Origin of the sequence: Roseimaritima multifibrata (assembly GCF_007741495.1) — a bacterium.
In the GTDB taxonomy this organism is placed as follows: Bacteria; Planctomycetota; Planctomycetia; order Pirellulales; family Pirellulaceae; genus Roseimaritima; species Roseimaritima multifibrata.
Map to the genome: position 1 here is coordinate 2,479,873 of NZ_CP036262.1, position 230,686 is coordinate 2,710,558.

The window sequence follows — 230,686 nt, forward strand, 5'->3', positions numbered from 1 at the left end:
CATGAATTCGCGGTGTTCTGGGGTATCGACAAATGAATCGAAGTAGGCATCCCGAAGCGGATCGATATGTTCCTCGGACGATTGCGGCATAGGAGTCAAAGGGAATCAATGAGGAAGCTGGAGAGAAAGGTCGCGGAACCGATCGCGTGCTGCGATTTTCCGACCGATGAGAATTCTAGTCTTAAACGACGTTTAACCGAAGTCCTGCAAGGTTTGCAGCATCAGATTGGCTCCCGCTTCGATATCCGACCAAGCGGTCCATTCCGCCGGCGAATGACTTTGCCCCCCTTTGCTGGGCACGAAAATCATTCCCGTCGGGACCATCCGGCCCATGATCTGCGCATCGTGAGCCGCTCCACTGTGCATGCGATGGTAATCCAGCCCCAACGCGGTCGCGTGTTTGCAGAATTTTTCGACCAGTGGCAGGCTGCACTGAACCGGATGCAAATAGCTCTTCTGTTCGAATTCAAACATCAGGCTTCGTCGTCGTGCGATCGCTGAAAGCGCTTTGCGAAATGCCGTCGCCAGTTCATCCAGTTTCTCTTCCGACGTATCGCGGCAGTCCAGCGAAAATTCGACTAATCCCGGCACCGTGTTCGCGGCTCCTGGCAGGATTTGAGCCTTTCCGATAGTGGCTCGGCTTCGGTCGCTGCCGTTTTCCTCGAGGATACGCGGGATCTCGTGAGCAAAATCGGCAAGCCCCATGAAGGCATCGTTTCGCATGTCCATCGGAGTCGTTCCGGCATGGTTCGCTTCGCCACGAAGCCAGACCGACCACGTGAACAGCCCGGTGATTTCATCGACGATCCCCACCGATTTGTTCATGCGGTCGAGGACCGGGCCCTGTTCGATGTGGAGTTCCGCATAGGCTGCGATCGATTCCGGTTCACGAGCCGCATCGAGGGCTTTTAATGGATCGAATCCTTGACGCTCCATTTCTTCTTGCAGCAGGATGCCATCCAGATCTTTCATGGTGGCAAGTTTGTCGGGCGTGATCAGTCCACAGATCGAATGCGAACCGAACATTCCCCCAAAGCGGCCTTCCTCATCACTGAAGGCAATCAGTTCAATGGTTTGTTCGGGCTGAATGCCGTTTTCACGCATGCTTCGCAGGCATTCCAGCCCAACAACCACGCCAAGCGTGCCGTCCAGAGCCCCTGCACAGGGGACGGTGTCGATATGGGAACCGACAATCATTCGGGGCCCGTCGGATATCCCGTCTAAAGTGGCCGAAACGTTGGCGGCGCCGTCCACGTTGCAGGGCAGGTCGGCGGCAGCGATCTGGTCCTGCAGCCACCGTTTGCCTTCCATGTCGGCATCGGTGAAAGCCATTCGGTAGATGCCACGGTCCGCTTGGTTGCGTCCGATTTCTGCGAGCGCCAGGATGTCTTGTTTGATTCGTTCTATGTTGACCTGCATAAATTTATTTCAGCGTAAGAGAGTAACGAACAAGCCTTCAATCGGATCCCAATGTTGTTAGTGTTTGTCGCCTTTCGTTCCGCGAAAGAACGCTCCCTTAAAGCTACTTTCGCGGGGGACCTGAAATCGATTGGTGACGATTTCAACCCTGCCCATCCGAGTCTGAACGCAGTGCTTTTAGCTCAGCGGGCGGCAGATACTTGCAGTTGGCGTAAGTCAACGGAAACCTGGCGTGCGTGCGTATGAAAGCCCAGCGGGCGACAGATAAGGATGGTTCTGTCGCCCGCTGGGCTTTCCTTTTCGCGATACCCACTCCGGCGGCTCGCACCGCCGGCAAGTATCTGCCGCCCTCCGGGCTACGTGTTCAATCGGCACCATGTCGACTCGTCAACGGCTGCAAACCCTTCATTTATAGATTTCATGTCCCCGGTGAAAGAACGTCCTTTGGGAACCGCATTTCGATGGTACAAGAGAGTAGCTGTCAGTTGTGAGCCCGCCGGGGCAAGCCCGGAAACGGAACTCTATCAATCAAATTTCAAATCTTGGCTTTCTGCCAGGCAAGCTGGTATGAGGCCTTTCCTCCCTGCCACATTCGCAACTTATTTATCGCACGTCCCGAGCGAATGGCGGCACTTGCATCTCTTCACCGCTCTAGCCCTAGTCGACCGCCGGCAGTGGCATCTCTTCGACGTACTGACCATGCAGCATGTGCAATTGCAGAGTGTGGTTGATGATGATGTCGTTGCGGCGAGCAAGCGTGGTGTCTTGTTCGTGCCATGCATCGGCGATGAATTTGGTTATCGAATCGTAATCGAATAATCCGACAGCCTGGACCCTTTCTGGAGTAATCCAGTGATCGATCATTTCTTGCACGGCATTCCGTTTGACCGGATCGGTGTGTGCAGGCGGCGCCATAAAAGCAAATTTCTCTCGCTCGTATAATTCGCGCGGCAAGACGTTCACCATCGCTTCGCGGAGGACCCATTTTTCGACTCCGTTGCGAATCCGGATTTCCGGCGGGATCGTGGTTGCGTACTCGGCAAGGTGATGGTCTAGGAAGGCGGGACGGGCCTCCATGCTGTTGGCCATGTCCATGCGATCGCCGCCCCAGGTGAGGATCTGACCTTCCAGCATGGTTTTGCTCCACGTGTACTGCGAAACATCCAATGCGTGGCGGCCACGGACCTGTTCACTGTCGATCGCTGCGGCGACTTCGGCGACTGGGTCGTAGGTTTGCAGCATGTCCCGAATGGAATCGGACCAAAGCGGCTTGACGCGATCAAGGACCAGCATCCAGGGCTGCATCCATGAAGGGGTGAACCCGCAGAGGTCCTGCCATGCATCGTGATGGAGATCTTCTTCGGCGAGGATTGCCCCGGCGAAAATGCCTCCCTCCCCTTCGCGGCCTAACCAGTCACGTTTGAAGAACGGGTACCCACCAAACAGTTCGTCCGATCCCTCGCCGGTGATCACCGCCTTGTAATTACAGGCTCGGACTCGCCGGCTCATGTGCCATTTGGCAACTGCCAGCGTGTTGTAAAACGTACGTTCGGCGTGCCACGTCGCCCGCTCAAACGCTGGGCCATAAAGCTCCTTTTCGGTCAAGCGGAGCAATTCTTGTTCGGCGCCCGTCCGTTCGGCCATCCGTTTAGCGATGCTTGATTCATCGTAGGCGTCACTATCAAAAGCGATCGTAAAGGCTTTGATCGGTGACTGCTGAAGCGTCGTTGCCAAACCTAGGATCGAACAGCTATCGATTCCTCCTGAAAGGTAGCAACCGACCGGAACGTCTGCCTCCAGACGCGTCGCGACCGCATCGATCAAGCGATCCTGAACGCCTTGAACATATTCGGTTGGGTCGGGATGCGATTCGTGAGAGGTTGGGAAAGTAAAATCCCACCAACGTTGAGTACGGGTTTCCAGGCGTCCGGATTGCATTTGAACAATCAGCATATGTCCTGGCTGAAGGGCTTGGACCCCTTCGAATGCCGTCGATCCAGGGACCATGACCTGCATCATTTGATGCACAGCCGCCTGGGGGCAAAGTTTGACAGGTACGTCGGGGTGTTTGAGGATCGATTTAACCTCGCTCCCCCATACGACGCCTCGTTCATTAACCGCATAGTACAACGGTTTGACTCCAAACCGATCGCGTACCAGGATCAGGCGGTTTTCTTTTTGGTCGTACAGAACGATCGCGAATTCACCACGCAGGTGATCGACAAACTTCAGGCCATGTTTTAGGTACAGCGGTAGCGAGATCGCGCTGTCGCTCTTGCCGTCGCACTCCAGCGATTCGCAGGCAAGTTGCGTCCGAATGCGTTTGTAGCCGTACAGTTCGCCATTGACCGTGACGGCATAGTCGCCCGTCTTGGACGCGATCGGTTGATGCCCGTGGTCCAGGCCAACAATCGACAGCCGCGTATGTCCCAGCGCCAGTCCTTTGTCCGCATAGAAACGACTGCCACGGTCATCGGGACCGCGGTGATCCAGGACATCCAGCATCCCGTCCAGAGTAAATCGGAGGTCGCGCTCGTTTGTTCGATGAGGGTTCCAGAACCCTGTGATTCCACACATAGATTTTCTTATATCCCGTTGATGCGATCCAGGCGATCGAGGACCGCCGTCAGAATCGCTTGCCGCACAAAGACTGCTCCAGCAGCCTGGGCGAAGTAGAGGTTATGTTCGGTTTCGTCGAGGTCTTCCGACAGTTCCTGGTTGCGAGCCAGGGGATGCATGATCACGGCTCCCGGTTTCAGTTTGCTGTTGCGGTCCAATTTGTAGCGAGCGTCCAGGTTCCGGTAACTGTCTCCCAGAAAGGCGATCGAATTGACGTACAGGACGTCCAGATCGGGAAGGACTTTTTGGACATCATTGGTGATCGTGATCGGGATCACTGACTGTTCAATCGGTTCGGTCAAGTCCAGTCCAACCGGATCAGCCATTTCCGAAATGATCGTGATTTTGCTGACGGCGCCGGGGAACATCAAAGAAATACGCAGGAAGCTTTTGACGGCTCGCATCGAACCGGGCGTGCCGATGATTCCAAGGTGGATGCGACGCTCCGGCGGGCAGTGTTCCGTAGCCAGTTCCGGACGCCATTTCAGCAGTGCGTACCAATCGATCAACGCTTGAGTCGGATGATGGCCCGAACCGTTGCCTGCATTGATCAATGGCCGCTGAAGGTTGCGGCGGATCTCTTCCATGCTGTTGGTGTCGGGGTGCCGCATGATGACCACATCCCCATACGTGTTGAACATCTCGCCGATGTCGGCCAGCGATTCTCCTTTGGCGATTCCGGTCACTTGACCATCCGGGACCGAGAGAACTTTCCCGTCCAAGCGTTGCACGGCACTTTCGAAGGACAGTCGCGTTCGCGTGCTCGGTTCGAAGAACGCGGTGATCGCGATCTTGCCGTCAAGCGGTTTGTCGATTTCGACATTCCGCATTTCCAAAACGGCGGCCATTTGAGCGATCGCGTTGACGGTGCGGCGATCAAATTGCCGTGGATTGATAATCGATTGCCCCGCCAGTTGACCGAGGGCTTCAAGATCGACCCGCCCGTTGGTTCTGGCCAGCAAGTCTTCCGGCGAAATCCGTAATCCTTTGGAATTGGACGCCGCCGGCGAGAGGGCTTGCGAGACTTGATGTTTCGTCAGTTTATTCATGGACTTACCAAATCTGCCTATCTTTGGAATCGATTACCAGGAAAATAATCAGCAGCACGATGCCGACACAGCAAAGGGTCAGTCCGCCAATGACCAGGACTTGCAATAGCCACAGAGGAAACATCAATGTTCTCCTGAGGGGGTGGCAGATGCGGAAGCGGGAGCAAAATCTTCCGCAGGGGGTTCAGACGACGGTTCCGCGGGCCGTTCCGACAGACGAGCAAATTCAAAATCATAAGGGGCAAGCCAGCAACCTGCTGCAAAAACGATGCCAGAAACCGTTGCTCCAACCAGCGAACCGACAAACCAACCGATGTAGTGATAGGCCAACAATCCAGCAACGCTCCCTAGTAGCATTGCCATCGCGGCCGCGAGCGGGCCGGGACGTCGATAGTATAACCCTCCGACGATCGGCCAGATGCAACTACCGACCATCGGGCCAGCAAGAAATAGGACTCCTGCCAGCGAACCTCCTTGGTTGCGGAATGCGACAACCCAGGCCAGTGCCCCCAGTCCAACAATGCTAAGCGATGACCAGCTTCGCTTCCTTCTTTCTCCCACGGGGCGGCCCGCCAGCGGTTCCAGGATATCGTTAACCAACAGATCCGACGTCGCTGCTAAAAGACTGTCGATGCTTGAGGCAAGCGAACAGAACACGACGACAAAAACCAACAGGGCTCCGCCCGTTCCAAGCAGCGTTGCGGCGACCAACGGACCGACTGTATCGGGTTGACTGATTCCAATACCCAGCGCGGGGGCCGCCAGCCCTAGGAAGCCGGCGACGATTGGAATTGGCAACCATAACAAACCGCCCAAAGCGTATGCCTTGGGGCCGACGCCCTCTCGCATCGAAAATGCGCGGCTCCACCAGACGTTGCTGTGAAAAATTTCACCAAAGCCAAACAGCATGTTATTGAAAAGTGCCATCAGGGCTGCTGGAAAGAGAACCGATAGCAGCATCGGTCGGTCGGCCGTTAGTTTGCCGTGGACTTGAGTGATATCGACCTGAGACAGAACCGCGATCGCCACCACGACCAGTCCGATCAGGATGATTAGGCTTTGGATGAAATCGGTTCCGATGACCGCGTACATCCCGCCGAATAGCGTGTAGATCACGCAGACCAACAGGACCACCGTGATGCCGACCTCGTAAGGTATGCCGGCCAAAACCTCCAGTAGTTTTCCTCCGGCCATCCCCATCGTGATCAACCAGATGACGGCGTAGAAAAGGGAGATCGACAGGAACGGAATGGTGGCGACCATGCCGTACCGGCGGCGGATGAATTCGACGGCTGTGTAACCATGCGGCATCAGTTGGCGAATGCGTCCACTCATCGGTGCAAAGGCAAACAAACCAAAGCTGGCGGTCGCGTATCCCAAGGCTCCCCAAACACCAAGTTTGAGAGCGAATTCAGGAGCCAGCATCGTCGTATTGGAGGTGATCCAGGTGGCGACGGCGGTGGCGGTGCCCAACGCCAAGCCGACATTGCGTCCGGCAACCGAGAAACCGTCGTAGTTCTTTGCTCGACGCCCCCACCAGATGCCCAGAAAAATCCACAGCAGGCCAAAGATGGCCAGCATCGTGTATCCCGCAGTTGGCGATAGAATCGGACTGGCTGCAATCACGCGGAAGTCTCCTGCTTGGTGCCTCGGTTTGGCTTTTCAGCAAGCGGTTGGTTCTCTTCGCCACGCGTGATTAACGTTCCGTGAACGATCGTTCCGATCAAGATCACGAAAACGACCAGGCCAATCCCAAATAGCGAGAACGCAATGGTCAGTGACCAGTGTTTGACCGGTACGATCGCTGGTGCGGCACCCTCGGCAAGAAGTTGCCCTTCGGGCGTGTAGGCTTTTAGGTAAAATTTATGGGTTCCATCAGGCAGGCCCGAAATAAAGGCGAGCGGAACTTCCCCTTGGTACATCCGTTGACCCTCGTCGTCGGTCACTTCGTAACGCGTCCCTTCGGTCAGCGAATTCCAAGAAAGGCTGAGGTGTCCTTCGGGGGCGTTCGGCAATTCCGTTTCGGTAAACGCAAGCCGAGGGGCCGATCGAAGGGGACTGGATTCAAGAACTGAATCGGAAGTCAGAGAGGGACCTTGTGCGTAGGCAGGAACGATCTGACCCAGCAAACATAGCGATAGAAGCAGTTCAAATAAACGCATTCAATCGTTGCGAAACCATTTACCTTGACAGGTAAACCGACACACGGCCTCCGGGTGAGAATTCGGCAGTACTTGTTTGAGCAAGGAGTAGACTATAACAAATCGCCACATGCAGGGTAACCGGACCGTCTTCGATCAATAGGCTGTTGACGGTTTGACAAGCCACGAGGAAGAAGTTGACTTCACAGTTCTTGAGGGACGTGTGATAAATGAGTAGTGAATAAGTAGTGAGTGTGGCAGGGAGAAAAGGCCCCATGCCAGCTTGCTGGCATGAAGCCAAGATTTGAAATTAGTTCGCAGGGCTCCAGGAAAACGCATCCAGTTCGGATTGCCGTTAAAAGCGGCAATCCGAACTGGATGCGAAAACCGTGGGGGCAACCACCTCTAATTTGAAATCTTGCGTTCCTGTCGGGTAAACCGACGAGGGGACGTGGCGCGCGGGTATCTGGCAGGCGCCAGCTGCTGTCAAAATATCAACTTATTTATCGCACGTCTCAAAAGGAGGGTGAAATGATTGCCACACTCATCACTTATTTGACGATGCTGTGGCGCGACAATTTTAACACGATCCCGATCCTGTTTTTCGCTTAAGAATGTTTGGCATATGTCACCTCCATTGAATCGCCGTGAACTTCTTCGTTTTGCAACCGCCGTCGGTGGAGCAGGCTCGTTGGCCTCTTGGAGTGGCGGCGATCTGCATGGCGAAACGCTCTACCCGCACACGGTCGACGTGGCTCGCACCCGCGGCGGCGCCGTTAGCTGCAATTCGGCGATCGCCAGCAGCATCGGGATGACGGTCATTAAGGAGGGGGGCAACGCCGTCGATGCCGCCGTGGCAACCGCATTGGCGATGGCAGTCACCTGGCCGGAAGCCGGGAACATCGGCGGCGGAGGTTTCATGATGGTGTCGCCGGTCAATGAAGCACCTGTCTGTATCGATTACCGGGAAACGGCACCCGCAATCGTGACGCCAACCAGTCTCGCACAGCAGCGTGATCGCCGGCATCCAAAAATGGTGGGCGTGCCAGGAACCGTTCGAGGTTTGGGATTGGCACATGCTCGGTTTGGCAAACTGACTTGGGACCGTTTAGTGCAGCCAGCCATTCAATTGGCGAACCATGGCTGTGTCGTGGACGGTTGGTTGGCGAGGACACTGAATGGCGTGTTGGCGTCGATTCAAAAATCGGGCAATGAACGGCATCAACCGTTGACCAATACGTTTGCGCATCCAGCGGGACGACCCTGGCAAATCGGAGATGTTTTGAGGCAACCGGTGCTAGGGAAGACACTGGAGCGAATTGCGGCGGAGGGATCGGATGAATTTTACACTGGCGAAACCTCTAGGCATCTGGCCGCGTACTTTTCCAAGGTTGGAGGGTGGATTACCGCGGCGGATTTAAAAACGTATCGGGCGGTCGAGCGTGCTTCGATTCAGACCGCGTACGCCGGGCACGAAATCTACGGGCCACCGCCTCCGTCGTCGGGGGGGATCACGGTTCAGTTGGTTTTGCGGATGCTTGAGCACATCGGTTTAACCGGTGGGGTGGATTCCCCGTCGGGGCAGGCCGACTGGAACCGGGACGATGTTCACCGGATCGCTGAAACGATGCGGAGGGCGTTTCGCGAACGGGCAGCGTATCTCGGAGACCCCGACTTCGTGTCGATTCCCGATTTCCTCTCGACGACCGCTTATGCCGAGGAGTTGGCTGACAGTATTTCATTGGACCGCGCGACCGACAGCCGCGACATTGCGGGATCGCTGGTTTTAAGCGATGGCCCGCCGGAAAGTCCTCAAACGACCCATTTTTCCGTTGTCGATCGCGACGGGATGGCTGTTTCGAATACGTACACATTGGAAGCCAGTTGGGGATCGTGGCTATTGGATCCGGCGACCGGGTTTGTCTTCAATAATGAAATGGGCGATTTCAATTGGGTCCCCGGCTATACAAACGACCGAGGGCAAATCGGCAGCAAGGCCAACCAAATGGCTCCGGGGAAAAGGATGCTTAGCTCGCAGACCCCAACGATCGTCCGCCGCGATGGTGCAAACGTGTTGGTAACGGGCAGCCCCGGCGGGAGGACGATTATCAATACGGTGATCTGTATCTTGGTTCAGAGTCTGAACTATAACCGCAGCCTTCCCGATGCGATCGCAGCGTCTCGGTTCCATCACCAGTGGCTGCCCGATGCATTGCGATTGGAAATCGGTTCAGGTGAATCGCTGGCCGAATTAAAAGATTCACTGGCGGATTATGGGCACAAGGTCACAACCACCAGCGTCCAAGGGGCCGCCCATAGCATCGCAATTGAACCGGCGACCGGAGTCCGAGTAGGAGTCGCCGATTGGCGACGCGGCGGCAGGGTTGCCATCTAGAGGCAGCGAAGCAGAGAGTTTCAGTAGATTCCATAAAAAACAGCTCGCCGCAAATGAATGCGACGAGCTGTTTTCGTTTTGTATCGGGCTGAGAGGATTCGAACCTCCGACCTTTTGACCCCCAGTCAAACGCGCTAACCAGGCTGCGCTACAGCCCGCTGTAGTGAACTTCACCAAATCGCGGTGTCGTTCAGCGGTCCCGCCGAAACCGATTCGATATCAGCGGGGTCGAGAATATGACAGATCTTAGCTTTCTTTTCAACGGAGCGTCGGCTGAAAAAAAGGCAACGATAAAAATCAATACGCCCAGAAGGATTCGAACCTTCGACCTACGGATTAGAAGTCCGTTGCTCTATCCAGCTGAGCTATGGGCGCGGGAGACGGGAATCGCGTGTGCCCGGTGATCTTAACCAGTCGCTGCGCGATTCCTGTACCGGTGCTATCGTCTCTCGTAGGCCGCTGGATATCAAGTGGAGACCCACTTGATATCTTGTTACTTTCGACGCGCTGTGCGGGTCGTAGGTTCGCTAACCAATTTCTCGGTCAATCGAGCTCGATATTCCATCATGCTGTCGGCTCCATCGAATCCGATGACCGTTTCGTCCCAATCCAGCTGTTTGCTTAGCAGGCGGCCGGCGTCGACATCAAAGCGGAGCGTCCCGTTGCTTAACTGCTGGATAACCTGGGACTTCATCTTGGCGTTCCCGATCGGGGTCAGCGGTTCGCTGCGAACGGTGATCGTCGCGACGCCAGCGGAAAGTTTTTCTAGGGTGTAGAGTTCGCGGATTTTGATCTGTTTGACTTCGCCCTTTTCGGTGCGAGCTCGGATTTGCCGAGGGACGGCCCATTGCCCGCCGACCTTCACGGGAGTTTCTGGAAGAGGAATGGTCAGTCCACCCATGCCCAGATCCGTTTTGGTTCCTTTGTCGTCTAGACGTTCTCGTTCTTGACCCTGTTCGTTGATCCGGATCGTGGCGATCGGCTGCCCCAGTTGGTCAGCGACTCTCTGGAAAACGCGAGGAGGTTCGACGTCCGTGGTACTGTCCCAGGCAACCTCTTCGGCTTCGCCATTCTTTTGGCTCATGTCGACCGATTCGATCACATGTTCGAAGGTCATTTCACCCGCGTCATTGACGTCGGTGACCCGCCAGGTTTTTGTGCTGGAAGTCCGCACGCTAGAGGCAACGTCCGTTTTTTCCATGCGGGTATTTGTATTCGCAAGGTGCTCGACCTCGTAGCGGAGCACTTCGCCCGGCGCCAGGCTATAGCGAAGCAGGCACTCTTCCGTTTCCGCAGCACACATTTGCGAGATTGGGAAAAGCAAAAACAGACCAACAATTATGGCAAACCGAGTTGACATACGGTGCCTCCGTGCACGCTAGGGAAGGATGTTTCGATGGAAATCAATGGTTAAGCATCCTGAATTGCCCAGCCGAGGGCAATAGTGATTTAGAGGACAAAAATCGTGTTCGGCTGCCTGCGACCTTACTCGCAAATTATTTTTCGCACGTCCTACGGGGCTGCTTGGTCGGCCAGCGATTGCCAGTATTCGCGGGCGGCGCGGATGTAGGGGGCGTGTGCGGCGCGTTCGTTTGCTGGCAATTTCCCCAGTATCGCTTCTCGTTCGCTTAACCAGTCTTGGAAGAACTGGACGGCTGCCCGGTCGATTCGGGGTTTTCCGTCGAATTCGATATACCAAGGAGCCGATACGGCAGCACGCCAGTGGTCGGTATGAGCGGTCACGACGCGAACCAGCACCCAGCCACTTTCCTCAATACGTAGCTTAGGGATCATTCCGCCCGCTTTGGCGAATTCGTCCAAGCGAGCGTTGTAGACGATCGTTCCATTGTGGATCACTTCCAAATAATCGACCGGGTCGCGGGTCGCAAGATTCAGCTCCATCTGAAATTCAAGAGCCTCACCGGTCCTCGCCTTAAAAACATGTCCGGGCAATTCGCCTCCGAAACGAGGTCTCAGCAGGGGACCATTGGTAACGGTCGATCGACCTGCAAGCGCCCCCGCCCACCAATCTTCGCTTGTGATCGGCGTTCCTTCTGGAGACGTGTCCAGGGAAGCGGGGCTGTGGACATAGGTTCGGGAATAGCCGACCGGGTGTTTGGTTAGTTGTGATCCGCTTCCTCCCAAAGGAGCAATCCGCATCCCACAGTTGAGAAGTTGCCAATAAATGTGTTCGGCCCACTTACCGACGCCCAGCGTCCCCGAAAATCCGGGGTCGTTCGGCGGACGTCCATTGATGACCCGTTTGACGCTGCGATCCAAACGAAGCCAATCTCCCTGGAGGAAAATGGCATCCACGCGTCCACTGGCGAGCCAGATCGGTAGGTCCCAAGCGAACGGATTCTCGACGATAACACCCTCCACGTCGTACTGGGCTGCCGCACGGATGGTGCTGCTGGAAACCGTGGGAGGGGGCGCCGACGAGTCGATTGGAAACGCTTCGGGGATACCGACAAGGAGCAGTCCGTTCCCATTCGCACACATATCTGTGCGGATTTCGGCCGGCCCCCACAGGGATGCGTCTCCATTTTCAGGCAATGGTTGATCAAGTGGAACAAAAACTTGTTCGCCCGTGCCGACATATCCGGCAAAATGAAGGTCCTCGCTCTGCATTAATAGAGGAAGGGTGCGGAGAGATGGAGTGACCGCTGGGTCTCCCGACCACCAGCCTTCCGCTGCCATGTCGACCATCCGGGGAAGGGCAACGCTGTGTGAGTCGGAGGCATCGCGGTCGATCGTGAAGGTGCCGGTCAGGATGCGGTACTCGGGCCCCCGGATCATTTGGAATTGGTAGTCGCCCAAGGAAAGCGAGAGCATTTGTTCGCCATTGATGACAAACCCAATCCCTGCCGGGAGGGTGCGGCGGACAATTCGCTGGCGGCCGTCGGCATGCTGGAAAACGACTCGAGTCGGAACGGGGCTCCCCGATTTCTCATCGATTGCCTGCAGCGTAAAACCGTTCGCGGCAAACGTCGAAGTTGGAACAGCCGAAAAGCCCAAAAGGAGAGCGAGGCCCCAGAAGATTAGGAAAGCAGGGACGGTTAATTCTTGTTTGCACATCGTTTCTGTGGTTTGCCTCGCGTTGATGAAAACTTCCTTCCCCTCTAGATTAGCTCACGCCCGAGCGCCGTTTACCGTTTGCGGTTCGTCGTTTGCATAGGAGTTCCCTGTAGGGCAATCGGATGTGATAGCTGCCAAATTGGCAGTTGGGTTCGGTTGGGAATTTCGATTCGCGTATTAAGGCTTGAAAAGAGGATCCATGGCGGAAGATTTGTACCAAGTCCTGGGAGTTGGACGAGACGCATCGAAAGACGAGATTCAAAAGGCCTACCGAAAGATGGCCCGGAAATACCATCCGGATATGAATCCCGATAATGACGCTGCGCGCGAAAAGTTTAAACGCGTGCAAGAAGCGTACGACGTCTTGAGCAATGAGGAGCAGCGTGAGGGGTATAACCGTTACGGAGCGGATTACGAAAAGATGCGTTCCGGCGGCTATCAACCCGGGCAGGCTGCGGGAGGGACCTCGTTTGATGGCTTGGACCTTGAGCAGATCTTTGGTCGATCGGGAGCAGGCGGTGGAGGAAGAGGCGGTTTTCAGGGTGGTTTTGGCGACTTCTTCGAGCAGTTGGCTGGCGGTGGAGGCGGCGGGCGAGCCGCTGGAGGGAATCCGTTTGGCGGAGGGGGACGAGGACGTCCGCAACCGCCGCAGCGTGGTGCCAATCAGCGACACGAATTGACGATCCCGTTTCAGACCGCCGTGAAAGGTGGCAAGACCGAGTTCTATCTGACTCGTAGTGAAAACCCCGAAAAACTAAGCGTCACGATTCCACCTGGAGTCTCGGACGGCGACAAAGTACGGCTCCGCGGCAAAGGGGCTCCGTCGCCCAACGGCGGTGAACGAGGCGATCTGATTTTGGTGCTTTCCGTTGGTTCGCATCCTTTCTATCGCCGCAATGGCAATCACTTGGAATTGGATCTGCCGATCACGCTGAAAGAGGCCGCGTTGGGAACGAAAGTCGATCTGCCGACGCCCGCGGGCGTGTTGACGCTAACCGTCCCCGCCGGAAGTAGCGGCGGAAAACGATTGCGGTTGAAAGGGCAGGGGATCGCCGGCAAAAACGGTAAATCCGGAGACCTGCTGGTGCAGTTGCAAATTCAGTTGCCAAGCGAATGGAGCGAAGAAGATCAGGCACTGATCGAACAATTGGATGAACGCCATCCGTTGCAGCCAAGAGAGTCGCTCGAGTGGTAGAACGCCGCCAAACGTTCCCCAAGCAAGTCCGTTTGACCGGACGAGATTCCTTTGGGCACGTCATTCAAAAAGGTGGCTTCGCGGCCGATGGGATTTTGGTGGCACATGTCCTACCAAATGCGCTGGCTTATAGTCGTTTTGGGATCACGATCCCGAAACGGACTGGCAACGCGGTTGTGCGAAACCGCTGGAAACGTCACATCCGAGAAAGCTTGCGGGAAATCCGCGTCGATGTCGCCCAGGGTTGTGATTTTGTGATTCGCCCGAAGAAAGGGGCGGAGCTGGACGCCAAGCAAATTCGCCGCGGGATGATCAAACTGTTGTCGCGGGCGGTCAAGCGACTGCCGTCTTAATTTCGACCCCTCCGAAGCGAAAAACCCGAGAGTGGACATTCGGTCCATCGCTCGGGTTCGTGTTTTGTGATCAGACGTTAAGAAAACCTGTTCGGTTTACTTGACGTTCAAAATGCCGTTTGCCAGAGGTGCTTGACCAAATGGCCAGGCGGCTCCGCTGCGATCGACGTCAAATTTCAGGATCACTTTGCCGCCGGTAAAGGTTGAAGTCATCACCAAGCGGACGAAGTACTGGTCTTTTCCGGTTTTCTCCACAAATCCTCCGACGACCGTACCAACGTCGACAGAAGTGCCGCCCGCATATTGAACGTAGTTGTACTTGCCGGAAACAACGTCTACGGGCTTGTTCTTCTTGGTCGGAAGTCCACCGTCCGTTTTGTACTCGACATACCCGGTCCCAACTTTTGAACCGCTTTTCGTGTCATAAAGGCTAAGCGTGTTCATCGACCCAAGCGGGTAAACCGTTTGGGGCAAAATTTCCGAGCCACCTACGTCGTACTTCTGAGCACTGGCTGACTGAACCAGGCTGATTGAAGCGACTAAAACCGTGGCGATTAAAAAAAATCGACCCGCACCACGAAGTTGCATTCCCATTGATTCTTATTCCATTCTTGTGGAAGTCCGTTGCACCACGCGAGAGCCGTTCTCACGTCGGTTAGCAGAGTTATAAAGGCTCTTCCGGGTGGGTCAATAGGTTCTGTGCGGGGGCCTGCTGTCTGGGTTTGTTGACCTTTCCTTTAGAGGGGGTGGCTTGTGACAGGGTTAAGCGGTCAAGTTCTGCCAATTACAGTGCGGTTTTTGCGACGGGGACGCAGCGGTCGCTTGGGCATGGGGGCTATTTTTCAGTCCTCAAGCAGTTTTTCCAGTCGTTCAACGCGAGCTTTCAATTCATCGATCTGGTTTTGCCAGAACTCGTCTTCTTTTGCGCTTGGCAATTTTTTTGCGGCGCCGGGCGTCGACGGAGTAGACAGTTGGGGGGCTGAATCCCCCGGTTGCTTGGCTTCCGCTGCGTTGAGTTTGGTTTTCAGCCAATGCAGTTCGTCGGGTTGATAAAGATTGTGCGTGAACTGTTGCCCGCGGCCCGGACGTCCGAGTGCTAACACAAGACCTTGCTCGATCAAGTCGTTTACAACTTCACCCGCGACATCTAGGTCGGCAATTTTTTCCATCCGTGACGCGCGTGTACGAATTTCGCCGAGGGTTTGAGGCCCGCGAAGGAGCAATTCGATCATGACGGCCGCATGCTTCCCTTTGACGTCCAACCAGTCGTAAGCGTTGTGGCGAAATTTGTTGACTCGGCCGGAGCCTTGGATTTCCGTGGCGGCTCCTAGGCCTCGCAGCCCATCCATCGCGATTTGGACGTCATCTTCGTCCAGATTCATTTGCGGATCCCGGTTCGATTTCTGGTTCGATCCAGTAATGATCGCGTTCAGCGTCAGCGGATAGCTGTCGGGAGTCGTTTTGGCTTTTTCGACCAACACGCCCAGGACTCGCCGCTGATGAGGATGCAGCGGAGGAACGGTTTTAGGGGTTGGAGCGGGATTGGAATCCGAAGAGGACGCACTGTCAGCATCGTGCTGAGAAGATTCGTTATTCATGGCGGGGATTATAAAGCAGATCCCCGTTGGTCGCACCATTCATCGTCGCCAATCTTGCGGCGGACGTCATTTGGTACAAGCGGCAGCAGCCATGGCACCGCCATCTCCCACGCCAGTATTTTCCAAGCGGCACCGCGTGAGCCCAGTGCCCTCAACTTTCTTAGCGGAACGGCGCGAGCCGTCCGGCAATCGCGTTGAATACCCCATGAATTTGCCAGTCGGCTCGCGCCGATCCGCTAAGAACCCCGTTCGCAAGCTGCCAGGGCGAGTGGCGGCATGGCTTGAGCCGCCAAGTGAGAATCGGGACGCACTCGGTTTTCCGGTGCGAGGCCCGCAATAAAACGCGCATAAAAAAAGCCCGCATCGGAGCGGGCGATTTTCACTGAACGGTATGCAAAGTTACCCCGCAAGGACTTGAACCTTGAATGGCTGAACCAAAATCAGCTGTGTTACCAATTACACCACGGGGTAGAAGTGGACGTCCGGCAGGTTTGATTTCTGCCATGTCATCCGCTTGGGCAGTACTTTAGCCAATAAGACCCTTCCACGTTAACGGGGGTTCAGCCATTTTTTGCAATTTTCTTGGAAGGATTTTTTTTTGACCGCTCGGCAGGGGGGAAGGCTGGTTCTTGGGTGCTGAGGACGGAGAAGGCTAATTGCTGCAATTCGCTGGCTAAATCGACATTTGCGACGCAGACATTCGATTCAACTTGCAAAACGACTGGAGCAAAATTGAGGATGCCCGTCACCCCGCTGGCGGTTAATCGTTTTGCAATATCGCCGGTGGCGGACGCCGGAACCGCGATAATTGCCAAATGAGCGTTCAAGCGGACCGCCTGAACCTCCAGATCGTTGCAGTCGAAGACGGGGACGTCTCCGATGTTCTTGCCGATTTGCTGCGGGTCGACGTCAAAGGCGGCCACCCAGCGGAAACCCTGTTCTTGAAACCCTTGGTAGCGGAGCAAGGCGTTGCCCAGGGATCCCGCCCCGATCAGGACGACATTCCAGTTTTGGTTGGAACCGAGAGTCTGGCGGATTCTTTGGATCAGTGGCGGGATGACGTATCCGACGCCTCGTTTTCCTTGCGGGCGAAGGTAGCCGAGATCACGGCGGACGATTGCGTCAGAGACTCCCAGCAATTCTCCCAGTCGCCGGCTGCTCACGTATTCGGTGCCGTTAGCCTCTAGCCGCCGCAATTCGCGCAGGTACAGGCTCAGGCGACCCACGGCGGCTCGAGGGATCTCGAGAATCGTGTCTTGATCAAGACTGTTCGGGTCATTGCCGTCCTGGTCAGCGGCTTCGTGATCTGGCTGTGGAATTTTTTCCCGCGAAGAGGGATCGTCGTTCATCTTGATTCCGAGGGGCCGTCGGTTGGGAGTTGGGAGTTGGGAGTTGGGAGTTGGGAGTTGGGAGTTGGGAGTTGGGAGTTGGGAGTTGGGAGTTGGGGTGCGGATGTTCAGGTTTTGTGGATGGAGGTCCTTTGACGGGGGTTGGTGTTGATTCCCTGATGGCGGGGTGGTTGCTTGGTTTGGCGTGGGGAGCGGGGCCGGTTGCAGCGATTCGCCAGTTATCGGCCGGAATAATCGGCACATTCGATCCGTCCCATTTTTCCCTCTCTGAATAGTCGACCTAAAGCACCTAAATGTCGCTTGCCTCCCTGTTTATGTGTTCAACGCTTGTGTTGTAGTCGATGTAGATCTTGCAAGAGGTTCTGATTCTTGAAGCGGGCTAAGTTTCCCAACTTGCCTAGAACGTCAGTTGCACCACGGGGGGAGGCCATTTGTTCGGGCCACAGCCATTCCGGTGTTACCAGCATCAAGAACGAGGATTTTTGTAAACCGCCGTACCGCGAAAGGACGGCGGCGAAGCTGCGTCCAGCATTTTAGCGTTGTCTCACACGGAGTATTGGAAATGAAAAGGCTTTGGTTATTGCCAGGTCTCGTAGCCGCACTGGTTACCGGATCGGCCCAACAAGTTGACGCTGCCTATTGTGGCGCCGTCAGCTACGATGGTTGTAGCAGCTGTGGTGGAAGTGTCGTTGAAGGCGGAGTTGCCAGCGATGGCAGCGTTGTCGATGGCGGAGCCGTCGCAGATGGCGGATCGGTTTCAGCAGACGGTTCTTACACCGTCATGCGAACGGTTCGACGAACGGTTATGGAACAGCGTCAGGAAACTCGTCATCGTACTCGTTACGAACGCGTTTATGACGAAAAGCAGGTTCAGCGTACTCGAATGGTTCCTGAACAACGGACCCGCGAAGTTAGCTACACCGTCATGAAACCTGTTCGTGAAACTCACGAAAAGGTCATCAATTACACAGTCATGAAGCCCGTGTACGAAACACGCCAACGCGTGATCAACTACACCGTGCAGAAGCCTGTGTACGAACAGCACCAGAAGACGATCAACTACACGGTCATGAAGCCCGTCACCGAGCAACGTGAACGCGTGATTAACTACACCGTGCGAATCCCGCACCGTGAAGTTCGTCAACGGACGATCAACTACACGGTCATGAAGCCCGTCCACGAGACTCGTACTCGGACGATCAACTACACCGTCATGAAACCTGTTCAAGAGCAACGCTCACGAACGATCAACTACACGGTATACAACACCGTGCAGGAACAAAAAGTTCGCACCGAGAACTACAGCGTATTGGTTCCTTACCAAGAAACCAAAACGATCCAAGTTCGTGGTGGACACTGGGAATCGGTTAGCGAAACCATTCCTGGACCAACCGTTCGCCGAACCGTACGTGATCCAGGTAGCTGGAGCTACGACCCGTGCAGCTGCCGATGCGTTTACACGCCAGGATGCTGCCGCGTTGAAGTTACGCAGTGCCCACCTCGTACGATCTGCAAACGCGTTTGGGTTCCAACTTGCGAAAGCAAAGAAGTAACCTGCACCAAGTATCGTCGCGAGTGCCGTACTCGTGAAATTCCTTACACCGTGTGCCGTCGCGTTCCTGAGTGCCGTACCAAGGTTTGCAACTACACCGTATGCAAAATGGTTCCTGAGTGCCGTACCAAGACCTGCAACTACACCGTTTGCAAAATGGTTCCTGAGTGCCGTACCAAGACCTGCAACTACACCGTTTGCACCTACACTTGCGAACAGCGTCAGAAAGTTTGCAAATACACCGTTTGCAAAATGGTTCCTGAGTGCCGCACCAAAGTTGTAAACTACACCACTTGCAAAATGGTTTGCGAACCACGTACCAAGACTTGCAACTACACCGTTTGCAAAATGGTTCCTGAGTGCCGTACCAAGACTTGCACTTACACCACCTGCAAAATGGTTCCTGAGTGCCGTACTCGTACCGAGTGCTACACCGTGTGCCGCAAAGAATGCTACACCGAAACTGTCAAAGTTCCTCGCTGCGTCAAAGTATGCGAGCCTTACACCGTAACGGTTTGCGTTCCACGTACCATCTGCGAACAAGTTCCTGTAACCGTCTGCTGCCCAGCCCCAGCTTGCTGTGGTGCTCCAGCTTCGGCTTCGGACGCTTGCTGCGAAGGTGCTTGCGACCCATGCTGTGCCCCACGACGCAACCGCGTTCGTGACATGCTAGACCGCGTCTTCGGTGCTTGCCATCGTGGATGCAACGACTGCTGCGTTACCGCACCAGCTTGCGGCTGCTAGACACGCTCGCTGGGCCGGCATTCGGTCTGACTAGATGCTTCGACGAGGGGGGTGAGACCGCAAGGTTTCACTCCCCTTTTCTCGTTTGGGCCTTGTTTGCTCGTTCACGATTGCCGGACGGCTCGCGCCGTTCCGTTATAGAAATAGCTGGCGTCGGGCTGACGTCGCCCGGCAAGTATCTGCCGCCCGCTGGGCTTAAAGAGTGTGCTCAAAGCCAATGCAGCGGCCGGACGGCTTGCGCCGTTCCGCTAAGAATGTAGCTGGCATTGGGCTGACGTCGCCCGGCAAGTATCTGCCGCCCGCTGGGCTAAAAGAGTGTGCTCAAAGCCAATGCGTTGGCCGGACGGCTTGCGCCGTTCCGCTAAGAATGTAGCTGGCATCGGGCTCGCACCGCCCGGCAAGTATCTGCCGCCCGCTGGGCTTAAAGAGTGTGCTCAAAGCCAATGCGTTGGCCGGACGGCTTGCGCCGTTCCGCTAAGGATGTTGATGGCATTGGGCTCTCGCCGTCCGGCAAGTATTTGCCGCCCGTTGCCAGCCATTGCACTGACGCAAGCAATGTTAAGCCACCAAGCAAAATTCCCAAAATCAGCCGCTGATAGCCCGGAGGGCGACAGATACTTGCCGGCGGCGTCAGCCGCCGGGGTGGAAAAAGCGGATGGCAAAGCCCGGAGGGCGACAGAATTTTTCCATCGCTCATTCTGTCGCCCGCTAAGCTTAAAGAGTGTGCTCAAAGCCAATGCGTTGGCCGGACGGCTTGCGCCGTTCCGCTAAGGATGTTGATGGCATTGGGCTCTCGCCGTTCCGCTGACTCTTCTCTTGATCTCTGCCAAGCCCGCACCTGCGCTTAACTTAGCTGCTCAGCTGCTCAGCTGCTTGACCGCTTCGATCACTTTGGCATCGTGGCCGGCGACCTGGACCCGTTTCCAGGTTTTGGCGATTTTGCCTTTTCCGTCGATGATGAACGTGCTGCGTTGGATCCCCATCGATTTCTTCCCGTACATGTTTTTCTCTCGCCAAGCACCATAGGCTTCGCTGATCGCATGGTCGGGATCGGCCAGCAGGGGGAAATTCAGTTCGTATTTGTCGCGGAAACGCTCGTGGCTTTCGACCGTGTCGGGGCTGATCCCCAGCAGCACGACCCCCAGATCCTGCAGTTCGCCGCTGCGGTCTCGGAATGCACAGGCCTCTTTTGTGCAGCCGGGCGTGTCATCGCGGGGGTAAAAGTACAGAACGACGGTCTGCCCTTTGAAATCCGAGAGTTTGACCGTGTCGCCACCGTACGTCTTCAAACGAAAAGGGACCGCTTTGTCGCCAGCTTCTAGCCATTCTGCCATCGTATTCGGATCTCCAGGGGATCAAATGAGAGAATCTCGGTTGTCGTCGCCTCCACTTTCGCAGCCTTCGAACTGTCTCAGATTTGGCATTATTTTCAAGGGCAGCCAATTTTCCGGGACTCAAATGCCGGAACGGATCGACATGATCGCGTCGGGTGTTAGAATCATTCCGCATTCGAATCGTCCGATTCGCTAATCATTTGCTTTCAACTGCTGCAGAACCTGTGACCGATCAACCCCCTGCTGAATCCCCGAAATCGCATCGCCCTCTGGGTACGGAGGGGAGCCTGAAACTTGCCACAGCCGCCGCGAAGGTCATTTTGGACAATCGTGGGAGCGATCTATTGATCCTGGACGTCTGCGAGCAGACGGCTTTGTTCGATTATTTCGTGATCGGTACTGGGACCAGTCGCCGCCAGCTGCACGCGATCAGCGAAGAGATCGATGATGTCCTGGAAAAGCAGATGGGCGATCGTCGGATGGGACGTGAAGGGTATGACGCAAGTCACTGGATCGTGCTGGATTACGGGAACCTTGTTGTCCACTTGTTCGACGAGGAAACCCGATCCTATTACGACTTGGAATCGCTTTGGGCGGACGCTCGTAAAGTCCCGCTGACCGATCTGGGTTTACACGATTCCTCGCAGGATGCGGAATAAACGATGCATATTCAGAGTCTGTTCAAGCAGCGGTTGGCAGCCGCTTTGGCGGAACTTACGGACAATGCGGAAGAGTTGTCCCAGATGGTGCGTCCGACGCAGGAACCTCGCTTTGGCGATTACCAAGCCAACTGCGCGATGCCTTTGAAACAGTCTTTGGGGATTCCGCCGCGCGAGATCGCGGAAAAAATCGTCGCTCGATTGCAAGTCAACGATCTTTGCGATCCTCCTGAAATCGCTGGTCCCGGATTTATCAATCTGCGTTTACGGGATGACTGGATCGCCGAGGCGACGTCCTCCTTGCTAAATGATCCGCAGTTGGGAGTGGAGCAGCCTGTTCGTCCGCGGACCGTGCTGGTCGATTATTCGTCGCCGAATGTCGCCAAACCGATGCACGTCGGCCATATTCGCTCGACCGTTATCGGCGATTGCCTTTCGCGAACGCTGCGGTTCCTGGGGCATCACGTGATTACCGATAATCACCTTGGAGACTGGGGAACCCAGTTCGGGATGATTATTTACGGTTATAAAAACTTCGCCGATGAGCAGGCCTTTCAGAAGGCGCCCGTTCTGGAATTGCTCCGCTTGTACCGCTTGGTGAATCAGTTCATCGACTACCACGCGGCGAAAAATCAGTTGGCCGGTGCGACCGCGGGCATCGCCGAAATCAATGCACAAGTCGAAGCCGCGGAGTCGGCGGTGAGTGCTGCCGAAAGTGCGGCGGCCGATAAAGCCACCTTGAAAAAGCTTCGCAAAACGGCGGAAGGACTACGGCGTAAATCGCTTGCCGCCGTCGCCAGCCTGCAATCCGCAGAGAAAAAGATCGCCGACGTCGAATCCGATCCGGCCCTGGCAGCTCAGGCGGCCCAGCACGCTGGAATCGGCAGCGCTGTCTTGGAAGAAACTGCAAAATTGCATCGCGGAGACAGTGAAAACCGTGAGCTGTGGGACAAATTCCTGCCTCACTGTGCGGACGAAATCAACCGGGTCTACAATCGCCTGGGCGTGAAGTTCGACCATACGTTGGGTGAAAGTTTTTATCATCCGATGCTGGCCGATGTCGTTCAGCAGTTGGCCGACGCCGGGTTGGCCGTGGAGAGCGAGGGGGCGATGTGCGTCTTCTTGGAGGGCTTTGATGCTCCGCTGATCGTTCAGAAGAAAGATGGCGCGTTCCTGTATGGGACGACCGATATTGCCACGCTGAAGTACCGGCACGAGAAATTCCAGCCTGACGAAATCCTTTACGTGGTCGATTCGCGGCAATCCGATCACTTCGACAAACTGTTTGCGGTCGCTCCGAAAATTGGATTGGGTGGGATCAAATTGGTCCATGTCCAGTTCGGTACGGTCTTGGGCGAAGACGGCAAGCCTTTAAAAACTCGCTCGGGTAGCAACGCCGGCTTGGAAGAGCTGCTGGATGATGCGGTGGCGGCGGCTACCGAAGCGGTTTGCAGCCCCGAACGAGCCGAGAAACTGAATCCGCCTCTGACAGAGGCCGAGAAAACAACGATCGCAAACGTGATTGGCCATGGAGCGATCAAGTATGCCGACCTTGCGCATCACCGTGCCAGTGATTACCGCTTCAGCTTGAAGAAGATGGTTGCCCTGGAAGGGAATACGGTCGCCTATCTGGAATATGCCCACGCACGCGTGCAGGGGATTCTGCGGGCAGCCGAAACGGATGAAGCGGCCGTTCGCAATCAGGCCGCTGCCGTGATCGTGACCGAGCCCGCCGAACGAGCCCTTTGTTTGGCACTGCTCCGTTTTCCGGAAGCCTTGCAACAGGTGGCTGACGATTACGCGCCAAGTGCCTTGGTCGACTACCTTTATGAAACCGCTCGTAAGTACATGGTCTTCAACGATAGTTGCCATGTAATGAAGGCCAACGACGAAGCGATTAAAGCTTCGCGGTTGACCTTGATCGCGGTCACCGGCCGGGTGTTAAGAACCGGCCTGGGATTGTTGGGGATCGACTCGGTCGACCGAATGTAAGCTAGCGTTTGATGCTGTTCGCATCTGCAGCGGCTTGGCGAGTCACTTCGATCGCCGAGCGAGTGTATCGTGAGTGCTCGCGATAAAAGTGGTTCATGGTTTCTTCGTTGGCAAAGAAGAACATGCGTTTGAATTCGGGGTCTTTCATTCCCCATTCTCGGCTGCCTTGGACCAAGCGTCGTTCTTCGAAGAACAGGACCACGTCCATGCCGTTCATGACCGGAGTGTAAGCTTCCGGATTGGCGCGGAACGTTTCCATCGCTTCGTCCGAGCGGAACAGGAACAGTTGTCCCAGGTGAATCAGCCCAAAGTCTGGGTTGCCAGCCTCCCAGCGGTCCTCGTCGATGACCGTTACTGGGCAGTATCCTTGCATGGCAAGTGCGGGTGCCTCCGTCGTCTCTTCCGTAGGGGCTCCGCGGTTCGCGTCGGTCGATTCGGTCGTAGGCGAAGTCGCCACGCTGTTCGATGGCTCTGGGGTCGGCGCTTGCGCTGGACCTGCAAAGCTCATCCCTTCGGTGCGGTGGCCAACGGTCGACGCATTGATCTGGTTGGGGAACTGTGGAGCCGCTTCGGAAGGATTGGCTTTCGTTTCAGGAGGCAGCCCCATTCCTGGTGGCAGGGCAAACCCGTTGCTAGGCGGTGCGGTTTGCTGAGCCAGGTTGGCGGACGGTTGTGGCATGCCTAAACCGGTGGTTGCAGTCGCCGGAGGTGCGGTTGCTGCTGCAGCGGCGGTTGCTGCAGCGGCGGTTGCTGCAGCGGCGGCTGCGTATGGGTTTTGAGATGGTCCGGCGGCTGCGTACGGATTGCCGTTCACTGCGGCTGGATCATTAGCGGGCGCCGATGGCTGGGATGCAAATTGATTGACCTGCGGGCCAGCTCCGGTGGAGAGCCCGGTTGGTGGTGCTTGCGGAGCCTGCGTCGCCGGTGGCGAATTGGGTTTCGCTACCAATTGGCTGCCCGGTTGGACGCCGGTCGCCGAAGGCTGAGCTGCCGAAGGGGCTTGCGGGGCATAGCGAGCAAGCAGGTTGACATAATCTTGAGTCGCTTGCGGGCTGACGCCGTGCGTCAGGACGCTTCCCGATGGAGTCACAATGACATCCGTGGGAAAACGGTCGACGCGAAATTCTTGTGTCAGCTGCGGGTTTTTGGCCGCGTGGATCTTTACGGGGACGTAGTGCTTGGACATTTCCTCCGCCAGCTGAGGCGCCTTGAAGGCACCTGCTTCCAGCTTGTCGCACCAGTGGCAGTTATCCGTGTAGAAATGCAGGAGGAGCAATTTCCCCTCCTCCTCGGCTTGGGCACGTGCCGTGCGGAGATTTTCGTTCCAGGAGATCTCTGCGTAGAGATTGGTTCCGGAAAAGAGAGTCATTCCGACAATAGTGAGTAAGGCTGACCGCATTGCGATCCCTCGCGAACTGTTCGAGTCGTGGGATTTAATTTCCACCGATAAAGCAAACCGCATTCGGCTTGTTCTGCTTAGTTCGGCTGTAACAAATGGAACTATTCAGAGGAATCCGAAAGTTAGGCAGACTTTTCCGAAAAGAGGGAAGAAACTGAGGCGGAGCGTTTGGTTTGACCAAATAACGGACGGTTTTGCAATGTCAACTGACGGGCCGACCGTCAGGGGCGGCGTCGCCAAAGCGTTTTGCAAAATCAGCTTGCAGGCTGACGATCGGTTCTACTTCCGCACTCACATGTGATAGAATCAACGATACTTGAGTGGTACTGTTTTGGGGTGCTCATGCATCGCCCTGTCGATCGGGTTATTACGGCGGAGGTGGGTGCGGGGGTTGCTGGTGGGGGTGATTCTCGCTGCTAGCAGACTTCGGGGTTGACACGGCGTTTCAGTGACGTATATTTGCAGCAAATCAAACGGAATCTTTGAATCTGCCACCGCGAAGGTGGACCTCTGTAACGGAACCGCCGACTGTCCAATCAAGGGCGCGAGACCGAGATCGACAAATTCACTCCCGGAGGGAGGATATTTGTCCATCGTAGAACCCGGCAAGGGTCCCTAGCAGAAAGCTTTGAGACGGTAATTTATTGCACGTAGCGGAAGTATCCACTACGCCAGATTGTTAACCGGATTGGAATAGGCCTTGTTTTGCCGCTGGCTTGTTTAGATCGTTATTCCTTCCCAATTCCCTTTTACTGCGGCATTTCTTAATTTCCGCGTCGTCGGCCGAACGGTTTCCGTTTGGAAAGCCATTGTCGATTTCCTGTCGACATTCCTGACGCGCGTCTTTGGATGACTTATGGCTAAGAAAAAACGGACCAATCGAGGCCGCGGCGGCTCTAACGGCGGCGGCGGAAATCCTTCTCAACAGGGAGGATCCACCAATAATAACAACGGGCCTCAGCGCTCTCGGCGACGACGCCGGGGCGGTGGTGGCGGAGGAGGCGGTGAAGGAGACGGCGGATCGCCGATCGACAACGACGCTCCTCTGATCGAGGGTGAAGGGATCCTGGAAATGCATCCCAACGGTTATGGGTTCCTCCGCAATTCAGCGAATAACTACTCTCGCGAACGAACCGATCCCTTTGTGCCAGGCACAATGATCGAAAAATTTGGGCTCCGTGAAGGAGTCCTGATTAAAGGGATGGTTCAAGATGCGAGGCGGCAACAAGGGCCGCGAGTCCGTGAAATTCAGTCGGTCGACGGCCGGACTCCAGAAGAATACCTTGAAGTAAAAGACTTTGATTCTCTGACAGCCGAAAATCCCGACGAATGGTTGCGTCTTGAAATTGGCCGCCAGCCGATAACCAATCGTGTTATCGACCTCTTGGCACCGCTCGGCAAAGGGCAACGTGCCTTGATCGTTGCTCCCCCGCGTAGCGGTAAAACGGTCATGTTGCAGAACATTAGCCAAGGGATCGCACAAAATCATCCGGAAGTTAAGTTGATCGTATTGCTGATCGACGAACGCCCGGAAGAAGTGACCGACATGCGGCGCAACGTGACGGGCGGCGAAGTGATCGCCAGTAGCTTGGATATGGATGTTGAAAGCCATGTTCGCCTTAGCCAATTGGTGATTGCTCGAGCAAAACGTCTGGCCGAAATGGGCGAAGATGTCTTTGTGCTGCTTGATTCGATCACCCGTCTGGCTCGAGCCTTTAATAAATGGGTCGGTCGTGGCGGTCGCGGCGGTGCAACCATGTCAGGCGGTTTGGACATCAAAGCGATGGACATTCCAAAGAAATTGTTCGCAACCGCTCGGTCCTTCCAAGAAGGTGGCTCTTTGACGATCGTAGGGACCGCTCTGGTCGATACGAACAGTCGAATGGATGAAGCCATTTTCCAGGAGTTCAAGGGAACCGGGAATATGGAAGTGGTTCTTGATCGCCGTTTGGCCGATCGTCGCGTTTGGCCTTCGATTGACATCTCCCAAAGTGGGACACGTCGCGAAGAATTGCTGCACGACGAAGAGACCTACGAAGCGGTCACCATGCTACGCCGGACTCTCAGCAGCATGCATCCCTGTGATGCCATGGAGCAATTAACGACCCAATTGGGCCGCTTTGAAAGCAATGAGGAGTTCATTAAGCTAATCAGCGGCGCAAAACTGACAAACTAGGGCGTTAGACAGGTTGCAAAAAAAACAGGCGGGAGGGTAGAATCCCTTTCGCTGAAATGGCGACCACCCGGAGGGTAAGCGAATTGGTGAGCGGCCTCATTGGAACTGAGGTACCCCGTAAGGGGCTGCGAGTTCGAGTCTCGTGCCCTCCGCTTTAACGTCTTCAGTAAAGCCCCTGTCGGAACCTCGGTTCTGACAGGGGTTTTTTTGTGAAGTCACCAGCGGCAATGTCGCCTGTTACGCTGGTTCAAGGGATGGTGGTTCAAGGAATGATGGTTCGCGTCTGTCGTTGGTCCGGGAGGCGTGTTTGGGGCTGCCTCGCAGTCGCATTCTTCCTTCGCAATGAAAGCCGGGCAGATGGGTAACGATGTTCCTGAAGCAATGCACAAACCGCTCCGTTTGAAATTCCTACCCCGGATCGCGTTGGTTTGTCTGTACGCGGTTATTCTGTTTTGGCTGGGAAGGAATTTGCACTGGGGTTGCGATTTGCTGACCCACACGCTGATGCATTGTTGGTGGTTCGCTTGTGGGCTGTTGGCCTATTTTGCGGTCACCAAGCAGTGGCGATGGGGGGCGATGTCTGTGGTTTGGGTACTGGGCGTTGGGGCAATTGTCTTGCCGGCTTCGGGCTGGTTTGCCGCTTCCGCTGATTCGTCGGTGGTCGCAAGTGGAACGGACATCCGCGTTCTGACCTGGAATACCTTTGTTGGCAATCAGGATATTGAAAACACGGCCGCGGATATCGACGCCGCCGACGCGGATATCATCGTCATCGTCGAATGGACTCCCGCGATGCGCAATCATTTGGCGGCACTTCGCGCAGAATATCCCTATCGGATGGAAGTTCCTGGGCAGGGAGCGTTTGGGATCGCCTTGTATTCAAAAGTTGCCGGTAAGATCGATACGGTACTGCTTCCTGGCGATGTGTCGTCGCTGCGGTTTCGCGCCGCCGATCCGGAAATCCCAATTGAAGTCTGGGCCGTTCATATGTTGCCTCCCATTGGAGACCGGTATTGGCGATTTCGGAATGAACAGTTGGCCGAGATCGCAGGGCATTTAGAAAAAAGATCGCCCGACCGACAAGCGATTGTCTGCGGCGATCTGAATGTGACGCCTTGGTCCGGCCATTTTCAGACGTTCTTAGAACGATCCGGGTGTAACGATTCTCGTGAGGGTCACGGCTATCAAGCGAGCTGGCCGCGGCGTTTGGGAAGGTTGGGGATTCCGATCGATCACTGCCTGGTCGATCCTCGGTTGCAGGTTATCGACCGCAAAATCGGTTTTAGCCAATCCGCAAATGGATCCGACCATGGATCGGTATTATTGACGATCCGAGTTCGCCCTTAGGCTTTTTTGCTGTCCAGATTGACGACCCATTGCTGCCATCGTTGGATTTCTTCTTCGCTGAGGTTCGGAACGGGGAGGGCGGGCAATGGCTCGCTGTGGCCGGTTTCGGGATTTCGAACTCGGATCGATAACAGTCCGTTGCTGTCAACATCGAACCCGATTTCAGCGGGGGTGTTGGTCGTTTGCTTGGGCAGATTGTGGCGTCCCAGTGATCGCCAGCCCTCGACCTCCCAGCCGGATGCTTCGGCGATACTAAGCGTGGGTGGGGATTTTGGATTTCGGTCAGGCGTCAGGCGGCGGTTGGTCCGTGCCGGCAATGCGGTCCCTTGGGGAACGATGGGAAGGACTTTTTTCCGCTTTCCTGTCGTGTCGTGGACCACGACTCCTAGTGACCGAGCCGTACAGACTTGCGGCGGCAGTGGAATGCCGTCTCGTCCAGGAAGTTCACCCGCGACCGAAACGGCCGCACCTCTCGCAATGTCTTGTCGTTCCAGGGGGGTAAATTCGGCGTTCGGTCCCAGAATTTGGCCCAGGATCATTTCAATCGGGGGCGTTTTGGTAATCGAACCGATGGTGATGCAGCGCTGGATCGAGGCGGTGCCGCGTAGAGGGCTGTTTGCGACTTGTTCCACCATTGTGTGGAAGCGGTCCAGCCATTTTCTGACGGCACTAAATAAGGTTTCGCGATGGATGGTTAGTTGCAGGGGCCGATTGCGGGCAACAAATTGGAAACTGGTGGAAGGTTGCAGTAGCAGTTGGCGAAGCGCCTTCTCGGATGCCACCTGCAGGCGAGTCGCATCGGCCAGGGATTCACGAGGGTCGAAGCGGTATTGCTGCATGCATTGCTGGGCGGCGATGTCCAGCAGTTTGTGTTGCCAGTAGAGCGTTCCGGAATGCCAGGCTCCTGAGGTCGCTAGTTGTTGGATGCGGCCACCGACACGGCGGAGCAGAACCGCTTCGGTTGTGTTCCCGGTAATCGCAACCGCAAGTTGCGTTTCTGGTTCATCAAGGACGCTGAGTGGTGAATGCGTGAAATCATTCATCAGCACCGCTTGTGCGGCAGCGATCGATCGGTCGATCAGGCGAATTGAGGTGAGTCCTGCGATCTGGGCTGCCTGCAGAATGCTTCGTCGGTGCAGTTGGTCGTAGCAGGAGGGGACGGTGATGGCGGTTGCTTGAGGAGCCGCCTTTTGAGGCCAGCCGTTGCTCATGACTTGACGCAGCACTAGCGCCAGCAGGACTTCTGGCGGGCAGCATTCCCCTGCGACGCGGCGTTCGACGGTCGCTTGCCCGATATACAACGGCAAGCAGTGGGCAACCCTTTCAGGACGCCGGATGCGGTAATCGAGCGCTTCGTTGCCGAAGAACAGTTGGTCGCCGCGGCTGGCGATTGCCAAGCGGAGCAAAGGTTTGTTGTGGCCACCGGCACGAAGGGATTCCAGTTCCCCTTTGGGGTTGGCTCGTGCAATTGCACCATAAAACATCCCCAGGTCGATGCCGACCACGTCGGTCGAAGCTGTGGATGTGGTGTCTCCGCCAACTGTTGGACGGTCTTTCCAGGTTTTCGCCGGGCCAGGGGCTGGGAAGATGGGCGTCGCGGAGGCTCGCCAGTGAGTCAGGTCTTCCAGCAATTCACTTAGGCTGGCGTACCGGTCTTGGGGGCGTTTGGCCATCATGCGGCGGAGCACATGATCCAGCCGCACGTCGACGTCGTGCCGAAGCGTACAAAGATCGGGGACCGCACCGTCACGATGCCCTTGGATTTGGGCAAGCAGGTCCCCTTCGTATGGGGTTCGTCCGGTCAGCAAAAAGAAAAATGTGGCTCCCAGGGCATAAATATCTGAGCGAGCGTCGGCGCGGTTCGCCTGTTCCAGTTGTTCTGGGGCCATGTATTCCACGGTCCCCAGGACGCGCCCTGATTCCAGCGGGGCACGCTGATCCGAGGCGATTGTCGCCAGCCCCAGGTCCAGCAGCTTGATAACGTTTCGGGGCCCCCGCATGAGGTTGCTTGGTTTGATGTCTCGATGAACGATCGAAGAGACATGGGCGTAATGGAGTGCTGTGGCTGTTTGCTGGAGCACGTCGACCGCTTCTGGAACCGACAGGGGGCCACGTTCTGCCACCATTTGGGTCAGGGTGGGGCCGTCGACGTATTCCATCGCCAAAAAGTGCACCCCTTCGGCTTCGCCTGCATCAAACGCGGTGACGATGTTTGGGTGGAGCAATCGGGCGGCGGCGCGAACTTCGCTATAAAACCTTTCGATCGCTTGGGGGCTGCCCATTCGAGCGGCGGTTAGAGTTTTAAGAGCGACAATCCGCTCCATTGGGCCGTGAACGGCCAGGTAAACGCGGCCCATTCCCCCTTCGCCAAGCAGCCTCTCGATTCGGTATCCGCCGATTTGTGCCGGGATATTGACGTCGGCATGGATATCGAAATCGTCACCGCCCCCCGTTTGTTCCGACGCCGACATTGTCGGATGGTCGTAATGGGGGATTTCGGCTGGCAGATCGGCATCTGAAGCAGACACAGCGGTACGTAGCAGTCGTGAGAAAATTTTTGGATAAGGGCCCTTGTTTATAACGTCAGAAATCTACCTTACGTACCTGGCAATGTCCAAACTTCGCCAAATCTTTGCGAAGGTTTGATAACTTCCCGTTAAGGCTATCTCCGTATTCGGCTTGTCAGATCTGTGAGGGGAGTTAAACTAACTTCGTACCCCTTTTTATCCATGATAAAGGAAGTTTAGTAGCCATGCGTTATGCCTTTCGTTTGGCGGAGATTCTCGGCCATAGCCCTGATCGGCGGAAACGCCCTGGAACGATCAAAGCGATTGTCGAGCATACCGGCTTGGATCGTCACCAAGTCGCCGCCCTTTTGAAGAATGAAGCGAAATACATACCTTTGGAAGCCCTTTCAAAGTTGTGTGATTACTTAATTGACCAGGGGTACGCCCGTGCTAGCGAGCTTCCCGGAGCCCTGTTCGCTGTGAAACCAGAGAATTTCTGGGAAACGCTTGCGAGACGTAAAGACATTGAAATCTGTGTTGGAGTCCGGCAAGCCGATTCCGACCCCACAAATGCCTGGGTGGTCGCCTCTGACTCGGTCCTGATCGGTGAATTGCTGAATGGGATTTCGACATTAGGCGGAAACGCCAAAATGCAAACGATGCCAGAGCATGGGAGCGAAGAGGAGGTTCAGTCCACGTCTTCGCATCCCGATCAACTGCAGCAAACCTTGGTCTGGAGCCCGGGGCATGGCTCGGATGAAGATGCACAGGCCCGCGCTCGCAAAATCTTTGACGGCTACGCGGATTCTCAGGGCGATAAAGCCTTGGTCTGCATTGGTAGTGTGAAGAGTAATCCGGTTACTGAAATGATCTTCGCAGACGCGTTTGGCTGTACGCCATTTGCCAGTGAAGATGATTTGGACGATTCTTCTAGTCGGGCATGTCCATTCTTTTTGCGCTATCGTGAAAACGATCCAAAACCGAACGCAGCCTCGGCCGGGGTCCAACTAAGCAAGAATGACAAAATCGACAAACCGGGCATCTACTGTGAAGGGGATGACGGTACTTGGTCGTGGGTGGGAGGAGATAAATCAAAAGACGCGGCGTTGGTCTTTTATGTTTATCGCGAACCACTGGGGCGGCTTGAGTTGGTCTTAAGCGGGTTTTCTGGGCGAGCGACTCGCTTGCTGGCGAAAACTTTGTCCAGTCGAAGTGAAGAATTTTGGCCTCCGGTTTACGAAGAACCGGGCCTGCAGATCGGTGCCTTCATCGTTCAGTATGGCGGCTTGGAAGAAGAAGACGATTTGCTGCAAACCAATCTCTCCGCAGCACCGAAGGTCATTCGTCTGTCGACCGAAGCGATCCGCCGTCGTATGGAACGTTTGTAGTTCCTGAAATTTCATTCCTTTGGCCATTCGGCAAACCCCAAGTCGGCCAGGAAATCACGTGCTCGCAGCGGAGCTTTGTCGGGATGTCCCGACAGAGCCTGCAAAGCACGTGTTGAAGGCCGACTGCTAACCCGCCGTAGGGCTCTCGCCCAATCACATCTGCGGGCGGATTTTTATAGCCGATCGGCGCAAGCCGATTCGGCAAATGGATTGTGTTTTCCATGCGATTGCGGAGCGGCTCGCGCCGTTCCGCCAAGAACGTCGATGGCTTTGAGCTCTCGCCGCGGATTCTTTGATGGTTCCTGGGAACCAGGGGTGGCTTTAAGCGGCTAACATCTTTCAGCTAGGCGATGAACCGGAGATTCAGGGCCAGCCAGTACGTGTGAGGCTGGGCACGGTTTTACTTAGTCGATCGGGCTAAGAAATCGGGCCAGACTTCTTCGTTCAGTTTTTCATCGCCCAGTTCGATGGTCTCATTAACGTTCAGGTTCCCTTTGACGATGTGAGCTGCGTTTAATGCGTACAGCCCCGGGACCGAAGTGACTACGGGGGGAAGATTTTTGCTGTAGTTCAGCGTCGGCAGCGCCATTACGTATTTGGCTCGAGACGTTCGGACGGCTGCGACTTGATCCCTCGAGAAATGGTCATACATGCCTTCCAACGTGCTGAGGAAGCGTTCCTCGATCACATCGTCCGGTTCCTGCAGTCCAGGGGAATCTTGAGGAAGGTATTTCGGTAGGTAGACCAACGAGTGCCCTCCCAATTCTTTTTCGGGATCGACGATGGTCGACATTTCGATCACGGCCGTCATCGGAACATCGTCGGTGATATTTGTGACGTAGTACGGACTGATCGGTTTTTTCAGTAGCAGCGACGTGCAGACGACGCCCATGTACTGGATGTTCTCGTGCTGTTTTTTCTGGTGTGGATCTAACTGCGGGCAGACTTTTGCGATCAGTGGCGACGGGATCGTGAACAGGACGTTGTCGTAAGACTCTTGCCGGCCGTCTTTGAATGTGACTGAAATTTTTCCGTCGGGCTGTCGGTGAACGTCTTGCACCGGAGAATCGGCTTGCATTTCGACGCCTTGGTCCTGCAGCGATTTTCCCAGTTCATCAAGGATTCTTGCATAGCCGCCAGGAACGTAGCCGAACATTTCGACCTTCATTCCGCTTCGGCGAGCTTTATACATGCGTGAGATGTGGGCCCAGATAAAAGCGGCCGAGGCTTGCTTGTAGGTTTCCCCAAGTTTGGCGCGTAAGAGTGGCAGCCAGATTTTCTGAAAGGTCCCTTTGCCCGACCATTTTTGCAGCCAGTCGGCTACGGGGATTTTCTCTAAGCGTTGCCAGTTCTTGATTTTAGAAGCCAGCCAAATCGTGCCACCAAGACGCAGTTTTTCGATCAGATTCAGCGGTGGGAATCGCAGGAACTCCATCGTGTTGGACATGGAGTACAGTTTGCCGCCGGCGTAAAACCCTGTCTTCGTTTCCACCCAACGGATCTCTTTCTCAAGGCCGATTTCCGTTAGCAGTTCGCGCAGGCGAGTATCACTGAGGAGGGTCACGTGATAGAAGCGGTCCCAGACGACATCGTTTAGATTCCAGGCACTGGTCAATCCGCCAAATTGGGGTGCCGCTTCACAAATCGTCACTTTTTGATGACGTTTAGCAAGCTGCTGAGCAACACTTAATCCCATCATGCCGCCCCCCACAACCAACCAGTGAGCGGGGGCCGTTGAATCGGACGGGTTACTCGTTTGCGTCATCGTTTTTCGTTTTCGGAGATAGGAATGCGAGCCGGCGGCGTGCGAGAAGGGTGAGGGTTAAACCGATGGTCTTAAAGACTTGCATCTTGCTTTCACCACCCTTCTGGTCATAACGCAAACGCAATGGGACTTCGCCGAACATGCAACCTTGCGATCGCAGCTTCAGCAGGATATCGGACATGCATGAAAAGCCTCGTTCGGCAACGAAGTCGTCCCCGAAGGTATCAAAGGCTTGTCGCAGCGACGCAGCTCGGTAGGCCCGGTACCCGCTGGTGTAATCTCGCACGCCGCGTGTTGGGAAAATGAGTGTGAATATCAGGCGGGCTCCAATGCTGAGAATCGCCCGATTGAAAGGGACACCAATCACTCTCGCTCCGTTTTGGAACCGGGATGCGATCACAACATCGCAGCCTTCCCCGATCGTGCGAACCATCCGATCGATCAGACCCGGTGGATGCGTGTTGTCCGCGTCCATCGTTACGATGATGTCACGCTCGCCTGCACGGTCGGTCGCTTCCCGCAACGCATCACGGATGGTGACTCCCAGCCCTTGGTTCTGTTTGTGCTGAAGGACGTGCACTGGCATCTGGAAGGACCACTGGCAGGCAATCTTTAAAGTGTCGTCCTGGCTACCGTCATCGACGATGATCACTTCGTATGGATGGCCGCTGTCCGCGAACGCTTCACCAATCCGCTCCATCAGTTCAGGCAGGGAAGCCTGTTCGTTGTAGGCGGGCAAAGCAAGCAGAACTTTAGCCGGCTGAAATCGGGTCGCGGAGGGCTCGGTGAGTGAACCGGTCTCAGGGGCCGAAACGGTCCTGAGGTTCGACTCTGGCTTTTGATTCTGCGCGTGGGATTGGGCGTGCGAGGTCGGCATTGGGAGGGCTCAGTCTTGGTGCAGTTCATAGGGGCTTGAACGATTATCCTAATTGGAGGGGGATGTTTCGCCAACCTTTACCTGCAAATTGGGTGCTTGGAGGGAATGAAAACCGCGGACGATAACGGTTGGAACGATTATTCCGGCCGTTGGTGTAGATTAGGTGAAAAAGAGTTCGTAAAGACGTCTCATCATCACAAACGTTCGTTTGCCTGCTCGAGCCCGAACAGGAGGCAATCAAGTGCTGAAAGTGTTAAAAGTGCTCCGCGGGCCGCCGTCGCTCTTTTTGCTTTTTGCGGGGCGACCAATGCCATCTGCTTTGGCAACTGCGGGCGGTCTTTCTTGCCGGATGATGCAAGCTGTCCGGCAAGTTCATTCTGTTTTTAATGCGTTTGCCGGACGGCTCGCGCCGTTCCGTTTAGAAAGTTGACGGCATTGAGGTTCGCCTGCTGGGCTACCGTTTACTGCGATTCGGGCGGGGGATCGAGTGGTTTAGCCTTCGTTTCATCTCGCGAGTCGTTGTCATCCAGCGGATCGTTTTCGTCTAGCGGATTGGTATCATCGATCCCAAGCCTTTGGCGGGCTTCGGCAGCCCAGGGGCTGGTGGGTGACAGCTGCAGGAATCGTTGCCAGTGCGGTCTTGCCTCTTCCGATCGATCCAGGTCATCCAACGTGCGAGCCAGGTTGTAATGGACGTCAGGATATTCATCGTGCATGGTGAGGGCTCCTTGAAAAGCCGCCACTGCCAGTTCGGCTTGCCCTGTTTCGGCTAGCACCGATCCTAAACTTGCTCGCGCTTCGACGATCGTTTCATCGGTTTCAATCGCGACGAAGTACCGTTCACGAGCCGCGGTAACGTCTCCCATCCGGTAAAGCAGTTCACCCAGTTGGAAACTGATATCTGCACGGGCTCCATCGCGGGCGAGGATTGCATGATAGAGGTTCACCGCATGCTCGAAATCGCCGGCATCTTCCGCGTCGTAGGCTTGCTGCAGCAGCGGATCCAGTTCTCCTGAATCATCATCCGGGAGTGGGAATTCGATTGAATTGCGATTCCCTTCCATCGATGCTGCCAGCGAAAGAATCGACGGCGAATCCGATTCGGCGACCACATCTGTCTGGTCCAACGCATCAAAATCGATTCGCAGTTGGCCGCCCGGTTCGATCAGCCCTTCTCCCTGTCGCAGCAGGATTTGCTTGCCTTCGACAAGGATGCTCAGCTGAGTCAACGGGCGTTGCACATCGGGAACCACGTTGGCCAATTCCGTCAGCTTTTTCTCGATCGCTTCGGGGCTTGCCCCCGAGGCAACCAACGCGGCTAAACGCCGCGCTGTTGCGACTTCTTGAAAATCGAAATAGGGAAGCTTATGAACCGTGCGGACGGGGACGATCAATCCCTTGCGATGCCAGCGGCGGATGACGCGGACCGAAACGTCTAGGAGGTCGGCAAGCATTGCAGGGGTATACAGTTGCTTGATCGCTTGTTCGGCTTCAACCAATCCAATCCGCTGCCAAAGTTCGGTCTCGTGGAGGATTTCCAGTTCGCCACATGCCGCTGCATTGCGAATTTCGTTGCTGAGAAGTTCCGATTCTGCGAGCGGCGATTCTTCTGCTCCGATGACGATGACGTCGACATTGGTATCCAGCAGTTCGGTAACGATCGCACCTTGGCTGCGCACCAATTGCATCGCTTCGCGTCGAGAAACACCCCCCAGTTTGCCAACGAAAATGACTCGCTTGTCAAAGACCCAGGGTTCCGTGGACGGTTCACGGTCCTCAGATTCTTCGTCTTCATCCACTCCGGTCGGCTCCAGTTGTAGGGTAAGAATGCTGCCAGTGTACGGCGAACAGTCATGATCGTCATTAGGTCCAGATGCCACTCTCGGACAATTGTTGCGTTGCCTGATCGGCCCACCCGCGGTTCGCTGCAGGGCTGGCCGGACTGGGGTGGAGGATTCGGGTGATCTGTACCGGTAATTCGGCTCCGACACGTTGGAGGCATTTCTCCGCGTAGGCGCCGACCCCGACGGCCCATTGAGGTTTTAAGGCGGTTAGGACGGCAACCAAATGTTCATCGCAGATTTCGGCTAGTTGCTTCCGTTCCTCTGGAAGCAATTTGTCTGGGGTCCGGTTACGGCCGGTTTCTTCCATGAATACCAGTGGGCAATAGTTCGAGACAAAATGGTTCTTGAAAAAGTTTTTAGGCGTTTTGAATCGTTCCCGCATCAGCCCCCAAAGCCGTTCTCCGGAAACTTCACTTCGCCGGCAAGCCAGTCCTTCGACCAAGCGTTTGGGATGTTCGTGCTCCGGTTTGCCGATCGGAGCGTCGATTTTGATCCAGTCTCGGACGGCTTCGATTTGTCCAAAAGGGACCCCCGTTTGTGCCATTCCCCATGGCCCGGGATTCATCCCCAGGAACAGCACTTTGCAAGTCCTCGGTTTGGCCATTTCCAAATACTGCTGATGGGCTTGCCACGCATACTGCAGCGGGTTGTAAACGTGTGTCACCGGTTCTGCAAAAGTCAGTGAATCGATTTTGTCGGCCAGCTGCTGGGCTGCCAGGATGAGCGAATCGTTTGCGGGCATATCGCTTCTCGCGTTGTGGCTAGATGAAGTGGCGGCCAGGTCTACGGAGCAACCGATTTGACCAACTGCATGACCTGGCGAGCAAGATGTTTGTAACGCTGTTTATCCAGGTCTTGATAAAAGGCCTTGAGGACTGCGGAAGCATGCCCGTGATCCAGATGCTGAATCAGCAGCGGCACCAATTCTTCGCTCGCATTGGTCGGGATTGGTTGTTTGTCGCCCGTGTAGACCGCCGCATATCCGCCGATGGCTACCTGGCTGCCAAGGATCTCCTTGGCGTAATCGATTGCACCGGCAATCGATTTTTCTTTGGCCGAAGAAGGCTTCTGCCAGTTATAGGGAGGTTCCCATTCACCGATAGGGCGGAGCAGGTCGACGTGGGTGAAGACGACCAGGATGGTCGGTGGTTTTAGCCGACGTTGTTTCTGGTAGTTCGCCTGTAACTCTGTCAGCATTCGCAAGTCGGCGTCGCGGGCCGGGACGTTGGCCGCCAGGACCAACAGCACGATGTCCGCCGCGGCGACTGCGGTCTGGATTTCCTGCGACTGTTGCCGAGGCAGATCGGCTTCGCTGTATCCCGGCGTGTCCAACAAGACCAACGCGTTGGAGGATCCCGGTAGCGGGTAGCGATACCGTGTGACCTGGCGGGTTTCGGGAAGCAGGCTGGTCTGCGCCGCGTGCTGGCCAAGCAATGCATTGATCAAGCTGGACTTGCCCGCTTTGACTTGGCCGAGGAGGGCGATCGTGGTTTCAACGTCTTGCAATTCGTCCACGAAGTTGGCGGTCCCTCCGTTGGCCTGGATCGCTTTGTTTAGCACCGAAAATCTCGCACGGTACTGTTTGCTTCCACCCCGCAATCGCCCGCTATACATTTCGATCAAGTAATACCCGAACTGTCCGAGCACTTTTTGGTAGAACCGGCGAATGATCTCGTCTTGCAGTTCGCCGGCCAGCTTCCCCGATTTTTGCCACAGCGGGTACGCAAGCAGTTTGGCTGGGTTGAGAATCGCCGTTCCAAAGTAGACGATCTTTTGGGCTCCATTAAATGCGTTCGCATAACGCGGCACGCGTTCCAGTTGACCGATCGTCGCCCAGTCACTTCCCGGGACGTTTTCCTGCATCCACTCTTCGACGTCTTCAATGGCTAGGTGCAGGACCGCCAAGATTTCTACAAGGGTGAGCGGATGGAGCAGGTTGTCGCTTCCATCGGCGTGGTAGTGCTGGGCCAGGCGGGAGGCCAAGGTGCGGGCATCGTCAAGGTAACGCTGGACGTCGGTGATCGATTCCAGGTTGACGTCGGCGACTTCACTGCGAAAGTTCTCTAGGACTTTGCTCGCTTCGACATCTCGTGGGGTCCAGAAATCAGGCGTGTCCAGCGGCTGGATATAGCTGGCATCGCTTGCCGGTGGTGCCGGCCAAAGGTGTCCGATTGCCCATGCGGTCAACCACATCGGCGGGAGGGTCCACAAAATCCAAGGAAACCACCCCTGTTGATAAATGGCGACTAGGCCAGCGACCGCATAGGTTGCAATTGGCAGTGTCCAGAGTGCCAGCAGGATCAGTAGACGTGGGCGAAACGGGCGTCGCCAAATCATTCGGTGCGCCACAGTTCATGCCCTCGTTTTAATTGGTTGCTAAACACATCGCGAAGCGTTTCGGGTTGGGGGACGTTTCCGTCGCGGAGATTGGCGAAATACCAGTCCCACGACATTCCGAGCGCGTAGGTAAACGCAAAGGAGGAAGCCGCTCCGGCAGCCATGCCGATCACCGGTATCAGTTTCAGCGTGCTCCGGATCGCCAATCGGATCATCACCCTCGATCCAGCGGCACTGCTAAGGATCGCCCAGCGAGCGGGCGTCAATTCCTGGTCATAGATCTTGGCAATTTGGACCGCCAGATGAGCTTGGATTGCCAGGACGGCGGGGATGTCGATCCAGGGTAATGGGACCGCGCCTGCGGTCGCCGCTAGGGCGCTTGATCCCAGTACATGCCTACGCGACTTTTGCTGGCGTGTGCTTTTGCCGCTCCTGTCGTTTTCCTGCAACGCAAGCAACGCCTGCCGGTAGGCATGAGGCATTTTGTCAAGGATCGATCGTTGCAGTTCGTCGCCCCCGAAATCGGGATCCGCAAAGCCATCCTCCGGTTGCGTGAGGTCTATTGGCAGGAAGGTGTCGAACAGTCCGTGAAACTGCCGTTTTTTTTCCTCGATCAATTCACACAGCTGCGGCGGTAGGTCTTTGACCGTTTTCCCCTCCGCTGATAGGTCGTCGCCCCCGACCGCTTCATGCAGGCAGGTCAGAGCCAGGACCACGGGGCGGTTGGGATTGGCGGCTCGGATCGTGCGAAGTGGATCCAGCACCGAAGAAAGCGCGTGGTCGGTCACCCGCACGGTAACGATCATCAGCTGCGTCGATTCGGAGAAACTTTGGATGTCCTCGGCCGGATCGTAGGAGGCTTCGCCCAGCCCTCGCGTATCGAGGAACGTTAGCAAAGGGTCTTCTGCATCGGGGAAATCAAAGCGTCGAGACGTTTTGGTTTCGGGGCGATAGCCTTGCCCGACGGTCGCTGCATCGGCACCGGTTAGGAACTGGATTGCGGAGCTTTTACCGCTGCCTGTCTTGCCGAACAACCAAATCGTTGGGATCGGGGCATTCTTTCGCAGACGCTCGTATTCTTCCGCTTGGTCAGGTGTGGGTTGTTTGCCTTGCCAGCTCCACCAGGAGAATGCCATCGATTGTTGCCGGTCTACGAAACGCGTTATGAAAGTTTCCGTATTGTAACCCCAATCCCCATCGGAATTGCAGCGGGCAGGCAAGCTGGCGTGGTGGGACTGGTCAAGGTCGCTACAATCCACAGGGATCGCAAACGTGTAAACGTTCCCTAGCGGTTTAGGTGACTCGCATTCAGGATGCAGGCGTTGAAAGAAAAGCGGATCGTTATTGTGGGTGCGGGACCCGGTGGCTTGGCGGCTGCCATGCAGTTGGCTCATGCCGGATATAAGGTTACGGTCCTTGAACGGGCCGACCGCGTCGGGGGACGAACCTCTTCAATCGAAATGAACGGATTCCACTTTGACTGTGGACCTACGTTTTTTCTTTACCCGCGGGTTCTTGAAGAGATCTTTCAATCGGTCGGCTATGACCTGATGAAGGAGGTCCCGATGAAGCGGATCGACCCGATGTATCGGTTGACCTTTGGGGCGGGGGGCGAATTGAATTGTTCGGCCGATATGGATGACATGGACCGCGAAATCGGACGCCTAAGCCCGCAGGATGTCGGCCAGCTGCGGAAATACATGGATGACAATCGCCATAAGCTGGAGCGTTTTCGCCCGATTCTGGAATCTCCTTTTCGGTCCCCCTTGGATCTTCTTCGCCCCAGTGTTTTGCGGGCGGCACCGATGCTTCGGCCGACGAAAAGTCTCGGCCAGGAATTGGGGCGTTACTTTACCGATCCGCGGTTGGTGATCGCGTTTGCGTTCCAAGCGAAATATCTGGGGATGTCGCCGTTTCAGTGTCCCAGTCTGTTCAGCATTCTGTCGCACCTGGAATATGAATACGGAGTTTGGCATCCGCTTGGGGGCTGTCACCGTGTCAGCGAGCGGATGGCGGAAATCGCCACCGAACTTGGAGTCGAAATCCGCTTGAATGAGGAGGTGACCGGTTTTGAGTTTCATGGTCGCCGCGTCAAGGAAGTGATCACCGAACAGGGCCGGTATCCGTCCGATGCCTGCGTGATCAACGCCGACTTTGCAGCCGCCATGCAGCGTTTGGTCCCCAATCACCTCCGCCGGCGCTGGACCGATAAGCAGCTGGGGACCAAAAAGTATTCGTGCAGTACTTTTATGTTGTACTTGGGAGTGGATGGAGCCGTTGATTTGCCTCATCACAACATCCATATCGCGAAAGACTACGATCAGAACTTGCTTGATATCGAACAGCGACATGTGCTGAGTGACGATCCGTCCTTCTACGTGCAAAACGCCAGTGTGACCGACCCCTCGTTGGCTCCGCCCGGTAAGAGTGCACTGTACGTGCTTGTTCCTGTCAGCCATATGCATCCATCGCTGGACTGGAAGCAGCAAGCGGGCCCGTTTCGAGAGCGGGTGCTAGATCAATTGGGGCTGATCGGGCTGGGCGATATTCGCTCACGCATCGAAGTCGAGCACCAGATCACTCCTGCGGATTGGCAGGATCGGTATCATATCTACAAGGGAGCGACCTTTAATCTGGCGCACAACCTTGGGCAGATGCTGCATCGTCGGCCCCAAAACCGCTTTACGGAACTGGAAGGAGTTTACTTGGTTGGCGGCGGCACCCACCCGGGTAGCGGTTTGCCTGTAATCTATGAGTCCAGTCGTATTTCCACCAAATTGATTCGAACTGACCTACACCGCAGCGGAACATGACAACCATTGTAAATCTTGGCATTTCGACATGCCCCAACGATACGTTTGCATTTGCCGCATTGTTGGAGCACCGAGTCGATTGGCGTGGGCTTGAATTTCGCGTCGAATTGCTGGATATCCAAGAGCTGAATGACCGTTTGTTCGCCGGCGATTTTGATGTGGCGAAAACCAGTTTTCATGCCGCGCTGCATCTGTCAGATAAAACGGTCGTACTTCCTGTCGGGGCGGCTTTGGGATACGGAGTTGGTCCCCTGCTTCTAGCAGCGAAACCGAATCAAGTCCCGACCGATTCGACTCAGGTGACGCTTTGTCCCGGAGCCGATACGACGGCGACGATGCTGTTTCACTTGTTCCATCCTCATACAACGCGTGTGAAGCAGGTTGTCTTCTCTGACGTCATGCCGCTCTTGTTGACCGGTGAGGGGAATTTTGGAGTTTGTATCCACGAGGGACGCTTTACGTGGCAGCAGCAAGGGTTGTCGCTGGTCGAGGATTTGGGGACGCGTTGGGAGGCGAAAACACGCACGCCGCTGCCGCTTGGTGGGCTGGTCGCCAGACGTTCGCTGGGGGATGAAACCATCGCCACAATCCATGCGGTCATTTCGGAATCGTTAAAAGTCGCCCAGGAGGACCCCGATTCTTCACTCCCGGAAATGCGGCAGTATGCACAAGAGTTTGACGATCGCGTCCTGATGCGGCATGTCGATTTATACGTCAACAAATGGACCGTCGATCTGGGCGAGCAAGGTCGACGAGCCCTCGCAATGCTTTCGGAGCAGGCTAAGCAGAGTGGACTGATCGAAGCCGACGCCCCCGATTTGGAAGTCTGGAGTCCAAGGTAGGACATACGTCGCCCCGTCGGGCTCGCAAGCCGCAGGATGGAGTCGGGAAAGGTGTCGCGACATCGTTGCTGATTCATTGCAATTCTTTTCGGGCAATGGCACGTAGGCGAGTCTCTCCGAGACTCGTGCTCGCGAGGGCTCTCCGCCTCGGAGAGGCGGAGCTACGAGGGCAGATCCGCCGCGACATCGTTGCTGATTGATTGCCATTCTTTTCGGGCAATGGCACGTAGGCGAGTCTCTCCGAGACTCGTGCTCGCGAGGCCTCTCCGCCTCGGAGAGGCGGAGCTACGAGACTCGTGCTCGCGACGCTCTCCGCCTCGGAGAGGCGGAGCTACGAGACTCGTGCTTGCGACGTTCTCCGCCTCAGAGGACGTGCGATTTGTAAGTGAAGCAAGTCTGGCTCCCCTCGCCCTCAAAACAAGCTCGCTTAAAACAGGTTTGATACTGGATCAACGGTTCGCCAGCCAATTCAATTAAGTACGATTCAAAGGCTTGTTTTGGGGGAGAGGGGCTGGGGGAGAGGGGCCGACAGCGTTGGGCCAGGCGTGGCATAATCGCTTGAAATCCGAGGCGTTTACCGCGTCTTCGCTGCAAAATCGCCGCCTGGAAATCTCCCCCTCTCCCCCAGCCCCTCTCCCCCAAGCAAGCTCCACTAAATCAAACAAACAGGCAGAGATCACGCAATGAGCTAGCAGAGATTTCTTTCGCCCCAAAGAGCTCGCTTAGGGGCGAGGGGAGCCAGACTTTCTTTATTAATAAATCGCAAGTCCCGAGAGGCGGAGCTACGAGGGCGGCACCGCCGCGACACGATTGCTGATTCATTGCCATTCTTTACGGGCAATGGCACGTAGGCGAGTCTCTCCGAGACTCGTGCTCGCGAGGGCTCTCCGCCTCGGAGAGGCGGAGCTACGAGACTCGTGCTTGCGAGGGCTCTCCGCCTCGGAGAGGCGGAGCTACGAGACTCGTGCTTGCGACGTTCTCCGCCTCAGAGGACGTGCGATTTGTAAGTGAAGTAAGTCTGGCTCCCCTCGCCCTCAAAACAAGCTCGCTTAAAACAGGTTTGATACTGGATCAACGGTTCGCCAGCTAATTCAATTAAGTACGATTCAAAGGCTTGTTTTGGGGGAGAGGGGCTGGGGGAGAGGGGCCGACAGCGTTGGGCCAGGCGTGGCATAATCGCTTGAAATCCCAGGCGTTTACCGCGTCTTCGCTGCAAAATCGCCGCCTGGAAATCTCCCCCTCTCCCCCAGCCCCTCTCCTCCAAGCAAGCTCCACTAAATCAAACAAACAGGCAGAGATCACGCAACGAGCCAGCAGAGATTTCTTTCGCCCCAAAGAGCTCGCTCAGGGGCGAGGGGAGCCAGACTTTCTTTATTAATAAATCGCAAGTCCCGAGAGGCGGAGCTACGAGGGTAGTTCCGCCGTTGCCAGACGGTGGTCCCTACTCGGAAACCGTCACCGATAAATTTCACGTCCCGAGCGAAAGGCGACAATTACTTGGTTTTCAGAATCGTGTCAGCGACTTCGGCCGCCAGTTTGTTGACGCTCCCTTTTCCGTCGGGGTGCAAACGATTGCTCAAAAAGACAAACACGATTTTTTGCTCCGGATCGATCCAGAGGACCGTTCCGGTGAATCCGCCGTGGCCAAACGCCGCATCGGACATCGCTGTTGGGCGGTTGGACGAGTAAGGCGAATTGACATCCCAGCCTAATGCTCGCAGCCCGCGAGGCACTTTTCTGGGCGTCGTCATGGTTTTAAAGGTGGCGGGCGAAAAGATTTTGACGCCATCCAGTTCCCCTTCTTGAATCATTGCTTGACCGTAGCGAGTCATATCGGCTGCGGTTGAAAACAATCCTGCGTGACCTGCGACGCCGGTCATGCGGGCAGCTCGAGGGTCATGAACCTTTCCGGTCAACCATTCGCCGCCAACTTTTTCAGTCGACGCCGCCCGTTTCTGGAGCGGTTCCGGAGGGTTGTAAGTCGATTCTGTCATTTTTAAAGGAGCAAAAATATGCTCTTGGACAAACACGTCGAGTGGCTGTCCACTGACCTCTTCAACCACTTTTCCCAAGACCTGGAATCCAACGTCCGAGTACGCGAATTTCTCGCCCGGTTTTGCCGTCGGTTTTAGGTTCGCCAAATTCTGCCAGTTCTTCGCTTGATCGTCGCTGTAGTCTCGCAGGGAGTTGTCTGGAATCAGGCCTCCGCGATGGAGCATCAGATCGGTAATCGTGATCGTTTCCTTTCCGTTGGCACCAAACGCAGGCCAGTATTTAGCGACAGGGGCTTCGAGGTCGATTTTGCCTTGGTCGACCAAACACATGATCGCGGTTGCCGTGGAAACCGGTTTGGTGATGCTGGCCATGTCGAAAACGGTCTCCATTTCCATGGGACGCGAGGACGGCTCGGATTGGGCTTCGCCGACGGCGGTGGAGTACAGGGTTTCCCCGTCGCGGGTGATCAACACAACGGCTCCGGCCATCTTCCCTTCGGTGATCGCTTCGGTCAGGAGGGCATTCGCCTTCTCATCTGACTGCCCCATCAAAGGCTGCGAGGGAAGGGCAAGCAGGGCGCAAAGGGCAACAGGAGCGGTTACAGCGTGTTTAAAATTCATGGCCGGTTATTTTCCCCAGGTCTGTTCTAAGAAGGAATGCATGTGTGGGTCGTGTGCCTTTAATTCGGCTCGGACGAAAGGATAGAAATCGTTAACGCCAAGGTACGCTTCGGTAGCTTCAGCGAAATACTCCTTGGCGTTGTTCATCCCGTAATGTTTGACGCGACGGCCAGTAAAAAGTAAGACGTCGTCGTAGGTGCCGCCAGCTTTCGCTTGTTCGTACAGGTCACGGATCTCTGCAGAGTCGAATCCGATGACTTGGTCGTGATAGGCGTGTGCCAATTCGTGCATGATACAGTACGGATGCTTGGCCCAGGTTTGACGACGGATCAGGTCGGCAGCTTTGGGGATGTGGACGTGTTTGGCCATCGCCGGATCGTGGCCGTTCTTCAGTAACCAGTTCCGGTTGGGGTGGTACTGAAAGGAACCCAATTCCGAATTCTCCAGTTCGACCCAAATCGGCATCTTTTGCAGTTCCGCAACCCGTTCTTCGGGGAGGATGTAGGTGACCCTCTGCAGATGATTGGCGAGGGCTTTTAACGCTTTCGAAGATAGTTCGGGCTGTTCAAGCAGGCGTGGCTCAATCCGGACGGTCCACCCTTCAATGTTTCGGACGACCGGTTCGTAGCCCAGGCAGCGGGCCGAGAACACCGATAACAGGAAACAGCCAGCCAGCAGGGGGGACAGGCGTGGCAAGGAGGGGCGGGCTTGCATCGGTGACCTTCGGCGAGGGGAATGGGACAGCGACTTCCGGACCGCGTCGGCGTGGGATCGAGGGGATTTCGACGAGCGGCGAAGGTCACCAAATCGATAGGTCCGTTGGCTGCCGGGTTCACTGTAATGAGTTGTCGGGCTACGATTTTGGTTCGTGCTTTCACTGCAATGCGTTATTTGCCTTCTTCCTTCAACCTTTTGTCACGATAGTCCATGGCGGTTTTACTGCAAGTTCGCGACGCCCATAAGCGATACGGTGACCAGATCTTACTTGATGGTGCCGACGCCCATATCACCGATGACGTCAAAGTCGGCTTTGTTGGTCGTAACGGGGCGGGGAAATCGACCCTCCTGCGTGTTTTGCTAGGGGAGGAGGAACTTGATTCCGGTGAAGTGATTCAGCACCCTCGACTGCGAGTCGGCTACTTGCGGCAGCATGATCCGTTTGTGGCAGGCGAATCGGCACTCGATTTTTTGATGCGGGACAGCAATCAGCCCGACTGGAAATGCGGAGAAATCGCTGGCCAGTTCGAACTGAAAGGGCCCTACTTGGAAGGTCCGGTCAAAGAATTGTCGGGGGGGTGGCAGACGCGGGTTAAATTGGCCGCACTGTTGCTGCACGAGCCGAATTTGTTGCTGCTGGACGAACCGACGAACTTTCTGGATGTCCGGACTCAGATCTTGCTGGAGCATTTCCTGCGAGATTTTCGCCAGGCTTGTTTGATCGTTTCTCACGACCGTGCTTTTTTGAAGGCGACTTGCGGCCAGACATTGGATCTAAGCCGCGGCAAACTGACGATGTATCCAGGGAAAATCGACGACTTCTTGACTTATCAAGAGGAACGTCGCGAACACGATCAGCGGGTCAACGCGACCGTGATCGCTAAACAGAAACAGCTAAAGACCTTCATTGACAAGAACCGTGCCAACGCCAGTACGGCCAGCCAAGCACGTTCCAAAGCCAAACAATTAGAACGATTGCAGACAACCGAAATCGAAGTCGATCTGCCAACGGTCACCATCCGAGCCCCGCAAGTGGATCCTCGGCAGGGGCCCGCCGTGCGGACGACCGACCTGGCCATTGGGTATCCCGAACGAACCATCGCCAGCGATATTCAGCTGGAAATCGAACATGGCGAACGAGCGGCCATTGTTGGGGATAACGGACAGGGAAAGACCACGCTGCTGCGGACGTTGACCGGTTCTTTGGAACCTTGCGACGGGCATATGAAATGGGGGCATCACTGCGATATCGGTGTTTATGCACAGCACGTTTACACCACGTTGCCCCAAGAAAAAACGGTGCTGGAATTCTTGGAGTACGAGTCGACGCCGGGGACGACGACCCAGCAGATCTTGACGGTTGCCGGTTCGCTGCTGTTTCGCGATGAACACGTACAGAAAAAAATTAAGGTCCTGTCCGGGGGCGAACGAGCTCGGTTGTGTCTCGCTTCCTTGCTGCTGGGAACCCACAATATCCTTGTCCTGGACGAACCGGGAAACCACTTGGATGTCGAAACCGTTGAAGCCCTGGCAAATGCCCTGTTGGCTTACAAAGGGACGGTCATCTTCACCAGTCACGACCGGTACTTCATGAAGCGAATTGCCAGTTGCATCATCGAAGTGCGTGATGGAACGGTGAAAAATTACCTGGGGGATTACGACGCCTATCTCTACGCGATGAACAAAGAAGTCGACGACGGAGAACGGGAACGAAACGCAGGGAAAGGGGGCGGAGGAGGAAAGTCGGGTGGATCGAATGGTTCTCGTGGAGGCCAACGGGATCAAAAGAAAACCCGCAACGAAATCAAAACACTCGAACGCAAGATCGCTTCCCTCGATAAGCAAAAGAAAGAAACCAACGACGAATTGCTTACCTGTACCGATCCCAAAAAGGCGCTGGAACTGCACAATCAGCTGGCCGAATGGAATAAAGAATCGGAAGCCTTGGAAGAACGCTGGTTAGAGCTGAACGACGGCAACTGGTAGGGGACTTTTGGGGGTTCTTGGTGCTCGCTTGCCGGAAGGCGGATTAGGGTGGGGGTGTCCACTGGAGCCGATTTTTGGTTCTGCTAGAACAGTGCTTGCTTTTAGCGTGTGCTCCCACTTTTATTTCGAGTTGATTTGATGTCCGATGCCCAGTTTGTGATGGTTGCCTGTCAGCGTGGTGCTGAAGGGGTTCTGAAAGAGCAGTTGGGCAGGGAAGGGTTGCGACTAGCGTTTTCACGCCCCGGTTTTGTGACCTTTAAGGTCGATCCCGAGGCCGCGGATGCGGTTGCCAAGTCTCTCCCCCGGAATCCGTTTGCTCGGGCCGTCTGCCACGCTGCCGGGAAATCTAGAAATAGTGATCTGGAAGTCCTGCTGGCCGCTGCCAAAGATTCGATCACAAAACTACGGCAGACCGATGATCGCCCCTTTGATCAACTGCACGTATGGTCTCGAGACCGCGCGGTTGTCGGTGAATTCGGATTCGAACCGCATGCTCCCAACCCGTTGGTAGAAGATTTAGCCGAACGGCTGTTTCAGCATCTGTCCGCCTCTGGCGATGTCGTTTGCAACGGTCCTAACTTGACCGCCGGCAAGGGACAGCGAATTTTTGATGTGATCATCGTCGATCCGGGCGAGTGGTGGTTTGGTTGGCACCTTGCCGAAGACCTGCCGACGCGCTGGCCGGGGGCCATTCAGCCGATCGACGCCGATAAAGAAGTGGTTTCGCGAGCCTATTTCAAACTGGCTGAGGCTCTGGCTTGGGCGGGGTTTCCGATGCGGCCAGGGGATTTGGTTGTTGAAGTCGGAAGCGCTCCCGGCGGAGCCTGTCAGCGTTTGCTGGAACTGGGGTTCAAGGTAACCGGAATCGATCCCGCGGAAATGGACGAGGAAATCCTCGAACATCGGCACATGACGCACGTCCTGGCTAGAGCCGAAGATTTAAAGATCAGCGAGTTCCGCGATTATCGCTGGTTGATCGTCGACGCGACTCTGAAACCACCGAAGGTGTTGTCGATGGTCGGTCGGATCCTGTCACATTCAGACGTTCGCATTCAAGGGATCGTGTTGACCTTAAAGCTGGGCGATTATGACCGCGCCGCAGAGATCCCCGGCTGGATACAGCAGGTCGAACGCTGGGGATTTCCCAAAGAATTGATTCAGGTTCGCCAATTGGCGACAGGTCGTTGTGAAGTCTGCCTGATCGCCAGCCACGAATATCGGCCGTAGTTCAATCGGCTAGGCAAAGATCCAGGGCTGCCAATGCAGCCGTTGTTATTTCGCCTAGCGAGGTCGCGATCTGGATGAGGTCGCGAGCTGGATATCGTATGACAGCGAAAGATGTGAACCCCCAATTAGATTCTGGGGGCACGGTTTCTCGACCGGACCGCTTACCTTATTTGCCGTCGTGGCGTTTTGGCCAACAGCTTTGCCAAACCAGCTCTTAGTTCACGGACTTTTAGTGGCAGCGGCAACATCCGGCGATGAGGGGCTGTGTGAGCGTCTTGAATGAGGCTGGTTTGTCTGCGGTCGACCAACAAGATCGACGCGACATCGGCGGTATGTTCGTCGGCTCCGAACCGATTGAATGCATCGAGAGCCGACCTTCCCAGTTCGGCGGCACTGAATACCACGCAGTCGGCAATCGGATCGTCTAGCGGATCAAATCGCTCGAGCGCTCGTGCTGGGTCTGCGATCACGAGGACGCGGTAGCCTCGGTTTTTCAGTCTTTGGCGAATCGCATTTTGCAGTTCGATTTTCGATTCGACCAAGAGGACAACCAGTCCCTCTCCTTCGCTGGCCGGATCGTCGTCGTCATCGGGGTATTCAAGGATGATCTTGCCGTCGTCCAGGACTCGCTGCATTGGTCCCGCTTCCAAGCGAGCCATCGACTTTTTGATATCCGCCTGCATTTCTGCAGCCGATTGGTAACGCGCTTGTGGATCCAATTCCATTGCTCGATTGACGACGTGGATCGCCGGAGCCGGGATGTCCTCTTTGATCCGGTGGATCGGTTCAATTGTCTGAAATCGCGTGACGTTCAAACGTTTCAAGCGGTCCCGTGTATCGGGCATTGGCGGCTGACCGCAGAGCATTTGGTACAGCATCACTCCGGCAAAATAGATATCGCTTCGCGGATCGTCCTTGCGGACGTTGGTTCCACGTTCCAGTGCGGCGTAATCGATCGCTCGAGCATTCGGGCAATCGGCAATCTTGTCCGGGTTATTGCGGTCGGCCAAAGCTGCCAGGCCAAAGTCGACCAGTTTTGCGACGCCCTGGGAACTGACCAACACGTTCGACAATTTCATGTCACGGTGAGAAATCCCTTGGCTGGCTGCGTGAGCCAACCCCGAGGCGATATCGTGCATGATCTTTAGTGCGGTCTTGGCGGGAAGCGTCGCCCGCAGGTGCATCAGTTCTCGCAGGGTTTGCCCTTCGACAAACTCCATCGCCATGTACGGGTGATAGGTGTCCGGTTCGACATCGTAAACGCTGACGATATTGGGATGGCGTAGCTTTAAACCCATCGCCCCTTCGCGAAGGAACTGTTCCAGCTGAGCCGCTTCATCACGGAATCGCTTGCGAAGCACTTTGACGGCAAAAACGTCTTTCCCCGTGGTTTCCGCGTCTTTGGTTTTCAGGTCCCCAAGTTTCTCCGAGCGATAAACGCGAGCGAAGGTACCCGCACCAATCAAATACAGGACTTTGTAGGGGCCATAGAAATAGCCGATTCGGTCGCCACGCAGAATCTTTTCGGTCTGGAGAGTCGTTAGCAGGCCGTGACGCTGCATCGCTCGGGAGAGCGAGTCAAGACTGTCATCGCCAGCTGCAACGTCGCGACGTGCTTTCTCAACATCTAGTTGATTGGCCAATCCCAGATCGACGATTCGCTGCATAAATAGTTCGGGGGTAGGTTCGCTCATCCAACCAATACACGCGATCCGCTAAGAAATGAAGTCGTGACTGAAAAGTCTCTATTGTACCTACCTTGCCCGGAGGTGTTAGAGACCTATTTCATTTCGTCGATTTGAGCCTGCAAACCGTCTCGTTCGCGACGTGTGGCTTCTAGATCAAAGATCAAGTATTTCATGTCCAGACGAAGCTGAGACAGGGCTTCTTGGACCAGATTCAGAATGCGGCGGCGGCGAGTGCTGCATTCGACAACGCGATCGACGGAAGGTCGCATGGCGTCGCGGTGTTCGGCAGGAAGGGATTCGATGGCGCGGACCAATTCGCGAAGTTCGTTAGGCATATCTTCGTTGACAACGGCGGCGTGGCGAATCGACTTTTGCATCAAAGCGGCTCCAGAGGGAGTGGGTGGTCAGTCACTCGAGGATTCGAGTGTTTCTGTTGAGGTACTTCTTGCACCTCGAGTGCCGCATCCCTGCTTCGTTGCTCAAGTCGTGTCGTAAGTGGTTGTCTGTCAGTGACTTATGGAGAATTGTCGGTTTTTGTCCGGCTGAGCGATGTTGTAAAAACACCACACCAGCGATCTTGACCTGCATTCCTAAATTAATTAACTACCGACACTTACGTCATTTTTCCCGAACGCATCCGATGTTTCGCGTTTGCAACATTAGTCTCATTGTTCAGCCATCGTGACGCTAGGTCAACGATTTCACTCGACGTCCGACTTGAATTGGCTTGATTGGCTGCGGCCCAAGCCAACTGGGGTGGCGCTGTGCATTGAGAAAAGTGTCGGAGTATCGCGGATACGGGAGTTTTCGCTGACTTTGACGACACTTTGGAATCTGCTTCGAAAGTCCCCCGCCAGGCGATGTTTGCTGCTGTTGATCGCCCTCGTTGCAGGGCAGAATCAAGTATTTGCTCAGGTCACCGACAAACTAGACAGTCTGCCGCTCCAGTGGCAATTGGCCGAAAATGATTGTCGGGCTCGCGTTATCAAGCACCAAATCGATCCAACGGGTGGTAACGATCACCGCCCATGCGAAGCGATCACGTTGTCTGCAGGGCATGGGACACGTTTATTGCTGGAATACCGTATCACTCCGGCTCGCGTTATCGACGAATTGAATGCGAAGCTGTGGGTCCGCAGCGCCCAGGCTGGCGTGAGGATTGGAATGCGGATCCGATACCCCTACGTTCACGATCCCGAATCGGGACGTACCGAAACGATGATCCTGTTTGGTCAGGCGCATCGCCGCCCGGGCAAATGGGATCGCTTGGCAATCGGAGGGCTGCGAGGCCCGATGCGAGAACGGGAAGCGGCACTCCGCGTAAAATATGGACATCAGGTTGACCTCCGAGATCCATTTGTCGATTCGATTGTCGTCGACGTCTACAACCGACCTGGAATGATGACGATTCGGCTGGACGATTTGACGGTCGAGCAAATGGTCCCGGTTGGAAGCGTGAGTGTATCGGGACAGCAGAGTTTCAAGCGGCAATCCGACGCTCCACTGGCAGCCGACCAACTGCGGCACGAGACACCGATGCGATCGTTGTTCCCGACCGATCAAACGACTCGCATTATCGAATACAACCAGGAACCGCTTACCTATTTACGCTCGATTGGATTTGATGCGGTGCTGCTTGCAGAACCGCCGACCGATGCCATTTTGCGCGAGGCGAATCGGGCCAAAATGATGGTCTATGCCCCTCCACCGATCGCGCCGAATCCCGACTGGGAACCGTTGTTAGACAATGTTGCGGGCTGGTATTTAGGGACGTCGAAATCGCTTGCCGATCAACCCGACGTCCGTGCGGAAGTCCAACGATTGCAAAATTTCCCGCGGCTTTGGCAGCGTCCATCGTTTGTCGCTCCTGCGGAAGCATGGGGCGGATATGCGGGGATCGTGCCTGCCTTACTCTACGACATGCCACCGACGACCTTGGGAATGGTGCCAGCCGAAGAGGCGGATTATCTGCGGGATATCCGCGAACGAACCAATCGGTCGATTCCCTTTGCGATCGGAATCCAAACTTCGCCAGCGGCCTCTTTGGTGCGTCAGGTCAATGCGTTGGCCGATCAGATCGGAGCGGAAAAAGTCGCCGATTATGGTTGGCATCCAATGTGGTTGCAGACGATGCGGGCGCTGCAGGCTTGCCCTCGAGCCATCCTGTTTCGTTCTTCGACTTCGCTGGCCAGCGGATCCCAGATCGATCAACAGCGGGCATTGGCGGCAGGATTTGTCAATCGCTGTGTGGAGGCGGTCGGGCCGCTTGTTGCTCGAGCTCAGTCGGCCGGTGCGATGCGATGCACCGGAGCTAACTATAGTGCTCATCGATTGAATCTTGGCCCTACGGATGTCGTTATCGCCACCTCCAATTCCGCCGGTCCGATCAGTGTTCTGGCTGGCGATGGGGATGTGCTGGAGGTTCACGTTCCCGCGACGATGGCTCATCGCTACGCGTGGCGGTTGACCGGAATGACAGCGGAGCGGATCGACATCGAATCGACTCCGACAGGTCCTAGTTTGCAGGTCATTTCACCCGATGTCGCCGAACTGCTTCTGTTGTCCGATGATCCGGCGCTGGGGCATCGTATTAGTACGCATCTGGCAGATTTGGCGATGCCCGCGGCGCTTGATCGCTGGCAATTGACCAGCGAATCGGTCTTTCAAACTCGACTGGACTGGGAATCGGTTGTTTCGACGCGATTGGCTCCGTCGAGTGCCATTCCCAGCGGATTGCTTGCCGGAGCGGCGAACACGCTGGTCGAAGGGGAACCGTTGTACCGAGCCGGCGAAGGGGCTGCGACATTGCGATTGGCACGTCGAGCCGACGCGTGGATGTTGCGAGCCAAGAATCATTTGTTGGCAAACGTGTTGCCTGATCGGCAGACTCGCTACAGTTTCCCCGCGCTGTTTGCTCCCGGAGGGATGCAACTGCAGGTCGCGTTGACGCCTCGTTTGCGTTCGGGCAGTTGGTCCCGCAATCTGCTCCCCTTGGATCCGCTGGAATCGCCGCAAAAGTTTGCCGAATCGGGCTGGTCCTATGATCGACGGTTGGAATCCGTCTGTCGGTCGAATTTTGATGTGATTCCCATTGAACGGATGCCCTCGGCACAGTCGCCGTTTTCCTCGAATGAGAAAACGACAGAATTTTTGGCCGGGATCGATTCCGCCCAGGTTGAACAAGCCAGCTTCTTGCAGGCCCCGAATCAAAGTGAATCGGTGCGGGCCATGCGAGTGGAAGTGGTCGCGATCCGAGACACCGTTTTACCTGGTGGGTATGCGGGAACGGCCGCGCGGGTTCAAAGTCCGTCGGTCGACTGTCCTCCCAATAGTCTGATCCGCGTGAACGCTCGGATGCGGACCATCGGTTTCGGAGGCCCGTTTCAGGGCGTCTTGGTCTATGATTCGTTGGGTGGTCCCGAGTTGGGAGTCCTGGTCCGCAGCCCCGACGAGTGGCAGCAGATCGAAATCTACCGGCAAACGACCTCTGCCGCATCGTTGAAGGTTATGTTTGAAGTGATTGGTGCGGGGGAAGTTTTGATCGATGACGTTCAGGTCCGGACATGGGATGCTCAGGCTGTCGACCAAAGGCAACTGCGACCGATTTCGCCGGACCTTCGTGTCGAGCAAGCTTCCCGCGGTTCCGGCCGGTAAAGCCGGTCCGGTCGACAATAGGTAATAAACGGAAACATGCAATCGAACCCACGTGCTCTTGCGGAACAGATTTGGTTGGCTGGCGTCGATGCGGTCCGAGCGGAACCTTTGCTGCGCAGTCAGGTCCGTTTCATCGATCAGCAGATCGGTTGCCCTGAATTCGATTTGGACGTCCCACAGGGTGGTCGTTTGGAAGTCGTCGGAGCGGGGAAAGCTGCCGCGGCGATGGCCGCAGGCTTGGTCGCCAGTTTCGGCGAACGTCAGCGATTTAAAGCCGAACTGACCGGCTGGGTGAACATTCCTGCAGGAACCGAACGGGACGCGGGCCCAATCCACCTGCATGTGGGGCGACCGGCCGGAGTGAACGAACCGACGGAAGCCGCGATGGAAGGGACGCGTCGTCTGTTGAACCGAGTTGAACAGTTGGGATCCGACGATGTTTGCGTCGTGTTGATTTCAGGTGGCGGATCGGCCCTGTTGGCCGCTCCGCTGGACGGGATCACGCTGGCAGACAAATTGGACACGATTCGCTGCTTGAGTGCTGGCGGCGCCAATATCGAAGAACTGAATACCGTTCGCAAACATTTGAGCGCTGTGAAGGGGGGCGGATTGGCCAGAGCCTGCAACGCCGGCCGGTTGCTGACGATTGTGATTTCGGATGTCCTGGGGGACCCCCTCGATTTGATCGCTTCGGGACCGACCATTCCCGATCCTTCAAGCCGACAAGACGCGCTCCAGGTGCTTGCTCGATTTGATCCTCAGCGGCGGTTGCCCGAATCGATCTATCGCCTGCTTGAAAAAGAGGAGGGTGCGACGGGGGACGGGAACGCCGGCTTTCCGCCGATCTGTGAAACGATCATCTTGGCGAACAACGCGATGGCGGTCGATGAAGCGGGGATCGTTGCCGAGCAACTAGGATTTCAGCACGCCATGCATGCCGCCGGGAAGAGCGAAGGGAATGCCGAGGCCGTCGGAAAGCATCTGGCAGAAATGGCGCTGGCCATGCTTCGTGAAGAGGGGCCGAATTGTTTGATTACCGGCGGAGAGCCAACCGTCGCGTTGGTCGATTCCGAGATTCGTGGCAAAGGAGGACGCAATCAACAATTGGTCTTGGCAGCCATGCAGCGATTGTCGGCGGAGGACGTCAGCGATTCAGAGCGTCAGCGAATTGCCATCCTGTCGGGAGGGACCGACGGCGAGGATGGGCCGACCGATGCCGCTGGAGCCGTGTTGGACGCCGGCGTTTGGGAGCGCTTGGCGCTCCCGGAAAGCCGCGATTTAGTGATCGGCGATTACCTGCATCGCAACGATGCGTATTCTTTTTTTACGCGACTGAACGGGCTGATTAAGACGGGGCCGACTCACACGAATGTTTGCGATTTGCGAGTCGTTGTCGTGGATCGATAATCTGCAACCCTTCCACGATCCAGCCACGCGTCTGTTCGCTCAGGATCGCCACCGCGGCGACGCAGAGGATCGAAGCCAGCGGATGGTACAGCAAAGTCGCGGGCAAGAGTGTGGTCCAGATAAGGCTGCTATCCCAGCGGAAACCGGTGCCACGCATCGCGACCCAGATCCCGACCAAAACAATCAGGTTGGAGACCATCGTCGCGATCACGGCCCCTTTTAATCCCAGAATCGGCAGCAGCAGATGGTTGAGCAACAGGTTGGCCACCAAGCCGATCCCAAGCGCCCAGCCGACGTATTTGCCTTTCTCGGCAACCCACAAATAGTTTTGCGCGATCGCCGCAATGGCTCCCCAAATACTGAACGTAAATGCCATCGGCATCACCGCCAGTCCGCCTGGGTAACGCCCCGCAAGTAGGGTGTCAAACATCCATGGCGAAATCCAGAGGGCGACGGCTCCTCCTGCGGTGAAGAGGCAGGCGACGGCCAGTAAAATCTTGCGAAGGCGGTCGCGAACGGCTTGGTGACGCCCCGCTTCCCAGTCGCTTGTTAGATAGGGAAGCAAGATTCCGCTGGCCATCGCCGCCAGGGAAAGCAGTAATGCGGGAATCAGGCGGGCGCTGTGGTACTGACCGACAAGGGATTGCCCCAGGTCGGCTGCCGCACTGAAATGCAGAATCATATAGCGGTCCGATAGTTCGAACGCATTGGCCAGCAGGTTCATGACCCAAAGAGCCGCTGCGTACGGGAGGACCCGTTTCCACATCGACGGTGCATGCAAAGGGTCGGTGTTATGAGGGATCGCGTGCCAGTAATGGGCCAGGACCCACCATGCTGGGAGCGTCCCGATTAAACACGAAGCGGCGAAACTATAGATCAACCCCAGCAGGCTGCCATCGAAGTAAAGCCAAGCGATAGCGATGACCGTGAAACTAACACTGTTGATGAACTGCATGATCGAAACGACGCGAACCTGTCGCAGCGAGGCGATCAATTCGTTCATGCTGTTGAAAATGGTGATGGAAACCACCGTCAACGCGACGGCGACCACAAGGTTCACGCTGGTTGGTTCGCGGAAAATCAGCCATCCAAAGATCTCCGGTAACAGCAGCATCGCCGCAAAACCGGCACAACTGAGGACGCCGGTAAGCCACAGGATTCGTCTGAGGAAGGCTTTTAGGTGCCCTTGGTTTAGGTAGGCCGCCACGTAACGCGGCAATGATCCCGGCAGGCCCAGCAGCAGCATCGGGGTAACCATGGTGATGAATCCCAGAGCCATCGCCCATTGCCCCAGGACGTCATCCTCCAACATTCGGCACATCCAAATGCTGCGGAAGAATCCGATCCCGCGTTGCACGATGGTCATCGCCAGCATCACCGACATCCCTATCGCCAGCGAATCTGCCGGGAACGCCGCGGCAGGTTCTGCGGCCGTCGGTTCGGCGGCTGCCGGAGGATCGGAAGGGCTGGGTATCATGCGGGTCGGAGGTCGCGTGCAAGTCGGAAGCGTTTCGGGTACGGAACTGCAACACCGAAATCGTAAATCAGCCACGCCCGCAAAAGGAAGCTGGGCCGGTACCGATCAACTCTTCCACGCAAGCCACCGGAATGCGGATAGCCTCCTGGCCGGTTTTTGCAGATTTACCGAACCAGACGACAAGGATTCCGGTTGTAGCAATCAAACGACGATATGGACAAACGACGATGTGGGCAAACGACGATGTGGGCAAACGACGATGTGGGCAAACGACGAAGCGGACAAACGCCGTAGCGATCAAACTACGACGTGGGCAAACCTTCGCGTTCAAGTTTGAGAACCGCTTCCAGCCGCCGCGCATGGCGTTCTTTTGGGGTGTACTCCGCCTTTAAGAAGGCCTTGATCACCTCTTTTGCTAGCTCGGGACCGATGACGCGACCGCCGACGCACAGGACGTTCATGTCGTCATGTTCGACGCCTTGGTGGGCGGTGTAGGAATCATGACAGACGGCGGCTCGGATGCCGGCAACTTTATTGGCCGCGACGCTGACGCCGACACCACTTCCGCATACCAAGATCCCTTTGTCCGCTCGACCGGCCACGATTTCGGCCGCAACGGCGATCGCAAAAGTCGGATAATCGCTCGGCGTTTCGTCGTAAGCACCACAGTCCTTAAGAGTTAATTCGACGGGTCGGTCGGAAGAACCTTCGGATAACCACTCGGCAATAAACGATTTCAGTGGAAAACCAGCGTGATCGCCAGCCAAGACGACACGAAGGGGCGTTTTCGAAGTGGGCATTTTTAGGACTGCGAAAAAAGAGTCGAAATAAAAGGGAAGGGAATTGTGGGAAAAAAGAGCGGGATTCCGCAACGGCCGTTGTCTCTTTTCCACGGCTTTGATAGTGTTTGCGGATTGTGCCACTGTTCATTTTGTGAACGGAAGGTTTTTTCACGTCCATTCCTCTAACCCCCCGAGCGTGCGAACGGCTCTCATCTTGTAATCGCTTGGCTGGTTCGCGTAAACGTCCAGCGGCTCAAGATGCATCCCTTTGCGGCTCAATGAGACTGAGTTCCACATGGTAAATCGTAATCTGATCCGAGCCCTTGAAGACGATGATTTGGCAGAAGAGTTGGCATTGCTGGCTCCTGCGGAAGATACTGAAGATGAACTGTTCAAGGCCTTAGAGCAGGAACAGCAGGACTACATCCAAGGTAAGATTGTTGACGGCCGCATTGTCGAATTGAACGACGAATGGGCATTGGTTGACGTCGGTTTCAAGAGTGAAGGAACCATCGGTCTTGATGAATGGGGGCCTGAAGAGGCTCAGCCGAAGGTCGGGGATACCGTCAAGGTCCTGATCGAGGAAATGGAAGACGAATTGGGGGCCGCGGATGACCCCTACGGCATGATCTCGCTGAGCAAGCGAAAAGCCGAAAAGATCATCCAGTGGGAAGAGATGATGGAATCGGTTGCCGAAGGCCAAGTGGTCACCGGTACCGTTATCCGCAAAATCAAAGGTGGATTGCTGGTCGATATCGGCGTCAACGTCTTCCTGCCAGGCAGCCAAGTCGACATTCGTCGTCCCGGCGACATCGGCGATTTTATCGGTCGCGTGATTCAGGCCGAAGTCCTGAAAATCGACGATACCCGCCGCAATATCGTCATCAGTCGCCGCTCGTTGATCGAAAATCAACGCGAAGAAGATCGTGCGTACCTGATGAAGGAACTGGAAAACGGCCAGATCCGCAAAGGGATTGTCAAAAACATCGCCGACTTCGGTGCCTTCGTCGACCTGGGCGGCATCGATGGCCTGCTCCATATCACCGATATGGCTTGGGAACGAATTGGACACCCTTCGGAAATGGTCGCTATCGACCAGGAAATCGAAGTCAAAGTCCTCAATATCGACCGCGAAAAGCAGAAGATCGCCCTCGGTCTGAAGCAAAAAGATCGCAATCCTTGGGAAAACATCGAAACCAAGTACCCTGTCGATACGACCCATCCTGGCGAAGTTGTCAACGTCATGAGCTACGGTGCGTTCGTCAAACTGGAACCAGGCATCGAAGGGCTGGTTCACATCAGCGAGATGAGCTGGACCAAGCGAGTCAACCATCCAAGCGAATTGGTAAACATCGGCGACAGTATCGAAGTGAAGATTCTGGGTGTCGATCCAGAAGGCCAACAGCTTTCGCTTGGTATGAAGCAGACTCAGAAGAATCCTTGGGACGAAGTCCTCGATCGTTATCCAGAAGGTACCGACGTTTCCGGACACGTTCGAAACCTTACCAATTACGGTGCTTTCATCGAATTGGAAGAAGGAATCGACGGCCTGTTGCATGTCAGTGACATGTCCTGGACCCGTAAGATCAGCCATCCAAGTGAATTGCTTGAAAAAGGCCAAGAAGTTCATTGCCGCGTGCTGAGCGTCGATCAAGATCGCCGCCGTATCGCACTCGGACTGAAACAGCTTGATAGCGATCCTTGGACCACCGATATTCCTGAAAAATATCAACCGGGCCAATTGGTCAACGGTAACGTCACCAAAATCACCAACTTCGGTGTCTTTGTTGGCTTGGAAGACGGACTGGAAGGCCTGCTGCATATCTCCGAATTGGCCGACCACAAAGTGGACGACCCGGAAGAAGTTGTCAAAGTTGGCGATCCGATCGAAGTCAAAATCCTTCGGGTTGATACCGACGAACGTAAAATTGGCTTGTCGCGCAAACGCGTCGATTGGGCTGAAGAGCAAGAAGAAGCCGCCGCTGAAGAAGAACGTCAACGGACCGCTGGCAGCGATGAGCTGAAGGGTGGTCTTGGTGGCAGCGACGGATTGTTGATCCCGACTTCGAGCCCTAAGGGTGAAGCAACGGAAGTTGCAGCGGCCGAAGAAGTCGCCGCCGAAGAAGCTCCAGCCGATGAAGCTGCAGCGGAAGAAGCTCCAGCAGAAGCTTCCTCGGAAGAATCCGACGAAGAACCAAAAAGCTAGTTTCGACTAAGCAATAACAGAATCGAAAAAGCCAGGGCGGCAACGTCCTGGCTTTTTTGTTGCGCCAGCAGCACCTCCCACCTCCCACCTCCCACCTCCCAACTCCCACCTCCCACCTCCCACCTCCAGTCGGATCGGAAGCCCAAAAAGCACTAACATGGGGGTTTCCCCGTTTTTCGTTTCCCGGTGGTTGCGAAAAAGCTATCTTCGTTTCGGACCCTTCCCTGCGACGTGTGCCGAATCCATGCGAATTATTTCGAAATTACTGTTGGCGACAGCCCTCCCCGCAATTCTTGTGTGGTCGGTGGGGATCTATGCGTCCCGGGTCAGCCAGGCCAGCTTGCGGGACGTTTTGGAGGATAATTCGACCGATAGGGCTAGGGAGGTCATGGATGAGATCGACTGGATCATCCAGACCCGGACGACCACTTGGCAGGCCTACCTCAGTTCTCAGCATGTGGTTTCTCTGCTGCATTCCTCGAATGAAGAGTTTTCCAAGGAGCCGAACGTCCAGGCGATGATCGCCGCACGCGACCGTCAGTGGCAAATGGGCGGCGAGGAGGAGACCAAGTGGATTAAGCAGATCACAAATAACGAACTGTCTCAGGACCTGCGCGCTTGGTTGGGCCGACTGGAAAGTGTGGCCGGTTATCCCGTGTTCGGGGAAGTCTTTTTGACCAACCGCTACGGCGCCAACGTGGCGCAGACGGCGCGCACGTCCGACTACCGGCAGGACGATGAAGCCTGGTGGAGTCAAGCGGTTCGCGATGAGGTGGTTGTCGGAGCGGTCGACTATGACGAAAGCGCACGCCTGTATTCGATTGATATTTGCATCAGCGTGGTTGGAGAGCGGGGGGAACTGTTGGGCGTTCTCAAAGCGGTTATGAATATCCGAGAACTGCTTCAGGTGGCCGACGTGACGCGGGGCAAGCAGTCGCTTGGTGGCCGGTTGATGCTGTTCGACCGCGAGCAGCGGATCATGAGTGGCAATATGGACGGATCGACTCCGCTGCCCGATGGCTCGCCCTATTTAAAAAAGTTGCGTTGGAAGCCCGGTCAAACGGAGCGTTTTGAAAGGCATGTCGATCCCTCCAATGGAAACGTCTGGGTCGCCGCGTTCGCTCGTTCACGCAATCAGGCGGGCCGGCCGAATATGGGCTGGATCGTCATGGATGCCCAGCAAGAAGCAAAGGTTTTTGCTCCGGTATGGAAGATGCGCAAGCAAATCGTTTGGTTCGCAAGCTTCGTGACACTGGTCGTGATTGGCATCGGTTGGTGGATAGCCCGTTCCATTCGTCGTCCCATTCAAGATTTACTCGATGGGACCGAGAGGATTATTGAGGGGGATTTCGAACATCCCATCGTGGTTTCTAAAATTCGCGAACTAGGGCGTCTGGGAACCGCTTTTAACCGGATGTCCGCCGGTCTGAAATCGAACCTGGCAGCTAGAAGTGAGCAAGAAGCATTGTTGAAACAGCAGTTTGAAAGGTTGAAAAAGCAGAGTCTGACGCTCGCTTCGCAGGAGGAATTGTTGGCGGCGCAAAAGGAGCGTGAGCATCTGTTCGATGCGATTCGGAACGCGGCGGAGCGGGTGAAAGTCGCCAGTGAAAACATTCTTGCGACCACCAGTAATCAGGCCCGTGGGTCGCAGGAACAAGCCGCAGCGATCTCGGAAACCGCCTCGACCATGCAGCAGGTCGCTCAGATCGCCAGCCAGACAGCGGACCGCGCAGACTATATGCTCCGGGAAGCCGAGCACGCAGCGGCTGGAGGCGAAAGGGGACGGCAGGCGCTTGCCAAATCGACCGCCGCAATCGGCGCATTGAAACATCAGATCGCCGGAACGGCTGCCGTGATCGTTTCCCTCGCAGAGCGTGCAACCGCGATCGGGCAGATAACTTCGACCGTTCGGCAGATCGCAGAGCAAACCAATATCCTTGCCCTTAATGCCGCAGTCGAAGCTTCGCGGGCTGGGGAGCATGGTAAAGGTTTCGCCGTGGTTGCCGCCGAGGTGAAGGGGCTGGCGCAGCAGTCAAAAGAATCGACAAAACAAGTTCGTCAGATTTTGGCGGAAATTCAACAGGCGACTTCTGCGTCGGTTAGTTCCATCGAAGCGGGGACTTTAGCGGTTCAGCAGGCGAACCTTGTCGCGGAAGAAACCCAGGTTTGTATCCATCAATTGCTGGATACGATTTCTGATTCCGCGCAAACCGCTACGAAAATCTCGCAGTCTGCGACCCAGCAGGCGGTCGGAGTCGGCCAGCTGAATGAGGTCTTGCATGGCATGGAAACGGTCGCCTCGGAGAACGCTGTTTCGCTCCAGGAGATCAATCAGGCGGTGTTGGACCTGAACCGCTTGGGGGGTGAGTTAACCGCGTTGACAACGGAAAATGGCGATGCTTTCCGCCCGGTAGAGGGGTCGCTTTAAAAAAAAGCAAAAAACAACTGCGGTGCGTTTGTTTCCCTTGTGCGGCTGCACAAGCCGTAATTATGTGAGGAATCGCTAAGGTCGGTTGCCGATAGCTCCCCAATGAGGGAACGCTCGAAAATGGGTGAATTGACAACATCGGAGGTGCTGATGACAACGGTCTATCTTGCATACCACTTACTGACTCCAAAGGCCATTTGAAGCGATGCTTCAGCAACGTCTCGACCGAATCCGCAACATCACCCCTGCTGTGCTCCCCAGTCTGCTGCAATGCGACTTTGGAGACTTGCGTGGGGAATTGGAGCGTTTAACGAAGGCAGGGGTAGAAGGGCTCCATCTGGATGTGATGGATGGCCATTTTGTTCCAAATTTGAGCTATGGGATGCCGATTGTCGCTGGACTGCGGCGTTGGACGGACATGCCACTGGATGTCCACTTGATGATTTCCGACCCGGCCGCCTACATCGATGCGTTTGCTGACGCCGGTGCAGACATGCTGACTTTTCATATCGAAGCGGTCGAAAATCCGTTAGCGATCATTGACCAGATTCACCGTCACGGTATTGTTGCCGGAGTTGCTATCAATCCTGATACACCGATGGACCGTTTGGACGGTTGTGTTGAAGCAACCGATGCGGTTCTAGTAATGAGTGTGAAAGCAGGTTTTGGGGGGCAGGCCTTCCGTCCCGAAGCGATTGAGCGACTGAAATCACTCCGTGAGGCCTATCCCGACTTACTCTTGGAAGTGGACGGCGGGATCAAGGAAGAAACCATTGGAGATTGCCGCCAAGCCGGTTGCGATCTGTTTGTCGTTGGATCGGCCATTTTCGGTCAATCCGATTACCAAACCGCCGTTTCCCGATTACGCGATTTGCTGTAATCGATTCATCCCCGTATCTAAAGTGCATTATGTTCCGAGTCGTGTTGGTGCGCCCTGGTGCTACCGAATTCGATCAGCAAGGGCGAATTAAAGGTTCGCTCGATATGCCTCTTTGCGACCATGGTCGCGAACAGGCAAATCATGCCGCCAAGGATCTTCAGGAGGTCGATTTCGAAGCGGTCTATACGGCGCCTTGCGAATCAGCAATCGAAACGGCAAAACTGCTGATCGGTGGACGCAAGATCAAGAATAAGGTCATCGAAGGGTTGAGGAATGTCGACCACGGGTTGTGGCACGGTAAATTGATCGACGAAGTCCGCAGGCAGCAGCCACGGGTCTACAAGAAAGGGCAGGATTCGCCCGGGGACCTTTGTCCTCCGGGAGGCGAGACAATGGAATCTGCCAAAGAACGCGTTCAGCGGGCGCTGCAGAAAATTATCCGCAAGCATCGCAAAGGATCGGTCGCGTTGGTGATCCCTGATCCGCTGGCAAGTATCGTTCGCTCCCTCCTTAGCGGCAAAGAGATGAGGGACCTGTGGAAATCGGAAACCGACGCAGGGACCTGGGAATGTTTGGAGCTGTGTGAACCGGCTACCAAACCACAATTCTTGTTTGTCTGATCGGTTCCCATTGGGGTGATCTGCAGAACCCTGCCGAGAAGGTTCGCCTAGCTGTCTGGCTCTCGCCAAGGCATTCCTGTAACCAGGCTTAACTTGGTTCTCGAATGAAATAACGCTTTCGAGGCTTGGCGGCCTCCACAGCCGGCTGGAACGATTCTTTGCCAAATCCAGGCTGCGGCGGGGTGGGGGGCAGAGCACTGCGCTGTTGTTCTGTTTCACTGGAAACCCGAGAGCGTGCCGCTGTCGCGTTTGGATAGCTTACGCGGAACGCTGGAGGGGCTGCTGTCGAACTCTCTGCCGTCGAGCTCTCCTTGGCCAGTTCCGGCGCCGGTTCGCTTACGGTCGTCGCTGGTGGGATGGCAATACGTTGCGAAGCCCAAGCCGACGGAGGTCGCACGGGAGTCGGCACGGTTGCCGAGAACCGATCATTGATCTCCGGGGGCGTCTCCATTGGAATCGCAACGTCGTTGTAGTCCGAAGGCAGTTCGGGAATCGCTGCGGGCGCTGGCTGATCCGCTCGCGGCGGCTCGGGATCGGGAGACCATAGGTCAGCGTTCCCTGTCGATATTTCCCTAAGAGTCGATTCACCCGAATCGAACGAACGGGGCGTCGCAATCGGAACCGATTCCGTCGAAGTTCGACGAAAGGGAAGGGCGGCCAGGATTCCAAGAATAAGGATTGGAATCCCATAAGATATGGTGCGCATCACTAAGAACCTCAAGGTGCCGGCGCAGCGGAGACCGAATGGTCCGCGCACCGCGGGTTCTCTTCCATGAGGTAAAGTGCTCTGTTTCCTACATCACGTTACTTATCGGCCAGGGAAGCCAAGAAAGTTGAAGATTCTAGCGGAGCCCGCAAGGTCCGCCTAAACCCTCCAGTCTGTCGCTTCCGGGGCGACGCAGAGGCTGCCGGGCGGTGCGGTGAATCCCGTGGGACGTCAGCCCAGTGCCAGCCATCTTCTTAAACGGCGCGAGCCGTCCGGCAAGTTCATTGTGCCTTCTATGCGATTGCCAGAAGACTTGGCCCCGTGCCCTCTACTTTGGCGTCTACGGGCGAATTTCTTAGCGGAACGGCGCGAGCCGTCCGGCAATTTCATTGTGTCTTCTATGCGATTGCCAGAAGACTTGGCCCCGTGCCCTCTGCTTTGGCGTCTGCGGGCGAATTTCTTAGCGGAACGGCGCGAGCCGTCCGGCAAGTTCATTGTGTCTTCTTTGCGATTGCCAGAAGGCTTGGCCCCGTGCCCTCTACTTTGGCGTCTACGGGCGAATTTCTTAGCGGAACGGCGCGAGCCGTCCGGCAACCGCATAGAAAAACCACCCACAGACGCGAAAGCCGGTGGCATTCAGCGTTAGCCCCGGGGCAAGCGGTTTTGCGTGCGTCTGCCGTTCGCTGCCCTGGTCAACACGAAATCGGGCTGGCGGATCATTCGGCTTGAGCGGTTTCCTGGTCGATGCCGCTGATCTGCTGCAGAAATTTGTCCATCGAGGGTGTCCGGTCTTCTGGCTTGGGGGCCAGGCAGGACATGATGGCCCGTCCGATTCGCGGCTGCAAATCGGGGTAGCGTTCAAAGATATCGATCGGTGGCAGCGTGTCGTGCTGCAGTGCCGCACGCCCTGTGGTTTCGACGATATTCCAAGGAAATTCAAACGTCAGCAGGCAGTAGGCTGAAACACCAAACGAAAAGATGTCGACTCGTTTGTCCGTGGGACGCCGGCGGACAATTTCGGGCGACATATAAATCGGGGTTCCCGTTCGATTTCCCGGAGCCATAAACGGAGGGGTTGCCGGTACGGTCAGCCCAAAATCGATCAGCTTTAGCCCTACCAGGTCTGGCAGGCAGATAAAGTTTCGCGGGCAGATGTCTCGGTGAATGAATTCTTTTCGGTGAACGTACTGGATTGCCTGGGCCATTTGGCGAATCAGATTGATTCGTTTTCCCGCAACCAGATTAGCATCCGCGGACTGGACCACTTGCTGGAGGTTGGGGCCGGCGATGTATTCCATCACGAGGTAGCGTTCACCTCGCGTCGTTTCACCATGCTCAAGCGTTTCCATGACCAGAGGATGATCCATTTGCATGGCAATTTCACCCTCGGTCGGTTTTTTAAGCCCTTTAAATCGAGCTTCAAACAGATCGACCTTTTCCGGGTCGCAAATCTTGACGCCGACTTTTCGGTCCAGCTGTCGGTCATGAGCTAAGAAAAAATTCCCCATCGTTCCGGAGACCGACGACCGCAGGCGTTCGAAGCGGAGTTCGACATCGCACTTGGTCCGATTGGGGGCGGTCCCTTTTTTGGCTGGCTTTTTGGGAGTTTTGGGAGCTTTCGCATTTTTAGGATTTTTCGACGACTTTGCCGATTGGCTTGCGTCCTCGCTCGCCGGATCCTTGGATCCTTTGAGGAGACCTTTTAGTGAATCGAAAATCCCCATGATTATTTCCCGCAGTAGTCGATCGCTTGAGCAATTTCGCTTTTAAGTCGTTCCCGGGTCACAATTCGATCGATGTAGCCATGTTCCATGAGGAATTCGCTGGTTTGGAATCCTTCGGGAAGTTCGATTCCAATCGTCGCTTTAATCGTGCGGGGGCCAGCGAACCCGATCAACGCCTTGGGCTCGGCAACCACCAGGTCTCCCAGAGACGCAAAACTGGCGGCGACACCACCCATCGTTGGATTGGTCAGGACGCTGATAAATAAACCACCGGCTTTGTCATAGCGTGCTAATGCAGCGGAGACCTTTGCCATTTGCATCAGCGACAGGATCCCTTCATGCATTCGGGCTCCACCGCCCGAGCCGCTAACGATGATAAGTGGCAGGTTCTGATCGGTAGCACGTTCGATCAGTCGGGTTAAACGTTCGCCGACGACCGAGCCCATGCTCCCCATGATAAATGCCGAATCGGTAACTGCAAATGCAACACGACGTGCCCGGATCATTCCGGTCCCGGTAATCACTGCGTCGGTCAATCCGGTCCGTTTTTGTTCCGAAACCAGACGGTCGGCATAACGCTTACGATCGGAAAATTCCAACGGATCGGTCGGCGATAGTTCTTCGTCGCATGGTTCAAACGTGCCGTCATCGAGCACTTGGGTGATCCGTTCGCGAGCCGAGACGTAGAAATGATATTCACAGTTCGGGCAAACGTTTCGCCGCCGTTGCACTTCTTTGCGATACAGTGAAGCTCCGCACCCGGGGCATTTGATCCAAAGGCCTTCGGGGACACCTCGCTTTTTAGGGACGGATGAGTCTGCTGCGTCTTCCCCCGCTGGAAGGGAATTCACGTCAGAAGAGGGGGCCGAAGATTTGCTAGGTGCGGTCACGGAATCTGGCATGGGATTTGGCGACAATAAATCAGGAATTCAGATACGTACACAGTTTATCCACAGAGTCCGGTTTTTGCCTGCCCCCACTAGTGACGATTTTTCACATGAATTGAACGAAACTGCATTGCCCGTTAAATTCTGACGGTTCCTTAACTACGCAGCTTGCGCTGCCCGATACTCCTACTCGCCTTTTCGGACGGTCTGGCTGCCTCAAATTATGGGCCAATTCCATTTCGACATTCCCGAATTACTGCTCGAACAGGGGGCTTTCGGAGAAGAGCGGTCTCTCTGGAAATACGCGTACCTAACCGGAATCGAGAGTATTCCGTCGGAGGGAGAAACACGCTTTGCCGATGGGCGGATGACGATTTCTCGTCGCGCCGATGAATCCGCTAAACTTTCGGTTCCTTGGAATATCCCGGGCTATGGCCCGGTGACCTTGACGACCTGCAGCCTGCGTCCCGGCGACGGACCCTACAATTTGGCCCTCGAATTGGCTCGCGGCTCCTGTTATCGGGTCCGTACTCAAGCCGATGTCTGGGAACGGTCGGGCCTGAGGATGTCCGAAAATTTTAAAGATTTATTGGCTCAGGGAACCTCTTTCTTCCTGGATGCCGCCCAGCGGATCGCTAATCCTGCCGCCGCGGGGGAAGATGCGATGAAGGCGATTCGGCATCTGGAGGCCGCCTCTGCTGATTTACTGGAATCCTACGCAGCCCAGGCCCTCGCGTTCCGGCGAGACCATGAGGGGCAATTGGGGACGCTGCTGGGGGTGTCGATGCAGCCGGCACAGCCGCCGACCGAAGCACAGACCCAGATGTATGTGGAAACCTGCAACACGGTCGCCGTTCGGCTTTCTTGGGCCGATGTCGAAACCGACGCCGGGCGATTGGATTTCGATGCGGTCGATAAAATGTTTGCCTGGGCGGAGAAGCATGGGCTGCGCGTGATCGCAGGTCCTCTGTTTGATTTCCAAGATAAATTGCTCCCGCATTGGCTTTACCTTTTTGAAGACAATTTCGATGGTTTGATCGATGCTGTCTGCCGCTTTGCCGAGCAGGCCGTTCGGCGATATGTCGGCCGAGTCCATTTATGGAATTGTGCGGCGGGGTTAAATACCAAAGGCCCCATCCGTTTAAGCGAAGACCAAGTGATGCGGTTAGCCGTCGCGGTGGTCCAAACCGTTCGCCGTGTCGATCCACGGACTCCCGTGATTGTCGCTTTTGACCAACCCTTCGGTGAATACTTAAGCCGTGAGCGTGAAGGTATCTCGCCACTGCATTGTGCGGACGCACTGGTGCGAGCCGGATTGGGGTTGGCCGGGATCGGACTGGAACTGCGAATGAATTACGAGCAGATCGGAACGCTCCCACGGACCAACTTGGATTTCAGCCAATTGGTTGACCGCTGGGCAGTGTTAGGCCTGCCACTGATGTGTCAATTAACGGTTGCCGCAAATAGTGGAATCGACGCCGGAGCACTTCGCCCAACGGACGTGTTGCTGGGATCCCCGCCGCCGGCCATTCCCGAAAAGAACCAACTCCGCTTAGCGGGTGGGTTTATCCGGACTCTGTTGGCAAAGAATTTTGTCCATGGAATTATCTGGGAAGGCTGGGATGATTCGCGGCCGCATATTTTTCCGTACAGCGGTCTGCTGGATGAACGAGGAAACCCGCGACCCCTGCAGCAGTATCTGGCGCGGCTAAGAAAAGACTTTCTCTGCTAATTCCGCGAGGGTGAAGACCCAATCCCCTCTACGGGCGAATTTCTTAGCGGAACGGCGCGAGCCGTCCGGCAAATGCATCGTGTCTTCTATGTGCTTGCCAGAAGGCTTGGCCCAATGCCATCTACGCGCGACTTTCTTAGCGGAACGGCGCAAGCCGTCCGGCAAATACACCGTGTCTTCTATGTGCTTGCCAGACGGCTTGGCCCAATGCCATCTACGGGCGATTTTCTTAGCGGAACGGCGCAAGCCGTCCGGCAAATACACCGTGTCTTCTATGCGATTGCCAGCCGGCATGGCCCCAATGCTATCTACGGGCGACTTTCTTAGCGGAACGGCGCAAGCCGTCCGGCAAATACACCGTGTCTTCTATGTGCTTGCCAGACGGCTTGGCCCCAATGCCATCCACGGGCGAATTTCTTAGCGGAACGGCGCAAGCCGTCCGGCAAATGCATCGTGTCTTCTATGCGCTTGCCAGAAGGCTTGGCCCAATGCCATCTACGGGCGAATTTCTTAGCGGAACGGCGCAAGCCGTTCGGCAAATACATCGTGTCTTCTATGCGACTGGGCCGGACGGCTCGCGCCGTTCCGCTAAGAAAGTAGGCGGCATTGACGTGCCCACCGAGAAGCAGGCGGGCGTTCACTCGGACGCTGACTATTCGCCAAAGCGTACTCGAGCCGCCAGCCGCCACACGATCCCGCCCATTAGTAACGCATTTAGCACGATGGTACTGACGAAATATCCCAGTACCAGGTAGACGTTGCCGATGTTCGCCGGCTGCAATTTGTCGCTGGTCAATTGGGCATTTAGCGGGATGGCAAAGACCGCGTTGAAGGGGCTGGCAATTCCTAGAACCTGCGACCGCCCGATGGCGACAGGCGAAAACTCTAAGATTTGAAATAGCATCGTCAGTGCAACCGGAGCGGCGTACAGAATCAAAAGCAGAGCGTACGTCGTCATCAGGCTGATGGAGCTCTTGCGGGAAAAAACACTGCAGAACATCGCAATGATCGCGTTGCTGATGCAGGTAGCGATGACAATCAACAGCATCGTTGCCAAGGCGATCCAATTGCTCCAAAAATCGGAAACCAGTAGCCCTCCTAGGAACAGAGGCCAAAGAAGAAAACTTGTCAATACAGCGGAGACGCGGAAGCCGACGATCAGTTTTCCCCAAAGGATTTGCCAAGGGGTGATCGTGGTCGTTAGCAGCAGATCGAGGGTTTCCCGTTCCCGCTCACTGGTCATGCTGCCCGCAAGGAATACAGGGCCGATCAGGATATTAAAGACCAACACGTAAACGACATACCAAGCGCACAGTGCGGACTGGGCAAACAGCAGCCAAGCCATCAGCGGGATCGCCAGAAGCATGCTGATTTGGATAACCAGCCGCAGCATCAACGTCCCTTGGCTAAAAATTTCGCTATGGATTTCTTTGTCGTAAACTGGATTCGCCCCATCGGCCATCAACTGTTGTTTTTTGGGAGGAGCAAATAAACGATCGGGGAACTGGTCTCGCTGAATGACCAGTCCCACCGCTCGATCGGCTTCGTCTTGAAGGTCGACGACCTCTTTGCCTTCACTGCCAACATCGGGCGGATAAAGCATTCTTGCCGCCGCATTGCTACACAGCAGCAGCACGGCTGTTAATCCGTAAGCAGGGACCACCAGCATGGTTAACTTCAGACGCAGCTCTGCGTTCCCTTCCAGGGATTTCCAGAACAACACGCCTGCCAGAACAAGTGCCAGGACAACCAGATAACTGACCGCTAGCGACGCACTGGTCCGTTTGAAGTAACTGCTCGCCGCAATTCCAATCGCTCCAAACAGGATCACCGAAACGATCAAGCCAACGTAAGCCGCGGCCACTTCGTAAACACTGATCCCTCCCAGCGGCAAGCAGAGCACGATGATCGGTAAAGAAGCGAGGATCAGCATCCCCAGGTGCGTTAGGGCAGCGACCATTTTCCCCAGCACAATTGCTCCGGGACGCAGAGGGCTGGCAAGCAGCATCTCATAGGTGCGGCGTTCTTTTTCTCCGCTAATGGCTCCGGCTGCAAAACTTGGAGCCATCAACGACGCGATCACGTATTGCCCAAGGAAAAACAGATCGACCAGTTTTCTTGCCGACCGAGGGTTCCCTGTAAGGTCCAGACGGTCCTCCGTCGGCCAAGCGATCAGGACGACGACCGCCAGCAGCAATTGATAAACGGCCATCAACAAGAAGGCGCGTCGAGTCCGTAAATTGACCAACAATTCACGCTGCAGGACTGGATTTTCAAATACGTACACGTGAAGGGTTTGGTCTTTCGATACGAAAATAGGGGCCGCGTACCTTGGAGGAGCGAATGCAATTGTAGCGGAACCGCGAAGCCCTGAATGACGCGGACTGAAGGTGGCGGAACACAATCGTTACGCTCGCAGCAGGCGTTCGTGCCGAGCCCCGAATCGCAAAGTCCATTCACGCTGGCTTCCCTCTCCAGCAAATTCCAGGCAAGTGGAATTTGCTAAGGATTTGAGCGAGAACGGCCTGGGGACGCGTAAGAGAAAGCCGCTCCGAATCGCAACTTCTTGGCGATCGAGTATCGGTTCACCCTACGGCCCTTAAGGTCTGCTGAAAACGCTTAGGTCCAGTCCAGACCGGTTGGCAGATGATTCAGGTTCAAAGGCCCGTCGGCAGCGACCACGACCATATCTTCCAGCCGGACGGCGCCATCGCGGCGACCGTACAGTCCAGGTTCGACCGTGAAGACTTCCCGTTCCAGCAGCCGTCCACCACCATCGTCCAGAAGGATCGGTTCGTGGACTTCCAGACCGATACCGTGTCCGGTGCCGTGCTGGATCGTTGGTTCGTCGCTGACTTTTCCACGGGACAGTTTGAAACCGTGTCGCTGTTGCACCTCAATGACCGCTTGGTGGACTTCGGCTGCAGTGTTCCCTGGGGAGAGCATCGCAATCCCTGCGGCTTTGGCTTCGCAGACCGCTGCATGCATCGCCAATACGGTATCCGACGGAGTTCCGTGGACGACCGTGCGAGTGCAATCGCCCCAGTAACGCGTCGAATCGTCGCGAGGGTAAAGATCGACGATGATCGGAACCCCCGATCGCAGAGGGCCTGTACCGCTGTGGTGGCAGTCGGCGACTTCGGGAGCGGTTGCCACAATGGCTCCGTGCCCCATGCTGAAATTACGATCAAGGAAAAAGCGGGCTGCTAAGGCTCGAGCTTTTTCGCTTGTCAGAATTTCGCCGGCATGCATCAGTTGATCTTCGGAATCGACTTCGCAGTGTGCGATCAGTTCGCAGAGGTAACGGATTCCCTCTTCGGTAACTTTTTGAGCGTTCCGTAGGTTATCGATTTCGTGAAGGGATTTAACCCTCCGTTCCAGGACCCCTAAATCGGCATCGTATTCGATTCGAATATCACGCTCCATCAGCTGCCAAGCGAACAGGAACGGAAGGGAGCGATCGACGGTGATTTCCTTGACCCCTTCACGGACAAGGAACTCAGCGACCGCCTGTGCCGTGGCTGTTGCACGGTCGGCGTCCAGCCCACCTGCCGGAGTGAAATCAGCAGGCGAGTGGACGATCTGGCACTTTCCAGTCAATCGAGCACGCTCCGCTTCGATGTCTCGAATAATAAGGGTTGTTTCCCCGTCGATTGAGATCCAAGCCGCTGGGTCACCTGCGGTAATTCCGACAACACGGAAGAGAGTTGGATTTTCGGCTGGGATTCCGGCTAGCAGAAGATTCTTAGGCATGTTTTTGTTCGGATAGCGTTAAAAACGAGAGTTGCACGGGTGTCCAGCATAGCACTATTTCTTCTTTTTCATGAGAAACCTTGGTCTGGAGCTCCGTAATTTGACGAACTACTTGCTGTCTACGAGAGTGGACTTAAAATGATGACATGAGCTGGCTAGTCCAGTTCATATTTCCTTCGATCAATCACCGGCAGAGGGACCAATTTTCGGGCTGGCTTAAGCTATTGAAAGGCTTGTACAGAAGTACGCCGAAGCTTACGCCATTCTCCCAGCGGCTCTGTTCTTGCCGCCGACGATTGAAGGATATTATTAAAACCGGCCGTCACGGTGAATAACTGTGGCGGACGGTTTTTTTATGCGCTGTCGGTTTCGGGTCGTCGCGATAGGGAGTCCCATCTTGTAGAGTGGGGGGGCATTCGAAACGGAGTCGTAAGGGTTTACGGGCTTCGTTCCATTCCGCTGAATTCTGATAACCTGGGTATGCTGGACGACAACGATCTAACGGCTCAATTGTTTCGCGTGCTACGCGATTGTCGCAAGTTGTACGTCAACAGTGCGAAGCAGTTGGCACGGCGCCATCCGCATCTCTGCTTGGTCCCCCCGCAAGCCTTGGTCCCCATGATGGATGACCTTCATCGAGGCTTATTGGTCAAGGTTTACACCACGGTTGTCCGCAGTGATGGGCGTTGGAGCCGGACGGAAAAATATGTTGGGTCGGTCCTGATCGAACACCTTTGGGACCAGAAGCTGACCGGCAAAGATCTTCGCGATGCGGCCGAGAATCTGCTGGAACAAGCCGACAAACTTCACTGGGAATCGTTGGTGCAGCCGTTTGTGCAGTACCCACCCCTCCGCGATGCGCGTGCCCATGTCGAAACCATTGTCATGCGGTTGGCGAACCTGGTTGCCAAATGTGATGGTTTGACCTCTCCGGAAGAAACGATCACCCTGCATACGCTTCAACAAGAAATCGATCTGGCGCTACGCCCCGAATCGATTGATGAAACCGCTCCGCTGGAAAGTAATACGGTCCAGCAAAGGCCGGCGGGTGGGAGCCGGACGCAGGCCGTCAATTCGGTCAAGCAAGCCGCCGTTGAACCGGCAGCGACGCTTACTTCCGCCGATGCGGTAGACCGTCAAAGCGACGTGGATGAAAAGACTGCGGAACAGCGTTTGGCCGATGCCTTGGCTGAGCTGCAAAAATTGATTGGGCTGGAAGATGTTAAAGCGAGACTCGATTCGCTGGCCAATTTTCTTCGCCTGCAAAAACAACGGGAGCAGGCGGGGTTGTCGACGATGCCGATCAGCCTGCACATGTCTTTTGTCGGGAATCCCGGAACCGGCAAGACCACGGTCGCTCGAATTGTGGGGCAGATACTGTCTGCGATGGGAGTTCTAGCGAAAGGGCATTTGGTCGAAACCGACCGAAGTGGTTTGGTTGCCGAGTACGCTGGTCAGACCGCTGTAAAAACCAACAAACTTTGCGATTCCGCTCGGGATGGTGTGCTCTTTATCGATGAAGCCTACAGTTTGGTCGACGCTTCAGGCGACGACGCGTTCGGACGCGAAGCCATTCAGACGCTGCTTAAGCGAATGGAAGATGATCGAGATCGATTGGTTGTGATCGTGGCGGGATATCCGGATGAAATGGATCAGATGATCCGGACCAATCCGGGGCTTTCATCAAGGATCAATCATCGACTGAAATTTGATGATTACGGACCCGCCGATTTGGGCCGAATCTTTGGGATCTTGTGCGATGCCAACCAGTACCGACTGCCTGCACAAAGCCGCCGGCGGCTATTGGTGGGGTTGGACGAATTGCATCGTGAACGGGACCGGCATTTTGGAAATGGTCGGTTGGCTCGGAACACCTTTGAGGATTGCGTCCGGCGGTTGGCCGATCGAATCGCAAGCGTGGTTCCGCTGACTGAAAAACTGTTGACGGAACTGAGCCCCGAGGACATTGTGGTTCCGGGGTTATCGGATCGCGAGTTGCAGAAGTTGCTGGAACAGCCGATGACCCTGCGGGTTACCTGTACCAAGTGCGGTAAGAGACTGCGGGTTCGTGGATCGTTGCTCGGAAGGACCGCTGCGTGTCCGAAATGCGAGACAAAATTCCGAGTCGACTGGGCCGATGTCGAACGCTCGTAGGATCCTCGCTCTGCCTTCCCAAGCCTGCCGATTGAGCGTTTGCCGATTGAGCGTTTGCCGATTGAGCGCTTGCCGATTGAGCGCTTGCCGATTGAGCGTGCGCGATCCGAATCGAAACGCTGACCGGCTGGCAATTTAGAGCGTCTGAAACAGACGATGCATGCCACTGTAAAGATCGGGTGGTGGGGGGACATTGTGCGTCAGTCCCTCGATCCGCAGGAATGTCTTCTCTTTCGAACGACTGGCTGCAAACAGTTTTTCGCCCGATTCGAACGGAAGGATTTCGTCGGCCGTTCCGTGCAACTGAAGCAGCGGACCGCTGTAGACGGTGATCCGTTCGTGGGATGGGTAGCGATTTCGCATCAGCCAACGGATCGGGAAGATCGGGTACATTCCCGCTGCAACGTCGACCATCGAATGAAACGTCCGGTCTAGGATCAGAGCCGAGGCCCCTTCCGTTGCGGCGTTTGCGACGGCAACGCCTCCTCCTAGCGAACGACCGTAAAGGACGATTTGATCGGCGGGAATTCCAGCTCGCTCGGCAAGCCAGCGCTGCGCAGCAACCCCGTCTTGAAGAACTCCGATTTCTGTCGGGCTCCCTTCGCTTTTGCCGTATCCGCGATAGTCAAATACGAAGACGTTCGCATTGAATTCTGACCTTAGGCTGGACATTTCGTTCCCCAGGTCGGAAACGTCTTCGGCATTTCCGTGAAAGAACAGAATGGTTCGTTCGGGTTCCCCGTGGGGGAAGTACCAACCATGAAGAGCGGTCCCGTCGCTGGAATCGAACGTGACGTCTTCGAATGCTAGATGTTTGGGGGACCAGTCCGCTGAACTTGGGTCGGGGCTGGGATAGACCAGCTTCGTTTCAAAGGCGACTAGCATGAGCATCGCTCCGCCATAAAAAATAGCGATCCGATAGATCCAACGACGTAGGAGTGACGGGGACCGATCGGGTGGGGAGGTTTGCGTCGACACAACTGGTTTTCGAAATCGGAGGAAGCGTCCGCGATTCGCTCGCTCAGTGAGACATTCTGCCGAATCGAATGACGATTGCTGCGGAACCTAATAAGAGGGCTCTAAACGGGGTCGGCGACGTTGTCACGGAGTGATGGAATAATGACGGAGCCGACGATCAGGATCATCACCGTAAACATGTGCAGCAACCAAGTATGATCGCAATTCACGACGGTTCGAGCTGTCAAAATCGTTTGCAAGGCAAAAGCGAAGATGAAAAATCGGTCGGTTAGTCGAGTCGCTGGCCCAACCGACAATTTGCTGGCAAACATCGCAAGGATGGCCAACAACGGAAAGCCCAACGTATTCATGCCCTCTGCAACCGCGAATAAATCCATTCTAGCGTTCTCCTGGCAGATGATCACAATTCGAGAAATAGGTGCTTAGGAAAAACGGTCTTCGACGGGACAGTCTTGATGCTAGCGAAAGCGATCGACCGGCAGCTCCTCGGCACGCGTCCTCCTGACGCTTGGTTACCTTCGCAGGTATGCCCCGGTTCGTGAAGTTCAATTCTTGAGAACAAAAAAAATAATTCAGGGTGAAAATTCGTTTCAGGCGGGAAAAACGGAAAACTTTCTCTAAACCGCCAGGATGGGATAACCGATACAAACCGTACACCGCTTGGGCGGTGTCCCATTCCTTTGTCCGCTGTGAGATCCTCTTATGATGGCCGTCCGCTCTGTCTTCACTCGTGATCGCTATCTCCTATTGGCTCTCGTAGCCGTGGTTTGCTCTGGTTGCCGGATTTGCGCTAGCCCAGACCTGGATTCCTACACGACCTACGGAGGTGCCTGGGAGCGTACCGATCGAGACCATGGCAGGGTGGGAAGCGTCTTCGATCCCGCTGGGGTTCGCGTCGCAGGAGAGCCGGTCAATACCGAAACGGATTCTCCGAAACCGTTCGAGCCGAAAGGCCCGTCACTCGATGATGTCGATGGCCCCACGGATGAACTGCAGGATGGCCGCCCACAGATTGACGATGTCCCAAAAGAACGTCGCGGTAGTCCAGAAGACCTTCGCGATTTAGAACTAGAAGACATTCAAGTCGAATTGATGGAAGCACCGCCACTCGTGCTGCCATCGGCATAACAAGGCGAACCGTCTCTAAGTCTGCGTGAGGTTACGGACGCACATCAAGAAGTGAGTCCGATCGATCGGTTTTGCGACCAGGCAATTACAGTCCAGTCCTTGGCAGCGACCGTTGTTGGTATCGGCAGCGGTGACAGCGATGATCGGCGTTTCGATTTCCGCCTCGCGAATGATGGCGATCGCATCGTAGCCCGATAGAACCGGCATCTGCAGGTCCATCAAAATCAAATCGTAGGGATGCTCGATTCGTTCCGGATCAAAAACCTTCTCGACCGCCTCCTGCCCGTTGTTAGCCACTTCGATCCGTTTGAAGCTGTCTCGAAGGTACTGCTTCAGCAAAAACTGAATCGAACGTGTATCGTCCACGATCAACACCGAATCTCGATCGGGATGAGGGATTTGCCTTTGCGGGTTTCGCTGGTTTATGGAAGCAATCAATGGACCCCTGCTCGGTTCGATTGGTAGCAGATCAGTACCTGCCATTCGGAATTCAGTAGCCGATCCGGTAGATCCGAAAAGTGGTTAGGATTCGCCGCATCACACTTGGCCACAAGAACCAATAATGTGACTGCAATGATTGTGCCAATTAGCATTGTTTCTGGTTCAATCTGCCGCTCGCAAGCGAATTAGCACGATCCAGGGGGAAATTTCTCGGATCGATGCGAAGAGTGATCGAGAATGGACCAGTTGGTTGTTCGGCTTGCAACCATCCTGGCAAATTCGAAACAGAAGCTTTTTGCGCGATCGCGTGGCGTAATTTTTGTTGTCCACGGCAGGGCAAAACGTTTCTTGCTTTCGTCTGGCTCCGGTTTGAAATCACCGGGGAGGAAGACCCGCAATCGCTTGGCCTCTTCGCTCCTCATGCCCCCGTACTGGGCTCGCCAGCGGCTTAGTGTCGCTTCACTGACCTCAAGGGATTGCAGCACTTCGCCAACGCTCTTGCCAGCCACCAACATCGTGTCGGCGTCGCGTAGCTTCTTGATAATCGGTTCAGGTGAATGTCGTCGTTTCTTGCTCACGAAAAATCGTTTGCCGAAATTGGTTCTAGACCTTCATAGCACCTGGATCAGGTTATGGCGAGCATTCCAGCTAGGCGTGGATTAGAACGCAGGAAAAAATGATTGCTTCAAGTGCGGATCGATGCATGTTCTGCTTAACTCCACGTCAGTTAATGGACGCAGCTAAAACGGGGTGCTGCGATGATATTTTTTAGAGCGTCTTTCGCAAACGCTTGATCGCGATGATCGTGAGATTCACGGGGCGGGGCTGCTCTTCCAATTCGAAAAACCAAACTTCGCCGCTCGCGTGCACCACGTAGTTCTTGTGATGGGCGTAATGCACACCGAACGATTTGCCAATCGCATCGACATTGCATGCCCTTAACATACGGGCCGAAATGGAGCCGAACAAAAAGCATCGATGCCGAGGCGTGGAGGAGCGGCGACACGCATCAAGGTTCACGATCCTAATCATTCGCGTAAATTAGCGTCATTCGCGGGCAAAAATATGCGCGCAATATTGCCCGCTAATAACGCCAATTTCGCGAATAGATGCGCCAGGTTGCCCTAGCCCGGAACGACCAATGACTGCCCTGTAGCCCTAGGCGACTACGAAAACGGCAAGAGAACGCTGGGCTGCAAGAAGCGAGCGACCACCAAGAGCATTCATTGCCAGCATGGACGGTGCGTCAACTGGCAAGAACGTCCGGGCTAATCGGGCATGGGGAGACGACTTTCCATTTGTAAAACCGTGCAAGCCGTGCTCCGTGTGCACGGCATTGTTATTGCTTTTGCTTTGCGTCGTCCAAGATCTTACCAAGTCTATCATGCAAGAACGACAGATTCTTCAGCCGGAACTCGGTAATGCCTCCTGTCTCGATCTCTCGGCTCAGCGAATCTATGGAATCGGCACAAGCTCGAATCCGCATTTGAGTGATCGAAAGGCCGTCGTGTTTTTTCAGCCAAGCAGCTGCGTTCTGCTCACTTAGTGCGTAGTGATCACGAAAACCCTTTGGCCAAGCACTCTCGATTTGGTATTGAATGATCTCGAATGATACTCGCCCGATCGTTGGCTTGTGGATGGTTGCCCCGTGGAACAATCCATTGTCAATGACGGTTTTGTCGTTGATGCGTCCCAGCAGCGCGGGAAACGCCTCTGTCCCCGCGTCACTTAAAGTGTCATGTGCGTGGCTGGCCGTCTTCGGGTCAGCAGCAAGCTTGTCGATAGCAGCATCGTAGTCGGCTGAAACTAAAAATGCGGTAAGGGCGATAACTGCGTACATCTACGATCTCAGTGCAATAACGGTTGTGGTCACACGGCGGCGATCCGCGATCGTTGCTTGCACGAATCGACGCTGCCGCCGCTCGCGTGCACCACGTAGTTCTTGTGATGGGCGTAATGCACACCGAACGATTTGCCAATCGCATCGACATTGCATGCCCTTAACATACGGGCCGAAGTGGAGCCGAACAACAAGCATCGATACCGAGGCGTGGAGGAGCGGCGACACGCATCAAGGTTGACCGCGCATCACGAGCCGTATCATTCGCGTAGATTAGCGTCATTCGCGGGCAAAAACATGCGCACAATATTGCCCGCTAATAACGCCAATTTCGCGAAAGTTTACTGAGCGCACCACCAAACGCCAAATTCGTCTACACATGATTCCGCACGGAAGTCGCCCTTTTCGTTTGGTTCGTCTATTTCGCGGTTGAACCATGACCGTACACCAATCCGCATTGCCAGAAAGAATGACAACCGCGAAAAACACGAAACACGCGAAAGTAAGGACAACGGCAACAAATCATGTAAATCGCCACCCGCATCGAAACCCGATAACAGTTCGCGACAGCCATGCGAGTGCTGCCATCATTCAAGACGCGGCAAAACCGAAACCGAACGCGTCAATCATTTGCCTGCCCAAGACGTTGACGCTAGAAGAACTCTTCACCCAACGAATGATTCGGATAACCGGGTGCGAAGAAACGATTCTCCACTTCAATACCTTCAACTCGGTGACTCGCGTGCATCCGGTGGTTCGTCGGCGTGTGCGTTCGTTTTCAGCGTCCATTTGCGTTTAATAACTTAAAGTCAGGGCTCAATAACTTCCAGGAGGGACCAACCTTCACCATCGCATCGAGTTTGATGGTAAGCAAACGTTCTTCTTGCTTGGCAACGACCCGAGCGTTGTCCGTCGCTTCCGTCTCTATCGAAAAACTGGCAAAACCAAAACTCATCCCAGGTTTTGTTTTGGCGATCGGTGACATACTCAAGTCCATTTTCTCGTACTTCGCACCACCAATTTCTTCGGCCAGTAGTTCAAGTTTCTTTGGCACATCGGCGTAGACCTTGTCGTAAACATTGTCGAGATCATTGCCACTAAAAATCGTCAAGAGTTCTTTTTTGGTGATAAACAGTTTCTTTGCATCATCCAGTCGCTTTTCTGCAACGGCTTCGACGAACGCACGCCCAATCGCTGCGGGTGTCTTGTAGACTGCTTCAGGCTTGGCTTTGGTTTCAGCCTTTTCTTGAGCGAATGTTGCTGAGTTGATCAGTGCCACACCAAGAATGATGCAAATTGCGACTGCCAACGTGTGCATTTGTGTTTTCATGGTAACGCTCCAATGAGAGTGATGCAGAGAATCGGCTAGCCGACGAACGGCACGATTGAACCGGCGGCGGCAGATGATCAACCACTTCAAAACGCCCGACTTCGCCGCTCGGTTGAATCGTTTGGCTCCACCCATTTGTGGACGGCAATCCGGAATAGGTCGTATTACGAGAGCCGCCGTTGTCATGCTAGTGTATCACGTTGAGTTCCCGGGCAAACGGGAGATTGAGCGGGCACGTTCATGCCTGAGCGCAGGCGTAAGCAGCTGAAGTGCCCATGAACGCAGTGTCCGTTCATCGTGGAAGTGCAGGTCTTCGACATACACGACATGGAAAAGTGATCGCATGTCAGGATAGCCGCAATTCAGGACCCGGTCGGCCATCTCAAAAAACTCGAGCAAGCGTGTCTGATCGTGGTGGTCAATCGCGGCTTGCGTATGCTTTCGAAACGCGACGAATGCAAAGTGCAAACGAGTCTTTGCGGACTCGCCATCAAAGTCGAGTGACAGCTCTGGAAACTGCTCAAGGGACCATTCAAGGAATGAAGTGCGGAATGTCATTCTGCATCACCCTTAGTGGTGGAACGTTGGAATTCACGTGGAGGCGGAAGTTGATCATCTACTTTCAAAAACACGCCACCGCCACTCGCGTGCAATTCTCTGGTTATCCGTTGTTTTGTGGTTGCCAAACAGCACCGAGGTCGCTTGTCGCTTAATGCAGCGGCATGTGTCAATCATTTCTACGACGCGTGAGCATCTGCTCGACGATCGCGTTTTGGGCGTCTAGCCATGCCAATTGCGACGTGGAAAAGGTGTAATTCTTGTCACTGCGTTCAATGATGCGAGTCCGAAGTATAGTTCGATAGCGGCCCTCGTAGTCAGAGACCCAGACCAGTGGTGGATCAAACGGTGGCCAATCGGCTTTTGGATCATCGGATCCTCGCGGAGGCTTGTACGGTACAGCGATGCGAAGATCGCCTGGGCCAATGAGTATGCGATCATCCGGAAGATCATACGTGTCGGGTTGAGTCATGCGTCTGGTGCGGGGGATCCGGGAAAGGAGTGATTTGAATGTTGGGGCAATTGGGTTCAGTCGGATAACGACCCAAGTCACCCGGCGGCGACGAGAGATTGTCCATTTCAAATCGCCCGATTTCGCCGCTCGGGTGCATTTTTGGGTTATGCCTCCGGTCAGGTCCGTGAACCCCGCCGCAATAGATTGACGATCGTCTGCCGCTCTCGCGAGCGTTTGTCCACGATATCCTGGGCAATTTTTCCCGATTTATCTTTGATGGTTGCGTCCGCTCCATATTCTAGAAGTATTTCTACGGACTTACGTTTGCCAAGGTGCGCCGCGCGAATCAACGCGGTTGAAGCAAAGTAGCTGTCGCAAACACGATTGACATTGACACCTTCATTCAAGAGCAATTCCAAACATTTGGGATTACCTGCCGCTTGAATCAGAAGAGAGTTGCCCTTCACATCTGTCGTTTCCGGCGGCAACCCTGCCTTTAACAACAGCCTCAGCAGCTTTGGGTCATTGAAATTCCCATACGGGTACTCGTAGTTGCCGAGCAGGCTTAGATCATTCCCACATGCTTCCAATTCCACTTTGATCTGATCGAATAATTGATCGCGTTCGGGTTTCGCCAGAAGACGAAGGAGTTTCTTTAGATTCGGTCGCTCCTGCTTGTCGGGAGTCGCGACGGTGCCTGTTACTTTAACAGTTGACCTCCTCGATGCACCTGTCCTGGACGGAGCAGAGCCCATCTTCTCGACCATTTTTGCAGCAGTGGAAATTCGTTGCTCGTTCCCCTTCTTGGTCGACGCCTTCGGCCGCCACGCCGTTCCTTCAGTCTGCGTGCACTTTGATCTCAGTGGAAACCGCAGTTCCACGGCAAGGCCGGTTGAAGCGGAAAGTTCATTAAAGCATCCAGCGCCGATCCCGTCCGTGAGTTGTCCCGCAAAATCCTCCCGTAATGCGCTGAGTTCTTTGCGAGACAGCCGTCGTTGGCTATCGACCTCAACAGCAATAGTGAGGTGACCATTCTCGTCCAAGACCAAGCGTGGGTGCCCGCCACGCATTGCGCATTCCTCAGCGAAGGCCAGTTCGGCGTAATTCAGCACGGAGTCAGAATAACATGCGAGGCCATCGAGTTTTCGTGTGAACGGTTCGGATGAGACGATTGCACCGTCGTGATCGACCAATTGAGCCTGCAAAGAGTTCAACGTCTTGTATCGCATTTCATTGACCACGTTTTAGTGGCATAACGGTAGCCGTCCTCGGGTGCACGGCTTGGATCTGGCCCGATTTCGTGCTCGTGCTCAGCATCGCGGTGCTCGTGCTCGTAATCGATCGTCACGGCATAGTCTACCGAAGGTTCTTTGACGCCGTCAAATTTCATGGCCATCCGGGTCAACATTGCCACGATTCGCTTGAGCTTGGACTTTAAGTCGCGACTCGTTGAGTCGTTCACCCCACCAGTCGCGACCAAGATATCTTGAATCGCCGCACATTCAAACGACGAACCGATCGTGGTCGAAGATTGGATCGTTCATCAAAGCCCCATTTCGATTACGAGCACGAGCACCGTTTCACTGAGCACGAGCACGAGGCGCGCTTCGTGGCATAACGGTAGCCGTCACCTGGGACGGACGATTGTCTTTCCATTAGTAAAACCGCGCAAGCCGTCTTCGGGTGCACGGCTTGGATCTGGCCCGCTTTCGTGCTCGTGCTCGTGCTCGTGCTCGTGCTCGTGCTCGTGCTCGTGCTCGTGCTCGTGCTCGTGCTCAGCATCGCGGTGCTCGTGCTCGTAATCGATCGCCACGGCATAGTCTGCCGAAGGTTCTTTGACGCCGTCAAATTTCATGGCCATCCGGGTCAACATTGCCACGATTCGCTTGAGCTTGGACTTTAAGTCGCGACTCGTTGAGTCGTTCACCTCACCAGTCGCGACCACGACATCTTGAATCGCTGCGCATTCAAACGACGAACCGCGAGCTATGTCGAAAAATCGAGCACGATCCTTCAAGCTTCGTTTGCCGTTGCCCTCGGCGATATTCAGCGGAATGGACTGGGCGGCGCGAAGCCATTGGTCGCGGGCGTGACGATGCAATCCGCTGAGCGATTTGCAAACGTCAAATGCATCAGCAACGTATTCGATCGAGAGACGATAAACATCGAGCCGATCGTGGTCGAAGATTGGATCGTTCATCAAAGCCCCATTTCGAGTACGAGCACGAGCACCGTTTCACTGAGCACGAGCACGAGCACGATGCGCGCTTCGTGCCAGAACGGCGGACATCACGGAGCACGGAGCACGGACGGAATACTTCCCACTTCAGAAACCTCGCAAGCCGTCCTCGGGTGCACGGCCTGGTTCTGCCCCGCTTTCGTGCTCGTGCTCAGCATCGCGGTGCTCGTGCTCGTAATCGATCGCCACGGCATAGTCTACCGAAGGTTCTTTGACGCCGTCAAATTTCATGGCCATCCGGGTCAACATTGCCACGATTCGCTTGAGCTTGGACTTTAAGTCGCGACTCGTTGAGTCGTTCACCCCATCAGTCGCGACCAAGACATCTTGAATCGCCGCACATTCAAACGACGAGCCGCGAGCTATGTCGAAAAATCGAGCACGATCCTTCAAGCTTCGTTTGCCGTTGCCCTCGGCGATATTCAGCGGAATGGACTGGGCGGCGCGAAGCCATTGGTCGCGGGCGTGACGATGCAATCCGCTGAGCGATTTGCAAACGTCAAATGCATCAGCAACGTATTCGATCGAGAGACGATAAACATCGAGCCGATCGTGGTCGAAGATTGGATCGTTCATCAAAGCCCCATTTCGATTACGAGCACGAGCACCGTTTCACTGAGCACGAGCACCAGCACGATGCGCGCTTCGTGCCAGAACGGCGGACATCACGGAGCACGGAGCACGGACGGAATACTTCCCACTTCAGAAACCGCGCAAGCCGTCCTCGGGTGCACGGCTTGGATCTGGCCCGCTTTCGTGCTCGTGCTCGTGCTCAGCATCGCGGTGCTCGTGCTCGTAATCGATCGCCACGGCATAGTCTACCGAAGGTTCTTTGACGCCGTCAAATTCATGGCCATCCGGGTCAACATTGCCACGATTCGCTTGAGCTTGGACTTTAAGTCGCGACTCGTTGAGTCGTTCACCCCACCAGTCGCGACCAAGACATCTTGAATCGCCGCACATTCAAACATCGAGCTGATCGTGGTCGAAGATTGGATCGTTCATCAAAGCCCCATTTCGATTACGAGCACCGTTTCACTGAGCACGAGCACGATGCGCGCTTCGTGGCATAACGGTAACGATCACGTGGTCGCCGCGAACGACTTACCACTTCAATAAACTCAACTCGGCGGCGCACCTGCATCGTCTGGTTCGCCGTCTGATGGAGGAGACGTTGGTAGGGTCATCGATCCATGAATCACCGCAAGTATACGAACCTCGCCGGGCAGTACTTGATGGATGATGCGATATGAGTCGGAGAACACTTCGCGAATGTCTTTACGTCCGTATTCTGGAACAACGGATCCGGAGTGCGGGAAATCGATGAGTTGTGGCTCAGGGCGAGCGAAAATTCGTTCGGCAACCGCAGAGGCGAACTCTGGAGAGGATTGAGCAATTTAGTCGTGAACACCAATCAATTGATCCGTCGCCCTTTCGGTCCAGCGGAGCTTCATTTGGATGCATTCGCTTTAGCCGCATCCAGCCGTTTGCGAACATCTGACGTTTCAAGAAGCCGCCCAGCCTCAGCGTCTGCCAACCCAAGTTCGACTTGTTGACGGACAAAAAGGTGATACTGCACACGCTCCCACGTTACGTCGTCAGGAAGACCCTGAAGAATGGACGAAGCGGCTTGTTTTACGGTTTCTGGTTCACTTTGCATTTTTTCGCTCGCCGTTAAGTGTCGGTTGACATTCTAGCGTGCGGCCGGACGGGAGGCAATCAATGCCAACCCCTGTCGGCGAACGTTGGAATTCACGCGGTGGCGGGAGTTGAGCATCCACCTCGAAACACACGCCACCGCCACTCGCGTGCAATTCTCTGGGTACCCGCACCCCTGTCACTTTATTGAACCTTTAGTCCAGTCAATACGGTCTGCCGTCCATTCAATCGTCGTTTGCAAAAGCCAGAAACGGTAATCGCCGACCGAACTGTCATTTCGTCGTTTCACCGGCACGTCCACGCCTCTGCGGACGAACGTAAGGTCAGAGACAATGGGATGCGAAGTCTGCACCTCGAAACCTAGCGGCGTGCCTGACGACTCAAATTGTTCAAGCAGGAGACAAATTTTACCGTATTGATCAAGTGTGATCTTTCCGGTGTGCTTTCCAATCCTTTCAACACTGGTGAATCCTTCATAGGTGGCAGTGCCATCAGATCGAAAAACAATTTCGTACGAAGGACCGGGCTTCATTTCAACTAGGTTCGGCTGCTGCCATTGAAATATTGCGATTTCGGTGTACGGCATGTGAGCCATCGCGACCGTTGCTTCGTCGGTTGCCCCAAAAGTGGAGAGAAAAGCGTACTTGCCGTGAGGCCGAACCGGAATCTTCACCGTTGAATTGACGTCAAGTTCTTGAGCAAAAGTGTAGTTTCCGACGCACAAGATAGTAGCGAGTAGTAAGTATCGCATTTGCACGCTCATTCGGGTAACGGCCGCAATCACCGAGTGCGGCCAAGTTGGCTTCCATTTTCAAACGCGCCATGCCGCACTTCGGTGAATTGCATGGGTACGCCCGGCATGGGCGTGATCGTTTTGGGGTGCAAGTCCCCTGTACGAGATTAGAAACTTTCAGGTGTCAGTATACCAAATGATCGACCACGAAAGGGAAGTACTAGACGAGGGCAACTGCGGAAGGGCGACCGACCGTGGAGAGGAAGCCTGCGACCGTGTGCGTAAACGCCGGGTTTGTTTGTCGCCACCCGGACACGGTCTCGTCAAAGCTGCTAGATGGCACGTGTCGCCCCGATCCGGTGCGACGCAAGACCATCGACAAGCCCGATGGCGGCAAGCGTTTGCTTGGTATTCCAAACATCGTCGACCGCTTGATCCAACAGGCCATCGTCCAGATTCTCACGCCTGTGTTCGATCCGCAATTTAGCGACTCGAGCCACGGGTTTCGGCCTAAACGCTCGGCTCACGGAGCCGCCAAGCAAGTACGTCGGACGGTCCGGCGCGGCTACCGCTTCGTAGCAGACTTCGATTTATCGAAGTTTTTCGATCGAGTCCAACACGATGTCTTGATGTCGCGTGTGGCTCGTCGAGTCCGCGACAAGCGGCTACTGCAATTGATCGGACGCTACTTGCGAGCCGGTGTGATGGTCGAAGGTGTGCTGCAGCCGACCGATCTAGGAACCCCGCAAGGCGGTCCACTGAGCCCGATATTAAGCAACATCCTGCTTGATGATCTGGACAAAGAACTGGAACGTCGCGGGCTCCCGTTCGTTCGCTATGCGGATGATTTTGCGGTCTTCGCGAAGTCGTCTCGAGCGGCCGAGCGGATCATGAAGTCGGTCGGACGTTACGTAGCGAAGAAACTTCGCTTGGTAGTCAACGAGGAGAAGAGCCGCGTGTTGGCTTGCACGGAGTTCGAGTTCCTAGGGTTCTCGTTCCCGAAGTCGCGAGCGAACATCAACGTGTCTGTTAAGTCCATCCTTCGCTTCAAACAGCGTGTCCGCGAGATCACCGGCAGAAGCCGAGGGATCTCGATGGACCGCCGACTGGGCGAGCTGCGACGATACGTTCGCGGCTGGATGGGTTACTTCGGGATCGCGTCGCAACTGAAGCTGTTCGATAAACTCGACCAGTGGATTCGCCGCCGCATTCGGATGTGCTACTGGAAACAGTGGAAACGACCGAAACGTCGACGGGAAATGTTGATTCGATTGGGAGTTCCTCGCCGCCAAGCGATCCGTCACGCACGCAGCCGCAAGGGGCACTGGCGTATGGCTAAAACCATCGCCAGTAACGTTGGACTGACCAACAAATGGCTCCAAGAGGAAGGCTTACTCAGCTTGAAGACTCTGTGGGCACAGCTTGCTCCACTTCGTCGAACCGCGTAGTGCGGACCCGCACGCTACGTGGTGTGGGGAGGGGCACCGGAAACGGTGCCCCTTACCCGATTTCTGTCTTTTGTTGGGGTGACGTTGATGAATGCGTCGCAACCGGGTCAGCAGCGCCACCCCGAGACACCATCCCGCGTGGAAGCGTGAGACAAAGTGTCAGCAGCCATTCATCTATCGGTTTCGCGAACCAAACAACGTAGTCATGTTCGTGATCCAGATATGTCCATTGCAACACCGGTTCACCACCCCGAATCTTGTAATGTAGCGAATCTTGTAGTCCCCAGCCGCTATCATCGGGCAAAGTGCAATCGGTGATTTCCTGCGGCGGACCGACAATCGCAGAAACATCAGATGGCGACATGCCGGAAACAAGGCGGGGGAATGAGTCAGTAAATGTCGGTCGGTCGGTCATGCAACGAGTACTTCCACGCAAGCCTGGTCGAGCATTTTGAGCAGTGGGCCAGTGACAGAACGGTGGCCGTCACCTGGGACGGACGATTAATTTTCCACTTCATAAACCGCGCAAGCCGTCCTCGGGTGCACGGCTTGGGTACGCCCGGCATGGGCGTGATCGTTTTGGGGTGCAAGTCCCCTGTACGAGATTGGAAACTTTCAGGTGTCAGTATACCAAATGATCGACCACGAAAGGGAAGTACTAGACGAGGGCAACTGCGGAAGGGCGACCGACCGTGGAGAGGAAGCCTGCGACCGTGTGCGTAAACGCCGGGTTTGTTTGTCGCCACCCGGACACGGTCTCGTCAAAGCTGCGAGGCTACGAACAGAAACGTCATACAAGGCCGGTTCGGTCAGGCGAGCACGCCCATCCGTGCGAAGCCGTCCCCAGTCGATCGTTCAGGTAAATGGCGAGCTTGTGCAGCGATACATCACGCTCTTATCCGGGGAACTCTGCACAGCCTGGTCGAGGCCAGGCGTCGCTCCGACGAGTAGGGCTTGCCCGAAACAACGGAACGCGGCGGCGAAAGCCACCGTGGGCGGTGCAGAACTCAGCAGAGGTCATAGTACTGAATTTTCGATCCCAACGGAAACAGGAAGGACCGAACGATGAAGAACAAGGAGGAGCCATCGGCCCACTCACGGCGAGGGACCCCCTCGGTGCAAGTTGATCTGTATTTTCCAGACAACGTCGGCACCGAGACCACCGGTTCACCATCCCGACCGGGAGATACCGCCGCGACGCGGGCCGAGCAGCCAGCCTTGAGCCACTCAACAGAGTCGCTGATGCAGCACGTGGTCGCCGACGCCAATTTCGAAGCCGCTTGGAAGAACGTGAAGCGAAACCGCGGAGCCCCTGGCCCCGATGGGATCACGATCGCGGAATTCCCGGACTGGTTTCGACCTCGTTGGCAGTCGATCCGGCAACAGCTGCTCGATGGCACGTATCGCCCCGATCCGGTGCGACGCAAGACCATCGACAAGCCCGATGGCGGCAAACGTTTGCTTGGAATTCCAAACATAGTTGATCGCTTGATTCAACAGGCCATCGTCCAGATTCTCACGCCTGTGTTCGATCCGCACTTTAGCGACTCGAGCCACGGGTTTCGGCCTAAACGCTCGGCTCACGGAGCTGCCAAGCAAGTACGTCGGACGGTCCGGCGTGGTTACCGCTTCGTAGCGGACTTCGATTTATCGAAGTTTTTCGATCGAGTCCAACACGATGTCTTGATGTCGCGTGTGGCTCGTCGAGTTCGCGACAAGCGGCTACTGCAATTGATCGGACGCTACTTGCGAGCCGGTGTGATGGTCGAAGGTGTGCTGCAGCCGACCGATCTAGGAACCCCGCAAGGCGGTCCACTGAGCCCGATCTTAAGCAACATCCTGCTTGATGATCTGGACAAAGAACTGGAACGTCGCGGGCTCCCGTTCGTTCGCTATGCGGATGATTTTGCGGTCTTCGCGAAGTCGCCTCGAGCGGCCGAGCGGATCATGAATTCGGTCGGACGTTACGTAGCGAAGAAACTTCGCTTGGTAGTCAATGAGGAGAAGAGCCGCGTGTTGGCTTGCACGGAGTTCGAGTTCCTAGGGTTCTCGTTCCCGAAGTCGCGAGCGAACATCAACGTGGCTGTTAAGTCCATCCTTCGCTTCAAACAGCGTGTCCGCGAGATCACCGGCAGAAGCCGCGGGATCTCGATGGACCGCCGACTGGGCGAGCTGCGACGATACGTTCGCGGCTGGATGGGTTACTTCGGGATCGCGTCGCAACTGAAGCTGTTCGATAAACTCGACCAGTGGATTCGCCGCCGCATTCGGATGTGCTACTGGAAACAGTGGAAACGACCGAAACGACGTCGAGCGATGTTGATTCGATTGGGAGTTCCTCGCCGCCAAGCGATCCGTCACGCACGCAGCCGCAAGGGGCACTGGCGTATGGCTAAAACCATCGCCAGCAACGTTGGTCTGACCAACAAATGGCTCCAAGAGGAAGGCTTACTCAGCTTGAAGACTCTGTGGGCACAGCTTGCTCCACTTCGTCGAACCGCGTAGTGCGGACCCGCACGCTACGTGGTGTGGGGAGGGGCACCGGGAACGGTGCCCCTTACCCGATTTACCCGCTCTTCAGTCATAGCTCGAATTGTGATGCATCGGCGTTTTACAGTGACCGTATCATAGCACGAAAGCATGCTGCAGTGAGCACTCCGTTTGCAAGTCCAGCGCAAACTCCGACTGCAACGGCAGGTATGGAAAACCGCTTTACGATCGAACACAAGCCGATGAATACCGATGGGAAGATTAGGGCCGAGAATACAATCCCGATTGGAAACGGGTTCACCGGGGGTGAAAATCCAAAAGCAACGAACATCAGCACGGGCAGCAAAGGCAAGAGTGGCGAGAAAATGAGCTTCGAAGCACCGTCGAACGGATCAAAGATAAGGACCGCAACACCTGAAACAAACGTTGCCGCAATCCAGTAACTTGCAATTAAAGGCAATGCGATTCGTGGGGGGCGACCATTAGCGAGTGCCATTGGATCTCAAGCGGATGAGAGCAATTTCAGTTGGGTAACGTTTGAAATCACGGGGATCGCGCCATGGAACTTCCATCACCCAAAATGAATCCGCGATCTCCCGTGCATTTCGTGGTTATTTGGCGCTTTCCAGACTAATGCCAGGCCAACACACACAGGTTCAGTTTATGGACCGGCGCGTCGGGTCGCAACAGTTTCGTCTGTCTGGATCGAGGAACGAGGCAATGGTTGCGATTCTGGCGACCGTGCCATTTGAATCGCGACCGCAGTAGCCCACGAAGCGAGTGTGACAATTGTGATATGGCCAAAAATGACCGGGAACGCCAGACCCCAGTATTCGGGTGCAAATATGCCGACATAGGCGAGCCATACGGGTTGGCGACCTAGGGAAATGTTGCCCATGAACATTTCGATGGTCGGAACAAACAGACCAGCCACAAACAGAATTGCAAACGCAACCAAAAAGACGCGACGGTCACGGACGACAAAACGCGACAATCGGCGAACGGTCGTCTCGGTCGGCGGTGAGTACGGGTTGAGGTGCATGACAAACGTGGCCACCGGAAATCACGAATCACACAGCAGTCCAAATAACGGGAAGCATCTGCGCGGTGGCGGAAACCAGATTTCCACTTGTTGAAGGTGTCCACCGCCACTCCGTAGCATGCATTGGTTATTGCGTGCGGGGCGGATTGGCCGGGCCCGGTCAGGGCAAGTGAAATTGTACGACAGGCCGGATGGCGAAACAACAAAGCTGGAAGCGATGCAAAGCCAACCACGTCGACAAGATGACCAGTGATGGAATGATCGAGCGGCGATGCAACTGCAAGGTGGGGTCACCGGTGATTGCCGATCAAAGGCAAAATCAACCAAGGGATCTGGGAAAACCAACCCGGGTGCCGATGCTCAAGTCCGAGATCCAACCAGCATTTTCCTGCCGACGACATGCGACCCACCAAAGCAACTCAAGCAAGACGTGGATGTTCGATGCCACTCGAATGTCGCCGAGCAATCAACCAATTCATCGCAATAACGATCCATTATTCCCGGACGGTCCGGGTTGGAAAATGTTTATGCCTTGGACCATCCAGGGCATAATCTCTTTTATACCATGGTTGATCCCTGGATAATCGGCTCCCCCCGATAGAACTGGTGCTTTTTTTGGGGAATTTCCGATAGACCTCGATAGACCAACGCTAAGCCTTCCAATTCGACGTAAAATGCCCAGTTGTGATTCCGTCTTGCTCGCCTCTCACCGCACAGGACCCCACAGACTAGGCACGCTCCAAACCGCCTGCCCCGCCCTGCCCTTCCTGCGGCACCGATAAGTCCGAAAACACCCGGACAACCCCGAATAAGCCGCTCCCGTCTTGCCTGTCAGGGCAAAACCAAAGAAAGGCCTTTCCCCCATTTTTCCTAGGGTTCCAGCGTTTTTTCCGCATGCGGAGCTCCCCGAAGGCCCGAGGCCCGGAGATGCGCAAGAGAGAGAGCCGCCCCCTCGGGATGAACGGCCGTATCGACAAAAACACCCTGATGCAAGTTGTGATGCATGCTCGTTTTTCGATCGCCGTTAAGCTTTACGAGATACGGTCTTAGGGCCAGTCCGGACTGGATGCTGAATCCAGTCTTCGGGGGCAAGGTCCAGCACCAGCGAGAATCGGCTTCCCGCCCCTAATTCACTGCTGACCTCGATCCTTCCTTGCAAACGTTTGGCCAGTCTGCGACTGATCGCCAGCCCTAGCCCCGTCCCTCCGATGCTGCGGGTGTCGGAACCGTCGACTTGGTGGAAGGGTTGGAAAAGTTCGGTAAGGCTGGATGCCGAGATACCGATTCCGGAATCTCGGACTTCAAAGGTCAGTTGGTGTGATTTAGGGTCGCCGAAAAGACGTATTTGGACCTGGCCTTGATCGGTGAATTTGATGGCGTTACTGACCAAGTTGATCAGGATCTGTTTGATTCGCAATGCATCGCTGCGAATTTGCGTGGGAACCGAAGAGTCGATTTCGGTGGTCAAATCAAGACTTTTCTGTTGCGCCCGGATCCGCATTAGTTTGGCGACTTCGGCAACCAGTTCCGACGGGGAACAGGCCAAAAGGGAAACCTGAAGTTTGCCCGATTCGATTTTTGAAAGGTCGAGGATGTCATTGATGATCTGCAGAAGATGTCTCCCATTCTCCTGGATCGTTTCAATCAGATACTGATTTTCATCATGCCCGACCGAATCTTGTAACAGATCCGCGAACCCAAGGATCGCGGTCATCGGAGTCCGGATTTCATGGCTCATATTGGCCAGGAATTCGCTCTTGGAGCGATTGGCCGCATCCGCTTTTTTTCTCGCTTCGAGAAGTCGGCGAGCATCCTCTTTTTGTTTGCGAACGTCGCGCGTGATGGTCCCTATCGCAAACGGCATCTCTGTTTGCGGGTCATCGATGCGAAACACATCCCAGAGGACATGGATCGCTTCGCCGGTCTGGAAATGTTTGAATTCGATCTCTGTAGAACATTGCCCTGTATGGATACAGGTCTGGATGACGTCTTCTACTTGCGGCGTCGATTCCGCGAAAAAGTAATCTTTTACGTTGATCGCATTGATTGGATCGGCATCGCTTAAACCGACCAAACGGCGCCCGGCGGGGTTGAGAAAAATGCCCTGCCCGTCCAGATTCCAAATGCCAATGAAATCGGTTGATTGTTTCGCCATGGTGCCAAGCACCGCCAGCTGTTCTCGATCCTTCAACCGTTCGCTGATGTCGATCGCCGATGGAATCAAGTGGGTGATGTTCCCGCCATCATCGCGCATCGGGACGATCTGAAAATCGATGGTGACAAACTTTCCTTCAGAAATTCGAATCGGAACATTAAATCGCGACGGGGTGCCGTTGGCCGCGTCTTCGATCGCTGTCCGAAGTTTCTCTTGAATCGCCGAATCGTAGCTCCACCAGTAGATGTCGGCGAACGGTTTGCCGATCACCTCTTCAGGTTTCAACTGAGCAACCTTAAGAGCCGTCTGGTTGACTTCAATCAGCGTGCCATCAGGGGTGCAGACCGCTGCAAAGGTAAATAGGGAATTTAGAATTCGCCGGAGCAGACGTTCGCTTTCTGTTTTTGCGGTGACGTCATGCTGAGTCCCGACAAAGTGCGAGACCTTGCCTTGTTCGTCGGCGACCGGTGTGATCCGAACTTCATTCCAGAAGGTACTGCCATCTTTGCGGTAGTTCAGCAGCGTGACCGAACATTCGCGCTGGTCCTCGAGTGCCTGGCGAATTTCGCCGGTCGCTTGCCGGCTGGTTGCGGGGCCTTGAAGAAACCGGCAATTCTTGCCGATCACTTCCTCCGCCGAATACCCGGTCATTCGCTCGAAGCCTCGGTTGACGTACCGGATCGGTTGGTCTTTTCCCGTGGCGTCGGAGATCGCAATTCCGCTTTGGATGGAATCGATTGCGCGTTCACGCAGTCGCAAGGCGGTTTCTCTTTGAACGGCTTCGGTGGTGTCCCAGTTCATGCCGACCATCCGAATTGCATGCCCTTGCGGGTCCCTGTCGACGGTTGCATGTCCTCCCAACCAACGTTCCGTGCCGTCGCGGCGGACGATGCGAAACTGTGTGTTGTATTCGGTTTTCCCCTGGATTGCCGAATCCAATTCGCTGCGAATTCGGGATCGGTCATTCGGGTGGACCAAGCTAATAAATCGCTTCAGGTCCCAGGACTCGTCGGGCGCCATGTCGAAAAGGGAACGCTGCTGGGCTGACAGTTCTAGATGTCCCGATTCTAAATCCCATTCAAAAACCCCCATCCCTTTTGCCTGAAGTGCAAGCGACAGCCTTTCCTCACTCTTTTTAAGAGGGGTGACATCCGTAAATGTCAGCACGATTCCAGTTAGCGTTCCATGGTGGTCATGGGAAGGAAAGACCCTGCGGATAAGCGATTGCCCAACCGCGTTCGTGAAGGCAACTTCGTTTAACGCTTGTTGTTGAAGTAGGGCTCGGTCAGGAAGAGGCGGAACCGATGCATCGCGCGTCGCTATTTCCGCCAGCGGGCGCCCGATATCTTGATCGGTTAAACTGTAGATATTTGCCACTTCGGGAGTGAAGCGGCGAATTCGTAGTGCCCCATCTAGAATGATGGAAGCAATCTGTTGACTTTCGAGGATGTTCTGCAGAACCTGATCCGAAAGAACGCGCCCTTCCGAATCGTCGGAGTTGGCGTCTGCGTGGGATGTGGACGCGGGGTCCTTGGGGGACATGGGACTGTCGATTGATTCGGGGAAGCTCTTTTGAGAAATCAGCGGTGTTGCGTTTACATGAGGCTAACGGTTCGGGATGACCAGAGGTAGTTGGTCGTCACGCATCCCCAACTGTGCAAGAAATTTTCGGTCCACTTCATTGTCGAAATAACGAACCTTCCCGTCGCCAAATATTGCTTGGCTGCCCTGATGACTGCTTCCCAGTGGCTTGGCTTTTAGAGACTCCGCGCCCAGGGGCATTAACGGAAACAGTGGGGTTTCCATATCCATCCCCATCCCCATTCCCATCCCCGTTCCCATATCCATATCCATATCGAAACTAGGCGAGAGCTCTGCTGCATCATCGTCGTCAGGAAACTCCGCTTGATCCCCCAATTCAAAAAGGGCATCTTGAATACTCGCTATCGAATACTCACTCTCAAGCGTTTCTTTTGCGATTTCTAGTTTTTCTGATAACATTGCCAGGTACTGGTCATAAGTCTGTGGAGGTGTCAGGAATCCGGCATAGGCATCGTAGGTGTTGGCTCCTTCGAATGCATCCATTGAATAGTTAAACATGAAATCGGAATCGTCGGGTTCGACAATGGGGACTCCGGTGCTTCGCAAACTAGCATTGGTGCCACTCATCCAGCCCAGCCCCGGATTTTCTGTTTGATTTTGTTCGCCGATGAACAGCGTATTGGAAAGCCCGTCGTGGATATCACGGCGGGTGAGGAAACGATTCGCAATAAAAACGCCCCGCGAAGATTCTTGAATGGGGACAGGGCGTCCGTCGTGAATTCCTGCATAGCTGGTCGAATGATTTTCGGAACCCTCCCATGAACTTGGACACTGCAGCGTGGGGAGTTTGAACGATTTCTGCAGGAAAAAATTCTTCGGGTCGTAGATGCTTAGGCTGCGGTCGATCGCTTTGCTGAACAGAGATCCTTGGTCCATATAAGGTGCGATTCGAGTCAACCAGCCGTGGTGATAGTCGGTCGGGAATTCGCGGACAGGAATTTCAACGGCAAGCGTACCGGCAGGGAACTGCGAGTAGGCCGACTCATAGGCTTGAATGCCGTACCACAGCTGAGTCATGTTGTTCCCGCAGGAAGCCTTTCTCGCTTGTTCACGACTCGCCTGGATCGATGGCAATAGTAAGCCGACCAGGACGCCGATAATGGCGATGATGACAATGGTTTCCAGCAGCGAAATTCCTCGCCGACCGTTCATTGTGGATCTCCGTCGGCGGACGGTTTGCTTTCGGTGGTTAACGAACCATCGGCGGGTGTTTTCCAGTTCGCAGGTATTTCCCCATCGCTACGGGATCCCAGTTGCTGAAGCAATTCTTGGTCGGTGGAGTTGCTGTAAAAACGAATCCCTCCGGCTCCATCGCTGAATTGGGCACCTTCGGGGTGGCTGCTGGCAAACCCGCCAACGGTTAATGGGTCGAGGTTTAGCGTATCCAAATCCCAGGCAGCATTGATTGGATGCCCGGTGTTTCGCAACGTCGCCCGCGTTCCGCTATACCAACCTAAATCGACAGCCGCACCATCCTGTTTTTCGCCCAGAAATAGCGTGTAGGCCAAGCCATCACGCACGTCTTCGCTGGCAACCGGCTGGTTGAGGAAAAACATTCCGTTGTTCGATTCATCGATGGGAGTTTCGGTGCTGCTGTGAACGGCGGCATAACTGCTGCGGCTGTCGAAATTGGTTGGCCCGGAGGGGCAGTTTAAAAAAGGCAAAGACAGCTCTTGGATCGTCTTGTTCTTGTCGGAGTAAACGCTGGTGGAAAGGTCGATGGTTTCGTAGACGTTTTCCGCTTCCAATTCGGGCAGCAGTGCGATGACCCAGTTCTGATGCATTCCCTCGGCAACGTTTTGAATCGGTCCGGTGGGGTTATGGGTGCCCACAGGAAAGTGCCCATAGTTCATCTCGTAAGCGACCATGGCTCGATTCAGGTTGGCAAGATTTTCGCTGCAGCGATTACGACGCGCGATTTCACGCATTGCCTGGACCGCCGGTAGCGTCATCCCCAGAAGGACTCCGATGATGGCTATGACGACGAGCAATTCGACCAGCGTAAAGGCCGCCCGAGGCACTCGATAAAAGGTTCGTTGAGAGGTTGGTTGGTTCGACATGCTATTCGCTGGACGGTTGGGCGGAGATGCTAAAACGGCGAGAAAGAGACTGCAACGTTCGCTCTCCCGCGTTGATAGAAGCCGTTAACTGATAGGCCTGTTTCTCGTCTTCGGTTTGTTTAATCACGACTTGCTGTCGCCATTTGGAATCAGGAGAATTTAACACAAGCGCAAACTCGGAAGCTTCGTTCGATGCGTTGGCAGGTAGCGGGCTGTCAAAGGACTGGCGTGCGCTAAGCCAATCTTCAGCGCCTGCTAACATCGCTTGAAGCGATTGTTGTCGTTGCTGTTGGAGGTTCTCTTTGCGAAAACCCAGTTGCTGACTGGTGATCGCGGTCACTGCGCCTGCAAGTCCCAGCAGCAACAGCATGATTAGAATCAGCTGGCTGCTGCCGCGGCGCGGTTGCCATGTCCGGGGTCGATAGGTCAGAGGAAGCGATGGCATGGTTTTCATGGGCTCCACTTCGTGGGGTCTGCGGAAGGGAGGACGACGTCCATATGTCCGCTGGGTGGCTGCTGTTTTTGCGATTCCCATTGAAACTGCACGATGTCGTCTTTGATCTGCCAGTTTGTGGTCCACTCTGCAGGCAGCACGAATCCCTCACGAGCGACGGTTTTGTCGTCGACGATTTTTTCCTTCTGGATTCGTTCCGGAAAAATGGAATAGCGAATGGCATATTCCTCCGATTTGCAAAGCAGTAAATCCCCTTCGGTGGTGCATTCTTGTGCGTTGGTTATCTCTTGCAACAGATCCTGTTGCAGGCGATTCAGTTCATGCATTTGCTGCATGTTGGCTTGTACTTGGTTTTGCGTTTCGCTCATCCAACTTAACAGTTGGGTTGCGATTCCCGCAATAATCATCAGGACGGCCGTCGCCAGCAAGGTTTCCAGGATCGTGAATCCGCGGGAAACACTTCGGCGTGCAGGGTTCAAGCCATTTCTTGGCTGAAGGCGATCGTTTGGTTGGCAATGGGTACGGATCATTGGTCCTCCTCCTTAAAACGCCATAGATCGGAAGTCCGCGTCATTTGTTTGGAGGCGTCCGAGACTCGTACCGTGATCTGCTTTCCCTGAACTTCCGCCGCTTCAAATTCGCGTACTTCGATTGCTAGTTCGTAATTGTCTGGCAGCGATTTTTCGATGGACGGCCATGAGGCGACATCTGAATTCAATTTCTCAAAGGGAATTTTCTGAAGACGCGCGGCGACGTTGTCTGAGCTGACTTGGCAGTACCACCATTGCCAGTTGGATTGTTGGTTGCGGCGTGCCGTCGCCACGTATTTGGTGATGCCGACCACCGCCGTAGCCAGCAGGGACAGCGCCACCACGGTTTCGATAAGGTTCCAGCCTCGGCGGTTGCGTAAAACGCTCATGAAGGAGCCAGCCCCGTGATCAAAGTCGTTAAGAAGAGAAACAGGTAGTGGCCAACGGCAAGGACAACGGTTCCGCACACAATGACGCTAAGTGGGAACAAGATCGCGGTCGCTGAATTGAATCGCATCTGAGCACGACGTTGTAGGTCGCGTCCGATTTGACGCAATGAACTTGCCAGATGATCGGTTTTGGTTGCCGCCTCAATCCACGTTGCGGATCGCCGTGGAATCAATCCTGAACTGCTAAGTGCTAGGCTCAGCGGCATGCCTTGTTCTGTCTTCGTCGCTGCCAGTCTGAGTGACCGCACGGCACCAGGATCGCGGTAGGTCGCGATCAGGGAGTGCAACGCCTGGGAGGATTCCTGGCCTGCATCGACAGCGGCGGCCAGACCATTCAGCCATTCCGATTGACGTTGGGCACGTTTGATTGGGACGCTAAATGGCAGCAACCACCGAAGCCACTGCCAATTGGTTAACCAGTACGTCAAGCGAAGCATCCCCCAGCCAAACATCAGCATGATGCTGATTATGGGGACGTTAATGAAACCGAGCGTAAACCAATGGTTATCCAACGCCGGTGAACCAAGATCAAACTCTTCTATCATTTCTTTCATCGTGGGTACGATGAAAGTGACCAAAAAGAGAATCAGAAGATTGATAAACAACATCACCGTAAAGAAATAGCTCCAGAGCGGTGTTGCGGAGTATTGGTCGTCGGCGTCCAGACGGACACCACCTAGCAGAACCTCTCGCTTGCTGGCCGTTGACCAAGTCGAATCTTTTTTGTGTTGGATTGCCAGCAGCGTTTCAGTCTCCAGTGGAATTTGCAGCCAGTGTATGAGGGGGACGAGGTCCGCGCCGCGTTCCAATCCGATCGCAAATGCATTTGCTTGGGCACCGAGGAATGTCGCGTTCCTCGCGCCAAAGCCGTTTGCGACTTTTGTGATGGAGCCTTCGTTTCGACAGGCCAAGCGGATCGATTCATTCAGCGTTTGAACCGCTTCGCGATGACTTAGCGAACGCCACTGGAACATCACTCCGATAAAGATTGCCGAGAAAACAAAGGTTACAAAGATGGGCAGAAAAATGGCGGGCAGCGTGAGGCACAAACCGTAAATGACGATTCGGTAAAAGATCTCCAGCCCTTGGCGGGCCGGGATTCGCTCCGGGGGGATTGCACCTTGACCGGCCAACCAGCGGATCGCGTAAAGCACCGCCATGACAACGATGCCAAGGATCGAAATTCCCAAGAAAAATAGTTGCATCCCGATCATCATAGACCTCCCAACATGCCAATGAGGACCTGAATGCGACTGATCGCAATGGTGTAGCCGCTCCAAGCCATCGCCGCTGCAACGGTGAAAACCACCGGTGGGAAGGCGGTTCGCAAGCGACGCGTCTGACGGTCTGCGGAGCGGATGAAATTGTCGGCCGCCAATCGCCAGCCCTCCGCGGGTGCGGTGGCCGTTCGACTGGAAACCATCGCTGCCATTAAGCCGTTGGACATGTTCTGACGTTCAAGAACTTCATCGATCGCCATTCCTTGGTCCAGGCGGTCTGCGATCGCGCGAAGACCCGCCGCGGTGAGTGGATTGGTTGCGACCGCCGCGGTTTCCCGGAAACTGTCACTGTAGGAACGGCCTGCCGCCAGCGAGCGGCTGATGCCGTCGCTCCACTCGCTCGATTCGATGGTTGAATACGTTTTGCCCACCATCGGAATCCGCCCGAGTAGCCACGTGGCGATCGGCCCAATCAAGGGAAGGCGTCGCATTGCACATAAGAAATAGACAACCCAGGCAAGCCACGTCAGACCGACCGACAATACAAAACAAAGCCACCAGAGAACGTAATGGCCCATGGGGGTTTCCAGTTGGAATTCGTCCAACATCGATTGAATCTGATGATTGGTGTAGACCAGCAAAGCCATCGTTGCCCCCAACGCGACCGTCATGATCAGTGCGGTGCCTAGAAGTAAGCGGCGAATTTGAGTTCGCTGGCGATTCAAACCTTCGCTAACGGACAGGTAATCGCTTAGCGAACCGATCGCCTGGGCTGGTCCTGAGGCGACGGACGCAAAGAACCGTTCGCGTTCGCTTGTCCGGTCGGTCGAAGGGGATTCGCCTCGTTCAATTTTGGCTGCCAGTTCTAGCAGGTCCGCACGTTTGCGCCGGCCGCGAGTTTCTCCGGCCGCGGCGCGAAGGGCCGCCGGAATCGGTTCGCCAGCTTCGGCCAACTGCAGCAATGTAGGAAGTGAGTGTGACATTTAGAGAACCTCGCCTAGTTCTCGATAAATCGGAAACAGCACGGCAAGCAGGTAACTGGTGACGCAGCAGCCTCCGATGACAACGACAATTGCCGTAGGAATCCAATGGACCAACCAACGAAATCGATCGACCTGCAATTGGCGGTACCAGACCGCTAAATTTTTCAGTTGAGGGATCGCCGCGTCGGGTGCGATCCCGACCGACGAGGCATCGACGGTGGTATCGCTGCGAAGGTGTCCCAGCAGGTACTTCAGCATCGGCGGGAGTCCGGACTGGGCGGGGCCACTGGCGCCCGCGTTGTGAGCTTGGACCCATTGCGGCATTTCGCCAGCCAATTGGCGATCCCCCGCCAGTTGGGCTGCGTAGGGGAGGGCCTTGTTGAGGGGCAAATCCGAATCAAGTTCCCAGGCCAGCGTATCACAGAACAGTGCCAACCTTCCGAACCGTCCGGGCAACCGTGCAAGCTTTAATAGAATGACCATCAATCCCAACGCTACCAGCGGGAGCACCCACCAATAACCACTAAGGATTGTCACGATATTTACGGGCCCGGCGAAATGTTCGGTCGCCTGCAACAGGTTCTGGAAATGGGCCACGGTAAACCACAGCACCGCACACCCCAGTACAAGGGTAAAGGCTGGGTAGATGTAAGCGACGAAGGCGGTCGTTCGTAGGCTTCTCCGCTGCCTAAGCAAGATCGCCAACTGACGCAGGCCTTCGACATTCCCGGTTTCGGCGGCCAGTTGAATCGCCGCCTTTCCTTGGCCGCTCAGTTTCGGAGAGAGTCGTTCAAATCCTTCGCCTAGGGAACGTCCGGCTTCCAGGTCCGTTCGGAGCGATTGGGCGGCTCGTTTTAAACGTCCCAATTGGCCCGTTTCGATCGCAAGCAGTTCGGGAACCAATGGCCGGTTACTTTGGATCATTGCCGCGATTTCATCGAGCAGCGTCGCTAATTCCGGTTCGGAAAGGGCAATCGATTTGCGTTCAGACATGAGCGCCCTTGAAAAAGGCTGATAGATGACAATCCAACTTGTAGCGTTTCAGTGTATCACTTGTCGGGGGGGCAAGGTCTTTCAGAGAACGACAAATCAAGCCAGAATAGGGAAGAGCTCCCTTCCTTGTTCACACTCCCCAGGAACGATTCCAAATGCCTTCGGTTTTAGCAATTGCAGCCCATCCTGATGATATTGAATTCTTGATGGCAGGCACGATGTTGCTCTTAAAAGATAAAGGGTGGGACCTGCACTACATGAACGTGGCCGATGGGTCGCGTGGGTCAACGGTATTGTCGTCATCTGATTGTGCGTCGACGCGGTTGAAAGAAGCCCGCGCCGCCGCAGAACAGATGGGGGCTACCTTTTATCCCCCAATTGGCCGCGATATGGAACTTCGATACACCCATGAAATGTTCCGGCAAATTGCGGCCGTCGTCCGGCAAGCGAAACCATCCGTCCTCCTGACACATGCTCCGGTCGACTACATGGAGGATCACGAAGCCGTTTGCCGGTTGGCGGTAGCCTCCGCGTTTGCTCACGGAATGCCGAACTTCGAAACGATGCCAGCGGTCGATCCCTATTATGAACCGCTGACGGTCTACCACGCCCAACCGCATGGCAACCGGACTCCGATGGGCCAGCGAGTCCATCCGCACTTCTGGATCAATACGGAATCGGTCCTGGAACGTAAAGAAGCAGCCTTGGGGGAACATCGCAGTCAGAAAGAATGGTTGGATGAAAGTCAGGGAATGGACTCGTACGTTCAAACGATGAAAGATCTGGGCGAGGATTCCGGCAAGATGTCGGGACGCTTCACTTACGCAGAAGGTTGGCGAAGACGCGAGCATTGGGGATTTTGTGGACCCGATGATGATCCGCTTCGCGACGTTTTGGCGGACTACCTGGCGCCTGGCGTCAGCCGCGATGCTTGATGTTTGGCTAGTCGTTTCTCGATTCCCAGTGGTGTGTGATGCAACGGTCTGAATTGACTGCACGGCGTTGTCAGGCTTGTGAGGGGGGGATCCCCGCCCTGCAGGAACCTGCAATCCGATCGATGTTGGCTGCGGTTCCCGAGTGGAATTGGGTTCCCGGTGAAAACTGCATCGAACGTCGCTGGAAATTGAAAAATTTCGTGCAGGCGGTCGCTTGGCTGCAGACGGTCGCCGACATCGCCGAAGCGGAACAGCATCACCCGGATCTGCATCTAACGGGATATCGGAACTTGAAAATCGTGCTTACGACCCATGCAATCGAGGGGCTGAGCGAAAACGATTTTATTGTCGCCGCCCATATCGATGCGGCGTGGGAGGCGGCCGCCAAGGAGGCCGACAACCATGCGACGTGATCGAGCCTTAGCCTTGTTGACCGAGTGCACCGGAGATGACATCTGGTCTCCGGAGCACTGCCGCAAGGCTGGTGTTCCGGAATCGTGGATCGACGAACTGTCCGAAGCTTACGAATCGGGTTTTCAGAGCGACCGGCAAACGATTTATTATCAAGAAAAGGTCGTCAATCAGTATCACGGGATCCGCGATATTGAACTGGCCAAAAAACTGGGAACGGTCCTGGGAATCGACGTCCCTCAAACGATTGCGTTTTCCCTGCGTCCAAGCGATGCAGTGAATGCGATTTGGCAAGCGGTCTTCGAAGGCTGAACAAAAAGCCCTCTCGGCGGCGAAGCTTTAAGTGTCGCCTTCCGCTCGAGACGTGAAATTTGTTGATGACGAAAGTCGACAATCACTAAATCCCAACCCGCCGCGTAAGCGAGGGATTATGGACCGTGTTCCCGGTCCCTCGCTTACGCAGTGGGTTGGGATTTTCTAATGCGTTGCCGCTCAGCCGCACGCCAATTCGGAAACCGTCACGAATAGATTGCACGTCGCCCGCGAAAGGCGACATTGCCCCGGCTGGGATGGCTTGTTCCTACAGGCCGCCGCAGAGTGCTGGAGGTTCATAGAAGCCCAGCTGCGTCGACCCATAGCGGCGGATGTCCCACGGTTCAAGCGGAAGTTGTTCCATGTCCCAGTGTCCGTCGGTTTCGGTAACCACGACACTCCCCTGGGGCGCGTGTTCGGCGATCCAGCGAAGCATGTCGAACATCTGATCGACTTTTTCTTCCCAGAAAATATAGGGAGGGCAGACAAACACGATCCAGGGCTTCGGTTCTTCTTCTTCGCTCATCATGTGGCGCGACATCCGGAACGCGTCCCCGATGACCACTTTGACTTTTTCTTGGGCATCGAGCGAATCGATGGCGGTTTGGATCGATTTTGCCATCGGACGATTCCATTCAAAGCAAACGGCTCGCTCGGCTCCTCGACTGACCGCTTCAATCCCTAAGATTCCTGTTCCGGCGAACAGGTCCCAGGCGATGGCCCCTTGGACGGCATGTTTTCCGAGGACATTAAACAAATTTTCGCGGACGCTGTCCTTCATCGGCCGAGTTGAACGTTGACCGTTGTAGCGGATTTGGCGGCCCCCCATCGAACCACCGATCACGCGGAGATTGGTGGGGCCAATGGTTTTTAGCGTATCGGCCGATTTACGGGTCGTTCGAGTTCGCGTCTTTCGCGGTCCTGCCATACACTAAGTCTCCAAGTACGGGTTTTGACTCCGAAAGCGGGGGTATGCCCAGTAAACCATTCGTCAGTCTGTTGCGTAGTGTAGGGCATGAGAACTCTTATTCAAAACAGCCCCTTGTGGCGTCGTTCAATGTTGGTCGGACTTTCCCCTAGCCGTTTGTTGGCTCGCCTCACCCTGGTGGCGGCTGTCGGGTTCTTCGGAGGGGGCTGGGGGACGGCTGCGCCGGCGGCCGCTCAGGAGAAATTAGAGGAAGAAACGGTCGTCGAAACGACTGTCGAAACCGAAGAGGCGGCTGAACCCGCCACCGAAACGCCGGAAACGACCGAAACCGCTGAGGCTTCCGATCCGGACGATTCGGCGCCAAATGAATTCCTGAAAGATCCGGTCGCCGCGGCACTGCAGAAAGAGTACGAGCGGTTGCGGGTTGCCTGGGTCGAAGAGATGTCTGCGATGCAAACGGCCCTGATTCGGTTCCACGATGGAAGTGAAGAAGATGCTGCGGCGCGGATTCAGGTTTATCGGGAACACCAGCCAGCGGCCCGCCAAGCCTATTCCGCGTTGCTGGATCATGTTGTCAAAATGTTGGAATACAACAGCGATGGAGGCGGGTTCCTGTGGGAATTTATCGCTCGCACGATCGATCACCGCGGAAATGTCGATTGGTATGAGGGGCTGACTCCTGCGGCTAAATTGTTGGCCGAGCAGACGCATGGCCCGGTAAGTCCCAAGATGCACTCCGTTTATGCTCGTTCATTGATTGTTGACGGGGATTTTGCGACGGCGCGAACCGAGCTGGATTTGGCGTTGCAGACCGAAGAGCGGTTGGACTGCGACATGCGTTTGGTAAGTACCTTAAGTGCACTGGAAGAGCAGTTTGTCAGCGAGCAAAAACGACTTGCTGCCGATCCCGATGATCTACCTCGAGTCGAATTCCAGACGACTCGAGGCCCGGTTGTGATCGAATTGTATGAAGATCAGGCTCCCAACACCGTGGCGAACTTTCTCCAGTTGGTCGAGGATGGCTTTTACGATGAACTTCCTTTTTATCAAGTCATGGATCAGTTGTTCGCAATGACAGGGGATCCGATCGGAGACGGTTCGGGCAGCTCTGGTAAAACGATCGCTGATGAATCCGATCACGCCGATGCGCGTTCGCCGCTTCGTGGATCTTTGGTCATGGCAAAAATTCCAGTGCCTGACGATAACTCTGGTCGAACCTACCCCGATACCGCAAGCAGTCAGTTTATGATCCTGTTGTTGCCGCTTGATTTGAGCCGTGGGGAGTACACGGTGTTCGGTCGAGTCATTGAGGGAATGGATGCGATCGCCTATCTAAATCGAATCGATCCATCGGAAGAAAAAGAGGAGGGAGACGTTTCGTTGCCGCCAGATCGAGTGCAAACCGCAAAAGTTCTGCGAAAACGCGATCACGATTACAAGGTGGAGTACATCGAAACAAGCCCATAAGCCAAGCGTTGAATCAGCAGACAGCACGTCGCAAGCCATCCCGATCGCCTAGCCGCGCTGAAAAGTTCAAACCCCACTTTCTAGCCACTCCTTCACTCCTTCACTCCTTCACTCTTTCACTCTTTCACTCTTTCACTCCTTCACTCCTTCACTCCTTCACTCCTTCACTCCTTCACTCCTTCACTCCTTCACTCCTTCACTCCTTCACTCCCCCCACCTCCAACCGCACGCAACAGCGTGCGGTATGCAACTTCCCGCTTCCAACTTCCCGCTATCGCTGGATGGTGTCCGTTTCGTTAGCACCATCAGCGATTCGGTTGCGGAAGGGGTTGGCTAGCGAGCGAACCAGGTCGAGGACTTCTTGCAGGTTGGCATCGATTTCTTCCTTCGATGGCTGGGGAGTCGCCTGTGTGAGGGCGTCGTCATCCTGGCGATCAAGTTTGGCGAGGAAGTTCTCTTCGAAGTCAAAACCATCGTCGTAACGCGAATCGGTGGATTCGACATTGTCTGCCAATCGACCGGCTGGTTCCGCTTCGCAATCGACCCGTTCGTCTGCTTCATTCTGAATCGGGCAGCAGACCGAAGGCATATAGGGTGAGACGATGACCACGCTATCAGGAATGATCTGTGGTGGTCCCACTTGGGCGGGGATTTCGAGTGCAACCGCCAAGGCTTGAGGGGCGGCAGGGGGGCCAACAATCGCTGGTGCGACAGGGAACTGCTGTCCAATCTGAACCAGGATTTCGCTTGCTTGGTGTCTTGCTGCGAAGACCAATCCAGGCAGTTGCGTTCCGATCGATTCGGCTTGCAGGTTTTCTCGCAGCCATCCCTCTTCGGCCAAGGCACCGCTGACCTGCCATACCAGTTCGTCCAACAGGCAGTCCATTGGGATCATCGGTCCCTGTGGTTCTGCAGCCGTTGCAACGACGCTCGGTTTTGGCGGGACCACGCTGGCGAGTGGCTCTTCACCCGGTCCATACAAAGCGTGCAGCGAGGACTCGTTGTGAACGATGGAGTCGGTCGCGGCAGGCTGGTTTGGGATTCGCAATCGGCGTTGGGGTACAGGGATGCCACCTGCGAAGACCTGCCAGCGTAGTGCGTCCGCGGCGGTCAAGTCGTAGGGTAGGTATTCCTCTGGAGCCCGCAGCGTGCAGATCACGGGTGAATCATTCAGCGGTGCCTTCTTCATGGGGGCCTTCGTCGCAACAGCAACCGGGGAGGCTTCAGCTGCTTCGTCACGAAGGGGGGGGACGTCGATCGGTTCTTCAATCGCCAGCCGCTCCAGGGCGATTGCCAAAGCGGCGTCTAGTGCCGCGGATTCGGCGGCCTCTACTTCGGCCGCCTCGATTGCCAGCCGAGCTGATTCTTCGGTCACGGCAGCGAAGAGAGCGGCAGCTTCGGCGTTCGCGGCAGCTTGCTTGGCTGCTTCGGCTTCAGCCTTTTCAGCGGCCTGCTTGGCCGCTTTTGCTTCGGCCTTTGCAGCAGCCTGTTTGGCTGCTTTTGCTTTGGCCTTTGCTTTCAGTTCGGCTTTGGCTGGAGCGGCTTTGGAAGAGGCGGGGGCCGCTTCCGCTTCAGGGGTGCAGTAGCGGATTCCAGGAAGATCAGACGGGGCGCTGGAGTCCGTTGCTGCCGCCGGGGTGGAGGAGTTGGAAGTGTTGGAGACCAGCGTTATCGCGGTGGGAGCGATCGCTTGATCTGCGGTCAGACCGCTAGAAACTAAGATTGGATGGGCTGAACACTGATTCAAAAAGTGTTGAGCATGAGCAAGGCTGGGCAACAAACAAATAGCCATGCCAGCTAACCAAACGCGTAGGCGAAGTTTCATCTTCGTGTCCTCCTGACAAACCTCGTCGCGGCTTCCTAGATCCGTTCACAGATCTGACGAGTTTGCTAAATAATTGGGTGGGATAAATAAAAGGCTGGGCGACGCATGCGCCGTGAAATTAGCCGCTTTCAATCAATAAAATTTTTGAGCGTCCCGTCAGCCTGAATCCCCGTGCCCGATAGGTTCTTTGGGCAGTGTTGGTGTTGTGGGGGGGCTGTGGGCTTTGGCACTAATGAAACCTATCGGGTGGGTTTGCGTGCTAGCTAAAGATACTGGTTGCGAAACCGCTAGCGATTTCCTGTGACCTAGTCGGTCGCGGTGACTATGCGGATTATTCGCAGCAGGGAATCTCACCAGTGGCTGCGAGAAACGATGTGCAGCGGAGCCTTCTTTAACACAGTCGCAAGATAAGGGCGCATCAAGACAATCGCCGCACAGCGAAAAACGTAGCTACCGTCGCTAGACGGTGGTCAAGCGCTCGAAGTGCACGCTCTTGCGCGTCAAGCTTCGCGCCAGCGGTCTGGCTGGCAGGCGTTCGCGGACGCTCTGAGAAACCGACGGAAAGAAGTTCGCGAAACGTTCGGCTACCAACGCATTTCCATGTGGGAAACGATTCGTTGGGCGAGATCGTCGATGGCGTGTTGAGTTTCCGTTTCGATCGGCTGACCGGCTTCGGGGACGAAACGCCCGCCTTGCGTGAAGGTGTAGATCAAGCTTTCATCGGGGATCAGTTGATTTTCCATCAGCCGAGTTCCCTGACGATCGATCCATGTTGCCTGCACCGATAGGATCGCATCCAAGGCTCGCGGATCGTCACCGGACGTTTCCGTGAGGACTCGTTTGGTTTGCGTCACAAAGCGGGCGCTGAGGGTGCTGTCTGCGGTCGGGTTGCCGACTACTTTATAGGGCGTACGAGATTCGATTTCGACGATCAGGGCTTCGGTCAGACGAACCCCTAAGTCATGGCGAAACGTATCGTTTCGCACGATCGGTACATAGATCGTGCGGATGTCGCTTCGGAACATCGCATACGGGCCAACTTGATAACCAGCACAGCCGACGCATGCGATTGCAGCAAGCAACGTAACAAGCAAGGTTCGGCGACTGCGGAACCCTGATGGGGCTGTCGCCGAAGCCTGTTTGGCTTTACCGAGATGTTTCGTACCGTGAGCAAACGGCATAGCCATCGTCTGGGGGTATCGAGGGGCAATGGATGAAATGGAAATCGAATCTAGCGACTTAGCGCGGCATCGTTGGAAAGGATCAGCGGTTTACTGCGACGCTCAGTCGGGAAGAGATCGGCGACCCAGTCGAGTGGACGTCCAGGGACATCCGGTTTCCCGTCCATCTGTGCGAGCGCTTCTCTTGCCTTGTCAGCAAAAGGAGTCGAAGGGTGCTTTTCAAGGATCTCGCGATAGTAAACACGAGCGGCTCCGTATTCACTTCGCCGTTTTCGGTAGGCCGCCCGGTTTTCTAGTTTTTCAGCTTTTTTGAAATCGATTTCGGCTCCGATCCGGGCCAATTCTTCGCTCAGCTTTGCATCGGACATGCGGTCCGGAAAACGTTTGCGAGTCTGGCTCAGCAGCTTGTCCGCTTCGTCCAGCATGACCCCGCTGTAACTGGGGCCGGCGTAGATCAACAGTTTGCAACGTAGCCCCATGATGTGAGCGTTAAATTGGTGCTCGCTGTCGGGGAATGTTTGCCGAAGATCGGTGAAGAAATCGTCCGCGTCCTGGTATTTTTCCTGACGCATCTTTTCGACGCCGGCCGCCATCGTCGCATCATCGGAAAGGACGCCCGTCGGGTCGTTGTAACGGATGTTATCCAGGACTCGAATGGCGTGCCCATCGGCGTCGATGAAGGGTCGAGCCGGATCAAAGAAGTTCAGCGGCATCCAGGTGCTGTTCCCCGCCTTTTCGGTTTCAATCCAATACTGACTGATTTCAAACAGACGAGCGGCGGCGCGGTCATTATGTTGGTTGCGGGGATGTTCCTTCTGCAGTTTTGCAAAAGCGTCCTCGGCATCCGTCAGCCGGTCCGCAAAGAAGTAGCTTTCACCGGTCATCAGCAAGGCATCTTGCTCGATCGCCGATCCCGGGTGAGCTTGGCCGCATCGAATGAACAACTTGGCAGCTTCCTCGTACTTCTTTTTGGCTTGGTCACGGGGTAGGCCCGCGGCCGAACGAAAGACGCGATCCCCCTCTAGATACAGCTCTTTGGCTTTTGCTTTGTTTAGAGGCTCACGCCCGGTCATAAAACTGACCACGCGATTGGTCGATGATTCCGTAGTAGCCCGAATACCTGATTCTTCGTCCTCTTCATAAGCAGCCGTTTCGTTAAACGAAACAGGCTGATTTGCAGGGGGCGGCCCTTCAAGCGTTCGCGTCTCTGCAGAACGATTTCCCGTCAGCGACTGGCAGCCACTAAGTCCCAACCAGCAGATCGATAGTGCGACCAACGTTTTGCGGCAATGGATTCGCTGAATCTTTTTGGAAAACAATATTTTCGCGACAGACATCCTTGTCCTCTAAACGTCGACGGCGGTTGGCAGAAAGCGGCTCATCCGCGGTACAAACCCTAACATCGTTACTATGTATCGGCTGACCAACGGGCGGAGTTCGCTATAGTTGGCCGGCGTGAAAGTTTCCGGGGGAATACCTTCCAAACAGAGCCCTTTTTGCAATGCTTGCAATGCATTTGGTGAGCAGACAACGGTTTGATGGTGATTCGGACTGCACCTATCGCACAAAACCCCACCTTCAAGCAACCCAAAAGTGACCGTTTTTTTGTCGAAATTCGGGGAACGATGGTCCATCGGAGCCGAACAGTCGACGCAGCTGTCGGTCCGTGGGCCATGGCCCAGCAGATGGATTGCTTGGAGTTCGAACGCTAGGACCGACGCCCCCAAAGGGGCATCCCCATCGATTCGCTTAAGGGTTTGTAGGGTGGCGTCGTATAGATCGGGATGTGGGTCACTGTCGTCGGTCCACAACCGGAGCATCTCGGCAATATAATAGCCTGCATAAAGACGGTTCAGACGCTGCTGTTGCGTCAGCCCCGGCAGTTCAGTCGCTCGGAAGCGGCGTTCCAATTTGGCTTCGGTAAGCAGATCCAGGTTGTCGTTCGCTTTGCGAATCACCACGATTCGGCAGACCGACAACAGGTTTAGGGCACTTTCGAAGGGCCCTTTGGGGCGTCTGGCCCCTTTGGCGATCGCTCCCAATTTGCCGAATTCCCTTGTCAGCAGGGTCACGATCAAACTGGTTTCACTGAATTCGATCGTGCGGAGGACGATCGCGTCCGATTTTTCCATCCGCTTATTCGCCTTCGCGTCCCAGCATCGCTAGATAATCGCTCATTTCGGCCGCGGCATGTGTGTCCTGCTGCTGACGCGCCTGTTCGATTCCGTCTCGCAGGTAGGTTCTTGCTTCGCTGATCCGGTCCAGATCCACCAATAGCTGAGCGGCCATAAAAAAGGCGGGGACATAAGGAGGGTCGGCCTGCGTCAGTTTGCGGAAACCTTCGACGGCTAGGTCGTTCAGCCCTTCGCTGCGTTGTTCCATTGCCAGACTGTATTGTAGGAACGTATCGCTGGGATCCTCGGCCAGCATCGCTTCGATTTTGTGACGGCGGTCGCTCATGGCTTTTTTGTGCGGTTGGCTTGGTGGATAAATGGAAAATTCAGCCCGGCTGGGGAACCGGTTTCAGAGGTCAGTGTACTGTCTGACGCCCAATCCGCGACCTCCGAATAATCGTTGTCAGCGGGATAATCGTTACCATTTGCAAAAAAGGTTCAATTCCTACGACCGGACAGCCGAATTTTAGGACTGAGACAATAGACGTTCCTTTTATCGAGGATTGCGCATGTTCGGCGCCCCCAAGAATCTGTTTGTATTTGCCATCCTGGTCGGGTTATACGCCCAGCCGTTAGCTGCTCAGCATGTCTACAGTGATGAGGGGGTAAGACCGGTTGTTGGCAAACAGCCGTCGGCCCATTCCTCGCATTCCAATACTCAGCAAAAGTCGCCCGGTCTGCTCGGTCGATTGATGAGTTTTGGTCGGAGCGATGAGGAACCGCGAACGCGTGCCATTCCTCCGGACGAGAGCCGTGAACCTGCGGACTGGACCGGAGTTCCCTACCACGAACCGACTTCGGGGCACGGTCAATCCGCGACGACGCATCCGGTTGCGGATCCGTCGAATTTGCGAATTTCGTCTCGAGCCGGCAGTGTCTTTTCGCGATCCGAAAGCGCACGACGCAGCGGGTCGAATCTGGGGCCCGTGCCTACGCCGCCGCCGGTTAGCAAGGTCAATAAATCCGAAGGGACGCGGGCCGCTGTGGTCCGAGAGACCACGATCGGAACCGAACCGGATGAATTTTCCGCCACATACAGCAGTCGTCGTTCGGGACGCCGCGATCTGGACCCGATGGACGTCGAAGTCCTTTCCTCATCCGATTTAGAGCAATCCAAATTGGCTGGTGGAGGCATCGGAAACCGTGCAACCACAATCGATGACGAACCTTCAGTGCAGCAGCGAGCCTTACCAACAAGTGAAAATCCCGTCGGGGATCGTTTGGCTCAGCGCGAGCCAGCGTCCGCCGGATCGGGTGCAAATCGCCCCATGGGAATTCCCAGTGCTGCGGAGAATGCAAGTTCCGCTAATCCGTCTGGCGGTCATCCCGCTCTAATGCCGCCAAGCTTGGCGAAACGGAATCAAGCTTCGCCAAGTCCCGCTCCGGCCGCACCTGAAACGAAGCGACCTGCGTCGACGCTGTCGATCCCCGCTTCCGAATTGGCCGTGCGGAAACCTGTGCAAGCTAAACCAAGCCAAAATGCGCTGACCCTGGGACTCCCTGAAGGTTCCAGCCCAACGCCAGCGGTCCCCAGCTCTCCTAGCGATATCCTACAAATGCCTGTCGCCCCCGAGGTTCCGGCACTGGAATCTCCTTCCGCGATCGGGTCGGGCGTCGCAGCGGATACCAAATCCCCAAAAGAGACGAAGTCGATTCCTGGCGCTCAGGGACAATGGATCAAGAACGGCGAACTGCCAAAAACGGCTGAAATTGTTGAGCAACGTACCCATAGCTTGCCCGTCGAAATCCCTGGACTGCGTGTCGTCGCCGAGGGGCCTGCCCAGATCATGATCCGTCAGCCGACGGAATATGTCATCCGTGTCGAGAACCGCGGAGCGATCGCAGCCCCCGGGATTGTGGTCCGAACCTCCATTCCCGACTGGATCGTCGTTCGCAACAAAGCGGCCTCGGTCGGGCAAATCGATACCGAAAGCGATGCGAAATCATCCGAACTGATGTGGCGAATTGCCAAATTGGCTCCCGGAGCGACCGAAAAATTGACTTTGCAGGTCGAAGCAAATCGCTCGGGCACCTTTGGTGTTGATGTCGACTGGACTTTGTTGCCTCAGAAACACAATCTGATGGTCAACGTCCACGAACCCAAACTGGAAATCATGATCGAGGGGCCCGACCAAGTGGTCTTCGGCCAATCGGAAACCTTTAAGGTTCGTGTCCTGAATCCTGGCAACGGCGTCGCTGCGAATGTCGTCTTCACGCTGTCGCCAAATTCGGCGACTCCGCAAACTCAAAAAGTAGGTTCGATTCCATCGGGAAAAGAAGCTCAATTCGAAGTTGAATTGACTGCTCAGGACCTAGGCGAATTGAAGATCCACGGTTTGGCGACCGGTGACCTGCAGCTGCGAAGCGAGCAAACGAAAACCATTCGCGTCGCAGCGGCTCAGCTGGAAGCGATGCTGACCGGGCCTCCATTGCGTTACCAAAATGGTGAAGCGACGTATCGGTTGCAGATTAAAAACACCGGTTTGGCTGCCAGCGAAAACGTTGCGGCTCAGCTGCGAATCCCTGCAGGCGTCGAATACCTCGATGGTCTGACCAATGCGAAATCGGCCGCCGGCATGCTTCGCTGGGAAGTCGGCAACATGGCAGCTGGCGAGAGTCGCGAGTTTACGATTCGCTGCAAACTGAATCAGACGGGAGCCCACCTGTTGGCATTCCAGTGCCAGGGGACGGCGGCTGGTAAAGCGGCCGTTTCTTTGACCACCAAGGTCGAAGCGATCGCGGACTTGGTCCTGACGATCAATGACCCGCCCGCACCAGCTCCGGTCAGTGAAGATGTGGTCTACGAACTGGTCATCCACAACCGTGGATCGAAAGCGGCTCGTGACGTTTCCGCACTGACTCACTTTAGTGACAACATCGAACCGGCACGGATCGAAGGCCAAACCGGTAAGGTCAGCACGGGGCAGGTCGTCTTCGATTCGATCCCGCAGATCAATCCAGGGCAAACGGTGAAACTGCGAATCGTCGCTCAGGCCGTCAAAGCCGGTTTGCATCGCTTCCGAGCCGAAATTAGCTCGGGGGATACGGTCCTGGTTGCTGAGGAAGCGACTCGCTACCTAAGTCCTGCGGACGAGGAAATCAGTCGTCGCAGCAGTGAATCGGTAGCTTGGTAGTTACTTGGAACTTTCAGGGTAACGTACGGTGATCACGCTGCTGATACCGCCTCGCGGTGTCCAGCGGCTGATCAAAGTGCATTGTCGAGGCTGGACGACCGAAACGAAATCGTCCAGAATCCGGTTAGTGATCCGCTCGTAGAAAATTCCCTCGTTGCGATACCGCTGCAGGTATAGCTTCAGGCTTTTCAGTTCGATGCATTTCTGATCGGCGACATAGGTAAACGTCAGGGTCCCGAAGTCGGGCTGTCCCGTTTTCGGACAAACCGAGGTAAACTCGGGGCACTGAATTTCAATCTCATAGTCCCGCTCGGGACGTGGATTGTCAAACGTTTCCATGATTTCTTGAAAGTTGTCAGACAAAGTTGGATTCTCCTGAAAAAGATCGATCATTCTTGCAATCTGGTCCGATTTCGGCCAGGGGAGTCACTGCGTTTGAGCCCGCCGAACCCCCTGCGCGAACGGAGCAACTGAAATTCCCTGTCTCGGAGATTTTCAATAGTCGTCAAGGTGAGGGGAAACTGACGGGGGTGCCAAGCCATTTCATTCGTTTGGCAGGGTGCAACTTGCGATGCTGGTTTTGCGATACTCCCTACGCGTCATGGAATCCGCAGAGCGAATCCTACTCGCTGGACGATCTGGTCCAAGGAGCGATCGATTCGACCCTTCAGCATGTGGTCCTAACCGGCGGTGAGCCGTTGATGTTTCGCGGAATTGAACGCCTGACGGAAAAAATCCGTCGGGTAGGTCTGCATCTGACTATCGAAACGGCTGGGACCCTTGCCCCGAATGTCGTGGCCGATTTGATGTCGCTAAGCCCGAAACGATTTGGCAGTCAGCCGACGATCGAAAAAGTCGAGCAGGTGCCGCACCTGCAGGAGATCCCCCTGCCCACGATCGAACGTTGGCAAACGCTGCATGAATCGAGGCGATGGAAACCGCAGGCGATCCAAAAACTGATCGCCGATAGTTTCGACAGCCAAGTTAAATTTGTCGTCGACAACCATGCAGAGGCCGCCGACGTCGAACAGGCCGTCAGTGAATTGCAGTTGGCGGCCGATCAGGTCTGGATCATGCCTCAAGGAGTGACGGCCGAGGGGCTAGAAGAACATGCCCGCTGGATCCGCCCATGGTGTGAAGCCTTAGGATTCCACTTCTGTGATCGGCAGCAGATTCACTGGTACGGAAATCGTCCAGGGACCTAGAGCGGAGACACGGAGACACGGAGACACGGAGACACGGAGACACGGAGCTCCCCCTCTCCTTGTCTCCTTGTCTCCTTCACTCCCCTACTCCTTCACTCCCCTACTCCACTACTCCACTACTCCACTACTCCACTAACAGCTCATACGCCTCATAAACCCTACGCAGCGCTTCTTCGACCGTTTTTCCGACCGCCGTCAGATGCCCCATTTTCCGTCCGGGGCGAGCTTCGGTTTTGCCGTACAGGTGCAGGCTAACTCCGGGAACTGTCAGAGCCTGCTCGAATGGCGGATCGGATCCGTCGTCTCCCCACAGGTCGCCCAGTAGATTGAACATCGCGGCGGGGCAGCGTGGTGACGTATCGCCAAGCGGTAACCCGCAGACCGCTCGCACATGCTGTTCAAATTGGCTGGTCGACGATCCTTCAATCGTTAGGTGTCCCGAATTGTGAGGACGCGGGGCGATTTCGTTGATGATCAAACCTTCGCCGGGAACCTCAAACAGTTCGACACAGAGGATTCCGACCAAGTCCAGTTTCTTAGCGACGGTCTCGGCAATCTGAACGGCTGCTTTTTCGATTTCCGGCGATGCCGCTGCAGGGGAATGGCTGATTGCCAGGATATGGTTGCGGTGTTGGTTTTCGATCAGCGGATAGACGGCGGTTTCTCCTTGCTGGTTGCGAGCGACGAGGACGGAAACCTCCCGTTCGAACGCGATCATTTTTTCGGCCACAATCCGTTCGTTGCCAAATTCGTTTGCCGCAGCGATCAATTCTTCTTGGTTGGCAACTTTCTTCTGCCCTTTTCCGTCGTAGCCGCTGCGAGCCGTTTTGAGGATTAAGGGAAATCCAAATGCGGCGGCCGCTTCACTCAGTTCCTTGATCCCCGCTTCGCTTCCCGGGTGTTCGACCGTCCTGAAAGGGGTGACCGGCAGCGGCATCTCGGCCAAAGTCCGTTTTTCAAGGTGCCGGTCTTGAGCGATGCGGAGAATGCTCGCGGGCGGAAAAGTGGGGACGCGTTTGGCAAGGTGCTGAACGGCGGCGTCCGGGATGTTTTCAAATTCAAGCGTGACCACATCACACTGGCTGGCCAATTTCTCCAGGTTCTGCGGGGTGTAGTCGCCCACGATCACGCTGTCCGCCACCAGCGCTGCCGGACTTCCCTCGCTGTCGGTTAGGACGACCGCGTGGTAGCCCATTTGCTTTGCGGCAAGGAAAAACATGCGGCCCAGTTGGCCTCCGCCAAGCATCCCGATGGTGGCTCCCGGACGAATGGTTTTGGGGTTGAGGGCAGAATCGGGATCGGTTTTGGCATTTAGCATGAGGTGGGAAGCTCCGCAGAGGCGATAACGTCGTCGTGCTGTTTTTGGATGAACGCCTGAAGACGGGAGGCAAGTTCACTGTCATGCAAAGCGAGGATTCGAGCTGCCAGCAGGGCCCCGTTTTTTGCCCCTGAAGTTCCTATCGACATGGTGGCGACCGGAATCCCGCCAGGCATCTGAGCGATCGAAAGAAGGGAATCCAGTCCCTGCAAGGCTCGGCTTTGGACTGGAACGCCGATCACCGGGAGGATGGTTTCCGAAGCGACCATTCCCGGCAGATGGGCCGCGCCGCCCGCTCCGGCGATGATCACCTTCAGGCCACGTTCGGCGGCGGAACTTGCGTACTGCATCATTTCAACCGGAGTCCGATGCGCCGAAACGACGCGACTCTCGCAGGGGATCTGCAGCGACTGTAAAATCTCGACCGCGGGCTTCATGGTTTCCCAGTCGTTTCGGCTGCCCATGATGACGCCAACGACGGGACCAAGTTGCTGGACATTTGACATGGGAGGTATCGCCGAGGGTTCGCGGGAACAGATCTGGTAAAGCGGCGGAGGCAAATCGAGACGCGAATCGCAAAAAGATTGTCGGCCGACGCCATGATGCCTGTACGTTTTACTCGTACAGCGGCGGAGCGCGTAGTCCTGCCTGTCGCCGCTGGTGAAACGAAGCAACTTTGGCGTGTAGGTCTCCGCCACGATCGCAAAACCGCAGGACCGTCTAGCCGAAGGGTCCGTTGCAGCACTACCATAGACAAAAACCGTTCGAAATCAGTTTTCCTCCTTTTTGATGCAGCCAGTATGGGTTTGTACGATCGCGATTATTCTCGTTATGAACCGTCTCAGGGGGGCTCCCTTGGGTCGTCGCTGGGGCTGTCCGGGCGTTCGATGACCACGATCTTGATCGTGGTGAATGTCGCTGCCTTTGTGCTGAATGCCCTGTTGAAAGGAACGACCGAACTCCCCTCGGGGCAGGTTGTTCGGGTCTCTTTTCTATTCGATTTGATGTCGGTCCATTCTGACACCCTGACGAAACCATGGATGTGGTGGCAATTCTTGACCTATGGATTTGCCCATGATGATCGAAATTTGATGCATCTTGGGGGGAATATGCTTGTCCTATTCTTCTTTGGAAATACGGTAGAGCGGCAACTGGGACGGATGGAATTCTTGCGGTTCTACCTCGTTGCGATCTTTTTGGGTGGCCTGTTTTGGGGGACTCGAGCCTTTTTGACAGGGTTGTCGCCAGACATCCCGTTGCTGGGAGCCTCAGGAGGCGTCCAAGCGGTCACCGTGTTGTTTGCGTTCCTCTTCCCACATGCAACGATCCTGTTGTTCTTCGTTTTGCCGGTGAAGGCCTGGATCGCAGCGGTCGGTTTCGCGATCCTGAATGTCATGGGAGCGGTTGGCGGGACGGGCGGAACCGCCTACGACGTCCACCTTGTTGGGATGGCGTTTGCCGCTTTTTATCATCTGCAAGGAATCCAGCTGGGAAAATGGACCCCCGCGTCTTTGTTGGGCCAAGGAAATTCAAGGCCGCGACGTGGCCCGAAGTTGCGATTGCACGATCCCGATAAGAAAAGGCGTAATGATGACGCCGAAGCGGACCGGATCCTAGAAAAAATCCATCGCGAGGGCGAAAGCAAACTCTCCCGAGGTGAACGGAAATTTATGGAGAAATACAGTCAACGGAAGCGGGCTGAACGGGGTGATTAGCCATTGAACAGAATACGATTGCCTGCTCCCCGATCAGGCTGTGTTCTTTAAAACCTACCAAGAGAGAAACGTTATGCGTCAATTGTGTGTTGTTTTAGCTGTGGCCGTTGGTTTTGTACTGAGTGGTTCGGCTACGGTGGCGACTGCCGCTGGCCCGAATCCACCGAAGGTCGGCCAGAAAACGCCCGGGTTCGAATTGCCACAGATGGGTAGCGATAAAACGTTGCAGTTAAGCGATTGGCAGGGAGACGGACCGGTTGTGGTCGTGGTACTACGCGGCTATCCAGAATCCCAATGCCCCGCCTGCAGTCGCCAAGTCGGTGATCTGGTTCGCCACGCGAAAACGTTTAAGGACATGAACGCAAAGGTTGTATTCGTTTATCCCGGCCAACCAAGTTTGTTGGAAAAACATGCCGAAGATTTCTTGGGTGAGCAAGTCCTGCCAGAACCCTTTATCATGGTCCGTGATCCGGGCATGAAAATGATCGATGCATGGGGTTTGCGCTGGGACGCGTCTCGCGAAACCTCTTACCCTTCGACTTTTGTCCTGACCGAAGACGGAAAAGTGGCTTGGAGTAAAACGAGTGAGACCCATGGTGGTCGCGCCACTTCGGACGAAGTTCTTGCGGCAGTTAAGCGGAGTCGTTAATAGTGATTTTTAATCTGAATGAAGATCGTTACCTAGAAAATCCCGCCAAAGATCCGGTTGTGGAAGGGCTGAGTAGCCTGGAAGTCGACCAGTACGCGATCCTGGATCGGGGGAACGAACACTACATTCAGGTTTATCAAGGCGAGGAAAATTCCTACCAGTTGGAATACCGAGCCGGTTCCCACACGCAACACTTCGCCGCCAGTGGCGAAGTGACTCTGGCGACGGTTCAACAAGCGTTCGTCGCATTTCTTGGCGGCGACGAAGGTTGGGAGCAACCTTGGAACTGGGAACCTGTGATCTTTGATGAAAGCTTTGTAGGCGATCTTGCCGACGGCGATTCTTGCGACACGTATTTGGTCAATGACCAGGAATACAAGAAGGTTCGTGTCGGAGACGAACAGGTTTCGGTGATCAACGCCGCGCAAAAATGTGCCGAGTGTGGCTTGAGCGTCGGCAATTATCATTCGCCCGATTGCCAATCGGAAGAATGTCCCGCATGTCACAAACGGTTCTCTGCCTGCGATTGTGAATAGGCGCTTGCGGACAGTCGCTACGCTTTCGACTAAATCGACACGCCGATAAGCGACAGGCCTGTAAGCAAGGGACCGAAAGAGCCGGCCGCTAACCCTCACTTACGCATTTTGATGTTGCGCATTTTGGTGTCGGCTACTTTGTTTCCGTCGGGCTTGTCCCGGTCCGGGGCAACAACTGGCAGCTACCCTTAATGCCTCTTGATCGCCCAACAAGGTAGCTGCCAGTTGTGAGTCCGCCGGGGCAAACCCGGAAACGGAACTCTCGATACTTGGCGCTAAAAAGGTGCTGGAATAGCCGAGTGATTTGAGGCATCCGCAAGCGTACGGAAATCAGGACGATTGACCACAGCAATCACCTCAAAATCGCAACTTCAAAACTTACGCAGCGGGTTGGGATTTTGGTCGGTTGCCAGACCACTGCAACCCGCTTGGAAACCGCCAACTTATAAATCGCACGTCCCCAAAAACGTGGATTCGCTTAGATTTCGAGGTATTCTTCAAAAGCTTCGCGGACGATCTGCGCATCGGGGACTCTTCCCGTCCAGCACTGCAACGCACTGACGGTCTGGCCAATCATGAGGTCCAGCCGGGTAATCGCCGAAAGGTTTCGCTGTTGCGCGTCGCGGGCGAATGGTGACGTGCTGGTCGATTCTGCCATGTCGATTACCAACGCTGGGGCTCCGACCCGGTCGAGCAACCGTGCGGGGACCGAAGCTGGTTTTCCATTCGACACACCTCGGATGAGAATGTGAATCGATTCATCGATCAGTTCTTCGATGCTCTCGACCGATTCGACGTTTGGCATGTCTTCATAGATCGCACTGGCCACCGGTTGGACTCGGCAACGAACCGATTCCGATTGCAAGATCGGCCGGAGGGCAGCCAGGACGGTCGGACAATCACCCAGCACACCAATCGTCAGCGGGACAGGACGTTCCGGTTCGGGGAAAGGACCAGCGATCGCATCGGCAATCGCCTGAGACAGAAAACAGTGCCCCTCTAACGCCCCTTCAGCGGTCCGGGAAATCGTGTCGACCAACCCGGTGCTCTCGGCATGGGGGGATAATTGGTCGCAGTAGGCGGAGGCTGCCTGTTGATGTGGATCGGCGACCAATAGGCCGCGAAACCCAAGCGCCTTAGCACCGCGGATGGCATCTTCCAGATTTTCTGCGGCGACGTCTAAAGAGAGGAACCGCCAATCCGATTCATCGCTCGCCAAGGCACGTTCAATCGCAAATTGGGATGGGTTCCCGGCGATCGGATGACCTAGAACACATGCGATTGGCTGTGTCGTTGAATGAGGCACGGTACTTTCCCGGCAGCGTTTGGCAGTGGAGGGTCTGAGGACGGGGCTGGGCGTTTCTAATTCCTCTATTTCGCTATCATCGCAAAATAAAACTAACTGGGTAGCCCTCCCAGCATCCCGTTAACCATAGCGTCAAGGGAATGTTTAATAGGAACGAAGTTCCCGCCGGAGCGTCACCATTTAAGTCGACGGCGGTCGCTTGCTTTAGCCTTCGGAATTCGAAAAAAAGCCAAGTTTTAATGGATAAGTAAGGGACCTCACCGGCGAAAAAAATCGAACCTTCTGTCGTTTTTCCTGATTTTTCAAAGGACCGTTTCGATCGCCGTAACGCGAAGAGGTGATCACGAACTCCAATTCTTAATTCTTAGCGGAAGGACGCGAGCCCTCCTGTCCCTTGACCAATCCGCAAAAAGGCCGGACGGCTTGCGCCGTTCCGCTAAGAAAGTGGATGGCATTGGGCGCGAGTCCTCCTGTCCCTTGACCAATCCGCAAAAAGGCCGGACGGCTTGCGCCGTTCCGCTAAGAAGGTGGATGGCGTTGGACGCGAGTCCTCCTGTCCCTTGACCAATCCGCAAAAAGGCCGGACGGCTCGCGCCGTTCCGCTAAGAAAGTGGATGGCATTGGGCGCGAGTCCTCCTGTCCCTTGACCAATCCGCAAGAAGGCCGGACGGCTTGCGCCGTTCCGCTAAGAATTAATTCTCGCCGCTTCAGAACATTCTCCGCAGGCGGTGGCCGAGGCTTCTCTTTGCGAGCTCCTGGTGGCGACCTGTTCCTTTTGCTTCTGACAAAGTGTCAGGTTGGGCACCTTTCCGTGTTACCATTGGACGGGTCGATCGACTATTTTGTGGTGTCGATTTGTTGGGTTGTTTGTTTCCTCGGGATCCTTGCGTCATGAGATTTCTCCTTTGGTCGATTTCGGCTTTGAGTCTTTGTTTGTCGGCCGTTGTTGGCAACGCGGCGCCACCGAATGTGGTTTTTATCCTGAGCGATGACCATCGCTTTGATTTCATGGGGTGCGTTGATTCTTGCCCCTCCTTTTTGGAAACCCCCAATCTGGACCGGATGGCGGCAGCGGGCGCCCACTTCCGCAATGCCTTCGTTTCGACTTCGCTCTGTTCGCCCAGTCGTGCATCGATTCTGTCGGGCCAATTCATGCACCGACATCAGGTGGTTGATAACCAGCGTGGGATTCCTGAAGGGACTCGGTTCTTTCCCGAGCAACTGCAGCCGGCGGGTTACAAGACCGCGTTTGTCGGCAAGTGGCACATGGGGCACGATAACGACGACCCGCGTCCCGGTTTCGACCACTGGGTCAGTTTCCCAGGGCAGGGGACCTACAACGATCCGACGCTTAATATCAACGGACAGCGGAAAGATTTTCAGGGATACACGACCGATATTTTGACCGACCAAGCTGTCGATTGGCTGCAGCAGCGGAAATCGGAAACGGAGCCTTTCATGATGTATCTGTCGTACAAGGCGGTGCACTATCCCTTCCAGCCAGCTCCGCGGCACGATACACGATATGCCGACAAGAAGATCGACTATCCCGATACGATGGCCAATACCGAACGCAATTATCGGACTCAGCCACGCTGGGTTCGCGATCGGCGATTCAGTATCCACGGTATCGATCACATGCAGACCGGACCGTTTGATAACGATCCCGTTCCTGATTTTGACCAGCTGTATCACAATTACTGTGAAACCGTTCATGGGCTGGATGAGAACATCGGCCGGGTATTGGATTCACTGGAGAAAAACGGACAACTGGAAAACACGATCGTGTTTTATATGGGAGACAACGGTTTCCATCTTGGTGAGCACGGCTTCTACGACAAACGGGATGCGTTCGAAACTTCGATTCGAGTCCCCTTATTGGTAATGGCTCCCGGACGGATTCCTGCTGGAAGCACCTACGACCAGATGGTTCAGAATATCGATATCGCTCCAACCATCTTGGATCTTTGCGGCGTGCAGGTCGCCGAAGACGCGATGGATGGGCGGTCGATGCAGCCGCTTTGGTCCGCCGACGATGCGGGGTCCGTTGCGTGGCGCGACCACCTGCTGTACGAGTACCACTGGGAATGGAATTTCCCCGCGACGCCGACCACGCTGGCGATTCGGACCGATCGTTATAAGTACATCTACTACCACGGCGACTGGGACCAGGATGGGTTCTATGACCTGCAAACGGATCCTGTGGAACGCCACAATTTGATCGATGTGCCTGGCTATCAGGATCGGATTGAAGCGATGCGAACGCAGTTGTTCAAAGAGCTTGATCAGCGAGGCGGCCTGATTCTGCCGATTCGCCCCCCAGTCGGCGAACGCCTGGATCAACGAAAGCGATCGTCGTAACGCCTCGCCTGGGGATTGTCACCTATCACGCCGCGAAAGAACGCTCCCTCAAAGCTGCTTTCGCGGAACGAACGGCTACAATCTTTCTGCGCTTCCGGTGAAAGCGACAGCTCGTTGGGGTGGTGGTCAATTGCAACGAATCGCCGGATCGCGTTTAATACCTGCCCCGTGTCCTTTTGGTCACGCCGCTTTCCTTCCCGACCCAGAATCGCTGGAGCCGCTTGATGAAGTTTTCTGACATTTCCTGGTTCGCTATCGCTTGTGCACTGTTTGCTGCTTTGTGCTGGGGGATGTATGGCCCAACGCTGACGCACGCGCGTTCCCCAAACCGAGAATGGGGGCCGTTCAAGCCTTACTTGTTCATCGGGATCGCTTACCTAGTGATCGCCATCATCGGTGGTGCGGTGATGATGAAATACGTGTTCAATGACAACTTCGATTACTCAGGGAAGTATGTCCCGGCAATGAAATGGGGATTCCTGGCAGGTTGCTTGGGAGCCCTGGGAGCATTGGGGTTGACGTTTTCGCTGACCAAAGCGGGGGGCAGTCCCTCCTACGTGATGCCGATCATTTTCGGCGGAGCGGTTTCTATCAATGCACTTGCTTCCTACTTCAGTCACTCGGGGCATTCGATCAATCCGTTGATGTGGGTTGGGATGGCATTGGTGGCGGTTGGAATTTGTTTGACCGCCGGTTTTGCGCCACATGGGCCGCCCAAGAAAGTCGTCACGGCGGAACCGTCGGCAGCCGATGTGGCCGAAACGACAGCCCCCGTGGTTGTTGATGACGATCCTGACAACTGAGTGACAGGTTTGTAGCTATGCCGAATGCAGCCGATGATCCCGTGGCGAAGATGACCGCCATCGACCAACAATTCAGTCACGTCTGGATGGTGCGAACCTTCCTAAAGCACTGTGATGAAGTGGAGGATGATGAAGAACTGCAGTCGGTTGTTCGCGACCTATACGATGTGCTGCTGGCCGTCGGGCCAGCGGCTTCGCAAGGAGACGCAGCCACCTATCTGAAGATGGCAAAGAAGAAGTGGAAACGGTTGTCGCGGGCGACGGAGCTGTATGTCGATATCCAGCCCGAAGTCAGCGGGCACACCAATTTTGCCATGGCTGCCCGTTCGCTGGCCGTGGCCGCTGCCAAGATCGAAGAATTGCTTGGCAAGAAGTGAACGTCGAAGCCGCCCTCGCGGCTATTGCAGTTTTGCTAGTTCTGCAAAGTCCTCCTTCAGGTTGCCGTACAGTCGCTGGTAGATCGGGTACAGCTGGTTGTAAGTCTTGGTGGCTTTGCGGTCGGCGGGAGTTTGTTCTGCAACTTTGATGGTCGCCTTGCACGCTTCGGCGATCGATTTGTAGGCCTGGTCCCCCACGGCAGCCAATAGCGCGACTCCGAACGCGGGCCCTTGTTCGACTTCTAACGTCGATACTTTTTTGCCAAAGACGTCGGCCTGCATCTGTCGCCAAAGTGGGTTTTTGCTGCCTCCGCCGGAGGCTCGGATTTCGCGGACGGGGACATCCAATCCGCGGATGATTTCCAGGCTGTCGCGGAGTGCAAAGGTGACTCCTTCCATTACCGCCCGAGTCATTTCGGCTCGCTGGTGCGTCGTGTTCAATCCGATAAATGCGCCGCGTGCCGAAGGGTCGGCATGAGGGGTTCGTTCGCCGTTCAAGTAAGGCAGGAACAACAGGCCACCACTCCCGGCAGCGGCGTTGGCTGCTTCGTTGGTCGCTCCTTGGTAGCGATCCTTTTTGCCAATTCCGGACAACCCCTGAAGGATCGAATCGACCCACCACTGCAGGGCGCCTCCGCTGGTTAGGTTCACGCCCATCATGTGCCATTTGCCTCGCACGGCATGGCAGAACGTATGGAGGCGACCTTCCGAATCGTATTGTGGAGTGTCGCTATGGACGAACATGACTCCCGAAGTTCCGACCGACGTGCTGAGGATTCCTCGTTTGACAACGCCATTGCCAACGGCTCCCGCTGCACAGTCGCCCGCTCCGCCAACGACTTTGCAGTCGGTCGTCAATCCCAACGTTTCGGCCGCTTCCTTTGAAAGGGTGCCGGTGACGTCCTCGCTTTCGTAGACAGGGGGAAGAAGGTCCGGATCCAGTTCTAGTTTGCTGAGCAGTCTTTTGCTCCATTTTCGTTTGACCACGTCTAGCAGCAGCGTCCCGCTGGCGTCGCTTACTTCCGAAGCGTATTCGCCGGTCAGGCGACGACGGATTTCATCCTTGGGAAGCAGGACTTTTGCCAAGCGGTCAAAGTTCCGCGGTTCGCGGTTGCGAAGCCACAAAATCTTGGGGGCGGTGAATCCGGTCAGGGCAGGGTTGGCGACCATTTTGATCAACGCTTTTCGGCCACCGGCACGCGTCGTGATCTCATCGCATTCCGCGACCGTTCGTTGATCGTTCCACAGCAGCGCCGGTCGAATGACTTTGTCCTGCTTGTCCAAGAAGACCGATCCGTGCATTTGGCCGCTCAAGCCGATCGCGCGGACATCGCCTGGTTTGCATTTGGCTATTTGGATGACTTGCCGAACGGTTCGGATCGTCGCCTTCCACCAATCTTCGGGGTCTTGTTCAGTCCAACCGGCACGCGGCTGATGAAGCGGGTATTCTGCGGAAGCTTCGGCATGCACCGTCCCTTCGCTATCGATGAGAAGCGATTTGGTACCACTTGTACCAATGTCAATGCCTAAGTAATAACTCATCAAACGTAACCAACCGCTGGTGGGGAATGTGAAAAGACGTATCGAACAAGCGATCAATATAATACGTAAACTGTTGGTAGATGTCCCCCGGACGACCGAATTCGACAACTGAATGATTGGCAATTGGCGTGCAGAATGTGATCCGTAGGAAGACGATTTCGTGGGTTTTAATGCTCTCTTTTGTGGTTGGCGTCGGCTGTCTGGTTGGGTGCTCGCAGCCCGAACCGGCCGTCGAACCTTCGACCGCAACGGTTTCGGAGGTACCGCTGCGCATCTTGTACGTCGGGCAGCCTGAAGAAGCCAAGATTATCGAGCGTTCTTGGAGCCTGATTTCCGATCAGGTGCTCGCTTTTACGGTGGTCCCCCCGGAAAATGCCGTGGAGGATTTGGTCAAGCAAGCGGGAAGACACGACGTGATCGTTTACTTCTCGTCCGATACCGGCCGTTTGGTTGACGTGCAGGCGATCCGAAGGCTGCGAAGTTCATTGTTTTCGCCGACAGGCGATTCGGACGGCGCCAGGATCGATTTCTTTCCGGCTCTTGAATTTGGGGCGATGCGGCTGGGCGATGAAGCTTACGGAGTCCCGCTAGGGGCGATGCAACCTATCCTGGTGCATCCTCCCGCGCTTGCCGAATCAAAAACCGCTGAATCAAAACCGGACGAACCGAGCCGTTGGACCTGGGAAAGTTACGGCCGCCAAATCAAGAACCTGGAACCTGGCAAAGCCGCCGAGCCGCTGGCCGATGGTTGGGCGGCTCAGGCGCTGTTGGCAAGAGCGAACGGCTACAGCGATTCTTCCTGGATGTTTATGGGTGAGCTGACCCCGGCGCTGGCGACCGCTCCGTATCTGCGAGCTTTAAAAGAGTTGGCGGCTGCCGCGGAATCGTATCCCGAGGAACGATTGACTCCGGAGCAGGTTTGGGAGGGAGTGCAGAAAGGACGGTTTGATGTCGCGATCACTTGGATCACCAATGCCGAGCCGCTGGAGCAGACGGTGGATGTGGTGCTGGACCGCTTGCCGACCACAAGCGAAGTCTACGAATCGAGCAAAGGGGAGTGGAGTCCTCGCGAGGTCGATTCCCGTTCGGAATGGGTACTGCTGGGACCCTATACCCGGGTTGGAGCGATCGCGAGCGGGTGCCGGCAAACTTCGCTTTCGGAGCGTTTTTTGACTTGGTTGGCCGCAGGGGAGGGAACGGCGGAGATCCGTCGTTCGATTCCCTCGTTCACCGTCACCGCACGGAACTCCAATGATCTTGCCGGAGGCGCAGGGCGTCTGTCGGGGGAGGGGGCTGAGTACGAAAGTTTGCTGGTGACGGAACTGCAAAATACTTACGTCCGCCCCGGATTTCGATTGCCTGGATCCCAGCAGTACTGGGAGGCACTCGACCGCGAGGTGATCGCGGTATTGGAAAAGAAGAAATCCCCTGAAGAGGCTCTGGTGGACGCCAGTCGGGCCTGGGATGAAATCAGCGAATCGTTGGACATAAGTCTGCAAAAAAAGGCGTGGCGGGCCGTTCTGCGAAGCAGCCGCTAATTGTGGCGGCAGTGTGAGGAGGTGATTAAATGGTACCTCCACTAGTCGGAAACGATCTTAAACTGTCTAATAGTATGCTTTGAAGCCGGTCCAAAATTGCCCTTTGCTAGTTAATGCGTTGGCATTTCACTGGGTGTGACCGGGTAGACGCCGCGAGTCCTAGGAACCGTTATGACCGATGTTGAACCGGAAGTCGAACCACTCAGAGTTTCCATTACGTCCGACGACGTAGAAGAAGATGGTTTTATGACCATCTGGAACATTGCGTCGGCTTCCTGTGACAGCGATACCGCTCGGACCCGTCAGCTCGCATCGAAATTGCTTCTTTTCCTCTGTAAGAAAAAGTGCGATTTTATTGTCACCAGTACGGCCAATGCGGAATATCTGGACAATTGGTTCGAACGCGACACGGCAGTTCTTTACAACTGGAAACCGGATAGCGAGTTCGTCGACGTTGTCGCTCAGCATGCCGAGGTTCCAGCCAAAGCTTTCTTGGCTTTCCTGAAAAACGAAAAATTTGATTCGGGCGTGAATCACAACGCCACGCGAGCCGCTCGCGTGGAATGGTTCCAGAACATGTGGAGCGTCGGTTAAGAAACCGCGCCGCAGGGTCGATCCTTGCCGATCTCTTCGAACACGCCTCCGCTTTCACGCTCCCTGCCGAGACGTGAAATGGTTGGAGGCGAATGAGGCTTCCAGCGGGATGGATGCGAAATGCGGGATGGCTGCCAAATATTGAACAGCCTTCCGCTTTGGCTGAAATTATCAGACATGCCGGCGCCCCGCCTTAATTAATCAGAAGGTACCCCACCCCAACCCCCGTCGCGATTGCGATCAGGATCCCGGTTGTCCCCATCAGGATCTTAAGGGGGGCCCGATAGGTAACTTTTTCGGAAACCCGCATCGCCAAGTGATGCAGGCCGCCGGCCAGCATCGCTGGTAGCGTTGCCATGCACAGGCAGAGCAGGGTGTAGCCGACGCCACCGACAACGCGTGGTCCCGGAAGCCAAAGGGAACGCTGCACGGCTTCTGAGGTTTCAGGAGCAAAACCGCCCAGCAGCAGCGTCACGACGCTAAGGACCCAGGTGATCGACAGCGTTTTTTCCCAGTCGGCCACATCCGTTGTGTACCACGCGGGAGTTCGATTTCTTTGCTTCGTGGGGGGCGGGGGATCGTACGGGTTGGGCATCGTGGATTCCTGCTTTTCGCGAAAAGTTGTTGCCTACGCGAACAGGTCCTGCACCGCTTTGCCGTGCCCATCCTCGGTTGCGTAAAACGGACGCCGCTCGATGTCAAAAGCCGTTTGCGGGCTGATTCCCATCGCGGAGAAAATGGTTGCATGCAGGTCGCTGATTCCGACTGGATTTTCAATCGCGATTAATGGTCGTTCGACAGCGGTTTTGCCGTACACAAACCCCTTTCGCATTCCTCCACCGAACATCACGACGGACGTCCCCCCGGTGAAATGGCGATGGAGTCCGTAATGTTTCATCTCCGACAGTTTGTCGGTTTTCGCACGCGACTGGTCTCTGGCGTTGCTGCCGGGAACCCCCTCGATCATCATGTCGCGACTGAATTCGCTGGCGATCACGACCAGCGTGCGGTCCAGCAGCCCGCTGGCTTCCAGGTCACGAATCAATTGAGCAATCGGGCGATCGATTTCCGACTTCAGTCGAGCCACCGTGGAGTGCCCGTTTTCGTGGGTGTCCCAGTGGTAAAACGGAACGTATTCGGTTGTCACTTCCACAAAACGGGCACCTGATTCGACAAGCCGTTTCGCAAGCAGGCAGCCATTTCCAAAACGTCCGGTGTTGTATTTCTCCCGAACCTCTGGGGTTTCAAGCGTTAGGTCAAACGCAGCGCGGTCCTTGGACTGCAGCAGTCGGTTGGCGTTTTCCATCGCCCGAATCATCGATTCTTGTTGGTAGTCGCTAGCCCACTGACGTGTCGGCGATGCATCGACCAGTTTCCGGTAGTGCTTGTAGCGATTGGCAAACCGGCCCGGTTGCATTCCCTCCGGAGGCCGGACAGCGCGTGCGGCTTCTTCGGGATAGGGCAAATTCATCGGGCCAAATTCGGTCCCGAAAAAACCGCCGGTGGTGAACGCTTTTAGTTCCTCTTTCTCACCGACGCCTTCCAGGCGTTGACCGATATTGATAAACGGTGGAATGACCGGGTTTTTCGGCCCCAGGACTTTTGCCATCCAAGCTCCGATGTGCGGTGCCGCCACGGTTTGTGGTGGGACGTAGCCTGTGTGCCAATGGTATTGATGCCGCGAATGGAGGATGTGCCCCAGGTCGGGTTGAACGGCCGAGCGGATCAAGGTCGCACGGTCCATGACCTGGGCGATATTCTCCAGCCCAGCACTGATTTCCAGGCCGTCAACCGATGTGGGGATCGAGGGGAACGTGCTGAGGATGCGATCGACCTCAACACCCTCTTTGAAGGGAACGTATCGTTTGGGGTCAAACGTTTCTGGAGCGGCCATCCCTCCCGCCAACCAAATCAAAATGCATGAGTCGGCCGTCGCTTCCGGTTGCTGGATGTCGTTTGCGCCCTCGGATACCTGGGGGGCTCCGGTCATCAACGCCGCCAGCGAAGATGCGCTAAGGGCTTTCAGGAAATCACGCCGAGCGGAATTGGGATCGTCGTTTTTTGCAAAGGATTTCATGTTGGACTCTAGCGGATGAGTTGGAATTCAGGGTGCATGTAAACGGCCCACAACAGGTCTTCGATGCCTGTTGGTCCGGGGACGTCGGCAGGGCCGGCAACCTCAAGTAGATCCAGCGCCAGTTTTTTCTCCGCCGCAGTTGGTTGGCGAGACAGACAGGCAAGGAAAAAGGAATCTATCAATGTTTCAGCAGAGGCTTCCTGTTTGGCCAGCGACTGGGCGCCGCCCTTTAACAGGTTTGACATTTCGGAACCGTTGGTCAGGTCGATCGCCTGCAACGTGCTTAGGTCGGCCGGGCGAGTGGTCACCACCTGCTCGCGACTGGGGCGTCCAAGGGCTCGCATTAGCAAGTCGCTATTGAGTAACGCTGCGCGGGCGGCGGTCCCGGTTCCTCGCTGCTGGGCAATCGGGTTCGGAGTGGGGGCTTTTTTCCCGCCGGCGGCGATTGCAGCGGGGGCCGTCTGTGTCGTTTGCCAGATGGCATCGATGAATTGTTCCGCGGTTAAGCGTTTCGCGGTGGGGCCTTGGAACACGAAATCTGCAGGGGCCGCCGAGGGTTCGTGGCTTTCGACCAAGGTTTGGGATTGATAGATTCGCGAGCGAACGATTTGACGCAATGTTTGTTTTAGGTCGTAGTCGTTTGCGGCCAGGTCGCTGGCCAGATAGTCAAGCAGGTCGGCATCAAACGGCGGAGAGCTCATCGCGTCGACAGGGTGGACAATGCCGCGGCCCATCAATCGATGCCACAAGCGATTGACGATCGTCCGTGTGACTCGACCGTTGTCAGGGTGGACTACCAGGTCTGCTAATTGTTTTAGGCGTTCGGGTTGTGCGGCAGCGGGGTCGATGCTCCCCAGTTCAGGAAAGATCCAAGCCGCTGCGGCTTGCTTGCCCGTCGGTTTATCACAGCGATGGATTTCCAGTGGTCGTTCGGAATAGACCGCGGCCAGCCCGTAAGCTTGCTCCAGCGTCCATTCATCGATGAAACTGTCATGGCAGGAAGCACACTTCATGTTGATTCCCAGGAACACCTGGGAAACGTTTTGCGAGAATTGGATTTCTCTCACTTGGCTGGCGTTGACGTTGCCACGCCAGCGAATGCCGCGGATGAAGCCCTCGGATTCGGGATTGGGTGGAGCGATCAACTGGCGAACAAACTGGTCGTATGGAAGGTTGGATGCCAGGGCGTCGTAAAGCCAGTCCGTGATTTGTAGACGTCCGCCGTCAATAAACCCGGTGCCTGAATAATCGTTGCGAAGCAGGTCGTTCCAGAAACTGATCCAGTGATCGGCATAAGCCACGCGGTCGTTAAGCAAAGAATCGATGAGAGCGTCGCGACGTTCCTGCTGGGGAACCGATGGGTCGGAAACCTGTTGCAGTTGCTCCGCCGTTGGCAACAGACCGGTCAGGTCCAAAGTGACACGACGGGCGAACGTGGCGTCATCGATTTCCGCAGGCCATTGGGTCTGATGGGATTTGAAGTAGGCATTGACGATTCGGTCCAGCGGATTGGGGCTTTCCCCCGGTTTCGCGGGCGGAAGTTCGGGAGTCCGCGGACGGAGGGGGACAACATAGGCCGCAGGAGCGAAACTAAAGCCGGCTTCCCATTTTGCGCCTTCGTTGACCCATGAGGTCAATATGGCGATTTCGTCCGCGGTCAGCCGTGGACCTTCGGGGGGCATTTGGTCGCCCTCGTCGGTCGAACGGACCAGTTCGATCAGCCGACTGTTCGCCGCGTCGCCCGCGATCAGGACCTCGCCACTTTCGCCGCCGCGTAGCATCGCTTCCCGGTTGTTCATCGAAAAGGCACCTAGGCTGGCGTCTTTCGTATGGCATTCGGCACAATGCTGCCGAAGGATCGGGACAACGTCGTGGGCGAAATCAACCGCGTCGGCCTGCACGTCGGCCTGGCTGCAAACGAGTAGGCAAGCGAAAAGCCAGCGGGCGGGCCCTGTGCCGAAATGGAGGGAGCGGTGGCTGGGAAAAGGCAACTTAAACAAGGTTGGGAACCCTAAAGGTACTAGAAACCAAGCGGAGATTTGGCGGGAAATGCTTTGGGAAACCTTCATTGTAAGCCAATTACGCAACGGTTTCAGCGAATCGTATCGCGGATAGCTGATTGTTTTGCTCTCGGTTACACTCCCTCTTTTTCCAGAGGATCCTGCCTGACGGGATTTTACCAGCCAGTCCAGTTGAAATCGTTTTTGTATTCAAATGGTTTCTCCAGGCTTGGGATCCTTCGGTTTTATGGTTGGCGTACCGCACATTAGCAAGAAGTAGACTTATGTACGATGTTGTAGGCGTAGGCAATGCGTTGGTGGACATCCAGACGCAGGTTCCGGATTCTGTGTTGCGGGAACTGGATGTCGAAAAAGGCATTATGACTTTGGTTGACGATGCTCAGCAGCAAACCGTTTTGACCAAGGTCGCCCGCATGCCGCGGAATCGTTGTGCGGGCGGTTCCGCCGCCAATACGATCGTCGCGATTGCCGAATTTGGAGGCCGAGCGGCCTACATCGGAAAAGTTTGCCGCGATGAGGTCGGCGAGTTTTTTCTGCAAGACATGCGAGACATGGGCGTCAAGATCGACGTCGATCTGGCAAGCGAAGGACAGTCGGGCAGCTGTGCGGTTCTGATCACCGGCGACGCCCAACGAACGATGCTGACAAACCTGGGCGTTTCGGCGACCCTGGATCCCGAAGACGTTGACGAAGAAGAAATCCGTCAAGCCAAATACGTCTACGTCGAAGGTTATTTGTTAACCGGCGAATCGACCAAAGCGGCTGCGATGCGAGCGATCGAATTGGCGAAGAAGCACAACGTGCTTGTCGCCTTTACCGCCTCCGATCCATTCCTCGTCAATATGTTGCGTGATGAACTGTGGACGTTGATCGACGATCATGTCGATCTGTTGTTCTGCAATGAAGAAGAAGCCAAAAGCCTTACCGGCAAAGATGACTGCCACGAATGTGCCGCCGAACTGCATCGGCATGTCGGCAACGTTGCCCTGACGTTAGGAGCCGAGGGCTCCTTGGTCATGCACGATGGCGTGATGACCAAGATCGCTGGAGTTCCCTGCCATGCGATCGACACGACCGGAGCCGGTGACATGTACGCAGGAGCGTTCTTGTACGGAATCACCAACGGCATGACCCAGGCGCAGGCTGGAAACTTAGCCTCACACGCAGCATCAAGAATCGTATCGCAGTTGGGGGCACGTTTGCATCATAAGTTCACCCCTGCCGAGATCGAAGATCTGATGAAATAAGCAGGCGGGCCGTTAATCCGATCCGTATCGCCTTTCGCGGGAAAGGCGATATTCATAGGCGACGGTTTTCACGTGTGGTTTCAAGTCGGCGACGCGAGTCGTGTCGTCGTGACAACAATGCAGTGGGAACCACCCTCTGGCGACGGCAGTGACGGAAACTACGCTCGCCAGAGCGTGGAAAGACCGCCAATACGATACGGACCAGATTTCGCTTAAACGCAGGCGGCCTCGGTTCGCTTAGTTCAGCTGTTCGCGAATGAAGGCTGGACGGTCGGTGGTAAGGGAGGCGGCTCCTAGGCTGGCAAACTGTTTTGCGTGAGCGGGATCGTTGACCGTCCAGATGTGCAGTTCAACTCCGCTCGCTTTTACTGCGTCGGCGAACGATTCATTCACAACCGACAGGTTGCCATTGGTTCCCAGTCCGGTCGCTTTGGTGTTTTGCAGTTTGCTGACGACTTGAGTTTGGGAAGGAGCCCATTTGCTTACCGGGGTCGATCGTTTGTAGGACGTCAACCAATTGGCTTTGTACTGCGGCATCATTTGGCGTGCCTTGCGAATGACCTCTTCATTGAAGCAGATCAAGACAACTTGATCGTCGGTAAGATCCGACGTGGTCAACTGCTTTTTCAGTTCGGGAAGAATTTCCGGACCACATTTGATTTCAACGAAAAACTGCTTTCCGGGAGGGATGGTTTCGATCACTTCGCTGAGTGTCGGAATTTTTTCCCCTTTGAATTTCGGGTCCTTCCAAGCGCCTACCTCGACCGATTTCAGTTCTTCCATCGTCGACTCGGCCACTTTTAAGACTGGCTGACCGACGGCAACCCGTTTGGTGTTTTTGTCGTGGATGCAGGCGATCTGCCCATCCGAGGTCAGGTAGAAATCCCCTTCGATGCCGTCAGCACCCTGCTTCCAAGCTTCTTTGAAGGCGGCGACCGTGTTTTCCGGCGCATCAAAAGAGGCTCCGCGGTGGGCGATCACTTGTTGCGCCGACGCGGAACTGGATACTCCAACCATTAAAAAGAATCCCAAAACAAAGGATTTGGAGGGGCTAGTCATAAACGGACTTAACGCAGTGATTTTCATGATTGCTATTGATTTGGACAAATGGGTGAGTGGGCGGTCGCCACTGCACAACCGCAGACGATCCGCGGTAGGTACGTTATTCTAAAGGTCTGATTTCGAGTGCGGACAGCCTAGTTGGCAGTCCAGCCATGTTAATTTATCGCGAAGGACATTTCTTGAATTCGATCACCGCCCTGCTTGGCAAAATTCGCATGCGGCTTTGGTGGCGTGAAGTGCTTAAGTCCGCAACGACCGGAATGATGGTGGGATTGGTCGCTGCGACCATTCTTAGCCTGATGCGCTGGGTCATCTTTCGGTCGGTGCCCGGGATGGAATGGACGCTCCCTTTGTTGGCCGCTGCGGTCGCGGCGATTTGGGCGACGGGGCGAAAGGTGACGCTGCAGGACGCGGCGAAATGGATCGATCATCATTATGGCATGAAAGATCGCGCGCTGACGGCTCTAACGTTTGTGCAAACGGCTGAGAACGATTCGGCCGCTTCGGATGCCAACTTAAACGTGGCGGAACAGTTACAGGTCCGTGACGCGATCATGCACTGCCGCAAAATTCGTCCGGCAGAATGCCTGCCTGTGATTTCACCCAGTCCGTTCCGAGAAAGCCTGTTGGTACTGTACCTGCTGATCGCCGCGGGGCTGGTCTACTGGGGAGGCAGTCCTCGCTCTGCAAAGGCTTCTGCCTATCCTGCTGCAAGCGGTGATCAAGTTGCCCTCCTTCGCTCGACCGTGCTAGAAGAATTTAAGCAATTGGCATCGGAGGATACGGGAACCGATCTGGAACCGGTCGCCGAGAAACTGGAGACATTGCTTGGGGAACTGGAAACCGAGGTAAATGATCAGGCCGACTGGTTCGCCAAACTGTCGGAAATTGAAGAAACCCTCCAAGAGGCCGAAGAGAGTTTGCAGATTTCGGCAGAGGACGAAGCGGTCACCGAAGCCCTTGCCGATGCGTTGTCCGATACCTCCGCCACCGAACCGGCCGCGGAAGCTTTCCGGGAACAAGATTATGAAAAGGCAGCCGACGCGTTAGAAAACGCCGCCGAGCAGTCTTTGCAGCCTGCGGAAAAGAAATCGCTTGCGGAGAAACTAAAAGCATTGGAACAGGAATTTGCCCAGCAACAATCCAATTCGCTTCAGCAGGCCAGTGAAGAACTGCGTGAAGGTCTTGAGCAGCAAGACCCGGGGAAAACCGAATCTGCCATGAAGAAGATGGCGTCTGCCAGTAGGCAACAGGCTGCGAAACAACAGCAAGCCGCCGCGATGGCGGCTCAAATGGAACAAGTCGCCGCAGCCAAAAATCAAGGGAATGGCAATCGGCCCGGCGACAGTACCGATAAATCGGACCGCAGCTCCACTATGTGGGGACGGGGGACCGCTGGTGACCCGGACAAGGGCCCCGAAACCGCCATGCAATCGGAGCGTCGCAAAGAAGAATTGACCGTCAGCGTTGGGGAAGGGGCAAGCGTCACCGAAAAAGTCCGAGGGACTGCGGATCAGGAATTGGCGACGCGTGAATACGCCGAGCAATTTCAGCGTTTCCAGCAGCAAGCCGAAGCGGTCCTCGAACGCGAGGATCTGCCCGTCGGACATCGGCGGACCATTCAGGATTACTTCCGTCGGATTCGGCCGACCACCGAAGACAGCCCCTAGTCATCGCATTCACTCGCCACTCCGCGAACCGCACCTCATTGTTGGAACCCGGGCCCTTTCATGTCGATTTCAAAGCCTCCGAATCCGAACGATCTTTCCCTCCGTCAGGCTCAGGCCGATATCGACGAATGGATTCAAACCGTTGGCGTTCGTTACTTTGCTCCGTTGACGAACCTTGCACAGTTGGTCGAAGAGGTGGGCGAGGTCGCTCGAATCCTTTCGCGAACGGTCGGCGAGCAGTCGTACAAAGCGACCGACACGCAGGGGGATTTGGCCGACGAACTGGCGGACGTCCTGTTTGTCACTCTTTGTCTGGCCAACCAATCGGGAATCGATCTGCAGACCGCCCTACAGAGAAACCTCGAAAAGAAGACCAAGAGGGATGCCACCCGTCATCGCAACAACCCGAAACTGCAACCACCCACCCAGTAGTAAGGTTGAACACCCGAGTTCCGTGAGATAGGCTGCCAGCCGATAAAAAGCAGGACAGGCTGCCAGCCAGTCAAGCGATGCGGTAGGCTATAAGCCTGTGGCAGGGAAGCGAACCCCACCATCGCACCAACGACAAGCGTCCACCCTAACCGCTTGGCTTGCAGGCATTTACAGACAGCATCCGGCGAACTGGGTGCCGACAACTTCTACAGGATTTTCGACCGAGTGAGTCCCTCTGAAACATCAAACGAATCGCTTCCATCTATTTCGTTTGAGCAGTTATGTTCCTCGTTGGCCTCCATGTCGAAACACCTCTCGCGGTGCGGTGCGGAGTGGCTGCCTCGCGGCGATGCAGCAAAGGGGGATGCATGGTTAAACGAGCACCTCGCTCAGGATTTGGGTTCCACTTCTCAGGCTGCCGCACCAGCTGCGCCCCCCGTTTCGCCAGTAGCACAGGCACCCGCCGCGACACAGGCGACTCCAGCACCCGCTGCAACGCAGGCGACTCCAGCAACACCAGCGGTTGCTCAAACCAAACCGGCGGCCGCCCCGGCGCCGCCGAAAGCTCCGGTCATAAAAACCCCCTCGGTTCCGTCTCCCTATCCTGTTTCGTTGCCGCTTGCCGACCGGGAAAACTGGTTGACCGCTGCAGCTGCGAAAGTCGCCGCCTGTGTCGCCTGTGCCGAATTAGCGGGAACTCGAAAGCACACGGTCTTTGGGGAAGGGAATCCAGACGCCCGAGTCTGTTTTCTGAGTGATGTTCCCAAGGAAGAAGAGGATCGCTCGGGGCGGCCTTTTGTTGGCCAGCCAGGGGAACTGCTGACCAAGATGATCGAGGCTTGTAAGCTTCGCCGCGAAGACGTTTATCTAATGAATTCGTTGAAGTGCCGGCCCCCTGGAAACCGGCATCCCCGGCAGGATGAAATCGACCGCTGCCGACCCTATTTTACGGCTCAGCTGGACGTGGTTCAGCCGGAGTACATTGTCTGTATGGGGTTGATGGCGGCGCAGACTTTGCTGCAGACAAAAGAATCGGTTGGTCAACTGCGCGGACGATTTCACGTCTATCGAACGAGCAAAGTGCTGGTCACCTATCATCCGGAATACCTTTTACGGACCCCTTCGGCAAAGCGCTTAGCCTGGGAAGACCTCCAACGCATGATGGCCGACATGGGGACCGCGTAGTTCAACTATCATTTGTCTTGCATTACTATTCTGGCCTGCTATTTCTAATCGTTGATTTCAATGAAGAACCTGAATCCTCGCGAAGCCAAAGATCTCCCTTCCGAAGCGATTGGAGAAGACGAATTAGAACGTCCACAACCGGCTGACGAACCGATTGATCGGTTTGCGGGTGGGGATTTGCTGACGGTCATGCGAGGAACCATCGACCGACTGCAAAGAGACCGAACCGCGTTGGGGGATCTGAAAATCCTCTCTCGCACGATTCGCGAATTGCGGTACGCATTTAAGGTTTTTCGTCCCTTCCGCCGTCGTCGCAAGGTGACCATTTTTGGGTCGGCTCGGACCAAGCCCGATCATCCGCAGTACCTGACCGCCGAAGGGTTCGCTAAACGGATGGCCGAGCACGGCTGGATGGTGATCACCGGGGCCGGAGGCGGGATCATGGAAGCGGGCCACAAAGGGGCCGGCCGAGAAGCATCGATGGGGCTGAATATCATGCTCCCCTTCGAACAAAGTTCAAATCCCTATATCGAAGGGGATCCTAAACTGGTCACGCTGAAGTACTTCTTCACGCGGAAGTTGATGTTTGTCAAAGAAACCAGCGCCATCGTTTGTTGCCCCGGTGGATTTGGGACATTGGACGAGACCTTTGAAACGATCACGCTGTTGCAAACCGGTAAACAGACGATGGTCCCGGTCGTGCTGCTGGACGAGCCCGGGGGAAGTTACTGGAAGGATCTGGGCGTCTTCCTGGAGAAACAATTGATCTCCGGTGGATTGGCTAGTCCGGAGGACGTTTCGCTTTACAAAATCACCGATTCGATCGACGAAGCGATTGAAGAGGTCTTGAAGTTTTACCGGGTCTATCACAGCCTTCGCTATGTCCGCGAGAAACTGGTTTTTCGGATCAAGAAGAAATTGTCGGACGATCGGCTTGCGGAACTGGCAAAGCGGTTTGCCGATATTCTGGTCGAGGGAACCTATGAACAAACGACCGCGTTGCCCGAAGAGAGCGGGGAACCGGAAGTGGCTGATCTGCCTCGACTGGTCTTCCAGTTCAACCGTCGGAATTTGGGACGACTGCGTATGTTGATCGATTTTATTAACGAATCGTGAGTCCCCTTTCCGAGAATCCTAACGATCCGCTGGCCGATCGCCGGCAATGGGAACAAGCGGTTGCCCAGAATCGACGTACGTACGATGCGATGGCCGCTGCCAATGCGCCTCTGTGCCGTCCGGCAACCGATGCGGAATTGAAAAATCCGCTAAAAACGGTCGATCCACTGGGGTGGTTGGGAGGTTCGATCGCCGGTTGGCAGGTTCTCTGTCTAGCAGCGGGAGGAGGCCGCCAAAGCATGCTTTATGCAGCTGCCGGGGCTCACGTGACGGTCGTGGATATCAGCCCCGCGATGCTGGAACGCGATCGGATCGAAGCGCAACAGCGCCAGCTGAAACTAAGGCTGATTGAAACTTCGATGGATTCGCTGTCGATGCTTGCCAATCAATCGTTTGATGCGGTCATTCATCCCGTTAGCACCTGCTACCTGCCCGACGTCTCGGCCGTCTTTCGCGAAGTCGCTCGCGTGACACGTCCCGGCGGGTTGTACGTCAGTCAGCATAAGACGCCGACCAGCCTGCAAACCTCCGCGCAGCGTGTTTCCGGAGAGTACGTGTTGCAGCATCGCTATTACCGCGAACAACCGATTCCCGCCCCGCCGCGTGACAACAACATTACGGCTCGACTACGCGAACCCGGAGCCATTGAATACTTGCACCGCTGGGAACAGTTGGTGGGAGGGATCTGCCGGAGCGGGTTTGCGATCGAAGATTTGGTTGAACCGTTCCACGCGAAAGGGAGCCAGGCGGAGGCCGATTCCGGAGACGATTCATTCGCCAACCGAGCCCAGTACGTCGCCCCCTACGTCCGCATCAAAGCGCGACGAGCATCGTCAGCGGCGGCGGCACCTCAATTGATCCTGTAGGGGCGTCTCCGTTTATACGTGACGAAAAATATGGCTCCCCGCGCCCCTAAGTAAGCTTGTTATCGCGGAAGAAACATTGGCAAGCTCAATACGTCCATCATTGTTTTCTGTTTGATTCGACGAAGCTTGCTTGGGGGAGAGTGAACGCCTAGCCCGCTGGGCTAAAAGCACTGCACTCCGACTCGAATGAGCAGGGTTGAAACCCGTCACCTATAAATCGCACGTCCCCCGCGAAAGGCGACACTCGCTAAACCGTTAGGCGTCGGCTTGAGATTTTGCGGCTTCGATTGCTCGCGCTCGTTTGGCTCGGCGATGCAGCCACATCCCGGTCATCAACGACCCCGAAATAAATCCGACCGCGGCGGTCCCAAAAACCAGCAGCGTGGTCGAAATTTCGACCTTCGTAAAAGCCAAATCGATCTCGGTTGGCTCTTTGTTTAGCAAGCCAAAAATCAATATCGAGGCGAGCAAGATCAGTAGAAGGACGATTTTGATTTTGTGAAGCATGGTTCTTGGAGTTCGCAAATTTCAGAAAAGTGAAACGTCATGCGAATGACTTGTGCAAAAGCATAACAGGTCCTGGGGGGCAAAATCACGCCACGGGGACCAGAGGTGTCCAACGCTCCGATTAAAAGAGCCCCCGTTGCTGCGGTTCGGACTTTTTTGTCCCCAATGCAGAAAAAAGATGCAATGCTAGCGTTGTTTCGTTACGATACAGATGTACACAGTTTGTGGCTTTTTGCTTCCCGCAGCCTGCGTGCCCGAAACGGAACTGATGTTGCTTAGAACTAGTTGGACGCCAAGGAATTCCAGGATGGCCATTCAGACAGCGCAGGTGCGGCGATTGCAGCAGCAGGTCGCCCGTCTTGAAGGAAGCAATCGGGTCGTGGATCAGCCGGCGGTTTCGTGTGGAGTTCCCCCGTTGGATGCTTTGTTGCCCCGAGGCGGATTTTCGACAAGCGGGATGGTGGAATGGCTGGCGACTTCTCCGGGGGGAGGGGCTCGGTTGCTGTCGATGCTTGCTGCGGCCGCTTGCCTGCGCGTTCGTTCAGGACCTTTGTTGGTGGTCGATCAAGCGGGGACTTTTTATCCTCCGGCAGCGATTCAGTTGGGGATTCCAGCGGATCGTCTGATCTGGGTTCGCCCTTCCGAGCGGCAGGACCAGGTGTGGGCGATCGATCAGGGGCTGCGGTGCGGGGCGATCGCGGCGGTCTGGAGTCCGCTTGGCAGTTGGTTGGATGATCGGGATGCGAGACGTTTTCAGTTGGCTGCTGAAACTGGAAACACGCAAGCTTTTTTTGTTCGTCCTGGAGCGGTCCATGGAGAACCCAGTCACGCCGAAGTCCGCTGGTATGTGGCTCAAAAAGAATCAGAGGATCTCTCGCAGACGGCTGCTTCGGAATCCGTTGAGGGCTCAAGCGGGCGAGAAATCCGAGCCACATTGGCTCGCTGCCGAGGCGGCCAGATCAATCGTTCGGCTACGTTTATTGTCAGTGAACAAGGAACCATCGATGCCGTTTCCACCCCGCCACGACGCATCGCTTCGCACCGCACCGGATCCTCGTCGGGAACACGAACTTCATGGGGACGACAGCCCTCCCGGAACCTCTCCGAGGCGGCTGGCGATCTGGCTGCCCAATTGGCCCGTCCAGCGACTGGCCAACGTCGAAAAAATTCCGCCTGAAACGGCGATCGTCCTGTGGGGGACCGACCGGCGTCGGGGGCGTGTTGTCGTGGCCGCTTCGCGACAAGCTTTTGCGGCAGGGATTCGTCTGCAGATGCCATTGGTGGAAGCCCGAAGCATGCTGGCGATGGGGGCCAAAGCGGATGCGGAACGTTCTTTTTTTGCGTCCCATGATCCCGATGCCGATCACCTGGCGCTTTCTCAGCTGGCTGAAAAAATCGCTCTGGAGATCAGCCCCCTGGTGGCGATCGAACCTTTGGAAAAGAAGGCATGGGCGGGGCAAACGCTGCATCAGTCGCAAACCTTGTTGGTTGACGTGACCGGCAGCGGCGAATGGTTTGGGGACGAATCGCAGTTGGGTTTGCAAACCGCATCCGTTCTCCAGCAAGCTGGCTGGATTGTTCGCATCGCTTTGACTTCAACCGTCGGTTCGGCATGGGCCATCGCCCATGCGGGCAGTGGAGCACGCTCGCTTGATCGTTATCAAATTCCGTTGGAAGGGACGGGAAGCCACTTCTGGCAGATTCCTCCTGAAGCGACTTCCGAAGCGATCGGTCGTCTGCCGATTACCGCGCTTCGTTTACCGGTCGAAGCCGCTGAAAAATTGCAGCGTTTAGGGATTGAGCAAATTGCTCAGCTGTTGGAATTGCCTCGTGGCGGGATAGCGACTCGACTGGGAAAAGAGGTGCTGATGCGAATCGATCAGGCACTTGGTGATGTTGACCAAACGCTGCCGGTGCATCACGCCACGACCACCTACAACGCCGAAATCGAACTGGAGTATCCGACCGCGGCGACCGACCTGCTTCAGCACCGTATCGAGCAGCTGATTGGGCAATTAGCCAACAAGCTCCGGCGTCGGCAGCAAGGGGCGCTGCGGTTAAGCTGCCGCTTTGATTTTTCAGCCAGCAGTTGCCAGACGCTGCAGGTCGGGTTGTTTGCACCGACCGCCGACCACGCGCATTTGAACTCGCTGTTGCAAGGTGTTTTTGAACGCCAGCCGTTGGAGGGCCCTGTCCAGCGAATCGCCATCATGGCCCCTTTGACAGGCCCGCTGCAAATGTATCAACCAAGTTTGCTGCAGGACGACCCAACCCATACGGCAGAAGAAAGCTCTCGCCAGTTGGCTTGTCTGATCGATGGTTTAAGCAGCCGTTTGGGAAGAACGCAGGTGCTTGGTGTGCGGACCAACGCCAACCCTCTTCCCGAGCAGGCCTTTCGTCCTTTTCCTTTGACCGGTCGTCAGCCAACGCGACGTGCGGGCCGATCGTATCCCCGAAAGAGGCCGTTTGTCACTTCGGCAAACCTTCCCACATCGCCCTTGCGACGTCCCTTGGATTTGCTCTCCGCACCTGAACCGATTCAGGTTCTTGCCCAAACACCAACTGGCGAGCCGGCTCGTTTGCAGACCAGACGTTCGGCGCAGCCTCTGCAGGTTCAACGCATCTGGGGGCCGGAACGGATTGAAACGGGGTGGTGGAAAGGCCCCTCCATTCGACGAGACTACTACCGTTTGGAAACGACCACCAGCCAGTGGCTGTGGGTCTTTCGCCAGATGGGGAGTGGGCAATGGTATTTGCACGGCTGGTTTGGCTAACGGCCCCTCGGTATCGAAGTACCATTCACCGCAACAACATTTCTTAGCGGAATGGCGCAAGCCGTCCGGCAACCGCAACAACATTTCTTAGCGGAACGGCGCAAGCCGTCCGGCAACCGCATCGAAAACACAATAAATTGGCCGGACGGCTCGCGCCGTTCCGCTAGGAAAAATTGTCCTCAGATGCCAAAGTAGATGGCACTGGAAGATAGCCGTTGGAGATCCGCGGGATGAGAAAAGGCTTTCAAATCGTCTCCGACTTGAAAAATTTAGACATTCGCGGAGCCGTTAAATCGGGCCGAAACCAACCGATTGGTCGGCCGCTTAACTGCACAGCGAAAGAAGGGTTCGGGGCTGCCGTTCTGGCTTGCAGAGCGCCCTCCTCGGCCGCTACTGCGTCAGACTCTTCCGACGCGAAAATTTGCTGGAACCATGCCGCCGCCAAAATCGTTAGCTGGGGACGTCAGCGACGCGTCTCTTGCCCCCCGAAATCCCCAAAGTACCCCCCCTAGATGCGTTGGCGTAAGCAAGCATTTTACTTGCATAGCAAGCCTGCGGCCCCTATCATGACAACTGCGGTTGGATGCGCTTGCAATCTTATCTTCCTACTTCTTCACGGACGACGCGTTCAAAACAGTCATTAGCTCATATGTCTGAGCCTGTTCGGACCTCCTCCTGAAAGTACAGAACCGTTGTCGGCCCTTTTATTTCGACATTCATAATTTATTCAAAGGAGCAGCTCATGACGCGAAAGCATTTCTCGCGACAAGGTTTTACGCTTGTCGAACTGTTAGTTGTTATCGCCATCATCGGCGTTTTGGTTGGCCTCTTGCTTCCAGCGGTTCAAGCGGCGCGTGAAGCGGCTCGTCGAATGCAGTGTGGCAACAATCTAAAACAACTGGGCTTAGCTCTTCACAATTACCACAGCAGCAACGAACAATTTCCAATGCATCTTGGGGGGACTTCCCCAGGGACGGACACCTCCACCGATGCCGCTTTTCTGACCGGTAACAATCGTCAGTTAAGCTTCCTCGTCGGCTTGCTACCACAGCTGGAGCAGGGGCCGTTGTACGACGAAATTCGCACTCCAACCGGTTTCCCATCAATGGGACCGGACCCACGGTACGCAGGTTTCACGCCTTGGAGCACTCAGTTGGCGGCGCTTCGTTGCCCCAGCGATTCGGGAACCGCAACCAGCGGCCAGACCGGACGAACCAATTACGGCCCGAATCTTGGAGACAATCCGATCGCGGCTGGGTTTGGTGGGTTTAACAAATTTGGCGTCGGCGATCCCGACCGAGCTCATTGCCGAGGAGCCTTTTTCCCTCGTTTGGCGATGCAATTCCGCGATTTCAAGGACGGAACCTCCAACACCGTTCATGTCGCTGAACTTGCCACCGATGACGGTACCGGAATCCTTCGCACTCAGGCGATCGTGAATCTTGGAGCTATTTGGGGTGGTGGAATGGGCCCTGCGAAAGCACCTGCCTGCATTGCAACCATCGATGCCGCGGATCCGCAGTACTACCTAAGCCCAGTCGCAACGGGAAATGTCATCGGGCGTGGTTCGCATTGGGCTTCGGGAGTTCCGATGTACAGCGGCATCACCACCATTCGGCCTCCAAACGCGGAAAGCTGTGCGGATGCGGGCCCAGGTTCGGCAGGGCAATTTGCCGCTGGCAGTAATCATCCGGGCGGATGCCAAGTATTGATGGTCGACGGATCGGTCAAATTCGTCGGCGAAACGATCGATACCGGCGACCAGGCGCTGGCCGCACAAACCGGTGGTAGGAAGAGCAACTACGGCGTATGGGGTGCTGTTGGGACTCGATCTGCCAAAGAAACCAAAACGCTTAACTGATCCTCGTTATAAGCGTTTTAGTTGAGAACCGTTCTAAAAACGGGCGTGCCACCCAGCACGCCCGTTTTTTCGTAGATATTTAGCAGCCAAAAGCCTGGTCGGAATCGACAAGGAGGGCTGTAAGCCCGAAGGTGGTGCGACGTTGATAAGCACCTAGCCTCCGCAACGCGAATAGTGGCATCGTGACAATGCCGTAGCTCCGCCTCTCGGGCCGTGCGATTTATAAGTGAAGTAAGTCTGGCTCCCCTCGCCCCCAAGCGAGCTCTTTGGGGCGGAAGAAATCTCTGCTAGCTCATTGCGTGATCTCTGCCTCTTTCTTTGATTTAGTGGAGCTCGCTTGGGGGAGAGGGGCTGGGGGAGAGGGGGAGATTTCCAGGCGGCGATTTTGCAGCGAAGAGGCAGTGAACGCCTCGGATTTCAAGCGGTTATGCCACGCCTTGCCCAACGCTGTCGGCCCCTCTCCCCCAGCCCCTCTCCCCAAAAACAAGCCTTTGAATCGACCTTAATTGCATTAGCTGGCGAACCGTTGATCCAGTATCAAATCTGTTTTAAGCGAGCTTGTTTTGAGGGCGAGGGGAGCCAGACTTTCTATACTTGTAAATCTCATCGTCTCGGAGAGACGCTGCTATGGGATTGGATCTCATCGCCTCTCGGGCCGTGCGATTTATAAATGAAGTAAGTCTGGCTCCCCTCGCCCCCAAGCGAGCTCTTTGGGGCGGAAGAAATCTCTGCTAGCTCATTGCGTGATCTCTGCCTCTTTCTTTGATTTAGTGGAGCTCGCTTGGGGGAGAGGGGCTGGGGGAGAGGGGGGGATTTCCAGGCGGCGATTTTGCAGCGAAGAGGCAGTGAACGCCTCGGATTTCAAGCGGTTATGCCACGCCTTGCCCAACGCTGTCGGCCCCTCTCCCCCAGCCCCTCTCCCCAAAAACAAGCCTTTGAATCGACCTTAATTGCATTAGCTGGCGAACCGTTGATCCAGTATCAAATCTGTCTTAAGCGAGCTTGTTTTGAGGGCGAGGGGAGCCAGCCTGTCTTCATATATAGATCTCATCGCCTCTCGGTACGTGCGATTTCTTAATAAAGAAAGTCTGGCTCCCCTCGCCCCTAATAGATCTCATCGCCTCTCGGTACGTGCGATTTCTTAATAAAGAAAGTCTGGCTCCCCTCGCCCCTAAGCGAGCTCTTTGGTGTGGACGAAATCTCTGCTAGTTCGTTGCGTGATCTCTGCCTCTTTGTTTGATTTAGTGGAGCTTGCTTGGGGGAGAGGGGCTGGGGGAGAGGGGGAGATTTCCAGGCGGCGATTTTGCAGCGAAGAGGCAGTGAACGCCTCGGATTTCAAGCGGTTATGCCACGCCTTGCCCAACGCTGTCGGCCCCTCTCCCCCAGCCCCTCTCCCCAAAAACAAGCCTTTGAATCGACCTTAATTGCATTAGCTGGCGAACCGTTGATCCAGTATCAAATCTGTTTTAAGCGAGCTTGTTTTGAGGGCGAGGGGAGCCAGACTTACTTCATTTATAAATCGCACGTCCTCCGAGGCGGAGAACTTGGCGAGTACGAGTCTCGGAGAGCCTCGCCTACGTGCGATTCCACCGGGCAGAAACCACCGTCGCCTGAGCGTGGACAGGACGGCCAATACGTCGCCAACGAACTTCGCGTCCCCCGCGAAAGAAACGCCCCTGAACGCTTAAAAGCGGGCCGGAAAGGTAAACAGGGCAAGATGAGCCGTCTGTGGGCGTTTCTCCGAGGCTTTGTCGCTCCCTGTTGTCCGTTGGGAGCCGGGAACCTGCAGGGCGTTGAGGAGGCGTTCGAGGCGTTTTGAACGCCATTTCGGATATTGGGCTTCCAAACCGACTGCAAAGCGTCTTTTCTCGCCCGTTTTTGGGCCTTCAGAATCGTTTTGAAACAAATATCCTGAATCTTCGTGAAAATCCGCAAGACCGTTGCAAGTTCACACGATAACTCAAACATCGGCGCGAGCTTTCGGCTTGTACCGCATTGTAGACGTGTCGACCCCAAGGAAGGATGTCGGATGACGACCCCAATACGACCTACCGCAACACAAGCAATTCTTGGCCTGCTGGCCGCCGTTACAGCCCTGTCCAGCGTTGGGTGTGTCGGTATCACGACAGGACCAACCCTGGGGATCTTTTCGATCCCTATCCCGGTCAGCCCTTACTATCAGAAAAAGGCTGAAGATGATTTTCGCTGGAAAGAACGCTATGAGCGAGTTCCCATCCTAGGGCCAACCACTCATGGCACGACGCCTGTAGCACTCGACCCTCCGTCCGATGACGAAGTGATTCGAGCCTTCGAGAAAGCGAACCCTGTCGCTGGTGGTGTTCCATTACTTTACGAACGTCAACGCAACAACGTTCGGATCATCAAAGAAAAGATCACCGACTACATCGATCCACCCCGCTTCTATCCGTTGATCGGGCCGGCTCAATTGCATCATGCTCACTACAAGTGCACGATCTATTACAGCCAGCGGGACATCGCAGGGTACCCGGTTCCTCACTCCTTGGATGACGAGGAAGCTGTTGAAACGTTGTACATCGACCATAACCACTTCCATATGGTTGGCGATGTCGAACCCTACCAGACTCCGACGCTGTAAGCTGGAGTCTCTCAGTCGCAACGATTTAGCCCCTTCCTGTTGAGGGAGGGCGCATGAAAAAAGCGAGCGTGATTCACGCTCGCTTTCTTCGTTTCTGGTAAAGGATCGAAATCCTTAAGCCATAATTAGTTGCAGCAAACTGGTGCAGGTGCACAGCATTTGCGAGCTGCTTTGCGAGCTTTAAGTTTTGCGAACAATCCGCAACGCTTGCGAGGAGCTTCGCAGCAAACTGGTTCGCAGCAAGGTGCTGGAGCTGGTTCGCAGCAAACGACTGGAGCTGGAGCACAGCAAACAACGGGTGCTGGTGCAGGTGCACAGCAAACTGGTTCTGGTGCGCATACAGGAGCAGGTGCTTCGCAGCATACTGGTTCTGGTGCACATGCTGGCTGTGGGCAGCAGCCTTTGGCTCGCTTACCGAAGCAACCTGCATCGGCGGTCGAGGTAACAACCATGGCAGCAATAGCAACCAAACCCAAGATCATGATCGAACGCATAACTCGTCTCCAAGTGGAACGGGGAAGTGAAGTAGCATTTGCTAATTTGGGGGGAGTTTATTGGTTGGGGAAATTGCGTCAACTAGCGCAGGCAAAATAATTGCCTATTTTTTTGCGGTTCCCCGCCATTTATTCCCAAGATTTCTCCCCCCAAGGCCCATCATCATTGGATCGGGGAATACTAAAGTAAATGCTAGCAACGACTTAGGGCTGCTGAAATTTTGCCACAGCCAATGAGGGGGGCTGTGGATCCGCTCGCTAAAGCAAATCGTCGAAATATTCATTTTTTTGACAAGATCTGCACAATCGTTGCAATCCGGCGGCTCGTTCGCATCCGCTATAATCCCGTGCAGCAACGGACGTTACGGCTTGGCGCGAGCCTCCTTCGAGCCGAATTCGATTCCTTTTTAACCTTTTCGAAGAGCAATTTCGTGCAGCATCTTTCCCCCATAGTGCAGTTGCAAAACATCGTTGTGATGGCGGCCGCCGATGGTTCGCTTTCCGCCGATGAAATCGCATTTCTAAGTGAGCGATACTTGGAACTTGGTTTAGAGGAGGATGATCTGCAGCGAGCCATCGCATACGGGCTGGATGAGAAAGCGGCTTTGCAGGTCCCTCAAAATGTCAACGAGCAGGAAAGCCTGCTCCGCGATTTGGCGCGTATGATGTCGGTCGATCAGCAGATCAGTGAAAACGAGAAACGCTTGCTTGCACTCGCGGCAGCTATGATGAAAATCGACAGCGAACGACTTTCGAAGATCATCCAGCAAGCCATTCATTCTCCTCCGCCGAATCAACTTTAGACATTTAAACACGTGGCAAAAATACTAATTACCTCCGGACCGACCCGGCAGTACCTCGACCCTGTCCGCTATTTAACGAATGGATCCAGTGGTCGGATGGGCGCTGCACTTGCCAGCGCAGCCGCCTCACGCGGGCATGAAGTGGTGGTCGTGTCAGGTCCGGTTCAGGTTCAATATCCGGATTCGGTAACCGTCATTCCTGTGGTCACCACGGATGAAATGTTGGCGGCCGCATGTGAGCAGTTTGAATCGTGTGATGGAGCGATCGGTGCTGCGGCTCCATGCGATTATCAGCCGAGGCAAATGAAGACGGAAAAGATCTCGAAAACCGGCGATACCCTAAAACTAGAATTGATCGAAACGGCCGATGTGATCGCGACGCTTGGGCAGCGTAAGCGAAAGGGGCAGTGGGTCGTGGGATTCGCGTTGGAAACCGAGGATCGCCGCTTCCGTTCCATCGTGAAACTGGAACAGAAGCATTGCGACTTGATGGTTAGCAATGGCCCCGAAGCGATCGATTCCGACGATAACCATGTGGAATTACTGGTCGGCGAAGGAGAGGTTTTGGCATCTCTCCAGGGAACCAAAGAGCAAGTTGCGATCGATCTGCTGGCAGCAATCGAGAATCGTTTGATCGAGAAACATTTGATCGGCTAAAAAAAGATCTGCCGTCTTCCCTTGCGGGATCATCGGGATCGAACAAGCATTTCCACCGGGATTTGCCGCTCTTCTCGATCCGTTTCGATCTCCTCAAGAAACCGGACCGCGTCCTGAGGGTAGCCCGCGGTCGGTTTCAGCGCTGACACGGTCTCTGCGCCCCAGTATCGATTAAAGCACTCCATCGACCGCTCGCGAGTATATTTGGCCAGCATCGAAGCAAAGGACACCGGCGGGAACGAGTCTCCTTTTACGGTGAAACGCCATTCGATCTGTTGCTTGCCAACTTCCAGGCGGTAGCGGCTTTCATTTTTGGTTTCCGATTCAATAGTGACGCTGCTTTCGGGGATTGCCTGCTTTAAAAGCGGGCCATAATAAGCGCGTCCTCCGTGCCGGTCACAGTAGACGGCAATTTTCTCATCCGTCTGTTCGGCGATGACCTGTGCGACCATGCCGTTTGTAAGTTCGGATAGGACCTGTGCCTTATTGGTGGCCTGTTGGCAGGCAAGATTAAAGCGTTTCGCGTCGATGACCCGCTGTACAACGGAAACCAGTTCGGCCCCCTTCGCCTGCCAGACCCTACGCAGTTCTTCCGCGGCGAATTCTTGGCAATCCTGCAGTCGCGAGCAGGTGAGGAAGGGAGCTTTTTGGAGGTCGGTTTTCGCGAACCAGGGTTGATCGGTAAGGGGCCGAACGTCCGCTGGAGCACTCATCGCCAGCCAGTCGTAGAACGATTTTCGTTTCTTCTTCGGAAATGCCCACTGAACGGCGGCGTTCATGGTCGTTTCCAGTCCCAGTAAACCTTGTTTCTGGCGAGGTTTAAAGACGGTTTTCGAATCTGCGACCGAGATGGCCGGCAGCCCCGGCAGGACCACTTTTTCGCTCAACGCTTCGATCGCCTGCATCGGTTTCGAATCGGGCAGCCGCCAAACGGTTGCGGCGATCACCAGCGGTCCAAGCTTTGGCCCATATCCCGCTTCGTCGGTGGCGATCAGCAACATCTCGATTCCTTTTCAATTACAGTTATCCGTTCTTCCACGTGGTATCATAGGGAGATTGAAAAGAAAAACCTCCCACCAACATTACCCACCCCCTGTCTTTCCTCTTGGAGATCGCTGAATGTTCCACAAGTTTCGTCCGATTCGTCGTCGTTGGTTGTTTGCTGTAACCGCCTGCAGTGTTGCAACGTTTTGCGGAGTCCCCGCTACCAGTGACGCTGTCGAACCCGTTGCCCCCGCCGAACGATATACGGTGGAAACAACGGATGAAGGTGCCACGATCCACCTGGATGGCAAACTTTTGACGAAGTACGTAGCCCATTCGAAAAGCAAGCCCATTCTGTGGCCGCTGATCGGGCCTGGCGGAGCGGCTGTGACTCGCGGCTATCCGATGCAGGACGCAATCGCCACCGAAAAAGCGGATCATCCACATCATCGCTCCTTCTGGATGACTCATGGTGAAGTGAATGGAGTCGACTTTTGGGCCGAAGGAGAAGGAAAGGGGCAAATCGTTGCCGATGGAGCTCCCGAAGTTAAAGGCGGCGAAAACGCAACTCTGGTTGCCAAACACAACTGGATGGCTCCCGACGGCAAACGCGTGATGGCCGACAAGTGGGAACTGACCTTTGGCGAAAACGATAGCCAAAGTTGGATCGACTGCGTCTTTTCTTTGACCGCGACCGACGGAGACGTTGTGTTCGGGGATACCAAAGAAGGAAGTTTTGGAATCCGAGTTGCCGGAACCATCAAAATGGATGGCGAAGGAAAAGGAAGTATTGTCAACGCAGAAGGTGTGAAAGGAAAAGAGACCTGGGCAAAGTCCTCCGCATGGGTCGATTATTACGGGCCTGTCGAAGGCAAGACGCAGGGGATCGCCATCCTGAATCATCCTTCCAGCTTCGGCTATCCAACTCGCTGGCATGTTCGTAGCTATGGCTTGTTCGCTGCCAACCCGTTTGGCGTCCACCATTTTATTGGAGGCGATGAGACCGAAGGAACACTTTTGCCCGCCGGTGAAACCTTGAAATTGGTTTATCGTGTTATCCTTCACAATGGCTCAACCGAAGCGGCGGATATCCCAGCTCAGTGGAAAGCGTACAGCGAAACCACTGTTGAATAACGCTTGGATATGGAACGTTTGGTTCATGCTTAACGGTTAAACGGCTAAACGCTCAGACGCGATGCGTCTGGGCGAGTGCCGCTGCCATCTGCGGGGCGATCTCTTTGCCGGTCGGCGCAAGCAGCTTGTAGGTTTAGTGATTGTCGCCTTTCGCTCGGGACGTTAGATCTATAGGTGACGGGGTTCCAGCCGTTGACGAGTCTACATGCGGCCGAGTGAAGATTTAGCTCGGAGGGCGGCAGATACTTGCCGGCGGTGCAAGCCGCCGAGTGGGTATTGTGAAAAGGAAAGCCCAGCGGGCGCCGGAACGGCATCGCTATCGCTCTTTGGTCCGGCCTACTTTTGCTTTTGTGCGTACGCTCGCTAGGTTTCCTTCCTTAGCCCGGAGGGGGGCAGATACTTGCCGGCGGTGTAAGCCGCCGAGTGGGTATTGCGAGAAGGATTGCCAAGCGTCCGCCGGAACGGCATCGCTATCGCTCTTTGGTCCGGCCTACTTTTGCTTTTTAATGCGCACACTAGGTTTCCTTAGCCCGGAGGGCGGCAGATATTTGCCGGCGGTGTAAGCCGCCGAGTGGGTATTGCGAGAAGGATTGCCAAGCGTCCGCCGGAACGGCATCGCTATCGCTCTTTGGTCCGGCCTACTTTTGCTTTTGTGCGTACGCTCGCTAGGTTTCTGTTGGCTTACGCCAACGCCCGCTGGGCTAAAAGCACTGCACCCAGGCTCGGATGGGCAGGGTTGAAATCGTCATTTATAGATTTCACGTCCTCGCGAAAGTTAACATTCGGTTTCCAATCGATCCAGAATATCTTTTAGGATCGCAACGTCGCTTTCCGGGCGAGTCGGGCTGCCGGGGAACGTGTTTGCGGTTTCGATCCAGCCCCGCAGGTGAAGGAATTGAGCGGCATTGTGTTTGTAGGCTGGGACCGGATCGCGGAACGCGAACATTCCCAAGTACTGCAGTAAATCGTTCAGCTCGTAGAAAGCCGAATCGCCTTCTTCCCACATCCTGTCACGACGCGCGAAGGCTTCGGGCGCAAACGTGCTTAGCCCCAGCAGGTAATCGCTTCCGTACATGACCATGTCGATCGCCAAGTCGTTGCCGGTCAGGACACGGAAATCGGCTCGCTGGGCATCACGCAGGTCAAGCCGTTGCCATTCCAGGTCGCGTGACAGCGAAGAATGTTTGGCGCCTAGGCAAGCGGCAATCTGCATCAAGCCAGCGTAGACATCTAGGCTATAGATTTTGCCAAATGGGGCGAACATGGTCCCCAGTTCAAACGCGTAAAAAGTATCGCAGTGGGCGGCAATTTTTTCGTAGGCGCTGACGATTGCGTCGTCGTTTTGCTGAGTCAGCCCGTAGGACTGAAACAGGATCGGAGTCCCCCCGTGCTGCTGAATCGATTCGACCTGCTTGCAGTACGCCGCTTCATTAAAAGCGTCACCCGGTTGATCGCCGACAAAGGCTCCCGCCACATAAGGGCCACCTGCGACAATCCGCTTCGTTTCCGAAAGCACCTGCACACGCAGTTCTTCCGAAATCAGATTGGCATATCCGGTGTCCATGTTTACCGTTGGCACAAGACCGGCGGCGGCCGTCCGGGCGACATGGTCTTCAAATCCTTGCCAATCGACCTGATTTTCCTGGGTCAGGGGAAGCAGGATCGCCGACATGCCTTGGATTTTACGTCGAGGACGAATGCGAGAAATAGTCTCCAAGAGATCTGCCTCTGGTTGTATGGTGTGGAAAACGTAGGATCATAAACGGAATCCGCTTCGATTTGGAGCCGAACCCTGCATCCTCTCGATATTGCACCCGCTGGATAACCCCTGAATATGAATGATAAGTCACCTTTGCAGACTGCAGTTCGAGCCGCTCGTGCGGGAGCTGTCGAATTAATGCAGCGTTGGGATCACCGCTTGGTCCGAGAAAAAGGGCCTAAAGACCTAGTGACGGACGCTGATTTGGCGTCTCAGAAAGCGGTGCGAGACATCTTGATGGGGGCGTATCCCGAAAATGCATTTGTCGGTGAAGAGAACGGAGAAACGCAGCCGCCCGAAGCCGTTCGCGATGGAGAACTTGGAGCCCCCGCATGCTGGATTGTCGATCCCTTGGATGGGACCGTGAATTACGTGCATCAGTTGCAAAGTTTTGCGGTATCGATAGCTCTTTTTGCAGAAGGAAAGTTACAGGTCGGCGTCGTTTACGATCCGACGAGAGAAGAGATGTTCACGGCGGAACGAGGGAAAGGGGCTTTTTTGAACGGGCAACCCTTTACCGCTAGCGATTGCACGAAACTGAACGAAGCCTTGGTCGCTTGTAGTTTTGCGACCAGTGTTCCCCGCGATTCGGTTGAAATCGAAAGGTTTGTGCGGATGTTGGGGGAATGCCAGTCGATTCGGCGGTTAGGGTCCTGTGCCTTAAACCTCTGCTACGTCGCCGCCGGCAGGTTGGATGGCTATTGGGCTGCCAGCGTGAAGAGCTGGGATGCGGCGGCAGGAGCTCTCATCGCGCTGGAGGCTGGAGCTCAAATCGCAGGTTTGGAGGGAGAGCCATTTGATGTTTGGGAACCCAAATTTGTCGCAGCGGCAACACCGGTTCTGCAGCAAAGGATGCTAAAAATCTTTGCCGATTGATTTGAGCGTAACGGACGGCAAGAGAACCGGAGCTCATTGATCAATTTTCTTAGCGGAACGGCGCAAGCGGCTTGTTGATTTAGTGATTGTCGCTTTTCGTTCGGGACGCGAAATCCACAAATGACGGGGTTATAGCCATTGAAGAATCGACATGGGGCCGAGTGAAGACGTAGCCCGGAGGGCGGCAGATACTTGCCGGCGGCGTGAGCCGCCGGAGTGTGGATCGCCACGAAAAGGAAAGCCCAGCGGGCGACAGAACCACCCTTGTCTGTCGCCCGCTGGGCTTTTATGCGCTCGTTAGGTTTCCGTTGGCTTACACCAACGGCAAGTATCTGCCGCCCGCTGGGCTAAAAGCACCGCACTCCGTCTCGGATGGGCAAGGGGGGGGGGGAACGTCCGGCCACTGCCCTGGAAACATCACGTACTTGGCCGGACGGCTCGCGCCGTTCCGCTACGAAAACGAAAACGAAAACGAAAACGAAAAATCAGTCGGCGGCGTTGCTCTATTCCTCGCCGATCACGACGATTCGATTTCCATGGACTTCTAGGACCGTGATCGGTTCGCCTTCATTGATCGCCGAGCCGTCACTGACGACTGCATAGACGTTGTCACCAATTCGAGCTTTGCCTGCGGGACGCAGTGCGGTGACGGTGGTTCCGGTGGTACCGACAAGGTGTTCGAAATGGACCAGTTGTTCGCGTTGCTCGACCAAGTCACCGTCGGGGGCAGCTAGGTGTAAATGTCCAAACAGTTTGGTGTTGGGCAGCAATAGCCTTAGCAGGATCACTCCGGCCACCAAGCTGACACAGCTGGCGATCACCATCCATAGCGTTTCGCTCATCCGGGCGTATTGGTACGGGTTGCGTGGGATCACAAACGTTTGGCTGGCAAGGACGACTCCGCTGATCAGCATTGCCAGACCGCCCAGCCCAAACACTCCTACCCCCGGGACCACAAAGATCTCAATCAGGATAAAGATCACCCCCAATCCAAAGGCGACCAGCTCCAGCCACTCCGCCGTCCCCGCTAGGAAACTCATCCAGAAGAATAACGAAAAGCAGAGCATGGAAATGAATCCGGGAACGCCCAGCCCAGGAGCGCTCAATTCCATCGAAAACGTCATGAAACCGATCATCAGCAACAGGACGGGGAGGAAGGGGCGGTTCCCTAGCCACTCAACCGCTCGGACGATTTTTCGGTCCGACAGTCGACGTGGTTCATTTTTCAGTCCGATTTCGGCGGTGACCGCTTCCAGGTTCTCTGCGATCCCGTCGGCCAATCCTAGCTCGACCGCTTGGGCCCCTGAAATTCCTTGCGACAAATCGATCGGATCCCCTTGGGACCAGCGTTCGCTTTGGTCCTGTTCTTCTTCGCGGGCAATCTGTTCGGGGGTTGCGATCCGTTTGCGTCCGGTTTTACCGTCGGTGTAGTGAAAGACCTTTAGTTCGGGATCCAGCAGCCCGGCCAGGACGGTTGCCGGACGGTTGGCATCCATCGCGATTTGGTCGATCGCTTCCTGCATTTGGCGAACGTCTTGAGGGGTTAAGTTCTGGGCTCCGGGACCTCCCAGACGGGCGTCACTTGCGACCAAGAAAGGACGGCACGATGCGGCGATAAGAATCGAATCGCCCAACGCTTCGGTTTGTACCCAGCCGGCAGCCAGCCGTTGGTCCTGGGCAACGACCGAGAACGTACTGGCCAACCGCATGCTGTCTTCCAGGCTGCCGCCAGGACTATCGATGACAACAATCCAGGCGTCGGTGTCACGATGGTTGGCAGGCGATGCCAAGTTGGCTTCGATTCGCCGAATTCTGTTGGTCGTAACGTTGCCGTTTAATTCGACCAAAGTTCCGTTTTCGACTTTGACGCGGGTGGTCGCTTCGGGCCGTTCCCAGGCGGCAATTCGCAGCGCGTCCGCAGCCTCTTCTAGCGATTGAACCTGATGGCTTGCCATTCTCGCTTGGCGAAGCGCGTTGCCATCAAGGATCGCGGTCGCCCCCGGGGTGGAGAGCTGTGATTCTTGCAGCGATTCGCCTGCAGCACGGATCTTGTCTAGTTCTTCACCACTAACCAGCCGTCGCGTTCCATCGAGTTCCGTGACTTGAACCAGTTCCAAGCCAGGGTTCAACATTGCATCGACCAGTGACTGCGGAAACAGTCCGCGACGTGCCGCGATCGATTCATACAACAATTGAATGGAGGGATCGGGATCGACGTCGTCTGCAGACGCATCCCCGACGGAGGCTTGCGGGGTTACTAATAGTTGGTCACAAGCCAGGATGGGTAATACGGCGTGCCCGCGTACCGGCTTGGTTACAAACGCGACGATACGAAGGTTCCGCAGTTCGGGGCCACTGATCACGCGCGCCAGACGAAGGGCTTCTTCGAATTCGGTACCCGTCCCATCCTGAGACGAATCGGGCGTCCCGAATTCTAGCAAGACGATTTGACGTTCCCCGACAACCAGCGGCTTCTTGGCCAACGATTTCAGGCGGTCGATCAATTGGTTGCCAGCTTCGACGGTGATCGGAAGCGGAACCGATAGCACGTATCCTCGTTTCGCCTGCGCAGCTGGAGCAGCCTGAGCCGCTCTAGGTGCCTGCGCCGCTGGAGCGACGGGGGCTGCGTTGTCTGGTTCGGCTGCCGGCGCAGGATTGGTGTCCGCAGGAGCCTGTTTTTCCGCAGGAGCCTGTGCGTTTGCTTCGACGAACGGATTTTCTGCTTCCTGGTTCGACCAGCCCAAAGTAGGACCGCCAACACAGAAACCGACTCCAACGAGTAAAGTGGCCAACAATCGCAGCATAAGACTCGCACGCCATGGAGAGTGATTGGATCGCATCATCGCTCGCATCGTTAAGCAAACGGATGCTGTATTATACCGGCTGAACGCCGGGGGCATCACATCTCTTTGGGAGCGGCGAGCGCGCGGTGGCGTTCCAGCAGTTCCAGGAACGTCCCGGCAAGAATGGCTTCTCGGGCTTGGTGCATCAACCGCTGGTAATAGGTCAGATTGTGAATTGTCAGCAGAATCGGCCCCAGCATTTCGCCGGTGACAAATAGGTGCCTCAGGTAGGCCCGGCTGTGTTGGCAGGCGGGGCAGGGGCATGAATCCTCTAGCGGGCGTGGATCGTCCTTGTGGATGGCGTTCCGCAGTTTCAGCGGACCTTCGTCGGTAAAGGCAAACGCATTTCGTCCATTTCGCGTCGGCATGACGCAATCGAACAGGTCGACCCCTTCGGCGATCGCTTCCAGCATGTCGATCGGCCGTCCGACGCCCATCAGGTACCGAGGTTTGTCCTCTGGCAAGTGTGGGCAAGTTGCCTTCACGATCCGGTACATTTCCGGGGGCGGTTCGCCGACACTTAGTCCACCGATGGCAAATCCATCAAACGGATGGGCTGCGAGGTCTCGGGCACATTGGGCCCGAATGGTCTCGTTCAGGCCTCCTTGGACGATCGCAAATCGAGCCTGATCGGATCGGGTCGCCGCGTTTAGCGAGCGAACGGCCCAGCGTACCGATCGCTCGGTCGCATCGATCACCGCTTCATCGGAGGCGGGCAACGCAATCACATGGTCTAGGACCATAGCGATATCGCTCCCCAGGGATTCCTGGATCTCGACCGAATACTCGGGCGTCAGGTCAATCTTTCGACCGTCGATATGGCTGTGAAAGACCGCCGATCGCTCGTCGATCTTATTCAGCTTCGATAGCGAAAAGACTTGAAATCCACCGCTGTCGGTCAGGATAGGACCATCCCAGTTCATAAACTGGTGCAGTCCGCCCATCTTGCGAATCAGTTCGTGGCCCGGACGCAGCGCCAAATGGTAGGTATTCCCTAGAATCATTTGGGCTGTAACGTCAGGCAGCGTTGCGGTGGTCTCACGCAGTTGTGCTGCGGTGACCCCTTTGACGGTTGCCTGCGTACCGACCGGCATAAACGTCGGCGTTTGCACAACCCCGTGTGGGGTTGTGAACGTACCGCGTCTGGCCGCCGTTTGGCTATCGCGTGCGAGGCACTTGTACTCAGTCACCGCGAAGCTTCAGGCTCATTTCCGTCAGCTTTTCGCGGACTTCGGTAAGGCTGGTCACACCGAAGTTCTTGCACTCAAGCATTTCGTCGCCCGTCTTGCGGACCAGTTCACCAATGGTGTTCAGGCCAAGGCGGACCATGCATTTACGGGCTCGAACCGAAAGGTTCAGGTCCGAGATCGGACGGTCAAGCAAAGCTTGTTCGTCGGCCGACATGTGCGAAGTATCGATCGGTGGATCGGGTGACTTTTTCTCGTGAGCAAACTGACCCAGGGAAAGTCCCTTGCCGGTCAGCATTTCGCGAATTTCGTACAGGCTGGTTTCGCCAAAGTTCTTACTGGCCAGCAGCTCGGCTTCGGAAGTTCGGGTCAGATCCCCAAGGGTATCGACGCCCATCTTCTGCAAGCAGTTACGGCTACGGACGGAAAGTTCGAAGTTAGCGACCGGCAGGTTCAGTACTTGAGCCAAGCGATCGTTGCGACGTTGGGTTTCTTCGTCGTACAGGACGTTGCCCTGCGCCGAAGCGTCTTTCATGTAGAGGGTTGCTTGGGGGTGATCTGGATAGCATTCCAGAATTCGCCGGTAGCAGACCTGAGCCCGATCGAACTGATTTCGATCTTCGTACAGGATTCCCAGGTTGATCAAGACACCAACACCGGTAGGAAATCCGGCCGCGGCTCGCTCGTACATCGCGATCGCTTCGTCATCGTTTCCGTTGCGATCGTTTTCCAAGGCCAACCCAAACAATGCTCCGGCATGACCTTCGTCAATCTGGAGGGCTCGTTCGTAGTGGTTGATCGCTTCCGCTTTTTTGTCACCGATTGCGGCGACGGTCGCGGCGCGTTGGTATTGGTATTCAGCGGTCTGTTCGATGGGGCCGAACATATCGTCCAGGATGTTCATCGAACCTTCGAGGTCACGCATGTACCGTTTCGTTTCCGCAACGGCAAGTTTGCACTGATCCTCGTCGTAACCCGCTTTGCGGGCCGCTTCGTATTGGGTGAGGGCCACGTCATATTCGCCCAGTTCGAAAGCGCAGCGTCCCAGGTAAAACTGGGCAAGTGCTCCACCATCGGAACTGCTAAGCGTCTCGCGAGCCGCTTTGAAGCGACCCAGGAGAAGTTGACAGACACCAAATTTGGTCTGAGTCGCCGGACTACGGTCGGTTTCCTGTTCCATTTGGTTCACTGCATCGCGCAGTTCACCAAAATGAATGAAATCCGAGGCGATAGCCGTGCGGATGTTGGCGATCTCTTGGGGACCAAAAGAAGTGTTCGACAGGACGACTTCTTTTAAATCAAGAACTTCGGCTTCAGCCATGGTTCGTGAGGCTCCGGTAGACTCTGGGACTGGAAAACAGCCGTAAATAGGAGAGAGATAAAGCCAGCGGTGGGATTTGAACCCACAACCCTCGCATTACGAATGCGATGCTCTGCCAATTGAAGCTACGCTGGCAAATCGACAGAAAGTTTTTCTATCTTTCTGCGAGCCCAAGAGAATACTAATTCTAGCCCCTTTTCGTCAATAGCCTCAGGAATCGGCATTCCGCATTGACGAATAGGGGGGAAATTTCGTAATGAGCAAGAACTCTGAATCCTCATTTTAACAAACGTTGAAATTTGTTCACGTCCCTTCGCCGAGTCAAAGTTATGTCTGCATGGATGCCGACACCCTCCACTAGCCACTCTCGATCTCGTCAGGATGGGGGGCGACGTTGCCTTCCGCTGGTTTCCCATGCCTGGTCGGCAGTTGCGATTGCATGCATGGTGTTTACGCTCAGCGGATGCTCCTTGTTTAGAGGGGACAGTGAAAAGGATGGTGCCCTTGAGGATTTGCTGGTCGTTCCAGACCCCCCCGAAAAAATCGGTGAAGCGGCCCTGCCGTACGGATTGACCTACGCTCGCGTCCAAGGGGTGGGAGCCGTCAAGGGACTGAACCGGACCGGAGCTCCCGCGTTGCCCTCGGAGTACCGTGACCGTTTGATCGCGGAAATGAAAACTCACAATGTCGCAGACCCCGACGGGTACCTCGAATCGGATCTCACCGCATTGGTGATCACCGAGGCGATCATGTCGCCGGGCGTTAAACGTGGCGATCGCTTGGATATTTTAGTGACGGTTCCTTCCCGGTCGGAAGTGAAGAGCCTTCAAGGTGGTTGGTTGATGCCTTCACGTTTGCAGGAAATGAGACGATTGGATGTGGTTCGCTCTAGCAATGTTGCGGTGACAGGAACCGGCCCGGTATTGGTCCGTAGCTTGCACGACAACAGCGGCGAAGAAATGCAACGAACGGCAACGATCTTAGGCGGAGGCGTCGCCCAGGTGGACCGTCCGGTCGGCTTGGTCATTCGCCCTCAATATCAACATGCTTTGCTTTCCAGAGAATTCGCCAAAGTCATTAACCAACGATTTTACTTCTTTGACGGATCTTCGCGGCGAGGCATCGCGACCGCTCGCGAGGATGATTTCATTGAACTGGACGTGTTGCCCCGCTACGAAGAAAACGTCCACCGCCTGATCGCCGTGGTTCGTGCAATGAATGTGCAACCGCACGCGGGCGGTCTGCGAGGGCAGTTGGAATCGCTTGATAAAAAATTGAAAGAACCGACGACCGCAGCCGATGCGGCACTCAGCTTGGAAGCGATTGGTTCCGACTCCGTCCCGCTGTTGGTCGAAGCCCTGAAGACACCGGATGATGAAATTCGATTCTATGCAGCGGAAGCCCTGGCATACTTGGATGAAGCGGTAGCGATCGAACCGCTTGCGGAACTGGCCCGAACCGAATCGGCATTCCGTTACCCAGCCCTCAAAGCCCTGCAGGGAATGCCGCAGAATGCCGCGGCACAGGCACTGCGTGGCTTGATGAATGATCCAAACAACGAAGTCCGCTACGGAGCCTTTACGGCACTCCGAAAACGTCCCGATTCGGCCGATCTGGTCGGAGGCCAACGATTCGGCGATGGCTATTACCTGCACACCATTCCCTCGACCGCCGACCCTCTGGTCGCTGTCGGGCTGGGGCATCGGCCCGAAATTGTAATGTTCGGCAGCAGTTTCCCAATTGAATTGACCGAATCGGTTATCAGCAAAGGGGGAATCGTGATGCGAGACGATGGGGATGGAAAAATCAGTCTCAGTCGATTCCGCGTCGGCGAAGAGGACCAAACGACAAGCGTTCCTGCCAACATCCCAGCGGTATGTGCCGGGTTGTCCGCGATGGGGGCTGGGTACAGCGACTGTGTCGACGTTCTTAGTTCACTCAAGGCGAACCACGCGCTCCCCGCTCGTTTCGCATTCGATCCTAGCCCGCGGGCGTTGCGAACTTACTATCGCAACGAGGAGAACTTTATCGATCCAAGTGAACCGCCGTCTCTCGCTCCGCACGACATCACGCCGCCAGTGCCAAAAGAAAAGACCTTCTTCGAAAAAATGTCTTGGTGGAGTGAATAGTCCAGCGGTCAAGTCGCTAACGGTCCCGGCCGGGGTTTGGATTAGATTTTCTTAGCGGATCGGCGCGAGCCGACCGGCAAGTACGTAATGATTTCGGGGCGGTGGCCGGACGGCTTGGGACCGTGCGATTTAAAAATGAAGAAAGTCTGGCTCCCCTCGCCCCTAAGCGAGCTCTTTGGTGTGGACGAAATCTCTGGTAGTTCGTTGCGTGATCTCTGCCTCTTTGTTTGATTTAGTGGAGCTTGCTTGGGGGAGAGGGGCGGGGGGGGGGGGGGAGATTTCCAGGCGGCGATATTGCAGCGAAGACGCGGTGAAAGCCTCGGATTTTAAGCGGTTGTGCCACGCCTTGCCCAACGCTGTCGGCCCCCTCTCCCCCAGCCCCTCTCCCCCAAAACAAGCTTTTGAATCGACCTTAATTGAATTAGCTGGCGAACCGTTGATCCAGTATCAAACCTGTTTTAAGCGAGCTTGTTTTGAGGGCGAGGGGAGCCAGCCTGTCTTCATATATAGATCTCATCGCCTCTCGGTACGTGCGATTTCTTAATAAAGAAAGTCTGGCTCCCCTCGCCCCTAAGCGAGCTCTTTGGTGCGGAAGAAATCTCTGCTAGCTCATTGTGTGATCTCTGCCTCTTTGTTTGATTTAGTGGAGCTTGCTTGGGGGAGAGGGGCTGGGGGAGAGGGGGAGATTTCCAGGCGGCGATATTGCAGCGAAGACGCGGTGAAAGCCTCGGATTTTAAGCGGTTGTGCCACGCCTTGCCCAACGCTGTCGGCCCCCTCTCCCCCAGCCCCTCTCCCCCAAAACAAGCCTTTGGATCGTACTTAATTGAATTAGCTGGCGAACCGTTGATCCAGTATCAAACCTGTTTTAAGCGAGCTTGTTTTGAGGGCGAGGGGAGCCAGCCTGTCTTCATATATAGATCTCATCGCCTCTCGGTACGTGCGATTTCTTAATAAAGAAAGTCTGGCTCCCCTCGCCCCTAAGCGAGCTCTTTGGTGCGGAAGAAATCTCTGCTAGTTCGTTGCGTGATCTCTGCCTCTTTGTTTGATTTAGTGGAGCTTGCTTGGGGGAGAGGGGCTGGGGGAGAGGGGGAGATTTCCAGTCGGCGATTTTGCAGCGAAGACGCGGTGAACGCCTCGAATTTCAAGCGATTATGCCACGCCTTGCCCAGCGCTGTCGGCCCCTCTCCCCCAGCCCCTCTCCCCCAAAACAAGCTTTTGAATCGACCTTAATTGAATTAGCTGGCGAACCGTTGATCCAGTATCAAACCTGTTTTAAGCGAGCTTGTTTTGAGGGCGAGGGGAGCCAGACTGTCTTCGTTTATAAATCGCACGCCATTGCGCCGTTCCGCTAGGAATTGGAGTTGCGATCGGCCTCCATTCGCTGCTGACGTCACTGCTTACAGTAGGTCGGTCAGGACATGCCCGTGGACATCGGTCAAGCGACGATCGATTCCGTTGTGGCGGACGGACAGTCGAGTATGGTCGATGCCCAGCAGATGCATCGCCGTTGCATGGATGTCGTAGACCTCGGTTTTGTGACCGCGGTCGAGCGGCTTGTATCCCCATAGATCGCTCTCACCGTAGGTCCCGGGGCGAATCCCCCCGCCGCACATCCAGTTGGTAAACACAAACGGATTATGGTCCCGTCCGAGGCTTCCCTGCGAACAAGGCATTCGCCCAAATTCGGTGGTCCACAGGATAAGCGTGTCTTCCAGCAGTCCTCGTTGTGCAAGGTCTTGAATCAGCGCTGAAGCACCATGCGCCATTCCCAGCGCAAGCGGTTCGTGGTCGCGTTTAACATTTTCGTGACTGTCCCAGTTGCGCCGTGGATGCCCGTTGTCGTTGCCACTCCATACCTGCACAAATCGGACGCCTCGCTCCAGCAGTCGCCTGGCGATCAAGCATTTGCGCCCAAAGAATTCCTTTTCCGCCGGGACGTTGATTTGATCGTCCGAGACCCCTGGGCCTTGCGAAGACAATCCATAGAGGTCTTGGATGTATTGCGGTTCATCCGAAACGTCCAACGCATCGGTAGCCGATAACTGCATCGCGGCGGCCAACTGATAGGCATGGACTCGGGCGGCTAAGCGTCCATCTTCGGGCCGCTGGTCCGCGTACTGCTGATTCAGTTTCGCCAACGCATCGCGTCCCGCTTGCTCGGTATTGGCGGTGATCGTTGCCGCTTCGGGGGGAAACAAATCGGCGATAGGTTTCGCGCTTCCCGGACGGATAACGGTCCCCTGATGCTCCGCAGGTAGGAATGCACTTGCCCAGTTCTTTGCCCCGTTGGAAGCCAATCCGCGGTGGTCTGGCAGGACAACAAAGCTAGGCAGGTTATCGTTTTCGCTTCCTAGTCCATACGAAACCCACGACCCAGCGCTCGGGAAACCAGGCAGGTTGAACCCGGTTGTTTGCAGTAGCGTTCCCTGGCTATGCACACCCGTTTTGCCGACAACATTGTGGATGAATGCGATGTCATCGACGACTTTTCCCAAAGGGGCCACGATGTCACTTAACATTTTGCCATGTTCGCCGTAGGGGCGAAATTCCCAAGGGCTTCCCATGGTTGCCCCGGGAGTGCTTTGGAACAGTTCAACCTTTTCGCCTGGATCCCACGGCGTGCCATGGTGTTTAGTCAGGTAGGGCTTGTGATCAAACGTGTCGACGTGACTGGCGGCTCCTGCCATGAACAATTGCACGACCCGTTTGACTCGAGGCGGATGATGCAAGACCGGTGAAGAGGCAGCCGAAGCGGTGATCTCTTTTTGCAAAAGGTCCGCGAGCGCAATTCCTGCGAATCCGCCTAATCCCTGTTTCAACAAAATGCGTCGTTGTGGATTCATTCTATTCAATGTAGGTAAACGGACTGGAGTTCATTAACACACGGCCGAGTGCCGAACCGCCGTGAACTTTCAAAAGAGGGACCAGCACCGCAAGGTCTTCTTCTGTTGGTGCGCGTCCCCATGCTTGTTGGCAGGCCCACTGAACGGCCGCTTGTTCGGTGGGAAAGTCCAACGCTTTTAGGCGGACTGCAAACTGGTCTGCCATCGCAATCGAAAGTTGGCTGTTCCACTGCGTCAACGCTTGCAACGCTGTGGTCGATTCGTCTCGCATCGGGACGCTAATCGATGGGTCGGCACAGTCCAGCGTGGTCAGCATCGGCTGAGGCTGGGAGCGGACGACAAAGCGGTAAATACTGCGGCGGTGTGACCGCGGGTCCAGCGGGTCATGCAGGTGGTATTCGTAGTGAGGCGAATGTTGAGGTTTCTCGATGACAAAATCTTGGAAACTTGCCCCGCCCCGTTGATCGATCTGTAGAACTCCGGCCAACGCCAACATCGAATCACGCAGCTCTTCGGCACTCAGTCGGCGTCGATGGGCCTGCCAGAGATAACGATTGTCGGCATCCAAGTCGGCGTTGGCTTCGTCAGTGGTGGCCGCCAAGCGATAGGTTTGGCTGGTCACAAGCAAGCGAATGATTGATTTTAAGGAGTGGTTCGGATCATCTCGGAGCGTGGCCGCAAGGAAATCGAGAAGTTCGGGATGCGAGGGCAGCATCCCCATCCTGCCGAAATCGTTCGGAGTCCCCACCAGTGGTTTGCCGAAGGTCCACTGCACCAATCGATTGGCGATCGCACGCCAGGTTAATGGGTTTTCCGGCGAAGTTAGGTACTCTGCAAACGCACCGCGTGCGGCTTGTTCATCCGTAACAGCGATCCCTTGAAACGGCCAGGATGCTTCGCCCCAGAGGATCGGTCCATCAGGGTGCATCAGGTCTCCAGGGGAACCAATGTCGCCGCGATGCAATAAGTGGATTGCGCGAGGGGCACCACCGGTCGATCGAAATTGTCCGGCAGGCGAAAATTGAGTGGAAGCTGCGTAGACAAATTCGCCTTCTGGAAACTGTCCGATTTTTGCTTCTAACGTTTTGGCCTGTTTTTGAATTTCTGTTTGCCGGAGTTCCGCTTGAGGATCGCGGACCTGTTGGACGAATTGGTCGCGTTGCTCGAGCAACCGCCAAAGTTCTTGCTGGGCCGAAGCGTCTCGCAGTTCTTGGTAGTAGATCCCATCCACCAAATTGATTTGCCGCCAGCGTTCCCCCGATTCAATCGAATCGAGTGCCGTGATCGAAGGAGCCGTGGGTAGCTTTTGATCGTCGGTTCCGCCGGACGTTTTGACGTCGCGGTCGATATCGAACTCCAGTTCGGCAAGGGCGAAGATGAAGTCGTTTTTTCGTTCTGCAAGTTTCGTGGCGGTCACTCGCAGGTAACGGACGGGGACTCCCTCGCCGGCAATTTCAACAGGCTTCAATCCAGGGTTCGGCTGGTCGGATGTGGAGGCGTCGTGAAGGAGGCGGACGGTCGCATCCTGAAACAGTGGATCTTGGGAGCCTTCGACGCGATAGCGGATCGGGAATCCGAAGCCGCCTCCGATCTGGTTGTAATTGTCAAATGCGGCACGCAATCGAATTTTGTCGATTGAAACCACGTCGCCAAAATCGATTTGGATCCATTTTGCCTCGGCGTTCGATTTCGAAACCTGACTGTGGTACCCATGCTGTGCGGGTGGTTGCTGACCGAATTGGTCTCGCAGGGCTTTGATTTTTGGATCTAGATCGGCAACCAAGGGGGCCAGTCGAGACTTCGCTTCCGCCGCCAAGCGATTCGATTCCGATTTCAATGCGGCCAGTTCTGCGACCAACGAATCCCTTTCCTGAAGCTGGTCGGGGGAAAGTCCCGTGTACAAGCGATCGGCTCGATCGACCGCTGCAAAAATCGCATGCCCTTCGTAGTAATCCTGCATCGATAGCGGATCAAATTTATGATTGTGGCATTGGGCACATTGGATGGTCGTGCTCATGAAGACATTGAAGCAGGCCGCCAGCATTTCGTCTCGATCTAGATGCTTGGCGATCCGCCCGTCCTGTTTCCCTTCACCGACTTCGACGTGACCAATAAAATCCCAAGGTCCCGCCGCCAAAAAACCAAGGCCGACAATTCCGTCAGGCGTTCCTGGGAACAGAACGTCGCCGGCAACCTGTTCTTGGACAAAACGCGAATAGGGTTTGTCGGCGTTGAAACTGGCAATCACGTAGTCGCGATACGGCCAGGCGTTGGTCCGGAGTTTATCTTTGTCGTACCCATGGGTTTCTGCGTATCGAGCCAGATCCAGCCAATGATGTGCAAATTTCTCCCCGAAATTATCCGACGCTAACAGGCGATCGACCAATGTCAGCCAAGCGGCTTCGGGATCTGTCTTGCTCTCCTGTAAGAATGCAGCCACTTCATCGCCCGTCGGTGGCAATCCGGTTAAGTCGTAATAGATTCGCCGTACCAAATTCTCAGGAGAGGCTGTTTGCACAGGAGACAGCCCCTGTTTGGTGTAACCCGCCTGCACGAAATTATCGACTGGATGAGTGGTTTGGTTGCCTGCCGGCAAAGCGGGACGGGTCAAAGGTTTCAAGGACCACCAATCCAAATCGCTCACAACCGGATCGGTCAGGACAACGTCTGACGGCCAGGTCGCTCCTTCCTCGATCCACTGAGCAAGGGTTTTTATCTGTTCGCCGGTCAGGGGGCGTTCATCCTTCGGCATTTCCGCTCGTGCGCCGTGGGGAGTGACAAGCGAAATTAAATCACTTTCATCCGGCGAACCTGGCTGGACGTAACCACCGTCGACAAGGTCCTGTGAAGTTGCCAGCGACAGGCCTCCCTCTGTAACCGAATCATTGTGGCACTGCAGACATCGGTTCTGAAGTAGCGGAGCAACTGATTCCAAGAAAGAAACTTTTTGAGCATGCGACTGCTCTGGCAACGTCAACACACAGCAAATCGTAAGCAGTCCGACGGTCGACCATCGGTAGCGTGATAGATGCACAAGGCGTTCCTTGCAAGCTGGTGGGTGGGGTGGGTAGGCCCAACCTAGTATAGCAGAAACGAATCTCGGTCTGGCGCGAATGTCTTGTCGAAGGTATTGGCGGATCCGAAAGAAGGGATCACGCACAATCCTGCAAAGAGAATGGCCTTAGAATCGGGGAATGAACCACGGAGGGGCTGCCGGTCAGTCCACGCTCTGGCGAAGTGTCGTTGCGTGAGTTGAAACCAAACCGGAAACCGTCACTGATTGCTTGCACGTCCCTGGCAACGAAAACCGCGGAAAGCGCCCATTGCGTTGTTTCAATCGGGAATCGGAACTTCGCGTTTTCGTTCATTCCATAAAAAACGACGGTAACGTTGATTACCGTCGTTTTTGTAAATGGAAACTAAATTCGATCGATGTCGAACTCGCGTTACGCGGCTCGTCGTTGATCGTGGATTCGGCGACTTGTGGCGGCGATCGATTCCTTTGGAGTGGCAAATGGACCGACTGAATCGGGCGTTTGGTCCGCCGTCCATTGACGGGCATCGATTGCAGCCAAAACGGCGGTGGCGGTTTGGACCGCTCGAGCGCCTGCCAATCCGCTTACCGTGGGCGTGGCCCCGGTGTCGCAGCAGATTACAAAGTCGTGCAATTCGTCTAGGATCGCGTTTCGTGGGACGATTTCCGGAGTCTCTACCGGCAACCATTCGCTGAACAATTGATCGCTGAATCCCATTGGGTTGTCGGTTTCTTCAGACAATTGGAATTCGCGAGAGAGGATCGCTGGGTTTGGCCGGAGCGTTGTCAGCGAACCGCCAAAGTCGATTGCGGTGAACCCTGATTCGCTGAAGACCTGCATGTCTCGGGATGGGGTGGGGCTGACGCGTGAAGCTTTTAGGTTTGCAACCAATCCGCATTCAAAAGTCAGTCGCGCTTCGGCAAGGTCTTCATGGTCCGATACCATGGAAATTCCGCTTGCGTGAACGGAGCGAAGAGGGGCGTCGGTCAGAGACAAAACCAAGTCGATGTCATGGATCATCAAATCCATCACGACGCCAACATCTAAGCAGCGTCCAGGGAAACGGCTTGCTCGAACCGCTTCGATGTATTTGGGCTTTTGAAGAATTTCTTGAGCGGCAGTCCAAACCGGATTGAACCGTTCGACATGGCCTACCTGCAAGGTGCATCGATTTTCTCGAGCAAGCTGCACCAGTTCAAAGGCATCCTCTGTTCCGGTCGTCAACGGTTTCTCGACCAACAGATGTTTTCCGGCTCGCAGAAGCTTTGCGGCGGTCGCTGCGTGGTAGGGAGTTGGCGAAGCAATGATCGCGGCATCGAAATCGGAGAGGATCGCATCGACGTCGGCAGCAACCGAAACGTCCAGTTGTTCCGCCGCGGTTTGGCGAGCCGATTCCGAAGGGTCGACGACGGCAACCAATTCCGCGCCATCCACTTGGCGGATTAAGCGAGCATGGATTTTGCCAAGATGTCCTGCGCCGATAACCGCGATGCGTTGTGTCACGCTGCTCTCCTACGATCGCGGCCACGTCCATGACGTCCACCGCGTGAGTGATCAAGAAAATCGAAGACATGTTTTAGGACCGGCCGAATGGGACCTGTGCTAAGCAGTAGTTCGGCGGCTTGTTCTTTACCAACTTTGGATCGGTAAAGCAGTTTGAAGGCGTTTTGGAGGACTTTGATATCCTCGGCCGAGAAATTGTTTCGTTTGAGTGCCACGATATTCACACATCGTGGGTGCGCCGGTCCGCCTTCGGCCAGCATGTAGGGAGGCACATCGTGGAGGACTCGGGACATCGCACCGACGAAGCAGAACGATCCGATCGACGCGAACTGGGAAACGCCAACGCCGCCGCTGATGGTGACATCGTCGTGGATGTGCGAATGCCCACCCAGCATGACGTTGTTTGCCATCACGACACGGTCGCCAACGCTACAGTCGTGCGCGACGTGAGAACCAGCCATCAAGAAGCAGTTGTTGCCAACCTGCGTGATGCCCTGCTCTTTGGTCGTCGCTCGGTTTACGGTTACCGATTCGCGGAAAATATTCTTGTTACCGATCAGAACCTTTGTGGGTTCCCCTCGGTAGCTAAGGTCCTGTGGCGCTTCACCGATCACCGCACCTTGGAAGAATTGATTGTCTTCCCCGATGGTGGTGTTGCCGGTAATCGTTACATGGTTCGCCAGAACGCATCCGCGGCCCAGTTTGACGTTAGGCCCGATCACACAGTAATGGCCGATCTCAACCCCCGGATGAATTTCGGCCCGCGGGTCGACAGCGGCAGTTGCGGCAATGTTGACGCTCATAAATGCAAATCCTTTTGCAAAACTCTCGCTGTCTATCCGCATTCCAGTTGCAGATAGTGCCAGTCGTCTGATCTCGACAAATTAAGCGGCTCGAGAGTTGCCAATTTCAAGGCTAGTCTCGGCCAACTTCAGTAGTTTACTTGCTAGTTTGGCGTTCAGGGAATGTCCGCCGCGGTGGGATACGAAGGTTCCAATCACATCGCATCCTACCAGTGCTAGGTCACCAACCATATCCAATAGTTTGTGTCTGGCACACTCATCTTTGAACCTTAACAAATTGTCGACAGGTCCGTCATCATCAAAGACTAATAAATCTTTGTTCGTTACATGTTTCGCAACACCCGCTTCGCGTAACTGCTCAGCCTGGTCGGCGGTCACAAACGTTCTCGCCGGAGCAACTTCGCGGCAGAATGAATCGACTCGCAAAGTGGTCCGGTAAGTCTGTGGGCGGATCGGGCATTCAGGGCCGTAATCCAACTGGTATTCGTAATGTGCGTTATTGTCTGGCGAAGGGGATACTTCGATCCAGCTGGCGGCGTTGCCAACGCGAACCGTTCGGTCCACGACCAACTGTGGCCGAGCAGCGGCTTGGATCACCAAGCCGGCGGAGCGTAGTGCATCGACATACGCTGCAGCGGAGCCATCCAGTCCGGGCAATTCTTCTGCGTCTATTTCGATAATGCAGTTGTCAATTTCAAGGGCGTACAGGGCGGCCATCAAATGTTCCACCATTTGAAAGCAGGCGGTCCCTTCCGATAGGGTGGTTCGAAGTTCTTGATTTTGACGTGTCAGTACGTTCGCTTCCAGGATCGGAGCACCTTCTAGGTCGGTGCGAACCATCCGGATACCTGTCCCGAGGGATGCGGGCAGCATTCGCACGCAAACCGGGATTCCACTCCAGTACCCGAGGCCTTGGACTTGGCAATCATGCGCGATTGTGTGTTCGTTTCGTTGTCGCATGGTCTTCGGCCTCCTTGCCGAAAAAATTGATTGCGTCAATCCGCAATCGGCCAGCCGGCACAATGCCGACCGGCAAAACTAGTAATCCTCGAGGACTACTAACGTTTGTTAGCTACTCGCGAATTCAGATACTGCATGACCAAGTCGGTCATGTCCAACGAAGGTTCGTGGTAGACGATGTTTTTCATCACGCCACGGATAACCGATTCGCCTTTGGCCATGTCCATTTCTTCGCTGTTGTAACGCAAGACCAAGTTGATCTTGTTGTAGCTGGCCAAGTATTTGACCGCTTCAGCGATGCTCTGGTAATTTTCAAAGTAGATCCGTGCTTCGGCATCGGACAGTTCTTTACGTTTGCGAGCCATTTCTAGACGAAGCTTCGATTCCATCTCGGCGACTTTTTCTTCCTGAGCGGTGTACTCAGGGGAGCCCACGTTGTTGACCTTCAGTTTTTCAACTTCAGCCTTCAGGGCGTCGCGTTTGCCCGCGAGGGTTGCATCGTAAGTCTTCAGTTCATTTTCAACGGCTTCCACTTGGCTTTTGATCGCCGGGGATTCTTTGAAAATTCGTGCGACATCTACGACGGCAACACGATGGCCGCCGGTAGTTGCTGCGGCTGCTGCGGGGGCCTGAGCCTGGGCAGTGACCGGGGCCACTGCTCCAATCGCCAAACAACTTAAAACAAAAGCTACTGATTTCGAGATTCGCACGTCCGCTCTCCTTGCAATTTGATAGTGCGTTTTTTTGTGCCGTCGGCGACCGATCCGTCGGCCACGATCGACCAATATTGGTCGGGCAATGACCGCCGGGGTCCTTGCACGCGCGGCTTATTCTGCAGATAGTCCGCTGTCAGGTAAATAGTAATTTTTTTATTCGCGTTGACCAAGTAAAACACGGAACTTTTGGACGTCTGCCCCTCGTTTGACTGCGACCGTCATCAGGTCTGCAGGATTTTTATTGCGTAGGGCCGCCAATATTTCGTCGGAATGCTTGATCGGTTTTCCATCCATCTGCGTCACAATGTCTCCACTTCTTAGCCCGGCTCGTTCCGCGGGACTGGAAGGGGCCACTTCCGCGATGCGAACGAAGTTGTCTCCGTTTTGCATGCGAATACCAAGATGAACTGTCAATTGACGGGTAATCTTGGCCCCAGGCTCGGTCGATTGGTAGGTCGGACGAGTTCCAGTTGCGAGGAATTTAGCAGTGCTAAGTACTGTATCGGTTATTCGGACTAGTCCGCCAAAATCGATTTTGTCGAAATCGTCAGAAGGACGGTGATAATCGTTGTGCAGCCCCGTAAAGTAGAACAAAACCGGGATTTTTGCCTGATAAAAAGATGAGTGGTCACTGGGACCGTATCCGCTAGCAACTCGGGTCAGGTTGAATTGCGATTTCTCATTGATCCGGTCCAGCAAACCGTCGAATTCCATGGCGGTTCCGGTTCCATAGACGGTGACTTCATTGTCTTTTAGCCGGCCGACCATGTCTAAATTGATCATTGCGACGGTATCTTGCAAAGGGAAAACCGGGTTTGCAATATAGAACTTACTTCCTAGCAGTCCTCGCTCTTCACCGCTAAAGGCAATGAACAGAATCCTGCGGTGGGATTCGGACTCGGCGAACTCCGCCCGCATACGGCGGGCGACTTCCAGTAGCGTTACGGTTCCACTGCCGTTGTCGTCGGCTCCGTTGTGGACGGCGATCGTCCCCGGCGCAAGTGAGCCATTGCCGCCCATTCCCACGTGGTCATAGTGAGCTCCGATCACAACCGTTTCGTTGGCCAGAGGGCCGCGGCCTGGCAGCGTGGCCAACACATTGGACGTCGTGATTTTAGAGTCGCGAATCTCGGTTTTTACTTTTAGTTCTAAGTCGGGTATTTCGCGGCTTTGTGGCTGATGAGTCGAACCGATCTCTTGTTCGATGGTTTCCAGATCGGATCCGAGCGATTCCTTTAGCATCTGGCTAGCGGCTTTTCGCGAGAAACTGATGACGGGGGCCGAAACCGGATCTTTCAGGCCTCCCGCCTCTCCGACCTGTAGCAAAGCGTTTTCCGCCAAAGCGAGTTCCGTTTCCAGCTGTTTGATCTGCTTGACCGACACCTCTCTGGTCTCCTGTAGTCTGGAGATCACCTTGGTGAGACCTGCAGGGGCATCGGCGATATTTTTGTCGATCGTATCGATCCGTTCCTGTTCGGCCGCGACCCGCTGTTGAAGCCGCCGTCGTTGGGCGGCACCGGATGCGGGATCATTGACGATCAGGACGCCGGCAGCGCCGCGCTGGACGGCAGCTTGAACTTTGGTGGAAAAGTAGGTGTGGCGAGCGTTCTGCTTCGCATCAAACGGTCCCTTTTTATCGGGGGTGGTCGGGGCTTTGCGAATCAACATGACGATCGCCCCTTCGATGTCGACACCGGCGAAATCGTCGTAGTTCAATTCGGGGGCGGAGATTCCGTAGCCCACAAAAACCAAGCGGCCGTTAGCTTCGCCGGAAGCGCCCAAAGCAAGCGGACGCATTCCGACGTCCAAGGCGTATCGCTGGGGGGGACCTTTCGAGTCGGTTACCAGTACATAGTTGTTCGCTTCGTCGGTCGCTTCAGCGCCCAGTTCGATCTGGAATGGCTGAAAGGGCTGCCCGTCGATCAGGTCCGTCTTCAGACCCGCATCCCGAAACACGTTGGCAATGTATTCCGCTGCCTGGTCAAGCCCGGGGGTTCCAGGACCGCGTCCGGTTCTTTCGTCGTCCGCCAAATAGAACATGTCGGTCTGCAGGCGAGAGAACGCATCGCCATCCGTCAGCGGGCTGATGTCCGCAGCGGGGGCAGCGATTTCAGGGGCATCAACCGCTTGAGAATATCCAAGCGTTGGTCCCCCGAGGATTACAATGAACCCCGCAAAAAAGCCTAATGGCGTCGCGCTGAAGCGACTGACAGTGCGGATAGATTGTCCAGTAAAGAGCACAACATGTACCTTCGGGCGTAGTGACGAGGGGGGAAGTAGCCTGCTAGTTCCATAAGATAACGAACTTTGCATTGCCGGGGGCCTTTGCAGACGGCGGACGATTAGGCCCCATAGGTGAAGGATCGATCACTCGACGGTATCATGTGCGGACTGAATGGATCTTCACCCTGCCGCTCCTTTGATTCCCCTTCAATTTTCATGGCTTCTTTGTTTGTCATTCGCGGTCGCGACCAAGGACGCCATTTCCCGTTGGAAATGGGTAGGATTACGATCGGTCGTGATCCTACAAACGCAATTCAGTTGCTGGACAGTGAAGTTTCCCGAGAGCATGCGGCGATCCGATCGGAAAACGGGATCGATTTTTCGATCGCAGACCTAAGCAGCAGCAATGGTTCTGAAGTGAACGGTGGGCGGATCACGGAACAGACCCTGCAAAGTGGTGACCGGATTCTGATCGGGCAAACCTTGATGATCTTCACCGGATCCAGTCGCCCCGCTTCACTGGAGGCTGCGCATAGTGTCGATATTGTCCAGCAAGCCTCGTTTGCGGAAGCTTCGCAGATTGTTTCGTCCGCCGAACTTTCTTCAAGCAATGCCAGCGGAGATTCGTCGCTGGAGGTGATGTACCTGACCGCTTTGGCAGTTGGCCGGACGACCGAGATTCCAGAATTGCTTGATCGCGTGCTGCATCTGGTTTTTGACTGGGTGGTGGCGGACCGAGGCTGCGTGATGTTGCTGGACAGCGAGACCGGCGAATTGCGGCCAGCCGCTAGGTGCGACCGCAACGACAAGAAGGCGACCGAGCCGATATCGATCAGCCGCACCATTTTAGATTACGTCATGGAGCACAAGGAAGCGATCCGGACCAGTGACGCGACCGACGACCAACGCTGGAATGCGGCTCAGTCGATTGTGCAAGCCGGGATTCGTGAGGCGCTTTGTGTTCCGCTGCAGGGGCGTTACGGCATTGTTGGAGCGTTGTACGTTGATACCTACACCTCGCCTGGCAATTTTGTTGCGGGCGGACAGATCGGCCGATTTAATGACGATCAATTGCGGTTGTTGACCGCGATCGGGTACCAGGCCGCACTGGCGATCGAGGACACCTTCTATTACTCGGCCATGATGCAAAGCGAACGGCTGGCCGTGATGGGGCAAACGATCGCCAATCTATCGCACCACATCAAGAACATTCTGCAGGGGATTCGAGGGGGAGGGTATCTGATCGATACCGGCCTGAAACGCGAAGACAACGATGCGGTCCGCCGCGGTTGGGGAATGGTCGAAAAGAACCAGGAGCGGATTTCGAATCTGGTGATGGACATGCTGACGTTCAGCAAAGAACGCCAGCCCGAAAGAGTGTTGGCGGACCTGAATGAAACGGTCTGCGATGTGGTTGAATTGATGCTGGTACGCGCAGCCGAATGCCGTTGCGATCTGAAAACGGATCTGCAGGATGACATGCCGCTCGCTTTCTTTGATCCCGAGGCGATTCACCGGGCGTTGCTGAACCTGGTAACCAACGCCATCGACGCGGCGTCGGAAATGGAACAGCCAGAGGTCTGCGTCAGGACGCTCCGGACGGCGGATCAGGGGTGTGCAATTGAAGTCGCCGACAATGGCCCCGGTATCCCTGTTGAACAGCGAGCGAATATCTTTTCACCGTTCGAATCGGGAAAAGGGGCTCGAGGGACAGGCTTAGGGCTGCCGGTTTGCAAAAAAATCATCGAGGAGCACAAAGGCGAGCTGGAAATTGAAGACGTCGCCAGCGGTGGGACGCTGTTTCGCATCCAGTTGCCGCCGCCACCCGAACTGAGCGAAGAACGAGAAGGCGGCACCAAAGGGGACGATCCGGCGGACGATTCCCATTTCGGATCGCATGACACAATCGCATAGGGCCGGACGGCTACAATCTTTGTCCGCTTTGGATTAAATCAGCGGAACGGATTGTGCCGTTCCGCTGATCGCTGCAGGCGCTTAAATGTCTAACAGCCTTGCGGAACCTTATTCGTCCTTGCTCTCTTTGTCTGCGGTGAAGGTGTACTCGCCATCCTTGTAGTCGATGACGACCGTGTCCCCTTCATCGAAGGTCTCACGAAGCAATGCGGTTGCTAGTCGGTTCTCGACTTCTTTCTGAATGACCCGCTTTAATGGGCGTGCTCCGTATGCGGGGTCGAAACCTTCATCGGCAATCTGTTGGATCGCCTTGTCGGTCACCCTCAATCCCAGTCCGGAAGCGGAAAGCCGTCCCGTCAGATGCTTCAGTTGGATTTCGACGATATCGCGGATCTGTTCCCTACGCAGCGGTTCGAAGACAACCGTCTCGTCGATTCGATTCAAAAATTCCGGCAAGAATCGAGCCTTCAGCGGTTCTGCGACCGCTTCTAACAGTTCTTCCCTTGAACCACCTTCGTCGGTGACTCGCTGGATCGCTTGGCTGCCAACATTGCTGGTCATCACGATGACGGTGTTACTGAAGTCGATTGTCCGACCCTGTCCGTCGGTTAGGCGACCATCATCCAGGACTTGCAGAAGGATGTTGAAGACATCTGGATGCGCCTTCTCCATTTCATCAAGCAAGACCACGCAGTAAGGGCGTCGACGTACCAATTCCGTCAGTTTGCCACCTTCTTCGTAGCCAACGTATCCCGGAGGGGCACCGATCAGCCGGGAAACGCTGTGCCGTTCCATGAATTCGCTCATGTCAATTCGAACCATTGCGGCTTCGTCATCGAACATGATCTCGGCAAGCGCTTTACAGACTTCCGTTTTACCAACCCCTGTTGGGCCTAGGAATAAAAAGGAACCGATCGGTCGATGCGGGTCTTGCAGGCCGCTGCGACTACGACGGACCGCGTTGGCGATTGCGGTGACCGCTTCGTCCTGCCCGACAACGCGTTGATGCAACCGCTCTTCCATAACCAATAGCCTGGCACGTTCGGTTTCCATCATGCGACTCACGGGGACTCCGGTCCAAGCACCGACGACCTCGGCGATCTCTTCATCGGTTACCTCTTTGCGAAGCAGTCGACGATGGTCTCCCAGTTCGTCGTCGGTATCGGACGATTCCGCGGGTTCCTGTTTGGCTTGATCTTCGATCGCTTCCAACCGCTCGTTAAGGTTGCGGCGTTTCTGGTCCATTTCAAACAGTTCTTGGTACTCACTTTCGGCAACCGGTTGGCCGGCGGCTTGTCGTTGCCGCAGTTCGGTTTCTCGGGTGCGAAAATTATGTTCGACCTGTTCCAGTTCTTGGCGAACGGACTGGACATCGTCCAGACCCATTTTCTCGGCCTCCCACTGTTCGCGGAGGCTCGCCAAACGTTTGCGAAGGTCTTCCATTTCGGCATGGACGGCTTCGCGACGTGTGGCTGCCGACGCATCCGGTTCGTCTGCCAGCTGACGATCGGCCAATTCCAATTGCTGCAAGCGTCGCTGAAGTTGATCGATCGGTTCCGGCACGCTTTCCTTTTCCATCGCCACGCGACTTGCGGCTTCATCGACCAAGTCGATCGCCTTGTCGGGCAGGAAGCGGTCGGTGATGTAACGCTGTGACAGTTGAGCCGCAGCGACGATCGCGCTGTCGGTGATCCGCACACCATGATGGGCTTCGTAACGAGGTTTTAGGCCGCGTAAAATCGCGATCGTGTCCTCGACGTTTGGTTCGGGGACAAAAACCGGTTGAAAGCGACGTGCAAGTGCAGCGTCTTTTTCAATGTTCTTGCGATATTCGTCCAGAGTTGTCGCTCCGATGCAGCGGAGCGATCCGCGGGCGAGTTCTGGTTTCAGCAGGTTCGCTGCGTCCGCGGACCCTTCTGCGTTCCCGGCTCCGACGACCAAGTGCAATTCGTCGATGAACAGGATCACCTGGCCCTCGGAGTCTTTGACTTCGCGGATGACCGATTTCAGGCGTTCCTCGAAATCACCGCGGAATTTTGCTCCGGCGACCAAGGAACCCATATCGAGGGCGATCACCCGTTTGTTCTTTAGGCTATTGGGAACGTCTCCTTCGACGATCCGTAGGGCCAAGCCTTCGGCAATCGCTGTTTTACCGACACCCGGTTGCCCGATCAGGACCGGGTTGTTTTTCGAGCGACGTGAAAGCACCTGGATGACGCGACGAATTTCATCATCACGACCGATCACTGGATCCAATTTGCCAGCTTGGGCTAATTTGACCAGGTCGATGCCATATTTATTAAGGGCTTCGTAAGTGTCCTCCGCATTTTGATCGGTCACGCGAGCGGAACCGCGGAGGTCCGCCAGGGCGTTCAGCAATGCTGAACTATCGACGCCGACCAGACGCAAAATGTTTTTCGCCTTGCCATCGACATCACCAATCGCCAGAAGAAGGTGTTCACTACTGACGTATTCGTCCTTCATCTGGGCCGCTTTATCGGCGGCCGCTTCGAGGACTCCGTTTAGGCTTGCTCCGATTTGAGGCGGGCGGCCACCTTTGACGATCGGGAACTTTTTCATCTCGGCGCTAGCCAAAGAAATCAGCTGGTCGACATCGATCTTTGTCCTTGTCAGCAGTGGAACGGCAACGCCATCTTTTTGCTGCAGCAAGGCGTTCAGCAAATGCAAGGGATCGATTTCTGGGTTTCCGTTCCCGGACGCCAGCGACTGTGCGGCAGTCACGGCCTCTTGGGCCTTCACGGTTAATTTGTCGAATTGAAATGCCACGTCAGTCTCCTGGATTATCTTTGGAAGTCTAAATATTTCCGTAAAAAAACCTCGGCTGCATCAAGCTACCGAGGGCGCAATTAAATCGAATCGTCAGCAAGGAGCTTTCGAATTAGCGTTACGACGGTTGTCGTAACGCTGTAGCCATGCAGTGGAGTGGCGGGAGTCGTTTGGTGTTTGACACCGAATCGAAGGTGTCACTCCGCTGCATTGAAATTCGAGCACTCTTTGCGAACGTTTGCGTTTGCAAAAATTTAAAGGTTGTTAGTCTTTCACTTCGAACTCGGCGTCGATTGCATCGTCGTCCGCGTCCGCAGCAGGAGCTCCTCCAGCATCGCCTGCAGGGCTTGCCGAATCGGCTGCACCCTTTTCGTACAGGACCTTGCTGAAAGCTTGGGAAGCGGCTTCAAGTTCGTCCGTTGCCTGTTTAATCACGGCAACGTCTTCTCCATCGGCGGCTTTCTTGACCTTTTCGATCGCTTGTTCCAGCGGAGCTTTGTCGTCATCCGACAATTTCTCGTCGTTGTCTTTCATCAGTTTTTCCAACTGATAGCTCATGTTGCTGGCTTTGTTGCGAGCTTCCGCCAGTTCGAATTGCCGTTTGTCTTCATCGGCATTCGATTCAGCGTCTTTCCGCATCTGTTCAATTTCAGATTCGTCCAATCCAGCCGCTTCGTTCATCGTGACCGAAGCCTCTTTGCCGGAACCCAGTTCCTTCGCTTTGACGTTCAGGATACCGTTTTGGTCGATGTCAAAACTGACTTCGATTTGCGGAGTCCCCCGCGGCGCTGGTGGGATCCCGTCCAGGTTGAACTCTCCAAGCAGGCGGTTAGCGTTTGCCATTTTCCGCTCACCTTGGAAAACGCGAACCGTGACCGCCGCTTGGTTATCTGCAGCGGTGCTGAAGACATTCTTCTTTTCGACAGGGACGGTTGTGTTGCGTTCTACCAACGCGGTCATCACTCCACCCTCGGTTTCGATACCAAGCGTCAGTGGCGTGACATCGAGTAGCAGGACGTCGGTTCGGTCGCCAGCAAGAACACTTCCCTGGATCGCGGCACCAATGGCAACGACTTCGTCCGGGTTAACCCCTTGGTGAGGTTCTTTCTTAAAGATCTCTTTGACGATTTCGCGAACTTTAGGGACGCGGGTACTACCACCAACCAACACGATTTCATCGATTTCGCTTGGCTTCATCCCTGCATCTTCCAGAGCCTGAAGCAGTGGTTTCTTGCAGCGTTGGACCAAACTGTCGATCAGTTCTTCGAACTTCGCACGGGTGACTGACGTTGTCAGGTGCTTTGGTTGCCCTGAAGCGTCCATCGTGATGAAGGGAAGATTGATATCGGTTTGCGGCAGCGTGCTTAGTTCTTTCTTCGCTTTTTCGCATGCTTCCTGCAGACGCTGTAGCGCCATTGGGTCTTTGCGAAGGTCGACGCCACTTTCGGTTTGGAATTGGTCGGCGACGTGGTTGATCAAAGCTTCGTCGAAGTCGTCACCACCGAGGTGAGTGTCGCCCGAGGTGCTGACAACCTGGAAGACTCGGCTGCTTGATTCTTCGTCGCCACTATCGGCAACTTCAAGGACCGAAACGTCGAAGGTTCCGCCACCAAGGTCAAAGACGATGATCTTTTCGTCTTTCTTTTTGTCCAACCCGTAAGCCAAAGCGGCTGCGGTTGGTTCGTTGATGATTCGAGCTACTTCCAGTCCAGCGATCTGACCCGCATCTTTGGTCGCTTGTCGTTGGCTGTCATTGAAGTAAGCAGGGACCGTGATAACGGCTTTGCTGACCTTGTGTCCCAAGTAGGCCTCGGCCGACTCTTTCAGTTTGCGAAGGACCTTCGCAGAAATTTCCTGCGGGGTGTGTTCCTTGTCGCCCACTTTGATTTTGACGTAATCGCCAGCGCCGCCGGTGATTCCATAAGGAACCATCTTTTCTTCGGATTCGACTTCGCTGTGACGGCGACCGATGAATCGTTTCACGCTATAAACGGTTCGAGTTGGATTGGTCACTGCTTGGCGTCGTGCTGGCTCACCGACAATGGTGTCTGCGTTGTCTGTGAACGCGACCACACTTGGGGTCAAGCGGTTGCCTTCGGAGTTGGGAATCACTTTGGGCTCACTTCCCTCCATGACAGCAACAACGCTGTTGGTGGTGCCCAAGTCGATTCCGATGATCTTTTCACCTTGTGCCATAGCTTATTCTCCTATTTGTACCGTGTAGTTAGCTGTCGTTCGGCGGTAGGTTGTAATGTGACGTGCACCAGCAATTCGAAGGGTGGCCGGACTATCCGTTCCCAGTCTCGTGCCTCTTGATTGAAGGTTCTTGAGGGGATGGAAAGGCAACATCCGTGCCATTTGCACTGCCGTGTCGACTGCCTTTGGTTGTAAGTCTTTTGCGGATAACGGGTTGCAGTAAAAACAAAATGCCAAATAATGATTTGCCGAGGATCCGGCCTGCCATAATGTGCCAGATTGGATTTTCTCTCCCTCCCCTGACTTGGGCCCATTTGCCATTATGACAGCACCAGAGAAAGCCGCCTCGGAATCCGAGCTTGTTAACTTGGAACCATTACAAGATTTAGACCGGCAATTGCTTCAGCTGTTGTTGAAGCGATGGCAGTTGGCTCAGTCCTGTTCGGGGACGGCAATCGAATGGATGGGAGCGTCCAATGCATTTTTCCCCACGATTTTAGGGGAAACGGAGCTCCCTGCCGGATTGGAGGAAGAATCGATTGCCGCTTGGCTGAGGCATACCGCAAGTCTTTGCAAGCACCCGGACGTGAATTCTCGAGTCGCTTATCTGGGACCAAAGTTCAGTTACAGCTATTTGGCGACCACCAAATTTTTTGGAGACGCCGCACCGCTTGCACCTGTCGATACCATCGAAGCGGTCTTTGAAGCGGTAGCGTGCGGTGATTGTCACGCTGGCGTTGTCCCGATCGAAAACAGCACCGACGGACGGATCGTTGATACGCTGGGGATGCTTGTTAAACATCGCCTGGGGATTTGCGGTGAAGTCTTGCTGCCGATCCACCACAACCTGCTCTGCTTGGGAGGGCGGGAAACGATTGTTAAGGTCTGCAGTAAGCCTCAGGCGCTCTCGCAGTGCCGGCAGTGGCTTGCCAGGCACCTTCCCCAGGCGGAACTGTCGGCGGTTGCCAGCACCACTGAAGCGGCTCGGATGGCGAGCGAACAGCCGGGCGTCGCGGCCGTTGCCAGTGCCGAAGCCGCTCGGCAATACGGTTTGCAGGTGGTCGATTCCAAGATCGAGGACAACCGGAACAATGTGACGCGTTTTGCGATCCTGGGAACCGCAACCCCCGCTCCGACAGGTCGTGATAAAACGACGATGCTCTTTCAGGTAACGCATAAACCGGGAGCGTTAGCCGATGCGATGGGGATCTTCCGTGATCGAGACCTCAATCTGACTTGGATCGAATCGTTCCCTATCCCAGGGCAGAAGGCAGAGTACTTCTTCTTCGTCGAAGCCGAGGGGCATCGCGATGAACCCAAGATGCGCGACGCGGTGTCAGCGCTCAAGCAGCAGTCGCTTCGCTTGGATGTGCTGGGATCGTATCCCGTCGGAACGATCTCGTAGTCGTCAGCACCAGCGGTTTAGAGATCGTCCGGCGTTACGGGTGGTCTGCGGCCTTCGCCGTCGCCCGCACAGTAACGTCGCCTGCACAGGAACGTCATCCGCACAGTAGCGTCGCCTGCACAGGAACGTCATCCGCACAGGAACCTCGCCTGCTCAGTGACCGTCGCGTAGCCGATAACCAAGGTAGTTATCCAGTTGCGGTTCGTTTTCGATCGCTTGGACCGTTCGCTCGATATCGTATTCGATGCGGCGGAACTGCACGGTGTCTCCATCAAAGATCACGTAGCAGCTGCGCGGATCATGGTCGCGTGGTTGACCGACGCTGCCGACGTTGACCATCGCCTTCTGGGAAGGCGAGAAAGTGAACCCGGTTTCGGGGAGATCTTGGCTGCGTACAAATCGCATGTCGGACGAAAAAACCCCCGGAACATGGGTGTGTCCTTGGAAGCAGATCTGCGGGACTAGGGCGAACAGTTTTTCCATCTTGCGAGGGTTGTTGGCGTCCTCGGGAAAGACGTATTCGGTGGTCGGTCCCCGCGGTGAACCATGCACGAACAGCAGGTTCCCTTCGCGAACAACTCGAGGAAGTTCCAGCAGGAATTCCATTCGTCGCCGCGATGGTTCCGGGCCATCGGGGCCACATTCCATTTGAGATCGAGTCCAGAAGATCGCTTTCTCTGCCGCGGCATTGAAACCCTCGGGGTCAAACAACGCACTGTTGTCGTGGTTGCCGAGGATTGAGAAATCGAATTTCATTGCATGGTCGATACAAGCACAGGGCTCGGGACCATATCCCACGGTATCTCCCAAGCAAACAATTCCATCGACTTGCTGGGTTTCGATATCGGCCAGGACCGCTTCGAGGGCGGCTAGGTTCCCATGGATATCACTGATGATGGCACGTCGAGACACGTTGGCTACCGTCCTTGTTTAATGCGATCACCCAACTGATTCGGCAGATCGATTTCGTTGTAGATCTTGTCGGCCGTAATGTTGAAATCGTAGGGAATTCGCCGGAAGCGAATCATGCGATCGATGGTGTTTACGATCGTGTAGCAGCTAAGCGGATTATCGTCCCGCGGCTGTCCGACACTGCCGACGTTCACCAGTATCTTTTCATCCCCAAGGGGGAATTCGTAGTTGCAGTCTTCGGGGGTCAGGAATTCCGCGTGGGAGGTGAAGACGCCTGGCAGATGGGTGTGCCCCATAAAGCAGTAGCGTTCGACCTTTCCAAACAGGATTTCCAGTTTCCGTTGATCGTAGACATATTCAGGAAAGACGTATTCATTGGTCGGATCACGGGGCGAACCGTGAACGTACATGAATTCACCGTCCGACTTGAAAGTCGGCAGTTCACCAAGGAAATCCCAGCGTCCATTCACTACGTCGCTTGAACCGGGGCCGCGGTCGAGTTGATCTCGCGTCCAGTAGATTGCTTGTAGTGCGACAGGATTGAATCCCTCCGGATCGAACAATGCGGCTTGATCATGGTTTCCAAGAATCGTCACCTGACAATTCTTCATGACCAAATCCAAGCACTCGCAAGGGTTTGGCCCATAGCCAATGATGTCACCTAGACAGTAGATTTCATCTACGTTTTGTTCCTTGATATCCGCCAGCACCGCTTGAAGGGCTTCAAGGTTTCCGTGAATATCGCTGATTAAGGCCCGCTTCACGCTGGTCATCCCCTCCAATATCGGGTTCGTGAGTCGCAACAGCCCTCACCACAAGGACTTCCCAGTCTAACGCTGGCAAAGGAGATTGTAGGGGTAAGCAATTTTTCACAGCAATCCCCCGGACGCAAAGAGATGAAGAAATGACCTGTTGGCAGCTGGCGATCGAAACGAGTGCACGGGTTGGGTCGATTGCACTATTCGCGGATGGGCAGCTCGATCGGCAAATCGAACTGCCTGCGACCGAACGGACGGCGGCCAGCCTAAGTGTGGCAATGGACGCGCTTCTGTGCGTTGTCCGTGACGCGGGCGGACAGTTGGATCTGATTAGTGTGACCGATGGGCCGGGGTCGTTTACAGGGCTGCGGATCGGAGTCACAGCAGCGAAAACGCTTGCTTATGCAGTAAATTGCAAACTAACGGCCGTCGACACCTTGGCCGTCATCGGACAGCAGTGCCTTGACGCAAGTCCTGAGATCGAATTTTTGCAGATTGGCATGAAGGCTTATCGCGGTCAAATCTTCACTCGTACACTCGACCGGAACCAGCCCGACATCGCTGAAACGACGGTGATGGAAGGGACCGCATGGAGCCATTTTGTCGAACGATTGCCCCACCACTGGGGGCTTGGGGGAGATGCGGCTGGGCTGAAAGAATTGAAAATTTCTTCCAAAATATTTTTGGTGGATCCCCAATATTGGCACCCCCAAGCTCAAACGGTCGGTCTGCTTGGGGCGATTCAGGCTGACAAAGGCCATTTTGTCGAACCGCTCGCCTTAATGCCAAGGTACCTCCGCCCCAGCGCCGCCGAAGAAAAGAGCTTACCTTCCACCTCCTAGGTCGAAGGAAAGAAGCCTGGCTTTTCGGAGGAAGAGTGTCGCCATTCGTTCTGCGAAAGAACGCCCGTAGACGCAATTTCCGCTCGCACAACGCACAAGCAAATACAAGCACGAAGCGCAAGCGAGTGAATAAGCGACTAGCTGACGCGGGGCCAATTTAATCGCAAGCGTGACGGTCCTGAATACTCGCTCGCGCTCTTAATCCTAATCGACAGGCCGGTCCTGAATACTCGCTTGCGCTTCGTGCTCGTATTCGACAAGTCTATTCACCACGTTCGGACGCATCCGGCCCTGCAGTCGATTTACAACTGCGATTTCACTTTGGCGAAACAGTCGATTGCGAATTGCAGATCGGCCTCTGTATGTGCGGCCGAAATCTGTGTTCGGATCCTTGCCTTGCCTTGAGGGACGACCGGGTAGGAAAACCCGATCACGTAAACCCCTTCGGCTAACATGGCATCGGCAAATCGTGCGGCCAGGGCGGCGTCCCCTAACATCACTGGGACGATTGGATGTTCGCCGGGAAGCAGGTCGAAGCCAAGTTTCGACATTCCGGCTCGGAAAAATTTGGTGTTCGATTCCAGTTTGTCTCGGAGGTCGGTCGAATGGCTGATCAAATCAAGGGCTTTGATCGACGCGGCCACGATCGGCGGCGCGACGGAATTAGAGAACAGGTAGGGACGCGAACGCTGACGGAGGATATCGATAATCTCCTTCTTCCCGCTCGTGTAACCACCGCTGGCGCCTCCCAAGGCTTTGCCCAACGTACCGGTCAAAATATCGACCCGGTCCATGACATTGTGGTGCTCATGAGTCCCTTTGCCATGTTTCCCCATGAAGCCTACAGAGTGGGAATCGTCCACCATCACCAGGGCATCGTATTTCTCGGCAAGGTCACAGATTCCTGGCAGATTCGCGATGAAGCCATCCATCGAGAACACACCGTCGGTCGCGATCAAACGGTTTCGCGCCCCGGATGCCTCTTTCAGTTTCTGTTCCAAGTCTTCCAGATTGTTGTTGCGATAGCGATACCGCTGCGCTTTGCATAATCGGATACCATCGATGATGGAGGCGTGGTTTAGCTCGTCGGAGATCACCGCGTCTTCTGCGGTCAGCAAGGTTTCGAACAACCCGCCATTCGCGTCAAAGCACGAGGTGTAAAGGATCGTATCTTCGGTGCCGAGGAACTCGCTTAGGCGTTCTTCCAGTTGCCGGTGAACGGCCTGCGTTCCACAGATGAAGCGAACCGAGGCGAGCCCATATCCCCAGTCTCGGAGGCCTTGGTGAGCGGCTTCGATGATCTCGGGATGTTGAGCTAGGCCGAGATAGTTGTTGGCACACAGGTTGAGGACTTCTCTGCCTTCGTCGACACGAATGTGTGCGGCTTGGGGGGATTCAATGATCCGTTCGGTCTTGAAAGTGCCAGCATCCCGAATGGTCGCCACTTGGTCGACCAATTGTTTTTGAAACGAATCGTTCATCGATTCTACCTCGACTGGAGTTACGTCAGCTCCAGTTTAGGATCACTTTTCCCGACTGGCCCGACATCATGACTTGAAAACCTGCTTCGAAATCCCCCGCGTCGAAACGATGGGTGATCACCGGGGCCAGATCGAGGCCGCCTTGAAGCATCACAGTCATTTTGTACCAAGTCTCGTACATTTCGCGACCGTAGATACCTTTGATGGTCAGCATATTAAAGACGACCAAGTTCCAGTCGATTGCCATCGGAGCGGAGGGGATCCCCAGCATCGCAATTTTGCCGCCATGGCACATGTTGGTAATCATGTCGTTAAAAGCACTGGGGTTGCCCGACATTTCCAGGCCCACGTCAAACCCTTCTCGCATCCCGAGTTCTTTTTGAACATCCGCCAGCGATTCGCTGCGGACGTCGACGATTCGGGTTGCCCCAAGCTTGGAAGCTAGGTTCAAACGCCAGGGGTTCACGTCCGTGACGACCACCGCTCGAGCTCCCGCATGGCGGACGACTGCCGCTGCGATACAGCCGATCGGTCCCGCCCCGGTGATCAGGACATCTTCACCCAGCAGATCAAACGAGAGGGCCGTATGCACGGCGTTTCCGAAAGGATCGAAGATCGCCGCGACGTCTCGATCGACTTTCGGATCATGGTGCCAAACGTTGGTCATCGGCAGCGAAATGAATTCCGCAAACGCACCCGGACGATTGACCCCAATCCCCGCGGTATCGGCACACAGGTGCCGTCTTCCTGCCAAGCAGTTCCGGCAGCGTCCACAGACGACGTGCCCTTCGCCGCTGACCAATTCGCCGGGATGGAAATCGGTCACATTGGATCCGACTTCGACGATGGTTCCTACGAATTCGTGGCCCACGACCATTGGAACGGGGACCGTTTTGGCAGCCCAGTCGTCCCATTGATAGATATGGACGTCGGTTCCGCAGATTCCCGTTCGCTCTACTTTGATCAAAACGTCATTGATGCCAACTTCCGGTTCGGGGACGTCCTCCATCCACAAACCGGGTTCAGCGCGTTTCTTAATCAGGGCCTTCATTCGGCTTGCCTATTCCTTCTTTGCGTCTTGATCAACCACGATCATCGGAGGAAGCTCTTCGCCTTTAGGGACGAAGGTCATCGAAATCGAATTGACGCAGTGACGGGTGTTTTTTTCCGTGTAGCGTTCGCCAAGGAAGACATGTCCTAGGTGACCGTTGCAGTTTTCGCAAACGATCTCGGTTCTTCTTCCATCAGCGTCCGGCAGTTGGCGAACGGCGCCTTCGATTTCGTCATCAAAGCTGGGCCAGCCACAATGACTTTCGAATTTGTCTGTGCTGTGATACAGCGGTGCGTTGCAGCGGCGGCAGACGTAGGTTCCCGCTTCTTTCAGGTTCGTGTATTCGCCGATTCCAGGGCGTTCGGTCCCTTTCTTCAGCAGCACAAACGCTTCTTGTGGGGTTAGCGGGTTGTACTCTTTGGCAACGATTTTTTTGTTCATGATCTTATGGGCGTGTTTGGGTTCTGAATCAAGCACCATGATTTCCACTTTGCGAAAGTCGCAAGGATGGCTTTCGGATTGCAGTGAAATGGTTCCCCCAGAGAGCATCAGCCCGCCTGCAGCGGTTGCCAGTTCTTTTGCATGGGCGTCACGCGGGTCGTATTGCGGTTTGTTGTATTCCAGGACAGGTTTGCCATTCAGGATGTGAGTGATCACCTCATTGCCGCGAACTTCGATCTCGGCGGTGACCCACTGTTCGCCGTGGTAGGTTTTTGATTTCGAGCTGGTGCAATGTGCCTGGATCAGTTTTCCATCCATTTCGACATTGGTGCCCGGCGTGCAGAGGTTGCTTGTGGTCCGGTACCGCGTGCCGTCGCCACCGAGCAATTGAACCTCGATCGAAGCGGGGAAGTCTTGATCAACCGCCATCGTGTCAGGGGATTCGCCATGAATCATCACGCCACTGTTTCGGAGTGCCCAACCAGGACCGCCGGGGCACTGATCGCCGACAAAGCGGTACTCAACGCGAAAACGGTAATGCGAATAAGGCGTTTCGTAGAACAGGTGCCCGAAGGTTTCGTCGAATTGGTCGTAGCCATCGTAGCGGACCTTCAGCAAGCCATCTTCCACTCGGAAAGTATTGGCGAAGTTCTCGCCCGTTTTGTGGAAGCGAATTTTCGGAGTCCAGCCGGTGAGGTCTTTCCCGTTGAAGAGAGAAACCCACTCCCCTGAAGCTTTCTCTTTAGAATCACTTGCGGAAGTATCGGCCGCTGAAAGTGTCGCAGGAGGCTGTGCGTTGCAGGCGGTGACAAATAGGAACACCCCTGCGGCAGCACAGCAAACGATGGATCGCAACATCAAAACACCTTTCCTAAAAGTAATGCGTTCGGCGATGGCCATTATTGTTCCGGGCGAAGTGCCGGAAACAGGATGACATCACGAATCGATTTCTGGTTTGTAAGTAGCATGACCAGCCGGTCAATCCCAATCCCCAGGCCGCCAGCCGGCGGCATCCCATGGCGTAGGGCACGAATGAAGTCATGGTCCATGTGGGCCATCGAATCTTCCTCGTCCATTCCTGCCAACTGAGTCTTAAACAGCTGTTCCTGCAAATCAGGATCATTTAGTTCAGTATAAGCGTTGGCTAACTCCATGCCCGAAATAAATAGCTCAAATCGTTCGGCGATATCGGGATGGCCTTTTTTTCGCTTGGTCAGCGGGCAAATGCTGGCCGGGTAGTCGATTACGAAGATCGGCCCTTCTAAGGCATCTTCGACTTTCTCTTCGAAAACCTCGTTTTTGATCACGTCGGGGTGTTTTCCCTCGGTCTCAAAACCTAGTTTTCTAGCCAAATCAGCGACCGCTCCCTCGTCGGCAGGGTCGACGCCGGCATGTTCCTGGAACAGATCGGCATAACTACGACGCTCGAATGGAGGAGTGAAATCAAGGACTTTGTCGCCGAACGGCCGCTTGAGTTCCCCATCGAGAGTCTCGATGGCGTTGCAGATCACTTGCTCGGTCAGGTCCATCATGGAACCGTAATCACCATACGCCTGATAGACTTCCAACATCGTGAATTCAGGGTTGTGGCGGACGCTGATCCCTTCGTTGCGGTAGACACGTCCCAGTTCGTAAACCCGTTCGATCCCGCCAACCATCAGCCGCTTTAGGTGCAGCTCCAGCGCGATACGCATGAACAATTTCATGTCCAGGGCGTTGTGATGCGTCATGAATGGTCGAGCTGCCGCACCGCCGGCGATGCTATGGAGCGTCGGTCCTTCGACTTCGCAAAAGCGTTGATCGTCGAGGGTTTGACGAATCGATTTGACGATCCGCGTCCGGTCAAGGAAGGTTTCCATGACCCCCTCATTGAACGCCAGGTCGGCATATCGCATCCGTTGTTTGCGATCCGGATCGTTCAGGCCGGCATGCTTGTCTGGTGGTGGATCCAGCATTTTTGCTTGGAAATGAAGCGATTCGGCGAAGACCGTTAGTTCGCCGGTGTTCGTTCTTCCCAGCCGTCCGTCGACGCCGACCAAGTCCCCAAGGTCAAACAGTTTGGCAAGTTCAAAGTTCTCTTCGCCGACCTGTTTCTTGCCGATGAAAATCTGGATGTCGCCAGTCCAGTCTTTGATGTTCATGAAGACTAGCTTGCCGGTGGGACGGCTGAGCATGATACGTCCGGCGACGCGAACCTTGGGTCCGATCTCTTCGCCGGGGCCGTTGTCGGCTTTCCACTGGCGGTAGTCAACTTCGCCCGAATCAAAATCGGGGAGCGCTATTTCCTTTCCGTCGGCGTTACGGAAGAGGACTTCGCCAGAGCGGTTCTGAACGTCTCCGATGAATAGTCGATCGTCAAATCGCCCCCCCCAAGGGTCGATTCCTAGTTCGGTGATACGTCGCAGTTTCGACCGGCGTGCGACACGGGGGTCCGACAAGTCTTCTGCGGATTCTTCTTCGGGTCGGTCCTGAGGTGCCACGAGCTGACTCTTCGTCCAAAAAGGGAAGGGAGGGGTCGGCGATCGTTCGCCTACCTTGAGGGGGTCGATTGTAAAGCGAAATATCGAATCGCCTACCCTCGTACCGAGCAAAACGTGCGGTCCGGCACCCGCCGGCGGTTGATAAAAGGGGAGATGGGGGGGATTGGAGCCATCGTGGCGAGCAGTCTAGGTCGCGTTTGCTTTTCGTTGGTCTAGCGCGCAGAAAGTCGAACCCCTTGTTAACGGGCAGTCGATTTAGGGATTGTCGCTTTTCGTTCCGCGAAAGAACGTTTACAGGACAGCATGCTTTCGCGGAACGAAAGACGACAAACGACATTCTTTCTCCGCTTCCGGTAAGAGCGACAGCCCGCTACAGGTGGAGGGCTTGGACATTTCGTTGGTCTAGGTTTAGCAGTTGCAGAGTCTTTTCGGTGGCTCCCAGATGCTGTTGGACCACTTTTTTCGCGGCATTCCCCATACGGGTCGCGGTTTCGGGATCGGTTGCCATTCGCTGGATAAAATTGACCAACGCTTCTTCGTCTTGAACCACTTCGGCTCCTTTGCCGCTCAGTAAGTGAGAGACGATGTCACGAAAGTTTTTGGTGTTGGGACCGAAACAGACGGCCGCTCCGTAGCCAGCAGGTTCCAGCATGTTCTGCCCACCTCGGTTACCGAAACTGCCTCCGACAAACGCAATATCTGCGGTCGCCCACCAGTCTTTCAGTTCGCCGATGGTGTCGACCAAGAAGACCTGATCCGATTTTAGTTCCTCGGCAATGGGGTGGGCTTGGCTTCTTCGTCGGCATTGCAGTCCCGCATTTTGGATCGCTCGTTCCGTGTTGTCAAAATTCTCGGGGTGGCGGGGAACGATCAGCAATCTTAGTTCGGGAAGGTTCGCTTGCAGTCGTTTGAAGGCGCGCAGGATGATCGCTTCCTCTCCGCCCTGCAAACTGCCGGCAACCCAAACCTGGTGAGACGTTTTCAGCCCAGCCATTTCGATGCATCGTTTTGCCGCCGCGGTCTCTCGGTCGGTCGGAGCGTCGTCGAATTTGATCGACCCGGTGACGACAACCGATTCCGGAGCGGTGCCAAGTTCTCGAAAGCGTTCCGCGTAGGCATCGTCTTGGCAGGCGACCATCGTAAGGCGGCGAAAGGTGGGCTGGACCCACCGCAGGAATCGACGGTATCCGCGGAAACTGTTCCGGCTTAGCCGCCCATTGATTACCACCACCGGAATGTGGTTGGGGGGAGAGGTTGCGATCGCGATCAGGTTTGGCCAGATTTCTAGTTCCGCCAGGACCAGTTTGGAAGGATTCACTTCGCGGATCGCACGACGGACCGCCCAGGTGAAGTCGAGCGGGCAGTAGAAGACGCGGTCTTTACCGAAATGTTGCTTAGCGAGTTCAAATCCGGTCGCGGTGGTCGAACTGACAACAATTGGCAGGTCGGGGTGGCGTGCTTCGATTTTCTGAACCAATCCACGCAGTAGATTGATTTCGCCGACGCTTACTGCGTGCAGCCACAATCGACGCCGTTCACTGGGAGGAAGGCCGGTCGCTCCCCAAAGTTTGGCGGGCCAGCCGTGTCGGTATTTTCCGTACCGGCAGACGCGATAGAGCAGCAGCGGTGAAACCGCTATTAGCAGCATGCTGTACAGAATGTTTAGCAGCATCGAAGCTCTTTCACGTCCGTGTGGACCTCATCTTTAGGCCGCCATTCCATGGGAATGAGGAAACCCGCCGCATGCACCGAGCGGTCGGTTTAGTGTTTGTCGCCGTTCGCTCGGGACGTGCGAAAGAACGCCCTCTTGCAGCTACTTTCGCGGAGCGAAAGGCTACAAAATTACGCTGCTTCTGGTTCAAGCGGCTGTCGTTTACGCGTTGGGTATTCCGGGAATACCCGGCGTGCCGGCTAGACCATCTTTCGCATGCAGCAGGCTTTGTACTTTTTCCCGCTACCGCATGGGCATGGGTCGTTGCGTCCGACTCGAGGTTCCGTGTTGCGGACCGGATCCGGTTTGCGAGGGGTGTCCCCGCTATTGTCCGCGGCCTGCTGCTGCGTCTGTTCTTTTTCGGACAGATTCGCCGTCGTGACTTCGGGTTGGTGTGCGTTCGCATTCACCCACGTGCTTCGAATGAAGTCTTCATTGAAGGATTCCATGCGGAAGATCAGGTCGGTGGTTCGTTCACCGATCGAACTCCACATGTCTTCAAACATCCGCATCCCTTCGCGTTTGTACTCGACCTTGGGGTCCAGTTGGGCGTAGCTTTTCAGCTGCACGCTGCTTCGCAGATGGTCCATCGCCAGTAGGTGATCTTTCCAGGCTCCGTCAACCATGGACAGCAGAACCTGCCGTTCCATTTTTCGCATTTCGGGATAGAAGCGATCATCGACGGCACCCTCGGCTGCCAGCAACAGGGCTTGCTTGTTCATCCGGCCAAGATCTTCTGGCGGAGGATTGAAATTCAATTCTTTGGCAAGCCATTCGCCAAGTTCACGAAGTTTCTGATCCCCGGCGGCAAGGACCGCGTTGGTATCTTCGTCGGCATCGCCAAACAGGGCTTCGATCTTTCCGCGAGCTTCTTCGTATTTGGCCTGCGATTCCTTGTTGTCCTGCATACTGTGAACCATTAACTGGTTCTTCAGGTTCTCGCGGTTCATCTCCAGATCGTTGACGTCGACATCGACGCCGAAGCGTCCTTTGATCCAGGCGACCAATTTCTCGCGGTCAAGGATGACCGAGTTTCCTTCTTTGTAGGTAAACGTCGAGAGCCCGGTCAGGATGGGGTATTCAGCCTCTTTGGTGGCGTAGGCTTTCTCCGCGCGTTCGAACAGCAGTTGTTGAACGTCGGAAAGTTCTTCAATCCCTTTCAGTTCATCCGGAGTCGCTTCGATCCCGAATTTGAAGCGGATCCAACTGCAAAGCTGTCGCAGTCCAAAATCGCTTTCCAGGAACGGTTCGCCTTCGCTTAGGTCAACCTTGGCAATCGCTTCGTAGGCGTTCTGGACCAGTTGATCGACCAGGTCAGGACGCTCCATATTCTTTAGATCGTGATCGCGATAATTGGTGCCGAACCGTTTGTTCGCCCAGGTCGCCAACGCTTGCCAGTTCCATTCGGATTCTTGCATTTCACGAGGCAGGTTTTCTTCCAATGCCTCGTTGATCGCCGCTTCCGCTGCGCGTTCGGCCTGTTCCCGGCTGTATTGATCCGCCGTTTGTGGATCGAGCCCGCGGAAGTCCTTGGGTTCCAACACACAGTTCAGTTGAGCTCCTGCCCAGTTGGCGTAGGAGGTTGAACCGTAATCTTCGTCCAGGATTTCATCGACGTGCTTTTCGATCTGTTGCCGAATTTGTGCGAGCAGCATTTTGCGGCAGCTGTGGCCATCCAGGATGTTCTGGCGATAGCCGTAGACCCGCTTGCGCTGCTCGTCCATGACTTCGTCATATTCCAGCAGGCTTTTTCGAATCTCAAAGTTCCGTTCTTCGACCTTCTTCTGAGCCGCTTCGATTCGGCGAGTCACCAATTTGGATTCGATCGCTTCGCCTTCGTCGATGCCCAGGCGTTCGAACACGCTTTTGACAAAGTCACCGGCGAAGATTCGCATCAAATCGTCTTCCAACGACAGATAGAATCGGCTGGAACCAGGGTCCCCTTGGCGTCCGCAACGACCGCGAAGCTGGAGGTCGATTCGGCGGGAGTCATGCCGCTCGGTTCCCATCACCGACAGGCCACCGATGTTACGAACAATTTCCCCTTCAGGAGACATGTTTTCGCGGGCATCGATCTCTTCGACCAATTGCTTCCATTCTTCGTCCGGAACCTCTAGTCGCGTCGGATACTTGTGCTGGAGTTGCGACCAGGCCATCGTTTCGGGATTCCCACCCAAAATAATGTCGGTACCACGACCGGCCATGTTCGTAGCGATCGTGACAGCTCCTAAGCGTCCAGCCTGAGCCACAATTTCGGCTTCACGGCCGTGTTGTTTAGCGTTCAGGACCTGATGCTTGATTCCACGCTGCTCGAGCAGGTGGCTTAGTTTTTCACTTTTTTCGATCGAGACGGTACCGACCAGGACTGGTCGTTTGGCGTGTTCGATGGAAACCACTTTCGATCGATCGATTTGCTCTTTGGTCTTTTTTCCCTTAGGCAAAATCGAGATTTGGTTGTCATCTTCGGAATCGATTTCACCCCAGATTTCGTTGCCGTCTTTCAGCACCAGAACGTCCCACTTGCTGGTCCGTTCGATGTCTTCGGCAAGCGCTTTGAACTTATCCTTTTCGGTCATGTAAATGACGTCGGGGTGTTCGATCCGTTCAAGAGGGCGGTGAGGTGGGATGGCGACAACGTCCAGCCCATAAATTTTCCAGAACTCGTTTGCCTCGGTCATCGCCGTTCCGGTCATTCCGGACAGTTTGCGATAGAGCTTGAAGAAGTTCTGCAGCGTGACGGTGGCGAAGGTTTGTGTTTCCTGCTTGATCGGCACCCCTTCTTTGGCTTCGACCGCTTGGTGCAGTCCATCGGACCACTGGCGACCTTCCATCAAGCGTCCGGTGAATTCGTCGACGATGATGATCTGTTTATCTTTGACGACATAATTGACGTCCAGTTTGTACAGATACCGAGCCTTGAGGGCGTTGTCGATCAGATGCGGCCACTGCATGTTGCCAGCGGTGTAGAAACTTTCTACGCCGGCCAGTTTTTCCGCTTCGCGAATCCCTTCGTCGGTCAGGGTCACATTGTGCTGTTTTTCGTCGACGGCAAAGTGTTCTTCTTTGCGCAATTGCTGTGCGACGCGATCGGCTTCGGCATATTTTGCCAAGTCTTGGTCGGCAGGGCCGCTGATGATCAGCGGGGTTCTCGCTTCGTCGATCAGAATATTATCGACTTCGTCAATAATGGCGTAGTTCAGCGGCCCTTGGCTCTGCTGATGTTCGACCGGGAATCGACTATCGTTACGAGCCGCCGGACGCATGTTGTCCCGCAGGTAATCGAATCCGAATTCGTTGTTGGTCCCGTAGGTGATATCGCAGGAGTAGGCCTCTTGCTTCTCGGTGATGCTCATCCCGCTTTGGATGTTCCCGACCGTCAGGCCCAGGTTCATATACAGCGGTGCCATCCACTCCATGTCACGTCTAGCCAAGTAGTCATTGACCGTGATGACGTGAACCCCTTTGGCCTCCAGAGCGTTCAGGTAAGCGGGCAGGGTGGCGACCAGGGTTTTACCTTCCCCGGTAATCATTTCTCCGATCCCACCACCATGCAGTACCATGCCGCCGATCAGTTGGACGTCGTAATGACGCATGGAAAGGAAGCGTTTGCCCCCTTCGCGGCAAACCGCAAAGGCATCCTCTAGCAAGTCGTCAAGCGTTTCCCCGTCGCGAAGTCGTTGCCGAAAACGCTCGGTTTGTTCACGAAGCTGCTCATCGGTAAAGGCCGCATATTTGTCTTCCAACGCGTTGATACGTTCAACTTGTTCGGAATAACGATTGATTTGACGAGCATTACTCGAACCAAAAATGGCGGTAATCCCTCGCTCCACCGATCCAAGCAGGCCCCCAAAGACCACGCCGAGGATCTCCCAGATTCGTTCCAGTGCACTCATCGATCACACCTGTTGTGCCTTTACCAACGGACGCCGATATAAAATTACCGACAAAGAACGCTGGGGCGTTGCCAGCATGAAATCCACGTGGTGAGGGGACTTCCCTCTGGCCACCTAGGCTTCCTTGCGCAACGAAAAGGCAGAGATTTGCTACGGATTCTTACTCTTCCACGCCGCCTTCAACGACAGTTGAAGGCTGTTACCAATGCGCGAGATAATTCCATCGTTAAAGTTACGCCTTTGGGCAAAGTGGGTCAACCGTGATCCGTCCGTGTCCCGTAAAACAAGGGGGAATCGGCTGCGAAACCAATGAAACCCTAGTTCCGCACCAGGCTTCTAACGCGGAATTGCAAAAATGGCGTGCGATAGGTGATTTGGGTGGACTGTCAGGTTTTAGGGTTGGCTGCCGTTCCGTATTCTCAAATGGTTGTGATGCGAAGCCGGTTCCACCAACATCGCCAAGAACGCTCGTCTAGCGGAAACATTCGAGTTTCGGTTAAATCTGTAGTGCTCGCGAGAGCTAACATGGGGGCAGGGGCCGTTGCCGAGGGAGGCTTTGCGTTGCGGTTGGTGATGGCAAATGATCATTCAAAGTGATGTCCTTTTTCGTTAGAGAATCCCATGCCCGAAAGCTGCCCGTCTCCGTCTGGATCGACCGCTCAGCCACTCTGGCGGTTTTTCGTGGTGTTAGCGATCATCGCTTTTGTGTTCTTCATGCTAGGGCGAATGACCGCCCCTTCGGTGGTTCCTTCGCCGGTCGCCCCGACTCCGATTCTGGGTAGCGCTGGGGATGATTCGGGAACGTTGGTGGGTCGTTCACGTTCCGCCACTCTGGAGGAAGTTCTGCAGATGGCACGTCGTGGCTTGGTGGAACTTGAACAGAATGTGGACGACTACACCGCCACGATGGTTAAGCAAGAAAGGATCGGCGATCGGTTGCATCCCGAGCAAACGATTGAACTAAAACTGCAAACCCGGCGTATAGAGGGAGGTGAGGTCACACGACCTATGCGGGTTTACCTCCATTTCCTTTTGCCGGCCGAGAGCCAGGGGCAGGAGGTTATCTGGGTGGAAGATGAAAACGACGGAAAACTGGTGGCCCATAAAGGGGGGCGCTGGAATCTTCTCCGAGCTTGGTTGAAACCTGACAGTTTCCTGGCGATGTCCGGGAACCGCTATCCGATCACTCAGATCGGAATGACGAATCTTATCAAAAAACTTATCGAACGAGGCGAACACGATCTCAAGACCGCTACGGCGACCGTCACGATTGCGGACGGTCATCGGGTGGGAGATCGCGAGTGCCAACTAATCCGCGTGCGACACGCTGAACCGAATGGCGATCCGGATGATTTTTCGCTTGCTGAAATAGCGATTGATTCCGAACGCCTGCTGCCGCTTCGCTATACCGCATTTGGCTGGCCCTCTGCGGAAGAGGGGGGCGATCCGCCTTTGCTTGAATCTTATACCTATTTAGATGTCCGTGTTAACGAAGGTCTGACCGAAAGCGATTTCGATCCGGACAATCCAGCTTACGACTTTCCATAAATCTAACGTGCCTATTGACCATATAAGCCGACCGCAAGGGAGCACTGCGAATAGGAGTGGGTTCTCGTTGCGGAATGCGATGCTCCAGCCGTTGCCGATGGTGGCGTCGGTGTGCGTGTTGCTGAGCCTGGTTTTTGCGGTTTGGGTAGGAAGTCTGGTAAAACGCTCTTCGTATCGCAATTCTGAAGTTGCGATGAGCGCGATCCGTGATGCTAGTGCGGGCGCGGTCGAAATCTGGTTGGAGGAAGAGCAGGCGATTGCGAGGGCGATGGCCAAAGAATTGGAAACGCATACGTCTGTGTTGGCCCATCTGAGCCAACCCTCTGCAGCGGGGCGTGTCTTGTTGGAGGCGAATTCGGCGACGGAACGACTGAATGAGATGCATTCGTCGCTCCCCTCGGCGTCACAGCATTTGGGGTGGTTCGTTCTGGATCGGAGCGAGCTAGTCGTTTTTTCTTCGGAGGAAACTGACGCCGGAGTTTCGGTTCAGTTGTCCGATTTTGCCTGGAAGAATGCGAATGAGCGGCATACAGGTGTGTCGCTTCCATTTTCGCTTCCGTGGACGTGTGGTGAGGAGTCGTCGGGGGTAATCATTCGGCAGGGGGACGCGGTGATGGCCGCGACCGCTCCGCTTCAAGCCGAAGGTCGGGTCGTAGGGTTGCTGGCGTTGGTGTTTGATCCATGTGCCCGCTTCAGTGAGGTGCTGGCTATTTCTCAGGCAGGCCAGACGGGCGAAACGTTTGCTTTCGATCGACAGGGAGTGTTGATTTCCAGAGTGCGTAATACTCAGCAGTTGCGAGAAGCGGGGCTGCTGCCGCATGACGCAAACGTTCGCTGTGCATTGAACGTGACGCTTGCGGATCCTGGGGTGAATTTGGTTAAGGGGGGGCAAGCCGCGCTGCCGCGAAATCAACAGTCGCTAACCAAAATGGCCGAAAGTGCGACGCGTGGCGGGACCGGGGCCGACGGCATGGGGTATCACGACTACCGCGGTGTTTCGGTGGTTGGTGCTTGGACCTGGTTGGAGAAATTCCAGTTCGGCATCGCCACAAAAATGGACGTTGAGGAAGCCCATAAACCACTCCGGCAATTGAATCTTGCCTTCCTTTCTTTGGTCGGGCTGTTGGCGACCGTAGGCGGCGGCTTTCTGGGGCTGACGCTCTTCAATTATCATTTGCAGCAGAAGGCTGATGCCGCGGCCCATCGCCTGCGCCGGCTTGGAAATTATGAACTGTTGGAAGAGATCGGTACCGGTGGGATGGGGACCGTCTACCGGGGACGCCATCAGTTGCTTCGCCGCCCCGTTGCGGTGAAGGTTTTAGAGGCGAGTGGAGCGGACCCAAAATCGATTCGGCGTTTTGAGCGGGAAGTTCAAAGAACGAGTGAATTGAAGCATCCGAATACGATTCAGGTTTACGACTACGGGCATACCGCGGATTCCACATTCTTTTACGTGATGGAGTTGGTGGAGGGGGTGGATTTGACGCAGTTGGTCGAAACCTTCGGCCCCCAGTCGCCCGGGCGGGTGATATCGATCCTAAAGCAGGTGTGTGGTTCGTTGGCGGAGGCTCATGACCATGGACTGGTGCACCGGGATATCAAACCAGGGAACCTGTTGTTGTCCGCTCCTGCGGGGATATTCGATTTTCTGAAAGTGGTTGATTTTGGGCTTGTTAAGGAAACGCTTCCGGTCAGCTCCCATGCGGTGACTCGTGTCGAATCCCTGACGGGGACTCCGCTATACATGTCGCCCGAAGCGATTCGGGACGCCTCCGGCGTGGATGGGCGATCGGACATCTATTCGCTTGGCGCGGTCGGGTATTACCTGTTGACCGGTAGCCCGCTGTTTGACGCAAAGGTTGCTGTCGATATCTGCATGCTGCAAGTGGGGAGCGATCCGATGTTGCCCAGCGAACGGCTTGGGAAACCACTTCCTGCTGATTTAGAGCGGTTGCTGATGAAATGCTTGGAAAAGAAGATGGCGGATCGGCCGCAGACCATTCGGGAGGTCGTCGCCCAGTTGACTGCGTGCGAATCCGCTTCGTCATGGACCGATGCCGAGGCCGCTGAATGGTGGGTGAACGTTTACGACGAAGGGTTAGTTCATCGTGGTCCCGTCGCCTCATTGCTTTCCCGTGGAGGATCGAAGTCGATCTTGGTTCCTGGTAAAAGTAATGCCGCCAACGGTTAGTGGAACTGTCGAGGGAACCGTCGGTCTGCGTTTTAATCGCTGCGCTGAAGAATCGTCGTGAGATAGTTGCGCTGGCTCGGCTTCGCGAAAATAGCGAAACGCAGGATGGCGTTGAGCTCCGTGCGACTGTTCGGACGCTGAGAGCCGTTCCGCCCTGCATCGCAGCCTGTCTGAAATTTTCGCTTCGCGCGGGACGTAAAATCTATAAATGAAGGCGTTGCAGTCGTTGACAAGTCTACATGGGGCCGAGTGAACACGTAGCCCGGAGGGCGGCGGATGCTTGCCGGCGGCGTCAGTCCAATGTCATCTACTTTCTTAGCGGAACGGCGCGAGCCGTCCGGCAATCGTATTGAAAACACAATGAATTTGCCGGTCGGCTTGCGCCGATCCGCTAGGAAAACCGCCCGCAGATGCCAGAGTAGATGGCATTGGGCGTCAGCCGCCGGAGTGGGTATCGCGAAAAGGAAAGCCCAGCGGGCGACAGAACCACGCTTGTCTGTCGCCCGCTGGGCTTTGATGCGCACGCTAGGTTTCCGTTGGCGTAAGTCAACGGAAAGTATCTGCCGCCTGCTGGGCTAAAAGCACTGCACTTAGACTCGGATGGGTAGGGTTAAAACCGTCACCTACAAATTTCACGTCCCTCGAGCCGAAAGCGGTCGTCCGCAATGCTTTCGGTTCGGAGAACCGAGCGACATTGAATGTTCCGCTACGATTGAAATCCCGCAGTAATAAAATCCACGTCGCTTGCTAAGCGATTGGGCTGAGACCTAGTTCGGTGCGACAGGCGTCCAGGATATCTTTCGTTCGGCTGGCGCCGCAGCGAGTGACGCCCAGGTCGCGGACCGCTTTTAAGCCTTCGAAATCACGGATGCCTCCTGCTGCCTTGACTTGAACGTTTGCGTTGGCGTGGGTGCGCATCAGTTTTAGGTCCTCAAGGGTCGCCCCTCCGGTTCCGAAGCCTGTCGATGTTTTTACCCAGTCGACGTTCAGGTCGTTGCAGATTTCGCAAAGGCGAATTTTCTGTGCATCATCAAGGTAGCAGTTTTCGAAAATGATTTTCACGGCTTGGCCCGCGTCGTGGGCGATCTTGGTAACCGCTTCGATTTCTGCCGAGACGAATTCCCAATCCCCACTTAAAACCTTCGAAATATTGACGACGAAGTCAAGTTCTTCGCATCCGTCAGAGATCGCTTGTTCGGCTTCACGCTGTTTGACTTGCGTGGTTTGGACTCCATGCGGAAATCCGATCGTGGTAGACGCTTTGACGGTGCTGCCCGCCAATCGTTCCGCGCAACGTTTTAAGTAGTAAGGCATGATGCACACACTTGCCACGTCGTACTCAAGGGCGAGTGAAATCCCCGCTTCCAATTGGTCGACTGTCATCGTTGGTTGCAGCAACGAGTGGTCGATCATCTTTGCAAAATCTTGGTAGCGGTTGGTCATGGGGAACCCTTGTGAAACGCGAGGCAGAAACGTGGTCGCCAATCGTATCATGATGGTCCGCACGGAGCGATTGGGTGGCCCGGGCGGGCAATGCCTAGGAGGGCTTGCGGTTCCAGCCACCGTTCACTTCGACGATTTGGCCGGTGATGAATCCTGAGTTGGCGCTGCACAGGTGGACTGCCATCGCGGCAACATCTTCCGGGGTTCCCCAGCGGTGCATCAGCGATTGCTGTTGGGCTCGGCGTTGCCAGCCGGAATCCGCGTTGTCGCCCCAAGCGGTTTGGATCCATCCAGGTGCCACGCAGTTGACACGGATCTCGGGTGCGAGCGTTTGCGCCAATGATCGACTGAAGGCCATGATCGCCGCTTTGGTGGGGCCGAACATTTGCCCGGCGTCTCCTTCCATTCCGGCGGTCGCTTGGTCCCATCCGGTGAAGAGCATGCTGGGGATCACGGGTGTTTTGGGTTGAGCGAGCATTCGGTCGGCAACTTCTCTCGCCAGCAAGATCGTCGCATGGACGTCGACTTGCCAGAGCCGTTGCAGTTTCGTTTCGAAAGGCTCCTTTTTGGCGTCGCCCGTCAAAACATCGACTCCCGCGTTGTGGAACCAAGCGCTGATTGTTGGCGAGAATTTCCAGGCGGCATCCGCTAGTCGCTGGTGGGCGTCTGGTTCCGCTAGATCGATCGCGATCGACTGGGCGGTCGCTCCGGTTTGTTCGAGGGCCGCAACGGTTTCGGCTGCCCCTTGGTGGTTCCTGCGGTAGTGGATCAGGATGTCGGTGAATCCCGACAGGGCGGCGTGAAGGGCAATCGCTCTGCCGATACCGCTGGATCCACCGGTGATCACGCAAGCGGAGTAAGTGTCTGTTGGTTCCGCTGGCTCCAGCGTGGAGGCGGGGTTATTTTCCTTGGTTGACATACAGGACAACGTTCCTTGTTGCGCGGCCGCCTGCGATGATGTCCAGTTTGCCGTCGCCCGTTACGTCGGCGACGACCAAGTCTTCGCAGGCGACTTGGGAACCGATTCGGTGTTCGGTCCAGGTTCCGTCAGGCTGGTGGTCAAACATGACGATTCCGACCTGCGGATTGGGTTCGCGGTAGCCGACGATAATTTCGTCACTTTTGTCGCCATCGATGTCGGCGACCGCTAGGGCGTGCCCACCGCGAAGCTGGTCGGTTAAGACGGTTCTTTTGGGGGAAGCCGCAGCGAAGAAGTCCCCCAGTTCGTAGACGACGGCGTCGGTGCCGTGCATCGGTTCGATGGTGGCAGCGAAGCGCTGTCCATTGCTGAGCATTCCGGTTTTGATTTCCCCAACGCCCTGTTTGTCGGGCGTGTCGCCAGTGGCTCCGGGCAGCAGAGGGACCAGGCGGAATTTGCTGGGGTTACGGTGGTCAGGAATGATAGCCGAAAGGCCTTCTTGGCTGGCGGCTAGGGTGATCTTCGTCGATTCGTCGTCGTCTGTTTCTAAGCCAATGGCCTCGGGGGCGACGCAAAGGTGGTTGTGGATCCTGTTTAGGCTCTCGTTGATGACCGTCGAGTGCCAGCGGTCGTGCTTGGGGTCTTTGGGGATCGAAAACGCCAGCAGTCGGGCCCCATCGCGGATGGTCGCGTTTAGGGGAGAGACCACCAGTTGTGGTTCGTCGGTGCCTAGCACGTTCGCCCATCGCATGCGGTGGGTCCAGCCTTCGCTGGAGATCGGGTGGACATTCCAGGGCTGTTCGATCGATTTGCCTGGGGAAAGCCACTGGATCGTCCCTCCGCCTTTGGGCCAGCCGGCTCCTAGGGCAAGGTCGATCCGTCCATTGCGATCGATATCGAAGGGGGCGATGCAGACGTTATCGGGAATCGTGGCGTCTGCCAGCAGGATTCGTTTTCGCCATCGAGGTGCCTGATACCACAGGACGGCATGCTCAGTCACGGCGACGACGTCTTGGAGCCCATCGTTATCGATGTCTGCAGCGGTCACCGCATAAACGACCCGTCCCGGGGCATGGTCAAGGACAATGGGTTCAAAAGAGACCGATTGTCCTGGTGCGACCGGAACAAAGAAAGCGGCCCAGAGAAGGCCGCTGCCAATAATCGTTTTTAACATGGAGGCTCGACTTTGTGCAGCGAGCTCACGTCAAAGTTAAACGCCCGAGATCGATTCGATACGAACTCGAGTGTGCAACTGACGATGGCCGGTGCGTTTTTTGGAGTGTTTACGACGACGGAATTTCTGGATGTGGATTTTTTCGCCTTGTTTCGGGCCCAGGACCGATGCCGTGACGGTAGCGCCACCGACGGTTGGAGTTCCCAGAGTCAGGCCAGATTCGCCGGAAACGGCCAATACGGTCGTGAATTCCAGGTTTTCGCCGTGAGCAATGTCGCGATAGTCGACATCCACTTCTTGTCCCGGCTGGACCTTATACTGACGTCCGCCGTCAACGATAATCGCGTACATAGAAATAACTGCGTGCTAAGTGAAATTCTAAGGGAAGCGTAAAGCCCGAACTTGGTGCCGGGGAACGTAGCCCGGTAATATAGTCTGCGGGTCGGTAAAAACTCAAGCCGTCCTTTGAGAAATGGAATTCGCTTTCTTCGATGTTTTCTCTTTGATTCAAAATGTTTTTAGATGGCGCGGTGCCATTTGTTTGCGGTTTTGCTTTCCTTTTCTCCTTTTGATGGACCTCCCACAGCATGATTGTCATCGGGATCGTTGGGCCCCCGGCGGGTGGAAAATCCACCGTTGCGAGGCAGTTAGTGGAGATGGGAGCGGTTTGGCTGGATGCGGACCGCCTTGCCCATCAGGTCCTTAACCAAGAAAGTGTCATTGAGGCTTTGGTGGGGTACTTCGGGTTAGAGGTTCTGGAAGAGGGGAAAATCAACCGCAAGTGGCTCGCGACACAGGTCTTCGGGGATGACTTGGAAAGCCGACAGCGGTTACAATGGCTGGAGGCCGTGGTTCACCCACCTACCCGCCTTCTTCTGCAACAGAAGCTTATCGAGGCGACCAAAAATGGAGTTCCTGCGGCGGTCCTGGACGTTCCTTTGCTATTTGAATCTAACTGGGATGTTTATTGCGACCAGATTTGGTGTTTAGTCACCCCGCTACAGAAACGTCAGTCATGGCTGCACGAACGCGGTTGGACTGTCGAAGAATTAAAAAAACGAGAGGCTCGGCAATTGCCGATCTCCGAGAAAAAAAGACTCAGCACCCATATTTTACAAAACAACGGAAGTTCGGAAGAATTGCGTTCCCAGGTAGCGAAATTGGCTGCCAAGATTGGGCTGCCCGTACCGAATTCCAAAAAACCTAACTTTTCTTCAGAATCTTCCTTTGATGCTTACTCACCTATCGATCGGTCTCCAGTCACTCCGACTGATCGAAATGAACACTGCTGGGGGAAACGTGTCGTTCCTCCTGGTTCCCACCCTGTCGAATGATCTGCCCTAATTTCTAGGGACGATCACCTTTTCAATTCTCTGCCTGCTATCGGGCCAAACGAGGTGATAAAACGCCTCGCTGAATGGTTGTCATGCCTACTCCCAACAATCGAAACACAAATTCCCGAAACGATCGTCCACGTGGACGATCGGATAATTCTCGCAGTCGCCAGGGGCAAGAGCGTCCTCGGCATCCTAATTCCGAAGTCGATCAACGGATTCGTGAACTGGATGCTGAGCGGGACCCTCTTTCTTTGCCTGAGGAGATCGTCGATGAAGCCAACCGGGCTGGCGAGAAAGTCGGAATCCCTCCGAATATTGGGATTCCCGCTGAGGAGCAACTAAATATTTCGCAATTGCAGGATCTGACCGATCCTCAATTGCTGGCGATGGCTCACACCGACGGCCTGCCGAAGGTGAACGGGCAACGCCGCCAAGAACTGATTTTTGAAATCCTCAAGAATCGGATGAAGAAGAATGGCTTGATGTACGGTGAAGGAACGCTCGAAATCCTCCCCGATGGATTCGGTTTCCTGCGCAGTCCTAAGTACCACTACGTCAGTTGCCCTGACGATATTTACGTTTCCCCAAGCCAAATTCGACGATTTGGTTTGCAGACCGGTAGTAATGTTGCAGGTCAAATTCGACCTCCAAAGGAAAACGAACGCTACTTCGCTTTGCTGCGTATCGAAGCGATCAACCATCAAGATCCGGTTCAACGCAAGCACCAACGTCCCTTTGAAGATCTGACGCCACTCCATCCCGATAGCCGTATCATCGTTGAAAGTGCTGCGAAAGAACTGAGCACTCGAGTGGTCGATCTGCTCACCCCGATCGGATTTGGGCAACGAGGTTTAATCGTTAGCCCGCCTCGTGCCGGGAAGACGGTTCTGATGCAACAGATGGCCAAGTCCGTTCTGAAAAACTATCCGGAAGCCTACGTCTTTATTTTATTGATCGATGAACGGCCCGAAGAAGTTACCGATATGGAGCGGGAGGTACGAAGCCCGCAGTGTGAAGTGGTCAGCAGCACGTTCGATGAAACCGCTCAGCGACATATTCAAGTCGCACAGATGGTGATCGAAAAAGCCAAACGAATGGTTGAATATGGGACCGATGTGGTCATCTTCCTCGATTCGATCACTCGCCTGGCTCGGGCTCATAACAGTGACGGCGAAAACAATGGCAAGTTGATGTCGGGCGGGCTGGATAGTGCCGCCCTGCAAAAACCGAAAGCCCTGTTCGGGTCGGCTCGTAAAGTCGAAGAAGGTGGTTCGTTGACCATTTTGGCAACCGCCTTGATCGATACGGGCAGCCGAATGGATGATGTTATCTTTGAAGAGTTCAAAGGGACGGGGAATCTGGAAATCGTTTTGGATCGCAGTTTGGTCGATCGCCGGATCTGGCCAGCAATCAATCTGCACGCCAGCGGTACACGTCGTGAAGAGATGTTGCTCGCCCCGGACGAATACGAGCGAATCTGTATCTTGCGCCGGAATCTGGCAGAGATGAGTCCAGCCGATGCCATGCATGAGCTGACGAAAGGGCTAGCCAAGACGCAAAACAACGCCGAATTCTTGTTAGGGATTCGTGAGTAGGGAAGTGACGTTTAGAAGTGACCGTTTCTGAGCGGGTCGCTGCTGCATCAGGAAATCCCAGCCCGCTGCGTAATAGAGGGATTGCAGACCGTGTTCTCGGTCCCTCGCGTACAGGTTTGTTGATTTAATGGAAAGCAGAGAAAGATTGTCGCCTATCGCGGGGGACGTGCAATAAGTAAATGAAGAAAGTCTGGCTCCCCTCGCCCCTAAGCGAGCTCTTTGTTGCGGAAGAAATCTCTGCTAGCTCATTGCGTGATCTCTGCCTCTTTCTTTGATGTAGTGGAGCTCGCTTGGGGGAGAGGGGGAGATTTCCAGGCGGCGATTTTGCAGTACAGGCCCAAATAATTCGCCGCATTTCAAGCGATTATGTCATCCCTTGCCTACCTCTGTTGGCCCCCTCTCCCCCAGCCCCTCTCCCCCAAAACAAGCCTTTGAATCGACCTTCATTGAATTAGCTGGCGAACCGTTGATGCAGTATCAAATCTGTCTTAAGCGAGCTTGTTTTGAGGGCGAGGGGAGCCAGATTTACTTCATTTATAAATCGCACGTCCCGAGCGAAAGGCGACAATCACTTCGCGAGCTGCGTTTTGGAATGAGGCTTTGGGGTAGCGTGCTGCCGATTAGCTGGTCTGCGCATTGCCCGGCACGCACTACCATTGCCTCCAAAAGCGATCTTTGCTTTCGTCCTGTTTTAGGTCCTCCCAGTAGCTCGCGCTGGTCCGATCGAACCGTTGCTTCAATTCGTCTCGCCTTAAAATTTTCATTGCGATGGCCAACGGTAAAAAGACGCAGGCAAATATTATTAGCAATGCGCATTGTCCGATGAGCCAATCGACAGGACGCTTGATGGCCTGGACCAGTTTGTAAAACGGCTGGATGATCGCCGGGGCAACCGTTCCGCATAGACCGATGGCGACACCGATGGTTGCCGCAATCGCGATGCTTGAAAGGTGACCATCACCGATCATCCATGTCAGACCCGGGAGGATGATCGTTAGGGACCAGCCGAATCGTTGGATGTCCCTATTTGTTGGCGTTAAGGTTTGCATCGGTCACCCACTTTCTGGACGATGCAGTTTCCGATCGCCAGGACATCAATGTCGGTTCGTTGGAAACATCGAAGTGCATCGGCGGGACTGCAGACGATCGGTTCGTCGCGGACGTTGAAGCTGGTGTTGACCAGCACGGGGGTTCCGGTGATCGCTTCAAAGCAGGTCAGCAGACGATGGAGTCGTGGATTGGAGTCTTGTGTGACGGTTTGGATCCGGGCCGAACCATCGACGTGAGTGATCGCTGGCAACGACGCATGGTTTTGGCGAACCGACGTGACCAGCAGCATGTAGGGGCTGTCCTGCATTTCGGATAGGTCGAAGTAGTCAGCCGCTTTTTCTTGCAAAACGATCGGGGCAAACGGGCGAAAGGATTCTCTGGATTTGGTTTTTTTATTCAGGCGAGCCTGCATGTCTGGAGATCGAGCATCCGCCAGAATACTACGGTTGCCGAGTGCTCTGGGGCCAAATTCCATCCGCCCTTGGAACCAGCCGACGACCTTTCCGGTGTCAATCAAACGAGCGACCCGCCGACACAAATCCTGTTCGTTGTCGCACACGTCGTATTCGACTTGGTCGGCCTGCAGGCAGTTTTCGATTTCCTGTTCGGTAAATCCGGGGCCGAGTAGCGATCCATGCTGGCCATCGGGAATCGCTACCGTGCGCGGTTTCTCCAGCAGTTGGTGCCAGACGTACATCGCGCTCCCCAAGGCTCCTCCTGAATCGCCCGCGGCGGGCTGAATCCAGACGTTGTCGAACGGGCCTTCGCGGACCAATCGTCCATTTGCGACGCTGTTCAAAGCGACCCCTCCGGCCAGCACCAGATTCGACATCTGTGTTTGATTCTGGACATGGGCAGCCATTCGAAGGACGACCTCTTCGGTGACCTTTTGGATCGACGATGCTAAATCTTTTTCACGTTGAGTGATTTCGGAATTCGGGTTTCTGGGAGGACCGTCAAACAGGGAGGCGAAACGTTTGTTTGTCATCGTTAGTCCCCGGCAGTAATGGAAGTACTGCATGTCCATCCGGAAGGAACCATCCGGTTTCAGATCGATCAAGTGTTTTAAAATGCGGTCGTAGTAGTGCGGTTGTCCGTACGGAGCCAAACCCATCAGTTTGTATTCGCCTCCGTTCACTTCAAAACCGGTGAAGAAAGTGAACGCGCTGTAAAGCAGTCCTAGCGAGTGTGGGAAACGAAGCGCCTGTTGCAGTTCGATCCGGTTTCCTCTTCCGGTTCCGTAACATGCGGTGTCCCATTCACCGACTCCATCGATCGTCAGGATCGCGGCTTCTTCGAAAGGGGATGGGTAAAACGCACTCGATGCGTGAGAGACATGGTGTCGTACAAACCCGATTCGTTTTTTGTATTGATGCTGTAAACCGGTTCGGATCTCTCGCTGCAGGTGCAGTTTTTGGCGAAGCCATTGGGGGATGGCGGTGCGGAAGGAACGGTACCCCGCAGGAGTAACCGCGAGGTAGGTTTCCAGCAGCCGTTCAAACTTGGCTAGCGGTTTTTCGTAGAACGCGACATAGTCTAAATCGGATGCGTCCAGATTCGCTTGTTGGAGGCAATGCTGGACCGCCTGCGTGGGAAACGAGGCATCGTGTTTCAAGCGAGAAAAGCGTTCTTGCTGGGCCGCAGCAACCATTTCACCATCGACAATCAAAGCCGCCGCAGCATCATGGTAGTAGGCCGATATCCCAAGAATCGAAGTCAAAGGATCGGTCCCGATGGGCGTATGTCGATGCGCTGCGGTGATTTCATAGGACCCTGTTCACTATCGTTTTAACAAGTGTCGAAGTGCGGGTTCCAGTTCAGGATAGAGGAACGAATACCCTGTCGCCTGTAGTTTCTTGGGGACTATTTTCTGGCTGTTCAAAAGCAAGGCATCGGCCATTTCTCCAAGGGCGATGCGAAGCGCGAATGCGGGAGCCGGGAAGATCGCGGGCCTCCCTAGGACTTTGCCAAGTGTTTCTGCAAACTCAGCATTCCTTACCGGACTGGGCGATACGAAGTTGACGGGGCCGTCGATTTCATCGTTGAATAAGCAATGAGCGATTGCCGCCAAGGCGTCGTCCATTGCAAGCCAGCTCCACCATTGCCGCCCCGATCCCAGACGCCCGCCACATAGTCGGGCAGGAAGCAGCATTTTTTCTAACGCACCGCCCGCAGGTGAAAGAAGGATTCCAAACCGGAGATGAACCACGCGGATGCCTGCTTCGACCGCCGGCTGACAGGCCTCTTCCCATTGCTTCCCAACCGTGGCCAAAAATCCTTCGCCCGCAGGGGATTCTTCGGTCAGCGATTGCTCTCCCCCTTCCCCATAAATCCCGCTGGCCGATGCACACAATAAGGTCGCCGGTTTGGGCGTTTTCATCGCCGCCAATCGGTGGCAAAGAAGCCGAGTCTTTTCGATGCGGCTGTCGCGGATCTGCTCTTTTACCTCGTCGGTCCAACGCTTGTCTGCGATCGGTTTCCCGGCCAGGTGGATAACGGCATTCAGTCCGTCCAGTTTGGATTCTTCGAACTTCTCCTCCCAAATCGCAATTTCGTCATCCTGATCGGTTTTGCCGCGGACCAGCCGGTCAACATGATGGCCGTTCTGTTGCAGCAAATCGGTCAATCGACTGCCGACTAAACCCGAGGCACCTGAAATGGCGATTCGTAGCGGCGGGTGGTTTGGGATGGGGATGGGGATGGTGTTAGGCATGTTGGTCGCTCGTGGTGTTTTTTTGAATTCTAGCAGATGGGCGAGGTTTGCCGTTGGGAGTTGGGAGTTGGGAGTTGGGAGTTGGGAGTTGGGAGTTGGGAGTTGGGAGACAAGGAGACAAGGAGACAAGGAGACAGGGAGACAGGGAGACAGGGAGACAAGGAGACAAGGAGTGGGCTGATTTGTTGGCGGCTGGCGGGTTCTTGCTGATCGAATAAGATTAGGGAGTCCTAAATCCTGTTGCTTGAAACAACGAAACCGATATGTCGACGATTCAGCCTGATAGTTATCCCTTTGATATTCCCTTCGTTGATGCTCGATCGGAGTCGACAGTGGAGGTTCTGGATGCGCTCCGCGCTAAACTGAGCCCTCAAGGGAATGTTGTCAGTCCCCGGGGACGTGCTCTGACCGAAAAGGTCTTTGGGGAAGCTCTCACGCCGGTACAGGTTGTCGATCGAATTTGCGGCGACGTTCAGCGGGAAGGGGACGCAGCGGTCTTGCGATATGGTGCCGCCCTGGATGGTGCGGACCTGACGGCGGACGAATTGCGAGTCCCCAGCTCAGCCCTTGAACAGGCTCATCAAAAGGCCGATCCTGAATTCTTGGGAACGATCCGTCGTATCCGGACCAACATCGAAACCTTCCAGAAAGCGATCCTGCACCAAAATGTTTCCATCCAGCCCAGCCCTGGTGTGCAATTGCAGCAGCGATACCTGCCGCTTCGCCGGGTAGGGGTTTGTGTGCCTGGTGGAGCCGCTGCGTACCCATCGACTGTCCTGATGACCGCCATTCCGGCTCAGGTCGCTGGCGTTGATCAAATCGCCGTTGTGGCTCCGCCGACAAAATTTGGAGCCTACAACCAAGACATGCTGGCAACCTGCCATGAATTGGGAATCAACGAAGTTTATCGGATGGGCGGTTCTCAGGCGGTCGCCGCGATGGCATACGGCAGCGAATCGGTTCCTGCGGTCGACAAAATCGTTGGTCCAGGAAACCTGTTCGTCGCGCTGGCTAAGAAACGGGTTTACGGAACGGTCGATATCGATTCGATCGCCGGGCCAAGCGAAGTGATCGTCATCGCTGACGAAACGGCTCGAGCCGATTACATCGCAGCCGATTTGTTGGCTCAAGCCGAGCACTCTCCGGGATCATCGATTTTGATCACCTGGCATCAGCCTCTTGTGGAAGCTGTTCAGAAGGAATTGAAGCGGCAGCTTGCCGTGTTGGCACGTGCGGACTTGGCAATCGATAGTCTGAATGCGTTTGCGGCGATGATTGTGGTCCGAGACGCGGCACACGCTTGTCAGCTGACCGATCAGTTTGCTCCGGAACATCTCCACATCCAAACCGAATCGCCGCGTGATCTGAGCGACCAAATTCGCAACGCAGGTGCGATTTTCTTAGGGCATTTCACTCCGGTTGCCCTTGGAGATTACGCGGCCGGACCGAGTCACGTTTTGCCGACAGGGGGGACCGCGTGCTGGGCCGCTGGTCTGTCCGCCAACGACTTTGTGCGAAGCGGAAGCCTGATCGAATTCAGCCAAGACGCCCTCTCGCAAATAGCGCCCGACGTCGAACGGCTGGCTGAAAAAGAAGGCTTAACCGCTCACGCTTCAAGTGTAGCCATGCGAAAATAGTCGATTCAATTCGCTGAATCGATGGTCTCCAACCGGATGTTATCCAGTTCGACCGTCACAGGAACGTCGCGTTCGGGAAAGAAAATCTCCAGGCCGGCGACTTTTTGTAAATCCAGCTGGCGCGTTTTCGGGCCGTCTGCGACGTCGGCCAGCGGGATCACGATGTGCTTAAGCTGGCCAGGATAAAGAACCGTTGAGTAGTGATACCCGTCGTAGTACTCGTTGATGAAATCCTGGTCGAAAATCTTGATCACCATCAGCACGCCCTCCGCCGGGCTGTCGGGCGTCAAGCGGACATCCAGCGACAATTGGTCGTAGGGCGACCAATTCAGCGGCAGATGGAAGTGTCCAAACGAAGGATACATTGCTGGGCTGACCTGCAATTTGGCACCGCGAACCCCATCGGTGACCAGCGATCCGTCAAGAGATAGTTTTGTGGAACGATGCCACCATCGTTTGAGTTCGTTTGGCTCTTCGAACGATCCGATCAACGGGAATTCATTCGCCAGTCGCCAGTAGTCACGCACCGCTTGAAGGGGGTTGTAAGAGACCGCCGCGACAAGAAGCACGAGACCTGCGATCGCAAAATTCCGCACGGAGCGTTTTCGCAGAACGGCGGTTGCCGGACCTGGCAGTAGCCAGGGCGAAACAAAAACCCATGCAACGGTTACGCCGCAGGTATTTGCGAACAAGTCATGGAGGGAAGGGGAGCGGCCCGAAAGCCCTTGCAGTCCCTCGAGGACCGCTCCCATAAATGCGATCCCAAGCGATACCAGGGCCAAACCACGCAGCGTCCGGATCCCGCATTGGACTCCGATCCACATCGCGATGGCGGTCAATAAAATAAAGACCGGGAAGTGAAGCAAATCAAAGCAAGCGTCCGACAATCGCCCCGTAAAGGGGGACGGCGCAAGCAGGCCTACCGATGCCACGACCAGCAGGCCAAGGCTGATTCCGATCATCGACCAACGGAATCCTGGCCGACGTTTTGCATCGTGCGTGCCAGGACTGAGTGAGGCCGAGGCGTTGGAATCAGGCTCCGTCACGCTGGCAATAATCCCTTCATGTAATCAATGCTTCCTTTGACCAAACGGTCGACTCCCGGTTCGTAATCGAAGACTTCGACGCTGACCCAGCCGTCATATTTGATTTCTTCGAGGGCCGCAAAGATTGGTTCAAATTTGACTTCGCCCATTCCAGGACCCAAGCGATTGGGATCATTTGCATGGAAGTGCAAAATCTGGTCGCCCGTTTCTTTGATGATTTGCGGAATCGGGATCGCTTCGCTGCTCATCGCTTTCACGTCTAAATGGATCCCGATCGAATCCCCATCCAGTCGAGCTGCCAGGTCGCGTGCGGCGGCCGCGGTATTTAGGAAATTCCCTTCGGCCGGTCCAAGTGGTTCAAGAGCGATCCGGGTGTCGGTGTCGCACAACGTCGGCACGACGGTTTGCAGCACTTCGGCCGCATTGTCCATCGCCTGTTGCTCGCTCATCGATTCGGGGAAATTGCGTTGTTGGGGCGATCCCAAGACCAAGATCTTGCCGCCCAGATCGCGGCAAAGTCGAGCCAGTTCGCAGAGGTAATCAGCGGTCTTTTTTCGGACATCGACGTCGTCGCTGGTTAAATGCAACCCTTCCGTCTTCGCCAACAGCCAATGCAGGGCGATGATGTCCAGTCCCGCTTCTTCGACGACCTGACGGTATTCGATCCGTTGCTCAGCGGAGTACCCGAACAGATCGTCCGTCAGCATGAAGGGAGCGACTTCCCAGCCGGTGTACCCTGCTTCGACTGCGTAGCGTGCGGCCTTTTCCAATGGCCAGTCGCCAAACGTTTCGTTACAAATCGCAAACTTCATCAATACATCCTGAGAGCAAGGTCAAAAAATCAGAAAATGGGGCCGTCGATGATCTGTGTTAACTGCTTCACTGCTTCAACCTCTTTTTCAAGAGAGGCGGCTCTCCCGGGTAGACGTCGAATCCAATAGGGACGCATTCTTAAAACGTGGGAGAGGCTTTGGATCGGTCATGGCTGGTTCGACTGGTTGGAAGCCTGTCCCACCTATTAAATCGCACGCCCGACGGAGAGTGAAGGGTGGTAAATCCTAGTAAACTGCGGCCGGGCGGATTGGGGAATTTTGCTTCTACGCCGCACGACCGCCACGCCAATGATGAATTGCATGTTCGGCAGCCGCAGCCACGTCGACAGATGAAACCTTCCGTAACTATCGCTGAACCATAAAAGGTTCTGGTTTGATCGCTGGCAACGGACTGTCATCGCGAGCAAAAAACATCAGGTGCTGCCAAGGCAGATCGTTGTACTCACGGACCAGTTTGAAGCCGTTTTTCTCGTACTCTTTCATGATCTGTTGCTTCGACATTTTATGTTTCGGTTTAATCGGTACCCGAGGATCTTCTTCGCGGTATTCCAGCAGTGCGATCACGCCGTTTGGTTTTAGAGATCGTCGGATCGACCAGAGCATCGATTCTGGATGCGAGAATTCGTGATAGACATCCACCATCAAACAAAGGTCAACCTGTTCGACCGGTAGTTTGGGATCATCGACTGTTCCCAGGATGGGCTGGACGTTTTTGATTTCTTCGCGGACTGCCCGCAGCCTTAATTTCTGCAGCATTTCAGGTTGAATGTCGACCGCCAGGACACGCCCTTGTTCCCCCACAACTTTCGCCATCATCAAAGTCCAAAAGCCGTTTCCGCATCCCATGTCACAGGTGGTCATCCCCGGTTTGATACCAAGCTGAGACAGCGATTCATCGGGCCGTTCCTCTTGCTGACGCGTCGGACGAATCAGCCAGCCAGCCCCCAGGTGGGACATCGGTGCCGCGACGACGCGGCCAAGGTACGCGCGGCGAGCCTTTTCCTGGGGACGCTGGGAATCGGTTTCAGTTGTTTCCGTCTGTGGAGCCGGAGCGATCGCGGGCGACGACTGTTGAGCGGAAAGGGAATGCGAAACCCAAATAAGGAGAACCAGCGTGAGCGGGATTACAAAACGCCGCAGCGGCAAATACGTCACGCACATGGGCAATTTTCCTATGGGAAACCGAATTCTAAGTCGTTTAAGGGCTGGCTCTAGCATACCCGCAGCGGAGGGACCGGTCGACGTGGGCGGATCGTACCACCCGTTCGGTCGAGAATGGGGTTGGCCCCCTGTTGTCCAAAAGTCGACTTCGATGGATAGTAGAAAAGAATCGACCGTCTCAGCGAGCACGGTGTGTCATCCCTTTCCAATAAAGTTGAGTTGAATCGATGGCTAACTTAGTTACCCAAGAAGCCCCAAGTTTTACCGCTCAAGCTGTCATGCCCGACGGCCAGTTTAAAGAGGTTTCTCTGAGCGATTACCGTGGTAAGTACGTTCTGTTTTTCTTCTACCCACTCGATTTCACTTTCGTTTGCCCGACCGAAATCATTGCTTTCAGCGAACGCAATGAAGATTTCAAGAAACTGAATGTGCAGATTTTGGGAGCTTCGATTGACAGCCATTTCAGCCACTTCGCATGGCGGAATATCCCCCGTGATCAAGGCGGCATCGGCCCCATCGCCTATCCGTTGGTCTCTGACATCAACAAACAAATCGCCCGTGACTACAACGTTTTGTTGGACGACGGAGTTGCACTACGTGGTCTGTTCTTGATCGACAAAGAAGGGGTGATTCGTCATCAAGTTGTCAATGACTTGCCACTGGGACGAAGTGTCGACGAAGCCCTCCGGATGGTCCAAGCCTTGCAGTACTTCGAGAAAAATGGCGAAGTCTGCCCTGCCAACTGGCATGAAGGTTCACGAACCATCAAACCAAATTTGGAAGAGAGCAAAGAATTCTTTGACGCCGAATACAAAGCCTAAGCAAACGCTGTAATCCCAGCACGGGTATTTAAGCCACTGTACCGGTAAACGGCTGTGGCTTTAGGAAACCTAACGCTTCCGACTGGATGAATGGACAGCTCTCCGAGGCTGTTCCGCGCTTGCGCAGTGGATTAGGATTTCCTATGCCCACCGACCTTCCAATTTATCACTGAGCAAAAGTAGGCCGGACCAAAGAGCGATAGCGATGCCGTTCCGGCGGACTGACCCGGCTCATCATTTGCTGTACCGGTAAACGGCTGTGGCTTTAGGAAACCTAACGCTTCCGACTGGATGAATGGACAGCCCTCCAAGGCTGTTCCGCGCTTGCGCAGTGGATTAGGATTCCCTAAGCCCACCGACCTTCCAGTTTAACACTGAGCAAAAGTAGGCCGGACCAAAGAGCGATAGCGATGCCGTTCCGGCGGACTGAACCGGCTCATCATCTGCTGTACCGGTAAACGGCTGTGGCTTTGGGAAACCTAACGCTTCCGACTGGATGAATGGACAGCCCTCCAAGGCTGTTCCGCGCTTGCGCAGTGGATTAGGATTCCCTAAGCCCACCGACCTTCCAATTTATCACTGAGCAAAAGTAGGCCGGACCAAAGAGCGATAGCGATGCCGTTCCGGCGGACTGACCCGGCTCAACATTTGCTGTACCGGTAAACGGCTGTGGCTTTAGGAAACCTAACGCTTCCGACTGGATGAATGGACAGCCCTCCGAAGCTGTTCCGCGCTTGCGCAGTGGATTAGGATTCCCTAAGCCCACCGACCTTCCAGTTTATCACTGAGCAAAAGTAGGCCGGACCAAAGAGCGATAGCGATGCCGTTCCGGCGGACTGACCCGGCTCATCATTTGCTGTCCCGGTAAACGGCTGTGGCTTTGGGAAACCCAACGCTTCCGACTGGATGAATGGACAGCCCTCCGAAGCTGTTCCGCGCTTGCACAGTGGATTAGGATTCCCTATGCCCACCGACCTTCCAATTTATCACTGAGCAAAAGTAGGCCGGACCAAAGAGCGATAGCGATGCCGTTCCGGCGGACTGAACCGGCTCATCATTTGCCGGATCTTCGTCTCTATCGCTCGGAATCAGCCGCCGAAATCTAACCGGCGTATTTTTCAAATGCGTCCGCTGCCTGATCCCAGGCTTCTTTGTTTTGCGGTTGGAAGACTTTGGGCTGGATGCTCTCTCGAACCAGTTTACGTGCTTCTTCAACCGATTGAAGGACTCCGCATCCGATCATTTGCATCAGGACATTCCCTGTTGCAGTCGCTTCACCTGGGCCAGCGACGACGACTCGCTGGCACGCATCTGCCGTCATCTGACACAGCAGTTCGTTCAGCGATCCGCCTCCGACGACATAAATGGTTTTGATCGGATTGCCGGTCAATGATTCCAGCATCTGCAGGCAGACTCGATAGCGAAGTGCCAGTCCCTCCAAGGCGGCTCGGTACAAAACGCCATTGTTGGCAGGTTTGGTTTGGCCGCTCTTGTCCGCGAACTGCACGATCGCATCGACCATGTCTTTGGGGGCAAGGAAATCGTTGTGATCGGGGTCGATTACCAATCCAAAAGGTTCCGCTTGATCCGCTTCAGCGACCATGCTTTCCCAGGAGACGGCTTCGCCTTTTCTCTCTAAAGCCGCTCGGATCTGTTGGAAGACCCACAATCCGCCAATGTTCTTTAACAGTCGCGTGCTCCCTTGGACGCCCCCTTCGTTCGTGAAATTCAATTCCGCACAACGATCGTTAATCAATGGGTTGGCAAGTTCACAACCCATCAAGGACCATGTGCCGCTGCTGATGTAGCACCAATCGGGATTCTCCGGAGCAAAATCCTCTGCGGGAACCGCCAAGACCGCGGAGCCCGTGTCGTGGGTCGCCGGCAAGACAACGGGCACGTTTTCCAACCCGGTTTGTTGAGCCACCGAATCCTGAACCGGTCCAAGCGTGACGCCGGGCTGGGAAATCGGGCCGAACAATTTCTTGGGTAGTTCGAATCGCTCAATCAGATCAAAGGCCCAGTCCTTGGTATTGGGATTGAGAAGCTGGGTGGTCGACGCGTTGGTGTATTCGACCGAACGCTTGCCGGTCAGCAACCAGTGGAAATAGTCGGCCATCAAGATCATCGATTCGGCCGTCTCGAGAGCCGGTGCGTTCGAGAATTTTGCCGAGAGCAACTGGTACAGGGTATTGATGTCCATGAACTGCAACCCAGTCGCAGCAAAGATGTCCTCACGCGGGACGATCTGAAAGGCTTGCTCTGGAATCCCGCGGTTTCGCGAATCTCGATAGTGAAATACAGGAGCGACCGGCTGGTTGTCTCGCCCCAAAAGGACGTAGTCGACTCCCCAGGTATCGACGCCGACCGAGCGGATCATGCTCCCCTGTTCTTTGCACTGAGCCGCCGCCAGGGTCAGCCCATGGAGGATTTCTCGCCACAGCCCTAGCGTGTCCCACTGCATCGTCGACTGTACAAAAACTGGATTATTGGCAAAGCGGTGGATCGTTTCCAATTCCAGTCGCCCTGCTTCGATACGGCCAGCGATAACACGTCCCCCGGACGCTCCTAGATCAATGGCAAAGTGACAGTCAGGCACGGGCAGTTCGGTTGCGGGCACAGGTATAAAATCCTTAGGTGAGGATGTGGATTTCTGAGGATCGCGAATTTGGAGAAGCAGATTCTAATCGAGAGGGGAGTGGTTTGGTACACTACCGAGCGGACGGATCCGACGACGACATGTCTTGGGGCTGTTGGTCACTAAGGCTGAGCAACCATCGCTCTCAAGTGATAAATTGACCAAATGGGATCGGACGCCCCGAGCGATAGTATGGACCGAGCGGCAGCATGGCCCGAGCGAGAGCATGGACCATCTGTCATTCCCCGCGTTGCCCCCGCGCTCCGTGGTCTCACAAGATAACGTTTGTACCTTTATGCGATATCCGATTGTTTTTCACCTACGAGCCGTAAACGATGTTTCAGTTCCGATCGATTGTAGCCTCCTGCTGTTTCCTGTTCGCCGCGACAAGTTTTCTCTGTAGTTACGTTGTCGCGGCCGAAACCATTGAATCGCCAGCGGATGATCAGGAGCATTCGTTTGAAGGCACGCTCCGAGTGTTGTCGTACAACATTCACCATGCCGAGGGAGTCGACGGTAAACTTGACTTGGTTCGGATTGCGAATCTGATCAAGAGCGTTCGAGCCGACATCGTGCTTTTGCAGGAAGTCGATCAGGAGGTGGCACGTAGTGAAAGCGTCGATCAACCGACTCAGTTTGGTGCCTTGACCAAAATGGAATTTGCGTTCGGCAAAAATATTCCGCTGCAAGGAGGCGGGTACGGGAACGCGATTCTGTCTCGCTGGCCGATTCGAGACATCCAGAATCATCTGCTGCCGAATTTGGAGAACGGCGAGCAACGCGGCGTTCTTTCGGGCGTTATTGAAATCGGATCTGCGGAGCTTCCTGCGATCCGTGTTTTGGCCACCCACTTTGATCATCGCCGCAAAGATGAAGAGCGTTTTCAATCGGCGGCAAAAGTGACCGAGATGATCATCGGCACCACGGAAATGCCCGTTCTGTTTGGTGGGGACCTAAACGATGACGCAGAAAGCCGAACCGTTAAACGTTTGAGCGAGAACCTTGTGTTCACGAATCAAAAACCGCTGCCAACGATTCCCGTCACAAAGCCGACCCGGCAAATTGACTTTATCGCTTACTATCCAGCGACCGCCTGGAAAGTCCTAGAAACAACCGTCCTAGACGAAGCCATCGCGTCGGATCATCGGGCCATCTTAAGCGTTTTAGAATTTCAGCCGAATGCGAAGTAAGCAGGTTGATCGCAATCGTTGCGAGGCGACACCTTCACCTGCTGCGTAGCGGGCTATCGATTTCGTGATTGTCGTCTTTCGATTTAATCAACCCGCTGCGCCAGTTTTGAAGTTGCATTTTTCAAGGGTGATTGCTGTGGTCAATCTTCCTGATTTTCGTACCCTTGCTGATGCCTCAAATCATTCGGCTATTCCAGCACCTTTTTTAGCTCCAGGTATAGAGAGTTCCGTTTCCGGGCTTGCCCCGGCGGACTCGCAACTGGCAGCTACCTTATTGGTAGCGATCAAAAGGCTGTTCTCCGCCAGCCCCAAATCGCCTAGGCGATTTGGGGCTGGCGGAGAAGGATGAAATAGCAAAGAGGCATGGGGGTAGCTGCCAGTTGTTGCCCCGGACCGGGACAAGCCCGGCGGAAGCTAAGTAGACAACTCCCCAAAAAGCGGGTGATATTGGCCTGCTTTTTCGGTCCCTCGCTTACGCAGCGGGCTAGGAACTCTTTTGCCTGCGAGCTTACTTGCAACTTATTTATCGCACGTCTCAAGCGAAAGGCGACTCTCGCTAAATCGATCGCCTCTCCCACCCAGCCCCGAGGGGCTGGGGCAGGTGCGTATTCCGCGTGCAGGAATCATCCCTAGCGTTGGGATCGCTGGTTGGGATGTTCGGGAAGCTGGAAGCTAGGAGTGCGAGCTGGTGACATTGGCATCTGCGCCGATGCGGGGGTGACCGCTGGGGTTTCCTGCGTCGCGATACCATCCGGCCCCGTCGGTTGGACGCCGGCAGCTTGCGTCGCAAAACCGTTTCCGTTTTCTCCGGCCGATGCCTTCAACTTTGCCAACAGCTCTTCGGCCGATACTGCACCGGGAACCGACGTTGGAACTGGTGGACGGACAGGCATGCCGCGTGGCAAACTGCCTCGAACGGGAATCGTGGTTGTGGTTAAACCGCCCCTGGAGGAGTTCGCCAGATTTCCCAAGCTCCAAGCACCGCCGGCGTAGCTGCCCTGGGCAGCCATTTTATCCAGTGGCGGCAAATCAAACGCGGTTTCTTCTCGCTCGGTTTTCCCAGGCAGCATGACCACGCTGGAAGTCCCTTGCAGGACTTCGCCCGTTTTGGATTTAAAACTGGGGATTAAAGTGATCTTGGTTTCTGAGCCCCCCACTGCGTCCCAGGGAATCCAAATGCTATAGGAAGCCCCAAGGTCGGTCTGGCTGTAGTGACTGGTGAACTGCTCGGACGTGAACGCATAGCGTTTCAGTTCAGGTTGTTCGCCGTCGACGGTGCGGATCGCTTGGATCGCAAGTTCCCCTTCGACAGGAACCGGACGAGTTTTTTCATCGTAGAAGAAGACTCGTCCTCCAAAGCCACGTGTCGGCGTCGCACCGGTTCGTAGGATCACGTCCGGACTCCAAGTGACCGCCAGTTTTTGCGGGTTGGGATACGGTTCTTCCTCTTTTTTCTTGCCGATCAACGGCAACGATTCACGAAAGGTTTTTTCACCTTTGATCACCGAACAGCCACTCAGCCCAACTGATACGCAGATGGCAAGCAACAACGCGGCGCGAAAGTTTTGGATTTTCATGGGTCAACTCGGAATTCCGTTTCCTGGGCGTTTGGTAAAAGACCAAATCGGTGCGGGGATCAAAGCGGGGTCAGCGAGCGGGTTGGCATGACGCCGCTTGATGCGTTCTAAATGAAAACTAGAAGGTGGCGTTGGGCTTGCGCCGTTCCGCCACCTGACTTCCTACACCCTTGCTACTGGGCAGGTTGGGGAATCCGTTGCGGAACGGTCCCCGAACTGGTGGGGTAGCCGCCTGCCGACGAGTAACCATTGGCAGTGGAATAGCCACGCTGTGCCGACGGTGGCGATTGCGGAATCCCCTGGATCGGAGCCGGGAAACCGGCTGCTGCGGCGGACGTTGAACCTGCGGTCGGCGGTGTGCCCTGATTCATGTATTGAACCGGTTTCACGTCGTCGGGACGAGGGTTCTGCGTGGAAGGAGCTTCCCTGACAGGGCCAGCCGATTCCATCAGCACGCTTGGCTGAGGGGTGATGGCTTCTTCAGGGTAGTAAACGTCCGTTGGGACATCCGACTGGATGTGAATGTCGTCGATCGTTGGCTGAAGGTCAGGGTAGATCACCGGTGCTAGGGCTGGACCCCATAACCCATGTCCGCCGCTCAGGCCCACGTCTCCGTTCATTTCGATCACTTCCGGCAGGCACCAGCTCATGCGAGCTGATTCGGTTTGTTTGACGTATTCAAGATCTTCCTCGCTGGAAACAATCATTGGGGTCAACACGACCAGCAATTCGCTTCGCTTTTCCGTTTCGCGATCGAATCGGAACAGAGCACCAATCAATGGAATGTTCGAAATATAGGGAACACGACGACTGGTCTGGCTACGCGTTTTCTGGATCAATCCACCATAGATAACCGTTTGCCCAGAGTAGGCGGTCACGACCGATTGGGCCTGAGTCTGTTGGATCTGAGGACTCGTGATCACTTCTCCGGTTGGGCTAAATCCGATTGGAATACCCGGAGCCACTTCGTCGACGGCGGACCGAATGGCGTCCACATTCATAACGATCAAGCCATCACGGCCGACACGCGGGGTCACCCTCAGGATCAAACCGACCTGTAGGTCTTCCGTGCCAAAGGTGGTACCGGTATTGGCTGAAGACGTCACATCGGTAACACGTGGGACCAACGACCCAACCTGGACGACACCGGGAGTGTTGTCCAGAGTCATCAATTGTGGACGACTGAGGATCTGCAGACGGCCCGCATCCTGCAACGCTCGCATAAGCAAGCTGATCGAATCACTGGCGGCACTTAAAACAAAGCCGCCGTAGTTATAAGCAGAACTGGTCGTGCCGGTCGCAAACGATGTCACGGCTCGTTCGGCAAGTGCCCCTGCGTTCAGGCTGTTTCTGTTTGCCGAGTTATTGTTGTTGAAGTCAAAGCCCGTGTCCGAGGGTGGAGCAGCCGTTGGCAGATTGCTCGAGGCGATCCCGCGGTCAAACTGCAAGGAATCTTGCAGCCCCAGTTCGGTGCCAAATTCAAAACCATCGGCCAGGGTGACTTCTGCAATCAAGACCTTCACCAACACCATGGGAGCTCTTCGGTCCAGTTGGTCAATCATGCGGCGAATGGTCGTATACAACCGTGGTGCCACACTGATCACCAAGCTATTGCTTACCGGTTCGGCGACCACAACGACGTCTCTTTCCAGAGCATCAAACGGGCTGAGTCCACCCTGTTGAGCTTGCTGGATGTTTTGTAGTTGCTGTTGTCGACTGGTGATGAAGCTTTGCAACGCGGTTGCCACGTCTGGAGCGTATTGGTTTCGCAGCCAAATCACCTCGAACATCCGATCGGCAAACCCGGAAGTATCCAAGCGAAGTAGGATCGATTCGACAACTTCCAAATCGTTTGCCGATCCGCTAGCGATGATGCTGTTGGTGCGGATGTCGGACGAAAATCGCAAGGAGACCAATGAGCTATCGATATTTGCTGTTGCCGCTGCCAGTCCCAGGACGTTTAAGGCCCCCACACCACCGGTGCTGGTGCCCGACCCGAACAGTTCCTGCAAGGCTAGGGTTAGCTGCTGCGAATCCCCATTTTCCAAAGTGAAAACTTTCACCAAGGATTCGGTTCCTGGGGTTTGGTCCAGCTGCCTGATCATTTCTTCAATCAGTGGCAGTGCGCTACTGGATCCACGTACGACCAGCGCGTTTGCGTTGGTGTCGGCCGTCACCACGATCCCTGCCAGGATTCCCGAATTGAGCAGTTGGTTTCCGTCGGCATCGACGGACACCATCGACAAGGAAGTCGAGGGGACCGTTCCGTTTTCGGTGTTCCCCTCTTCGGTCCCATCGATCGTGCCTTGAATCACTTCAGCCAGATCTTCCGCCAATGCGTTTTTCAGTTTGATGATTCGCAATTCGCTTTTGGAAGGGATGTTCTGTACATCCAAGTCTTGGATCAGTTTGGCGACTTCTTGCAGGTCACGCGGAGCCGCTTGGACGATCAGCGAATTGGTTCGATAATCCGCCACGACTCGAGCTCGAGCGCCAAGTCCTGGCCGTTGTTCGTCGTCGCCCGGTTGGTCAACGAAGAAGTTGGTCACCGTTTCTTCGGCATCAATAGCCGACGCGTGTTCCAGGCGAAAGACTCGCAGCTGGGTGGCGGCGGGAACCGGTTGGTCCAGTTTGTTTACGACTTCGATCGCCGCAGCGACCGCCTCACTGCGCCCGATCAGCAACAATGCATTCGGTTTATCCAGCGAGGTAATGCTGACGTCACCCTGACGAGCCGAAAGGACTTCGGTGTACAGTTCTTCAAGCAGCGTTGCGATCGCTTGGCTGTTGACATGCTGAAGGGAATGGACAACCACATCAGGTTTGGTGATAGCCGATTTCTCTTCGATCTGTTTAATCACGTCCATCACGCGAGCCACGTCACGTTTGGAACCTTTGACAACGATCACGCCAAGGTCCGGAACAAATTGAACCTTCACATCGCCGATCAAACCAACGCCCTCTTCAGGGGCGGCCGGTCCATCGTCTGGGGTGCCGGCATCGCCATTGCCTTGTGGAGCGTCGTTGCCCTGAGGGGCCGCTCCTTCTTGCTGAACGGCGACTGCAAAAGGAGTGTTTGCCACTCGCGTGATTCCGACTTCGTCACTGGCACCCAGATTTCCCAACAAACGAATCGCTTGTTGCACTGGAGCCGGTTCCGCGTTTCGGACGCGAACCAATTCGGTCACGGAACCGGCGGGCATACCCGACTGGTCAAGCGATCCGATCAGTTTTTGCCAGCCGGCGATGGCTGGTTGTGGCGCGAAAACGGTGACGGAATTGGCTCGGCGATCCACCTCGATCGTCGTTCCTTCCAACGGTTGGTCAACCAGTTGGAAGGTGGCAATTTCGCCGTTTCGCTGAGTCGTCACTGGAATGGCTCGACCGGCCGCCATCGTCAGGTGGTCTTCGAATCGCTGCCAACCGACCTGATTCAGGGAGAGTTGTAATCTACCTGGACCAAAACTGGTTTGGGTGGCTTGACCCCTCGGTTGGCCTTGTCCTACAGCATGTTGCACCCCGCCCGCATCGGGAGGCAACAAACGCGCGACGTCGGCGGCAATCTTGGGTTGCATTGCTTCGGGAGCCATCACCAGTAACCGGCCTTCTCGGCGGTCAGGTGAAATTTTGACTCCGGGGGCGTTGCGATATCGCAGTCCGATCGCTGTCCCAACGGTGGGGACATGGATGGGAGGGACTGGGATGATCCTCAGGACCGGTTTTTCGTGACTGGCTGCCGAGGACGTGTCGTTTGGTAAACGACGCTCGGGTTCCGTTTGAAACGTCGCCGGGGCGGTCGGAGTCTGCCCGCTCAGCGCTGCGGCCGATCCCGGATTGGGGCCGTTGGCTGCAGGAGAGGGGGGGAGTCGGAACGGCTGTTGAGCGACAAGCGAAGTGCTGGTCAATCCAACGACGATTCCGGCGACAAGACGCCCGAGTAAATGCCGCCTGGAGCGGCCCGTTAGAGGTGGTTTTTTCATGTTTTCTGAAGCCAATTGCGGGGAAACGAGCTGTGTTAAAGGTGGTCAAGCCCAACTCGTTATCCAGATGATCGGCATAACCGGCACAAGTGGTACAACAAAAACATTCGTCATTTGAGGACTTTTCCCGCCTATTCGACTTGACACGTTCCTGCTGAAGAGGGGCGGTCATAGCGGGTAAACCCCCGCTGGGGAGCGTTTTTCCACATGTTTTTTGAGATCGTCGGTTGGCGAATAGGGCAGGGCTAGCCATAATAAATCGCTTACCCCTCAGGCGACTTGTAAACTGCCTTTCCCTCCCGCCTTGCCCCATCAGAATGTTGATCAACTTCGGTTGTGGGGTTTGCTTGGCAATTTGAAAGCGATTTCTATCAATAGCCCAGCCTGTGGTCTTGGTATTCTTTCATTGAACTAGATACGTGCGGAGTTTCGGCTTGTTTAAGAAATTGCTCACATCGCCGTTGCGATTAGCGATCGGCTGGGGCGCCTACCCTCGGTTCTTAGGAACTGTCGGCGTCTTGATGCTGGTCTTGTTACGCGTCACGATCGGGTGGCATTTTTATTCCGAAGGGGTCGACAAAAAGACCGGTTCGTGGAATGCCGAGCCCTTTATGGCGAATGCCAGTGGTCCCTTTGCGGAGCACTTTCACAACATGGTTCCCGATCGTGAAGGGTTCGCCCGTCTTGATATCGATTTGACCAAAAAACATTTGGCCGTCTATCGCGAACGTGCTGGAAAACACTTCGGTTTTGACGAAGATCAGCAACAACAGGCACAGGTTGCCTATGTCGATGCGATCAAGCAAATCCAATACATTTTGGATACAAATGCCCAGGAAATTGAAGAATATAACCTCGGGCAAGCTCGGGTTCGTGAGCTCCGCGAAGACTCCACACGGGACGGTGTCAGTAGCCTTGGTGACCAGCGTGCTACAATTGAAGCAGAGTGGAAAAGGTTGGCTCGACCGGCCCTAATCGGGGTCGATGGAGTCTGGACCGAGTACGAAAAAACGGTCAACGATATCGCTCAAGGCCGTCTGGCAAAACGCGGGTATTTTCGCCTTTATAAACCGGGCGATGATCAAGTGGATCCAACGCGATTGGCGTTGGTGAATCGCTGGATTCCATATTTCGACTTGACGGTCGGAATTTGTTTGATGTTAGGATTTTTAACGCCTGCGGTCAGTTTGGCAGCAGCATTGTTTTTGTTCTCTGTTTTTCTATCTCAGTACCCGCCTACATCCGGGCCGGGTTCTACTTACTACCAATTAGTCGAGTCGATGGCATGTTTGGTACTGGCTGGCACTGGTGCCGGTCGCTTTGCTGGACTCGATTCTGTTTTACACGCCTTGGTCCGACGGTGTTGGCCGTCAAAGGAGCACCACAATGGATAAGTTATCCCCAGAACAACGTGAAGTCGGACAAGGTAACTATTACCGAGCCGTCGATTCCTATTTCGAAAATGGGCCAGACGTCGAACGCCGTGACTTCCTGAAAGGGGTTGTTGGTGCCGGTTTAATGACCGCAGGTGGAATGGGAGCAGCCTATTTCGGCTATAAGAAAGTTGCTGATCCTGTTCGAGTCGCTGTGATTGGGACCGGAGACGAAGGGAACGTGCTGATCGGTGGTTGTAATCCCGATTACGTGACGGTCAAAGCGATCTGTGACATCCGCCCTTTCAGTCTCCATCGCGCTTTCGAAGGCGATTGGTCGACTCCATCGGCACGCGGCCGCCGTCCAGGTTTGATGGACGTCTACGGTTACAAAACGCGTACCGAAGCCGAAAAGCAGATCAAGGTCTACGACAGCACCAACGGTGGGATCCAAGCTTGTCTTGATGATCCGAATATCGAAGCGGTTATCATCGCTTTGCCACTCTGGTTGCATGCCGGCGTTGCCGCTCAGGCAATGAACCGCGGCCTGCACGTGCTGACCGAAAAATTGATGGCACACAATGTCGCTCAGTGTAAAGCCATGGGACGTATGTCCTATGAACTGAAAGACAAACAGGGCAACCCGCTGCACTTAGCAACCGGTCACCAACGCCATTACAACATCAAATACGACAACGCTGTCAATTTGATTCGCTGGGGACTGCTTGGTCAGTTGCACCACATTCGTGCTCAATGGCACCGTGGCAACGCCCCCGGTGGCGACAGCTGGAAAATGCCTCTTCCCGGTGGTGAAACCACGGTCAACGGCGGTGTTTACGACAAGATCGTCGGAGACCTGAAGAACCGTCAAGGCAAACTAGCAGCTTTGATGGATCCGAAAAATCGCTCGCAAGATTTTGACCAGATCCATGAACTGCAACAGCAGATCGCGTATTTCGAAGCTTGGGATATGGACAAGTATGTCGACCCAGCCGATTACGGATACATGAATTACAACTTGGGTGACTATGCGGTTACCCCAATGGAAGAACTGCACCGTTGGCGATTGTTTAATCGCACCGGTGGTGGGTTGATGGCAGAACTGGGAAGCCATCAACTGGATGCGGTTAGCATCTTCCTCAGTTCCTTGCGTAACGATGATAAAAAGGTCCATCCGTTGGCCGTTCACGCGGTCGGCGGTCGGCATATCATGCCACAGGATCGTGATGCCGATGACCATGTCTACTGCATGTTCGAATTCCCCGGACCTGAGTATGCCGAATCGTTTGATGTCGGATACAAAGACCGAGTTCTGAACTATCCAAACGGACCGGTTCCTTCCTATGAAGAAGATCCGAACAAGAAAGTGGTTGTCACTTATTCGACGATCAACGGAAACGGATTTGGCGGTTGGGGCGAAGTCGTGATGGGTACGAAGGGAACATTGATTCTGGACAAAGAAGTCGATGTTCTGTTGTACCGCGACAGCAATCCGTCTGCCAAAGTCGGTGTCGTCAAGAAAGACGGCAGTGCCGTTCTAGACACCAGTGCCAGTGGCGATTTCGCGGCTCCTGTATCTCAGGTCGCAGAATCGGGACCGGTCAGCCGAGGCTACCAAGAAGAAATCGAGCACTGGGCGTATTGCATCCGCAATCCAGATCCAGCCAATCGGCCTCGCTGTTACCCTGAAGTTGCCATGGGAGATGCTGTTATCGCCCTGGGAACCAACGTGGCACTAGAAAACGCAGCCAAAGGCAAAGGCGGATACCTTCAGTTCAAAGAAGAGTGGTTCGAACTGGACAATGACGCCACACCAGACGGAAGCGTCGTCGCCGAAGAAATGAAAGCGATCCAAAAACCGGTTGCCTAGGGCAGACCGGCTTTGGTAAGCCAAACGAAGATAGCCATAAGCGGCTGCAGGTTTGAATCAAACCAGCAGCCGCTTTTTTCGTAGAGCGACCAATGAATCAGCCACTCCTTCACTCCTTCACTCCTTCACTCCTTCACTCCTTCACTCCTCCACTCCTTGTCTCCTCTGCAGGAAAGAACCGGCCCCCTCTCCCCCAGCCCCTCTCCCCCAGGCAAGCTGGGGGCGAGGGGAGCGACTATGGGGGAGCGTCGACTGTGGTGGAGCATCGACTTATGGGGGAGCATCGACTATGGGGGAGCGTCGACTGTCGTGGAGCGTCGACTGATGGTGGAGCGGCGACTGATGATGGAGCGGCGAGTTTGGTTTGGGATCCGTCTGGCTAGGCTCGTCTCCCTCCAGTCTGGCTCCCCTCGCCCCAAACTTGTTTGGGGAGAGGGGCTGGGGGAGAGGGGCGTCCGCGCAATCCGCTGAGCAACCCAAATCATCGCGAGAAGCTCCGTTTAATCATCCCATTCCCAGCGCTGCTCTCCGCTTTCTAACAGCCTGAGCAATGTTTTTTCTAACCGCACTTGGATCTCGCAAAACCTCAAAGCCTGGCACCCTTAAGATTAGATAGCCGAGTGTTTGCAAAAACCGATCCCTTTCGGCGTCGTGCTGAATTCCCTGGTCGGTGACATGGTCGCTGCCATCGACTTCGACCACCAATTTCAACGCAAAGCAGACAAAGTCGAGCGTGTAAGGAGGTTCTGGGACCTCGCGGCGAAATTTTTCGCCTTCCATGTTTCCTCGACGCAGCATTTGCCAGACATCGCTTGAGAACTGATTCGCAGTAGCTCTCTGATCGCGGGCGAACTGGATTCGCTCGGGGGATCGCGACGAATCGGTCGAAGAACGCCGGGTTCGGCGAGGCATGATTGAATCTCGATTTAGAGGATTTCGATCACCAGGGCCTTTTTAATATACGGAATTTGTGGCCCTCTACAGGGAAGTACCGGCCCCCTCTCCCCAGCCCCTCTTCCCCAGGCAAGCTGGGGGCGAGGGGAGCGACTATGGGGGAGCGTCGACTGTGGGGGAGCGTCGACTGTGGTGGAGCATCGACTGATGGTGGAGCGTCGACTGATGGTGGAGCGACTATGGGGGAGCGTCGACTGTGGTGGAGCATCGACTGATGGTGGAGCATCGACTGATGGTGGAGCGTCGACTGATGGTGGAGCGTCGACTGATGGTGGAGCGTCGACTGATGGTGGAGCGTCGACTGATGATGGAGCGGCGAGTTTGGTTTGGGATCCGTCTGGCTAGGCTCGTCTCCCGCCAGTCTGGCTCCCCTCGCCCCAAACTTGTTTGGGGAGAGGGGCTGGGGGAGAGGGGCGTCCGCGCAATCCGCTGAGCAACCCAAATCATCGCGAGAAGCTCCGTTTAATCATCCCATTCCCAGCGCTGCTCTCCGCTTTCTAACAGCCTGAGCAATGTTTTTTCTAACCGCACTTGGATTTCGCAAAACCTCAAAGCCTGGCACCCTTAAGATTTGATAGCCGAGTGTTTGCAAAAATCGATCCCTTTCGGCGTCGTGTTGAATTCCCTGGTCGGTGACATGGTCGCTGCCATCGACTTCGACCACCAATTTCAACGCAAAGCAGACAAAGTCGAGCGTGTAAGGAGGTTCTGGGACCTCACGGCGAAATTTTTCGCCTTGCATGTTTCCTCGACGCAGCATTTGCCAGACATCGCTTGAGAACTGATTCGCAGTAGCTCTCTGATCGCGGGCGAACTGGATTCGCTCGGGGGATCGCGACGAATCGGTCGAAGAACGCCGGGTTCGGCGAGGCATGATTGAATCTCGATTTAGAGGATTTCGATCACCAGGGCCTTTTTAATATACGGAATTTGTGGCCCTCTACAGGGAAGTACCGGCCCCCTCTCCCCCAGCCCCTCTCCCCCAGGCAAGCTGGGGGCGAGGGGAGCGACTATGGGGGAGCGTCGACTGTGGTGGAGCATCGACTTATGGTGGAGCATCGACTTATGGGGGAGCATCGACTGTTGGGGGAGCATCGACTGTTGGGGGAGCATCGACTGTTGGGGGAGCATCGACTGTTGGGGGAGCATCGACTGTTGGGGGAGCATCGACTGATGGTGGAGCGGCGACTGATGATGGAGCGGCGAGTTTGGTTTGGGATCCGTCTGGCTAGGCTCGTCTCCCGCCAGTCTGGCTCCCCTCGCCCCAAACTTGTTTGGGGAGAGGGGCTGGGGGAGAGGGGCGTCCGCGCAATCCGCTGAGCAACCCAAATCATCGCGAGAAGCTCCGTTTAATCATCCCATTCCCAGCGCTGCTCTCCGCTTTCTAACAGCCTGAGCAATGTTTTTTCTAACCGCACTTCGATCTCGCAAAACCTCAAAGCCTGGCACCCTTAAGATTAGATAGCCGAGTGTTTGCAAAAACCGATCCCTTTCGGCGTCGTGCTGAATTCCCTGGTCGGTGACATGGTCGCTGCCATCGACTTCGA

At 55.3% G+C, this 230,686-nt stretch carries 182 protein-coding genes, 5 tRNA genes and 1 pseudogene (2 of these 188 running past the window's edge); 71 read left to right on the forward strand and 117 right to left on the reverse strand.

Translation table 11 applies throughout. The features are described from left to right. The 6 genes from FF011L_RS09030 to FF011L_RS09055 form a co-directional block, all read right to left on the reverse strand. Positions 1 to 90, reverse strand: partial view of a cysteine hydrolase family protein gene (locus tag FF011L_RS09030; protein WP_145351335.1) — the start only. The gene continues 642 nt to the left of window position 1, outside the view; 90 of the gene's 732 nt are visible here — the first part of the coding sequence; its start codon is at positions 88 to 90; its stop codon lies off the left edge, out of view. 102 nt (positions 91 to 192) lie between these two features. Beyond that, a complete protein-coding gene (locus FF011L_RS09035; protein ID WP_145351337.1) occupies positions 193 to 1,419 on the reverse strand; it encodes a Zn-dependent hydrolase in 1,227 nt (408 codons plus the stop codon). A 657-nt stretch (positions 1,420 to 2,076) separates the two neighbouring features. After that, the gene (gene asnB / locus FF011L_RS09040; protein WP_145351339.1) at positions 2,077 to 3,996 is read right to left on the reverse strand and encodes an asparagine synthase (glutamine-hydrolyzing); all 1,920 of its coding nucleotides are present in this window, start codon (positions 3,994 to 3,996) and stop codon (positions 2,077 to 2,079) included. A gap of 8 nt (positions 3,997 to 4,004) precedes the next feature. Then, positions 4,005 to 5,087, reverse strand: coding sequence for an aspartate/ornithine carbamoyltransferase family protein (locus FF011L_RS09045; protein WP_145351341.1), 1,083 nt, complete (start codon positions 5,085 to 5,087; stop codon positions 4,005 to 4,007). A gap of 123 nt (positions 5,088 to 5,210) precedes the next feature. Beyond that, positions 5,211 to 6,668, reverse strand: a complete 1,458-nt coding sequence (locus FF011L_RS09050; protein WP_145355155.1) for a sodium:solute symporter family protein — start codon at positions 6,666 to 6,668, stop codon at positions 5,211 to 5,213. 41 nt (positions 6,669 to 6,709) lie between these two features. Then, positions 6,710 to 7,249, reverse strand: a complete 540-nt coding sequence (locus tag FF011L_RS09055; RefSeq protein WP_145351343.1) for a hypothetical protein — start codon at positions 7,247 to 7,249, stop codon at positions 6,710 to 6,712. Positions 7,250 to 7,853: 604 nt separating this feature from the next. Between FF011L_RS09055 and ggt the strand changes: the two genes are divergently transcribed. Then, positions 7,854 to 9,623 carry a gamma-glutamyltransferase gene (ggt, locus tag FF011L_RS09060; RefSeq protein ID WP_145351345.1) on the forward strand — a complete coding sequence of 590 codons (1,770 nt, stop codon included), beginning with the start codon at positions 7,854 to 7,856 and terminating at the stop codon, positions 9,621 to 9,623. An 83-nt stretch (positions 9,624 to 9,706) separates the two neighbouring features. On the opposite strand, the gene FF011L_RS09065 is transcribed toward ggt, so the two are convergent. From FF011L_RS09065 to FF011L_RS09080, 4 genes are all read right to left on the reverse strand, one after another. Further along, a tRNA-Pro gene (locus FF011L_RS09065) sits at positions 9,707 to 9,781 on the reverse strand. A gap of 143 nt (positions 9,782 to 9,924) precedes the next feature. Beyond that, positions 9,925 to 9,998, reverse strand: a tRNA-Arg gene (locus FF011L_RS09070). Positions 9,999 to 10,116: 118 nt separating this feature from the next. Beyond that, on the reverse strand, positions 10,117 to 10,983 hold the full coding sequence (locus FF011L_RS09075) for a hypothetical protein (RefSeq protein ID WP_145351347.1): 867 nt from the start codon (positions 10,981 to 10,983) through the stop codon (positions 10,117 to 10,119). A 152-nt stretch (positions 10,984 to 11,135) separates the two neighbouring features. Continuing rightward, complete coding sequence (locus FF011L_RS09080) at positions 11,136 to 12,701, reverse strand: CehA/McbA family metallohydrolase domain-containing protein (protein WP_145351349.1); 1,566 nt, start codon at positions 12,699 to 12,701, stop codon at positions 11,136 to 11,138. Between the two features lie 199 nt (positions 12,702 to 12,900). Between FF011L_RS09080 and FF011L_RS27005 the strand changes: the two genes are divergently transcribed. Both FF011L_RS27005 and rnpA read left to right on the forward strand, forming a co-directional pair. Beyond that, positions 12,901 to 13,896: a DnaJ C-terminal domain-containing protein gene (locus FF011L_RS27005; protein ID WP_145351351.1), complete on the forward strand. Its 996-nt coding sequence runs from the start codon at positions 12,901 to 12,903 to the stop codon at positions 13,894 to 13,896. After that, positions 13,890 to 14,249, forward strand: a complete 360-nt coding sequence (gene rnpA / locus FF011L_RS09090; RefSeq protein WP_145351353.1) for a ribonuclease P protein component — start codon at positions 13,890 to 13,892, stop codon at positions 14,247 to 14,249. The genes FF011L_RS27005 and rnpA overlap by 7 nt, the downstream gene beginning before the upstream one ends. A gap of 96 nt (positions 14,250 to 14,345) precedes the next feature. Here rnpA and FF011L_RS09095 read toward each other — a convergent pair whose 3' ends face one another. From FF011L_RS09095 to FF011L_RS09110, 4 genes are all read right to left on the reverse strand, one after another. Then, entirely contained in the window at positions 14,346 to 14,843 is a 498-nt protein-coding gene (locus tag FF011L_RS09095; protein ID WP_145351355.1) for a hypothetical protein, read from the reverse strand. A gap of 248 nt (positions 14,844 to 15,091) precedes the next feature. Beyond that, positions 15,092 to 15,847, reverse strand: coding sequence for a YceH family protein (locus tag FF011L_RS09100; RefSeq protein ID WP_145351357.1), 756 nt, complete (start codon positions 15,845 to 15,847; stop codon positions 15,092 to 15,094). Positions 15,848 to 16,246: 399 nt separating this feature from the next. Further along, positions 16,247 to 16,318 (reverse strand) — tRNA-Gln (locus FF011L_RS09105). Positions 16,319 to 16,407: 89 nt separating this feature from the next. Continuing rightward, positions 16,408 to 17,196, reverse strand: a complete 789-nt coding sequence (locus FF011L_RS09110) for a redox-sensing transcriptional repressor Rex (RefSeq protein ID WP_145351359.1) — start codon at positions 17,194 to 17,196, stop codon at positions 16,408 to 16,410. Between the two features lie 562 nt (positions 17,197 to 17,758). Between FF011L_RS09110 and FF011L_RS09115 the strand changes: the two genes are divergently transcribed. Then, complete coding sequence (locus FF011L_RS09115) at positions 17,759 to 19,492, forward strand: hypothetical protein (protein ID WP_145351361.1); 1,734 nt, start codon at positions 17,759 to 17,761, stop codon at positions 19,490 to 19,492. An 857-nt stretch (positions 19,493 to 20,349) separates the two neighbouring features. On the opposite strand, the gene bcp is transcribed toward FF011L_RS09115, so the two are convergent. Then, a complete protein-coding gene (gene bcp / locus FF011L_RS09120) occupies positions 20,350 to 20,826 on the reverse strand; it encodes a thioredoxin-dependent thiol peroxidase (RefSeq protein WP_145351363.1) in 477 nt (158 codons plus the stop codon). A 224-nt stretch (positions 20,827 to 21,050) separates the two neighbouring features. On the opposite strand from bcp, the gene rsfS reads away from it, so the two are divergent. Together rsfS and argS are read left to right on the forward strand one after the other, a co-directional pair. Further along, positions 21,051 to 21,485, forward strand: coding sequence for a ribosome silencing factor (gene rsfS, locus FF011L_RS09125; RefSeq protein WP_145351365.1), 435 nt, complete (start codon positions 21,051 to 21,053; stop codon positions 21,483 to 21,485). 3 nt (positions 21,486 to 21,488) lie between these two features. Then, positions 21,489 to 23,477, forward strand: a complete 1,989-nt coding sequence (argS, locus tag FF011L_RS09130; protein ID WP_145351367.1) for an arginine--tRNA ligase — start codon at positions 21,489 to 21,491, stop codon at positions 23,475 to 23,477. 1 nt (position 23,478) lies between these two features. Here argS and FF011L_RS09135 read toward each other — a convergent pair whose 3' ends face one another. Continuing rightward, complete coding sequence (locus FF011L_RS09135; protein ID WP_218933093.1) at positions 23,479 to 24,846, reverse strand: DUF255 domain-containing protein; 1,368 nt, start codon at positions 24,844 to 24,846, stop codon at positions 23,479 to 23,481. Between the two features lie 886 nt (positions 24,847 to 25,732). Here FF011L_RS09135 and rho (FF011L_RS09140) point away from each other — a divergent pair. The 3 genes from rho (FF011L_RS09140) to FF011L_RS09150 all read left to right on the forward strand — a co-directional run bounded on the left by rho (FF011L_RS09140) (position 25,733) and on the right by FF011L_RS09150 (position 28,399). Next, a complete protein-coding gene (rho, locus tag FF011L_RS09140) occupies positions 25,733 to 27,052 on the forward strand; it encodes a transcription termination factor Rho (RefSeq protein WP_145351371.1) in 1,320 nt (439 codons plus the stop codon). 69 nt (positions 27,053 to 27,121) lie between these two features. Then, positions 27,122 to 27,204, forward strand: a tRNA-Ser gene (locus FF011L_RS09145). A 205-nt stretch (positions 27,205 to 27,409) separates the two neighbouring features. Beyond that, on the forward strand, positions 27,410 to 28,399 hold the full coding sequence (locus FF011L_RS09150) for an endonuclease/exonuclease/phosphatase family protein (RefSeq protein ID WP_218933094.1): 990 nt from the start codon (positions 27,410 to 27,412) through the stop codon (positions 28,397 to 28,399). Here FF011L_RS09150 and FF011L_RS09155 read toward each other — a convergent pair. Then, a complete protein-coding gene (locus FF011L_RS09155; RefSeq protein ID WP_145351374.1) occupies positions 28,396 to 30,927 on the reverse strand; it encodes a protein kinase domain-containing protein in 2,532 nt (843 codons plus the stop codon). The genes FF011L_RS09150 and FF011L_RS09155 overlap by 4 nt on opposite strands. A gap of 224 nt (positions 30,928 to 31,151) precedes the next feature. Between FF011L_RS09155 and FF011L_RS09160 the strand changes: the two genes are divergently transcribed. Beyond that, positions 31,152 to 32,294: a helix-turn-helix domain-containing protein gene (locus FF011L_RS09160; protein ID WP_145351376.1), complete on the forward strand. Its 1,143-nt coding sequence runs from the start codon at positions 31,152 to 31,154 to the stop codon at positions 32,292 to 32,294. Between the two features lie 400 nt (positions 32,295 to 32,694). On the opposite strand, the gene FF011L_RS09165 is transcribed toward FF011L_RS09160, so the two are convergent. From FF011L_RS09165 to FF011L_RS09190, 6 genes are all read right to left on the reverse strand, one after another. Continuing rightward, complete coding sequence (locus tag FF011L_RS09165) at positions 32,695 to 34,059, reverse strand: NAD(P)/FAD-dependent oxidoreductase (RefSeq protein ID WP_145351378.1); 1,365 nt, start codon at positions 34,057 to 34,059, stop codon at positions 32,695 to 32,697. Further along, on the reverse strand, positions 34,043 to 34,936 hold the full coding sequence (locus tag FF011L_RS09170) for a glycosyltransferase (RefSeq protein ID WP_145351380.1): 894 nt from the start codon (positions 34,934 to 34,936) through the stop codon (positions 34,043 to 34,045). The genes FF011L_RS09165 and FF011L_RS09170 overlap by 17 nt, the downstream gene beginning before the upstream one ends. Positions 34,937 to 35,397: 461 nt before the next feature. Continuing rightward, positions 35,398 to 36,816, reverse strand: coding sequence for a tetratricopeptide repeat protein (locus FF011L_RS09175; protein WP_246109831.1), 1,419 nt, complete (start codon positions 36,814 to 36,816; stop codon positions 35,398 to 35,400). Next, positions 36,800 to 37,522 carry a uracil-DNA glycosylase family protein gene (locus FF011L_RS09180; protein WP_145351382.1) on the reverse strand — a complete coding sequence of 241 codons (723 nt, stop codon included), beginning with the start codon at positions 37,520 to 37,522 and terminating at the stop codon, positions 36,800 to 36,802. The genes FF011L_RS09175 and FF011L_RS09180 overlap by 17 nt, the downstream gene beginning before the upstream one ends. A 41-nt stretch (positions 37,523 to 37,563) precedes the next feature. Further along, on the reverse strand, positions 37,564 to 39,117 hold the full coding sequence (locus FF011L_RS09185; RefSeq protein WP_145351384.1) for a GTPase family protein: 1,554 nt from the start codon (positions 39,115 to 39,117) through the stop codon (positions 37,564 to 37,566). Continuing rightward, positions 39,114 to 40,511, reverse strand: a complete 1,398-nt coding sequence (locus FF011L_RS09190) for a YcjF family protein (protein ID WP_145351386.1) — start codon at positions 40,509 to 40,511, stop codon at positions 39,114 to 39,116. The genes FF011L_RS09185 and FF011L_RS09190 overlap by 4 nt, the downstream gene beginning before the upstream one ends. Here FF011L_RS09190 and crtI point away from each other — a divergent pair. Both crtI and FF011L_RS09200 read left to right on the forward strand, forming a co-directional pair. Beyond that, positions 40,464 to 41,930, forward strand: a complete 1,467-nt coding sequence (gene crtI, locus FF011L_RS09195; RefSeq protein WP_246109832.1) for a phytoene desaturase family protein — start codon at positions 40,464 to 40,466, stop codon at positions 41,928 to 41,930. The two genes, FF011L_RS09190 and crtI, sit on opposite strands and share 48 nt — an antisense overlap. After that, entirely contained in the window at positions 41,927 to 42,772 is an 846-nt protein-coding gene (locus FF011L_RS09200; RefSeq protein ID WP_145351390.1) for a 1,4-dihydroxy-6-naphthoate synthase, read from the forward strand. Before crtI ends, FF011L_RS09200 begins: the two co-directional genes overlap by 4 nt. Before the next feature lie 1,493 nt (positions 42,773 to 44,265). On the opposite strand, the gene FF011L_RS09205 is transcribed toward FF011L_RS09200, so the two are convergent. Both FF011L_RS09205 and FF011L_RS09210 read right to left on the reverse strand, forming a co-directional pair. Then, positions 44,266 to 45,387, reverse strand: coding sequence for a serine hydrolase domain-containing protein (locus FF011L_RS09205; RefSeq protein ID WP_145351392.1), 1,122 nt, complete (start codon positions 45,385 to 45,387; stop codon positions 44,266 to 44,268). Positions 45,388 to 45,393: 6 nt separating this feature from the next. Further along, positions 45,394 to 46,101, reverse strand: coding sequence for a metallopeptidase (locus tag FF011L_RS09210; protein ID WP_145351394.1), 708 nt, complete (start codon positions 46,099 to 46,101; stop codon positions 45,394 to 45,396). 213 nt (positions 46,102 to 46,314) lie between these two features. On the opposite strand from FF011L_RS09210, the gene FF011L_RS09215 reads away from it, so the two are divergent. Together FF011L_RS09215 and FF011L_RS09220 are read left to right on the forward strand one after the other, a co-directional pair. Beyond that, on the forward strand, positions 46,315 to 48,090 hold the full coding sequence (locus FF011L_RS09215) for an ABC-F family ATP-binding cassette domain-containing protein (RefSeq protein ID WP_145351396.1): 1,776 nt from the start codon (positions 46,315 to 46,317) through the stop codon (positions 48,088 to 48,090). Between the two features lie 138 nt (positions 48,091 to 48,228). After that, on the forward strand, positions 48,229 to 49,317 hold the full coding sequence (locus tag FF011L_RS09220) for an SAM-dependent methyltransferase (RefSeq protein WP_145351398.1): 1,089 nt from the start codon (positions 48,229 to 48,231) through the stop codon (positions 49,315 to 49,317). Between the two features lie 161 nt (positions 49,318 to 49,478). Here the strand turns inward: FF011L_RS09220 and FF011L_RS09225 are convergent, their stop codons facing one another. Together FF011L_RS09225 and FF011L_RS09230 are read right to left on the reverse strand one after the other, a co-directional pair. After that, a complete protein-coding gene (locus FF011L_RS09225) occupies positions 49,479 to 51,011 on the reverse strand; it encodes a serine/threonine-protein kinase (RefSeq protein ID WP_145351400.1) in 1,533 nt (510 codons plus the stop codon). Positions 51,012 to 51,097: 86 nt separating this feature from the next. Next, positions 51,098 to 51,382, reverse strand: coding sequence for a transcriptional regulator (locus FF011L_RS09230; protein WP_145351402.1), 285 nt, complete (start codon positions 51,380 to 51,382; stop codon positions 51,098 to 51,100). Positions 51,383 to 51,821: 439 nt separating this feature from the next. Here FF011L_RS09230 and FF011L_RS09235 point away from each other — a divergent pair, with 439 nt between their 5' ends. Continuing rightward, complete coding sequence (locus FF011L_RS09235; RefSeq protein WP_218933096.1) at positions 51,822 to 54,659, forward strand: hypothetical protein; 2,838 nt, start codon at positions 51,822 to 51,824, stop codon at positions 54,657 to 54,659. A gap of 36 nt (positions 54,660 to 54,695) precedes the next feature. Beyond that, entirely contained in the window at positions 54,696 to 56,066 is a 1,371-nt protein-coding gene (locus tag FF011L_RS09240) for a glycerate kinase type-2 family protein (RefSeq protein WP_145351406.1), read from the forward strand. Here FF011L_RS09240 and FF011L_RS09245 read toward each other — a convergent pair. Continuing rightward, positions 56,005 to 57,543: a lipopolysaccharide biosynthesis protein gene (locus FF011L_RS09245; protein ID WP_145351408.1), complete on the reverse strand. Its 1,539-nt coding sequence runs from the start codon at positions 57,541 to 57,543 to the stop codon at positions 56,005 to 56,007. The two genes, FF011L_RS09240 and FF011L_RS09245, sit on opposite strands and share 62 nt — an antisense overlap. Positions 57,544 to 57,845: 302 nt before the next feature. Further along, positions 57,846 to 58,343, reverse strand: coding sequence for a ribose 5-phosphate isomerase B (gene rpiB, locus FF011L_RS09250; protein WP_145351410.1), 498 nt, complete (start codon positions 58,341 to 58,343; stop codon positions 57,846 to 57,848). 277 nt (positions 58,344 to 58,620) lie between these two features. Here rpiB and FF011L_RS09255 point away from each other — a divergent pair, with 277 nt between their 5' ends. The 4 genes from FF011L_RS09255 (at position 58,621) to FF011L_RS09270 (ending at position 64,459) form a co-directional block, all read left to right on the forward strand. Continuing rightward, positions 58,621 to 60,531 carry a 30S ribosomal protein S1 gene (locus FF011L_RS09255; protein ID WP_145351412.1) on the forward strand — a complete coding sequence of 637 codons (1,911 nt, stop codon included), beginning with the start codon at positions 58,621 to 58,623 and terminating at the stop codon, positions 60,529 to 60,531. A gap of 244 nt (positions 60,532 to 60,775) precedes the next feature. Then, positions 60,776 to 62,959, forward strand: coding sequence for a methyl-accepting chemotaxis protein (locus FF011L_RS09260; RefSeq protein WP_218933097.1), 2,184 nt, complete (start codon positions 60,776 to 60,778; stop codon positions 62,957 to 62,959). A 205-nt stretch (positions 62,960 to 63,164) separates the two neighbouring features. Then, the gene (rpe, locus tag FF011L_RS09265) at positions 63,165 to 63,839 is read left to right on the forward strand and encodes a ribulose-phosphate 3-epimerase (protein WP_145351416.1); all 675 of its coding nucleotides are present in this window, start codon (positions 63,165 to 63,167) and stop codon (positions 63,837 to 63,839) included. Between the two features lie 41 nt (positions 63,840 to 63,880). Then, entirely contained in the window at positions 63,881 to 64,459 is a 579-nt protein-coding gene (locus FF011L_RS09270; RefSeq protein ID WP_246109833.1) for a histidine phosphatase family protein, read from the forward strand. Between the two features lie 88 nt (positions 64,460 to 64,547). Here FF011L_RS09270 and FF011L_RS09275 read toward each other — a convergent pair whose 3' ends face one another. From FF011L_RS09275 to accD, 3 genes are all read right to left on the reverse strand, one after another. Further along, the gene (locus FF011L_RS09275) at positions 64,548 to 65,165 is read right to left on the reverse strand and encodes a hypothetical protein (RefSeq protein ID WP_145351419.1); all 618 of its coding nucleotides are present in this window, start codon (positions 65,163 to 65,165) and stop codon (positions 64,548 to 64,550) included. Between the two features lie 716 nt (positions 65,166 to 65,881). Further along, positions 65,882 to 66,889, reverse strand: coding sequence for a serine/threonine protein kinase (locus FF011L_RS09280; protein ID WP_145351420.1), 1,008 nt, complete (start codon positions 66,887 to 66,889; stop codon positions 65,882 to 65,884). A gap of 2 nt (positions 66,890 to 66,891) precedes the next feature. Next, on the reverse strand, positions 66,892 to 67,791 hold the full coding sequence (gene accD, locus FF011L_RS09285) for an acetyl-CoA carboxylase, carboxyltransferase subunit beta (protein ID WP_145351421.1): 900 nt from the start codon (positions 67,789 to 67,791) through the stop codon (positions 66,892 to 66,894). A gap of 208 nt (positions 67,792 to 67,999) precedes the next feature. Here accD and FF011L_RS09290 point away from each other — a divergent pair, with 208 nt between their 5' ends. After that, entirely contained in the window at positions 68,000 to 69,508 is a 1,509-nt protein-coding gene (locus FF011L_RS09290; RefSeq protein ID WP_145351422.1) for a glycoside hydrolase family 10, read from the forward strand. 652 nt (positions 69,509 to 70,160) lie between these two features. Here FF011L_RS09290 and FF011L_RS09295 read toward each other — a convergent pair. Together FF011L_RS09295 and FF011L_RS09300 are read right to left on the reverse strand one after the other, a co-directional pair. Next, positions 70,161 to 71,795 (reverse strand): ABC transporter permease subunit, encoded by a 1,635-nt coding sequence (locus FF011L_RS09295; RefSeq protein WP_145351423.1) that lies wholly within the window; start codon positions 71,793 to 71,795, stop codon positions 70,161 to 70,163. A gap of 332 nt (positions 71,796 to 72,127) precedes the next feature. Then, positions 72,128 to 73,261 (reverse strand): M24 family metallopeptidase, encoded by a 1,134-nt coding sequence (locus FF011L_RS09300; RefSeq protein WP_145351424.1) that lies wholly within the window; start codon positions 73,259 to 73,261, stop codon positions 72,128 to 72,130. Positions 73,262 to 73,741: 480 nt separating this feature from the next. On the opposite strand from FF011L_RS09300, the gene FF011L_RS09305 reads away from it, so the two are divergent. Continuing rightward, positions 73,742 to 75,415, forward strand: coding sequence for an AAA family ATPase (locus FF011L_RS09305; RefSeq protein WP_145351425.1), 1,674 nt, complete (start codon positions 73,742 to 73,744; stop codon positions 75,413 to 75,415). A 135-nt stretch (positions 75,416 to 75,550) separates the two neighbouring features. On the opposite strand, the gene FF011L_RS09310 is transcribed toward FF011L_RS09305, so the two are convergent. Both FF011L_RS09310 and FF011L_RS09315 read right to left on the reverse strand, forming a co-directional pair. Further along, complete coding sequence (locus tag FF011L_RS09310) at positions 75,551 to 76,300, reverse strand: alpha/beta hydrolase (protein ID WP_218933098.1); 750 nt, start codon at positions 76,298 to 76,300, stop codon at positions 75,551 to 75,553. Between the two features lie 194 nt (positions 76,301 to 76,494). Next, positions 76,495 to 76,770 (reverse strand): hypothetical protein, encoded by a 276-nt coding sequence (locus tag FF011L_RS09315; protein WP_145351427.1) that lies wholly within the window; start codon positions 76,768 to 76,770, stop codon positions 76,495 to 76,497. Between the two features lie 328 nt (positions 76,771 to 77,098). On the opposite strand from FF011L_RS09315, the gene FF011L_RS09320 reads away from it, so the two are divergent. After that, positions 77,099 to 77,521, forward strand: coding sequence for a hypothetical protein (locus FF011L_RS09320; protein WP_145351428.1), 423 nt, complete (start codon positions 77,099 to 77,101; stop codon positions 77,519 to 77,521). Positions 77,522 to 77,536: 15 nt separating this feature from the next. Here the strand turns inward: FF011L_RS09320 and FF011L_RS09325 are convergent, their stop codons facing one another. The 13 genes and pseudogenes from FF011L_RS09325 to FF011L_RS09385 form a co-directional block, all read right to left on the reverse strand. Next, on the reverse strand, positions 77,537 to 77,959 hold the full coding sequence (locus FF011L_RS09325; RefSeq protein WP_218933099.1) for a response regulator: 423 nt from the start codon (positions 77,957 to 77,959) through the stop codon (positions 77,537 to 77,539). A 395-nt stretch (positions 77,960 to 78,354) separates the two neighbouring features. Further along, positions 78,355 to 78,540: pseudogene (locus FF011L_RS09330) on the reverse strand (transposase); the annotation flags it as partial. A gap of 761 nt (positions 78,541 to 79,301) precedes the next feature. After that, a complete protein-coding gene (locus FF011L_RS09335) occupies positions 79,302 to 79,802 on the reverse strand; it encodes a hypothetical protein (RefSeq protein WP_145351430.1) in 501 nt (166 codons plus the stop codon). Positions 79,803 to 80,580: 778 nt separating this feature from the next. Then, on the reverse strand, positions 80,581 to 81,132 hold the full coding sequence (locus FF011L_RS09340; RefSeq protein ID WP_145351431.1) for a hypothetical protein: 552 nt from the start codon (positions 81,130 to 81,132) through the stop codon (positions 80,581 to 80,583). A 195-nt stretch (positions 81,133 to 81,327) separates the two neighbouring features. Beyond that, positions 81,328 to 81,690: a DUF7674 family protein gene (locus FF011L_RS09345; protein ID WP_145351432.1), complete on the reverse strand. Its 363-nt coding sequence runs from the start codon at positions 81,688 to 81,690 to the stop codon at positions 81,328 to 81,330. Positions 81,691 to 81,859: 169 nt separating this feature from the next. Further along, positions 81,860 to 82,162, reverse strand: a complete 303-nt coding sequence (locus tag FF011L_RS09350) for a hypothetical protein (RefSeq protein ID WP_145351433.1) — start codon at positions 82,160 to 82,162, stop codon at positions 81,860 to 81,862. A gap of 158 nt (positions 82,163 to 82,320) precedes the next feature. Next, positions 82,321 to 83,187 carry an ankyrin repeat domain-containing protein gene (locus tag FF011L_RS09355; RefSeq protein ID WP_218933100.1) on the reverse strand — a complete coding sequence of 289 codons (867 nt, stop codon included), beginning with the start codon at positions 83,185 to 83,187 and terminating at the stop codon, positions 82,321 to 82,323. Between the two features lie 584 nt (positions 83,188 to 83,771). After that, on the reverse strand, positions 83,772 to 84,344 hold the full coding sequence (locus FF011L_RS09360) for a four helix bundle protein (RefSeq protein ID WP_145351435.1): 573 nt from the start codon (positions 84,342 to 84,344) through the stop codon (positions 83,772 to 83,774). Between the two features lie 126 nt (positions 84,345 to 84,470). Further along, on the reverse strand, positions 84,471 to 84,959 hold the full coding sequence (locus FF011L_RS09365; protein WP_145351436.1) for a four helix bundle protein: 489 nt from the start codon (positions 84,957 to 84,959) through the stop codon (positions 84,471 to 84,473). Between the two features lie 126 nt (positions 84,960 to 85,085). Continuing rightward, the gene (locus FF011L_RS09370; protein ID WP_145351437.1) at positions 85,086 to 85,346 is read right to left on the reverse strand and encodes a hypothetical protein; all 261 of its coding nucleotides are present in this window, start codon (positions 85,344 to 85,346) and stop codon (positions 85,086 to 85,088) included. Positions 85,347 to 85,504: 158 nt separating this feature from the next. Further along, complete coding sequence (locus FF011L_RS09375; RefSeq protein WP_145355158.1) at positions 85,505 to 85,780, reverse strand: type II toxin-antitoxin system RelE/ParE family toxin; 276 nt, start codon at positions 85,778 to 85,780, stop codon at positions 85,505 to 85,507. A gap of 53 nt (positions 85,781 to 85,833) precedes the next feature. Next, positions 85,834 to 86,043, reverse strand: coding sequence for a hypothetical protein (locus tag FF011L_RS09380; protein ID WP_143547653.1), 210 nt, complete (start codon positions 86,041 to 86,043; stop codon positions 85,834 to 85,836). Positions 86,044 to 86,220: 177 nt separating this feature from the next. Further along, positions 86,221 to 86,793, reverse strand: coding sequence for a DUF6438 domain-containing protein (locus FF011L_RS09385; RefSeq protein WP_145351438.1), 573 nt, complete (start codon positions 86,791 to 86,793; stop codon positions 86,221 to 86,223). A gap of 257 nt (positions 86,794 to 87,050) precedes the next feature. On the opposite strand from FF011L_RS09385, the gene ltrA (FF011L_RS09390) reads away from it, so the two are divergent. Further along, the gene (gene ltrA, locus FF011L_RS09390; RefSeq protein ID WP_218933101.1) at positions 87,051 to 88,223 is read left to right on the forward strand and encodes a group II intron reverse transcriptase/maturase; all 1,173 of its coding nucleotides are present in this window, start codon (positions 87,051 to 87,053) and stop codon (positions 88,221 to 88,223) included. Between the two features lie 52 nt (positions 88,224 to 88,275). Here ltrA (FF011L_RS09390) and FF011L_RS09395 read toward each other — a convergent pair whose 3' ends face one another. After that, a complete protein-coding gene (locus FF011L_RS09395; RefSeq protein ID WP_145351440.1) occupies positions 88,276 to 88,587 on the reverse strand; it encodes a hypothetical protein in 312 nt (103 codons plus the stop codon). Positions 88,588 to 89,288: 701 nt separating this feature from the next. Here FF011L_RS09395 and ltrA (FF011L_RS09400) point away from each other — a divergent pair. Further along, positions 89,289 to 90,728, forward strand: coding sequence for a group II intron reverse transcriptase/maturase (gene ltrA / locus FF011L_RS09400; RefSeq protein WP_218933102.1), 1,440 nt, complete (start codon positions 89,289 to 89,291; stop codon positions 90,726 to 90,728). Between the two features lie 646 nt (positions 90,729 to 91,374). Here the strand turns inward: ltrA (FF011L_RS09400) and FF011L_RS09410 are convergent. Further along, complete coding sequence (locus FF011L_RS09410) at positions 91,375 to 91,755, reverse strand: hypothetical protein (protein WP_145351442.1); 381 nt, start codon at positions 91,753 to 91,755, stop codon at positions 91,375 to 91,377. Between the two features lie 191 nt (positions 91,756 to 91,946). Between FF011L_RS09410 and FF011L_RS26230 the strand changes: the two genes are divergently transcribed. Beyond that, positions 91,947 to 92,339 carry a hypothetical protein gene (locus tag FF011L_RS26230; RefSeq protein ID WP_218933103.1) on the forward strand — a complete coding sequence of 131 codons (393 nt, stop codon included), beginning with the start codon at positions 91,947 to 91,949 and terminating at the stop codon, positions 92,337 to 92,339. 440 nt (positions 92,340 to 92,779) lie between these two features. Here FF011L_RS26230 and FF011L_RS09420 read toward each other — a convergent pair whose 3' ends face one another. The 9 genes from FF011L_RS09420 to FF011L_RS09460 form a co-directional block, all read right to left on the reverse strand. Then, positions 92,780 to 95,452, reverse strand: a complete 2,673-nt coding sequence (locus tag FF011L_RS09420) for a PAS domain S-box protein (RefSeq protein ID WP_145351443.1) — start codon at positions 95,450 to 95,452, stop codon at positions 92,780 to 92,782. A 63-nt stretch (positions 95,453 to 95,515) separates the two neighbouring features. Next, positions 95,516 to 96,664 carry a DUF1559 family PulG-like putative transporter gene (locus FF011L_RS09425; RefSeq protein WP_145351444.1) on the reverse strand — a complete coding sequence of 383 codons (1,149 nt, stop codon included), beginning with the start codon at positions 96,662 to 96,664 and terminating at the stop codon, positions 95,516 to 95,518. Further along, on the reverse strand, positions 96,661 to 97,572 hold the full coding sequence (locus tag FF011L_RS09430; protein WP_145351445.1) for a DUF1559 family PulG-like putative transporter: 912 nt from the start codon (positions 97,570 to 97,572) through the stop codon (positions 96,661 to 96,663). Before FF011L_RS09430 ends, FF011L_RS09425 begins: the two co-directional genes overlap by 4 nt. Position 97,573: 1 nt before the next feature. Continuing rightward, on the reverse strand, positions 97,574 to 98,026 hold the full coding sequence (locus FF011L_RS09435) for a hypothetical protein (RefSeq protein WP_145351446.1): 453 nt from the start codon (positions 98,024 to 98,026) through the stop codon (positions 97,574 to 97,576). Then, positions 98,023 to 98,556 carry a PulJ/GspJ family protein gene (locus FF011L_RS09440; protein ID WP_145351447.1) on the reverse strand — a complete coding sequence of 178 codons (534 nt, stop codon included), beginning with the start codon at positions 98,554 to 98,556 and terminating at the stop codon, positions 98,023 to 98,025. Before FF011L_RS09440 ends, FF011L_RS09435 begins: the two co-directional genes overlap by 4 nt. Then, positions 98,553 to 98,945 carry a type IV pilus modification PilV family protein gene (locus FF011L_RS09445; protein WP_145351448.1) on the reverse strand — a complete coding sequence of 131 codons (393 nt, stop codon included), beginning with the start codon at positions 98,943 to 98,945 and terminating at the stop codon, positions 98,553 to 98,555. The genes FF011L_RS09440 and FF011L_RS09445 overlap by 4 nt, the downstream gene beginning before the upstream one ends. Further along, on the reverse strand, positions 98,942 to 100,210 hold the full coding sequence (locus tag FF011L_RS09450; protein WP_218933104.1) for a type II secretion system F family protein: 1,269 nt from the start codon (positions 100,208 to 100,210) through the stop codon (positions 98,942 to 98,944). The genes FF011L_RS09445 and FF011L_RS09450 overlap by 4 nt, the downstream gene beginning before the upstream one ends. 8 nt (positions 100,211 to 100,218) lie before the next feature. Further along, complete coding sequence (locus tag FF011L_RS09455) at positions 100,219 to 101,208, reverse strand: type II secretion system F family protein (RefSeq protein WP_145351450.1); 990 nt, start codon at positions 101,206 to 101,208, stop codon at positions 100,219 to 100,221. Continuing rightward, entirely contained in the window at positions 101,209 to 102,201 is a 993-nt protein-coding gene (locus tag FF011L_RS09460) for a type II secretion system F family protein (protein WP_145351451.1), read from the reverse strand. It lies immediately after the preceding gene. A gap of 155 nt (positions 102,202 to 102,356) precedes the next feature. Between FF011L_RS09460 and FF011L_RS09465 the strand changes: the two genes are divergently transcribed. The 3 genes from FF011L_RS09465 to FF011L_RS09475 are packed head-to-tail and all read left to right on the forward strand — an operon-like array spanning position 102,357 to position 103,859. Next, entirely contained in the window at positions 102,357 to 103,136 is a 780-nt protein-coding gene (locus tag FF011L_RS09465) for a PIG-L deacetylase family protein (RefSeq protein ID WP_145351452.1), read from the forward strand. Positions 103,137 to 103,174: 38 nt separating this feature from the next. Continuing rightward, positions 103,175 to 103,549, forward strand: a complete 375-nt coding sequence (locus FF011L_RS09470; protein ID WP_145351453.1) for a 4a-hydroxytetrahydrobiopterin dehydratase — start codon at positions 103,175 to 103,177, stop codon at positions 103,547 to 103,549. Then, positions 103,539 to 103,859: a hypothetical protein gene (locus FF011L_RS09475; protein WP_145351454.1), complete on the forward strand. Its 321-nt coding sequence runs from the start codon at positions 103,539 to 103,541 to the stop codon at positions 103,857 to 103,859. The genes FF011L_RS09470 and FF011L_RS09475 overlap by 11 nt, the downstream gene beginning before the upstream one ends. A gap of 268 nt (positions 103,860 to 104,127) precedes the next feature. On the opposite strand, the gene FF011L_RS09480 is transcribed toward FF011L_RS09475, so the two are convergent. Continuing rightward, positions 104,128 to 104,787 carry an RsmD family RNA methyltransferase gene (locus FF011L_RS09480; RefSeq protein WP_145351455.1) on the reverse strand — a complete coding sequence of 220 codons (660 nt, stop codon included), beginning with the start codon at positions 104,785 to 104,787 and terminating at the stop codon, positions 104,128 to 104,130. An 87-nt stretch (positions 104,788 to 104,874) separates the two neighbouring features. On the opposite strand from FF011L_RS09480, the gene FF011L_RS09485 reads away from it, so the two are divergent. Further along, positions 104,875 to 106,254, forward strand: coding sequence for a peptidylprolyl isomerase (locus tag FF011L_RS09485; RefSeq protein ID WP_145351456.1), 1,380 nt, complete (start codon positions 104,875 to 104,877; stop codon positions 106,252 to 106,254). Between the two features lie 271 nt (positions 106,255 to 106,525). Here the strand turns inward: FF011L_RS09485 and FF011L_RS26235 are convergent, their stop codons facing one another. The 5 genes from FF011L_RS26235 to FF011L_RS09510 all read right to left on the reverse strand — a co-directional run bounded on the left by FF011L_RS26235 (position 106,526) and on the right by FF011L_RS09510 (position 111,720). Next, entirely contained in the window at positions 106,526 to 108,079 is a 1,554-nt protein-coding gene (locus FF011L_RS26235; RefSeq protein WP_218933105.1) for a hypothetical protein, read from the reverse strand. A gap of 584 nt (positions 108,080 to 108,663) precedes the next feature. Beyond that, on the reverse strand, positions 108,664 to 109,266 hold the full coding sequence (locus FF011L_RS09495; RefSeq protein WP_246109835.1) for an LptE family protein: 603 nt from the start codon (positions 109,264 to 109,266) through the stop codon (positions 108,664 to 108,666). 44 nt (positions 109,267 to 109,310) lie between these two features. Further along, positions 109,311 to 110,597 (reverse strand): tetratricopeptide repeat protein, encoded by a 1,287-nt coding sequence (locus FF011L_RS09500; RefSeq protein WP_145351458.1) that lies wholly within the window; start codon positions 110,595 to 110,597, stop codon positions 109,311 to 109,313. Positions 110,598 to 110,606: 9 nt separating this feature from the next. Continuing rightward, positions 110,607 to 111,392, reverse strand: a complete 786-nt coding sequence (gene recO, locus FF011L_RS09505; RefSeq protein WP_145351459.1) for a DNA repair protein RecO — start codon at positions 111,390 to 111,392, stop codon at positions 110,607 to 110,609. 4 nt (positions 111,393 to 111,396) lie between these two features. Further along, positions 111,397 to 111,720: a hypothetical protein gene (locus FF011L_RS09510; protein WP_145351460.1), complete on the reverse strand. Its 324-nt coding sequence runs from the start codon at positions 111,718 to 111,720 to the stop codon at positions 111,397 to 111,399. A 223-nt stretch (positions 111,721 to 111,943) separates the two neighbouring features. Here FF011L_RS09510 and FF011L_RS09515 point away from each other — a divergent pair, with 223 nt between their 5' ends. Then, the gene (locus FF011L_RS09515; protein WP_145351461.1) at positions 111,944 to 114,568 is read left to right on the forward strand and encodes a COG1361 family protein; all 2,625 of its coding nucleotides are present in this window, start codon (positions 111,944 to 111,946) and stop codon (positions 114,566 to 114,568) included. Here the strand turns inward: FF011L_RS09515 and queF are convergent, their stop codons facing one another. After that, the gene (queF, locus tag FF011L_RS09520) at positions 114,569 to 114,931 is read right to left on the reverse strand and encodes a preQ(1) synthase (protein ID WP_145351462.1); all 363 of its coding nucleotides are present in this window, start codon (positions 114,929 to 114,931) and stop codon (positions 114,569 to 114,571) included. Positions 114,932 to 115,134: 203 nt separating this feature from the next. Between queF and FF011L_RS09525 the strand changes: the two genes are divergently transcribed. Then, positions 115,135 to 115,773: a radical SAM protein gene (locus tag FF011L_RS09525; RefSeq protein ID WP_246109836.1), complete on the forward strand. Its 639-nt coding sequence runs from the start codon at positions 115,135 to 115,137 to the stop codon at positions 115,771 to 115,773. Between the two features lie 124 nt (positions 115,774 to 115,897). Here the strand turns inward: FF011L_RS09525 and FF011L_RS09530 are convergent, their stop codons facing one another. Both FF011L_RS09530 and purE read right to left on the reverse strand, forming a co-directional pair. Next, on the reverse strand, positions 115,898 to 117,091 hold the full coding sequence (locus FF011L_RS09530; protein ID WP_145351463.1) for a 5-(carboxyamino)imidazole ribonucleotide synthase: 1,194 nt from the start codon (positions 117,089 to 117,091) through the stop codon (positions 115,898 to 115,900). Further along, the gene (gene purE / locus FF011L_RS09535; RefSeq protein ID WP_218933106.1) at positions 117,085 to 117,597 is read right to left on the reverse strand and encodes a 5-(carboxyamino)imidazole ribonucleotide mutase; all 513 of its coding nucleotides are present in this window, start codon (positions 117,595 to 117,597) and stop codon (positions 117,085 to 117,087) included. The genes FF011L_RS09530 and purE overlap by 7 nt, the downstream gene beginning before the upstream one ends. 294 nt (positions 117,598 to 117,891) lie before the next feature. Between purE and FF011L_RS09540 the strand changes: the two genes are divergently transcribed. From FF011L_RS09540 to FF011L_RS09550, 3 genes are all read left to right on the forward strand, one after another. Further along, positions 117,892 to 118,806 (forward strand): rhomboid family intramembrane serine protease, encoded by a 915-nt coding sequence (locus tag FF011L_RS09540; protein ID WP_218933107.1) that lies wholly within the window; start codon positions 117,892 to 117,894, stop codon positions 118,804 to 118,806. 73 nt (positions 118,807 to 118,879) lie between these two features. Then, positions 118,880 to 119,455 carry a peroxiredoxin family protein gene (locus FF011L_RS09545; RefSeq protein WP_145351465.1) on the forward strand — a complete coding sequence of 192 codons (576 nt, stop codon included), beginning with the start codon at positions 118,880 to 118,882 and terminating at the stop codon, positions 119,453 to 119,455. 2 nt (positions 119,456 to 119,457) lie between these two features. Beyond that, positions 119,458 to 119,991 (forward strand): hypothetical protein, encoded by a 534-nt coding sequence (locus FF011L_RS09550; protein WP_145351466.1) that lies wholly within the window; start codon positions 119,458 to 119,460, stop codon positions 119,989 to 119,991. Positions 119,992 to 120,469: 478 nt separating this feature from the next. Here the strand turns inward: FF011L_RS09550 and FF011L_RS09555 are convergent, their stop codons facing one another. Beyond that, positions 120,470 to 121,297 (reverse strand): shikimate dehydrogenase family protein, encoded by an 828-nt coding sequence (locus FF011L_RS09555; protein ID WP_218933108.1) that lies wholly within the window; start codon positions 121,295 to 121,297, stop codon positions 120,470 to 120,472. Positions 121,298 to 122,188: 891 nt separating this feature from the next. On the opposite strand from FF011L_RS09555, the gene FF011L_RS09560 reads away from it, so the two are divergent. From FF011L_RS09560 to FF011L_RS09570, 3 genes are all read left to right on the forward strand, one after another. Further along, positions 122,189 to 123,658 (forward strand): sulfatase family protein, encoded by a 1,470-nt coding sequence (locus FF011L_RS09560; protein ID WP_145351468.1) that lies wholly within the window; start codon positions 122,189 to 122,191, stop codon positions 123,656 to 123,658. Positions 123,659 to 123,882: 224 nt separating this feature from the next. Beyond that, positions 123,883 to 124,461 carry a hypothetical protein gene (locus FF011L_RS09565; RefSeq protein WP_145351469.1) on the forward strand — a complete coding sequence of 193 codons (579 nt, stop codon included), beginning with the start codon at positions 123,883 to 123,885 and terminating at the stop codon, positions 124,459 to 124,461. A 17-nt stretch (positions 124,462 to 124,478) separates the two neighbouring features. Beyond that, positions 124,479 to 124,838 carry an amidohydrolase gene (locus tag FF011L_RS09570; RefSeq protein WP_145351470.1) on the forward strand — a complete coding sequence of 120 codons (360 nt, stop codon included), beginning with the start codon at positions 124,479 to 124,481 and terminating at the stop codon, positions 124,836 to 124,838. Between the two features lie 21 nt (positions 124,839 to 124,859). Here the strand turns inward: FF011L_RS09570 and xylB are convergent, their stop codons facing one another. Continuing rightward, the gene (xylB, locus tag FF011L_RS09575; protein ID WP_145351471.1) at positions 124,860 to 126,380 is read right to left on the reverse strand and encodes a xylulokinase; all 1,521 of its coding nucleotides are present in this window, start codon (positions 126,378 to 126,380) and stop codon (positions 124,860 to 124,862) included. Between the two features lie 170 nt (positions 126,381 to 126,550). Here xylB and FF011L_RS09580 point away from each other — a divergent pair, with 170 nt between their 5' ends. Together FF011L_RS09580 and FF011L_RS09585 are read left to right on the forward strand one after the other, a co-directional pair. Then, a complete protein-coding gene (locus tag FF011L_RS09580; protein ID WP_145351472.1) occupies positions 126,551 to 127,918 on the forward strand; it encodes a hypothetical protein in 1,368 nt (455 codons plus the stop codon). 171 nt (positions 127,919 to 128,089) lie between these two features. Continuing rightward, a complete protein-coding gene (locus FF011L_RS09585) occupies positions 128,090 to 128,512 on the forward strand; it encodes a hypothetical protein (protein ID WP_145351473.1) in 423 nt (140 codons plus the stop codon). A gap of 193 nt (positions 128,513 to 128,705) precedes the next feature. On the opposite strand, the gene FF011L_RS09590 is transcribed toward FF011L_RS09585, so the two are convergent. The 3 genes from FF011L_RS09590 to FF011L_RS09600 are packed head-to-tail and all read right to left on the reverse strand — an operon-like array spanning position 128,706 to position 132,589. Then, entirely contained in the window at positions 128,706 to 129,107 is a 402-nt protein-coding gene (locus FF011L_RS09590) for a hypothetical protein (RefSeq protein ID WP_145351474.1), read from the reverse strand. Between the two features lie 33 nt (positions 129,108 to 129,140). Next, positions 129,141 to 130,589 carry a DUF1501 domain-containing protein gene (locus tag FF011L_RS09595; RefSeq protein WP_145351475.1) on the reverse strand — a complete coding sequence of 483 codons (1,449 nt, stop codon included), beginning with the start codon at positions 130,587 to 130,589 and terminating at the stop codon, positions 129,141 to 129,143. 8 nt (positions 130,590 to 130,597) lie between these two features. Beyond that, positions 130,598 to 132,589, reverse strand: coding sequence for a PSD1 and planctomycete cytochrome C domain-containing protein (locus tag FF011L_RS09600; protein WP_218933109.1), 1,992 nt, complete (start codon positions 132,587 to 132,589; stop codon positions 130,598 to 130,600). Positions 132,590 to 132,873: 284 nt separating this feature from the next. Here FF011L_RS09600 and FF011L_RS09605 point away from each other — a divergent pair, with 284 nt between their 5' ends. Further along, complete coding sequence (locus FF011L_RS09605) at positions 132,874 to 133,857, forward strand: adenosine kinase (protein ID WP_145351477.1); 984 nt, start codon at positions 132,874 to 132,876, stop codon at positions 133,855 to 133,857. Positions 133,858 to 134,094: 237 nt separating this feature from the next. Here the strand turns inward: FF011L_RS09605 and FF011L_RS09610 are convergent, their stop codons facing one another. Further along, positions 134,095 to 134,943 carry a glycerophosphodiester phosphodiesterase gene (locus FF011L_RS09610; protein WP_218933110.1) on the reverse strand — a complete coding sequence of 283 codons (849 nt, stop codon included), beginning with the start codon at positions 134,941 to 134,943 and terminating at the stop codon, positions 134,095 to 134,097. Positions 134,944 to 135,071: 128 nt separating this feature from the next. Here FF011L_RS09610 and FF011L_RS09615 point away from each other — a divergent pair, with 128 nt between their 5' ends. From FF011L_RS09615 to FF011L_RS09635, 5 genes are all read left to right on the forward strand, one after another. Next, the gene (locus FF011L_RS09615) at positions 135,072 to 136,589 is read left to right on the forward strand and encodes an SLC41A family transporter (RefSeq protein WP_145351478.1); all 1,518 of its coding nucleotides are present in this window, start codon (positions 135,072 to 135,074) and stop codon (positions 136,587 to 136,589) included. A 60-nt stretch (positions 136,590 to 136,649) separates the two neighbouring features. Then, on the forward strand, positions 136,650 to 137,021 hold the full coding sequence (locus FF011L_RS09620) for a nucleotide pyrophosphohydrolase (protein WP_145351479.1): 372 nt from the start codon (positions 136,650 to 136,652) through the stop codon (positions 137,019 to 137,021). 300 nt (positions 137,022 to 137,321) lie between these two features. Next, a complete protein-coding gene (locus FF011L_RS09625; protein ID WP_145351480.1) occupies positions 137,322 to 138,206 on the forward strand; it encodes a uracil-DNA glycosylase in 885 nt (294 codons plus the stop codon). A gap of 60 nt (positions 138,207 to 138,266) precedes the next feature. Beyond that, entirely contained in the window at positions 138,267 to 139,322 is a 1,056-nt protein-coding gene (locus tag FF011L_RS09630) for an LOG family protein (RefSeq protein WP_145351481.1), read from the forward strand. An 89-nt stretch (positions 139,323 to 139,411) separates the two neighbouring features. Then, a complete protein-coding gene (locus FF011L_RS09635; protein WP_145355172.1) occupies positions 139,412 to 140,188 on the forward strand; it encodes a class I SAM-dependent methyltransferase in 777 nt (258 codons plus the stop codon). Between the two features lie 255 nt (positions 140,189 to 140,443). On the opposite strand, the gene FF011L_RS09640 is transcribed toward FF011L_RS09635, so the two are convergent. Next, on the reverse strand, positions 140,444 to 140,695 hold the full coding sequence (locus tag FF011L_RS09640; RefSeq protein WP_145351482.1) for a lipopolysaccharide assembly protein LapA domain-containing protein: 252 nt from the start codon (positions 140,693 to 140,695) through the stop codon (positions 140,444 to 140,446). Positions 140,696 to 141,002: 307 nt separating this feature from the next. Here FF011L_RS09640 and FF011L_RS27210 point away from each other — a divergent pair, with 307 nt between their 5' ends. From FF011L_RS27210 to FF011L_RS09675, 8 genes are all read left to right on the forward strand, one after another. After that, positions 141,003 to 141,872, forward strand: coding sequence for an ImuA family protein (locus FF011L_RS27210; RefSeq protein ID WP_391560926.1), 870 nt, complete (start codon positions 141,003 to 141,005; stop codon positions 141,870 to 141,872). Positions 141,873 to 142,563: 691 nt separating this feature from the next. Beyond that, positions 142,564 to 143,469: a DinB/UmuC family translesion DNA polymerase gene (locus tag FF011L_RS27215; protein ID WP_391560932.1), complete on the forward strand. Its 906-nt coding sequence runs from the start codon at positions 142,564 to 142,566 to the stop codon at positions 143,467 to 143,469. Positions 143,470 to 144,211: 742 nt separating this feature from the next. Continuing rightward, entirely contained in the window at positions 144,212 to 145,330 is a 1,119-nt protein-coding gene (locus FF011L_RS09650; protein ID WP_145351484.1) for a DUF1559 domain-containing protein, read from the forward strand. Positions 145,331 to 146,675: 1,345 nt separating this feature from the next. Next, positions 146,676 to 147,149, forward strand: coding sequence for a hypothetical protein (locus tag FF011L_RS09655; RefSeq protein WP_145351485.1), 474 nt, complete (start codon positions 146,676 to 146,678; stop codon positions 147,147 to 147,149). A 210-nt stretch (positions 147,150 to 147,359) separates the two neighbouring features. Then, positions 147,360 to 147,947, forward strand: a complete 588-nt coding sequence (locus tag FF011L_RS09660; RefSeq protein WP_145351486.1) for a hypothetical protein — start codon at positions 147,360 to 147,362, stop codon at positions 147,945 to 147,947. A gap of 187 nt (positions 147,948 to 148,134) precedes the next feature. After that, entirely contained in the window at positions 148,135 to 148,392 is a 258-nt protein-coding gene (locus tag FF011L_RS26240; protein ID WP_218933111.1) for a hypothetical protein, read from the forward strand. Positions 148,393 to 148,872: 480 nt separating this feature from the next. Then, positions 148,873 to 149,244, forward strand: coding sequence for a tellurite resistance TerB family protein (locus FF011L_RS09670; protein WP_246109837.1), 372 nt, complete (start codon positions 148,873 to 148,875; stop codon positions 149,242 to 149,244). A 12-nt stretch (positions 149,245 to 149,256) separates the two neighbouring features. Then, complete coding sequence (locus FF011L_RS09675; protein WP_145351488.1) at positions 149,257 to 149,901, forward strand: phosphopantothenoylcysteine decarboxylase domain-containing protein; 645 nt, start codon at positions 149,257 to 149,259, stop codon at positions 149,899 to 149,901. Between the two features lie 29 nt (positions 149,902 to 149,930). Here FF011L_RS09675 and FF011L_RS09680 read toward each other — a convergent pair whose 3' ends face one another. Further along, the gene (locus tag FF011L_RS09680) at positions 149,931 to 150,902 is read right to left on the reverse strand and encodes a ribonuclease H family protein (RefSeq protein ID WP_145351489.1); all 972 of its coding nucleotides are present in this window, start codon (positions 150,900 to 150,902) and stop codon (positions 149,931 to 149,933) included. A 118-nt stretch (positions 150,903 to 151,020) separates the two neighbouring features. Between FF011L_RS09680 and FF011L_RS09685 the strand changes: the two genes are divergently transcribed. After that, positions 151,021 to 152,019 (forward strand): DUF6807 domain-containing protein, encoded by a 999-nt coding sequence (locus FF011L_RS09685; protein WP_145351490.1) that lies wholly within the window; start codon positions 151,021 to 151,023, stop codon positions 152,017 to 152,019. Positions 152,020 to 152,794: 775 nt separating this feature from the next. On the opposite strand, the gene FF011L_RS09690 is transcribed toward FF011L_RS09685, so the two are convergent. Beyond that, positions 152,795 to 153,736 carry a dihydrodipicolinate synthase family protein gene (locus tag FF011L_RS09690; RefSeq protein WP_246109838.1) on the reverse strand — a complete coding sequence of 314 codons (942 nt, stop codon included), beginning with the start codon at positions 153,734 to 153,736 and terminating at the stop codon, positions 152,795 to 152,797. A 117-nt stretch (positions 153,737 to 153,853) separates the two neighbouring features. Between FF011L_RS09690 and FF011L_RS09695 the strand changes: the two genes are divergently transcribed. Continuing rightward, a complete protein-coding gene (locus FF011L_RS09695; RefSeq protein WP_145351492.1) occupies positions 153,854 to 154,654 on the forward strand; it encodes an inositol monophosphatase family protein in 801 nt (266 codons plus the stop codon). 503 nt (positions 154,655 to 155,157) lie between these two features. Here the strand turns inward: FF011L_RS09695 and FF011L_RS09700 are convergent. The 4 genes from FF011L_RS09700 to FF011L_RS09715 all read right to left on the reverse strand — a co-directional run bounded on the left by FF011L_RS09700 (position 155,158) and on the right by FF011L_RS09715 (position 160,140). After that, a complete protein-coding gene (locus FF011L_RS09700) occupies positions 155,158 to 157,497 on the reverse strand; it encodes an NfeD family protein (RefSeq protein WP_218933112.1) in 2,340 nt (779 codons plus the stop codon). A gap of 56 nt (positions 157,498 to 157,553) precedes the next feature. Further along, positions 157,554 to 158,687 carry a tRNA guanosine(34) transglycosylase Tgt gene (gene tgt / locus FF011L_RS09705; protein ID WP_145351494.1) on the reverse strand — a complete coding sequence of 378 codons (1,134 nt, stop codon included), beginning with the start codon at positions 158,685 to 158,687 and terminating at the stop codon, positions 157,554 to 157,556. Then, a complete protein-coding gene (locus FF011L_RS09710) occupies positions 158,680 to 160,005 on the reverse strand; it encodes a DNA-directed RNA polymerase subunit alpha C-terminal domain-containing protein (RefSeq protein WP_145351495.1) in 1,326 nt (441 codons plus the stop codon). The genes tgt and FF011L_RS09710 overlap by 8 nt, the downstream gene beginning before the upstream one ends. A 61-nt stretch (positions 160,006 to 160,066) precedes the next feature. Then, positions 160,067 to 160,140 (reverse strand) — tRNA-Thr (locus FF011L_RS09715). Positions 160,141 to 160,334: 194 nt separating this feature from the next. On the opposite strand from FF011L_RS09715, the gene FF011L_RS09720 reads away from it, so the two are divergent. Next, a complete protein-coding gene (locus FF011L_RS09720; protein WP_145351496.1) occupies positions 160,335 to 162,134 on the forward strand; it encodes a flagellar basal body P-ring protein FlgI in 1,800 nt (599 codons plus the stop codon). Positions 162,135 to 163,532: 1,398 nt separating this feature from the next. Here FF011L_RS09720 and FF011L_RS09725 read toward each other — a convergent pair. The 7 genes from FF011L_RS09725 to FF011L_RS09755 all read right to left on the reverse strand — a co-directional run bounded on the left by FF011L_RS09725 (position 163,533) and on the right by FF011L_RS09755 (position 174,236). After that, a complete protein-coding gene (locus FF011L_RS09725; RefSeq protein ID WP_145351497.1) occupies positions 163,533 to 164,978 on the reverse strand; it encodes a DUF1501 domain-containing protein in 1,446 nt (481 codons plus the stop codon). Between the two features lies 1 nt (position 164,979). Beyond that, positions 164,980 to 168,012, reverse strand: a complete 3,033-nt coding sequence (locus tag FF011L_RS09730) for a DUF1549 domain-containing protein (RefSeq protein WP_246109839.1) — start codon at positions 168,010 to 168,012, stop codon at positions 164,980 to 164,982. A 412-nt stretch (positions 168,013 to 168,424) separates the two neighbouring features. Next, positions 168,425 to 169,516: a Gfo/Idh/MocA family oxidoreductase gene (locus FF011L_RS09735; RefSeq protein ID WP_145351498.1), complete on the reverse strand. Its 1,092-nt coding sequence runs from the start codon at positions 169,514 to 169,516 to the stop codon at positions 168,425 to 168,427. Beyond that, the gene (gene lpxA / locus FF011L_RS09740) at positions 169,513 to 170,319 is read right to left on the reverse strand and encodes an acyl-ACP--UDP-N-acetylglucosamine O-acyltransferase (protein WP_145351499.1); all 807 of its coding nucleotides are present in this window, start codon (positions 170,317 to 170,319) and stop codon (positions 169,513 to 169,515) included. The genes FF011L_RS09735 and lpxA overlap by 4 nt, the downstream gene beginning before the upstream one ends. Positions 170,320 to 170,400: 81 nt before the next feature. Further along, complete coding sequence (gene lpxC, locus FF011L_RS09745) at positions 170,401 to 171,279, reverse strand: UDP-3-O-acyl-N-acetylglucosamine deacetylase (protein WP_145351500.1); 879 nt, start codon at positions 171,277 to 171,279, stop codon at positions 170,401 to 170,403. Positions 171,280 to 171,377: 98 nt separating this feature from the next. Next, the gene (locus FF011L_RS09750; RefSeq protein WP_246109840.1) at positions 171,378 to 171,989 is read right to left on the reverse strand and encodes an OmpH family outer membrane protein; all 612 of its coding nucleotides are present in this window, start codon (positions 171,987 to 171,989) and stop codon (positions 171,378 to 171,380) included. Between the two features lie 159 nt (positions 171,990 to 172,148). Beyond that, positions 172,149 to 174,236, reverse strand: a complete 2,088-nt coding sequence (locus FF011L_RS09755; RefSeq protein WP_218933113.1) for a M28 family peptidase — start codon at positions 174,234 to 174,236, stop codon at positions 172,149 to 172,151. Between the two features lie 198 nt (positions 174,237 to 174,434). On the opposite strand from FF011L_RS09755, the gene FF011L_RS09760 reads away from it, so the two are divergent. Continuing rightward, entirely contained in the window at positions 174,435 to 176,132 is a 1,698-nt protein-coding gene (locus tag FF011L_RS09760) for an ATP-binding protein (RefSeq protein ID WP_145351502.1), read from the forward strand. Between the two features lie 108 nt (positions 176,133 to 176,240). On the opposite strand, the gene clpB is transcribed toward FF011L_RS09760, so the two are convergent. Together clpB and dnaK are read right to left on the reverse strand one after the other, a co-directional pair. Further along, positions 176,241 to 178,919, reverse strand: a complete 2,679-nt coding sequence (gene clpB / locus FF011L_RS09765; protein WP_145351503.1) for an ATP-dependent chaperone ClpB — start codon at positions 178,917 to 178,919, stop codon at positions 176,241 to 176,243. A 264-nt stretch (positions 178,920 to 179,183) separates the two neighbouring features. Then, positions 179,184 to 181,115, reverse strand: a complete 1,932-nt coding sequence (dnaK, locus tag FF011L_RS09770; protein ID WP_145351504.1) for a molecular chaperone DnaK — start codon at positions 181,113 to 181,115, stop codon at positions 179,184 to 179,186. A gap of 322 nt (positions 181,116 to 181,437) precedes the next feature. Here dnaK and pheA point away from each other — a divergent pair, with 322 nt between their 5' ends. Continuing rightward, the gene (gene pheA, locus FF011L_RS09775; RefSeq protein ID WP_145351505.1) at positions 181,438 to 182,520 is read left to right on the forward strand and encodes a prephenate dehydratase; all 1,083 of its coding nucleotides are present in this window, start codon (positions 181,438 to 181,440) and stop codon (positions 182,518 to 182,520) included. Between the two features lie 153 nt (positions 182,521 to 182,673). On the opposite strand, the gene FF011L_RS09780 is transcribed toward pheA, so the two are convergent. Together FF011L_RS09780 and FF011L_RS09785 are read right to left on the reverse strand one after the other, a co-directional pair. Next, a complete protein-coding gene (locus tag FF011L_RS09780) occupies positions 182,674 to 183,432 on the reverse strand; it encodes a metallophosphoesterase family protein (RefSeq protein WP_145351506.1) in 759 nt (252 codons plus the stop codon). A 5-nt stretch (positions 183,433 to 183,437) separates the two neighbouring features. Beyond that, on the reverse strand, positions 183,438 to 184,196 hold the full coding sequence (locus tag FF011L_RS09785) for a metallophosphoesterase family protein (RefSeq protein ID WP_145355180.1): 759 nt from the start codon (positions 184,194 to 184,196) through the stop codon (positions 183,438 to 183,440). 140 nt (positions 184,197 to 184,336) lie between these two features. On the opposite strand from FF011L_RS09785, the gene tsaB reads away from it, so the two are divergent. Further along, on the forward strand, positions 184,337 to 185,032 hold the full coding sequence (gene tsaB / locus FF011L_RS09790) for a tRNA (adenosine(37)-N6)-threonylcarbamoyltransferase complex dimerization subunit type 1 TsaB (protein ID WP_145351507.1): 696 nt from the start codon (positions 184,337 to 184,339) through the stop codon (positions 185,030 to 185,032). Between the two features lie 302 nt (positions 185,033 to 185,334). Here the strand turns inward: tsaB and FF011L_RS09795 are convergent, their stop codons facing one another. The 6 genes from FF011L_RS09795 to secA form a co-directional block, all read right to left on the reverse strand. Further along, entirely contained in the window at positions 185,335 to 186,513 is a 1,179-nt protein-coding gene (locus FF011L_RS09795; protein WP_145351508.1) for a glycine C-acetyltransferase, read from the reverse strand. Positions 186,514 to 186,538: 25 nt separating this feature from the next. Then, a complete protein-coding gene (gene tdh / locus FF011L_RS09800) occupies positions 186,539 to 187,564 on the reverse strand; it encodes an L-threonine 3-dehydrogenase (protein WP_145351509.1) in 1,026 nt (341 codons plus the stop codon). Positions 187,565 to 187,573: 9 nt separating this feature from the next. Then, positions 187,574 to 188,863, reverse strand: coding sequence for a methionine-R-sulfoxide reductase (locus FF011L_RS26800; protein WP_145351510.1), 1,290 nt, complete (start codon positions 188,861 to 188,863; stop codon positions 187,574 to 187,576). A gap of 41 nt (positions 188,864 to 188,904) precedes the next feature. Then, positions 188,905 to 190,485, reverse strand: a complete 1,581-nt coding sequence (lysS, locus tag FF011L_RS09810) for a lysine--tRNA ligase (protein WP_145351511.1) — start codon at positions 190,483 to 190,485, stop codon at positions 188,905 to 188,907. 370 nt (positions 190,486 to 190,855) lie between these two features. Next, positions 190,856 to 192,157 carry a 3-deoxy-D-manno-octulosonic acid transferase gene (locus tag FF011L_RS09815; protein ID WP_145351512.1) on the reverse strand — a complete coding sequence of 434 codons (1,302 nt, stop codon included), beginning with the start codon at positions 192,155 to 192,157 and terminating at the stop codon, positions 190,856 to 190,858. Between the two features lie 239 nt (positions 192,158 to 192,396). Then, positions 192,397 to 196,089, reverse strand: a complete 3,693-nt coding sequence (secA, locus tag FF011L_RS09820; RefSeq protein WP_145351513.1) for a preprotein translocase subunit SecA — start codon at positions 196,087 to 196,089, stop codon at positions 192,397 to 192,399. A gap of 621 nt (positions 196,090 to 196,710) precedes the next feature. Here secA and FF011L_RS09825 point away from each other — a divergent pair. Next, positions 196,711 to 197,637 carry a DUF1571 domain-containing protein gene (locus FF011L_RS09825; RefSeq protein WP_145351514.1) on the forward strand — a complete coding sequence of 309 codons (927 nt, stop codon included), beginning with the start codon at positions 196,711 to 196,713 and terminating at the stop codon, positions 197,635 to 197,637. A 79-nt stretch (positions 197,638 to 197,716) separates the two neighbouring features. After that, the gene (locus FF011L_RS09830; protein ID WP_145351515.1) at positions 197,717 to 199,828 is read left to right on the forward strand and encodes a serine/threonine protein kinase; all 2,112 of its coding nucleotides are present in this window, start codon (positions 197,717 to 197,719) and stop codon (positions 199,826 to 199,828) included. A gap of 32 nt (positions 199,829 to 199,860) precedes the next feature. Here FF011L_RS09830 and FF011L_RS09835 read toward each other — a convergent pair whose 3' ends face one another. From FF011L_RS09835 to FF011L_RS26250, 6 genes are all read right to left on the reverse strand, one after another. Then, positions 199,861 to 200,352: a hypothetical protein gene (locus tag FF011L_RS09835; protein ID WP_145351516.1), complete on the reverse strand. Its 492-nt coding sequence runs from the start codon at positions 200,350 to 200,352 to the stop codon at positions 199,861 to 199,863. A 223-nt stretch (positions 200,353 to 200,575) separates the two neighbouring features. Next, on the reverse strand, positions 200,576 to 201,271 hold the full coding sequence (deoC, locus tag FF011L_RS09840) for a deoxyribose-phosphate aldolase (protein WP_145351517.1): 696 nt from the start codon (positions 201,269 to 201,271) through the stop codon (positions 200,576 to 200,578). Between the two features lie 94 nt (positions 201,272 to 201,365). Further along, complete coding sequence (locus FF011L_RS09845) at positions 201,366 to 202,190, reverse strand: SDR family NAD(P)-dependent oxidoreductase (protein WP_145351518.1); 825 nt, start codon at positions 202,188 to 202,190, stop codon at positions 201,366 to 201,368. After that, positions 202,171 to 203,364 carry an FG-GAP repeat domain-containing protein gene (locus tag FF011L_RS09850; RefSeq protein ID WP_145351519.1) on the reverse strand — a complete coding sequence of 398 codons (1,194 nt, stop codon included), beginning with the start codon at positions 203,362 to 203,364 and terminating at the stop codon, positions 202,171 to 202,173. Before FF011L_RS09850 ends, FF011L_RS09845 begins: the two co-directional genes overlap by 20 nt. Positions 203,365 to 203,400: 36 nt before the next feature. Further along, a complete protein-coding gene (gene rplU / locus FF011L_RS09855; RefSeq protein ID WP_145351520.1) occupies positions 203,401 to 203,715 on the reverse strand; it encodes a 50S ribosomal protein L21 in 315 nt (104 codons plus the stop codon). After that, the gene (locus FF011L_RS26250; RefSeq protein ID WP_218933114.1) at positions 203,696 to 203,962 is read right to left on the reverse strand and encodes a hypothetical protein; all 267 of its coding nucleotides are present in this window, start codon (positions 203,960 to 203,962) and stop codon (positions 203,696 to 203,698) included. The genes rplU and FF011L_RS26250 overlap by 20 nt, the downstream gene beginning before the upstream one ends. Between FF011L_RS26250 and coaE the strand changes: the two genes are divergently transcribed. Both coaE and rho (FF011L_RS09865) read left to right on the forward strand, forming a co-directional pair. Continuing rightward, the gene (gene coaE / locus FF011L_RS09860; protein WP_145351521.1) at positions 203,952 to 204,698 is read left to right on the forward strand and encodes a dephospho-CoA kinase; all 747 of its coding nucleotides are present in this window, start codon (positions 203,952 to 203,954) and stop codon (positions 204,696 to 204,698) included. The genes FF011L_RS26250 and coaE overlap by 11 nt on opposite strands. Positions 204,699 to 204,790: 92 nt before the next feature. Continuing rightward, positions 204,791 to 206,296 carry a transcription termination factor Rho gene (gene rho / locus FF011L_RS09865; protein ID WP_145351522.1) on the forward strand — a complete coding sequence of 502 codons (1,506 nt, stop codon included), beginning with the start codon at positions 204,791 to 204,793 and terminating at the stop codon, positions 206,294 to 206,296. 650 nt (positions 206,297 to 206,946) lie between these two features. On the opposite strand, the gene FF011L_RS09870 is transcribed toward rho (FF011L_RS09865), so the two are convergent. The 3 genes from FF011L_RS09870 to FF011L_RS09880 are packed head-to-tail and all read right to left on the reverse strand — an operon-like array spanning position 206,947 to position 210,059. Next, positions 206,947 to 207,345, reverse strand: coding sequence for a hypothetical protein (locus FF011L_RS09870; RefSeq protein WP_145351523.1), 399 nt, complete (start codon positions 207,343 to 207,345; stop codon positions 206,947 to 206,949). Further along, positions 207,333 to 209,066: a carbamoyltransferase family protein gene (locus FF011L_RS09875; RefSeq protein WP_145351524.1), complete on the reverse strand. Its 1,734-nt coding sequence runs from the start codon at positions 209,064 to 209,066 to the stop codon at positions 207,333 to 207,335. Before FF011L_RS09875 ends, FF011L_RS09870 begins: the two co-directional genes overlap by 13 nt. Before the next feature lie 60 nt (positions 209,067 to 209,126). Continuing rightward, a complete protein-coding gene (locus tag FF011L_RS09880) occupies positions 209,127 to 210,059 on the reverse strand; it encodes a TIGR01777 family oxidoreductase (protein ID WP_145351525.1) in 933 nt (310 codons plus the stop codon). Between the two features lie 263 nt (positions 210,060 to 210,322). On the opposite strand from FF011L_RS09880, the gene hisD reads away from it, so the two are divergent. After that, positions 210,323 to 211,696, forward strand: a complete 1,374-nt coding sequence (hisD, locus tag FF011L_RS09885) for a histidinol dehydrogenase (RefSeq protein ID WP_145351526.1) — start codon at positions 210,323 to 210,325, stop codon at positions 211,694 to 211,696. A gap of 5 nt (positions 211,697 to 211,701) precedes the next feature. On the opposite strand, the gene FF011L_RS09890 is transcribed toward hisD, so the two are convergent. From FF011L_RS09890 to FF011L_RS09900, 3 genes are all read right to left on the reverse strand, one after another. Next, positions 211,702 to 212,742, reverse strand: coding sequence for a CIA30 family protein (locus FF011L_RS09890; RefSeq protein WP_145351527.1), 1,041 nt, complete (start codon positions 212,740 to 212,742; stop codon positions 211,702 to 211,704). After that, complete coding sequence (locus tag FF011L_RS09895; protein ID WP_145351528.1) at positions 212,739 to 213,554, reverse strand: sugar phosphate isomerase/epimerase family protein; 816 nt, start codon at positions 213,552 to 213,554, stop codon at positions 212,739 to 212,741. The genes FF011L_RS09890 and FF011L_RS09895 overlap by 4 nt, the downstream gene beginning before the upstream one ends. A gap of 366 nt (positions 213,555 to 213,920) precedes the next feature. Next, on the reverse strand, positions 213,921 to 214,736 hold the full coding sequence (locus tag FF011L_RS09900) for a class I SAM-dependent methyltransferase (RefSeq protein ID WP_145351529.1): 816 nt from the start codon (positions 214,734 to 214,736) through the stop codon (positions 213,921 to 213,923). 227 nt (positions 214,737 to 214,963) lie between these two features. Here FF011L_RS09900 and FF011L_RS09905 point away from each other — a divergent pair, with 227 nt between their 5' ends. Further along, positions 214,964 to 215,557: a peroxiredoxin gene (locus FF011L_RS09905; RefSeq protein ID WP_145351530.1), complete on the forward strand. Its 594-nt coding sequence runs from the start codon at positions 214,964 to 214,966 to the stop codon at positions 215,555 to 215,557. Positions 215,558 to 216,659: 1,102 nt separating this feature from the next. Here FF011L_RS09905 and FF011L_RS09910 read toward each other — a convergent pair. Then, the gene (locus FF011L_RS09910; protein WP_246109841.1) at positions 216,660 to 218,177 is read right to left on the reverse strand and encodes a rhamnulokinase; all 1,518 of its coding nucleotides are present in this window, start codon (positions 218,175 to 218,177) and stop codon (positions 216,660 to 216,662) included. Between the two features lie 353 nt (positions 218,178 to 218,530). Here FF011L_RS09910 and FF011L_RS09915 point away from each other — a divergent pair, with 353 nt between their 5' ends. Continuing rightward, positions 218,531 to 219,385 (forward strand): endonuclease/exonuclease/phosphatase family protein, encoded by an 855-nt coding sequence (locus FF011L_RS09915; RefSeq protein WP_145351532.1) that lies wholly within the window; start codon positions 218,531 to 218,533, stop codon positions 219,383 to 219,385. A 629-nt stretch (positions 219,386 to 220,014) separates the two neighbouring features. On the opposite strand, the gene FF011L_RS09920 is transcribed toward FF011L_RS09915, so the two are convergent. Both FF011L_RS09920 and FF011L_RS09925 read right to left on the reverse strand, forming a co-directional pair. After that, positions 220,015 to 220,962 carry a hypothetical protein gene (locus FF011L_RS09920; protein ID WP_145351533.1) on the reverse strand — a complete coding sequence of 316 codons (948 nt, stop codon included), beginning with the start codon at positions 220,960 to 220,962 and terminating at the stop codon, positions 220,015 to 220,017. 173 nt (positions 220,963 to 221,135) lie between these two features. After that, positions 221,136 to 224,942 carry a secretin N-terminal domain-containing protein gene (locus tag FF011L_RS09925; protein WP_145351534.1) on the reverse strand — a complete coding sequence of 1,269 codons (3,807 nt, stop codon included), beginning with the start codon at positions 224,940 to 224,942 and terminating at the stop codon, positions 221,136 to 221,138. A gap of 434 nt (positions 224,943 to 225,376) precedes the next feature. Between FF011L_RS09925 and FF011L_RS09930 the strand changes: the two genes are divergently transcribed. Next, positions 225,377 to 226,336 (forward strand): DoxX family protein, encoded by a 960-nt coding sequence (locus FF011L_RS09930; RefSeq protein ID WP_145351535.1) that lies wholly within the window; start codon positions 225,377 to 225,379, stop codon positions 226,334 to 226,336. Next, positions 226,329 to 228,185 (forward strand): Gfo/Idh/MocA family protein, encoded by a 1,857-nt coding sequence (locus FF011L_RS09935; RefSeq protein WP_145351536.1) that lies wholly within the window; start codon positions 226,329 to 226,331, stop codon positions 228,183 to 228,185. Before FF011L_RS09930 ends, FF011L_RS09935 begins: the two co-directional genes overlap by 8 nt. Positions 228,186 to 228,689: 504 nt before the next feature. Here the strand turns inward: FF011L_RS09935 and FF011L_RS09940 are convergent. Then, complete coding sequence (locus tag FF011L_RS09940; protein WP_145351537.1) at positions 228,690 to 229,097, reverse strand: endonuclease domain-containing protein; 408 nt, start codon at positions 229,095 to 229,097, stop codon at positions 228,690 to 228,692. 256 nt (positions 229,098 to 229,353) lie between these two features. Here FF011L_RS09940 and FF011L_RS26255 point away from each other — a divergent pair, with 256 nt between their 5' ends. Next, positions 229,354 to 229,572, forward strand: coding sequence for a hypothetical protein (locus tag FF011L_RS26255; protein WP_218933115.1), 219 nt, complete (start codon positions 229,354 to 229,356; stop codon positions 229,570 to 229,572). Positions 229,573 to 229,605: 33 nt separating this feature from the next. Here FF011L_RS26255 and FF011L_RS09950 read toward each other — a convergent pair whose 3' ends face one another. Further along, positions 229,606 to 230,013, reverse strand: a complete 408-nt coding sequence (locus FF011L_RS09950; protein ID WP_145351539.1) for an endonuclease domain-containing protein — start codon at positions 230,011 to 230,013, stop codon at positions 229,606 to 229,608. Positions 230,014 to 230,186: 173 nt separating this feature from the next. Here FF011L_RS09950 and FF011L_RS09955 point away from each other — a divergent pair, with 173 nt between their 5' ends. Further along, positions 230,187 to 230,459 (forward strand): hypothetical protein, encoded by a 273-nt coding sequence (locus FF011L_RS09955; RefSeq protein WP_145351540.1) that lies wholly within the window; start codon positions 230,187 to 230,189, stop codon positions 230,457 to 230,459. A gap of 33 nt (positions 230,460 to 230,492) precedes the next feature. Here FF011L_RS09955 and FF011L_RS09960 read toward each other — a convergent pair whose 3' ends face one another. Further along, positions 230,493 to 230,686, reverse strand: the final stretch of a protein-coding gene (locus tag FF011L_RS09960; RefSeq protein WP_145351541.1) for an endonuclease domain-containing protein. Its footprint extends 214 nt past the window's final position; the window shows 194 of its 408 coding nt (coding positions 215–408); its start codon lies beyond the right edge, outside the window; its stop codon occupies positions 230,493 to 230,495.

Bases quoted from the DNA above. Each gene is read 5' to 3' on its own strand.
- rho (WP_145351371.1), top strand. From the start codon at position 25,733: ATGGCTAAGAAAAAACGGACCAATCGAGGCCGCGGCGGCTCTAACGGC.
- FF011L_RS09895 (WP_145351528.1), bottom strand. From the start codon at position 213,554: ATGAAGTTTGCGATTTGTAACGAAACGTTTGGCGACTGGCCATTGGAA.
- FF011L_RS09450 (WP_218933104.1), bottom strand. From the start codon at position 100,210: ATGCAACTATTTTTCTTGGGAATTTCGATCCTTGGCATCGTTGTCATG.
- FF011L_RS09245 (WP_145351408.1), bottom strand. From the start codon at position 57,543: ATGATACCCAGCCCTTCCGATCCTCCGGCAGCCGCCGAACCGACGGCC.
- FF011L_RS09395 (WP_145351440.1), bottom strand. From the start codon at position 88,587: ATGTCGCCATCTGATGTTTCTGCGATTGTCGGTCCGCCGCAGGAAATC.
- FF011L_RS09385 (WP_145351438.1), bottom strand. From the start codon at position 86,793: ATGCGATACTTACTACTCGCTACTATCTTGTGCGTCGGAAACTACACT.
- rho (WP_145351522.1), top strand. From the start codon at position 204,791: ATGCCTACTCCCAACAATCGAAACACAAATTCCCGAAACGATCGTCCA.
- FF011L_RS09925 (WP_145351534.1), bottom strand. From the start codon at position 224,942: ATGAAAAAACCACCTCTAACGGGCCGCTCCAGGCGGCATTTACTCGGG.
- FF011L_RS09655 (WP_145351485.1), top strand. From the start codon at position 146,676: ATGCCACGCCTTGCCCAACGCTGTCGGCCCCTCTCCCCCAGCCCCTCT.
- FF011L_RS09045 (WP_145351341.1), bottom strand. From the start codon at position 5,087: ATGAATAAACTGACGAAACATCAAGTCTCGCAAGCCCTCTCGCCGGCG.
- FF011L_RS09220 (WP_145351398.1), top strand. From the start codon at position 48,229: ATGTCCGATGCCCAGTTTGTGATGGTTGCCTGTCAGCGTGGTGCTGAA.
- FF011L_RS09545 (WP_145351465.1), top strand. From the start codon at position 118,880: ATGCGTCAATTGTGTGTTGTTTTAGCTGTGGCCGTTGGTTTTGTACTG.
- FF011L_RS09795 (WP_145351508.1), bottom strand. From the start codon at position 186,513: ATGAACGATTCGTTTCAAAAACAATTGGTCGACCAAGTGGCGACCATT.
- FF011L_RS09570 (WP_145351470.1), top strand. From the start codon at position 124,479: ATGCCGAATGCAGCCGATGATCCCGTGGCGAAGATGACCGCCATCGAC.
- FF011L_RS09630 (WP_145351481.1), top strand. From the start codon at position 138,267: ATGAAGAACCTGAATCCTCGCGAAGCCAAAGATCTCCCTTCCGAAGCG.
- FF011L_RS09815 (WP_145351512.1), bottom strand. From the start codon at position 192,157: ATGCTGCTAAACATTCTGTACAGCATGCTGCTAATAGCGGTTTCACCG.
- FF011L_RS09345 (WP_145351432.1), bottom strand. From the start codon at position 81,690: ATGACATTCCGCACTTCATTCCTTGAATGGTCCCTTGAGCAGTTTCCA.
- FF011L_RS27210 (WP_391560926.1), top strand. From the start codon at position 141,003: ATGGCCATTCAGACAGCGCAGGTGCGGCGATTGCAGCAGCAGGTCGCC.
- FF011L_RS09320 (WP_145351428.1), top strand. From the start codon at position 77,099: ATGGCCGTCCGCTCTGTCTTCACTCGTGATCGCTATCTCCTATTGGCT.
- FF011L_RS09595 (WP_145351475.1), bottom strand. From the start codon at position 130,589: ATGAAATCCTTTGCAAAAAACGACGATCCCAATTCCGCTCGGCGTGAT.
- FF011L_RS26235 (WP_218933105.1), bottom strand. From the start codon at position 108,079: ATGAAACTTCGCCTACGCGTTTGGTTAGCTGGCATGGCTATTTGTTTG.
- FF011L_RS09215 (WP_145351396.1), top strand. From the start codon at position 46,315: ATGGCGGTTTTACTGCAAGTTCGCGACGCCCATAAGCGATACGGTGAC.
- deoC (WP_145351517.1), bottom strand. From the start codon at position 201,271: ATGACCAACCGCTACCAAGATTTTGCAAAGATGATCGACCACTCGTTG.
- FF011L_RS09095 (WP_145351355.1), bottom strand. From the start codon at position 14,843: ATGGGAATGCAACTTCGTGGTGCGGGTCGATTTTTTTTAATCGCCACG.
- rplU (WP_145351520.1), bottom strand. From the start codon at position 203,715: ATGTACGCGATTATCGTTGACGGCGGACGTCAGTATAAGGTCCAGCCG.
- FF011L_RS09650 (WP_145351484.1), top strand. From the start codon at position 144,212: ATGACGCGAAAGCATTTCTCGCGACAAGGTTTTACGCTTGTCGAACTG.
- FF011L_RS09255 (WP_145351412.1), top strand. From the start codon at position 58,621: ATGGTAAATCGTAATCTGATCCGAGCCCTTGAAGACGATGATTTGGCA.
- FF011L_RS09620 (WP_145351479.1), top strand. From the start codon at position 136,650: ATGTCGATTTCAAAGCCTCCGAATCCGAACGATCTTTCCCTCCGTCAG.
- FF011L_RS09110 (WP_145351359.1), bottom strand. From the start codon at position 17,196: ATGAACGACGATCCCTCTTCGCGGGAAAAAATTCCACAGCCAGATCAC.
- FF011L_RS09605 (WP_145351477.1), top strand. From the start codon at position 132,874: ATGTACGATGTTGTAGGCGTAGGCAATGCGTTGGTGGACATCCAGACG.
- FF011L_RS09660 (WP_145351486.1), top strand. From the start codon at position 147,360: ATGACGACCCCAATACGACCTACCGCAACACAAGCAATTCTTGGCCTG.
- FF011L_RS09685 (WP_145351490.1), top strand. From the start codon at position 151,021: ATGTTCCACAAGTTTCGTCCGATTCGTCGTCGTTGGTTGTTTGCTGTA.
- rpe (WP_145351416.1), top strand. From the start codon at position 63,165: ATGCTTCAGCAACGTCTCGACCGAATCCGCAACATCACCCCTGCTGTG.
- FF011L_RS09310 (WP_218933098.1), bottom strand. From the start codon at position 76,300: ATGCTAGTCGCCTTTGAAACGAAGCTGGTCTATCCCAGCCCCGACCCA.
- FF011L_RS09350 (WP_145351433.1), bottom strand. From the start codon at position 82,162: ATGACTCAACCCGACACGTATGATCTTCCGGATGATCGCATACTCATT.
- FF011L_RS09080 (WP_145351349.1), bottom strand. From the start codon at position 12,701: ATGTGCAAACAAGAATTAACCGTCCCTGCTTTCCTAATCTTCTGGGGC.
- FF011L_RS09170 (WP_145351380.1), bottom strand. From the start codon at position 34,936: ATGCCGACCTCGCACGCCCAATCCCACGCGCAGAATCAAAAGCCAGAG.
- FF011L_RS09540 (WP_218933107.1), top strand. From the start codon at position 117,892: ATGGGTTTGTACGATCGCGATTATTCTCGTTATGAACCGTCTCAGGGG.
- FF011L_RS09280 (WP_145351420.1), bottom strand. From the start codon at position 66,889: ATGGGGATTTTCGATTCACTAAAAGGTCTCCTCAAAGGATCCAAGGAT.
- FF011L_RS09300 (WP_145351424.1), bottom strand. From the start codon at position 73,261: ATGCCTAAGAATCTTCTGCTAGCCGGAATCCCAGCCGAAAATCCAACT.
- FF011L_RS09585 (WP_145351473.1), top strand. From the start codon at position 128,090: ATGACCGATGTTGAACCGGAAGTCGAACCACTCAGAGTTTCCATTACG.
- FF011L_RS09315 (WP_145351427.1), bottom strand. From the start codon at position 76,770: ATGGATTTATTCGCGGTTGCAGAGGGCATGAATACGTTGGGCTTTCCG.
- dnaK (WP_145351504.1), bottom strand. From the start codon at position 181,115: ATGGCACAAGGTGAAAAGATCATCGGAATCGACTTGGGCACCACCAAC.
- accD (WP_145351421.1), bottom strand. From the start codon at position 67,791: ATGCCAGATTCCGTGACCGCACCTAGCAAATCTTCGGCCCCCTCTTCT.
- FF011L_RS09075 (WP_145351347.1), bottom strand. From the start codon at position 10,983: ATGTCAACTCGGTTTGCCATAATTGTTGGTCTGTTTTTGCTTTTCCCA.
- FF011L_RS09825 (WP_145351514.1), top strand. From the start codon at position 196,711: ATGCCCGAAAGCTGCCCGTCTCCGTCTGGATCGACCGCTCAGCCACTC.
- FF011L_RS09610 (WP_218933110.1), bottom strand. From the start codon at position 134,943: ATGAAAATCACTGCGTTAAGTCCGTTTATGACTAGCCCCTCCAAATCC.
- FF011L_RS09135 (WP_218933093.1), bottom strand. From the start codon at position 24,846: ATGACTCTCTTTTCCGGAACCAATCTCTACGCAGAGATCTCCTGGAAC.
- FF011L_RS09500 (WP_145351458.1), bottom strand. From the start codon at position 110,597: ATGTCTGTCGCGAAAATATTGTTTTCCAAAAAGATTCAGCGAATCCAT.
- FF011L_RS09150 (WP_218933094.1), top strand. From the start codon at position 27,410: ATGGGTAACGATGTTCCTGAAGCAATGCACAAACCGCTCCGTTTGAAA.
- bcp (WP_145351363.1), bottom strand. From the start codon at position 20,826: ATGGCAGAATGGCTAGAAGCTGGCGACAAAGCGGTCCCTTTTCGTTTG.
- FF011L_RS09380 (WP_143547653.1), bottom strand. From the start codon at position 86,043: ATGCAAAGTGAACCAGAAACCGTAAAACAAGCCGCTTCGTCCATTCTT.
- FF011L_RS09480 (WP_145351455.1), bottom strand. From the start codon at position 104,787: ATGGCAGGACCGCGAAAGACGCGAACTCGAACGACCCGTAAATCGGCC.
- FF011L_RS09845 (WP_145351518.1), bottom strand. From the start codon at position 202,190: ATGTCAACCAAGGAAAATAACCCCGCCTCCACGCTGGAGCCAGCGGAA.
- FF011L_RS09905 (WP_145351530.1), top strand. From the start codon at position 214,964: ATGGCTAACTTAGTTACCCAAGAAGCCCCAAGTTTTACCGCTCAAGCT.
- FF011L_RS09530 (WP_145351463.1), bottom strand. From the start codon at position 117,091: ATGCTAAATGCCAAAACCGATCCCGATTCTGCCCTCAACCCCAAAACC.
- argS (WP_145351367.1), top strand. From the start codon at position 21,489: ATGCATATTCAGAGTCTGTTCAAGCAGCGGTTGGCAGCCGCTTTGGCG.
- FF011L_RS09425 (WP_145351444.1), bottom strand. From the start codon at position 96,664: ATGAACGGTCGGCGAGGAATTTCGCTGCTGGAAACCATTGTCATCATC.
- FF011L_RS09695 (WP_145351492.1), top strand. From the start codon at position 153,854: ATGAATGATAAGTCACCTTTGCAGACTGCAGTTCGAGCCGCTCGTGCG.
- FF011L_RS09830 (WP_145351515.1), top strand. From the start codon at position 197,717: ATGCTCCAGCCGTTGCCGATGGTGGCGTCGGTGTGCGTGTTGCTGAGC.
- FF011L_RS09185 (WP_145351384.1), bottom strand. From the start codon at position 39,117: ATGATTTGGCGACGCCCGTTTCGCCCACGTCTACTGATCCTGCTGGCA.
- FF011L_RS26800 (WP_145351510.1), bottom strand. From the start codon at position 188,863: ATGTTGCGATCCATCGTTTGCTGTGCTGCCGCAGGGGTGTTCCTATTT.
- recO (WP_145351459.1), bottom strand. From the start codon at position 111,392: ATGGAAAAATCGGACGCGATCGTCCTCCGCACGATCGAATTCAGTGAA.
- FF011L_RS09260 (WP_218933097.1), top strand. From the start codon at position 60,776: ATGCGAATTATTTCGAAATTACTGTTGGCGACAGCCCTCCCCGCAATT.
- FF011L_RS09420 (WP_145351443.1), bottom strand. From the start codon at position 95,452: ATGTCCCCCAAGGACCCCGCGTCCACATCCCACGCAGACGCCAACTCC.
- FF011L_RS09680 (WP_145351489.1), bottom strand. From the start codon at position 150,902: ATGTTGCTGATCGCCACCGACGAAGCGGGATATGGGCCAAAGCTTGGA.
- FF011L_RS09290 (WP_145351422.1), top strand. From the start codon at position 68,000: ATGGGCCAATTCCATTTCGACATTCCCGAATTACTGCTCGAACAGGGG.
- FF011L_RS09460 (WP_145351451.1), bottom strand. From the start codon at position 102,201: ATGTCTGAACGCAAATCGATTGCCCTTTCCGAACCGGAATTAGCGACG.
- FF011L_RS27005 (WP_145351351.1), top strand. From the start codon at position 12,901: ATGGCGGAAGATTTGTACCAAGTCCTGGGAGTTGGACGAGACGCATCG.
- FF011L_RS09225 (WP_145351400.1), bottom strand. From the start codon at position 51,011: ATGAGCGAACCTACCCCCGAACTATTTATGCAGCGAATCGTCGATCTG.
- xylB (WP_145351471.1), bottom strand. From the start codon at position 126,380: ATGAGTTATTACTTAGGCATTGACATTGGTACAAGTGGTACCAAATCG.
- FF011L_RS09435 (WP_145351446.1), bottom strand. From the start codon at position 98,026: ATGAAAACCATGCCATCGCTTCCTCTGACCTATCGACCCCGGACATGG.
- FF011L_RS09210 (WP_145351394.1), bottom strand. From the start codon at position 46,101: ATGCAAGCCCGCCCCTCCTTGCCACGCCTGTCCCCCCTGCTGGCTGGC.
- FF011L_RS09950 (WP_145351539.1), bottom strand. From the start codon at position 230,013: ATGCCTCGCCGAACCCGGCGTTCTTCGACCGATTCGTCGCGATCCCCC.
- FF011L_RS09955 (WP_145351540.1), top strand. From the start codon at position 230,187: ATGGTGGAGCATCGACTTATGGGGGAGCATCGACTGTTGGGGGAGCAT.
- FF011L_RS09635 (WP_145355172.1), top strand. From the start codon at position 139,412: ATGGCCGCTGCCAATGCGCCTCTGTGCCGTCCGGCAACCGATGCGGAA.
- FF011L_RS09700 (WP_218933112.1), bottom strand. From the start codon at position 157,497: ATGATGCGATCCAATCACTCTCCATGGCGTGCGAGTCTTATGCTGCGA.
- FF011L_RS09465 (WP_145351452.1), top strand. From the start codon at position 102,357: ATGCCTTCGGTTTTAGCAATTGCAGCCCATCCTGATGATATTGAATTC.
- FF011L_RS26255 (WP_218933115.1), top strand. From the start codon at position 229,354: ATGGTGGAGCATCGACTGATGGTGGAGCGTCGACTGATGGTGGAGCGT.
- FF011L_RS09725 (WP_145351497.1), bottom strand. From the start codon at position 164,978: ATGAATCCACAACGACGCATTTTGTTGAAACAGGGATTAGGCGGATTC.
- FF011L_RS09430 (WP_145351445.1), bottom strand. From the start codon at position 97,572: ATGTCGAACCAACCAACCTCTCAACGAACCTTTTATCGAGTGCCTCGG.
- FF011L_RS09445 (WP_145351448.1), bottom strand. From the start codon at position 98,945: ATGAGCGTTTTACGCAACCGCCGAGGCTGGAACCTTATCGAAACCGTG.
- FF011L_RS09590 (WP_145351474.1), bottom strand. From the start codon at position 129,107: ATGCCCAACCCGTACGATCCCCCGCCCCCCACGAAGCAAAGAAATCGA.
- coaE (WP_145351521.1), top strand. From the start codon at position 203,952: ATGATTGTCATCGGGATCGTTGGGCCCCCGGCGGGTGGAAAATCCACC.
- FF011L_RS09495 (WP_246109835.1), bottom strand. From the start codon at position 109,266: ATGGCTATGCCGTTTGCTCACGGTACGAAACATCTCGGTAAAGCCAAA.
- FF011L_RS09410 (WP_145351442.1), bottom strand. From the start codon at position 91,755: ATGCACCTCAACCCGTACTCACCGCCGACCGAGACGACCGTTCGCCGA.
- FF011L_RS27215 (WP_391560932.1), top strand. From the start codon at position 142,564: ATGCGAATCGATCAGGCACTTGGTGATGTTGACCAAACGCTGCCGGTG.
- FF011L_RS09335 (WP_145351430.1), bottom strand. From the start codon at position 79,802: ATGTACGCAGTTATCGCCCTTACCGCATTTTTAGTTTCAGCCGACTAC.
- hisD (WP_145351526.1), top strand. From the start codon at position 210,323: ATGTCGACGATTCAGCCTGATAGTTATCCCTTTGATATTCCCTTCGTT.
- FF011L_RS09440 (WP_145351447.1), bottom strand. From the start codon at position 98,556: ATGATCCGTACCCATTGCCAACCAAACGATCGCCTTCAGCCAAGAAAT.
- FF011L_RS09365 (WP_145351436.1), bottom strand. From the start codon at position 84,959: ATGAACGATCCAATCTTCGACCACGATCGGCTCGATGTTTATCGTCTC.
- FF011L_RS09920 (WP_145351533.1), bottom strand. From the start codon at position 220,962: ATGAAAATCCAAAACTTTCGCGCCGCGTTGTTGCTTGCCATCTGCGTA.
- pheA (WP_145351505.1), top strand. From the start codon at position 181,438: ATGACAGCACCAGAGAAAGCCGCCTCGGAATCCGAGCTTGTTAACTTG.
- FF011L_RS09205 (WP_145351392.1), bottom strand. From the start codon at position 45,387: ATGAATTTTAAACACGCTGTAACCGCTCCTGTTGCCCTTTGCGCCCTG.
- lpxC (WP_145351500.1), bottom strand. From the start codon at position 171,279: ATGCGACAACGAAACGAACACACAATCGCGCATGATTGCCAAGTCCAA.
- FF011L_RS09455 (WP_145351450.1), bottom strand. From the start codon at position 101,208: ATGTCACACTCACTTCCTACATTGCTGCAGTTGGCCGAAGCTGGCGAA.
- FF011L_RS09485 (WP_145351456.1), top strand. From the start codon at position 104,875: ATGAGAACTCTTATTCAAAACAGCCCCTTGTGGCGTCGTTCAATGTTG.
- FF011L_RS09035 (WP_145351337.1), bottom strand. From the start codon at position 1,419: ATGCAGGTCAACATAGAACGAATCAAACAAGACATCCTGGCGCTCGCA.
- FF011L_RS09100 (WP_145351357.1), bottom strand. From the start codon at position 15,847: ATGAATAACGAATCTTCTCAGCACGATGCTGACAGTGCGTCCTCTTCG.
- FF011L_RS09275 (WP_145351419.1), bottom strand. From the start codon at position 65,165: ATGCGCACCATATCTTATGGGATTCCAATCCTTATTCTTGGAATCCTG.
- FF011L_RS09640 (WP_145351482.1), bottom strand. From the start codon at position 140,695: ATGCTTCACAAAATCAAAATCGTCCTTCTACTGATCTTGCTCGCCTCG.
- FF011L_RS26250 (WP_218933114.1), bottom strand. From the start codon at position 203,962: ATGACAATCATGCTGTGGGAGGTCCATCAAAAGGAGAAAAGGAAAGCA.
- FF011L_RS09230 (WP_145351402.1), bottom strand. From the start codon at position 51,382: ATGCAAAAGTCGATTCGCCACGCCGCCGTTGTCAACGAAGATATGCCT.
- purE (WP_218933106.1), bottom strand. From the start codon at position 117,597: ATGTCAAATGTCCAGCAACTTGGTCCCGTCGTTGGCGTCATCATGGGC.
- FF011L_RS09940 (WP_145351537.1), bottom strand. From the start codon at position 229,097: ATGCCTCGCCGAACCCGGCGTTCTTCGACCGATTCGTCGCGATCCCCC.
- FF011L_RS09565 (WP_145351469.1), top strand. From the start codon at position 123,883: ATGAAGTTTTCTGACATTTCCTGGTTCGCTATCGCTTGTGCACTGTTT.
- FF011L_RS09240 (WP_145351406.1), top strand. From the start codon at position 54,696: ATGCAATCGAACCCACGTGCTCTTGCGGAACAGATTTGGTTGGCTGGC.
- rpiB (WP_145351410.1), bottom strand. From the start codon at position 58,343: ATGCCCACTTCGAAAACGCCCCTTCGTGTCGTCTTGGCTGGCGATCAC.
- FF011L_RS09055 (WP_145351343.1), bottom strand. From the start codon at position 7,249: ATGCGTTTATTTGAACTGCTTCTATCGCTATGTTTGCTGGGTCAGATC.
- FF011L_RS09560 (WP_145351468.1), top strand. From the start codon at position 122,189: ATGAGATTTCTCCTTTGGTCGATTTCGGCTTTGAGTCTTTGTTTGTCG.
- FF011L_RS09880 (WP_145351525.1), bottom strand. From the start codon at position 210,059: ATGCCTAACACCATCCCCATCCCCATCCCAAACCACCCGCCGCTACGA.
- FF011L_RS09515 (WP_145351461.1), top strand. From the start codon at position 111,944: ATGTTCGGCGCCCCCAAGAATCTGTTTGTATTTGCCATCCTGGTCGGG.
- FF011L_RS09470 (WP_145351453.1), top strand. From the start codon at position 103,175: ATGCAACGGTCTGAATTGACTGCACGGCGTTGTCAGGCTTGTGAGGGG.
- tsaB (WP_145351507.1), top strand. From the start codon at position 184,337: ATGACCTGTTGGCAGCTGGCGATCGAAACGAGTGCACGGGTTGGGTCG.
- FF011L_RS09900 (WP_145351529.1), bottom strand. From the start codon at position 214,736: ATGTGCGTGACGTATTTGCCGCTGCGGCGTTTTGTAATCCCGCTCACG.
- FF011L_RS09180 (WP_145351382.1), bottom strand. From the start codon at position 37,522: ATGCCCGCAAACGATTCGCTCATCCTGGCAGCCCAGCAGCTGGCCGAC.
- lpxA (WP_145351499.1), bottom strand. From the start codon at position 170,319: ATGAGCGTCAACATTGCCGCAACTGCCGCTGTCGACCCGCGGGCCGAA.
- FF011L_RS09760 (WP_145351502.1), top strand. From the start codon at position 174,435: ATGGCTTCTTTGTTTGTCATTCGCGGTCGCGACCAAGGACGCCATTTC.
- FF011L_RS09850 (WP_145351519.1), bottom strand. From the start codon at position 203,364: ATGTTAAAAACGATTATTGGCAGCGGCCTTCTCTGGGCCGCTTTCTTT.
- FF011L_RS09580 (WP_145351472.1), top strand. From the start codon at position 126,551: ATGCTCTCTTTTGTGGTTGGCGTCGGCTGTCTGGTTGGGTGCTCGCAG.
- FF011L_RS09200 (WP_145351390.1), top strand. From the start codon at position 41,927: ATGACAACCATTGTAAATCTTGGCATTTCGACATGCCCCAACGATACG.
- FF011L_RS09720 (WP_145351496.1), top strand. From the start codon at position 160,335: ATGTCTGCATGGATGCCGACACCCTCCACTAGCCACTCTCGATCTCGT.
- FF011L_RS09870 (WP_145351523.1), bottom strand. From the start codon at position 207,345: ATGCAAACCTTAACGCCAACAAATAGGGACATCCAACGATTCGGCTGG.
- FF011L_RS09360 (WP_145351435.1), bottom strand. From the start codon at position 84,344: ATGAACGATCCAATCTTCGACCACGATCGGCTCGATGTTTATCGTCTC.
- FF011L_RS09915 (WP_145351532.1), top strand. From the start codon at position 218,531: ATGTTTCAGTTCCGATCGATTGTAGCCTCCTGCTGTTTCCTGTTCGCC.
- asnB (WP_145351339.1), bottom strand. From the start codon at position 3,996: ATGTGTGGAATCACAGGGTTCTGGAACCCTCATCGAACAAACGAGCGC.
- tdh (WP_145351509.1), bottom strand. From the start codon at position 187,564: ATGAAGGCCCTGATTAAGAAACGCGCTGAACCCGGTTTGTGGATGGAG.
- FF011L_RS09935 (WP_145351536.1), top strand. From the start codon at position 226,329: ATGGATAAGTTATCCCCAGAACAACGTGAAGTCGGACAAGGTAACTAT.
- FF011L_RS09615 (WP_145351478.1), top strand. From the start codon at position 135,072: ATGTTAATTTATCGCGAAGGACATTTCTTGAATTCGATCACCGCCCTG.
- FF011L_RS09340 (WP_145351431.1), bottom strand. From the start codon at position 81,132: ATGAAAACACAAATGCACACGTTGGCAGTCGCAATTTGCATCATTCTT.
- FF011L_RS09305 (WP_145351425.1), top strand. From the start codon at position 73,742: ATGCTGGACGACAACGATCTAACGGCTCAATTGTTTCGCGTGCTACGC.
- ltrA (WP_218933102.1), top strand. From the start codon at position 89,289: ATGAAGAACAAGGAGGAGCCATCGGCCCACTCACGGCGAGGGACCCCC.
- FF011L_RS09710 (WP_145351495.1), bottom strand. From the start codon at position 160,005: ATGGCTGAAGCCGAAGTTCTTGATTTAAAAGAAGTCGTCCTGTCGAAC.
- FF011L_RS26230 (WP_218933103.1), top strand. From the start codon at position 91,947: ATGGCGAAACAACAAAGCTGGAAGCGATGCAAAGCCAACCACGTCGAC.
- ggt (WP_145351345.1), top strand. From the start codon at position 7,854: ATGTCACCTCCATTGAATCGCCGTGAACTTCTTCGTTTTGCAACCGCC.
- FF011L_RS09160 (WP_145351376.1), top strand. From the start codon at position 31,152: ATGCGTTATGCCTTTCGTTTGGCGGAGATTCTCGGCCATAGCCCTGAT.
- FF011L_RS09190 (WP_145351386.1), bottom strand. From the start codon at position 40,511: ATGAGCCAACTGCATGGCAGCCGCCAAGCCACCGGGTCCCGCACCCAC.
- FF011L_RS09370 (WP_145351437.1), bottom strand. From the start codon at position 85,346: ATGTGCGGCGATTCAAGATGTCTTGGTCGCGACTGGTGGGGTGAACGA.
- FF011L_RS09165 (WP_145351378.1), bottom strand. From the start codon at position 34,059: ATGACGCAAACGAGTAACCCGTCCGATTCAACGGCCCCCGCTCACTGG.
- FF011L_RS09050 (WP_145355155.1), bottom strand. From the start codon at position 6,668: ATGCTGGCCATCTTTGGCCTGCTGTGGATTTTTCTGGGCATCTGGTGG.
- FF011L_RS09475 (WP_145351454.1), top strand. From the start codon at position 103,539: ATGCGACGTGATCGAGCCTTAGCCTTGTTGACCGAGTGCACCGGAGAT.
- FF011L_RS09115 (WP_145351361.1), top strand. From the start codon at position 17,759: ATGAAAAGGCTTTGGTTATTGCCAGGTCTCGTAGCCGCACTGGTTACC.
- FF011L_RS09625 (WP_145351480.1), top strand. From the start codon at position 137,322: ATGTCGAAACACCTCTCGCGGTGCGGTGCGGAGTGGCTGCCTCGCGGC.
- secA (WP_145351513.1), bottom strand. From the start codon at position 196,089: ATGAGTGCACTGGAACGAATCTGGGAGATCCTCGGCGTGGTCTTTGGG.
- FF011L_RS09510 (WP_145351460.1), bottom strand. From the start codon at position 111,720: ATGAGCGACCGCCGTCACAAAATCGAAGCGATGCTGGCCGAGGATCCC.